The following is a 225,659-nucleotide window of genomic DNA, read 5'->3' as shown; positions in this document are numbered from 1 at the left end:
GCAGAACGAGAATCACCGTCATCGCGCCCTCCCCGGGCCTGCTCGCGGGGCAGACTACGCCACCGCCGCGCCCGGCGGCGGGCGGCTCAGCGGTTGAGGTAGGCCAGGACGGCGAGCACGCGGCGGTTGTCGTCGCCGGTCACGGGCAGGTCGAGCTTGGCGAAGATGTTCGCGGTGTGCTTGGTCACCGCGCGCTCGGTGACGACGAGCCGCTCCGCGATCGCCGCGTTGGAGCGTCCCTGCGCCATCAGCTCCAGGACCTCGGTCTCGCGCGGGGTGAGGCGGCCGAGCGGCGTGTCGCGGGTGCCCCGGGCCACGAGCCGGGAGATGACCTCGGGGTCCATCGCAGTGCCGCCCGCGGCGACCCGGCGGACCGCGTCCACGAACTGCGCCGCGTCGAACACCCGGTCCTTGAGCAGGTAGCCGATCGCGCCGGTGCCGTCGGCGAGCAGCTCGCGGGCGTAGAGCTGCTCGACGTACTGCGACAGCACGAGGACGGGCAGCCCCGGGATCCGCCGCCGCGCCTCCAGCGCCGCCTGGAGGCCCTCGTCGGTGAAGGACGGGGGCAGGCGCACGTCGACCACCGCCACGTCCGGGCGGTGGTCGAGCAGCGCCTTCAGCAGGGACGGGCCGTTGTCGACGGCCGCCGCGATCTCGAAGTCGTGCGACTCCAGGAGGCTGACGAGCCCCTCCCTCAGGAGGGCGAGATCTTCGGCGAGGACAACGCGCACGGCAGCTCCATGGTCACGATCGTCGGGCCGCCCGGGGGCGAGCTGAGGGCGAGGACGCCGTCGAATGTACCGATCCGCCGCTCGATCCCGCGCAGCCCCGAGCCGCCGTCCAGGGTCGCGCCGCCGCGCCCGTCGTCGGTGACGGTGATCCGCAGCATGCCGTTCTCGTGCCGCATGTCGATCCAGACGCGGGACGCGCCGGAGTGCTTGGCCGCGTTGGTGAGGATCTCCGACACCGCGAAGTAGGCGGCCGACTCGACCGGCGGCTCGGGCCGCGCCGGCAGGTCGGCGGACACCTCGACGTCCATCGGGTGGTCGAGCGCGAGGGCGCGGACCGCGTCCCCGACGCCGCGGTCGGCGAGCACCGGCGGGTGGATGCCGCGGACGAGGTCGCGCAGCTCGTGCAGCGCCTTCGCCGAGGACGCGCGGGTCTCGGCGAGCAGGATGCGGGCCTTCTCCGGGTCCCTGTCGAGCAGGTGCTCGATCGCGCCGAGGCTCATCCCCATCGCGACGAGCCGGGCCTGGGCGCCGTCGTGCAGGTCGCGCTCGATGCGGCGCAGCTCGGCGGCGGAGGCGTCCACGGCCTCCGACCGGGTCTCGGTGAGGTGCTGGACGCGCAGGGCCAGCTCCGACTTCCTCGTCGGGCCGAGGAGGGCGCGGCCCCAGTGCCCGTAGGCGGTCAGCATCTTCGGGCCGATGGCGTACCCGAGGGCGATGCACGCGGTGGCGACGACCACCGTGGAGAGGATTCGTCCGGTGTCGCGGCCGTACCCCGCGGTGACGTGGATGTAGGCGTACCAGTCGCTGCCGCCGTAGTGCCCGATCATGTCGCCGGCGAAGGCGGCGAGCACGTACCCCCACACCCCGTACAGGATCAGCATCGCGGGCAGCGCCGCGGTGAGCGCCGACACGACCGGGTCGGTGAGGACCCACAGGTAGTCCCGCCAGGTGGCGGGGTCGCTGATCAGTGCGACGAACCGCCTGACCATGCCCTGGAGCCCGGGCTCGCGCTCCGGTTCGGGCAGGTACGGCCGGGCGATCCGGACGTCGGTCCAGCGGTTGATGCGGACCCGGTACGCGTCGAGCCGCTCGCGCAGCAGCATCGCCGAGGACGGGAACAGCAGCACCCCGACGAAGCTCGTGATCATCGATACGACCGCGATGAACCACAGGCCGGCGAGTGTCGCGGGGATGCCGAGCAGCCAGAGGGCGAGGCCCCGCCAGGGCGCCCGCACATGCCGTTGCAGCCGTGTCTCTTCCACCACTCCACCGTTCACCGGATCCTCCGCGGGTCGCTTGCCGTCTGGAGTCCAGTCTTGTGGCGGCGCCCTCGCAGCACAGTGTGCCCGCAACCCGGGCCTGGGGTGTACCTGAGTACACCCCAGGCTCCGCCGAGGTCAGGGCGCCACGAGGGTCAGGGCGCCACGAAGGTCAGAGCGCCACGAAGGTCAGGCCGCGCTTCTTCATCTTCGGGATGACGGTGTCCAGGGCCTTGAGGGTCTGGGAGCGGTCGCCGCCCCCGTCGTGGCACAGCATGATATTGCCGGCCTTGCCCTTCATCAGCGTGCGGCGGATGTGGCCGACGCCGGGCCGGGCCCAGTCGCGCGGGTCGACGGCCCAGTCGATCGGCAGCATGTCGTGCTCGGCCACCGTCTCCAGGATCGTCTTCGTCCACGCGCCGCCAGGGGAGCGGAAGAACTGGGGCACGACGCCGGTCACGTCGGCGATCCGGTCGTGCGCCTCCACGATCTCCTTGCGGACCCGCTTCTTCGCCATGCTCGCGATGTAGATCGGGTGCGTCTCGGTGTGGTTGCAGATCTGGTGGCCGGCGTCGGCGATGCGGCGCGTGAGCTTGGAGAACTCCTTCACCTGCTCGCCGATGACGAAGAACGTCGCGTGGATCTGGTGCTCGGCCAGCAGGTCGAGGACCCGGGGCGTCCACAGGGGGCTCGGGCCGTCGTCGATGGTGAGGGCGATCGACTCGGCGGGCGGCGGGGGCGACAGCTGCGTCAGCTCGCGGACGGGGGTCTCCAGCGCGGTGAGCTTCGCCGGCGTCCACGGCGCGGGCCTGGGGGTCGGAGTCGGGGTGGGCGTCGGGGTCGGATGGATGACCGGCCTCGCGCGGGGGGACGGCACGGCCCATGCCGGTGCCCCCGACCCGTGCGGAGGGCGCGCGCCGTCCGCCCCGAGCGCGGCGAGACCGGCCGCCGCCCCCATCAGCCAGAGTGCTTTGCGGCGGGATGTCCAACCTGAGTCCTCAACCTCCACAAGTCCCACGCTATCGGGGTTTTGGGCGGGTAGGAGGCCGCTATGGGATCACAATCGGCTCACCTGAGTGGTCCGATTTCGGGCCTGGGCGCAGCGCCGCAGGTCGGGCCACTGCCGGCGTCGCGAACGGTCCTCGCCCCGCCCGCGGTGTTCACCGGCCCGTGAAGGCCCCCGCCGGCCCGCCCCACCGCAACCCGAGGGCGGCGGCCGGGGCGCTGATGGTCCCGCAGGTCCTCTCGGGCATCCAGCTTTACTTCACCGGCGCGGCGCGGCGCGAGGGTCAGGGGAGCAGGCCGGCGCGGCGGGCGGAGGTCACGGCCTCCAGCCGGGTGTGACTGTCGAGCTTGCGCATCGCCGACCGCAGGTAGCTCTTCACCGTCTCCGGCAGCAGGCCGAGGCGCTCGGCGGCCTCGGCGTTGGTGCAGCCGATCGCGACGTACGCCAGGACGTCCAGCTCGCGGGGCGACAGGACGGGGCGCGGCGACCCGGCCGGCTCGTCCAGCCCGGCCGCCGCGAGGCGCAGCGACGCCTCCCGCAGGCGGTCGCGGGTCGGCAGGTCGCGGACCTGCTCGGCCAGGGCGCGCAGCTCCGCGTGCACGGCCCGGACCTCCTCCCAGCGCGCCGCCGACATGGCGGGCGGCGTCCGCGCCAGCGCCTCGTCGGCGCGGTCCTGGACGGCGAGGTCCTGTTCGAGGTCGCGGGCCGCCTCCACGGCCGCGCCCACGACGCGGTCGGCGAGCGACAGCGGCTCCCTCAGCGCGCCGTAGAGGACGCCGCGGACGCGCCGCCGCACCACGATCGGGACCGCGACGATCGACAGCAGCCCCTCGCGCCCGACGGGCTTGTCGTAGTCGTGGCTGATCGACGCCGAGCACGGGTAGTTGCTGACCCACGCGGGCCGTCCCATGGCCATCGCCTTGCCGCCGAGCCCGTTGCCCTGGCGCACGACGAGGCCGTTCAGCGAGTCGGTCGTGTTGCCGACCAGCTCGGTGATCACCAGCCGGTCCTGGCCGCTGAGGGCGCCCCCGAACACCATGGGCAGGCCGGTCGTGCGCTGCAGCGTCAGCACCGCCGACCGGACGGCCCCCACGTCATCGCCCATGCTCCGAGGATGCCCTGCGCGACCCCCGCCTCGAAAGTGGCGGGACGGGCGAACCTGGTCATGCGGCGGCGCGGGCCTACGCGTGCCGCGAGGCGGGGTCCTCCAGGCCGAGGATGTCCACGGCCTCGGCGCGCATCTGCACCTTGCGGATCTTGCCGGTGACCGTCATCGGGAACTCCTCCACCACGTGCACGTAGCGGGGGATCTTGTAGTGGGCGAGCCTGCCCTCGCAGAACGCGCGCAGCTCCCCGGCGGTCAGGCCCGGCACGCCCTCGCGCAGCCGCACCCAGGCCATCAGCTCCTCGCCGTACTTCTCGTCCGGGACCCCGATGACCTGCGCGTCGACGATGTCCGGATGGGTGTAGAGGAACTCCTCGATCTCGCGCGGGTAGATGTTCTCCCCACCGCGGATCACCATGTCCTTGATGCGGCCGGTGATGTTGACGTAGCCCTCCTCGTCCATCACCGCGAGGTCGCCGGTGTGCATCCAGCGGGCCGTGTCGACGGCCTCGGCCGTCCTGTCCGGCTCGTTCCAGTAGCCGAGCATCACCGAGTAGCCGCGCGTGCAGAACTCGCCGGGGACGCCGCGCGGGACGGTCACGCCCGTCTCCGGATCGACCACCTTGACCTCCAGGTGCGGCAGGACGGTCCCGACCGTGGACACGCGCCGCTCCAGCGAGTCGCCCGCGCGGGTCTGCGTGGACACCGGCGACGTCTCGGTCATGCCGTAGCAGATCGCGACCTCGCTCATCCCGAGCCGCTCGATGACCTGCCTCATCACCTCGACCGGGCACGGCGACCCCGCCATGATCCCGGTGCGGAGGCAGGACAGGTCGAGCCCGGCGAGCGACGGCTCGTTCAGGACGGCGATGAACATCGTCGGCACCCCGTACAGCGAGGTGCAGCGCTCCGCCGCGACCGCCTCCAGCGTCGCCTTCGGGTCGAACGCCGGCGCGGGGATCACGACGCACGCGCCGTGGCTCGTCGCCGCCAGGTTGCCCATGACCATGCCGAAGCAGTGGTAGAAGGGCACCGGCACGCAGACGCGGTCCTCCTCGTCGTAGCCGCACAGCTCGCCGACGAAGTAGCCGTTGTTCAGGATGTTGTGGTGCGACAGCGTCGCGCCCTTGGGGAAGCCCGTCGTCCCGGACGTGTACTGGATGTTGATCGGGTCGTCGGCGGTGAGCATCCGCCCGATCTCGTCGAGGACGCCCGGTTCGCCGGTGCGGCCGGCCTCCATCAGCTCGTCCCACCCGGGCGTCCCGATCAGCACGACGTCGCGCAGGGCGGCGCACCGGGGCCTGACCTGCTCGATCATCGCCGCGTAGTCGGACGACCTGAACACCGGCGCCGCGATCAGCGTCCGGATCCCGGCCTGGTTGAGGACGAACTCCAGCTCGTGCACCCGGTAGGCGGGGTTGATGTTGACGAGGACCGCCCCGAGCTTGGCCGTCGCGTACTGGACGAGCATCCATTCGGCGCAGTTCGGCGCCCAGATGCCCACCCGGTCGCCCTTGACGACGCCGAGGTCGCGCAGGCCGAGCGCGACCGCCTCCACGTCGTCGGAGAACCGCTCGTAGGTCCAGCGGCGGCCGGACGCCCGCTCGACGAGCGCGTCGCGCTCCGCGTGCGCCGCGACCGTCCTGTCGAGGTTCGCGCCGATCGTGTCGCCGAGCAGCGGCGTGGCCGAGACGCCCGACGCGTAGGACAGGTTCATCGCAGGTCCTCTTCCCTGAACTCGCCCGCCGGCCGGTCGTCCTGCCCGGGATGCTTGTCGATCTCGCTGGCCCGCAGCTCGACCCGGCGGATCTTGCCGGAGATCGTCTTCGGCAGCTCGGCGAACTCCAGCAGCCGGACCCGCTTGTAGGGCGACAGCTGCTCCCGGCAGTGCGCGAAGATCGCCTTGGCGGTCTCGGCGTCCGGCGCCCAGCCGCTCGCCAGCGTGACGTAGGCCTTCGGGACGGCCAGCCGCACCGGGTCGGGCGACGGGACGACCGCGGCCTCCGCCACGGCCTCGTGCTCGATCAGCACGCTCTCCAGCTCGAACGGGGAGATCTTGTAGTCGGACGCCTTGAACACGTCGTCGGCGCGCCCGACGTAGGTGATGTACCCGTCCTCGTCGCGGGAGCCGATGTCACCGGTGTGGTAGTAGCCGCCGGCCATCGCCTCCTCGGTGCGCTCGTCGTCGCCGTGGTAGCCGGTCATCAGCCCGAGCGGGCGGTCCTCCAGGTCGAGGCAGATCTCGCCCTCCTCGCCCGGCTCCCCGGTCAGCGGGTCGATCAGCACCACCTTGTAGCCGGGCACGGGACGCCCCATCGAGCCGGGCCTGACCGGCTGGCCGGGCGTGTTGGCGATCTGGACGGTCGTCTCCGTCTGCCCGAAGCCGTCCCGGATCGTGCGGCCCCATGCCTGCTTCACCCGCTCGATCACCTCGGGGTTCAGCGGCTCCCCGGCCGCGACGACCTCGCGCGGCGGTCTGCCGAGCCGTCCGAGGTCGGACTGGATCAGCATCCGCCACACGGTCGGCGGGGCGCAGAAGCTCGTCACTCCGCAGCGTTCGAGGGTGTCGACGAGCCGGTCGGGGTCGAACCGGGTGTAGTTGAAGATGAACACGCACGCCTCGGCGTCCCACGGCGCGAAGATGTTGCTCCACGCGTGCTTCGCCCACCCGGGCGACGAGATGTTCAGGTGGACGTCGCCCGGCCGCAGCCCGATCCAGTACATCGTCGACAGGTGCCCGGCCGGGTAGGACGCGTGGGTGTGCTCGACCAGCTTCGGCTTGGCCGTCGTCCCGGACGTGAAGTAGAGCAGCAGCGTGTCCCGCGACATCGTCAGCCCGTAGGGGGTGAAGGACTCGCCCTCCTCGTAGGCGTCGGCGTACCGCAGCCAGCCCTCCACCGGCTCGCCCACGGCGATCCTCGTGAACTCGCCCTCGACGCCGTCGAACTTCCCGGCCTCGGACGAGGCGGTCACCACGTGCCGGGCCTTCCCGCGCGTCAGCCGGTCCTGGAGGTCGGCCGTGCCGAGCAGCGGCGTGCACGGGATCATGATCGCGCCGAGCTTCATCGCCGCGAGCACGGTCTCCCACAGCTCCACCTGGTTGCCGAGCATCAGGATGATCCGGTCGCCGCGCCGCACCCCCGCCCCGCGCAGCATGTTCGCGACCTGGTTCGACCGCCGCGCCATCTGCGAGAACGAGTACCTGGCCTCGGAGCCGTCCTCCTCGACGATCCACAGCGCGGGCGCGTCGTTCCCTTCGGCGATCTTGTCGAACCAGTCCAGCGCCCAGTTGAATCCGGTCAGCACCGGCCAGCGGAACTTCTCGTACGCCGTCGCGTAGTCGTCGCGATGCGCGAGCAGGAAGTCGCGCGCCGCGCGGAACTCGACTGCGGGCATGGTCTTCTCCCTCGTAGCAGCACGGACACCCCGGTCAGAAGGATGGTTTGCCATCCGGGTGACCCACGCCACCCCCGAACGGGGGTAGTGGGGTGGTCTTACCCGCCCGTTACGAAGGTTGAGCGCAGCAACAGCGCCATGTGGTCGCCGATTTGGCCGGGGCTCCAGCCGCGGTCGTCGAGCAGCGTCCCGCTCACCTCGTTGGCGATCAGCGCGAGGAGCATGTCGGTGGCGGTGTCGACCGTCCAGCCCGGGGCGAGCACGCCCTCCTCGTCCAGCCGCAGGATCAGCGCGTGGTTGGTCTCGTACCGCCGGCGCATGGCGGCCTCCCAGTGCCGCGCCGCGTCCGGGTCGCTGCCCGCCTCCCGCTCCACCGCCCGCGCGACCGCGAGGACGCGCGACATGAAGTCGGCGTGCCGGCGCGCGAACATCTCCAGCGCGGTCACCGCGTCGGGCGCCTCGCCGACGGCGGCGAACCGCCCCCGCAGGTCCTCGACCTCGTTGACGTGGTCGAACAGCTCGCTGATCAGGTCGGCCCGCGAAGCGAAGTGCAGGTAGACGGCCCGCCGCGACACCCCGGCGCGCTCGGCGACGGCCGCCATCGTCGTCGCCGCCATCCCGTGCTCCTCGACGAGCTCGCGCGCGGCCCGCAGCAGCGCCGTCCGGGAACGCCTGCTCCGCGCGTTCCGCGGCTCCTCGATCGCCCTCGCCATGCCCCCCATGTTCCCAGCCGCGCGCCCGCCGCCCGCCCGGACCGCCGAGGTGAGCGGAGTCACTCCCGGGAGGCTGTCACACCTCAGGGGACCGCCCCGTCTACCTGACGTAACCCTCCACACGGCAAGGAGACCGCCATGGACCCCCGTTTCAACTACTACGGCACCGCCTCCGGCGGGAAGTTCATGAAGCACCTGCTTTCGGCGGCCAAGGTCGTCTCGGGCTCGACGGTGCCCTCCACGACGCTGCACCTGGTGGAGCTGCGCGCCAGCCAGATCAACGGCTGCGGATTCTGCGTCGACATGCACAGCAAGGACCTCGCCCACGAGGGCGAGACGTCGGTGCGCCTCAACCTGGTCGCGGCCTGGCGTGAGGCCACCGTCTTCACCGACGCCGAGCGCGCCGCCCTGGAGCTGGCCGAGCAGGGCACCCGCCTCGCCGACGGCGCCGGCGTCTCCGACGAGGTCTGGGAGAACGCCGCCAAGCACTACGACGAGGAGGAGCTCGCGACCCTGGTGTCGCTCATCGCCCTCATCAACACCTGGAACCGGCTGAACGTCATCACCCGGCAGCCCGCCGGCTCCTACGTCCCCGGCCAGTTCGGCTGACCGCCCGGGACACGGACGTGCCGCCCCTCCCGTGAGGGAAGGGCGGCACGCTCGGCACCGCGGTCAGGCGGTGCTGTAGGTGGCGAGGCCCTCGCTCGTGCCGACAAGGCGGAGGCCCGCCTTCTCCAGGACGCGGACCGACGCCGGGTTGGACAGCTCCACGGTCGCGACGGCCTTGTCCACGCCGGGCGCGGTCAGGGCGAACGCCGCGATGGCGCGGGCGGCCTCGGTGGCGTACGCGCGGCCACGGCGGGACGGGACGACGCCGTAACCGAACTCCACGGCCCCGTCCGCGGGCGGCCAGAACAGGCCGACGGCGCCGACCACCAGGCCGGTGGAGCGTTCGATGATCAGGCGCTGGCCGTACTCGCCGAGCGCGGACGGGTTCTCGGCGATGAAGCCGGCGATGACCCGGTCGCCTTCGGCGGGGAAGTCGTCCGCCCAGTGGGCGAGCCTGTCACCGGACTGGACGGCGGCGATCTCGCCGGTCGTCCACGGCCGCAGGACGAGACGGTCGGTGGTGAGATCCGCGTCCGGCGCCTGCGCGTCGGGCAGGCCTGAAGTGGTCAGGTCGGAAGAAGGCAAGTGTGGCTCCTGGTCGTTCTGGACGACCGGGCCGCGCTCAGTCGCGGGCGGCCCGGACAAGGGCATGCTGATGAAGCGCCGCGCGGGCCATATTCATCAACCTCCCCTGTCGCAGGAACGCCGCAGAGCTTACTACGGGCGGCGGCGGTCAGGGGACCCGGAAGCCGCGGAAGGTCACGTGCCTCCAGACCTCGAAGCCGAGCCGTTCGTAGAGTGCGATCGCCGGGGTGTTCGCTGCGGCGACGTGCAGGAAGGGGCGTTCGTTCCGGGACGTGACGCGCGTCGCGAGCGCCCGTACCAGGCGGGCGGCGTGACCGCGCCCGAGCACCTCTCAGGCCGTGCGCGGGTATCGGCGCCCCGGATGCTAGTCGGCGGGGATGTAGGGCGGTGCGACGCCCCAGCCCCAGTGCGGCATGGGGGCCTGGAGGGGCGGCTTCGCGTCCGGCTGGGAGTTGGCGAGGGCGATGCGCGTGCCCCACTCGATGTAGGACGCGAACGCGGCGCGGAACTCCGGGTCGTCCGGGAGGCCGACCTCGTCCGCCGCGTCCATGAGGAGCGCGACCCAGCGGCGGCGCTGCGCCTCGGTGATGGACTTGCCGAGGTGGTGGCGCACCATGGCGGCGTAGCCGCCGCGCTCGCGGCTGTAGCGCTCGGGCCCGCGGAAGACCTCGCCGAGCCAGGCCGCGACCCACTTCGGGTGGTCCGGGGCCATGTGCTCGAAAAGCGGGCGCAGCAGCTCGTCCTTGAGGACGTTCGTGTAGAAGTGCTCGGTGAGCCGCTCCAGCGCCGCGCTCCCGCCCGTCCAGTCGTACATGGTCGGGACGGACGAGCCGGCGCCGCGCACCGCCGTCCGCTCGTAGTGGCGCATCTCCTCGATCCGCTGGACGTACGGCTTGATCTCGGCGAAGAACGCGGGGAAGTGCTCGCCGCCCCGGAAGCCCCGCATGTGGTCGTCGGCCGACGTCCAGCAGATGCGCAGGATGTAGGACGACGGCTCGTCGACGCACCTGGACAGCTCGTAGTCCACGCACTCGGGCGCGGCGGCGAGCGGGACGGAGGCGCGCGCGTAGGCGGCCTCGAAGTCCGCCGCGTCCTGCGGGTCGATGCGGTAGCGGATGTACTCGACGATCATGGGGCCCCCAGGCTGCTTCCGGTCGGATTATCACTGTAATCCTGTAATCATCCGACCGGAAGCGAAACGATCAATCCTGGCGGGGCGAGCGGCGGAACCAGGCGGCGGCGCCCGCCGCCGCCGCGAGGACCAGGGCGATCAGGCCGATCCAGAGCCAGCCCGACGAGCCTCCCCGGTCGTCGGTGTCGCCGGTGGCGACGATGGTCTTCCGGATCGGCGAGGGGGCGGGCTGGACGGCCCCGGACGAGCCCCGCACGGTGAACGTGTAGGTGCCCTCGACCGGATGGCCGTCCGAGGCGACGACGCGCCACCCCACGGTGTACTCCCCGTCGGGCAGCGTGCCGCCGACGGCCTGGGTGACCTTGTTGTCGACCGCCCGCGCCGGACCGGCCTGGTACTGCCTCCGCGACCGGTCGGTCACGACCACGCGCGGCAGCCGGACCGGGTCGCCGTACGTCAGGACGATCCGGGACGGGGCCGCGACCGTCGAGTCCTTCTCGGGGCTCGCCGACGTCAGCGCCGTGTGCGCCGACGCCGGGACCGCGGTCGCCGCCAGGACGGCCGCGAGCGCCGCGGCACCGGCGGTCCCGCGCAGCGCCGCGCGGGTCATGCCCGGCTCCGCGCCCGGGTCACGCCGTAGGCGCCGACCGCGATGCCGGCCGCGCCGACGGCGATGCCGATGCCGCCGAGCAGCCGGGCCGTCCCGTCACCGGACGACGCGGACGACGCCGCGGCGGGCTTCACCTGCGCGGTCAGTCCGGTCGTGGCCGCCGAGCCCTTGGGGAGCAGCTTCAGCACCGGCGAGGGGTGCTCCGGCTCGTTCGCCCCCTCGGCAGGGGGCTCCTCCCACTTGACGACCTCGCCGCCGGAGTAGGTCTGGTCGGCCTTGAACAGGAGCTGGTCGGTGTCGGTGGGCAGCGGTCCCATCGACACGTCGAACTCCTCGAACCGGCCCGGCTCGATCCTGCCGCCGCTCCAGGTGATCTTCGTGACGGCCTCGGTCAGCTCGCCGCCCTCGGTCTTCACCGGCTCCGGCAGCCTGGACCTGTCGACCTTCACCGTCCAGCCGGGCAGCGGCCGGACCGACACCGACGACAGCGGGTGGTCGGTCGGCAGGTTCACCACGAGCTTGGTGGTGGAGGCGTCGTCGCGCTCGTTCGGCACCCGGAACGAGACCTTGGCGTACGAGCCCTGCTCGGCGGTCCTGGGGTTCACGCTGACGTGCGCGGACGCCGCCGCGGCCAGGCCGATCACGGACAGGGCGGCGAGGGACGCGACGGCGCCGGCGCGCCGGGCATGCGGAATGAAGGGCATTGCGGAACTCCGTTCGAGACGCACGGGAAGGACCGGGCGCCGCGATGGGGCGTCCGGTGGCGTACGGCGCTCCGGCTCAGGAGTGAGCGAGCGCCCTCGAACGCGGCGGGGGGCCCCGCCGGACGACCTGGTGCCGCAGGACACGCCCGGTGGCCGTGGCGGCGGCCGCCTCGGGCGCCGCCCGGAGGGGACGGGCCGAGGGCTCGGCCGGCTCCACGGCGAGCAGGGCCGGCAGCAGGCGGATCGGACGGTCCGCGAGGGCGGCGACCCGCCGGGCGAGCGACCACGCGGCCCGCTCGCCGCGCCGCAGCCACCACGCGGCCACCAGCGCGGCCGTGCAGTGCGCGAGCGTCATCACCAGGCCGTTCCCGCCGTGGGCGGCGGCGACCGGGACGGGTTCCATGGCGCCCGTCATGGCGGCGTGCGCCTCGGGCGCGTGATGGGGCGCGGTGGCCGCCGTGAACAGCGTGTGGAGGGCGAACTGCCCGCCGAGAAGCCCGCCCAGGATCGTCGCCAGCGAGCGCTCGTGGCCCGCCAGCATCATCGTCACGCCGAGGACGGCGCCGAAGCCCGTGAGCGCCGCCCAGGCGGGCACCGCCGCGCCGCCCGCCAGGACGTGCCCGAGGGTCGCCAGCGTCGCGCACACGGTGGCGAACACCACCGCGCGTGCGGGCCGGAACAGCGGCTGCGGCGCAAGGGGGCTCATGACGGCGACCATCGTCCCATCCCCCGCGCGCGCTGCCCAGCCGCCCCCGAACATTCGCCGCCACGCCCAACATCTTGGGGTTGTGCGTTGATCGTCGACTAGATGTAGGGTTCAGTCCCGTGCTGGTCCGCCCCGTCGTTCGCGGCGGGGGCGGCGTGAGAGGGAACCCGGTGGGAATCCGGGACTGCCCCGCAGCGGTGAGCGGGAACGACCGCCGTCATCGAGCACTGGGCCCGGCGGCCCGGGAAGCGACGGCCAGTAGGACGCCTCGGCAGAGGCGGCGCCCGCGAGTCCGAAGACCTGCCCGCACGCGAGGCCGGGAGACCGGCCTCATCCGGGGGTCCGGGTCCGTCCCGGATCGACACGTCCAGGCCTCGCGGGTGGGCCGGGGGCGGAGCGCGGCCTGCCGCCGCGCGCCGTTCGCATGCCTCCGCGGGGCGGCATGCGAGGGGAAGATGCACGTGACACAGGTTCTGGCCGCGCCGCCGGCGGAGATCGTCGTCGAGGTCGAGGCGGCCTGCGAGGGGATACCGGACGCCGAGGCCGGACGGGTGCTGGCCGCGGTCCGGTCCGCGGACGGGCTGGACGCGGCGGCCCTGCGGGACCTCGCGATCGGGGAGGCCGCCGCGCTCATCCCCGCCGAGCCCGGGTACTCCAGGGTGGCCGCGCGGCTGCTCGGCGGCCGGATCCGGGAGGAGGCCGCGGCCGCCGGCGTCCGGACGTTCGCCGAGTCGGTCGCCGCCGCGCACCGTGAGGGCCTCCTCGCGGACGACCTGGCCGCCTTCGTCGCCGCCCGCGCCGCGGCGCTCGACGCGCTCGTCGACGAGGAGGCCGACGACCGGTTCGAGTACTTCGGGCTCCGGACGGTCTACGACCGGTACCTGCTCAGGCATCCGCGCTCGCGGCTCGTCCTGGAACGGCCTCAGCACTTCCTTCTGCGCGTGGCGTGCGGTCTCGCCGACACCGTGGAGGAGGCCGCCGAGCTGTACGCGCTGCTCAGCACCCTGTCGTACCTGCCCAGCTCGCCCACGCTGTTCAACTCCGGCGCCCGCCGCCCGCAGCTCTCGTCGTGCTTCCTGCTCGACTCGCCGCGCGACGAGCTGGAGTCGATCTACGAGCGGTACGGGCAGGTCGCGCGGCTCAGCAAGTACGCGGGCGGCATCGGCATCTCCTGGACGCGGGTGCGGTCGCGGGGCTCGCTGATCCGCGGCACCAACGGGCACTCCAACGGGGTCGTCCCCTGGCTGCGCACGCTCGACTCGTCCGTCGCCGCCGTCAACCAGGGCGGCCGCCGCAAGGGCGCGGCGTGCGTGTACCTGGAGCCGTGGCACGCCGACGTCGAGGAGTTCCTGGAGCTGCGCGGCAACACCGGCGAGGAGGCGCGCCGCACCCACAACCTCAATCTGGCCAACTGGATCCCGGACGAGTTCATGCGCCGCGTCGAGGCCGACGCGGCATGGTCGCTGTTCGACCCGAAGGAGGTCCCCGAGCTGGTCGACCTGTGGGGCGAGGAGTTCGACGAGGCCTACCGGGCGGCGGAGCGGGACGGGCGGTTCGTCCGGCGGATCCCGGCCCGCAAGCTGTACGGGCGCATGATGCGGACGCTCGCCGAGACCGGCAACGGCTGGATGACGTTCAAGGACGCCGCCAACCGCGCCTGCAACCAGACCGCCGAGCCCGGCAAGGTCGTCCACCTGTCGAACCTCTGCACGGAGATCCTGGAGGTGACGGGCGACAGTGAGGCCGCCGTCTGCAACCTCGGGTCGGTGAACCTGGCCGCGCACGCCGGGCCGTCCGGCGTCGACTGGGAGCGGCTCCGCTCGACGGTCCGCACCGCGGTCCGGTTCCTGGACCGCACCATCGACCGGGGCTTCTACCCCACCCCGGAGGCGGAGAAGGCCAACCGCAAGTGGCGGCCGGTCGGGCTGGGCGTGATGGGCCTCGCGGACGTGTTCTTCACGCTGCGCCTGCCGTTCGACTCGGCCGAGGCGCGCGAGCTGTCGACGCGCATCGCCGAGGAGATCGCCCTCGCCGCCTACCACGCGTCGGCCGACCTCGCCGCCGCCCACGGGCCGCTGCCCGCCTACGACGCGACCCGGACCGCGCGCGGCGAGCTCCACCTGGACCACTTCCCGGACGCGGCGCCCTCCCGTCCCGCCGACTGGGAGGCCCTGCGCGCCCGCGTCGCGGAGGTCGGCCTGCGCAACTCGCTGCTCGTCGCGATCGCGCCGACCGCGACGATCGCGTCCATCGCGGGCTGCTACGAGTGCATCGAGCCGCAGGTGTCCAACCTGTTCAAGCGCGAGACGCTGTCCGGCGAGTTCCTGCAGATCAACCGCTACCTGGTGGAGGACCTGAAGTCGCTCGGGCTGTGGACGCCGGCCGTCCGCGAGGCCGTCAAGAAGGCGAACGGGTCCGTCCAGGGGCTCGTCGACCTGCCGGAGGAGATGCTGTCGCTCTACCGGACGGCCTGGGAGCTGCCGCAGAAGGCGCTCATCGACCTCGCCGCCGCCCGCACCCCGTACATCGACCAGTCGCAGTCACTGAACCTGTTCATGGAGACGCCGACGATCGGCAAGCTCTCGTCGATGTACGCCTACGCGTGGCGGGCCGGGCTCAAGACGACGTACTACCTGCGGTCCCGTCCGGCGACGCGGATCGCGCAGACGACGGTCGCCGCGGCCGTCTGCTCCCTGGAGAACCCCGAGACCTGCGAGGCGTGCCAGTGAACGAGCGAGCGGAAGGGCGGGGCATGCTCCTCGACCCCGGCATGGACCTGACGCTGCGGCCCATGCGCTACCCGGACTTCTACGAGCGGTACCGGGCCGCGATCCGCAACACCTGGACGGTCGAGGAGGTCGACCTCGCCTCCGACCTGGCGGACCTCGCGCGGCTCACGCCCGCCGAGCTGCACCTCGTCAACCGGCTCGTCGCGTTCTTCGCCACCGGCGACTCGATCGTGGCGAACAACCTCGTGCTCAACCTCTACAAGCACGTGAACGCGCCGGAGGCCCGGCTCTACCTGTCGCGGCAGCTATATGAGGAGGCCGTCCACGTACAGTTTTATCTGACCCTCCTGGACACCTACCTGCCCGATCAGGACGAGCGCGTGAAGGCGTTCGCGGCGATCGAGCACATCCCGTCCATCCGGGCCAAGGCGGAGTTCTGCTTCCGCTGGATCGACTCGCTCGGCTCCCTGGACGAGCTCCGCACCGCCGCCGACCGCAGGACGTTCCTGCTGAACCTCATCTGCTTCGCGGCCTGCATCGAGGGGCTGTTCTTCTACGGCGCGTTCGCCTACGTGTACTGGCTCCGGTCGCGCGGCCTGCTGAACGGCCTCGCGTCCGGAACGAACTGGGTCTTCCGGGACGAGTCGATGCACATGGAGTTCGCGTTCTCGGTGGTCGACACCGTCCGGGCGGAGGAGCCCGCCCTGTTCGACGCGGAGCTGACGGCCCAGGTCACGGCCATGATGGAGGAGGCCGTCCAGGCGGAGCTGGCGTTCGCCCGCGACCTGTGCGGGGACGGCCTGCCCGGCATGAGCGCGGACGACATGCGCGCCTACCTCGAATACGTCGCGGACCAGCGGCTCGTCCGGCTCGGCCTGCCCGCCCGCTACGGCACCGCGAACCCGTTCGCCTTCATGGAGCTGCAGGACGTCCAGGAGCTGTCCAACTTCTTCGAGCGCCGCGTTTCGGCTTACCAGATCGGCGTCGAGGGGACGGTCGCGCTCGACGAGGCGTTCTGAACCTTTTAGAACGGGCAGTCGTTGAACCGTGAAGACAAGGCCGAGGAGGAAGAACATGCCTTCCGTCATCGACCGCATCAAGCGGTTCGCCCGGAGTCCGCAGGGCCGCAAGGCGCGTGCCCGCGCGGAACGACTCGCCCGGGACCCGCGCACCCAGGCGAAGGTCCGAGGACTGCTGTCGCGCGGGCGCGGCGGCGGACGCCGCCGCTACTGACCCGTCACCGATACCGGACCCGTCCCCGCCCCGGGGGCGGGTCCGTTTCCGTGTTGCGCATTGGACGTAACTGCAACTCGTTTGCAATAGTGGCCGTATGGCCGACTACACGCTTCCCGACCTGCCCTACGACTACGCCGCCCTGGAGCCGGCGATCACCGGAGAGATCCTGGAGCTGCACCACTCCAGGCACCACGCCGCCTACGTCAAGGGCGCCAACGACACCCTGGAGAAGCTCGCCGAGGCGCGCGAGAAGGAGCAGTACGGCGGGCTGGTCGGCCTGGAGAAGACGTTCGCGTTCAACCTCTCCGGTCACGTCCTGCACTCGATCTTCTGGGACAACCTGTCCCCGGACGGCGGCGACCGCCCGGACGGGGAGCTGGCCGCGGCGATCGACGAGCACTTCGGCGCGTTCGAGGCGTTCCAGAAGCAGCTCACGGCGGCGACCTCCACCGTGCAGGGCTCCGGCTGGGGCGTGCTCGCGTGGGAGCCCCTCGGCGGGCGCCTCGTCGTCGAGCAGGTCTACGACCACCACGGCAACGTCGGCATGAACACGACGCCGCTGCTGGTGTTCGACGCCTGGGAGCACGCCTACTACCTCCAGTACCGCAACGTCCGCCCGGACTACGTGGAGAAGCTCTGGTCGCTCGTGAACTGGACGGACGTGAAGGCCCGCTTCGACGCGGCCCGCACCCGGCCCGGGACCGGGGCCTCCTCCCGATAGACGGCGGCGTCCGCGCGGCGCCGCTGAGGGGGCGGCGTTCACCAGGCCGGGATCGTGCTCAGAACCTTTCCTCGCGGCCCGGTGAACGCCGCTTCCGCCTTCTCGCGACCGCCTTCGCGCACCACGCGCGCGGTTGGGCGGGCGCCCTCGCGCACCCGGACGGCATTTGGCACGGGCACCGTTGTGCCCGGGCGGTGCGGCGCCTCCGCGGCGCCGCCCCTAGTCTGCTCCTTATGACCGGCGAGTACCTGTACTGGGAGAACGTCCCGACGCGGTGGAAGGACAACGACGTCTATGGGCACGTCAACAACGTCGTCCACTACTCGCTGATGGACACCGTCATCAACGAGTGGATGATCCGGACCGCCGGCTTCGACCCCGCGGCCTCCGGCTCGATCGCGCTGTGCGTCGAGTCCCACTGCGAGTACAAGGCCGAGGCGGCGTTCCCCGACACGATCCGCGTCGGGCTCCGCGTCGGCAAGCTCGGCCGGTCCAGCGTCCGCTGGGAGATCGGCATGCTGCGCGGCTCGGACGGCGCGCTCGTCGCCGAGGGCCACTTCGTCCACGTGTTCGTCGACCGCGGCACCCGCCGCCCGGTCGAGATCACCGGGACGGTCCGCACCGAGATGCGGAAGCTGCTGGCCGCATGACCGCCACCCGCGCAGCCGTCCTCGTCGAGTCGGGGCGCCCCGCCCCGTACGCCGCGTCCCGTCCCCTGGAGATCGCCGAGCTCCGCCTCGACCCGCCCGGCCACGGCGAGCTCCTGGTCCGGATCGGCGCCGCCGGCCTCTGCCACTCCGACCTGTCCGTCATCAACGGGTCCCGCCCGCGCCCCCTCCCCATGGCGCTCGGGCACGAGGCCGCGGGCGAGGTCGTGGAGACCGGTCCGGGCACCGAGTTCGCGCCCGGCGACCACGTCGTGCTCGCGTTCGTCCCGGCGTGCGGGCACTGCGAGCGCTGCGTCGCCGGACGTCCCGCCCTCTGCGGGCCGGGCGCCGAGGCCAACGGCGCCGGGACCCTGCTCGGCGGCGGCCGGCGGTTCCGCGCCCCGGACGGGACGCGCCCGCACCACCATCTCGGCGTCTCGGCGTTCTCCGAGTACACCGTCGTCTCGTCCCGCTCCGCGGTGAAGATCGACCGCGACCTGCCCTTCGACGTCGCCGCGCTGTTCGGCTGCGCCGTCCTCACCGGTGCCGGGGCCGCCCTCTACAGCGCGGCCGTCGCGCCGGGCGACACCGTCGCCGTCTTCGGCCTCGGGGGCGTCGGCCTGTCCGCCGTCCTGGCCGCCAAGGCCGCCGGAGCCTCCACCGTCCTCGCCGTGGACGTCGTCGCCTCCAAGCGGGACCTCGCCGAGCGCCTCGGCGCCCGGCCCGTCGCGGGCGGACCGGACGCCGTCGAGGCGGTCCGCGACCTGACGGCCGGCGGCGCGGAGAAGGTGATCGACACGACGGGCGTCGTCGCCGTCCTCGAACAGGCCTACGCGGCCACCCGTCCCGGCGGCACGACCGTCACCGTCGGCCTCCCGGCCCCCGGCGCGCCCCTCACCCTGCCCGCCCTCAGCCTCGTCGCCGAGGAGCGGACCCTGCGCGGCAGCTACCTCGGCTCCTGCGTTCCCCGGCGGGACGTCCCCCGCTTCATCGCCCTCTACCGCGACGGCGCCCTCCCCGTGGACGCCCTCCTCAGCGGCCGTCTCCCCCTCGACGAGATCAACGCGGGCTTCGACCGCCTCCACACCGCCGAGGCCGTTCGCCAGCTCATAACCTTTCCTTGAATGAACGGAACTGCGTGCTAACGTCTTAATTCACCATTGTGAACGAGCGGCGCGGGCATGAAGAGAACTCTGCCGGACGGAAGCGGGCGGGCCGAGGGCGAGGACCAGCCCGAACCGCGGACGTCCTGGCGCCGGCAGCCCTCCACCTGGTTATTCGTGATCGTCATGGCGGTGACCGCCACCTATTTCCAGGACACGCTCCGAGCGGTGGGCGAGGGGTGGCTCACGCCCGGCGAGGTCGCCGACTCGGTGTCCGCGGGCGATGCGATCCGGGTCGTCGACGTCCACCATGACCTCGACTCCGGCAATCCCGTGCTCGTCCCCGCGCGGAAGGGCGGTGGCGCCGCGCTTCCCGCCGGCGAGTCGCCGCCCGACTCGCTGGGCGAGGAATGGCTGGCCGAGCGCGGCGCGGTCGACGTCGGCTCGTCCCGCTGGGAGATCACCATCGAGACCCGGCGGAACGAGGCCGTGGAGATCGTGGACGTCCGCCCGGTGATGGCCGGCGGACGGTGCGGCCCGGCCCCGACGGGCGCGTACATCGAGAACCAGGCCGCCGGGGGCGGCGACAAGATCCCGCTCTACCTCGTGATCGACGGCCCGCGCCCGCGCCCGGTCTTCCAGCGGAAAGAGGACGGGAGGCTCTCCCCCTTCTTCGTCGGGCCCAAGGCGCAGCGGCTGACCCTGGAGAAGGGCAAGAAGGAGACGCTCGCCATCGAGGCGACCATCGGGCACCCGGACAAGTTCTCGGGGTGGGAGGGGCCGTACTGCCGATGGAGCGTGCGGGTCGACTACATCGCGGGCGGCGGGCGCCACCAGATGTCGATCACGGCGCCGGGGAACCGGCCGTTCGCGCTCACCGGCAGGCTCCCCGACGTCGCGCGGTACCAGGTGGTGTTCATGGACGGCCTGAACTGCCAGAGGCAGCACTACACGAGGGTGTCGGCGCCCAAGTACGCGAAGCTCCTCAAGGCGTCGTCTCCGCCGGAGTGCCCGTAGGCGCGGCCGCCGCAGCGGGGGGCCGGCTCCTCCGGTAGGAGGACGCGACGGCCAGCCCGACGAGCCACCCCCAGACGACGCCGAACCGCATCGCGAAGGGCAGGATGGCCGTCACCTCCGTCCCGAAGCCGGAGCCGTCGTCTCCCATGCGGGACAGGGCGGCATGGACGAGCCCGGTCAGCAGGGCGGTGAGAACGACGACCGACCAGCCGAAGAGGAACGCGTCCAGGGTGCCCCGCCGCGATTCCGGTTCGAGCCCTGAAACGACCTTGCATAACAGCAGCCACAGCAGCGCGAGGAAGAAGAGCGCCACGGCGCTCGACACCGCCCAACTCTCCCTGAGGCCGGAATAGAACATCCACCTGTCGCCGTCCTTGGGGGCGAGCCAGTCGTCGACCGTGAGCGGCGGTGGCTTCGGCCGCAGTCTCGGATAGAGCGAGAGGTCCGCCAGCGCATCGGGCAGCGAGAGCCTGCGACCGGTGCCATAGGAGACGAATCTCGTGGCGCCGCCCAGGAACGCCAGGCAGACCGCCGGAACGATGCCGACGGTGGCGACGTGGCGCGCCCGTCCCGGCAGGTCGCCCACGGTTCTCGGGCGCGCCTCGGAGGTGTCACCGGGCCGTCTCGCCCGCCGTATGCGGTAGACCAGGTGGAGGCCCGCCAGCGGGAGTCCGATCCACAGCGACATGCCGGCACCGGCGAAGAGCGCGTCGGACGGCCAGAAATGGCCGTCACTCCGCGTGTGGATCATTATCGAGGGCGAAATGCCCTGTTCGGCGTCCATGTCGCCAAGGACCACGATCGTCAGCGCCACCACCTCGCCGGCCCCGAAGGCCAGCATCACGACGCTCATCCACCGGAGGAGGGCCCCGACGTGCCCCGTCCTCGCCGTGACGGAGCGCGCGGCGAGATAGACGAGCGCGGTGGTCAGCAGGTAGACGGCGAGTCGCAACGGCCAGATCCACTGCGCCAGATGAGGGCTGACGGCATCGTCGGGCGTCAGGGGCGCGAAGAAGGAGATGACCCTGAGGACGGGGTTGTCGCCGTAGCGGAAGGCGACCAGGCGCACCGGGATGTGGGCGGAGGTGTCCCACTGCGTGAACGATAAGCACCCTGCGGCGCAGATCGCCGCCCCGATGCTCCAGGAGCGTTTCATGCGGGCTCTCAGGCGAGGACGTGGGTGGTGAGGAGCTGCTCGAAGTCGGCCTCGAAGGCTTCGTAGCGGGCGCGCAGGTCCGGCCCCGGCCAGCCGGCGGGCAGCAGTGACGGGGGGAGGAGCGGGTCGTTGAGGAGGTGGCGCAGGACGGCCGCCGCGTAGGTGAAGCGCTCGGCGATCGCGGTCGCCCCGGCCAGGGCGGTGCGCAGGGCGTCGGCCTTGGCCGTCCAGGCGTCCAGGTCCCAGAGGGAGGCGGCCAGGGCGGCGGGGTCCTCCTCGGGGCGGCCCGTGAGGAAGGTGCACTGCCGGACGACGGGTTCGGGCCGCGGGCGGGTCAGGTTCGCCGGGCGCAGCCAGGTGCCCTCCCGCAGCTCCGCGAGCCGCAGGGTCGACATGGCCTGCCGCAGCGCGGCGCGGTCGGCGGCGGGACGGCGCTCGGCGGTGATGACGGCGATCTCCCAGGCCCCGTCCCACGGGCGGGTCGGGTGGAGGCGGGCCTCGTCCTGGCGCGCCTGGCGGGCGAGGAGGCGCTCGGTGAGGGCGTACGTCCCGCCGGACTGGACGAGGTCGCCGGCGGCGACCATCCGCGACAGGGCCACCCGGATCGTCCCCTCCGCGATGCCGAACAGGTCGCCGACGCGGACGAGGTAGCGGGCCGGGAGGCGGGGCGGGTGGACGCCCAGCAGCGTGCTCAGGACGACGGACCGAGCGGTGAGCGGGCGAATCTCCAGGCTGTCCATGGCTGTGGTGACCCTACCGGGGAGGGAGGGTGGCCCCGTCCTCAGATTACAGTCTTTCCGTCGCGTGAGCTACAAGTGTAATGTGCGGTGCATGGCGTCTTACCTCATCGAGTCGTTCGACCGGTTGCCGTTCGGGGGCGCGGAGAAGGCGCGCCGCTACGCCACCGAGCGCTACCGGGGCGCGGCCGGCCGCAACTGGTACGAGTGCGACCCCACGCTGCGGTTCCTCATGCGGCGGCACCTGGGAGAGGGCTTCGGCTGGGCCGAGCCCCGGCTCAGGGACATGGGCGCGCTGATGGGCGGGCCGATCGCCGAGCGGGCCGAGGAGACCGACCGCAACCCGCCCCGCCTGGAGAAGTACGACCGGTGGGGACGCGACATCAGCGAGGTCGTCATGCCGCCCTCGTTCGAGGCGGCGCGCCGGGACATTGTGGCGACGTCGTTCACCCGGCCCGACTTCGTCGCCGAGGCGAAGCGCGCCGGCGTCGACCCCGCGCCGATGGGCGTGGCGTGGAGCTACCTGCTCGACCAGGCCGACATCGGCATGGCGTGCGCGCTCGGCACCGGCGGCGACATGGTCGTGGGCCTGGCGGAGCTGTTCGCGCCGGACGACGTCAGGGCGCGGGTGCGGGAGCTGTTCGCGGCCGGGGAGATGTCCGGCGAGGCCGCGCAGATGCTCACCGAGCGGTCGGGCGGCTCGGACCTCGGCGCGCTGGAGTCGACCGCGTCGCGGGAGGGTGACGCCTGGCGCCTCAACGGCTTCAAGTGGTTCGCCTCCAACGCGGGCGGCTCGGCGTTCGTGGTGCTGGCCAAGCCGGAGGGCGCCGTGGACGGCGTCCGGGGCATCGCGCCGTTCCTCGTCCTGCGGGAGCGGCGGGACGGCTCGCGCAACGGGGTCCGGATCCGGCGGCTCAAGGACAAGCTCGGCACGCGGTCGGTGGCGTCGGCCGAGATCGAGTTCACCGACGCGGAGGCGTTCCTGCTGGCCCCGGCGTCGAGCGCGGGCGAGGGCGGGGACGGCAGGGGCCTCGCCCGCATGATGGAGCTGACCAACGGCGCCCGCCTCGGCATCTCCATGATGGGCCTCGGCTGCGCGCGGCGGGCCCTCGTCGAGTCGCTCTGCTACGCGCGGGCCCGCGAGGCGTTCGGCGCGTCGCTGGGCGCGCAGCCGCTCATGCGCCGCAAGCTCGCCGAGCTGATCGTGGAGACCGAGGCCGTGCAGGCGCTCGTCTTCGACGGCTACCTGGGGCGTCCCCGGCTGCGGCTGGGGGCGGCGCTCATCAAGCTGCGGGCCGCCCGGCTGGGTGTGACGGCCGCGAGCGACGCCATCGAGATCCACGGCGGGAACGGCTACATCGAGCAGTGGCCGGTCGCGCGGATCCTGCGGGACGCGCAGGTCAACCCCATCTGGGAGGGCGGCGACAACATCCTGTGCCTGGACGTCCGCCGCGCGGTCGAGCGGCAGGACGCGCACGAGCCGTTCCTCGAAAGGCTCGACCGGGCCGTCCGGGGGGCGCCCGGCGGCGACGACGAGACGGCCGCGCTGGTCGGGCAGAGCATCGGGCATCTCCGCGAGGCCATAGAGAAGTGGCGCGGACTCGACAGGAACGTGGCCGAAGCCCGCCTCTACCCGCTCGCCCAGTACATGGCCGACGTGTACGCGGCGGCGCTGCTGCTGGAGCAGGCCGGGTGGGAGCGCGCCGATTCCGGCGATGACCGCAAGGCGCTGGTCGCGCGCCTCTACGCTCGGAGCCACCTCGCCGACCCCGGCCCGCTGCGGGGGATCGACGACCCGGCCGACGAGCTCGAACGCTTCGACGACCTGGCGGACGGAGCGTTCACCGACGACTAGGAGGCCGCGCGTGGCGGTACGGATCGAGCGGGACGGCCCGGTGACCACGGTGGTGATGTCCCGCCCGGCGACGCGCAACGCCGTCGACGGGCCGACGGCGCGCGAGCTGGCCGCCGCGTTCCGCGAGTTCGACGCGGACGACGCCGCGAGCGTCGCCGTCCTGTGGGGCGAGGGCGGCACGTTCTGCTCCGGCGCCGACCTCGCCTCGGTCGGCACCGGGCGCGGCCCGCGCCTCGACCCGCCCCCGGCCGACGGGCCGCTCGGCTGCACGCGGATGCGGCTGTCGAAGCCGGTCATCGCGGCGGTCGCGGGCCATGCCGTCGCCGGGGGCCTGGAGCTGGCGCTGTGGTGCGATCTGCGTGTCGCGGAGGAGACGGCCACGTTCGGGGTCTACTGCCGGCGCTGGGGCGTCCCGCTCGTCGACGGCGGGACGGTCCGGCTCCCGCGGCTGATCGGCGCGAGCCGCGCCATGGACCTGATCCTCACCGGACGGCCCGTGGACGGGCGGGAGGCGTTCGAGATCGGCCTCGCCAACCGGCTCGTCCCGCCGGGGAGGGCGCGGGAGGCGGCCGAGGAGCTGGCGGCCGGGCTGGCGCGGTTCCCGCAGGCCTGCCTGCGGGGCGACCGGCTGTCGGCGCTGGAGGCGGAGGGCCTCCCCGAGGACGAGGCGATCGCCGCCGAGTACCGCCGCGGCCTCGGCTCCATGGAGGATGCCATCGAGGGCGCCGGACGGTTCGCGAGCGGCCGCGGCCGGCACGGCGACTTCACCGACATCTGAGCCCCGCGGCCGGGTCTCCGGCGCCCGGCCGCCGACGCCCGCCGGCATCGGCCGGAGGTCGTTGACCGAATGTCATTCGGGACCGTAGGTTCCTGAGGGGCGGCCGCCGTGACCGAGGAGAGCGAAGCGATGACGCTGACCGTGGAGGAGGCGGGCCTGGCGCTCGCCGACCCGAAGGCCTACGCCGACGACCGGCGGTTCCATGAGTCCCTCGCGCTGCTCCGCCGCGAGTCCCCCGTGCACCGGGTGGAGGCCCCCGGCTACACCCCCTTCTGGGGGATCACCAGGCACGAGGACGTCCTGGAGATCGAGCGCAACCACCGGATCTTCCTCAACGCGCCGCGCCCGGTGCTCGGCACCGCCGAGTTCGACGCGCTGAACCGGCAGCGCGCGGAGCAGGGCATCGCGCTGCGCACGCTCGTCCACATGGACGACCCCGACCACAGGGTCGTCCGGGCGATCGGCGCGGACTGGTTCCGGCCGCGCGCGATGCGGGCCCTGGAGCCGCGCGTCCGCGAGCTGGCGAGGCGGTACGTCGACCGGATGGTCGAGCTCGGCGGCGAGTGCGACTTCGCGCGGGAGGTCGCCGTCCACTTCCCGCTGTACGTGATCCTCTCGCTGCTCGGCCTGCCGGAGAGCGACTTCGACCGCATGCTGAAGCTCACGCAGGAGCTGTTCGGCGGCGACGACGCCGAGTTCCAGCGGGGCACGACGAACGAGGAGAAGCTCCAGGTCCTGCTGGACTTCTTCGCCTACTTCCAGGGCCTGACGGAGGAGCGCCGCAAGCACCCCACGGGCGACCTCGCCTCCGCCATCGCCAACGCGCGCGTCGACGGCGAGCCGCTCAACGACTTCGACACCGCGTCCTACTACGTGATCATCGCGACGGCCGGGCACGACACCACCAGCGCGACGATCGCCGGCGGCCTGCACGCGCTCATCGAGCACCCCGGCCAGATCGAGCGGCTCCGCGGGAAGCCGGAGCTGATGCCGCTCGCCGTGGACGAGATGATCCGCTGGGTCACGCCGGTCAAGGAGTTCATGCGCACCGCCGCCGAGGACTACGACCTGCGCGGCGTCACGATCCGCCAGGGGGAGGCGGTGCTGCTGTCCTACCCGTCCGCGAACCGGGACGAGGACGTCTTCGACGACCCGTTCCGCTTCGACGTCGGGCGCGACCCGAACAAGCACCTGGCGTTCGGCTTCGGCGTCCACTACTGCCTGGGCGCGGCGCTGGCCCGCATCGAGGTCCGCGCCTTCTTCGAGGAACTGCTTCCCCGCCTCGGCTCGATCGAGCTCGCCGGACCGCCGGAGGGCATCGCCACCACCTTCGTCGGCGGCCTCAAGCGCCTCCCCGTCCGCTACTCCCTCGCCTAAGGAACCCCGGTGCAGATCGAAGCCGCGGTGCTGCGCGCCGCAGACGCCCCCTACACGATCGAGTCGCTCGACCTCGCCGACCCCGGACCCGGCGAGATCCTCGTCAGGGTCGCGGGCGCGGGGATGTGCCACACCGACATGCTCGGACGCGTCCCCGGAGACCTCGTCGCGAAGCCGGTCGTCCTCGGGCACGAGGGCTCCGGCGTGGTCGAGGCGGTCGGGCCCGGCGTCACCGGCCCCACCGTCGGCGACCACGTGGTCATGTCGTTCGACTCGTGCGGGGAGTGCGCCAACTGCCGCGCCGCCAAGCCCGGTGCCTGCCCGCAGATGACCGCGCTCAACATGCTCGCGATGCCGCTGGACGGGACGCCCCGCGCCACCGGCCCCGGCGGCGAGCCCGTCCACACGCGCTGGTTCGGGCAGTCGTCGTTCGCGAGCCACGCCCTCGGAACCGCCCGCAACGTCGTCCCGGTCACCAAGGACGTCCCCCTCGACGTGCTCGGGCCGCTCGGCTGCGGCGTGCAGACCGGCGCCGCCTCCGTGCTGGTCTCGCTCGGCGTCCGCGCGGGCGACAGCATCGCGGTCTTCGGCGCGGGCGCGGTCGGGCTGGCCGCCGTGATGGCCGCCCGGATCGCGGGCGCCTCCACGATCGTCGCCGTCGACCTGCACGAGTCCCGGCTCGACCTGGCCCGCGAGCTCGGCGCCACCCACGTCATCAACGGCGCGGACGACGACATCGCCGGGCAGATCCGGGCGATCTCCGGCGGCGAGGGCGTGCAGTACTCGTTCGACTCCACGGCCGTCCCCGAGGTCGTCTCGACGGCGGTCGCCTCGCTGCGCACGACCGGCGTGTGCGGCCTGGTCGGCGTCGGCGCCGCCGAGTACCGGCTGGACGCGAACCTCCTGCTCATGGGGCGGACGGTCAAGGGCATCATCGAGGGCGACGCCGTCCCGCACACGTTCATCCCGCGGATGATCGAGATGTGGCGGCAGGGCCGCTTCCCGTTCGACCGGCTGGTCACCACCTACCCGCTCGCCCAGATCAACGAGGCGGAGGCCGACACGACGTCCGGCAAGGTCGTCAAGCCGGTCCTGATCCCGTGAGCCCCGGCCCGGGGCCCTCGAAGAAGGCGGCGCTCTCGGCGTCCGCCGGGTAGTACGACTCGACGGCGACCTCGTCCAGCGTGATGTCCTGGGGAGTGCCGAACGTGGTGATGGTGGAGAACAGCCGCAGCTCCCGCCCCCCGAAGCGGACGATCATCTGGATCATGACGTCGGCGTCCGGCGGCGCGTCCTCGGGGCCGGGTTCCAGCAGTTCCCCGTAGAGGGCGGCGAGCCCGGGGTCGGGCGCGGCGGCGAGCTGCCGCCTGACCCGGGACCGGAACACCGCGCGCACGTCGGCGAGGTTGACGACCAGGCGGGCGAGTCCGCGCGGGTCGAGGCCGAGCCGCAGCAGGTTGACCGGCGGCCGGAGCAGCTCGGGGTCGACCTCGGCGAGGAACGGCTCGACGGCGCGGTTGGTCATGACGATGTTCCAGCGGCGGTCGAACGCCAGCGCCGGATACGGCTCGTGCGCGCGCAGCACCCGTTCGACCGCGTTCCGCGCGGCGGTCAGCGCGTCGTCGCCGAGGGGCCGTTCGGCGTACCGGGGCGCGAAGCCGGCCGCGAGCAGCAGCCGGTTGCGGTCGCGCAGCGGCACGTCGAGCTGCTCCGCGAGCCGCAGGACCATGGCGGCGCTCGGGTTGGACCTGCCCGTCTCGACGAGGCTGACGTGCCGGGCCGAGACGTCGGCGGCGATCGCGAGGTCGAGCTGGCTGAGCCGCCGGTGATGCCGCCACCGCCGCAGGAGCTCCCCGATCGTGTCCACGGTCGTCGAGGTTACTCATCGTGCGGCGGAACGCCATGAAATGGGAGTTCATCGACAGGCGGCAGGGGCCGCCGGAACACTGCGGCCATGACCAACAAGGAAATCGTTCAGCGGGCCCTGGCGGAGCTGCTCACCACGGGCAGCACCGAGGGGCTCCGGCCGCTGCTCAGCGAGGACTTCGCGCACCACCGCCCGGACGCCTCCTCGACCAAGGACGAATGGCTCGCCGCCGTCGAGGCGGCGCTCACCCCGCTCGCCGGCATGCAGGTCGAGATCGTCCACCTGCTGGCCGACGGCGAGCACGTGGTGCTGCACACGCGCCGGCGGCTCCCGGACGGCCCGGAGATCGCGGTAGTGGACATCTGGCGCATAGCCGACGGCCTGCTCGCCGAAGCCTGGGAGATCATCGAACCGGTGGCCCAGGCGACCGCCAACCTCACCTGGTGGGCCCCCGCCGCAGTCTGACCCCGGTAGACCTCGCGGCCGAAGCCGTCCCCAGGGGTGGACCCGGGGGCGGCTTCAGGTGCGAGGTCTCCGATGTCGCTAACGGAAGAAGGCGTCTCAAGGAGTGAGATCTGCGGTGGCGGAGGGTCGATGCGCGCGTACGGTTTACCGCAGCTTCGCTTTCTAGTTGGGCGAAGCTAAGCGGTCCGTAGCTCTGCTAGCGGACCTACACAAAGGAGACACACAAGTGAAAGTCAATTCGCCGGGCACCAGGCCCGGTTCGAATAGCGAGTTCCCCTGGGACAACTTCGACCCGGAAACGTACCACGGGAACAACTACGGGAAGATGCTCCTCCCGGACCGCAAGATCCTCACGCGAGGAGCCAGCTGGTTCAACCGGGTCGCGCTGTGGCGCTACTCCGAGGGGATGGGACAGTTCGCCCACGGAGTCGACGTCGGCCCCGGGTCGAACCTCTACCCCACCCTCAGCATGCTCGCGTACTGCCGGAAGATCACGCTCATCGAGTACGGGGCGGCCAACGTCGAGTACCTGAGGAAGGAGATCCAGTACCTCAGCGACTCGTGGCGGCCGTTCTGGACCGTCATCTCGCGGTTCGTCGGCGGGCGCGACTTCGAGTGGGCGCGGCGCACGCTGCGTGAGCGCGTCACGGTCGTGCAGGGGGACATCTTCACCGATCTCCCCGTGGCGGAGTTCGACATCGGGACGATGCACTTCGTCGCCGAGTCGCTCACCGCAAAGCCGCAGGAGGTCCGGTACGGAGTCCGCAACTTCACGAGGTCCCTCAGGCGCCAGAGCCCCTTCGCCATGGCCAACATGGCGGGGTCCCACGGGTACTGGGTCGGGGACGTGTGGTTCCCCGCCGCGCCGGTGTACGCGACGGACGTGGAGTGGATGCTCGATCTGCTCGCCTTCAAGAAGTGGGTCGAGGAGATCGACAAGGGCGGTCCGTCCGTCCACCTCGACGCCGAAGGGAAGCCCATGGACGACTACTCGGGCTACCTGGTGTCGACGGGCCTGACCTTCTGAACCCAGCCTCGGCCGGTGAATGAGGCCGGCCGGGGCCCGAGCCGTGGGTCCGCACGTCGTGCGGGCCCACTTGGTCCTCGCCAGGCGCCGGACCGGAGCACGATGTCCGACCGCACGGCGGTCGAGGCCCTAGAACGCCTCCCGCTCGTGCCGGTCCCACGTTCAGACGACGCGATGGAGGAGGGCGTCGCCGCGTGCGAGGCGGCGGCAGTTCTCCGCGGCGACCGCGAAGTAGCGGTCCCACGTCTCGCGGGTCAGCCACGCCACATGCGGCATGACGACCACTGTGTCGAGCTCCAGCAGCGGGTTCGCCGCGTCCACGGGCTCCTTTTCGAAGACGTCCAGCCCGGCGCCGCCGAGACGTCCCGACGTGAGCGCCGCCGTCAGCGCCGCCTCATCGATCACTGCGCCGCGCGCCGTGTTCACCACGATCGCGCCCTCCGGCAGCAGCGCGAGCCTCTCGGCGTCGAGCAGGTGACGGGTCTCGTCCGTCAGCGGGACGTGCACCGACACGATGTCGGAGGCGCGCAGGAGACCGTCCAGCTCCCGCCAGGCCGGATCGCCGCGCCGGGGCCGCCGGGTCGTGTAGAGCACGGTGGCCCCGATCGCCTCCAGCATCCCGCGCAGCAGGGTCGCGATCTCGCCGCCGCCGAGGAGCCCGACCGTCCGTCCGGCCAGCTCGCCGCCCACCAGGGACCGGTCGGCGGGCCACCCCTCGCCGCGCCGCGTCCGCGCGTCGAACGGCACGACGCGCCGCAGCGCCGCCAGCATCAGCAGCAGCGACGTCTCCGCGACGGCCTGCGCGTTGCGGCCCGGCATGTTCGCGACCGCGATGCCGCGCTCGGCCGCGGCGTCCAGGTCGATGGTGTTCACGCCCGTGCCGAGCTTCTGGATCAGCCTCAGCTTCGGTGCCCGGTCCATGTCGGCGGCCGTCACCGGGCGCAGCACGTGCCACAGCACCTCGGTGTCCGGCAGCAGCCCGGAGAACCGCGCGTCGTCCTGCTCCGAGCAGCTCACGATGTCGAGACCGGGCTCCTCGTGGTCCATGTCGTAGTGCAGCAGCACCCGCACGCCGCCCCCTTCCCTCACCGCGACCCCGGCGTCACCACCCGGCTTCCCCCGCGATTATCGTGCGGATAACGACCAGGAGTGGGACCGAGGTGAGCGCCGTGCTGACGGAACTGCCGATCGTGCAGGCCCCGATGGCGGGCGGGCCGTCGACGCCGGAACTGGCCGCCGCCGTCTCGAACGCGGGCGGTCTCGGCTTCCTCGCCGCCGGCTACCGGACGACCGAGGCCATGCGCGCCGACATCGCCGCCACGCGCGAGCTGACGTCCCGGCCGTTCGGGATGAACGTCTTCATGCCGTCCCTGGACGCGATCGACCCGGCCGCGGTCGCCGCCTACCGCGACCTCCTCGCCCCCGAGGCCGCCCGCCTCGGCGTGGAGCCGGGCACCCCGGGCGCCCGCGACGACGCCTACGACGCGAAGATCGCCGACCTGGTGTCCGACCCGCCCGCCGTCGTCAGCTTCACGTTCGGCTGCCCGAGCCCGGACGTCATCCGCGCCCTCAAGGACAGGGGCGCGACCGTCGTCCTCACCGTGACGTCAGTGGACGAGGCCCGCCGGGCGTCCGGAGCCGACGCGCTCTGCCTCCAGGGCTTCGAGGCCGGAGGCCACCGGGGCTCGTTCACCAACACCCTCGACGACCCGCTGGCGCTGCGCGCGCTGCTCCCGGCCGTCCGCGAGATCACCCGGCAGCCCCTCATCGCCGCCGGGGGCCTGGCCACCGCCGCCGACGTCGCCGGGATCCTCTCCCTCGGCGCCGTCGCCGCCCAGCTCGGGACGGCGTTCCTGCGCTGCCCGGAGAGCGGCGCCAGCGACGTCCACAAGGCCGCCCTCACCGATCCGCGCTACACCTCTACCGCGATGACCAGGGCGTTCAGCGGACGTCCCGCGCGCGGCCTGGTCAACCGCTTCCTCGCCGAGCACTCGGGCGACGCCCCCGCCGCCTACCCGGACGTCCACTACGTGACGGCCCCGCTGCGCCGCGCGTCCGCCGCCCAAGGCGACCCGGACGGCGTGAACCTCTGGGCGGGCGAGTCGTTCCGCGAGACGACCGAAACCCCCGCCGCCGACTTGGTGACGGCCCTGGCCTCCGCCTGAGGCGGGCCCGATACGCGGTGGCTCGTCCGAAATACAGGTGCCGGACGTCGGGATCCGTGCCACGCTCAAGCGACTCCGCCGCCGAGCCTCCGCGACGGCTTCGACGAGATCGGCGTCGTCGGCCACGACGGCGGCGGAGGGTTCGTGGTCACCCGGCACGAGGAGCCCCTCGATGAAGGATCTTGAAGCGCGGATGCGCGCCCGCGAGTACTTCCACTCCCTGACCCTGCTCCCCGGCGCCTGGGCCGTCGTCCGCGTGGACGGCCGGTCCTTCTCCCGCTTCACCGAGGCGAACTTCGACAAGCCGTTCGACCAGCGCTTCTCCGACCTCATGGTCGATACCGCGACGACCCTGCTCACCGAGCTCGGCGGGCGGTACGCCTACACCCAGAGCGACGAGATCTCCGTCGTCCTCGACCCCGGCTTCGACCTGTTCGGCCGCGAGGTGGAGAAGCTCGTGTCGCTGTCGGCGGGCATCGCCACCGCCGCCTTCACCCACGCCGCCGGACAGCCCGCCGTCTTCGACGCCCGCGTCTGGATGGGCGCCTCCGTCGACGACGTGGACGGCTACATGACCTGGCGCCGGACCAACGCGGCGCACTGCGCGCTGAACACATTGTGCTACTGGACCCTGCGCGAAGAAGGGCTGTCCGCACGGCGGGCCAGCCGGGAGCTGGAGCGGACGTCCGCCGACGAAAGGGTGGAGCTGCTCTCCGCGCGCGGCATCGACTTCAACGACGTCCCCCACTGGCAGCGTCACGGCATCGCCCTCTGGTGGGAGACGTACGAGAAGACGGGCCACGATCCGATCCGCGACACTGACGTGACCGCCACCCGCCGCCGGATCCGCGTCGAACGCGACCAGTCCATGACGAGCACCTACCGCGAGCTTCTCGAAGTGCTCCTGCGGCCGACCGCCTGACTACACCTCGGCGCCCCAGTCCCACAGGGCCTGGAGAACCGGTCCCAGGCGGCGGCCCTGCGGGGTGAGCTTGTACAGCGTGCGCGGCGGCCAGCCCGCCCGCCTCTCCCGTTCGAGCACGCCCGCCTCGGCGAGATGCGCCAGCCGGTCGGCCAGCACCTTGTCGGACAGGGCCGGCAGTGCCAGCCGCAGCTCGCTGTACGAGCGGTCGCCCCGCAGGAGCTCGCGGACCACCAGCGTCGTCCAGCGCCCGCGCAGCGCGTGCAGGGTGATCTCCACCGGGCACGACGGCGTGGGCTCCGCCGCGTTCGCGCGCGGATCGTCGGGCAGCCCCGGATGGCTGAGCGTTTGGTGAGTCACGAGAGCGCCTCCTAGCGTTTCGCGTCCCAGACCTGTCTACCTGGAAGGACGACGATGCGCCCATTGGCCGAACGACCCGAGGACGTCGCGCCCGTCTTCGCCGACCGCTTCAACAGCGGCGACCCGGCCGCGGTCGCCGAACTGTACGAGGAGGGGGCGGTGTTCGTCCCCTCCCCGGGCACCCCGCTGACCGGCGCCGACGCCCACGCCGCGAACGCCCGCTTCATGGCCCTCGGCCTGCCGATCAAGGTCGCCCCCCGCCACGTCTACACCTCCGGCGACCTCGCCCTGCTGATCGTCGACTGGGTGATCGAAGGCGAGGCGGCCGAGGGCCCGGTCCGCGTCGAGGGCACCGCCACCGACGTCGCCCGCCGGGGGCCCGACGGCCGCTGGCGCTACGTCCTCGACAACCCCTCCGGCACGGCCGCCTCCGGCGCGTAGGGCGAGCACCTCTACCGCGAGCTCGGCTTCGTCGACCCTCCGGACCCGGCGCTGTACTGGCGCCCGTGAAACGGTCTTGCCCTAGTGAACGTCTGCGGCGAAATTTCCGGGAAGGAGTTCGAGGGGCGTGTTGATTCGGCCGTCCTCCGTTCGACCTAGGGATGAGAGGGGCCGCACAGGGCTCCGGACGAACAGGGAGACAGGGCAATGAAGTACATGCTGATCATGCGGGCGACGGACGAGGCCTACGCGGCGATGGCGGGCACGGACCACGCCGAGATGATCGAGACCGTGGGCCGGTTCAACCAGGAGCTGATCCAGGCCGGGGTGCTGCTCGCCGCGGAGGGCCTCGACGACCCGTCCGAGAGCGTGGTCGTCGACCACTCCTCCGAGCCGCCCGCCGTCACCGACGGCCCCTACGGCGAGACGAAGGAGCTGTTCGGCGGGTTCTACATCCTCGACGTGGCCTCGAAGGAGGAGGCCGTCGAGTGGGCCAGGCGGGCGCCGGCCGGTCCCGGCTTCAAGACCGAGATCCGCCGCGTCCCCACCATCGACGAGTTCCCGCAGGACAACGAGTGGATCCAGAAGGAGCGGGCCTGGCGCGAGGCCACCGGCCAGCTGTGATGGGCGACCCCACCGGCCGCGAGGCCGTCGCCGCCGTCTGGCGGATCGAGTCGGCGCGGATCGTCGGCGCCCTCGCCCGCTACACCGGCGACTTCGCGCTGGCCGAGGACCTCGCCCAGGAGGCCCTGGCCGAGGCGCTCGTGACGTGGCCCCGCGACGGCGTCCCCCGCCAGCCGTCGGGGTGGCTGCTCACCGTGGGGCGGCGGCGCGCGATCGACGCGTTCCGCCGCCGCTCCGCCCTCGACGAGCGGTACGCCGCCCTCGCCCACGACCTGGACGAGGGCGGCGCCGCCCAACGCCCGCCCGGCAAGGACGACGACGTGCTCTGGGACCCCGACCGGATCGACGACGACGTGCTCGCGCTCATGTTCGTCTCGTGCCACCCCGTCCTGTCGCGGGAGGCGAGGATCGCCCTGACCCTGCGGGTGGTCGGCGGCCTGACCAGCGACGAGATCGCGAGAGCGTTCCTGGTGCCGACCGCGACCGTCCAGGCCCGGATCACCCGCGCGAAGAAGACCCTCGGCGCGGCCCGGGTGCCGTTCGAGGTGCCGGCGGCGGGCGAACGGGCCGGGCGCCTCCCCTCCGTCCTCAACGTCGTCTACCTGATCTTCACCGAGGGCTCCACGGCCAGCTCGGGCGGCGAGCTGATCCGGTTCGACCTCGCGGGGGAGGCGCGGCGGCTGGCCCGCGTCCTGTCCCGGCTGATGCCGGACGAGCCGGAGGTGCACGGCCTGCTGGCGCTGCTGGAGCTGACCGCCGCGCGCTTCCCCGCCCGAACCGCCCCGGACGGCGGGCCCGTACTGCTGGAGCACCAGGACCGCACCCGCTGGGACGGCGCCGCGATCCACCGGGGACGCGCCGCCCTGTCCCGCGCCGGGAAGGCGGGCCGCGGCCTGGGCCCCTACGGCCTCCAGGCGGCGATCGCCGAATGCCACGCCCTCGCCCCCTCGGTCGCCGAAACCGACTGGGACCGCATCGTCGTCCTCTACGAAGCCCTGGGCCGCCTGGCGCCCTCGCCGGTCGTCGACCTCAACAGGGCCGTAGCGGTCTCCATGGCGAACGGCCCTGCCGCCGCGCTCGCGATCGTCGACGACCTCGCGGCCTCGGGCGCCCTGGCGAACTCCCACCTTCTCCCGAGCGTCCGAGGCGAACTCCTCAGCCGCCTGGGCCGCCCAGAAGAGGCGCGCACCGAACTGGAACGAGCCGTCAAACTGGCGGCCAACGACCGCGAACGCGCCCTCCTCCAACACAAACTGGCCGCTCTTCCCTAGAACTGCGGCCGGTCAGAAGAGGCCGGGCATGTAGGGGGCGCCGTTCTCGCGAATTCCGCGGGCCACGGCCGCCGCCCTCGCGGCACCGCGCGGATGCCCGGCCTGTCCGGCCCTGCGGAAGTACTCCTCGGCCCCCGCCATGTCGTTCTTGTGCTCGCAGCGGACACCGAGGTTGAACAGGGAGTCAGGGTCACCCGCAGTCGCGCCCTTCTCCCACCATTCGTCGGCCTCCTCGCGTCGGCCCTGTGAGTACAGGTGGTTGGCGAGGGAACTGAGCGCACGGCCATCACCCTTCTCAGCGGCGCGCCGCAGCCATTCCTCGGATTCGTCCGTCCGCCCCATCTCACCGAGCGCCAGACCGAGGTTGGTCATCGAATCGGTGCGCCCGGCCTCGGCCGCGATGCGGAACTGCTCGGAAGCTCCTTGCACGTCACGACGGCCGATGAGCAGCAGCCCGAGATTGTGCCGAGCGTCGACCTCGCCCGCCTCGGCGGCTTTGCGATACCAGCTCTCGGCCTCCTCGTCCCGTCCCTGGTCCGAGCAGAGGATGCCGAGGTTGAACTGCCCGACCCGATCGCCCGCGTCGGCCGCCGCACGCCACCACCGTTCGGCCTCGCCCTCGTCCCGCTCCACGACCAGGACGCCGAGCTTGAGCATGGCGCCGACATGCCCCGCCTCAGCAGCCACCCTGAACAGCCGCTCAGCCTCCGGCACTCGCCTCTCCTCCTGGAGCGACTTCGCCTCCTTGAACTCGGCCTCTCCACTACCTGTCTCCACACCGTCCCCTTCCGTGATCACCCCGTTCGGACCCTCCCAGCCCCAGAACGGTTCCCGCAGCCCGTTGGACGGGCGGGTTCGGCCGGGTCGGGGTGTGACGAGCGGTTCTGCGGAAGCCGGGGCCTGGCTGGAGAACCGCCCGACACCATGACGCCCTCGGCCAAGCCCGCATCACGCCCTGGTCGGGCGGATGCGGGATCTGGTTGACCAGGGCCGTCGGGGGACGTGAGCCGGGTTCGGCGCCGTGGCCGGTCGCGGTCTCGATCTACCGAGACGGGCGAAGGTGGCTCCGGCCGTCCACTATTCGCGCGAAGCGACCGCGCGGTAGCGGTCGCCCCTGACATCGCCGCAGGTCAGGGCTTGGCGCCTGGCGGGACCTGGTCGCTCCAGCGGGAGTCCAGGGCGGCGCGGTAGTCGAGCACGTCGCCGACGCTTCGGCCGCCGTCCCGGCGGCCGCAGCGGGCCGCGACCGTCTGGGTGCCCGGCGACCCTTGCCTGTCCGCAGCGTCACCCCTTGCCGACGTCCCAGCCTCGTCCCTCTGCGATCTGCTCGGCGAGGTCGGTCAGCGTCGAGGACGGCCCGCCTCGGCCCCGCCCCGCGCGCAGCACGGACCGGACCGCGGCGCGGAGCATCACCTCGGTCCGTGCGGAGACGACCTCTCGCGTGAAGTCGAACACCGTCGCCGTGATCGCCTCGGTCTCTCTCCACGCCTTGGCTATCGTCAGGGCGAGTTGGAGATGGACGAGATCGTTGTAGGCGGCCCGGCCCCACTCCTCGCCGCGCGCCATGACCGGCCCGGCCTGCAAGGTCGGCATGTACGGGTCGCGTTCAAGGCGGCCGTGGGCGGCTTCGTCGAGATAGGGCATGGCGGTTTCGATGTCGCCGAGTTCCATGTGCAGGATGCCGCGATGCCACGCCAGTTCGGAGGAGTCCAGCCACCACGTCCAGTGCGGATCCTTGGGGTGTAGCGACTCCTGTAGCGCGCCCGCGGCCTGGTCGAGGATCGCGACGGCGCGGCCCCGGTCGCCGCCCTGGGCGAGGGCGCGGGCGGCGCGGAGCTTGAACAGCGCTTCGACGCGTGGGGGGAGCGCGGGGCCGTCGATGGTGTGCTCGGCGATGCTCAGCGCCTCGCGACTGTGCCGCTGGTGCACGTCCAGTAGCGCGAGGTGGGATAACTCGAACAGTTCCATGGACCGGTCGCCGGCGAGGCGGGACAGCAGCATCGCCTCATGGATGGTGGCTCGCGACTCGCCCAGGCGGTCTGCGTCGTACAGGGTCCATGCTGCGATCTCTCCGGCTTCGCCGGCGGCGGCTTGCAGGTCCCGCTCGTCGGAGTTGTGACGACCGGTGGCCAACGCCGATCGGGCAGTGAGAAACGCGCGGACGGCCAGGTCGGCGATGGCGGTTCCGCCGAATCGGGAGTCAAGCATGATGAGGTGCTGGCTGGTGTCTCGCACTGTCGCGGCATAGTCGCCTGGTTCACCCCGGTTTGCGGCCGGGGTGGGACGAGGCGACGCGGTCGTGTCAGCGGCGAACAGTTCGTCCTGGGATCGCCGGACGGCTTGCGCCCACAGGAGCCGGTAGCGGGGCCCCGGGACGTGCTCCCCGGCTTCGTGGCCCCGGATTGTGCGCTCCAGATCCTTGAGCGCGGGGAGTTGGCGGCGAACGCGTATGGGGGCGAGGTCGCGCCATCGCTCGGCGACGTCGGCGACGGTCAGCCCCGCCGCCTTCCTTGCCGCGCGCAGGCGCGCACCGACGACTGCGTTCTCGGACGACATGTTGCGATGCACCTCGGCCGGGAGGGTCGCGGACACGGGCCGTGTCCGCGCGTATCCGTGATTATCAGGCTGACATGCGGCGCCCGCCACGGCTTCACTGAACGTGACCGAGTTGCTACTCATTCATCGCAGGCCAGGACGGTCCCGTGAACACGAAGCCGAACGCGAACGAGCAGGTCAAAGCCCGACTCCGGGACGAGTTTCCCGGCTGGTCGATCATTCACACGCGGGATACGGGGCGGTGGTGGGCGACGCGCGGGCCGCTTCCGCGTGGAGATGTCACCGGGGTCTCCGACGTCGACGCCGACACTGCCGGGGACCTCGCGGTCAAGCTTCGGGCGGTGCCCCGTGCGCGGTGAGCGGGTGCCCGACGACACAGCCGTGATCGATCCCGTCCCGATCCGCGTGCTGGAGGCCCGCCGCATCGAGGCCCGCTACGGCGCGACGGCGGTGTGGTTCGGCTACTTCACGCGGCACTGGTGGGCGCTGGTCGACCTCGCCTGGCTGGTCGAGGGCAAGACCCCCGACCGGCTCGGCGAGGCCATCGTCGCCGCCAGGAGACGCGACCTCCTGCGGGCCGCCGGGGGGACATGAGCCGGGGTTCGGCGCGGCCGGTCGAGCCGCCCCCCTCGTGCTCCCGGCCGCGCCGAACCCCCACCGAACGTCGTCCTCCCAGGTCTTTGGCGCGCACCTGGGAACGGCGGCTACCAATCCCTAAGAGCGCGCCGGAGGTGCACATGAGCATCACTGCTGAACAGGCGGTCACCGCCGCCGAAAATCCCCGCGAACTGCTGGACGGCCGCCTCTTCGACACGCTGTCCGCGTACGTCGCCCGTCGGCAGGAAGTGACGCTCGCCTACGCCGAGCGCATGGTCGAGCAGATGCTCGTATGGCTCAAGGCCGTGGCCGACAGCCCTCACGTGCGTCTGGCGATGGACGAGTCCGTCGACCCTGCGTGGCACGCCTTCATCCTGCACAGCCAGGACTACGCCGACTTCTGCGACCGGATGTACGGCCGGTACCTGCATCACGTTCCGCCGACGCTCGACGCGTCCATGAGCCGGGAGGAGGTCGAGCGGACCATGCCCGCACTGCACGCGACCGGCTACCCGGTGGACGCCGAGTTCTGGGTCGGCGCCAAGCCGTGCTGCCCGCCGAACCCTTGCGTCGTGTCGGTCCGTCCGGAGGCTTGATCGGCTGGCAGGCTCTTCCGCGGGGCGGTGGCCGCTCGGGGGAGCCTGCCGCCGAAAGGCGAAGACCATGACCACAGGGCACTCCATAGCACCGGACGCTTCCAAACGGGACGGCCCGCGGCCGACGCACTTCCACTGCTACCGGTGGTCTGCCGGAGGGCAGGAATGGGAGCGGCTCGGGAAGACCGACACGCTCGACGTGGCCAGCCCGGACCGGCCGCCGGTCCGGACGATCGACTGGTTGATCAAGTCGGCGCGGCTCATCGCCGCCGTCCACGCCGAGCCGAGGGACGCCCGTGACTGGCTGATCTCCGAGTGGGACCGGGCGCGCGACAAGGCCCTGAACCCCGTCCCGGAGTGGGCGGACAGCGAGGAGCGGGCGAAGCGTGCGTTGCGGGCGATCGAGACGGCGTGCTGGCCGACCTACAGCCAGTGGCTCACCGGCGGCGTCATCGTCCTCTGGTCCGTCGTCGGGACGGCCGATCACTGCCACTGACGCTGTCGGGGGAGGCGCAATGAGGCGCGGGTCGTCCGGCCGGGTGGCCGGGCGACCCGCGTGCTGTCGGCGGGAGGTCAGGGGCGTTGGCCGGGGTTGTCCACGACGCCTGCGGCCTGGCGGACGGAAAGGCTCTCGACGGCGCCCTTCAGGAAGCGGCCGCCGCCCGGCATGGTGTGGTCCTGGACGACGGTGGCGTAGTCGATCGGGGGCATTCCCCCGCCCGTGGCGGAGGTGACGAGCTTGCCCTGGTCGTACAGCGCCATGCGTTCGCCGTCCGCCCGCTTCGCTTACACCTGTGCGTCGCGGAGGCCCAGGATGTAGGTCGCCGTCAGTGCGACGGCGTGGTCTTCGTCCTGGGAGAGGTCTGCGAGGGCGCGGGACGCGGTGGGGCCCGGGATGCCTGCCAGCGCCTGTGTCAGCCGTCGGCGGGCCGACGGATCGGCGGTGCCGTGGGCGAGGCGGGCGACGAGCCCGGAGGCGATCTCGTCCGCCGGCGCGGGACGGCTCGCCAGGGCGCTCAGCGCGTCGGCGGCGTCGACGTCGTTCGCCTCCTCGACGATCATGTCGATCAGCGTCGGGACGGCGTCCTCCACTCCCCGTGTCCCGAGCGTCCGGGCCGCGTGCCGGCGGACCACGGTGTCAGGGCTCGTCAGGGCGTCCCTCAGCAGTGCGGTCGCCTCGTCGCCGGGGATCTCGGCGATCGCCAGGACGGCCCGTCTCCGCACCTCGGCGGCCGGTGAGCCGAGGCCCTCCGCCAGCGGCGCCAGCGCGCCGTCGCCCGCTCGCGCCAGAGCCCACCGGAGGGCTCCGGCGACGTTCGTGTCGGTCTCGCTCAGGGCCGCCTCGACCAGTGCCTCCACCGGAACCGGGCCCTCCCCGACCGAGGACAGGGCCGCGCGCTGGCGCTTCCCGGCGCTCTCCGACCCCAGCGCCTGGAGGAGCGCGACGATCTGGAGGACGTCCTCCCAGCCGGCGGGTTCCGCGGCGTCGATCCGGCGGAGCCGCGTGAGCAGCTCCGTCTCGCGGGCGATGCGCTCCCGCGTCCGGCGGACGAGGCCGTCGACGAGCTCCGCGGGCGCGAAGGCGGGGTCGTCGAGCGCGCGCCCGACCTCGCGCAGCGACAGCCCCAGCGACCGCAGGCTCTCGATGTGGAAGATGCGCCGGATGTCCGCGCCGGAGTACTCGCGATAGCCGGCGCTGGTGCGGCCCGTGGGCCGCACCAGGCCGAGCGACTCGTAATGCCTGAGCATGCGGGCGCTGACCCCGGACCGCCGTGCCACGTCCCCGATCAACACCGTGCGTCACTCCTCCTGTCCGGCCGCGCCGAGGGCCATGATGCGCTTCGCCTCTTCGATCGCGGGCTCGAACCCGGCGTCCGGATCGCGCAGGAGCCGTTCCGTGGCGATCGCGTGCGTGCGCACGCGCGGGTCGGGGCTCGTCTCAGCGGCGCGCAGGACCGGCAGGATCACCTCGCCGAGCGCGACCAGCGCCCGGCCGAGGCTCTGCCGCATCGGGCGCTCACCGCGTCCGAGCTGGGACGCCAGCACCGCCGCGAGCCCGGTCCGCTCGTCTTCGGGCACGAGCACGACCGCCGCTCGCCAGGCGCTCCGCGCGACCTCGTCGTCGGCGTCGGTCAGCAGCTCCCGTGTGATGGCCGGCCACGCCCGCGGGTCCCCGATCTTGGACAGCGTGTGCAGGGCCTGGCTGCGGGCCTGCGCGCGCTCCGAGCGGAGTGCGTCGACGAGCCTCGGAACCGTCATCGAGGACGGGTGGCGGGTCAGCGCCCACGTGAGCATGTCGCGCACGAGGAACTCCGGCTCGATGGCGCAACGCTCGATGAGCTTGTCGACGAACCTCGGGTCGGGTGCCGTGCCGACCGCCATCGCCGCCCGCAGCCGCACCGAGGCGTCGCCGTTCTCCAGCCCTCGGAAAGCTCGAACCGTGTCCGCGTCCTGTTGCATGGTCACCGGGACCACCTCCCTGGTCGCAGTGAAGAGCTTGTCACTGTGTCAAGGTCAAGCGCGTTCGCGCCGGGACGGGGTGCCCTACGTTCTTCTTCACACGGTCCCCCGGTTTGAGTCCGGGTGCGATGTGAAATAACAGCATTTGATTACTCTCGGGGGGAACTCGTGCGCACGCTGTTGAACGTCCTCTGGCTGGTCCTGGCGGGCTTCTGGATGGCGATGGGCTACGTGGTCGCCGGAGTGATCTGCTTCATCCTCATCATCACCATCCCGTTCGGCATCGCCTCGTTCCGCATCGCGGGCTTCGCCCTGTGGCCGTTCGGCCGGACGACCGTGCCCAGGCGGGACGCGGGCGCGGGCTCTTTCATCGGGAACATCATCTGGATCGTCCTCGCGGGGTGGTGGCTGGCCCTCGGGCATCTCGTCACCGGCGTCCTGCTCTGCATCACGATCATCGGGATCCCGTTCGGCATCGCCAGCTTCAAGCTGATCCCGATATCGCTCACCCCGCTGGGCCAGGAGATCGTCCCGTCGGACCGCACCGCGACGTTCTGACCGGCCGCCCTTCCGAGGGCTTCCCGGGATCGGGCGGGACGGTTACTCTCTAACTGGCGTCCACGCCGGTGGTATGTGCCTTGCTATGGGAGAGTCCCGTCCCGCGGGACTTGTTCGGCTCCTGCACCGGCTCCTCTGTGTCCCGCTCAGCTGAGGAGTCGACCCCCGTGAAGCTCAAGCACGCCCACTCCAGGCACAGACCCTCCAGACGCGCGGCCGGTGCCGCGCTGGCCTCCGCCGCCGCGGCGGCCGTCCTGTCGTTCGGAACGCTGGTCGCGGTCTCCGCGCCGTCGTCGGCCCAGCCCGCGGCCGGAATCGCCTGCACGTATCCGGCCTGGGCGGAGGGCACCTCCTACAAGGTCGGCGACAAGGTCGTCTACAGCGGCCGCGGCTACGAGGCGATCGTCGCCCACACCGCCTACCCGGGCGCGAACTGGAACCCCGCCTCCACCCCCACGCTGTGGCGGGAGCTGGGCACCTGCGACACGACCGAACCGCCGACGACGCCGCCGACCACCCCGCCCACGGACCCGCCGACCACCCCGCCGCCCGGCGGGGACGAGACCTGCGCGGTGAAGTCCAGGCCCGCCGGCAAGATCCTCCAGGGCTACTGGGAGAACTGGGACGGCGCGTCCAACGGCGTCCACCCGCCGTTCGGCTGGACGCCGATCGACAACCCGGTGATCAAGCAGCACGGCTACAACGTGATCAACGCGGCGTTCCCCGTCATCCGCTCGGACGGCACCGTCCTGTGGGAGGACGGCATGGACTCCACGGTCAAGGTCTCCACCCCCGCCCAGATGTGCGCGGCGAAGGCCGCGGGCGCGACGATCCTGATGTCGATCGGCGGCGCCGCCGCGGGCATCGACCTCAGCTCCAGCGCCGTCGCCGACCGGTTCGTCCAGACGGTCGTGCCGATCCTGAAGAAGTACAACTTCGACGGGATCGACATCGACATCGAGACGGGCCTGTCGGGCAGCGGGAACATCAACCAGCTGTCGGCGTCGCAGTCCAACCTGATCCGCGTCATCGACGGCGTGCTCGGCCAGATGCCGTCCAACTTCGGGCTCACGATGGCACCGGAGACCGCCTACGTGACCGGCGGAAGCGTCACCTACGGCTCGATCTGGGGCGCCTACCTGCCGATCGTCAAGAAGTACGCGGACAACGGCCGGCTGTGGTGGCTGAACATGCAGTACTACAACGGCAGCATGTACGGCTGCTCGGGCGACTCCTACTCCGCCGGGACGGTCGAGGGCTTCGTGAAGCAGACCGAGTGCCTGAACAACGGCCTCACAATCCAGGGCACCACGATCAAGGTTCCCTACGACAAGCAGGCCCCGGGCCTTCCCGCGCAGCCGGGCGCGGGCGGCGGCTACATGTCGCCGGGCCTCGTCGGCCAGGCGTGGAACCGCTTCAACGGCCAGCTGAAAGGCCTGATGACCTGGTCGATCAACTGGGACGGGTCGAAGAGCTGGACGTTCGGCGACAACGTCCGCGGCCTCCAGGGGCGCTGACGGCGTGACCCGGGGCGGGCCCGGCGGCGTCCGCCGGGCCCGCCCCGGTTCCACCCCGCCGCCTTGACATTGACGGCGGTGTCAAGGAGTAGCGTCGGCCGGGAAGGCGAGGAGGGCCGATGCGGATCGGGGAACTGGCCGCCCGCGCGGGCGTGAGCACGCGCATGCTGCGCTACTACGAGCAGCAGGGGCTGCTGCCGGCGCGGCGCGCGGCCAACGGGTACCGCGAGTACGAGGAGTCCGACCTGCGGATCGTCGCGCAGATCCGCGCGCTGCTGGAGACGGGCTTCACGCTGGACGACACGCGCCCGTTCGTCGACTGCCTGCGCGCGGGCCACGCCGACGGCGCCGCGTGCCCGGAGTCGGTCGCGGTCTACCGGCGCGGACTCGCCGAGATCGACGCGGAGATCCGCGCGCTCCTGCGGCGCCGCGCCGAGGTGGCGGGGCGGCTCGCCCGGTCCTGCCCCGGCTGCGCGCCCGGTCCCGCCGACGCGCGTCCGGCGCCCGGTCAGGAGGTCCAGGCGGTGCCGGTCAGGCGCTCGTAGACCTCGGCGTAGCGGGCGCGGGTGGCCTCCACGACCTCGTCGGGGATGGCGGGGCCGGGAGGGGTGCGGTCCCAGTCGAGCGTGCTGCTCCAGTCGCGCACGAACTGCTTGTCGAGGGAGTGCTGCGGGCGGCCGGGCACCCACTGGTCGGCGGGCCAGAAGCGGGACGAGTCGGGCGTGAGCACCTCGTCGCCGAGGACGAGGGTGCCGTCGGCGGCGCGGCCGAACTCCAGCTTGGTGTCGGCGATGATGATGCCGCGCTCGGCGGCGAGGGCCGCCCCGCGCCTGTAGATCTCCAGCGTGACGTCCTTGAGGCGGGCGGCGGTGTCGTCGCCGATCTCACGGACCACGTCGTCGTAGGTGATGAACTCGTCGTGGCCCTCGGTGGCCTTGGTGGTCGGCGTGAAGATCGGCTCCGGCAGCCGGTCCGCCTCGACCAGGCCGTCCGGCAGGGAGATGCCCGAGACCGTGCCCGACTTCTGGTACTCCTTCAGGCCGAGCCCGGCGAGGTGCCCGCGCGCGATCCACTCGACGGGGAGCATGCTGAGGCGGCGGCAGCGGATGGCGCGCCCGGCCCACTCCTCCAGGACGTCGGTGGCCGAGACGACGTGGTTCGGGATGATGTCGGCGAGCCGCTCGAACCACCACAGGGACAGCTGCGTGAGGATCTTCCCCTTGTCGGGGACCGGGGTCGGCAGGACGACGTCGTAGACGCTCACCCGGTCGGACGCGACGAGGATCAGCTCGTCGCCGTCCGCGTAGACGTCCCTGACCTTGCCCGAGTGGACCAACTCCATGACGCTCCCCATCTAGCCGCCGTGCCGGTAGGAGTCTTCCACAGCGCCGTCCCGCGGCCTGCGGCGGCTCCGGCCCGCCGGGCCGGTCCGCTCACTCCTCGATGAACACCCGGACGCTGCGGAGGGTGCTGTCGGCCGCGTCCGGCACGACCATCCCGGCGGCGACGCCGGAACGCAGGTAGTCCATCACCGGCGCGGTGATCCGCTCGCCCGGAAGGACGGCCGGGATGCCGGGCGGGTACGGGGTCAGCATCTCCGCGCTGACGCGGCCGACGGCGCCGGACGCGGGCACCTGCTCGGCCGGGCCGAAGAACGCGTCCCGGGGCAGCACGACGAGTTCGAGCCGCAGGTCCTCGGGCGACGGCACCTCCACCGCCGGCCCCCCGCGCAGGTCGTCGAGGTGGGCGTGCAGGTCGCGCAGGGCGCTGAGAACAGCCTCCGCCGTCTCCTTGTCGTCGGCGAAGGTGAACTGCGCGCTGATCCGCCGGTGGTCGGCCAGGTGCATGTTGACGCGGTGGTGCTCGCGCAGCCAGTCGGCGGCCCGGTAGCCGCTGACGCCGAGGCCGGCGAGGTCGATGACGACGGGCAGCGGGTCGAGGTCGTGGGCGAGTCCGGGGCCGGTGAACTCCTCCCGGCCCTGGACCTCGAAGCCGTCGATGGCCGCGATCTGCGAGCGCGCGTCGGACGCCAGGTCCAGCGCGTCCCGCAGCAGGGCGTGCCCGTGCTCGACCATCTGCCGCCGCCACGCGTCCAGGCCCGCGTAGATCAGGACGGACGGGCTGGTCGTCCCGAGCAGGTCCTCCCTGGCCCTGAGGACGGCCGGGTCGACCAGGTCGCCCTGCTGGTGGAAGACCGACCCCTGCTCCAGCCCGGCGCCCATCTTGTGGACGCTCGTCACGCACACGTCGGCGCCGGCGTCCATCGCCCAGCTGGGCAGGTCCTCGTGGAAGGGCAGGTGCGCGCCCCACGCCTCGTCCACGATGAGGGGCTTGCCGTGCTCGTGGCAGACGGCGGCGATCGCGGCCAGGTCGGCGCACGTCCCGTAGGGCGTCGGGCTGGTGACGAGGGCGCCGCGCGCGTCGGGGTGCTCCCGGAACCGCGCGGCGAACGCCGAGGGCGAGGGCGGGTGGGCCAGGTGCCGGGTCGCGTCCCACTGCGGCTCGACCCAGATCGGGCGGACGCCGGACAGGATGAGCCCCGAGACGACCGACTTGTGGGCGTCCCGCCCGACCAGGAGCTTCTCGCCCGGGCCGGCGACCGACAGCATGGCGCTCTTGACCGACAGGGAGCTGCCGCAGGTCGAGAAGAACGCCTGCTCGGCGTGGACGGCGTCGGCCATCAGCTCCTGGGCGCGTTCCAGCACCTTGTTGCCCGACTCCCGGTCGTCCAGGCCGGAGATGGCGAGGACGTCGGAGCCGAAGACCGCGTCGCCCAGCACCTCGCGGGCGCGCGGATCGGCGCCGCGGCCCTGCTTGTGGCCCGGCGGGGTGAAGGGCACCTGCTGTTCGCGGTGGTAGGCGGCAAGGGCGTCCAGGACGGGGGCTTCCGAGTGGTCCATGGGGGGCGTGTTCCCGTGCGCTTCCGGCTGTAACGCGGAGCGATCGGGCCTGCCGCGGGATTGTTCCGGCCGCAGTAATACAAGATGGGACGAATGGGGCAGCGGTCTCCGGGTACGGCGGGCGTGAACGCGTACAGGGAGTTTTGCTTATGAACAACCGCGTATCGCCCGAGGTGGAGCTGGCGTGGGAGGACTTCCACCGGCTCGTGAACATGACCTCCGACGAACTGCGCACCTGGTTGCTCACGGACGCGTCCGGCGAGGAGGCGTTCCCGGCCGACGGCCCCGGCCCCGGGGTGTCGGAGCTGGGCGCCCACGTCGTGGACGTGCTGCGCAAGCGGAAGGTCGACCTGACCGAAAGCGACGGGGAGGTGATGCAGGAGGTCGTCGACTACGTGGAGGACCGCCTGGAGAACCGACCGCCGAACGCGGAACGGGACGAGGAGTGGCGCCACGCGCTGATGAGCGTGGGGCACGACCCGCTGCGTCCCGAACCGTCCAGCGCTTAGGAGGCGAGAGCATGCCGAACCCGCAGCAGCCCGAGATCCGGCGGTCCGGGAAGACCGCGGTGACGGACGAGCCGGCGCCCGAGGCCACCGACCCGAAGTCGACGAGGGCCAAGGGGCACGAGCACGGCACCGACAAGGGGAACAGGGGCGGCGGCGAGGGCGGCGGAACGCCGCCGGACCAGAAGCCGCCGCACCCCGCCTAGCAGCAGGCCGGAGGCCGCCCCGGAGAGAGTCCGGGGCGGCCTCCCGTCTGCCGCCGTCCGGCCGTCGCACGCGCGGCCGGGGCGGTGCGACTGATTGACAACGGAAGAGGGAGGGGTGGTACGAGGGTGTTTGAATTGTCCCCCGGGCAGGGTTGGGTGGAGATCGGCGAGCTGCTGCTCGCCATGGTGCTGTCGGCCGCGATCGGTCTGGAACGGGGGCTGCGCAACAAGAGCGCGGGGCTGCGCACGCACACCCTCGTCGGCGTCGGTGCGGCCCTGTTCATGCTGGTCAGCAAGTACGGTTTCGAGAACGTCCCCGGGAACGTCTCGCTGGACCCCTCCCGGGTGGCGGCGCAGATCGTGTCCGGCATCGGCTTCATCGGCGGCGGGCTGATCTTCGTCCGCCGGGACGCGGTGCGCGGCCTCACGACCGCCGCCGTCGTGTGGGTGACGGCGGCCGTCGGCATGGCCGCCGGCGGCGGGCTGCCGGTCCTCGCGGTGGCGGTCACCGCGATCCACTTCCTCGTCGTCTACGGGCTGAGCGGGCTGACGAAGCGGCTGCCGCTGGAGCGGTACCGCCGGGCCGGGGTCACGCGGCTGCGGATCGTCTACCGGGACGGGCGGGGCGTGCTGCGGCAGGTCCTGATGGAGTCGACGCAGCGCGACTTCGTGATCCTGGAGGTCCACGTCGACCGCGACCACCTGCCGGACGACTCCGACCGCGGCCGCGACGAGCGCCGGGACCGGCGCGAACCCGACCGGCGGCGTCCCGGCAACGCCGTGGTGACGCTCACGCTGGAGGGAACGGGCTCGGTCCCGGAACTCGCCGCGGTCCTGAGCGAACTGGAGGACGTCGTCGGCGTCACGGTCGGGGCCGATCTGGACGACGACAGCGAGTGAGGGGCACGGCGCCCCGGGCGGATCAGGGGACCTCGGTCTGCGGGCTGTAGCCGTCGTCCTCGCCGCCCGGGGCGTCGGCCTCGGCGTTCGCCGGGTCGGTGGGGCTCGGCGTGTGCTCGCCGCCCACGTCGGCGTCGTCCTCCTGCGGCGCCCCGGCCTCGGCGCGCCGGTCGGCGAGCGGCTTGTCCTCGTCGTTCTTGCGGTCGGTCATCGCACCTCCTCCTTGCGGTCGGTCATCGCACCTCCTCAGGGGAGGGGCGGCCCGGCGGGGCCGCCCCCCGGGACGGTCAGCCGCGCGCCTTGCCGATGGCGTCGCGGACGCGGTCGGCGACGGCCGCCATCGGCCCGACCGCGAGGTTCTTGGTGGGCGACTCCGTCCCCTGGTGGGGATGGGTCGGGGCGATCGCCTCCGCCGCCTTGACGGCCTTGGCCATGCCGCGCATCTGCTCGGGCGTGGCCTCCCCGGCGATGCGCGGGAACTCCTCTTTCTCCTCGTGCGAGGCGTGCGCCTCCAGGTCCCGGTGGAACTTGGCGAACGTCTCCTCGAAGTCGGCGGACTCCGGGTCCATCTTCTCCAGGTCCGACAGGACCCCCTTGGCCTTGTTCTCCTCCTCCAGCCGCGCGTCCACCACGCGGGAGCCGTCGTCGGCGGCGCGCCGGGCGAACGGGTGGACGACCTCCTCCTCGGCGGTCTCGTGCACGGCGAGGAGCCTGCGCAGCCGGTCGAAGGCGTCCTTGCGCACCTTGCCGTGGTTCTTCTCCACGGTGGTGGCGAGGTGGCGGATCTCCTCGTGCTGCGCGAGCAGCAGATCGACGACGTTCTCCTTGGTGGCCTGGTCGGCCATGACGACCTCCTTTCGGTTCGACGCTGTGAGCGTCCGGCGTTGCGGGGGTTCGACTCGTGGCGATACCCGAGGTGAGGGCTTCAACCATCCGGGCGCCGCGGCGGGACCGATGGTGCGGCGGGCTGAGTAGGGTGAGCGCATGCTGTACGGGCGGGACGGGGAACTGGCCGCGATCGACGGGCTCCTCGACCGGGCCCGCGCCGGGCGCAGCGGGACCCTCGTGCTGCGCGGCGAGGCCGGCATCGGCAAGTCCGCCCTCCTCGACCACGCCGCCGGCGCCGCGGACGGCATGCGCGTCCTGCGCGGGACGGGCGTCGAGACCGAGAGCACCATGCCGTACGCGGGCCTGCACCTGCTGCTCGGCCGCCACCTCGACCGCATCGGCGGTCTCCCGGACGCTCAGGCCGAGGCCCTGCGCGCGGCCCTCAACATGGGCGGCCCGGAGGCCGAGAGCGACCGGTTCCTCGTGGGGCTCGCGGTGCTGACCCTCCTGGCGGACCTCGCGGAGGAGCGGCCGCTGCTCTGCCTGGTCGACGACGCGCACTGGCTGGACGGCTCGTCCGCCGAGGCGCTGCTGTTCGCCGCCCGCCGCCTCGACGCCGAGCCGATCGCGCTCCTCTTCGCGGCCCGCGACGCGGTCGCGCCGGAATGCGCCGCGCCGGAGTTCGCCGCGCACGGGCTCGCGGAGCTGCGCCTGCGCGGCCTCGACGGGGACGCCGCCGCCGGGCTGCTGGCCGAGCGCGCCCCCGGCCTGCCCGGCCACGTCCGGCGGGAGATCCTCGCCGGGGCGATGGGCAACCCGCTCGCGCTGCTCGAACTGCCGGGCCAGGGCGGTCACGGGTCGGCCTACGAGCGGATCCTGCGGTCGTTCGCCGACCGGATCGCCGCGCTGCCGGAGCCGGCGCGGCGGCTCGTCCTGCTGGTGGGGGTGGACGATCTCGGCGACGCCGGGGTGGTGGTGAAGGCGGCGGGCCGGCTCGGCGCGGCCGACGGCCACTCCACCGGTGCCTCCATCGGCGACCTGGAGCCCGCCGAGCGCGCGGGCCTGCTGCGCACCACGCCCGACGGGCGGGTGGAGGTGCGGCATCCGCTGATCCGCACCGCCGCCGTGCGCGAGGCGACGCTCGGACAGCGGCTGGCCGCCCACCGGGCGCTGGCGGAGGCCTACGTGGAGCGCGGCGACGTGTGCCATCACGCCTGGCATCTGGCCCGCTCGGTGACGGACCCGGACGAGCGCGTCGCGGCCGTCCTGGAGAGGACCGCCGAGACCGAGCGGAACGCGGGCGGCAACGCGGCCGTCGCCGCGATGTACGAGGCCGCCGCCGGTCTCACCCCGGACCCGGCCGAGCGCGGCCGGCGGCTGGCGGCGGCGGCGCGGGCGTCGGCCGACGCGGGGCTGCCCGAGCGCGCGGTCGCGCTGGCGGCGCGGGCGGAGGCCGACCTGCCGGACCCGCTGGCGCGGGCGGAGCTGACGCTGATCCGGGCGGCCCTCGCCGACGAGCAGGACCGGGCGGCGGACGCCCACCGCCTGTTCGCCGAGACGGCGGCGTCGGTCGCGCGGCTCGATCCCCGCACGTCCGGCTACCTGTATTTCCAGGCCGCGGCGGCCGCCGCCAACGCCGGGGAGTTCGCCGCGATGGACGCCATCGCCGCCGAGGGCGCGCGCCTCGGCGTCCCGAACGCGCCGCACCTGCGGGCGCTGAGCCGGGTGTTCGCCGGGCAGAACCCGCTCGCGGACGCGGGCCCGGCGGACGGCGTGGCGGCGCTGCGCGAACTGATGGACGCGATGAGCGCCTGCTACGCGCCGCGCGAGCGGATCCGCGCGGGCATGTGGCACCTCATGGTCGGCGACGTGCGGGGCGCGGCCGAGGTCGCGGCGGACCTGGAGCGGCGCTTCCGCGACCGGGGCGCGATCGGGCTGCTCGCGCCCGTGCTGATGCTCCGGTCCCGGACCGACCTGGTGCTCGGCAGGTACCGCGACGCGCTGACCGGCGCGACGGAGGGCGTGCGGATCGCCGCCGACACCGGCCAGCACCGCATCCGCGTCTACCTCGACACGAGCCTGGGGCAGCTCGCCGCGATCCAGGGAGACGAGGAACGCTGCCTGGAGCTGACGGAGGAGGCGCTCTCACGCGGCCTCCCGCCGAGCAACGTGCACGCCGCCGCCGCGCGCAGCCTGCTCGACCTCGGGCTCGGCCGGTACGACACGGCCCTGGAACGTCTTGCCGGCGTCGTCGCCGGACCCTCTCGGCAAGGTGCCATCGCCGCTCTGCCCGACCTTGTCGAAGCGGCCGTCAGGGCCGGTGTCCCGGAGCGCGCGCGGGACGCCGCCCAGTGGTACAGCGATTGGGCCGCGCAGACCCAGCAGCCCTGGGTGCAGGCCATCGCGGCACGCTGCGCTGCCCTTCTGACCCCGGACGACTCCGACCCGCTGTACTCCAAGGCCCTTGATCTTCACCGCGAGGGCGGGACGCCCTTCGAGCAGGCGCGCACCGAACTGCTGTACGGGGAATGGCTCCGCAGGTCACGCCGCAGGAACGACGCGCGGGCGCGGCTGCACGCGGCGCTGGAGGCGTTCGCCCGGCTCGGCGCGGCGCCCTGGGCTGACCGCGCCCGCGCCGAACTGCGCGCCGCCGGGGAGAGCCTCACCGGCGGCCGGGACGACCAGGCTCCCGTGGACGACCTCGCCGCAAGGCTCACCCCGCAGGAACTCCAGGTCGCCCGGCTGGCGGCGACCGGCCTCAGCAACCGGGAGATCGGCGCGCAGCTGTTCCTGAGCCCCAGGACGGTCGGCTACCACCTCTACAAGACCTACCCGAAACTAGGCGTAACGACGAGAGCGGCATTGGCCCGCCTAGACCTGGGCTAGAGCGTCGACTTGCGGCGTGTTGCCCCTATGCGAGCGCTGATAAGGGCAACACGCCGCAAGTCGACGCCGGTCCTAAGCTTTCGCTCGGATGATGTCGGTGAGTCTCGTCCTGTCTTTGTCCTCCAGGGCTATTCCGAAGTCCTCTTCCAGCGTTTTCGGGAGATCTTCGGGGGCCAGGGTCCTGGCCTCCGTTCGTCCGTCGGGGCGGGTGATCTTCAGCGTCTTCCCGTCCAGCACGCGGAGGGAGTCGGGCGCGAACCTCTGCACGAAGGGGCGGGTCGTGAACGGCGAACGCGCGCTGGTCGAGACGTAGTGGCTGCCCACCTCGAAGTCGATCCGGAACACCTCGTTCAGCACGGACGTGTGCCGCTGGACCCAGCCGTCGGGGCCGCGCTGGTGCAGCTCCCATTCCGACGTGTTCGGCGTCCAGGCGGTGACGGTGCGGCCCCGGCGGAGCCGGAAGCCCCAGCCGTCCTGGACGGCCTCCTCGCCGTCCACGAGCCGCAGCGGCTCCAGCGGACCGGCGCCGAACCCCACGTCGCACAGCCACGCGGGCTCGTCCCGCGACGCGTCCGGCGGGCGGACGTGCAGGAGCGCGTGCGTGGCGGGCAGGATCTTCGACGCCCCCATCGTCACCCGGCCCGCCACCGCCGTGACCTCGTACCCGAGCCTCTCCAGCACCGCCGCGAAGAGCCGGTTGTGCTCGAAGCAGTAGCCGCCGCGCGGGCGCTCGACCAGCTTCGCCTGGACGGCGTCCAGCGACAGGTCGACCGGCCGCCCGAGGATGATCTCCAGGTTCTCGAACGGGATGGACGTGACGTGCGTGCGGTGCAGGGCCCGCAGCGTCGCGGCGGTCGGGGCCGTGCCGCCGACGTGGCCGATCCGCTTCAGGTAGGCGGGCAGGTCGAGCAGCTCGCCCTGCCATCCGTAGCCGAGATCCTCGCTCATGTCTCCCTTTCCCCCGGCGGTGATGGTTCTCCGGTGATGGCGACAACGTCCAGGGCGTCCCGGATCCTCCCGGCGATCCGGTCGACGTCGCGCCGCTCGGCGGGCGGCAGCGCGGCCCCGGCCGCCGCGCGGAGCCCGTCCGCCTCGGCGAGCAGCCCGGCCGCGGCCGCGTGCTCGCCCGCCAGGGACCGCGCCCCGGCCAGCCCCTCCAGCGCGAGCGCGATCGCGCGCGGGTCGCCGACGGCGCGGGCGGCGGCGAGCCCCTCGGTGTGCAGGGCCAGCGCCCGGTCCGCGTCGCCGCGCTCCTCGGCGACGAAGCCGAGCTGGGCGTGCACGAAGGCCAGGCCCGCCGTCCCGCCGATGCCGCGCAGCCAGTCGAGCCGGGCGCGCAGGTGCCTCTCGGCGGCGTCGAGGTCGCCGCGGGCCCGGGCGACGAGCCCGAGCCCGACCACGGCGAACTCCTCGGCCGACCGCGCCATGTGCCGCCGCGCCAGGTCCAGGGCCCGCTCGTGCAGGTCGCGGGCCTCGCCGAGGGCGCCGGTGAGGAGCGCGACGCGGCCGAGGCCGGACAGCCGGAACGAGGTCTCCGGCCACATCCGCGACTCCTCGGCCAGCCGGAGCCCCTCGCGGAGCAGCCGCGCGGCCTCGGCGTAGTCCCCGGTGATCTCGGCGTGCCGGACGAGGGCGTCGGACGCCTCCAGCCGCCCCCACGGGTCGCCGAGCTCGGTGAACAGCGCGACGCTCTCGACCGCGTCCCGCTCCAGCGCGACCAGATCGCCGTGCCCGAGGGCGAGGTTGGCCCGGGTCGCGAGCGCGGCGGCCGTGAACCAGCGGTCCTCCCGCTTCCGGAACACCGTCAGGGCGCGGTCGACGCGTCGCCTGTTCACGGCCAGATCCCCGTACGCCCAGTGCACGTGGCTCAGCAGCCACTCGGCCTTGGCCCTGGCGAACGGATCGTCATGCCCGGCCAAGGCGGTCTGCCGAAGCTCCTCCGAATCGACGCCCTCGCCGGCCAGCATGGTGAAGGCGGTCAGCCACGTCGCCGCCTCGGTTCTGGCCGGTGACGCCTGCGGGTGGGCGGCCAGGGCGTCGGCGAACGCGCGACGGGCCTCCGCGAAGCGCCCCCGCAGGTACCAGTACCAGGCGAGCGCGTTCACCGACCCGATTCCGGCGCCGTTGCCCAGCGCCGCGCGCAGGTTCGCGGCCTCCTGGTCGAGCCGCTTCAGCCAGTGGCCCTGCTCCGGCCCGCGCAGCCGTTCCGCGGCCTGTTCGGCGAGGCCGGTGTAGTGCAGGACGTGGCGGCGGCGGAACTCCTCTTCCTCGCCCGCCTCACGCAGGCGTTCCAGGGCGTAGGCGGCGACCGTCTCCAGCAGCCGGTAGCGGCCCTCCTCCGTCCGGACGACGAGGGAGCGGTCGACCAGCCGGGCGAGCACGTCGGCGTCCGTGTCGCAGACCGCCTCCGCCGCGTCCAGCGTGCAGCCGCCCGCGTGGACGGCGAGGCGCCGCAGCGCCACCCGCTCGGGTCCGGTGAGCAGCTCCCAGCTCCAGTCGATCACCGCGCGGAGCGTCCGCTGCCGGGCCGGGCCGCCGCGCCGCCCGTCCGCCAGCACCCGGAACCGGTCGTCCAGCCGCGCCGCCAGCTCCCGCACCCCGAGCGCGCGGACGCGGGTCGCCGCCAGTTCCAGCGCGAGCGGCACCCCGTCCAGGCGCCGGCAGATCGCCGCGACCCACGGCGCCGTGCCGGCGTCCAGCGCGAAACCGGGGGACGCCGCCGCGGCCCGCGCGACGAAAAGCCGGACCGCGCTCGACTCCCGCAGCCCGTCCGGCGCGGTCTCGGGACCGGGCGGATCGAGCGGCGGGACGAGCTGCAGCCGCTCCCCGGCGATCCCCAGCGGTTCCCGCGACGTCGCGAGGACGCGCAGCCCGGGCGCGTCGGCGAGCAGCCGCCCGGCGAGCTCTGCGGCGGGTTCGAGCACGTGCTCGCAGTTGTCGAGGACGAGCAGGGCCCGCCGCCCCCGCAGCGCGTCCGCGAGAGGGGTCCCGCCGGGCTCCTCGCGGAGCCCCAGCACGGAGGCGACCTGCTCGGCCACGTCGTCGGGCGCGGTCAGCTCGACCATCCACACCCCGTCGGGGTGGTCGGCGAGCGACCGGGAGGCGATCTCCACGGCCAGCCGGGTCTTGCCGACGCCTCCCGGACCTGTGAGCGTCACCAGCCGGTGCCCGGCCAGCAGGGCCCGGCCTTGCTGGACCGCGTCCTCGCGGCCGATCAGCTCGTCGAGCGCGGCGGGCAGCCGGGGAGCCGGCCGCGGCGGGGCGGGGCCCTCCGCGAGCATCGCCCGGTGGAGCTCCGCGAGCTCGGGGCCCGGGTCGGCGCCCAGCTCCTCGGCGAGCCGCTCGCGCAGCGCGTGGTAGCCCGCGGACGCCTCGCCCTGCCGCCCGGACAGGTGGAGGGCGCGCAGGTGGAGGGCATGCAGCGGCTCGCGCAGCGGGTGGCGGGCCGCCGGCGCGGCCAGTTCGGCCGCCACCGCCGCGTGCTCGCCGAGGTCGAGCCGGGCCCGCGCGTGCCGCTCCAGCGCGACGAGCCGCCCCTCCTCCAACTCGATGATCGCGGTGCGGGCGAACTCGGCGTCGGCGAAGTCGGCGAAGGCGGGGCCGCGCCACAGCGCGAGCGCGTCGCCGAGCATCCGCTTGCGGGCGAGGGGATCGGCGGCCTCGCGGCCGAGCGCCGCCGCGAACCGCGCGGCGTCGACCGCGTCCGGACCGGCGTCGAGCGCGTACCCGGGCGGGCGGGCGGCGACGAGGCCCCGGCCGCCCGGCTCGCCCTCCTCCAGCGCCCTGCGGAGCTGCGAGACGCGGGCCTGGAGCGTTCCGATCGGGTTGCGGGGCGGCCGGTCGCCCCACAACGCGTCGATCAGCCGGTCGACGGACACGGGCTCTCCGGGCCGGGTGAGCAGGACGGCGAGCAGCGTGCGGACCTTCACCTCCGGCACGCGCACGGGCGCCCCGGCGTCCGTCCACACCGCGAGCGGCCCCAGCACCCCGAAACGCACGGCCTCCAGCGTAGCCACCGCTACGGACGGACCCGCAGCACATCCGTAGCGGTCGGGACGAGTGTGGAGGAAACACACATCCCAGGAGGACATATGAAGACCCCGGTGATCGTCATCGGACTCGGGCCCATGGGCGCGGCGATGGCCAGGACGTTCCTGGAGAACGGCCATCCGACCACCGTCTGGAACCGGACGCCGTCCAAGGCCGCCCCCCTGGTGAAGGACGGCGCGACCCTCGCCCCCACCGCCGCCGAGGCCCTCGCGGCCTCCGAGCTGGTCGTCGTGAGCCAGACCGACTACAAGGCGATGTACGACTCGCTCGACGGCGCGGACCTGAAGGGGCGCGTCATCGTCAACCTCAGCTCAGGCAGCCCTGGTGAGCTGCGCCGGGCGGGCGAATGGGTGTCCGAGCGGGGCGGCGCCCTGCTCACCGGGGGCGTCATGGTGCCTCCGCCGGGCATCGGCCAGCCGGGCGCGTACGTCTTCTACAGCGGCCCAGAGGGGGCATTGGAACCCCACCGCGAGGCCTTGGGCGAACTGGGAGACGTCACGTTCGTCGGCGAGGACCCGGGTCTGTCGATGCTCTACTACCAGTCCCAGATCTACGTCTTCTGGTCGACCCTTACCGCCTACATGCACGCCGTGGCCTTGCTGGGCACCGCGGGCGTGTCCGCCCAGGAATTCCGTCCGTTCGCCGCGTCCCTGCTGACCGAGCTGGCCGGCGATGGGCCGATGGGCTTCCTGAATCAGCTCACGGAAGAGATGGAGGCCGGCGTCTACCCGGGCGCGGACAACACCCTGCGGATGCAGGCCGTCGGCGCCGACCACGTCGTGGAGGCCGCCCGCGAAGCGGGGATCGACGCCGCGGGCCCGACCGCCCTGCGGGAGCTGTTCTGGCGCGCCGTGGACGCCGGTCACGGCACGGACGGGCTGTCGGCCGTCATCGAGGCGGTCCGTCGCCCGTGATCAGCGGGAGCCGGAGGACGAACCGGGCGCCCGCGGGGGAGTCGGCGATGCGCAGGGAGCCGCCGTAGATCTCGGCGATCTCGCGGGCGATGGGCAGCCCGAGCCCGGTCCCCTGGGGGTCCCGGGCGCGCGACTCGCTCAGGCGGGCGAAGCGCTCGAAGACGCGTTCGCGGGCCTCCTCGGGGACGCCGGAGCCGTCGTCGAGGACCTCCAGGACCGCGTCGCCGCCGTCGCGCGCCACGGTCACCTCGATCCGCGACTCGGCGTGCCGTTCGGCGTTGCCCAGCAGGTTGCCGAGCACCCGGCTCAGCCGCACCGGGTTCGCGCGCACGACCACACCGGGCTCCAGCCGCGTCGTGATCGGCGCGTCGCCGGCCCGCAGGCCGACCTCCCGGCGGACCAGGGCGGCGAGGTCGACCGGTTCCACGGGCTTCGGGGTCCGGGCGTCGAGCCGGGACAGCTCCAGGAGGTCGGCGACGATGTCGTTCAGGCGCCGCGTGTCGCGGAGCGCGCCGCGGACCATCGGCTTCCAGTCGGCGTCGTCCGGCTCCCCGAGGGCGACCTCCAGGCGCGTCTGGAGGCCCGTGATCGGGTTGCGCAGGTCGTGGGAGGCGTCGGAGACGAAGCGGCGCTCCCGGGTCACCGCCTCCTCCAGGCGGTCCAGGGTGGCGTTGACCCTCTCGGCGAGGCTCTGGATCCCCCCGCCGGCCTGCGGGACGGGGACCCGGTGGTCCAGGCCCCGCGCGTCCAGGTCGGCCATCTCGGAGCGGATGATGTCGACCGGGACGAACGCCTGCCCGATCGTGTGCCACGTCCACCACGCGATCAGGCTGAGCAGCGCGACCAGCAGGCCGAAGAGGGCGAGGGGCAGCAGCCACACGTTGAGCAGCCCGGGCAGCGGGTCGGCGGCGATGACCATCACGTCGGGGCCCCACGGGGACGTGCGGATGCGGAGGCCGAACGCCCACACGCACCCCTTCGGGAAACGGGGGCAGACCCGCTGGTCGATCAGCAGTTCGCCCCTCGCCAGGTCGGCGGTCGCGAGCGCGGGACGTCCGCGGACGGCGTCGCTGGCGGCCACGACCTTTCCCTGCGGGGTGACCACCTGCACCATCTGCGCCTCGTCCGGGCGGACGTCGATGATGCCGGGGTTCCGTCCCCGGGAGAGGTCGAACGCGATCCGTTCGGCGGTCCGCTCCGTCAGGCGCCCGACCCTGTTCTCCGCCCAGTCCCGCGCCAGGAGCAGCATCAGGACGAGCGCCAGCGCCAGGATCAGCGCGGACACCGCGACGGTGATGAGCGTCGCGCGCCCCCGCACCGAGAAGAGCAGGCGCCTCCCCCACCGGCGGGCGGGAACCCGCCTACCCGTCGTCACAGTGGATCCCCGGAACCGTCCACACCGTCACTCTAAGTGACCTGGTGTGAGATGCTCGCACCGCGTGCGGCGCGGAACAGGCGCCGTGAACAGGACAAGGGCCGCGATCCGTACTTCGAGGGTGACGGGCCGCCTTCCGGACGGAGGGACGGCCGGGACGGGGAGGCGGTGCTGTGGTCGGGACGCGGGACCGCGTGGTGATCGGCGAGATCACGCTTCCGGGCGTGCGGCGGTCGGTCGGGGGTGCGCGCGGCTTCGTCCGGAGCGTGGCGGCCGGCCATCCCGCCCTGGACGACATGGTGCTGGTGGTGAGCGAGACGGTCGCGAACGCGATCGCTCACACGGCGTCCGGCCGGGAAGGCGGGCAGGTGAGGGTCGCCGTCCTGGCCGGGGACGGGGGGTACCGGCTTGAGGTCGCCGACGAGGGCGCGGCGGGCGGGCGTCCCCACGTGAAAGGCGGGCAGGGCGACGACGAGGACGCGGGGGACGGTGCGGAGTCGGGACGCGGGATGCGGATCGTGGAGGCGCTCGCGTCGCGGTGGGGCTTCCACGCCGACGGCGCCCGCACAGTGGTGTGGGCGGACTTCCCGGCCCCGGCCGCCGCGGTGGAGCGGGGCCGGGGCCGGGGGACGCCGGTCAGCGGCCCCGGTTGAGCTGCCGGGTCGGCATCTGCCGGGCGTTGCGGCGGTTGTTCGCGAAATTCGCCGACCTGAAGTCGGAGTTCTTCCGCTTGCCCTTCTTCCGGGATCTGGCGAAGGGGTCGCTGTTCATTTCCTGGTTCATGGCACGCATGAAGGAATCACCTCCGGGCACGTCTGAATTCGGCCGTGAAAGGCCGCGAAAAAGGTGTGGAAGGGCGCGCCGCATCGCCGCAGGACACACGTGTGCCCATGCGGAGGAGGAGCGCCATGGAGAGATGGGAGCGGGCCCGCGGCAATGCCGGGGCGGCTCAACCGGAGAAGTATCAAAGCTTCATAAGGAGTAAACAACCATACTCGCGGCGGCGTGTCAACCATTAATTCCGCCGGGCGTGAACTCGAAGGCGGGGAAGCGGCGATACATGCCGGGAGGCTTCATGAAGCTGCTTGCTTGGGTCGCCGTCGCGGCGGCCGCGGTGATGGTGACGGGCGGCCTGTCCGCGTACGGGTACTACTGGCGGCTGCAGAACGCCGTCCAGCACGAGGACGCCGACCGGTTGATCGGCGGAGACCGGCCGAGGAGGCTCAACGGCGCGACCAACATCTTCGTGCTCGGGTCGGACACGCGCGAGGGCGCCAACGCCAGGTACGGGCGGGGCCTGCGGGGCAAGCCGCCCGCGTCCGACACGATGGTGCTGCTGCACCTGTCGCCGGGCGGCGGCCAGGCGATCGCCGTCAGCTTCCCCCGCGACCTGATGGTGCCCATCCCGCCGTGCACCCGCCGGGACGGCACGAAGGCGCCCGGCAGCGCGAACGCCATGCTGAACGAGGCGATCGGCCGCGCGGGCCCCACCTGCACCGTCCATACCGTCGAGCGGCTCACGAAGATCCGCATCGACCACTTCGTGCAGGTGGACTTCACGGGCTTCAAGCGGATCGCGACGGCCGTCGGCGGCGTGCCGGTGTGCGTGACGGCCGACGTCCACGACAAGGACTCCGGGCTGAACCTCACCAAGGGCCGCCACCGGCTGAAAGGCGAGGACGCCCTGGCCTACGTCCGCAGCCGCAAGGGCTTCGGGAACGGCAGCGACACCGAGCGCATCCGGCGGCAGCAGCACTTCTTCGGCGCGCTCGCCAAGGAGGCGATGAGCGCGGGCGTCCTCACCGATCCGGGGCGCCTGAACGCGCTGCTCAGGGCGACGGCCGAGTCGCTGACGACCGACAGGGGGCTGTCCGTCGCGGAGATGCTGAAGATCGCCCAGGGCATGCGCGGCCTGGACGCGGGGAAGCTGCGCTTCGTCACCGTGCCGTCCGGGCCGTACCCGCTGAACCGCGACCGCGTGGCGCTGACCCGGCCCGCCGCGGACGAGTTCTTCGACGCCCTCCGCAGGGACGTGGTGGCGCCGGCTCCGGCGAAGTCCCCGGGCGCGCGGCCCGGGAGGGTGCGGGTGTTCAACGCGTCCGGGGTCGAGGGCCGCGCCGCCCAGGTGGCGGCGCAGCTCGAAGACGCCGGCTGGCGGGTCACCGGCGTCGGCAACCTCGGCACCCGCCCCCAGGCCGCCGTCGTCCACTACGGGGCGGGCGCGGAACCGCAGGCGAGGGCGCTCGCGGCCCTCCTGCCGGGCGCCCGGGTCGCGCCGCGAGCCAGGACGGCCCCCGGCGGCGTCGACCTCGTCGTCGGGACGGGTTTCACGCGCGTCCGGACGTCCGGGGGCGTCCCGGTCCAGCGCGGCGAGAGCCGGGCGAGCGACAGGGTGTGCGAGCGGGTGGCGTGAGGCGCGCCGCCGCTCGCCGGGGCCCGGGGCCTGGAGGACGGCGCGTCGCGGGTGATCCGATCGGAACGAACATTCGGTCATACCGGTGATGATCTTCGCTTATCGGCATAATCACCCGAATGGCGATGTCGCTTCCGGTGCGGTTCCGCAGCGATGGCGTGCGGGTGGCGGTCGAGACCGACCCCCTGCACGCCCCGCTGCGCGACTTTCTCATCAACGACCTGGGGGAGGACGTCTCCGCGATAGCGCGCGCCCAGGGGCGGCTGAGCGACGGCGCGGCCCGCCCCTGGCAGGAGCAGTACCGCTACCACCGCCTCGACTTCGACGGCACGACCGTGCAGGTGCGCGACGTCGCCGGATGGGCGTCCTGCGACCTCGAACCGGCCGTCCTGCGGCGGTGCCTGGACGAGTACCTCCACCAGGTCGGCGCCCTCAAGAGCCGCCGCAGCCTTGAACGCGAGTTCGGCGGCCGGGGCAACGGCGAGCCCATGGCGGCGTCCCTCGCCCTCGCTTCGGTCTCCGGGCGGACGCAGGGCTGGGGTCTCGTCCAGACACCGCGCGCCGTGCTGGAGGACCTGGCCGGGCTGACCCCGCACCCCGACGCCTGCCTTCCGCACGGCGTCATGGAGACCGGCTCGGGCGCCTGCTGGGCCGACCTCGCCGTCCTGGACGAAGCGGGCAAGCGCCTACGCGGCGGCACGAAGACCTTCATGCCGAAGGGCCTCGACCCGGAACGCATCATGGGTGAACTGGGGAACGCCCTGACAAAGGCCCGCTTCCTCAACGGGATTCCCGGGGCGTGGGCGGGTGCGGTCGCCGGGGTGCCGGTGCACGGCTACGTCGACCCGGAGGCCGTCCTGCGGCTGCCCTGCCGGCCCATCGAGATCGGCGGCGTCGTCAGGCGCGTCAAGGTGTTCTTCCCCGAACTCGCCGATTCGGGCGTCGACCTGGCGACCGCCGCGGCCGGCGCGAGCGCGTTCACGCCTTCGGTGATCGGGCCACGGCACGTCCTCACGGCGTTCCTGCTCCACGACGTGCAGAGCCACCGCCACCATCTGGAGGTCGTCCGCGCCGCCCGTCCCGGCTGGGAGCACACAGGCAACGCCTGCCACATCCGCATGGACGTCCAGACCGTCCGCCTGGAGCACCTCTGGTTGCCGGGACACGCCTGCGAGTTGCCGACCGGCGAGTTCGCCAGCGTCCTCTACGAATACGAACGCCTGACGGCACCTTGACCCGGCTGAAGGGCAGAACGCCGCGGACCTCGGCGGGGACGACCACCTCGCCGGGGACGAAGTGGACGTCGACCGACACCGCCTAGGAGAGCGCGGCGACAACCGTGTCGGTGAGGGCCGCGCCGGCCATGCCGTCCGGGTCGCGTTCGGGGTCGTAGATGGCCACGTGCAGGCCGACCGCCCGCGGGCTCGCCGCCAGCGTCCGCAGCACGGACGTGAGCTCCTCGAACGACAGGCCGTCCGGGTTGGGGGAGTCGACGGCCGGCATCAGGCTCTTGTCGAGGATGTCGGCGTCCAGATGGATCCAGTAGCCCTCGATCGGCGCGGCCTCCAGATGCGCCCGCGCCCCCTCGGCGGCCGAGTCCGCACCGTGCTCGCGGATGTACTCGATCGGGAAGCGCCGCACGCGCGACGCCTCGAACGCGTCCATGTCGAACAGCTCGAAGTCCTCGGGCTCCCGCTGGACGCCGATGTGCGCGACGTGCTCCTCCTCCACGTAGGGGCGAAGCCCCCCGACGTCGGTGAGGGCGGCCGGGCCGTGCCCGGTGGCCAGGCCGAGCGCCATCCCGCCCGCGGTCAGCCCCTTCGGCGGGGCCGACGGGTCGCGCCGCGGCGAGTAGTCGTCGTGCCCGTCCAGGTGCGCCAGCCCGTACACGCCGCGGCGGCGCAGCGCGAGCATCGGGCCGAGCAGGATGCCGCAGTCGCCGCCGAGCACGACCGGGAACTCGCCGCGGTCCAGCACCTCCCCGACGCAGGCCGCGAGCCGCTCGGTGTAGTCGGCGAGGCCGGGGCCGTTCAGGTAGCCGGTCTCCTGGTCCGTGCCGAACACGTAGGGCGGCGGGTCCACCCGGCCCGCGTCCTCGGCGCGCAGGCGGCCGACGATGCCGTGGCCGCGCAGGGCGTGGGCCAGCCGGCGCACTCCGGGCTCGTGGCCCTCGCGCGGCGGACGGAGCCCCAGGTTGGACGGTGCGTCGAGCACTGCGATCATTGGTGCAATCTAGAACATCGGGGACCCGCCCGGCACATCGCCCGACCGCCGGGACCTCGGGAAATGCCGGAACAACGGGAAAGGCGTCCGATGACCGTCTCGGGACTACTCGTCGACCGCCTTCTCGGCCTCCCGGAGTCGCCGTCCCCCGACGTCCGGTCGGCGCGGGACCTTCGGGTGCCCATGCCGGACGGCGTCGTGCTCGTCGCCGACCTGTACCGGCCGCGCGGCGCGGGACCGCTGCCCGTCGTGCTGATGCGCACCCCGTACGGCAAGCGGCAGGCCGTGGTCCGGCTGTTCACCGGCGTCCTGGTTCGGCGCGGGTTCCAGGTCGTCGTGCAGGACGTGCGCGGCGTCTTCGGCTCAGGCGGCGAGTTCCATGCCTTCCACGACGAGAAGGACGACGGCCTGGCCACGCTCAAGTGGCTCCGCGCGCAGCCCTGGTGCGACGGCAGGGTGGCGATGGTCGGCGCAAGCTACCTCGGGTTCACCGAGTGGGCTGTCGCACCCTACGCAGACCCGCCGCTGGCCGCGATGGGACTGGGCATCACCGCGTCCGAGTTCGCCAGTTCGTTCTACCCCGGTGGTGCGCTCGCCCTGCACAACACGCTCGTCTGGTCGTCCCTGCTGGGGACGCAAGAGGAGCGGAGGCGGCCGTTCCACGACAGGCGTGTGAGGCGTGCGATGCGGCACCTGCCGGTAGGCGAGGCCGACCTCGCCGCCATCGGACGTCCCGAACCGTTCCTGCGCGAGGTCGCTGCCCATGCCGAGCCGGGTGACGACTTCTGGAAGGCCACCGACCACAGCGCCGCCGTCCCGGCGACCACCACGCCCACCACGATGGTCACGGGCTGGTGGGACCTCTTCCTGCGCGGCCAACTCAGGGACTTCGCCGCCCTGCACGCGGAGGGGCGCCAGGTCCGCATCACCATCGGCCCCTGGGGACACGACGCCAAAGCCCTCCGCGCGACGCTCCACGACCAGGTTTCCTGGCTGAACGCCCACCTGAACGGCGACAAGGCCCAACTCCGCAGGGCGCCGGTAAGGCTGCACCTGCAGCAGGCCAACACCTGGCTGGACTTCGACCAGTGGCCCCCGCCCGAGACCAGGCCAACGCCGCTCTACCTGGCCCACGGCCTCGTATGGGACGAGCCTGACGCGGACCCCGCCACGTTCACCTACGACCCCCTCGACCCGACCCCGAACGTCGGCGGCCCGCTCCTGTCACCCGGCAAGGGGAAACAGCGCGACAACGCCCCCCTCGAACGCCGCGACGACGTGGTCGTCCTCACCGGCGCGCCGCTGCCCGAGGACCTGGACGTGATCGGACCCGTCTCGGCGACGATCCACGTGCGCACCAGCACCGGACGAGGCGACCTGTTCGTCCGCCTCTGCGACGTCGACCGGAGCGGCGTCTCCCGCAACGTCACCGACGGCATCCTGCGCATCACGTCCACGGGGACCGTGCGCGCCGAGATCGAAATGCATCCGACCGCGTACCGCTTCCGGCGCGGCCACCGGCTGCGCGTCATGCTCGCGGGCGGCGCGTTCCCCCGCTTCGCCCGCAACCACGGCACCCCGGAGCCCGCGGGGCGGGCCATCGCGTCCCGCCGCACCGACTTCGAGATCCTCCGGGACGCCGCCCACCCCTCCGCCGTCCACCTTCCCATCTGGAGACCCTGACCTGGACGAGCGGGAAAGGCCACATGGCCGCCGCCCCGGCGCGCCGAACGGACGGCGTGTTCCGCTCATCACACACGGTGTCCCGCTCGTCGACAAGGCCGGGCAAAGGCGCGATCCGCCGACGGCCCCCTCGCTACGTTCTTCACATCCGCCCAACGGCCGGCGTGAGCCGCTTCGGGGGGAGCGGCCGGTTCTGCGTCCGCGCCGGGACCGCCACGGCGGAACGGGGGGAGAGGGGTCACTCGGGGGGAGTGGCCCCTCCGTCCGTTCCCGGTCCCTACGGGCGGATTGCCGCCCGGCGGGCGGCCGAGCGGCGGCGCGCCCGGCGTGTCGCGCGAGGCGCGGGCCCCGGCGACACGGGGCGGACGCTGCCGCACAAATGGGGATCTCCCCTGGCGGGCCTCCCGGCGCGCTGCCTCCGATTCCGGTAAAGAAATCCCCGCGCGGCCGTTCCAGTATTCCGCGCACCGCGTCAAGAAGACGTCGATCTTAATTCTCGGCGGACGTTTCCGATCTGCCGGAAAAATGTGGCTCTGTGGGCCGGGATGGAAAAATTGACTCCGGGGGGTTCGACTTCGGGGCACGGCTGCGGAATGGTCTCCCGCATGGATCCACGAATTCGAGCCGCCGGCGGGGCGTCGGGCCCCGTCACGTGGCTGCTGGCCTTTCTCGGCGCCCGCGAGAAGGCGCTGCGCACGCACTCCGGGCTCGCCTCCGGCCCGGCCGAGTGGCTGATGGTCTTCCTGGAGGTCGAGCGCGCGGGGCTGTCGGCCCGGCGGCGCCCGGCCGCCCTGCCGTCCCGGCGCGGCAGGACCGAGGAGCCACCGTTCGGCCGGCTGTCCGCCCGCAGCGCGTAAAGGAAAGATCATGACCATCGAGATGCTCCTCGCCGCCCTGATCGGCGGCGCGATCGGCTTCGCCGAGCTCGTCGCGCGCTACCGCGACCGGCCCGCCGCGGCCCTGCTCTCCCCGGGCGGGCTGCTGTTCGTCTTCGTCAACGCCAGCGCGTCGACCGTCGCGCTGATCGCGGTGACCGCCTCCGGGTGGACGTTCGGTCTGCCTGGCACCACACCCCCGGCGAGCATCGTGGTCGTCCGGGTCATCGCCGCGGGGCTCGGCTCCGCGGCGGTGCTGCGCATGTCGTTCGCCCCCGCGCAGGGACACGGCACCGGCACCGGCCCCGTCGCCCTCCTCAACGGCATCCTGCGGATCGCCGACGCCGAACTGGAACGCAAACGCGCGCTCAGCAGGCTGTCGCACGACGACCTGGCGGGGCTGTCGTTCGAACGCGACCACGCGGCCCTCGCGGAGCTGTGCTGCCACCTCATGCGGGAGTTCGACCTGGCCGAGGCGCAGCGGCTCGGCGGCCTGGCGGCCGAGCTGAGCGGCCGCGACGACCTCACCGACGCCGACAAGCTGGACTGCTGGGGGCTGGAGCTGACGCGGCTCGTCGGCGAGCGCGCCCTCCGGCAGGCTGCCCGGCGGCTGCGGGACCGGCCCCGCGACGACGCCCGCCCGGCGGCCGAACCCGACCAGCGTCCGGCCGCCCCGGCGCCCGACCACGACTACCTGGTCGAGACCGCGCCGGCGCGCCCCTCGGTCGCCAAGACCTCCCGCCTCGCGCCGAGCGCGAACGGCAGGCCGGAACGCAAATCGTTCAGCGACGCCTGACGACCCGTGAGACACCGGTGCGCCCCCGGCGGGGCGCACCGGTGTTTTCGCTGGAACACCCGCTATCTCGACCGGGTGGAAAGGGCCGCCTCGGAATCGTCCCGCGCCTCCAGGGCCGCCGCGATGCGGTGCAGCGCCTCCGCCAGCGAGACGAGCGCCTGCACCTGCGCGGCGGCCATGAGATTCCCCGGCGAGGGATCGGCGGCCTGGGCCTCCGCGGCCGCCTCGCAGGCCTGCTGGTTCCACCAATGCACGCGCCGATCCTATTCGGTGCCACGAATGCGGCCCATTGCGCCGCGCCGCCCCGCCGCCGGCACGGAAAAGGCTTTGCCGGCACCGGAATTGAAAGGACCCCGCCGTGAGCACCGAACCCCGCGCGGCACCGCCCGCCCCGCCCGCCCCGCCCGCCGGCCCTCCGCGCTGGACCGGGAAGCCGGTGCGGCGGCTGACCACCGCGGAACTCGCCGAGGCCCTCGAATACCTGGAAAGGCACCGCCCGGACGACGACGTCCTCGGCCGCGCCCTCGCAGGCGAGTTCGCCCGCCGGACGGCCGCCGCCGAGTTCGCCCGCCGCGCCGCCGCCGCCCGCCGCTGACGCCGCCGGGACGTCCGCGACCCCGCGGTCGGCGGCGAAGCCCCGGGGAGGGCCGTGCACGCGCACAGGGTCGTGTGGTCGCGCGTCTATTCCGTGACCCCGGGTATAGACGCGCCATGGAGGTACGGCTGCGCAGGGTGTACGAACCGCCGTCGGCCGAGGACGGGGCGCGGGTCCTGGTCGACAGGGTGTGGCCACGGGGCCTGTCGAAGGACAAGGCCCGCCTGGACGAGTGGGAGAAGGACGTCGCCCCCTCCACCGAGCTCCGGAAGTGGTACGGCCACGACGCCGCCAGGTTCGAGGAGTTCACCCGCCGCTACGACGCCGAACTGGCCGAGCCCGAGCGCGCCGCGGCCCTCGACCACCTGCGGGAACTCGCCCGCGAGGGCACCGTCACCCTGCTCACGGCGACCAAGGACATCGACCGCAGCCAGGCGGCCGTCCTCGCGGACCGCCTCCGCGACTCCTCCTGACGCGCTCCTCGCCCGCCCTTGATCGCATCCCGCTTCTGGCGGCTCCTGGACGTTCCTTTGAGGACTGGCGGAACCCGCGGAGGTCTGGTCGGCTCGCGGGCTGCTGGTCGGCGTCCCGCGGGTTCACCCCAGCCCTGGAGCCCTGCAACGAGCCCTACCGGAGGACTCGGTAGCGGAGGTGGGTCTCGCTCGCGTACGCGGAGGTCTCGAGGCGTTCGAGCTCGACGCGCTGCCCCAGGCCCGCGAACAGCGAGATGCCGCCGCCGAGCAGCACCGGTGCGACGTCAAGGTGAAGCTCATCGACGAGCCCGAGCCGCAGGCACTGTCGCGAGATGCTTCCGCCGAGCAGGCTGACCCACCCGTCACCGGCAGATTCCGCGGCCAGCGCGACCGCTTCAGAGATGTCGTCGACGACGAAGGTGTAGGTGGTGCCGTCGCGCTCGATCGGCTCATGGGCCCTGTGGGTCATGAGGTAGACCGGCACCTTCAGCATGCCGCCGTAGGGGAGCTCACCGTCCTCGATGGTCTGAGACCGGTTCGCACCCCCGACGACTGCTCCGATCCGGCCCATGACCCGTTCCACGACGGAGTCGTCCTCGGGAGCGGAAGGCCTGCCGAACATCCAGTCGACCGCGCCGTCCGGGTCTGCCAGGAATCCGTCGAGGGTGATGGTCGCGTGGACGATCACTGTGGCCATGGGGGCGCTCCTTGCGACTAGAGGTGAGTCGATGGACTCACTGTTATCACCGTAGATGCACAGGTAGAGGTGAGTCAATTCACTCACCTCTATGGGATACTGGCGAGATGCCACGCGGACGCTCCTCCTACCATCGTGAGATGGCCGCGACGAAACGTGAGTCGATGCTCGTCGCGGCCACCCAGCTGTTCCTGGAGAACGGCTACGACCGCACGTCGCTGGCGCGCATCGCCCAGCAGGCGGGCGTATCCAGGGCAACGCTCTTCAAGCAGTTCCCGACCAAGGCGGCGCTGTTCGAAGCGACAGTGCTCGCGGCTGGCAGGTCACCTGCTCCGGAGCCCGTCGACGTCCCGTTGGAGGACTTCCATGCCGGTCTTGTGACGCTCGGACGGGCCTACGCTGAGCTGCTGACCCGGCCTGAGGTGGCAGCGCTGATGCGGACTGTGATCGCCGAGTCCCCCCGGTTCCCCGAGCTACGGGAGCGCACCTTCGACTTCGGTACGCTGCCTGTGCTCACAGCGCTGGGGCGCTACCTCCGCGATGCCCACGCAGCAGGGGCCGCCGAGATCGACGACCCGGAGATGGCGTCCGCGCAGTTCCTCGGGATGATCGCGTCGTCGGTCTTCTGGCCCCGCCTCATACACGGCACCTGGTCGATTACCGACGACGAGCGAGAACTGGTCATCGAGGGCGCGGCTCGGACCATCACCGCCCGCTACGCCACTCCCTGACGCGATCCTTCGCGTGACAGCTGCAGCGCGGGTACGCCGCGACCATGTGACTGATTACTCGTTGACCGCGAAGACCGGCTACATGGCCTTCGACTCCGCCGTCGCGCCGGGCCGCGTCTCCTGCCAGGGCGGACGCGGTCCGGCCGCCGTTCAGGAGGGGTGCTGCGGCGGGGCGTTCCGGTTGAGCCCGAAACGGGTTCTACAGTTGAGGGGTCTCAAGGAAGGATCCTCACCATGCCCCTCGCCTCACGCCTGCCGGCCCCGCCCGAGACCATGGCGGTCCTGGAGGAGACCTACGAGGGGGTGCTGCGCCGCGATCCGGGCGAGGCCGAGTTCCACCAGGCCGTGCACGAGGTGCTGGAGTCCCTCGGCCCGGTCCTGGCCGCGCGGCCGGGCCTCGCCACCGCCAAGCTGGTCGAGCGGGTGATCGAGCCGGAGCGCCAGATCATGTTCCGCGTGCCGTGGCAGGACGACAACGGGGAGATCCACGTCAACCGCGGCTTCCGCGTGGAGTACAACGGCGCGCTCGGGCCCTACAAGGGCGGCCTGCGCTTCCACCCCACGGTGAACCTCGGCATCGTCAAGTTCCTCGGCTTCGAGCAGATCTTCAAGAACGCGCTCACCGGCCTCGGCATCGGCGGCGGCAAGGGCGGCAGCGACTTCGACCCGCACGGCCGCTCCGACGCGGAGGTCATGCGCTTCTGCCAGTCGTTCATGACCGAGCTGCACCGCCACGTCGGCGAGCACACCGACGTCCCGGCCGGCGACATCGGCGTCGGCGCCCGCGAGATCGGCTACCTGTTCGGCCAGTACCGCCGCGTCACGAACCGGTGGGAGGCCGGGATGCTGACCGGCAAGGGCATGCTGTGGGGCGGTTCCGCGGTCCGGACCGAGGCGACCGGCTACGGCAACGTGATGTTCACGGCCGAGATGCTGCGCCGCCGCGGCGAGGACCTGGACGGCCAGCAGATCGTCGTCTCCGGCTCCGGCAACGTCGCGATCTACACCATCGAGAAGGCGCAGCAGCTCGGCGCCAACGTCATCACCGTCTCCGACTCCGGCGGCTACGTCGTCGACGAGAAGGGCATCGACCTCGACCTGCTCAAGCAGGTGAAGGAGGTCGACCGGGGGCGCGTCTCCGACTACGCCGACCTGCGCGGCGCCTCCGCCCGGTACATCCCGGGCGGGCGGGTATGGGACGTCCCGGCCGACATCGCGCTGCCGTCGGCGACGCAGAACGAACTCGACGCCGACGCTGCCGCGATCCTCGTCCGCAACGGCGTGAAGGCCGTGTCGGAGGGCGCCAACATGCCGACCACCCCCGAGGCCGTGCACGTCCTCCAGGACGCGGGTGTCGCGTTCGGCCCGGGCAAGGCCGCCAACGCGGGCGGCGTCGCGGTCAGCGCGCTGGAGATGCGGCAGAACGCGAGCCGCTCCTCCTGGCGCTTCTCCCAGGTGGAGGAGGAGCTGCTGGCCATCATGACGAGCATCCACGACACCTGCTACGAGACCGCCGACCGCTACGGCGCCCCCGGCGACTACGTGGTCGGCGCCAACATCGCCGGCTTCGAACGCGTGGCCGACGCCATGCTCGCCCAGGGCCTCATCTGACGAAGCGCGTCACCTCCGCCCCAGGACCGCCCCGTTCCGAGCCGCCGGATGGCTCAGAACGGCCGGTCCTGGGCATGGACGGAGAGTGAACGCGCAACCGCGAAGAGCCCGCACCCGGCCCTTGGTCAGGGCGGCCCTGCGCACGACGCTGACCACGGTGGCTCTGGTCGCCGTGTACTTCACGGCCCCGTTGAACAGGTCGTTCACGCCGGTGACCGGCGTTGCGCTGACCGTCTCGCTGTTCGCCCTGGGGGCGCTCGTCACCTGGCAGGCGAGGTCGATCGCGCGCTCGCACTCCCCGAGGTTCCGCACCATCGAGGCTCTGGGGACGACCGTCGCGCTCTTCCTGCTGGTGTTCGCCTCCAGCTACCGCCTGATGAGCCACGACACCCCGCCCGGTTTCTCCGAGCCGCTGACGCACATCGACGCCCTGTTCTTCACCATCACGATCTTCACGTCGGTCGGTTTCGCCGACGTCGTCCCGATCTCCCAGACGGCCCGCGCCCTGACGGCCGTCCAGATGCTCGGCGACCTGGTCTTCCTGGGCGTCGTTGCCAAGATCTTCCTTGAGGCGATGCGCCGGGGCGTCGAACGCGAGGCCAACGAACCCCCCGACGCCGCCGGAGACCCCTGGCCGTAGCGCTCCTGGCGGCCCGCGGGCCGGAGGTCGCGGACCCCTTTTCAGTCACCGTTCGCGCCGTCCCCGGCTCGCCGACCGCATCCCCGCGCCTCACCAGGTGGAGGGGAACATGCGGTGCTTGAGAAGCGCGTCTACCTGGGCGGCGGCGTGTTCGGTGTCGCCGCAGGGGGAGAGGTACTGAACCAGCAGCAACTCGCCGACCTGGTCAATGTGACGCGCAGTTACATCACGCAGGTCGAGTCCGGGCGGACGCGTTGCCGTCGCGACTTCGCCCTGCGGCTCGACCGGGCACTCAAGTCGGGCGCGACTCTCGTCGACGCGTGGGACGAGCTACTAGAATCCGTCAAGTCCGACAAGTACCCCGAGTTCTTTGCCAACTTCCCGAAGGCCGAACAGTCCGCGAGCCTGCTCCGCGCCTTCGAGGAGCGAATAGTTTACGGGCTGTTTCAAAAAGAGGCATATGCTCGCGCGCTTTTGGATGACGAGGATGCCCTCAAGAACAGAATAAGGCGCCAGGAGATTCTGTATCAGAAGCCTGGACCTGCCGTCTCGGTCGTAATGGTGTAGAAGTCGCCTCCGTCTCCGACATTGTCGCCGTGCGTGACAGCAAGGCCCCTGACGAGCCCAAGATCATAATGAGCCGCGACGACTTCCGCCGCTTTGCGGCAGTGCTCAAGAGCCTCTGAGAAACTCTCACGCGACTCACGGGAACCTGTGTCCTCCGACCCGGAGGGCGGACTCAGGGAAGTCCCTGGTCTGTCCCTGAGATACGGGTCGCGCCCTGTCGTTGTTATGGCCGTGACACCAGCATTGGTGCTTCATCTTCAGATTTCTACTGCTGATGGGGAGCCGCATGAACACACGGCCATCTGCCCCGACGCGCCGGTCGGTTCTGGCCGCTGCCGGAACGGCGGGGCTCTCGATCGCCATCGCGGGCCCGGCCGGGGCGGACCGCCGTCCCGCCGGTGCCGAACGGACGACCGCCGGACACCATGAAGGGCGTGTACGGCTGACACTGCCGAAGCCGACCGGCCCGCATCGGATAGGCACGACATCGCTCCATCTGATCGACCGCTCGCGGCGGGACCCGTGGAGTCCATCGTCCGCTCCGCGCGAACTGATGGTCAGCCTCTGGTATCCGACCCGGAACACCGGCGGCCGCAGGCGCGCTCGCTGGCTCCAGCCGAGTGCGGCTAGCTTGTACAAGCAGCAGATCAGCCGCGGCCTTCATGTCTCACTGGACGACGTCGACTTCCCCCTCACGCACGCCTTCCAGAACACCCCCGTCACAAGAGATCGTGGCGGCGGCCATCCGGTCGTGCTCTTCTCCCCGGGCTACGGCTCGATGCGCGAACTCGGCACCGCACTGGTCGAGGATCTGGCCAGCCGCGGCTACGTGGTCGTCACCATGGACCACACCCACGAAGCCCAGATCGTGGAGTTTCCCAGCGGCCGCCTCGTCCTTCAGCGCACCCCGGCCGAACCCAACGACGCCGCCATCGCCAGGGCTTCGCGAGTACGCCGGGACGACACCCGTTTCGTGTTGGACGAACTCGCCGCCTTGAACGCCGGGAAGAATCCCGATGCCGAGCACTGCCGTCTGCCGCACGGCCTGCCGGGTTCCCTCGACCTGTCCAGGACCGGCATGTTCGGGCATTCGCTGGGCGGCAGTACCGCGGCGGAGACGATGGCCCGTGACCGCCGAATCCTCGCGGGCGCCGATCTGGACGGGAGCGTCGGCCGGGTCGTCGCCGCCACCGGCCTCGACCGCCCCTTCCTGCTGATGGCCAATGCCGACCACGGGCGCGACAACGACCCGTCCTGGGCGAAGTTCTGGTCCCATCTGCGTGGTCGGCGCTACCAACTCCGGCTGCTCGGCTCAGGCCACCACACCTTCACCGACCTGGCCCCGCTGGCGCAGCAGCTGATCAGGGCGCTCCCGGTCCCGCCCAAGGTGGTCGCCGAACTGACGGACCGCGTCGGCACCATCGGCGCGGATCGGGCCATCGCCGTCCAACGGGCCTACCTGGGCGCCTTCTTCGACCTTCATCTGCGTCACCGTGACGGCCGCCTGCTGTCCAGGCCGTCCCCGCGATACCCCGAAATCGAATTCGTCCCGTGAGCCACCTCCTCTCATCGAGGTCAGGTCCGCGGGCGGCGCGACGCCGAACTCTCCTCCACCGCCGACGCACCGAATGAGAGGACGTCTCACCCGGTCCGGCTGAGGGTGGTGGGTGGGGCGACTGTTCGTGTGTCGGACGATGTGGCCGGTAGGGGCGCAGGGTTAACCGGGTGGTGCGGGCCATGCGGCGAGGGCCAGTTCGGCGATTCCGGTCAGCTCTGCTGCGGAGGCTCCATCGCAGGCGCGCTGCGACATCCCCTGGATGATGGCGGCGAAGTACGAGGCCATGGCGCGGGGGTCCGCCGCGGCGGGCAGTTCGCCGGCCTGCCGGGCCGCCTGAAGGCGGGCCTCGAAGACGTCCAGGTTCTTGTTCCGCAGGTCGCGCAGGAAGGCCGCCACCTCGGCGTCCTGCGGGGTGACGTTGGTGGCCGCGCTGATCGTCAGGCACCCGGCCGGGTGGGACGGGTCGGCGTAGTTGGCGGCCGCCTCGCGCAGGATCCGGGCGAAGGCGCCGCGGGCGGTGGTCTCCTCGTCGAGGGCGACGCTCATGAAGGCGCCCACGGGGGAGCGCCCGTAGCTGTGCACCACCTCCTTGAACAGTGACTTCTTGTCCCCGAAGGCCGCGTAGAGGCTGCCGGGCCTGATGCCCATCGCCTCGGTCAGCTCGCCGACGGAGGTGGCCTCGTAACCGCGCTCCCAGAACAGCCGGGTGGCCGCGGTCAGCGCCGCGTCGCGGTCGAACCCCCGCGGCCGCCCTCGCCTGGCCCGTGTGTCGCTCATCCCCACATTCTAGAGCGAACGCTCAAAAAGCTGTGCTACGGTCTTTTTTGAGTCATCGTTCAAGAATGGAAGAAGGGGTCGCCGCCATGGACGCACGCGCTCTCGAAGGCAAGGTCGCACTGGTCACCGGTGGGAGCCGTGGAATCGGACGGGCCATCGCGCACCGCCTCGGCCGGGACGGAGCCACCGTCGCCGTCGCCTACGCCCGCGACGAGACGGCCGCGAAGGAGGTCGTCGAACGCATCCGCGAGGACGACGGCCGGGCCTTCGCCCTGCGGGAGGAACTGGGGCGCCACGGTGACGCGGCCCGCCTATGGGCCGCCTTCGACGCCCATGCGGAGGAGTACGCGCCGGGCGGGGGCGTCGACATCATCGTCAACAACGCGGGCATCGGCCGCAGCTCCGACCTGGCCTCGCTGACCGAGAGCGAGTTCGACGAGGTCTTCGCCGTGAACGTCCGCGCACCGTTCTTCATCGTGCAGCAGGGGCTGCCGCGGCTGCGCGACGGGGGCCGGATCATCAACATCTCCAGCGGCGTGTCCCGCATCGCGATGCCGGAGATCATGGCCTACGGCGCCACCAAGGGCGCGCTCGACAACTTCACCCTCAATCTCGCCAAGGAACTGGGGCCCCGGGGCATCACGGCCAACTCGGTCGCGCCCGGCATCATCGACACCGACGTCAACGCGGGCTGGCTGCGCGCCGACCCGCGGGCGGCGGCCCAGGCGGCGTCCCTGGCCGCGCTGGGCCGGGTCGGGCAGCCGGAGGACGTGGCCGGCATCGTGGCCTTCCTCGCCTCCGACGACGCGCGCTGGGTGACCGGACGGGTGATCGACGCGACGGGTGGATCCGGGCTGTGAGCCTTCCGCCGGAGACGCGGCTCGACACCGCCCGGATCCGCGCGGCCCGCCAAGTGATCGCCCCGGTCTTCCTCGGCAGCCCGCAGTACCGCTGCGAGGCGCTGGAGGCCGCCCTCGGGTGCGCGGTGAGCATCAAGCTGGAGACGGCGAACCCGGTCCGCAGCTTCAAGGGCCGCCGTTCTGGTCGCGCTCGGCGGCGGGGCACTGGCCACCGGGGTCTGCCATGTGCTCAGGACCCTCGCGCCCGAGGTCGAGGTGATCTGCGTCCAGCCGTCGGGCTCGCCGGCGATGACGCGCTCCTGGCACCGGCGGCGCGCCGTCACGACCGAGTCGACCGACACCATCGCCGACGGCGTCGCCGGACGACGTCCCATCCCGGACGTCCTGGACGACCTCCTCCTGGTCGCCGACGACGCCGTCCTGGTCGAGGAGGAGTCGGTCGTCACCGGCATGCGGTTGCTCCTCGACCGCGCCGGTCTCGTGGTCGAACCGTCGGCCGCGCTCGGCGTCGCGGCGGTGCTCGAAGACCGAGACCGCTTCGCCGACCGGCACGTCGTCACCATCTGTGCGGCGGCAACGTCGACCCGGACGCCTCCCGTCGCTGGGTCCGCATGCCCTGAGACCCTTCGCCGAACGTGGCCGGCGTACCCCGGCCAGGACGGAACGCAAGAGGGCCCGGCGGTGACGCCGGACCCTCCCAGTAGGACGATCACCGATCGCCGCCGCCGATGGCGCCGGCGATCGGTCGCGGCCGTTCCCGGGGAGGCTTACCGCTTCCCGGGGACCTTGACGCCGATCTCGACGGGCCCGTTGACGACGGCCCCGTCGTATGTGTAGTGGACCTGGGCGCTGCCACGGCTCCCGGCGATGACGGTGAGGGTGCCTGTGACTTCGTTGGCGTAGAACCGACCGTCGCCGCACAAGGTGACGTGGAGGTCGCCCGAGACGACGTTGACGTGGACGGTGCCGGAACCGCCGACCTTGAACCTGCCGATGGCGGTCTCGGCGTGGACGGTGCCCCTTCCGGCGACGTCGAAAGCGCCGGTGGCGCTTTCGACCTTGAGGGTTCCCTCGCCGGTTACCTCGGTCACCTTGGCTTCGACCTTCGCGTGGAACGCACCGTCGCCGTCGACTCCCACCTGGCCGGTGGGAACCACGACGCCGATGACGGTCCCGGCGTTCACCGTGCCGGAGCCGCCGACGAGAAGCGAGCCTGTGATCTTCTTGGCGTGGAGAACGCCGTGACCGCCGACGCTGATGTCGTGGTCCCCGCACGGCCCGACCTGCTTCCGGGCGTTTCCGTCCGGAAGAGGGCTGCCGTCCTCAGGGGCGCCCGCGCCGGTGATGGTCTCGGCGCGGAGCGTGCCGTCGCTGTCGACCGTGACCTTGCCGGTGACGTCCTTGAAGCGGCGCGTTTCGTCGCCGCCGACGAACAACGAGCCGGTGAAGGACTCGAAGTTCGCCGTGCTGTCGTTCGCAGGCGGCGTGTATCGACGAAGTCGCATGTTGACTCCCGGGTGAGGTGTTCTGGGTTGAGTCGCGCGGACGTTGAAGCGTCAGCGCTAGAGAACACCGTCCCCGTACGGAATCCGCACGCAACAAGTGGGAGTCAGCGGCGGGCGAGGCGGCGTCACCGGCACGGCGCCGCCGCCGGACGCGACGACCAGCCAGGCGTCGTCGCCATCGGGAAACCATGACACGGGCGTCTCGCGGGGCTGCCCGCTCCGGCGGCGCACCGTGTTCAGAACCAGGACGTCCATGCCCATGAACTTCGCGCGGCCGCGCCGGATCTTGCGCGTGATGCGGGCGTTCATCGTCCGCTGCAGCCACCGCGACACGGACCCGGGCTTGCCGCTCTTGCGGGCTTTCACCTGCTGATTCTGTGCCATCGCCCGCCTCCCGGTCGGCGGTACTGGTATCGGTTGACTTCACGTTAGGCGCGGCCTGGTCAAGGGCGCTTCTCGATTCCTGACCGCTTGCCGCGGGACGGTTGGCGTGGGTGTTTCCTGGGGCATGCCATGGGCAGGGGGATGTCCGTCGTTATGACGTGTCCTTCGACTACCGGGGGGTTTTCGGAGATGACCGCGGGATGGTACGGACCGGGGGGATCGGACCCGTTCGAGGAGATGCTCGCCCGCTTCTTCGGGTCGCGGGCGCAGCGGCGGCCGATGGAGCGGATCAGCATCGCCCGGCTGATGAGCGAGCCCGCGCGGGAGCTGGTGCGGGACGCCGCCGCGCAGGCGGCGCAGTGGGGCAGCGACGATCTGGACACCGACCACCTGCTGTGGGCGGCGACGCGCCAGCAGGGGACGCGGCACTGGATGGTGCGGGCCGGCGCCGACCCGGACAAGATCAGGGACGAGATCGAGGACCACGCGCGGCGCGGTGAGCCCCGGGACGTCCCGCCCGAGCTGACCCCTTCGGCCAAGCGGGCGCTGCTCGACTCGCACCAGGTGTCGCGGGCGCTCGGATCGTCCTACATCGGGCCCGAGCACCTGCTGTTCGCGCTGGCGCTGGACGGCGGGTCGAGCGCGGGGCGGATCCTCGACCACGAGCACGTGACGCCCGACTCGCTCCAGCAGGCGGCGACCGGCGGAGGGGCCGGGCAGCCGCCGGCCGGCGGCGGGCAGCCGAGCGGGACGCCGACGCTGGACGAGTTCGGCCGCGACCTCACCGCCCTCGCCCGCGAGGGGCGCATCGACCCGGTGATCGGGCGCGAGGACCAGATCGAGGAGACGGTCGAGGTCCTCTCGCGGCGCACCAAGAACAACCCGGTGCTGATCGGCGACCCGGGGGTCGGCAAGACCGCGATCGCGGAGGGGCTGGCTCAGCGGATCGTGGACGACGAGGTCCCCGAGACGCTGCGCGGCAAGCGCATCGTGCAGATCGACCTCGGCGGCGTCGTCGCGGGCACCCGCTACCGGGGCGACTTCGAGGAGCGGCTGAAGAAGCTCGTGGACGAGATCCGCGAGCACGCCGAGGGCCTGGTCGTGTTCATCGACGAGATCCACACGATCGTGGGCGCGGGCAGCGCGGAGGGCGCGATGTCGGCGGGGAACATGCTGAAGCCGCCGCTCGCCCGCGGCGAGCTGCACGTGGTCGGCGCGACAACGATCGACGAGTACCGCCGCAACATCGAGAAGGACGCGGCGCTGGAGCGGCGCTTCCAGCCGATCCTCGTGCCGGAGCCGAGCGCGGACGACAGCGTCGAGATCCTGCGCGGCCTCCGCGACCGGTACGAGGCGCACCACCAGGTGCGCTTCACCGACGAGGCGCTCGTCGCGGCCGTCGACCTGTCCAGCCGCTACCTGACCGACCGGTTCCTTCCGGACAAGGCGATCGACCTCATCGACCAGGCGGGCGCCCGGGTCCGGCTGCGCAGCACGCGCAACGGCGGGCGCCGCGAGCTGGAGCAGCGCCTCGACCAGCGGCGCCGCGAGAAGGACCAGGCCGTCGCCGACGAGGACTACGAGCGGGCCTGCGAGCTGCGCGACGAGGTCTCCCGGCTGGAGAAGGACCTCACCGAGACGCGCGGGAACGGCGCTCCGGCCGCGGTCCCGGAGGTGACCACGGAGGACATCGCCGAGGTCGTCTCCCGGATCTCCGGCGTCCCCGTCACCCAGCTCACCCAGGCCGAGCGCGAGCGCCTGACGGACCTGGAGGGGCACCTGCACGAGCGCGTGATCGGGCAGGAGGACGCGGTCGCGGCGGTGGCGCGGGCCGTCCGGCGGTCCCGCGCCGGGATGGGCGATCCGGACCGGCCGATCGGCGGGTTCCTGTTCCTCGGCCCGACCGGCGTCGGCAAGACCGAACTGGCGAAGGCGCTGGCGGAGGCCCTGTTCGGCAGCCAGGACCGGATGATCCGGTTCGACATGAGCGAGTTCCAGGAGCGGCACACCGTCAGCCGCCTGATGGGCGCGCCGCCCGGGTACGTCGGCTACGAGGAGGCGGGTCAGCTCACCGACGCGGTCCGCCGCCGGCCGTACTCGGTGATCCTGCTGGACGAGATCGAGAAGGCGCACCAGGACGTGTTCAACGTCCTGCTCCAGCTCCTCGACGACGGCCGGCTCACCGACGCGCAGGGCCGCACCGTCGACTTCCGCAACACCGTCGTGATCATGACGAGCAACCTCGGCTCGGAACTGATCACCGGCACGACGGAGATCGGCTTCGGCGCGTCCGGCGACGGCGGCGGCGCGCTGCGCGACCGGATCATGCGGCGGCTGCGCGAGTCGTTCCGGCCCGAGTTCCTCAACCGGATCGACGAGATCATCGTCTTCCGGCGGCTGGAGGAGGGGCAGCTCCGCCAGATCACCGACCTGCTGCTGGACGAGACGCGCCGCCGCCTGCGCGCCCAGGACGTCTCGGTCGCCTTCAGCGCCGAGGCCGTGGACTGGCTCGCCGAGCGCGGCTACCAGCCCGAGTTCGGCGCCCGCCCGCTGCGCCGCACGATCCAGCGGGAGGTGGACGACCAGCTCTCCGACCTGCTCCTGGCCGGCGACCTGAGGTCCGGCGGGCACGTCGAGGTGTCCGCGGTGGACGGCGGCCTCCAGTTCGACGTCGCCACGAAGTAAGAGCTACAGTCCTCCTGTAACCCTTACAGAAGTGCCGGGTGGAGGAGGACGCGTGCTCATTCCGATGGGCGACTACGCGGCGGGCGTCGAGGTCGCGAACGACCTGGTCGCCACGTCGCCGGACGTGCGGGGGGCCGAGGCCCTCTCCGGGCCGGGCGACCTGGTCGCCGTGCTCTCCGGGTACGACTTCGCCGCCTACGACGTCGCCCCCTATGGGTCCACCGCCGGCGGAGGCGCGGCGCCGAGCGCGGAGGACGTCGAGAAGGTCCGCTTCCTGCGCGGCGAGGTGCGCGCCGTCATGGAGTCCGGGACGGAGGACGAGGCGGTGGAGCGCGCGGCGATGCTGGCCGGGCACGTCGGGCTCGCGCCGGTGCTGCGCCGCGACCCGTCCGGCCGGTGGCAGTGGTACGTCCCGACCGCCCGGGACGCGTCCCTCGTCGCCGAGCTGGCCGCCGTCGTCGGCGTCTCGCTGCTCGGCCTCGTCCGGGCGCTCGGCCACGGCCGTTTCCGCGCGTGCGCCGCCCCCGGCTGCGGCGGCGTGTTCGCCGACGCCAGCCGCGCCGGGCGCCGCCGCTACTGCGTGCCCGCGCTGTGCGGGAACAGGACCAACGTCGCCAACCACCGCGCGCGCCGCCGGGAGGTGGCCCGATGACGCTCACCGGCGCGATCCGGCTCCCGGACGGAACCCCGATCCGGGGACGCGGCCTGCGGAACCCGCCCCCGGACGGCCCGGCCCCCGACTTCGGGCTCTACCTGGGGTCCGGTCGCCTCCGCCGCAGGCACGAGCCGGAGCTGAGCTGGCCGTCCGCGTGGATCGACTGGCCGGACTTCCTGCTGCCCCGTGACCGGGACGAGGCCGTCCGGCAGATCCGCGCCCTGCACGAGCGGGCCCGCTCCGGCGCCGCCGTCGAGGTCGCCTGCGGAGGCGGCGTCGGCCGCACCGGAACGGTCATCGCCTGCCTGGCCGTCCTGTCCGGCGTCGCCCCGGACGAGGCCGTCGCCTGGACGCGCGAGCACCACCATCCCCGCGCCGTCGAAACCCCCTGGCAGCGCCGCTGGGTGACCCGCTTCCCGCCCTGACCCCCGGAACACAGGGCGGGAGCGCCTCCGGCCCGCCGGGGCTCAGCCCGCGTCGAGGATCAGCTTCGCGGCGTGTTCGCCGATCATCATGCTGGGGGCGTTGGTGTTGCCGCCGATGATGGTCGGCATGATCGAGGCGTCCGCGACGCGGAGCCCCTCGACGCCCCGCACGCGCAGCCCGGGGTCGACGACGGCCCGCTCGTCGGCGCCCATCCGGCACGACCCCACCGGGTGGTAGACGGTCGTGGCGCGGTTCGGCAGCTCCTCGGCCAGGGCCTTCCGGTCGGGGTACCGCGGCCCCGGGGACAGCTCCTCCTTGACGTCCCCGGCGATGACCTGGCTCGCCATGACCTCGCGGACGAGCTCGATGCCGTCCAGCAGCAGCCGGGCGTCGTCGGGCTCGGTGAGGTAGCCGGGGTCGATGACCGGCGCCGCGGACGGGTCCGCCGACGCGAGCCGGATCGTGCCGCGGCTCTTCGGGTAGATCAGCGTCGGCATGATCGTGAGCGCGGAGCGCTTGTCGACGGCGTGCCGCACTGGCGCGTCCTGGTTCGGGAACGGGTACGACCACGGCAGCGCGTGCAACTGGATGTCGGGGATCTCGCCCGCCTGCCTGCTGCGCACGAAGCCGACCGCCTCGAACACGCTGCGGGCCACCCACGTCCCGCCGCGCGTCCACTCCTTGGCGACGCCCCTGGCGAAGTAGGGCGCGGTGCCCTTGTGGCGGGCCGTGTCCATGACGAAGGTCATCGGCACGAACATGTGGTCGTGCAGGTTGTCGCCGACGGGGAGGTCGGCGCGCACCTCGATGCCGTGGTCCTTCAGGTGGCCGGCCGGCCCCACGCCGGACAGCATCAGCAGGTGCGGGGAGCCGAACGCCCCCGCCGACAGGACGACCTCCCGGGACGCCCGGATCGTCGCCTTCCCCTTCTTCCCCGCGACCTCGACGCCCGTGGCCCGGCCCTTCTCGATCACGACCCGCCGCACGGCCACGTTCGTGAGGACCTTCAGGTTCGGCAGGCCGTGGTCGTCCAGGTAGCCGACGGACGAGCTGTACCGCAGGCCGTCCGCGACGCTCTGCTGGAAGACCCCCACGCCCTCCTGCTCGGCGCCGTTGTAGTCGTCGTTGCGCTTGACGCCCGCCGTCTGGACGACCGCCTCGATGAACGCCTCGGAGGCGGACGTGAGGTCCCGCTGCCGGGTCACCTGGATCGGACCGCCCGCGCCGCGCAGGTCGGAGGAGCCGTCCTCCCAGTTCTCCATCCGCCGGTAGCTGTCGAGGACGTCGTCGAAGCCCCACCCGGTGCAGCCCTCGGCGGCCCAGTCGTCGTAGTTCCTGCGGTGACCGCGCACGAACAGCATGCCGTTGATCGACCCGGAACCCCCGAGAACGCGGCCCCTGACCTGCGGGATCTTCCGGTCGAGCGCGTTCTTCTGCGGGGCGCTGTAAAAGCCCCAGTCCAGCCGCTTCTTCAGCTGCGGGACGTTGTGGAAGACGGCGATCAGCCCCGGCTTGCGGACCAGCGGCGTCCGGTCCGGACCGCCCGCCTCCACCAGGACGACGCTCGCCCCGGACTCGGCCAGCCGCCTGGCCAGCACGCAGCCGGCGCTGCCGGCCCCCACCACGACGTAATCAGCGCTCCGGTCCATGTGTTCCTCTCAGCGGACGCCGTGCAGCGAGGCGACCGCTAACGAGGGCCCGCGCCCGGCCCTTGTCGGCGCCGCCGTCCCGGCCGGACGAGGGAGGCCCCGCCGGTCGGGCGACAGAAATGGGTGGCCCGATCGTAGAAGGGCGGGGACGGGCCTCCAAGGGGTGTCCCGGTGACCGGAACCTCGCCCTCGCCGCCCTCCTTCCTGGGCGTTCGGCGGCCCGTTGGCAGATATCGCCGACCGTTGACGCTGGAATGGTGGAAATGGTGCCGAATATTTCGACCGGAACCGGCTGGTTCGCTTTCCTGCCTGCACTGGTCCGGACGCGCCGCCGCGGCGCCGTTTCGGCGGTTCGCTCCGGAGTCTTGCCCGCGATCGGACGCGGGGTTACCGTTCCCTCAATCCGATAGGAAAGTTTCCTATCCGATGGAGTGTTCATGCCCCGCCCCCGCGCCCCGCCACAGCGTTCGTCGACAGCTCCCCCGGCGGCAGGCCCTGCCGCGACGACGTCCCATGACCACCCCCATCACGCGAGGACCCCCGCATGGAAACCACCCCCCGCACCAAGAAGACCCCCCGCACCAAGCGCTCCCGCAGGATCGCCGCCATCACGGCGGGCGTCGGGATCGCCCCGCTCGTCGCCGTGGTGATCCCGGCGACCTCGGCCTGGGCCCACGGATACGTCTCGGCGCCGATGAGCCGGCAGGCCCAGTGCGCGCAGCGCATCGTCCAGTGCGGCTCCATCCAGTGGGAGCCGCAGAGCGTCGAGGGCCCGAAGGGCCTGCGCAGCTGCAGCGGCGGAAACGCGCAGTTCGCCGAGCTCGACAACGACAGCAAGGGCTGGCGGGTCACCACCGTCGGCCAGACGGTGACCTTCACCTGGACGTTCACCGCCCGGCACCGCACCTCGAACTACGAGTACTACGTCGGCGGCCGGCGCGTCGCCCTGGTCGACGGCATGAACCAGCAGCCCCCGTCCACCGTCTCGCACTCGGTCAACCTCGGCGGCGTCACCGGCCGGCAGAAGGTGCTGGCGATCTGGAACATCGCCGACACGGCCAACGCCTTCTACGCCTGCGTCGACGTGAACGTCCAGTGACGCGGGACCGCGAGGCGCGGCGCGTCCCCCTGCGGCTCGGGGCCCGGCTGACCGGTGCCCTCCTGCTCGCGGCGGGGACGCTCCCGGCCGTCCTGCCGATGGCGTCCGCCTCCGCCGCGGACTGCGCGGCGGCCTGGAGCTCCTCCGCCGTCTACACCGGCGGCGCCGCGGTGTCCTACAACGGGCGCAACTGGACGGCGAAGTGGTGGACGCAGAACGAGACCCCGGGCCGCGCCGACGTGTGGGCCGACAAGGGGACCTGCGGCGGCTCGTCCGACCCCGGCGACCCGCCCGGCCAGGGCGGATCCGTGGTGAGCGAGTCGCAGTTCGACCAGATGTTCCCGAGCCGCAACTCGTTCTACAGCTACAGCGGGCTGACCGCGGCCATGGCGGCCTTCCCCGCGTTCGCCAACACCGGAAGCGACACGGTGAAGAAGCAGGAGGCGGCCGCCTTCCTGGCCAACGTCGACCACGAGACCGGCGGGCTGGTCTACATCGTCGAGCAGAACACCGGGAACTACCCGCACTACTGCGACGCGAGTCAGCCCTACGGGTGCCCGGCGGGGCAGGCGGCCTACTACGGCCGCGGTCCCATCCAGCTGAGCTGGAACTTCAACTACAAGGCGGCGGGTGACGCCCTCGGCATCGACCTGCTGAACAACCCGTGGCTCGTGGAGCGCGACGCGTCGGTCTCGTGGCGGACCGGGCTCTGGTACTGGATGACCCAGAACGGCCCGGGGACCATGACCGGCCACAGCGCCATGGTCAACGGCCGCGGGTTCGGCGAGACGATCCGCAGCATCAACGGCGCCCTGGAATGCGACGGCCGGAACCCGGCCCAGGTGCAGAGCCGGGTGAACGCCTACCAGCGCTTCACCCAGATCCTCGGCGTCCCGCCGGGAAACAACCTCACCTGCTGACGAGTCGGCGGCAGGCGGTCCGCCCAGTTCAGAGCGGCGACGGCCCGCACCCGGTGATCCCGGGTGCGGGCCGTCCGCCGTTCCCGGGTCCGGGAAGGCGCGTGAGCCGTGCGGGCCCGGTCACTCGTAGGGGTTGCCGGGCCTGCCGACCCGCTGGAGCGACCGCCCGCGCAGCGTCTGGACGACCGTCGCCCGCCGGCCGGTCGCGGGCGGCTCCCACGCCCCGTCGACCCGCACCCACGTGTCGGCGGGCGGCCGCGGCAGGCCGCGCACGATCACGGGGAACGGGACGGCGTCCCCCGCGCAGCACGCGACCTTGAGGCGGGTGAGACGCCAGCCGCGCTCGCCCTTCTCCGGCGGGGTCACGAAGCCCGTCAGCCGCACCGGGACCCCCTCGAACGAGGCGGGGTCGCCCATCTGCGCCTCATAGGCGCGTCCGATGAACTCGCCCATGCTCATCGGGGCGGGCGGCCCCGTCCTCGGCAGCGGAGCGAAGCCCTCGGCGGGGGACGGCGGGGGCGGCGCGGCGCGACCGGCGCCGCGCGCCGCGGTGAACGAGCCGAGCGCGGGCGGCGCGATCACGAAGATCGCCAACACGGGCACGCAGAGCAGCCACGCCACCCCGGGGCCGTGCGCGTGACCGCCGTGCTCGCCGCCGTGGTCGTCGTGACCGGTGTCCCGCCATTCCCGGCGGAGGCCGGCGGCGCCCAGCGCGACCAGCGCGATCGCCGCGGCCACCAGCGGGTAGCGGAACCCGGGCCGGACGTAGTTGACGTACTCGCCGCTGCCGAGCGTGATCCACAGCATCGCGCCGCCGAGCAGGACCAGCAGCATGTTCTGCGCGGACCTGCTCACGACAGCAGCCCTCCCACCAGCGCGCTGACGCCCACCGCCAGGCAGAACGTCAGCGGGACGAACCGGACCGCGAAGCTCCGGCCGAAGAACCCCGCCTGGAGGGCGATCAGCTTCAGGTCCACCATCGGGCCGACCACCAGGAAAGTCAGCCGCGCGGTGGTGGAGAACTGCGACAGGCTCGCCGCCACGAACGCGTCGGCCTCCGAGCAGATGGACATCAGCACGGCCAGCACCGCCAGAAGCAGCACCGACACCACGGCGTTGCCCGCCGCCGACGAGACCCACTGGGAGGGCACCGCAGCGTTGATGGTCGCGGCCGCCGCGGCGCCCACGACCAGGAACCCTCCGGCGTGCATGATGTCGTGCCGCATGGCCTGCCGGAACGCGTCCAGGCGTCCGGCCGCCCCGTGCGCGTGCGGACGGGACGGCACCCTGAGCCATTCGCGCCTGCCGAGCAGCAGCCACGTCCAGCCGGCCAGCACCGCGACCAGCAGCGACGCGGCGAACCGTCCCGCCACCATCTCCGGCCGCCCCGGGAAGGCGACCGCGGTGGCGACCAGCACGATCGGGTTGATCGCCGGGGCGGCGAGCAGGAACGTGAGCGCCGCGGCGGGCGCCACCCCGCGCGCCATCAGCCCGCCCGCGACCGGCACCGAGGCGCACTCGCACCCCGGCAGGACCGCCCCCATCGCGCCCGCGACCGGAACCGCCGCGCCCGGCCGGCGCGGCAGCACCCGCCGCCACACCGACGCCGGGACGAACGCGGTGATCGCGGCCGACAGCGCGACGCCGAAGACCAGGAACGGCAGCGCCTGGACGCAGACCGCCACGAAGATCGTCGCCCAGGCGTCCAGGGCCCGCGCGTCGATCCGCGGCGCCGCCCAGGACCGGCCGAGCACGAGCGCCGCCGCCAGCGCGCCGAACGCCAACGCCGCCCGTGTTCCGGACGCGGCGCCCCGCCCGCGTCCCCACTCCGCCGGAGGTAGCAGCTCCTCCTCGGCCACCCGCAGGCCGGTGCGTCCGGTCATGCGGACCATGGTCCCAGAGCCCGCCCCCGCGAGGCTCACGACCCGGGTTCCGCCCGGCCCGCGACCTCGGCCCACGGCCGCCGGTCACCGGGCTCGCTGCCCCCGGGACCCCGCGGCGGCCGGGGTCTTCGACCGCCGGGGTCCGCGGGTGCGGTGTGCTAGCGCATCGCGTGGGACGCGCGGCCGCCGACTCTCTCGTCCATCTCGCCCCGCTGCGTCGGGATCTCCTTGCCCTCCTCGCGCATCTCCTCCAAGCGCATGGCGACGCCGATGGCGAAGAAGGTCGGGGCCCATTCGCCGACGAAGATGCCCCACCGGTCGGCGCGGTCCATGCCCCTTTCCTCCAGCTGGTTGGACAGCGCCCACGACGCGAACGCCAGGCCGATCGACGTGAGTCCGGCCGTGTACATGTGGTGCGACTTCAGGCCCCGCTTGTGCAGTGTCTTGATCATTTTCCCCCCTTGGTCGGTCGGGCCGTACCCGGGCGTTCACCTGAACAAGCGCGCATTGACCGGTCTTTGCCCACTCCGAACACGCGGGTTTCCGGCCGCCGCGGAACGGGTGGCCGAACGGGAGGCGGGGCGGGGAGTACCCGTCCGCCCGCGGGGTACCGCGAGGTGCGTCGACCGACGAGTCGCCATCACCTGACGAGGAAGGGCCGCCCCCGGCGCCCGGAAGGATCCACATGGAGAAGACGGCCGGACCATTTCTGGCGATCTACCTGAACGACCACCTCGCGGGCGCGGCGGCCGGTGTGGGCCGCTCTCGCGCGCTCGCCCAGGCGCACCAGGGCAGGCCGGAGGAGGAGCGGTTGCGGCGGCTGGCCGACGAGATCGCGGCCGACCGGGGAGCGCTGCTGTCCATCATGGCGTCGCTCGGCGTTCCCGTCCGCCACTACAAGAGCATCGCGCTGTCCGTGGCCGAGAGGGCGGGGCGGCTCAAGTTCAACGGCCGCCTGAAAGAGCGCTCCCCGCTGAGCGACCTGGTGGAGTACGAGTTCCTGCGCCTGGCCGTCGAGGGCAAGGCCGCCGGATGGCGCACGCTGCGCATCCTCGCCGACCGGACGCCGGAGCTGGACGCGGCGGAGTTGGAGAAGCTGCACGACCGCGCCCAGGCGCAGATAGATCTCCTCGAAGACCTCCGCAAGAGCGCCGTCGCGGGCGTCTTCACCGCCGGCTGACCTGCCCGGTCGCCTGCGCGTCGCGAAGGTGCGGGACCGGCCGGGGGTGAGCCGCCCGTCCGCGACTGGACGAGGCGTGGCTCGCCACACCGGGATGGGCGCGCACGGTCAGCCGGCACGTCGCCCGCCTCCTGCGTCCCCTCAGCGCCCGCACCAGGTTCCAGGCCGGCGTCCACGCCGCCCGCCGCGGCCTGGTCTGACGCCCCGCGACCGCGGGGGCTCCTTCACACGGCCGGACGGGGGCGCGCGCGCCGGGTGTCGACGTTGGCGGTCAGGGTGGCGAGGACGCCGGGCAGGTCCGCCACGGTCTGCTCGGGCAGTCCGGCGACGGTCTCCTCCGCCAGGGCGCACCACAGCTCCTTGACCCGTTCGGCCAGCGCCGCCCCCGAGTCGGTGAGCTCCACGACGCTGGCGCGCCTGTCGGAGGGCGCGGGGCTGCGCCGGACGTGCCCGGACGCCTCCAGCTTGCGGGTCATGAGCGTGACGCTGGGCGGCTCGCAGCCGAGCGCCTCGCTGAGCTGGGCCTGGATCCTCGGGCCGGTCCGGGCGAGTTCGAGCAGCAGCGCCTCCTGGCCGGGATGCAGGCCGAGCGGCGCCAGCAGCGCCGCGGCCCGGGCCCGGTGGCGCAGGCTCAGCAGGCGGATGGCCTGGTTGATCGCGTCGGCTCGGTCGAAGTCCACGGCTCCTCCTTGACGGAATGGTTATGCGCATAACATTATGCGCATAACTAATTCTAGCGCGAGGCGAGGAGCCGACATGTCCGTGAAGGTCGCCGTCATCTACTACAGCTCGACGGGCGCCGTGCACGCGCTCGCCGAGGCCGTCGCCGAGGGCGCCGCCGGCGCCGGCGCCGAGGTGAGGCTGCGGCGGGTCGCCGAGCTGGCGGCCGACGGAGCGATCGACGAGAACCCGCGGTGGCGGCAGCACGCGGACGCCACGGCCTCGATCCCGGAGGCCGCCGTCGAGGACCTGGCGTGGGCCGACGCGTACGCGTTCGGCACGCCGACCCGCTTCGGCGCGCCCGCCGCGCAGCTCAAGCAGTTCATCGACCAGAGCGCCGGACTGTGGCGGGAGGGCGCGCTGGCCGACAAGCCGGTGACGGCGTTCACCTCGGCCTTCAACCGCCACGGCGGCGGCGAGGCCACGATCATCTCGCTGGCCAACGTCTTCTACCACTGGGGCGCGCTGATCGTCCCGCCCGGCTACACCGACCCGGCCGTCTATGCCGCTGGAGGCAACCCCTACGGCACCTCCGCGGTGACCGGCCCGTCCGGCGACGGGCCCGGCACCGCCACCCTCGACGCGGCCCGCTACCAGGGCCGCCGCCTCACCAGGACCGCGATCCGCCTGCTGGCGGGCGCCCCCACCGCCGAAGAGGACGCCGGCGCCCTGACGTGAACGGCCGCCGAGCCGTGTCAGAGGCGATCTCACCCCGGCACCGCCGGGACGGTGCGGGCATCGGGCGGCTTCGCCCACCGGGCCCCGCCGAATTCCACTCGATCGAGGAGGCGCTTGTGTCGTCCGAGTTGTCGGCGAAGGTTTCGTCCCGCGGGTCCGCCAGGGCGGGGAGCGGGCCCGGCCGGGTGGTGCTGGCGCTGGTGTGCGCGTGCCAGTTCATGGTGATCCTGGACGCGTCCATCGTCAATGTCGCCCTGCCCTCGCTCGACCGGGACCTCGGCTTCACCGCCGCGGGACTGGCCTGGGTGGTGAACGGCTACCTGCTCACCTTCGCCGGGCTCATGCTGCTGGGCGGACGCGCCGCCGACCTGTTCGGGCACCGCCGGACGCTGGCCGCCGGACTGCTCCTGTTCTCCGCCGCCAGCCTGGTCGGCGGCCTCGCGACCGCCCCGCAGGTTCTGGTGGCGGCGCGCGCCGTCCAGGGCGTGGGGGCCGCCGTGCTGGCCCCGGCGACGCTGGCCGTGATCAACACCGGCTTCACCGGGGACCGCGAGCGGGCGAGGGCGTTCGGCGCGTGGTCCGCCGCGGGCGGCGTGGGCGGGATGGCGGGGGCGGTCGCGGGCGGAGCCCTCACGACCGGCCTGTCCTGGCGGTGGGTCTTCCTGGTCAACGTGCCGATCGGCGCGGTGCTGATCGTGGTGGCCCTGGCGTCGCTGCCCGGCGCGCGGACCGTCCGGCGGGAGCCGCTCGACCTGCCCGGCGCCGTCACCGGGACGGCGGGGCTGGCCGCGCTGATCTACGGGGTGATGCAGAGCACCGGCCACGGCTGGACGTCCGCCCGGGTCGCCGTCCCGGTCGCCGCGGGCCTGCTCCTGCTCGCCGTCTTCCTCGTGGTGGAGGGACGCTTCGCCGCCCGGCCGCTGATGCCGCTGCGGCTGTTCGGAATCCCGGGGGCGGCCGTGGGTAGCGGCATGCTGCTGCTCTTCGGAGGGATCGCCGTCGCGATGTGGTACTTCACGTCGCTGTTCCTACAGAACGTCCTGGGCTACGGCGCGCTCCGGGCCGGGCTCGGGCAGACGCCCGCGGCCGTGGTGTTCATGGTGGTCGCGCGCTTCGCCGCCGGGCTTCTGCCGCGGGCGGGCGCGCGCCTCCTGGTGCCGGCGGGCTGCTGCTTCTTCCTCGCCGGGTTCGGCTGGCTCTCGCAAGCCGGCGCCGGCAGCGGTTACGTCACCGGGGTGCTCGGGCCCACGCTGCTCGTGGCGGTCGGGATCGGCCTGACGTTCCCCACCCTCATGGCCGCGACGACCGCGGGCGTCCCGGCGGGCGACGCGGGGGTCATCGGCGGACTGGCCAACACCGCCGTGCAGGCGGGCGGGGCTGTGGGGCTGGCGGTGCTCGCGACGGCCGCCGCCGCGCGGACGCGGGCGGCGTCCGGCTCGCCGACGACGGCCGCCGCCCTCGCCGCCGGTTACGACCGGGTCTTCCTCATGGCGGCCGGGCTGGGCGTGGTCATCGCCGCGACGGCTCTGCTGCTGCCCCGCCGACGGACCGCGTCCAGATGATCGATGCATCCGCCGGGCCGCCCCGGTACGAAGTGATCGTGTGGGCTTTGTGCGCAGAACGCGGCCCGGCTGGGACACGCCGGCGTCGCGACCCCTCGGACTGCTCGGCGCCGGGCTGCTGGCCGCGATGGTCGCCGCCCAGGTGGCGTCCGGGCTGAGACCCGAGCCGATCCGGCTGACCAGCGTGGTCGTGGTCCTGCTGGCGGCGAGCGCCGTGGCGTTCCTCGCCGACCGGCGGGGCCCCGGCCGCGCGGCGGGAGCCTTCGCCGCGACGGTGGCCATCGGATACGCGGCCGAATGGGCCGGCATCCGCACGGGCCTGCCGTTCGGGGAGTACGCCTACACCTCGGTGCTGCGGCCGCAGGCAGGCGGCGTGCCGGTCATCGTGGCGGCGGCGTGGGGCGGCATGGGGCTGGCCGCGCACGCCGTCGCGACCGCGATCGCGCCGCAGAACCGGGTCGCGCGGTGGGCGGCGGGGGCCGCGGCGCTGACGGCGTGGGACCTGTTCCTGGACCCGCAGATGCTGCGGCTCGGCCTGTGGACGTGGGCGGACGACGGCCCCTACCGGGGGGTTCCGCTCAGCAACTTCGCCGGATGGCTGGTGGTCTCCTTCGTGGTCATGCTGGCCGTCGACCTGATCGTGGGGCGGGAGGACACCGCCGTTCCGTCGCGCGGCCCCGGCCCGGCCTGGAAGCGCGGTCCGGCCTGGAGTCGCGGCCCGGCGTCAAGGCCCGGCCCGTCCCGGGGGCTCGTCACGCTCTACTCGGTGATGGCGGGCATGGAGACGCTGGCGTTCGCGGCGGTGTTCGAGCCGCGGGACCCGCTGGTCGCGGCGGCGGGCGGGGTGGCGATGGGGGCGTTCGCCGTCCCGGCATGGAGGCGCGCATGGCGGAAGTGATCGTGGTCGGCGGCGGGGTCGGCGGGATGACCGCCGCGCTGCGGCTGGCGCGCGGCGGCCACGAGGTCCGGCTGTACGAGCGGCTGGACCGGCTCGGCGGGAAGCTGGCGGAGTACGAGCGGGACGGGTTCGCCTTCTCGCTCGGGCCGTCGCTGCTGACCATGCCGCGCCTGTTCCGGGAACTCGGAGTGGACGTCCCGCTGGTGGAGCTGGACGAACTGTGCCGCTACCACTTCGCCGACGGGTCGCGGCTCCGCGCGTTCCGCGCCCCCGACCGGATGGAGCGGGAGGTCGACCGCCTGAGCCCCGGGCAGGGCGCGGCCTGGCGGTCCTTCTACGGCTGGGCGGAGGAGTGCTACGCGGCCTCGGAGCGGAACTTCTTCGCCGGGCCGCTGGGCCGCCCTCCCGAGAGGCCCCGGATCGGCGACCTGTTCTCGGTCGCGCCGGGCCGGACGCTGGACGGCCTGGCGCGGCGCTTCTTCGACGACCCGCGGATGCGCCAGTACGTCGGCCGGTACGCGACGTACGCGGGGTCGAGCCCGTACCAGGCGCCGGCGGCCCTCGGCTGCGTCCCGGCCATCGAGCACGGGGACGGCGGCTGGTACGTCGCGGGCGGCCTGCCCCGGATCGCCGACGCCCTCGCCCGGCTGCTGACCGGCGCGGGCGTCGAGGTCCACACGGGCACCGAGGTGGCGGAGGTGACCACCGGCCGTTCGGCGGTCTCGGGCGTGGTGCTGACGTCGGGGGAGCGGGTGGGCGCCGACGTCGTGATCGTCAACGCCGACGCCGCCGCGCTGTACGGCTGGCTGCTGCCCGACCGGCGACGGCTGCGCAGGCTCGCCGGGCTCGGCCTGTCGTCGTCGGCGTTCCTGCTGCTCGCGGGCGTGGACGGCCGCACAGAGGACATGCCGCACCATTCCGTCGTCTTCTCGGCGGACTACCGGAAGGAGTTCGACGACATCTTCCGCCGGAACGTGCCGCCGGACGACCCGACCGTCTACATCGGCTGCTCGGTGGTGGACGACCCGACGCAGGCCCCGTACGGGGCGGAGAACTGGGTGATGCTGGTGAACGTCCCGGCGCGCGACCCCGGCCGGTGGCCGATGTCCCGCGAGTCCTACCGGGACCTGGTGCTGGAGCGGCTGGCGAAACGCGGGCACGACCTCTCGGGGCGGCTCCGCTTCGTGGACATGTTCACGCCCGCCGACCTGCGCGACCGGTACGGCGCCTGGGGCGGTGCCATCTACGGCACCGCCTACCAGGGACGTTTCGCGCCGTTCCGCAGGCCGGGCAACCGCGGGCCGCGCCGCGGCCTCTACCTGGTGGGCGGGTCGGCGCATCCGGGCGGCGGCCTCCCGCTCGTCGCGATGGGCGGGCGGATCGTCGCCTCCCTGGTGAACCAGGACTTCGGCGGCGCCCGCGCCACCGCGCCCCGCGAAAGGCCGGAAACACGATGAGGCCGCTGACCGTCCTCCAGGCGGCCGCCGCCGCGGTCGTCGCGGCGCGGCTCGCCCGGGGACGCCGCCGCCGCGCGCCGCTGACGCCGGGTGAGGCCGGACCGCCGCCGGAGCGGGTGTCGGTGGTGATCCCGGCCCGCGACGAGGAGCCCCGCCTCGAAGGATGCGTGGCGCCGCTGCTCGCCGACCCGGCCGTGGACGAGGTCATCGTCGTGGACGACGAGTCCCGCGACGGCACCGCGCGGCTGGCCAAGAGGCTCGGCGCCACCGTCGTCCCCGGCGCGCCGCTGCCGGACGGGTGGGTCGGCAAGCAGTGGGCCCTGCACCAGGGCGTCCAGGCCGCGACGGGGTCGATCGTGGTCCTGCTGGACGCCGACATGCGTCCGAAGGCCGGCCTCTGCGCGGCACTGGCGGCGCTCCTGGACGCCCACGACCTGGTGAGCGCGGGCCCCCGCTTCATCTGCGACAACGCGGTGGAGCAGGCACTGCACGCCTCGCTGCTGGCCACGCTCGTCTACCGTTTCGGCCCCATCGGGTCGACGGGGCGGGGGGCGTCCGTGGAGCGGCTGCTCGTCACCGGCCAGTGCATGGCGTTCCGCAGGGCGCGGATGCGGGAGGCCGACGGGTTCGCGCGGGTCAGGCGCCATCTCACCGACGACGTGGCGCTCGGGCGGCTGCTCGCCCGCGACGGCTGGCGGGTCGCTTTCGTGGACGCGGGCCCCCTTCTGGAGGTGGACATGCACACCTCCGCCGCCGACGTGTGGCACGCGTGGGGACGGTCCATCGCGATGCGGGACGTCACCCCCGCGGCCCCCATGGCGGGCGACCTGGCCGTGGTCTGGCTGACCGCCGCGCTCCCCGTCCTGCGGCTCGCCGCGGGCAGGCCGACGCCGCTCGACCTCGCTCTGCTGGCGCAGCGGCTCCTGCTCGTGACGGCGCTGCGCGGCAGTTACGCGCGTGCGAGCCCCGGTCTCGCGGCCTCCCCGTTCCTCGACGTGGCGACGGCCGTCCGGCTCACCTGGTCGGCGCTGCTGCCGACGCGCACCTGGCGCGGCCGGGACTACGGCGGGGCGGCGGTCAGGCCCGCCGCCCCGCCAGCGCGGCCTGCCCGAACCGCAGCCCGATGAGGCACATCAGCGCGCCGGTACCGGCGACCTGCCCGACCGGCGCGAAGAACAGTTGCAGCACCGGCAGCGAGAACACCGCGATGCGGGTGCCCCACGCGAACGAGAAGGCGGCGGTCCCCGCGAAGAGCAGGACGAGGCCGAGCGCGAACGCCGCCGGGCAGATCACCGCGAACCCGCCCGCGAAGGTGAGGATCGAGCGCCCGCCCCGGCGTCCGGCGAACACCGGCCACGCGTGGCCGGCCATGGCCGCGCCGACCGCCGCGTACACCGGCAGGACGCTCGCCCCGGCCACCGAGCCGAAGCGGCCCGTCCCGGCCCCGCTCACCAGCAGGCCCACCAGCCCGGCCGCCGTCCCCTTGAGCATGTCGCCGGCGAAGACGGGCACGGCGGCCTTCCGGCCGAGCTGCTCCATGACGTTCCAGAAGCCGGGGTTGCGGTCGCCGGCCTCGCGCGGGTCGAGGCCGTGGGCGCGCCCGACGAGCACCGCGACCGGCACCGAGCCGAGCAGGTAGCCGCCGACGACCGACACGACCACGGGAATCACCGCTGTGAACACCGGGACCACTTCATGAACACGGGAACCACCCCATGAGCAGGGAGATCATCGCCTCGTTCCACCTCGTCAGGTACGCGGGAATGGACGCCATGCGGCACATGGCGTTCGACCGCCCGGTGCTGCGCGGCACCGGGGGGCTGCGGTTCTGGCGGCTGCTCGGGACGGGGAAGGGCCCGGCCATGAGCCTCGGCGCCGACCTGCGCCGCTGGGCGCTGTTCGCGGTGTGGGACGGCGAGCCGGCGCTGGAGCGCTTCCTCGCGGGCTCGCCGATCGCGGCGCGGTGGCGGGACGAGGCCGAGGAGTCGTGGCATGTGCGGCTCGCGCCGCTGGCGTCCCGGGGCCGGTGGGGAGGGGCCGACCCGCTCGCCGGAGCGGCGGTCCATCCCGGGCCGCACGGGCCGGTGGCCGTGCTGACCAGGGCTTCCATCCGTCCGCGGCGGCTCGTGGCGTTCTACCGTTCCGTCCCGGACGTGGACCGGCTGCTGCGCGGCCAGGACGGCTGCCTCGCCTCGGTGGGGATCGGGGAGTGGCCGCTCGCCCGGCAGGCCACGTTCTCGCTGTGGCGGGACGAGGCGGCCGTCCACCGCTACGCCTACCAAGGGAGCGCCCACCGCGCCGTCATCGGGCGGGTCCGCCGCGAAGGCTGGTACAGCGAGGACCTGTTCGCCCGCTTCGTCCCCTACGGCGGCGAGGGCACCTGGGACGGCCGCGACCCGCTCCGCCCCGCCGACCGGGACGAAGCCGACCGGGACGAGGCCGGCCCGGTGGCTCACTGACCCTCCGCGGCCAGGTCGCGGGCCACCACGCAGGCCCGGGTGACGGCCGCCGCGCCCGACGAGCCGTGCGCGACGACGACCGTCCCGGTCAGGCCCAGGAGGGCGGCGCCTCCGTGGGTGTCGGCCGCGTACAGCCGCGCGACCGCCTCCAGCGGCCCGGCGCCGACGGTTCCGGCGCGGGCGACGAGGCCCAGCGTCGTACGGACGCAGCCCTCGATGTTCTTCAGGACGACGTTCCCGGTGAAACCGTCGGTCACGACCACGTCGACGGTTCCGGCCAGCACGTCGTGACCCTCGACGTTGCCGTGGAAGCGCACCGGCATCTCCGGCAGCAGCAGCGCAGCGTCCCGGACGAGGCGGTTGCCCTTGCCCGGCTCCGCCCCGATGGACAGCAGCCCCACCGACGGATCGGCCACGCCCAGGACGCTCCTCGCGTACTCGGCGCCGAGCATCGCGAACTGCGCCACCATCTCCGCCGACGGGTCGGCGGTGCCGCCCGCGTCGACCAGGACGGTGAAGCCCGACATCGCGGGCAGCGCCACGGCCAGCGCCGGGCGCAGCACGCCCTCGCGCCGGCCGAAGGCGCGGACCGCGCAGGTCACCACCGCGCCGGTGGACCCGGCCGACACGAACGCCGCCCCCTCGCGCCGCGCCAGCTCGCAGCCCACCATCAGGCTGGACTTCGACTGGAACGCGGCGTTCGAGCCCCGCTCGGCCATGGGGATCACGTCGTCGGCGTGCTGCACCTCCAGCTCGCCGACGCCGCCGTGCCGCCGCAGCTCCTCGTCGATCTCGTCGGCCCGTCCCACCAGCAGGACGGGGACCGCGTGCTCGCGACGCGCCGCCAGCGCGCCCGGCACCGTCGCGGCGGGCCCGCGGTCGCCGCCCATCGCGTCCAGCACGACGCGCGCCGCGCCGCCCGCCCCCGCCGCGCCGCCCCGCTCCATGTCAGACCGTCCCGGCGGGGACGCGCCGCTCGGCCCGGCCCGCGGCCGACGCCGCCAGCAGGTGCCGCGTGTAGATCACGGCGCGGCGGCGGCGGGGCACCCGGGCCCGTCTGGCCAGGACGTCGTGGCCGCACGCGGCGATCTCGTCCAGGATCCCGCCGTACAGCTCGTGCGCCGCGCGGATGCAGGGGCGCGAGGACGGCACCAGCAGCTTCACCCCCTCCAGGGCGCGGCCGTAGTGCTCCCGCGCGCGGTCCGCCTCGAAGGCCACCAGCTCGCGGATGCCGGGGGTGCACTTCCCGGAGGCGAGGTCCTCCTCGGTGACGCCGAACCTCTTCAGGTCGTTCGTCGGGAGGTACACGCGGCCGCGGTCCAGGTCCTCGGCCACGTCGCGCAGGAAGTTGGTCAGCTGGAACGCCCGGCCGAGCTCCCGGGCGGGCTCGCGCGCGGTCCGCGCGGCGCCGGGCAGGGTCTCCAGGACGGGCAGCATCATCAGGCCGATGGCCGCGGCCGACCCCTCCATGTAGGCCAGCAGGTCGTCGTAGGTGGCGTACCGGGTGACGGTCAGGTCGGCGCGCATCGACTCCAGGAACGCGTCGATGTCCTCGCGCTCGACGCCGAACGACCGCACGGTGTGCACGAACGCGGGCAGCACCGGGTCGCGGACGTGCTCGCCGACCAGCGCCGCGTCGAGCCGCCCCTTCACCTGGTCCAGCGCCGCGGCCCGCCCCTCCGCGCCGGTGGCCCTGTACTCGTCGACGATGTCGTCCACGTGGCGGGCGAACCCGTACAGGGCGTGCACGTGACGGCGTTTCCACGCGGGGAGCAGCAGCGTCGCGAGGTAGAAGGAGCGCCCGTGCCGGGCGTTCAGGCGGCGGCAGTGCTCGTAGCTCACGGTCAGCGTCATCGGGCGCCCTCCAGGATCCGGGCGGCGGCCAGCCGCCCGGAGATCAGCGCGGGCGGGACCCCCACGCCCGGCGCGGTGTACATCCCGGCGAAGTGCAGCCCCGGGACGCGGCGGCTCCGGCCCGACGGGCGGAACCACGCCGTCTGCCGGAAGCGGTGGTCGAGGGCGAAGGGCGTGCCCGCCGTGTGGCCGAGGCGCTCCCACGCCGGTGGGTCGAACGTCTCCCTGGGCGCCGCCGACAGGTCGCCGTACCCGAGGCCGGCGAGGCGGCCCAGCAGACGGTCCTCCAGGTAGGGGGTGAGGCGGTCCCAGTCGGCGCCGCCCGCCAGGTTGGGCGCGGGTTCCAGGACGCTCAGCGTGGAGTGCCCGGCGGGCGCGGCGGTGCCGTCCGATTCGGGATACGTCACGAGAAGGCTCGGGTCGGGCTGGGGACGTCCGGCCGCCAGGGCGGAGAAGACGGTGCCCCATTCGCGGCCGAAGTGCAGGGTGTGGTGGGACTGCTCGGGGAGCCGCCGGTCCAGCCCGAAGTGCATGACCAGGCAGGACGGCGAGTACCGCGGCCTGCGCAGCCGCCAGTCGCCGGCCCCCTCCGGGAGCAGCCCGGCGTGCGCCCGCGGCAGGTCGCAGGCGACGACGACGCCGCTCGCGGGAAGCCGCTCACCGGTGTCCAGCCGGACCGCCGCCACCCCGTCCGTCCCGGTCTCGACGCGTTCGGCGCGCACGCCGTACCTGATCGAGGCGCCGGCCTTCTCCGCGACGGCCGCCAGCGCCCGCGGCACGGCGTGCATGCCGCCCCGGGCCGGGAAGTAGACGCCGCCGACGGTGTCCATGTGCGCGACGACCGCGTAGATCGCCAGCGCCTTGTGCGGGGGCAGCCCCACGTACAGCGCCTGGAAGGTGTGGGCCCGGACGAGCCGCTCGTCCGTGAGGTGAGCGGCCACGAAACGGTCCAGGCGCCGGAACCCGCCCGCCGCCGCCAGCCTCATCAGCGCGTAGGGGCGCGCCATGCCGCGCAGCCGGGTCATGTCCGCGTCGATGAACGACGACCACTCCGCCTCGAACATCTCGCCGAGCCGCCGCCGGAACCGCAGGTACCGCGCCGCCTCGGCCGGGCCGCACAGCGCCCGGACGCCCGCGGCCATCCGCTCGGCGCCGCCCACCACGTCCAGCCGGGACCCGTCGTGGAACGCCAGCCGGTAGAAGGGGTCGAGGCGCCGCAGCGGCAGCACGTCCTCCAGGTCCGCGCCCGCCGCGCCGAAGGTCTCGGCGAGCACGTCCGGCATGGTCAGCACCGAAGGGCCGGTGTCGAACCGGTACTCGCCGGACGGCCCGGCGTCCGCGGTTCCGCAGCAGCCGCCCGGCACGCCGCGGGCCTCGACCAGCACGACCTCGCGGCCCCGCGCCGCCAGGTGGATCGCGGCGGACAGGCCGCCGAGGCCCGCGCCGATCACGACGACGGGGCCCCGCCCTCCCATCAGCCCGCCCTGTGACGGCCGCCGCGCGGGCGCGCCGCACGATGTCGGGTTCGCACTTTCGTCTCCATCGTCGTCCTAGATGACTGCTTCTTCAGGTCTGCACAGTTCTTCGTGACGCGAGGACCGGTCGGTTGCATCACCCGGCGGGCGGCCCGGCTCTCTCCGCGCCAGTGGGCCCGGCCTCAGTGGGCCCGTACGGCCGCGCGCGGCCTCGGCGCCTCGCCCTGCTCGGCGGCGCGGACGATGCCCGAGCACATGCCCCCGAAGATCCGGTCGTGGAACGGGCGGAACGCCCACCAGTACGCGTGCCCGGCGAGGCCCCGGGGATGGAACAGGGCCCGCTGCGTGAGGGACGTCCGCGAGCCCTCGCGGCGCACGACGAACTCCAGCCAGGCCAGCCCCGGCAGGCGCATCTCGGCCCGCAGCCGCAGCAGCCGCCCCGGCTCGATCTCCTCCACGCGCCAGAAGTCCACCGCCTCCCCGATCCGCAGCCGGCGCGGGTCGCGGCGGCCGCGCCGCAGCCCGACCCCGCCGACCAGCCGGTCGAGGACGCCCCGGGCCTGCCAGGCGACGGGGAAGGAGTACCAGCCGCGCTCCCCGCCGATCCCCTCGACCACCTCCCACAGCCGCTCGGGCGGCGCGTCCGTCCGGCGGACCTGCTCGTCGGTGTAAAGGCTGCCGCCCGCCCAGTCCGGGTCGGTCGGCAGCGGGTCGCTGGGCGCGCCGGGCGTGCTCGCCGACGACCAGCGGGTGGCGACGTCCGCCTCCCGGACGCGGCGCAGCGCCAGCTCCACCGAGCGCTCGAACCCCACCGGCCCGCCGGGCGGCGGCGGCACGTACTCGGCGAGGTCGTTCTCCCCGACCACCACCTCGTTGCGCAGCGACTCCACCAGCGGCCGCGCCAGCGCGCCGGGAACGGGCGTGATGCCGCCCACCCACAGGCTCGACAGCCGCGGGCTCAGCACCGGGACCGGCAGGATGATCCGCTGCTTGAGCCCCGCCGCGCGCGCGTAACCGCGGATCATCTCGACGTAGGTGAGCACGTCCGGCCCGCCGATGTCGAACCCCCGGTTCGCGTCCGCGGGCAGGTCCGCGGCCGCCACCAGGTAGTACAGGACGTCCCGGATCGCGATCGGCTGGATGCGGGTGCGCACCCAGCGCGGCGTGACCATCACCGGCAGCCGCTCGGTCAGGTAGCGCAGCATCTCGAACGACGCCGAGCCCGAACCGATGATCACCGCGGCGCGCAGCCACGCGGTCGGCACCCCGCTGTCCAGCAGGATCCGGCCGACCTCGGCGCGGGACCGCAGGTGCGCCGACAGCTCCCCCTCCGGCTCCATCCCGCCGAGGTAGACCAGCCGCCCCACCCCCGCCTCCCGCGCCGCGCCGGAGAACGTGCGCGCCGCCCGGCGGTCGGTCTCGGCGAAGCCGCCGCTGGCGCCGATCGCGTGGATCAGGTAGTAGGCGACGTCCACGCCCTCCAGGGCCCGGCGGGACGACTCGGGATCGGTCGCGTCGGCCTCCACGATCTCCACCCGGCCGGCCCACGGGTGGTCGCGCAGCCGCCGGGCCGAGCGCGCCATGCACCGCACCCGGTAGCCGGCGTCCAGGAGTTCCGGCACGAGGCGGCCTCCGATGTAGCCGCTGGCCCCCGTGACGAGGCAGGTGCGCCCATCGCCGGCATTCATGTGGTCCTCCACGGTCGGTCTTCTCGCTGGTCGGCCATGTCCCCCGCCACCTCGCGCAGCGCCCGTCGGGCTCCCTACCGGTCGTCGGGGTCGATGATCGGCGGCGGATAGTCGAGCGACCGCCTGCGCTCCTCGTCCAGCGTCCAGGGCCGGTGGACGCGCGAACCCTCGACGCCGGCCAGTTCGGGAACGTACCTGCGGACGTAGTCGCCGCGCGGGTCGAAGCGCGACGCCTGCCGGAGCGGGTTCATCACCTGGTCGGGCCGGGTGCTGTTCCCCGTCCCGGCGACCCACTGCCAGTTCCCCGCGTTGTCGGCGACGTCGCCGTCGACGAGCCACTCGTTGAAGTGGCCGAGGCCCCTGCGCCAGTCGACGCCGAGGTCGCGGGTCAGGAACGAGGCGGTGATGAGCCGGGCGCGGTTGTGCATGAACCCTTCGCGGTGGAGCTGGCGCATCCCCGCGTCCACGATCGGGACGCCGGTCGTGCCGTCGCACCAGGCGGTGAAGGCGTCCTCGTCGTCCTTCCACCGCCGGTCGCGCGAACGGTAGTCGCGCCGCGGGAGGTCGGGGAAGGCGGCGGCGACCTGGTGGTGGAAGTCCCGCCACGCCAGCTGGCGCCGGTAGGGGTCCGGCGCCGCCTCCGCCAGTTCCCGGGGCGAGACGCAGCCGAACTTCACGTAGGGGCTGAGCCGGGACGTGCGGTCGGCGGCGAGGTCGTCGCGGACGTCGTCGTAGGCGGCGGCGTCGTCGCGCAGCCACGCCCTCATGCGTTCGCGTCCCGCGCTCTCCCCGCCGGGCGCGAGATCGGGGGACGGGGAGCCGGAGGTCAGGTCGGTGAGCCGCGGCAGCGTGCCCGGCTCCACACCGGACGGCAGCCGGACCTCCGCGGGCGCGTCCGCGGCCGGACGCCACCGGGCCGCCTCCCAGGCCCGCCAGTACGGGGTGAAGACCTTGTAGTGGTCGCCGCTGCCCGGGGTGAGGTCGCCGGGGGTGACCACCGTGATGCCGGGGTGGGCCGATATGTCCAGGTCGAGGCCGTCCGCGCGCACGGCTTCGCGGAGGCGGTCGAGGCGCCGGGCCGCGTACGCCGTCCGCTCGTCGGCGAGCATCAGCGAGCGGGCGCCGGTCTCCCGCGCCAGCCGGACGGCCTCCCCGGCCGGGTCACCGCGCCGCACCACCAGGTCGCCGCCGCGCTCGCTGAGCGACTCGCGCAGGTCGGCAAGGCTGTCGAGGAGGAACCGGACACGGTTGGGCGCGGCGAACGGACCGTCCAGGATCGCGTCGTCGAAGACGAAGAGCGGGACGACCCGTCCGGCTTCGCAGGCCGCGGCCAGCGCGGGGTTGTCGCGCACCCGGAGGTCGCGGGTGAACAGGATCAGCGAGGTGTCCATCACCTCAGTCTTCGGAGCCGCGGGCGCGAACGGTTGCGGTAGGCGATGTCGCCGTTCAGCGCGGTGGCGAACGCGCACCACGCCGCGTAGGGGAGCAGCGCGGCGGCCGCGGCGCGGTCGGCGCGGGCCGTGCGGCGGATCAGTTCGGCGTTGCTGACGTCCAGGAGCAGCGTGCCCGCCACCCCCGCGCCCGGGCTGCGGCGGCCGAAGAACAGGTGGTTCCAGCCGGCGTTCAGCGCCAGGTTGACGCCGAGGCTCGCGGCCAGGGCGCGGCGCCGGCGGCCCCGGGACCTCAGCAGCGCGCGCCCGCCCGCCCAGGCGACGGTCGCGTACAGCGGCGTCCACACGACGCCGAAGGCCCAGGAAGGCGGCTGCCACGGCGGTTTATCCAATGCTCGGTACCAGCGGCTGTCCGGGTCGACCGCCTTGGCCCCGGCCGCGGCGGCCGCCGTCACCGCCGCCGCGGTGGCCCCGTAGACGGCCCACCGGCCGCTCGTCCGGACGCGGTGCTGCTCGCTCGTCGCACTCATGGCCGTGACCCTTCCCGCTCCGGCGGCATCCGCACGTCCGCGTCAGCGCGGGCCCTCGCGGGGCCCTCGCGGGGCCCTCGCGGGGCCCTCGCGGGGCCTTCGCGGGGGTCTCCGCGGAGGTCAGCGCCCCGTGCGATGCAACCGGAGGAACCGGCTCCGGCGAAGACCTGTCAGACCGCGAGACCGGCGGCACCGGCGGATCGGCGACGTCGTACGCTGTGCCGTCGGAGCAGCACAGGAGACCGAACGCATGCGTGGGGAGACCGACCGGGAACCGGGACTGGGCGTGGGCGCGGTGGCGCGGCGCCTGGGCCTCGCGGCCGCCACCCTGCGCACCTGGGACCGCAGGTACGGCATCGGCCCGAGCGGGCGCAGCCCCGGCGGCCACCGCCGCTACACGCCCGCGGACGTGGCGCGGCTCGAATCGATGCAGCGGCTGATCCTCGCGGGCGCCCCGCCGGGCGAGGCCGCGCTCGCCGCCCTGCGCGAGCCGCCCGGCGCGCCGCGCCCGCCGCGCGGGCACGGCGCCGGCGGCAACCGCGTGCCCGTCGGGGAGGCTCCCGCCGGAGCCGACACCGCCGAGGTGCGCGGCCTGGCCCGCGCGGCGATGTCGCTGGACGTCCCCGCCATGAACGACGCCGTCCGGACGGCGATCACGCGGGACGGCGTCGTGCGGGCCTGGGACGGCCTGCTGGTCCCGGTCATGGTCGGCATCGGCCGCAAGCACGCGGCGGGCGGCGACTGCGTCGAGGTGGAGCACCTGCTGTCCACGGTGGTGCTCGGCCGCCTGGCGGAGGTGCCGGCGCCCGCGCGGCCGGTGAACGTCCGGCCCGTCCTGCTCGCCTGCGCCCCGGAGGAGCAGCACAGCCTGCCGCTGTACGCGCTGGCCGCCGCGCTGGCGGAGGGCGGCGTCGCGGCGAGCCTGCTGGGGGCGCGGGTACCCGCGAGCGCCCTCGCCGCCGCGATCCGGCGTACGGGGCCGGGCGCCGTCTTCGTCTGGTCGCAGATCGCCGAGACCGGCGACCCCGGCTGGCTGGCCGATCTCCCGGGCACCCGTCCCGCGGTGCGCCTCATGGCCGGCGGCCCGGGCTGGAGGCGGGACCGGCTGCCGGACGCCGTGCGCCTCGTGACAAGCCTTTCCCAAGCCGTCACCGAGATTTTGGACGGCCCCGCGGCGCCCTGACACGCCGCGAAAGCCGCACCTCCGCGTCACCCGTCGCCGTGTCGGGCTCGACGCCGCCCCCGGAATCGACTATGAACAAGTTTTGAAACGATTCCCTGGGGAAAGGCCCAGCTCATGAACCTGGGAGAGCGGCTCGCACGCGGGGACGAGACCGCGCTGGCCGAGTGCTACACCTCGCTCGGCCCGCTCGTCCGCCGCCACGTCGTCCGGCTCGTGCCCCGGCACGCCGTGGACGACGTCGTCCAGCTGGTCTTTCTGGAGGTGTGGCGGTCGCACCGCCGCTTCGACCCGGCGCGCGCGCTGGAGCCCTGGGTCCTCGCCATCGCCCGCAGGCGCGCCATCGACCAGCTCCGCGCCGAGGCCCGCCACTACCGCCGGACGCTTCCCCTGGAGGACCACGCGGAGCTGCCGGCCGCGCGGACGCCCGACGCGTCCCCGTCCGTGGAGACCGCCTGCGACGTCCGGGACGCCCTCGCGGTCCTGCCGATGCCGCAGCGGCAGGCGATCGTGATGGCCCACTTCGGGCAGCTGACGCAGACGGAGATCGCCGACCGGCTGTCCGTCCCGCTGGGCACCGTCAAGGCGCGCACGGCCCGCGGCCTGCGCCGGATGAGAGAGATCCTGTGACCGCCGCCGGTGCGTACCCGCGCCCCCGCCTGGCGGTGTCGAGCTGCCTGCTGGGCGCCCCGGTCCGCTACAACGGCGGCCACAGCCGCGACCGGTTCCTCACCGACGTCCTGGACCCCCACGTCGAGTGGGTCCCGGTCTGCCCGGAGATGGAGATCGGCCTCGGCGCGCCGCGTCCCACGCTGCGGCTGCTGACCGACGGGCACCTCGTCACCAAGGACGGCTCCGCCGACCACACCGCCGCGATGACCGCGCTCGCCGAGACCCGCGTCCCCCAGCTGGAGGTCCTGGACGGCTACGTGCTCAAGTCGCGCTCGCCCTCCTGCGGGCTGTTCCGCCTGCCGCGCCACGCCTCGGGCCGGCCCGGTGAGCGCACCGACGACCAGCCCGTCGACCGCCAGGGCCGCGGAGTGTTCGCCGACCTCGTCCGCGAGGCGCTCCCGGACCTGCCCGCCGAGGAGGACGGCCGCCTGCGCGACCCCGTCCTGCGCGAGCACTTCATCGAGCGCATCTTCGCGCACGCCCGGCTCCGCGAGCTCTTCGGCGCCGACTGGCGGCCCCGCGACCTCGTCGCCTTCCACAGCCGCCACAAGCTGCAGATCCTCGCCCACGACCCGGCCGCCTACCAGGCGCTCGGACGGATCGTCGCCCAGGCGGGAACCCGTCCGCGGGACGAGCTGGAGGCCGACTACCGGCACGCGTTCAGCGCGGCGTTCGCCGTCCGTCCCAAGCGCGGCCGCCACATGAACGCGCTCCAGCACGTCTTCGGGATGCTCAGCGACCACCTCGACGACACCCGCCGCCACGACCTCCTGGCCGCCATCGAGTCCTACCGCCGGGGACAGGCGCCCCTCAGCGTCCCCATCGCCCTCCTCCGCCACCACGCCATGGGCGAAGACCTCGACTACCTGACCCAGCAGACCTACCTGGACCCCTACCCCGCCGACCTGGTGCTGCGCCACTACCTGTGAACCGCCCTACGCCGAACGGGCCGAGGTGAGAGCAAGGCTCACTCGGCCCGTTCGGCAGGCGCTGCCCGTTCAGAAGGCGGCGGGCTCCAGGACGCGCTCAGGGGCCTCCGGCGCCCCGGACTCGTCGGCGGCCTTCACGCGCCTGGGCAACAGGAACGCGACCGCCACCATCGCCAGGGACAGCGCGGCGCTGACGACGAACGCCAGCCGCATCCCGTCGAGCTGGGCGAGCGCGGCGGCGGCCCCGTCGGCCATCCGGCTCTCGGCGCGCCCGGCCATCACGGTCACCACCAGTGCCGTGCCGAGGGCCGCGGACACCTGCTGGAGGGTGCCCAGCATCGAGCTGCCGTGCGAGTAGAGCGGGGCCGGGAGCGCCCCGAGGCCGAGGGTGAACGCCGGGGTGAACGCCGCCGCCAGCGACACCATGAGCAGCGAGTGCAGGCCGAGCACCTGCCAGTACGGCATCGTCGCCGAGATCTGGGTGAACCCGGCGAGGGCGAGCACGATCCCCACCGCCCCGGGGATGATCAGCATCCGCCCGCCGAAGCGGTCGAAGAGCCGTCCCACCGCCGGGCCGAGCAGCCCCATCGCCAGCCCACCGGGCATCATCAGCAGGCCCGTCTCCAGCGGCGTGAGCCCGCGCAGGTTCTGCAGGTAGATCGGCAGCAGGATCATCGACCCCATCATCGCCATGAACCCGAGGGCCGTCAGCAGCAGGGAGAGGGTGTAGGCGGGGTGCCGCAGGACGCGCAGGTCCAGCAGGGGGACGTCCCGGCGCTGCAACCGGAGCTGCCGGACGGCGAACACCGCGATCGTGACCGCCCCGGCCGCGACGATCGACGCGGGGACCACCGCGCCGCCCTGCCCGAACCTGCTCAGCCCGTACACCAGGGACCCGAACCCGAGGGCGGCGGCCGCGACGCTGAACCAGTCGATGGTGCCGGCCTGCGGCTCCCCGACGTTCTCCAGCCGTGCGAGGCCGCGCCAGGTGATCAGCGCCGCGACCGGCAGCACCGCCGCGAACAGCAGCCGCCACGAGCCGAGCTGCAGGATCAGGCCCGAGACCGCCGGGCCCATCGCCGGCGCGACCGAGATCGCCATGGTCACGTTGCCCATCACGCGGCCGCGGTCCTCCTCGGGCACCACGGTCATCAGCGTCGTCATCAGCAGCGGCATCATCACCGCCGTGCCGGTCGCCTGGACGATCCGCGCGAGCAGCAGCACCTCGAACACCGGCGCGACCGAGGCCAGCGCCGTCCCGGCGAGGAAGACGCCCATCGCGGTGGCGTAGGCGCGGCGGGTGGTGACGCGCTGCAGGAACCACCCCGTCACCGGGATCACCGCGGCCATGGTCAGCATGAACGCGGTCGAGAGCCACTGCGCCGCCTGCTCGGTGACGTCCATGTCCGCCATCAGCCGCGGAATCGCGTTGATCATGACCGTCTCGTTGAGGATCACCACGAAGGTGGCCAGCACCAGCAGCCGGACCACGGCGGGCGTCTCCGAACGGCCGGCCCCGGCTCCCCGGGCCCTGCTCTCCGGCACCCCGCCGGCCGCGTGCTCTCGCGTCGTCGTCATGCCCGGTTAGACCGGCGCCGTCCGAAGAACTCATCGCCCGATTCGAAATCTCTTTCGACCGAGCGGCGGGCGCCCGCCGCGACCGGCGGGAACGTCCGCGACGGCACGGAACCGGATGATCGCGGACGGCGTCCTGCCGGTACGCGGGAACGCTCGGTCATCCTGAAAGGCCACGCCCTCGCGGTCCAGGCCACCTGACGCCCGCTACCGGTCTCTCGTCCCCGCGTCCCGGTGGTCGGAGGCGGGGTCAGCCGGTCGTGCCGGTCCAGGTGGCCGGGACGTGGGCCAGGCGGACGCGCTGCGGGTGGTCGCCGACCGGCACGGAGGTGATCTTCTGGCCGGTGCCGAAGTCGATGGCGGTGACCTGGTCGGCGCCGCTCTCGGAGATGACGCAGGCGCGGCCGTCGCCGCTGACCGTGGCCCAGTAGGGCTTGGACGCGGTGACCAGGGGGCCTTCCTGGAGGGTGGAGCGGTTGACGACGGTGGCGTAGTCGTCCATGGTCCCGGCGACGCAGAGCCTGCTTCCGTCGGGGCTCATCGACAGGCCGTGGTGGCGGGAGTCGTTGACGAACGTGGTGCGGTCGTCGCTGGTGGCCGGGTTCTTGGGCAGGGTCCTCACCCGGGTGATCTTGTCGGTGGCCATGTCGTACTCCACGAGGCCGTTGAAGAACGAGACCTGGAAGTACAGCTTCGACTCGTCCGGGGACAGCACCGCGGGCCGGATCGCGTTCGAGAGGTCCTTGCGGCCGAAGGCGTCCAGGCGCGAGCGCATGTCGATGGTCTTGACGACCTTGTAGGTGGAGGCGTCGGCGACGGTGATGTGCCGGTCGCCCTTGGTCCAGTCCTGGGACGGGTCGTCGAAGTCGGTCTCGACGTTCCCGATGGACATGTTGAGGATGTACCTGCCGTCCCGGGTGAAGATGTTCTCGTGGGGCTTGTCGCCGGTGGCGAACGAGCCGAGCTGCTTGCCGGTGGTGATGTCCAGGACGTGGACGACCTTGCCGAGCGAGGCCGACACCGCGACCTTGGTGCCGTCGGGGGAGAGCGACATGTGGTCGGCGCGGTAGCCCGAGACGGCGAAGCGCCACCTGACCTTCCCGGTGGCCAGGTCGATGGAGACGACGTCGCCGAAGCTGGGCCGCGAGGCGACCAGGGCGGAGCCGTCGGGGGTGGAGTACAGGTCGTCGACGAGCTGGTCGTGGCCCTCGCCGGCGGTGGCCCGGATGCCCAGGAAGACCGCCAGGTTGATCGGGTTGAGGTAGATCGCGGTGAGGCGCTGGCTCTTGTCGGGGACGACGTTGATCCGGCCGATCCCGCCGAAGTCGCCGCTGGACTTGATGACGTCGGCGGTGCCCTCCCAGTTGTTGCCGACGAACATCACCTCGCGCAGGGGGGCGGCGTGCGCGGTGGACGCGGTGACGGCGGGGGCGATGGCGCCGGCGGCCAGGACGGCCGCGGCGGCGATGCTCCGCAGGCGGCGGCGCGGTCTGGGGCGGGCAGGGGTGGTCGCAGCGTGCATGCTTGCTTCTCCCAGAGGGTGGGGGTCGCCCAGAGGGGGCGGGGACGCGGAGCCTTTCCGCGTCCATGCCGGCGCGCACGGCGGCAGGCGGGGGACCCTTCCGCCCGGCAGCGGCGCCGTCTGCGCGGTGATGTGCGGTCGCGGGCATGGCCGGCCCTGGATTCCGCGTGCCTTGTGAGCCGCGAATGAATCCGCCCAAATCCGAACATCGCCGTATTCAGACTTTGGTTACTGGATAGTAAGCAGGGGTGCGGTGCGCCGCAAGACCCGATGAGAAGGGATTTCCCGTCACCTGGTGCAGGTGCGCGCTACGCGGGGACGATCAGCCCGTAGTGCCCGTCGTAGCGGTGGTAGAGGACGTTGCCCCGGCCGGTCTCGGCATCGCGGAAGAACAGCCAGCGCCGGCCGGTCGCCTCCAGATGCTCGATCGCCTCCCCGGTGGTCAGCTCGGGCGCGGGCCGCGGGCTGACCGTCAGCGGGATGGCGCGGGGCGAGCCCGTCCGCTCGCGCGGCGTCGCCTGCGCCAGCCGGTAGCCGTGGTCGGCGGGGTAGATGACGCTGTCCTCACCGCTCTCGATGTCGGTGAACAGCAGGAACCCGTAGTCGAGCACCTCCATGTCGAAGGCCGCCTCGTCGGGCGTCTCGGCGGTCAGCGTGAACGACTTGTGCCGGATCAGCTCCCGCTCCTCCGGGGGGCGGGGGTAGTAGTCCGGGCGGTGCGTCGGCTCGGCGCCGTGCCGCCACTCGTGCGGGCCCGTCGCGGGGCGCGTGGGGTAGGCGCCGCGGCGGGCCTCCCAGTGCCGGGAGATCCGGTCGAGCCGGTTCAGCAGCCGGTCGTGGAGCCGGTCGACGGCCTCGGTCATGGTCGGCGCCGCCACCTGCGCCCGGACGAAGCGGCCGTTGACGTCCAGGTTGACCTGGGCCGTCGCCGGACGCGGCACCGCCGGATCCGGCGACATGACAAGCTTCACGCGCGCGAACAGCACCGGCTCCGGCGCGTGCCGGAACACCGTGCTCACCTTGGAGCGCGCGTAGTCGGCGGCGTCCTCCGGCACCTTCCCCCGGCGCTCCACGGTCACCTCGGGAGCGGTCGTCGCCCCGTCCATGGCGTCCCCCCGTTGTTCTAGTGCCTCGCCCACTCGGCCGGCTGGTGCTCGATGGTGGAGTCCGAGGACGGGAAGAACGTGCTCTCGTGGCCGTCGTCCCACCGCACGAGGTAGGGCGGCGCTCCGTCCCGGCCGTGCACTTCGAGGATCTCTGCCCTGCGGGCCGCCTCGCCCACGTGGTGCCCATGGACGATCAGCCGGTCGCCTTCGCTTGCTCGCATCGTGTCCCCCTCACGTCGCGTCGGTTCCATCGTGCGCGCGGGCGGCGGGACGCCACCAGGGCCAAAGGTCCATATCCGGGCAGGTCGGCCGGTATGTGGTGAGTCCGGCTATGTCGAGCGGCCGGCGACGGGAGGGCGAGTCCGAGGGGGATGTCCGACAGGAGCATGACGCCGGCCCGGATCGGGGCGGGGACGGCCCATCCGGGGCTCGCCGCCACCGGGGCGGCCGCGCCGGGCGTCCGGCCGGCGCCCTGGAGGCCATGAGCCCGGTTCCGCTCACGCGGCGCCGTAGCCGCCGCCGCCGGGCGTCTCGATGACGAAGACGTCCCCGGCGCCGACGGGCAGCGAGTCGCGCCCCCGCATCGGCGCCACGGAGCCGTCGGCGCGCTGGACCCACTGCCGGCCCAGCGCACCGGGCTCGCCGCCCGCCATCCCGTAGGGCGGGACGCGCCGGTGGCTGCACAGCGCGGTCACCGTCATCGGTTCGAGGAAGCGGATGCGCCGCCGCCCGCCGTCGCCGCCGTGCCACCGTCCCGCGCCACCGCTCCCGCGCCGGATCTCGAAGCCCTCCAGCAGGACGGGGTACCGCCACTCCAGCACCTCGGGGTCGGTGAGCCGGGAGTTGGTCATGTGGGTCTGGACGACGTCGGCGCCGTCGAAGCCGTCGCCGGCGCCGGATCCGCTGGCCACCGTCTCGTAGTACTGGTGGCGCTCGTTGCCGAAGGTGACGTTGTTCATCGTGCCGGAGCCCTCGGCCATCACCCCCAGCGCGGCGTACAGGGCGCCGGTCACGGCCTGGGAGGTCTCGACGTTGCCCGCCGCCACGGCCGCCGGGTACTCCGGCGCGAGCATCGAGCCGGGCGGGATCGTGACGTGCAGCGGCGTGAGGCACCCCGCGTTCAGGGGGATCTCCTCGGCCACCAGTGTGCGGAACACGTACAGCACCGCGGCCATCGCCACCGACGACGGCGCGTTGGCGTTGCCCGCCGACTGGGGCGAGGTGCCGGTGAAGTCGATCTCCGCCGTCCGGGCGTCGCGGTCGACCCGGACCGCGACCTCGATCACGGCGCCGTCGTCCAGCTCGTAGCGGCACGAGCCGTCCCGCAGCGCCGTGATCACCTGCCGGACCGCCTCCTCCGCGTTGTCCTGGACGTGGCGCATGTAGGCGTGCACGACGTCCAGGCCGAAGTGGCGGACCATGTCGCGCAGCTCGCGGGCGCCCCTCTCGTTGGCGGCGATCTGGGCGCGCAGGTCGGCGACGTTGCCGAGCGGGTCGCGGGACGGGTGGGGCGCCGAGGTCAGCAGCCCGACCGTCTCGTCCTCCCGCAGCCTGCCGCCCTCGACCAGCAGCCAGTTGTCGATCAGGACGCCCTCCTCCTCCACCCGCGAGCTGAAGGCCGGCATCGATCCCGGCGTGATGCCGCCGATCTCGGCGTGGTGGCCCCGGGACGCGACGAAGAAGGAGATCTCGGCGGCCTCGTCCCCGGCCGCCCCGGGCTCGACGTCGCCGAGGAAGACGGGAGTGACGACGGTGACGTCCGGCAGGTGCGTGCCGCCGTGGTAGGGGTCGTTGAGCGCGTAGACCTCGCCCGGGCGCATGCCGCCGGCGGCGCGGCGGCGCTCGATGAGCTCCCGGATGGACGCCCCCATCGAGCCGAGGTGGACGGGGATGTGCGGCGCGTTGGCGATGAGCCCGCCGCCCGCGTCGAAGATCGCGCAGGAGAAGTCCAGCCGCTCCTTGATGTTGACCGAGTGCGCGGTGGCCCGCAGCCGGACGCCCATCTGCTCCGCGATCGACATGAACAGGTTGTTGAAGATCTCCAGCATGACGGGATCGGCCCCGGTGCCGACGGCGCGCCCGCCGGGCCGGGCCGCCACCCGGTCCAGGAGCAGGTCCCCGAGGTCGTTCACCGCCGCCCGCCAGCCCGGGTCGACGACGGTCGTGGCGTTGGCCTCCACGATGATCGCCGGGCCGGGGACCGCGTCGCCGGGCCGCAGCCGCTCCCGCCGGTACAGGTCGACGTCGCGCCATTCGCCGTCGACGTGCATCGGGACGCGCGCCGCCTCGGCCGGGCCTTCGCCGACCCCGGCGACCGGCGTCTCGGCCGCCCGGTCGCCGCCGCTCACCGCCTCGACCGACACGGCCTCCACGACGATCCGCTTGTCGCGCATGAGGAAGGAGAAGCGGCGCCGGTAGACCTCCTCGAACTCGGCGACCATCGCCTCCACGGCCCCGGCCCGCACCAGCAGGGCGGTGTCGGTGCCCGCGTAGCGCAGGTGGGCGCGGCGCACGACGTGCCCGGCGCCCGTCCCCTCGTCCCGCAGCTCGTCGCGCGCGTCGCGTTCCAGGCTCCCCAGGACCGCGTCCAGCTCGGGCAGCAGGTCCTCGCTCAGCGGCGCCTCCACCGCGCGCTCCCGCATGGCCGTGACGTCTGCCAGGCCCATCCCGTACGCCGACAGCACCCCCGCCAGCGGGTGGACGAGCACCTGCCGCATGCCGAGGGCGTCGGCGACGGCGCAGGCGTGCTGGCCGCCCGCCCCGCCGAAGGTGGCGAGGACGTACCCGGTGACGTCGTAGCCGCGCTGGACGGAGATCTTCTTGATCGCGTTGGCCATGTTCGCGACCGCGATGCGCAGGAACCCGGCGGCGACGTCCTCGGGCGGGCGGCCGTCGCCGATCCCGCCGGCCAGGGCGGCGAAGCGGTCCCGCACGACCGCGGCGTCGAGGGCCTGGTCGCCGTCCGGGCCGAAGACGTGCGGGAAGTGCTCGGGCCGGATCCGTCCCAGCATGACGTTGGCGTCGGTGACGGTGAGCGGGCCGCCGCGCCGGTAGCAGGCGGGCCCGGGGTCGGCGCCGGCGGAGTCGGGGCCCACCCGGTACCGGCCGCCGTCGAAGCGCAGCACCGAGCCGCCGCCGGCCGCGACCGTGTGGATGCTCAGCATCGGCGCCCGCATCCGCACCCCCGCCACCTGCGTCTCGTACTGGCGCTCGAACTCGCCCGCGTAGTGCGAGACGTCGGTGGACGTGCCGCCCATGTCGAAGCCGATGACCCGGTGGAAGCCCGCCGCGGCCGCCGTGCGCGCCATGCCGACGATGCCGCCCGCCGGGCCGGACAGGATCGAGTCCTTCCCGCGGAACCCGTGCGCCTCGGTGAGCCCCCCGCTGGACCGCATGAACATGATCGGCGCACCGTCCAGCTCCGCGGACACCTGGTCGACGTACCGGCGCAGGATGGGCGAGAGGTAGGCGTCGACGACGGTGGTGTCGCCGCGCGAGACCAGCTTCATCAGCGGGCTCGTCGCGTGCGACTCCGAGACCTGGGGGAAGCCGATCCGGCGCGCGATCAGCCCGATGGCGATCTCGTGGACGGGCTGCCGGTAGGCGTGCATCGACACGACCGCCACCGAGCGGAACCCGTCGTCGTAGGCGGCGCGCAGCTCGCGTTCGACCGCGTCCTCGTCCAGCGGGACCAGGATCCGCCCGTGCGCGTCGATCCGCTCCCTCGCCTCGACCACCCGCGTGTGGAGCGGCCCGGGCGGCGTGATCTCCCGGGAGAAGATGTGCGGCCGGTTCTGGTAGGCGATCCGCGGCGCGTCGCGGAAGCCCTCGGTGATGACGAGGACGGTCGGCTCGCCCGTCCGTTCGAGCAGGGCGTTCGTCGCCACCGTCGTGCCGAGCCGCACGCCCGCGATCAGCTCCGCCGGGACGCGGGCGCCGGGCGCGACGCCGAGGAGGTGCCTGATCCCGGCGACGGCGGCGTCCTGGTGGCGGTTCCGGTCCTCGGAGAGGAGCTTGTGGGTGACGAGGGCGCCGTCCGGCCGCCGGCCGACCACGTCGGTGAACGTGCCGCCGCGATCGATCCAGAACTCCCAGCGCGCCGCCATGGCGACCTCCGAAACCGCTTCTACCTGGGCCGTTTCCGTTCGGTGAGGATGGAAACACCCTCGCGGTAGAGGAGGGAGGCGGCCGATGGAGGATCACGAGAGGATGCGCTCCGTCCTGATCGCCTACGACGGGTCGCCCGCCGCCGGCCGCTGCCCGGTGGCGGTGGTGCCCGCGCCCCGACCCGGGAGGTGACGATGCTGGACTTCGAGGACCGCGCCGACGCCGGACGGCGCCTGGGCGAGCGCCTGGGCGAGCTGCCGGGCGGACCGCGCGGCCGCGGCACCGTCGTGCTCGGGCTGCCGCGCGGCGGGGTGCCCGTCGCCTTCGAGGTCGCCCGGGAGCTGCGCGCGCCCCTGGACGTGATCGTGGTCCGCAAGCTCGGCGTGCCGTTCCAGCCCGAGCTGGCCATGGGCGCCATCGGCGAGGGCGGCGTGCTGATCGTCAATGACGAGATCGTCCGGCTCACGGGCCTCGGCGAGGCCGACGTGACCGACGCGCGACGGCGCGAGCAGGCCGAACTGGACGTCCGCGTCGAACGCTTCCGCCGCGGCCGGCCCCGTGCCGAGCTGAGCGGCCGCACGGCCGTCGTCGTCGACGACGGCGTCGCCACCGGCGCCACCGCGCGCGCCGCCTGCCAGGTCGCCCGCGCGCTGGGCGCCCGCCGCGTCGTCCTGGCGGTCCCCGTCGGCTCACCCGACACCCTCGCCGAGCTGCGCCGGGTCGCCGACGACGTGGTGTGCCTGCTGGAACCGGAGCTCTTCCACGCCGTCGGCCAGTGGTACCGCGAGTTCGGCCAGACGTCCGACGGCGAGGTGGTCGAACTCCTGGAGCGCGCCGCGGCACCGCCGCCCAGCGCCCGGCACGACTCCGACCCCGCCGGAACCCCCGAACCTCCCGAAGCCGCGAACCCGGCCGGCGCCGCCCACCCCGGCGGAGCCACCAACCCCGGGGAACCGGCCGGCCCCGGAGGCTCCGCGGATCCCGGCGGCGCCGCCCACCCGGGTGGAGCCACCAACCCGGGCGGAGCCGTCGCCCCCGGCCGGCCTCGCCCGGACGGGGAGACCGCCCCCGGCGGGCCCTCCGACCTTGGTTGGGTCAGCCCGTATGGAGCCACCAACGCTGGCGGAGCCGTCGACCCCGGGGGAGGCACCAACCGCTCTCCTGAGAAGGCGGACGATCCGCCGGTGGTCGACGAGGATGTGTGGATCGACGGCGGGTTCGTGGAGCTCACCGGGCATCTCACCGTCCCCGCGCGGGCGGGCGGGATCGTGGCGTTCGCGCACGGCAGCGGGAGCAGCAGGCACAGCCCGCGGAACAGGCTGGTCGCCTCCGGGCTCAACCGGGCCGGCCTCGGCACGCTGCTGTTCGACCTGCTGACCACCGGGGAGGAGCTCGACCGCGGCAACGTCTTCGACATCGGCATGCTGGCCGACCGGCTCGTCGCCGCCACCGGCTGGCTCCGCGACCGGCCGGAGACCGCCGGCGCCCGCGTCGGCTACTTCGGTGCGAGCACCGGCGCGGCGGCGGCGTTGTGGGCCGCAGCCGCGCCCGGCGCCGACATCGCCGCCGTCGTCTCCCGAGGCGGGCGACCGGACCTGGCCGGACGCCGCCTCGGCGACGTCCGCGCCCCCACGCTGCTGATCGTGGGCGGGGAGGACCGGCAGGTCCTCGCCCTCAACCAGCGGGCGCAGCAGCGCATGCGCTGCCAGAACCAGCTGACGATCGTGCCGGGCGCCACCCACCTGTTCGAGGAGCCGGGCGCCCTGCGGGCCGTGGCCGAGCACGCCACGGACTGGTTCCTCGCCCACATGGGCTGACCGGCCTCACATGACGGCCCGGTGCGCCGAGGGACGGGTCCCGGCGTGGGCCGCGGCGCGCTCCTCCGGCTCGCCGCCCGGCTGGAACAGCTTGCGCAGTTCCTCGGGCAGCTTCCACAGCGCCTGCTCCACGCCCCCCGGAGCCATCTTGGACGACACGACCTCGGTGACGATCGCCGCCGTCTTGGGCACGTCGTCGCGTCCGATGCGCGCCTGCTCGGCGTAGTGGACGGTGACCTCGTGCAGGTCGTACTTGCGGGGCACGTGACCTGGGCTCCACCCGTCGTAGTACACCCCGCGCAGCAGTTCGGGCAGTTGGGCGGCCAGGCGCGCGGCCGACTCGACCGTCAGCCGGTCGCGCAGCGTGTGCATCCAGGCCCGGAGCGCCCGGTAGGCGAACCGGCGGTCCTCGGTCCCGAACGCTTCGGCGACATCGGCGATCCACCGGTTGGTGGTGTCGATGCTCCGATCCAGTCCCTGTATCCCTGTGAACGTCATCGCAACGGCTCCAGAGCGGTCTCGGCGAACACGGACCATTCCAGCGTGCCGCCGCCCGAGCACGCGGCGGCAGGGACGAAGGTCCCCAGGTAGGAGGCCGCCCCCACCTCGTCGTTGACGCGCATGGCACCCGTCCCCTCACGTTTCCGCCCGGCCGGCGAGGCCTCAGAGCCCCGGCGCCTCAGGCATAGCGGCACAGGGCTCCGATGCCCTGCGCGGGAAGGTCCGGCGTCCCGGGGTCCAGGACGCGCACCTCGGCCCCGGTGAGCACCGCGGCGCGGACGGCGACGTCCACGAGGCGCCCGTGCCGCACCGGGTCCGCGCCCGACTCGTCGAGGGACCCCCGCCGGTCGGAGACCTGCGCCGGCGAGGGGCCGAACCAGGCCGTCCGCCGGTCGGCGGGGTCGTCGGCCACCAGCAGCGTGCCGACCCGGCCGCGGGCCAGCGCCCGGAGGGTGGCGGCCGCGCCCTCCACCGCGAGTCCGGACGGGCCGCGCCCCTCGTCCAGCCGCTTGAGCAGCCCGCGGGTCTCCTCGCCGGCCCACCGGCTCACCTGCTCCCTGACCTGCGTCTGGCGGCGCCGCCGCGCGCCGTCCCGGTTCCGCCCTCCGGAGACGTGGCCGACGGTCACCTCATGGCGGACGCCCTCGGGGAGGTGCTTGGTGAGGTACTGCATGGCGCGCACGTCGCCGCCGAGCAGCAGCATGTGGGCCCCGGTCGCGGCGAGGTCGTCGGCGAGGGCGTGCGCCACCCTGGTCGCGTTGTGCTCCCAGGAGTCCTCGGCGCGGTGCTGGTGGCGCGACTGGGACCAGCCGCCCGGCGCGTTGCGCACGATCTCGTCGTCGGGGCCGTCGATCGTCCTCGTGTTCGCGGTCCTCGTCCCGCCCCGGCACGTCTCGATGTCGGCGCCCTTGCGGTCGACGAGGGTGAGCACGTACGGCGGACGCTCCTGGAGCCACGCCAGCAGCGGCAGGAGGCGCGGCACGGCACCGCGCACGGCGAGATCGGGCTGCCGCGCGTCCGGCATCTCGACCGCCGCGGGCTCCGGGTCGCCGTCGAGCGCGAACGCGGCGAGCGTTCCGGACCCCGGCTCCGCCCTGGCGACCAGCCGGTCCAGCGCTTCCACGACGGCGTCGCCGGCTCCCTGCGCGCGGAGCCGCCTGGCCATGCGGTCCCAGCGCAGGGCGGCGTCCTCCTCCCCGGGAGGCGCGGTCAGGTTGAAGTAGACCGATGTCACCGGCCCTCCGGAGCAGAGCCGGCGCAGGGTCTCGGTAGCGAGAATCTCGTCCGGTTTCATGCAAACAGCCTGTACAGCGGGCATGCGTCCGATTAGGGGCGAAGGTCCGCAGGTGGCCGGACCTTCGTGAGTCCGCCCCCGGCGGGCATGCACTGGGCTGATGTCCCGGCCGCCCGGCTGGCGAAAGGCAGCCCGCGGTCAATCGTTGATCGAGTCGCGGCGCGCGAGGGCGGCGGCCGGGCCGGGGGTCAGGTCCCCGTGTCGGGTGCGCAGGGCGCCGGAGGGGCATCGGGGAGCCGGGCGCGGAGCCCGCGGGTGCGCAGCGCGGCCTCGATGGCGAACCGGGTGCCGGGGTCGGCGAGCTCGTCGCCGAGGAGGTGTTCGAGGACGCGCACCCGGTACCGGACGGTCTGCACGTGGACGCCGAGCTCCTCGCTGATCCGCGTGGCGGGCGCGCGGGTGCGCAGCCAGACGGCGAGCGTGTCGACCAGCGGCAGCCTGCGCCGCTCGCTGAGCGGGGCGAGGGGCGCCAGGCCGCGGCGCGCGATCTGGTCCATCAGCGCGCCGTCGGCCAGCAGCCACAGGCTCATCAGATGGTCCTCGCACAGGGTGAGCGTGCCGTCGTGCAGGACGTCCCTCAGGTCGAGCAGGCGCCTGGCCCAGCGGAGCGAGTCGGCGGCGCGGGCGAGCGGGACGGTGAGGCCCACGGCGGCGCGCTCCCCGGCCAGGGCCGCTTCGAGCATCGCCCGCCGGTCGCCGGTGAGCGGCCCGGGGACGAGGAGGTAGGGCGCCGGGTCCTCCGGGTCGAGCAGGACGTCGGCGTCCAGTAAGGGGCAGACGGGCAGCGTCCCCGAGGGCAGGGCGACGAGCGTGACCTCGTCCGGGAGCGGCCAGTCGGCTGCAGGGTCCGGCTCGACCGGCGCCGCGGAGCCGGCGAGCGCGCGCAGAAGGGCCAGCCGGGCGGCGGCGCGCCCCTCGCACGCTTCCGCCTTGGCCCTCTCGTAGCCCTCCCTGGACAGGGCCGCCGCGTCGTCCATGTAGGCGATCACGGCCTCGGCCAGGGCGGAGACCGCCAGGACGGACGCGACCCGGTCGTCCAGCATCGCCCGGATCCGGGACCACGCGACCTGCGTCGCGGCCCGGTAGGCCGACTGGAGCACCGTGAGCGGGCGCCCCTCCATCGCCTCGAACGCGCCCATCTTGCGGCACAGCTCGTCGCGGCGGTCGAGCGGCTGCGCGGGGTCGGCCAGCCAGTCCAGGAAGCCGAGCACGTTGCGTTCGACGGCCATGCGGATGACGCGGTTGTAAGCGCTTCCGGGAGGCCGTGCGTAGGCGGGGATCGCGGCGCGGATCCTCTCCGCGATCTCGTCGACCAGGCCCGGCACGACGGCCGTCCGGACGTCCGGCGACAGCGCCTCGACGAGCTCGCGCAGCTCGGCGGACTCCGGCGGCGTCATGCCGCCCGGGGAGAACGGCCTCGGCATCGCACACGCTCCGTGGGGTGGGTGACGGGGTGTCAGGAGGCGGGCCGTCCCGGCGGCGTCCGCCTGCGGGCCTTCAGGACCGCCTCCAGGACGAAGCGGGTCTCGGGGTCGTCCAGCCGGCCGCCGACCTCCTTCCTGATCTGCCGGAGCCGGTACCGGACGGTCTGGGGGTGCAGGTGCAGCCGGCGCCCGACGTCCGCCGCCGTGCTCCACTGCTCCAGCCACACCAGCAGCGTCTCGGTGAGCGCGCGCCGCTTGCCGTCGGGGAGGCCGGCCAGGCCGCCGAGGCGGCGCCGCGCGATCTCCTCCACCAGGGGCGGGTCGCAGGTCAGCCACAGGTCCAGCAGGTGGTCCTCGGCGCGGATCAGCGGCGCGGGGACGATCACGCCGTCCTCGGCGAGGGCGAGCACGCCGCGCGCCCAGCGCAGCGCGTCGGGGATCTCGCCGAGCGGCACGGTCAGGCCGACCACGACGGGCCCGCGGTCGAGCGCCGCGCCGAGCAGCGCGCGGCGGGCCTCGTCCACCCCGCCGGGCACCAGCAGCCAGGGCGCGGTCCCGCCGAGGGCCGCCAGGACGTCGCTGCGCGCGGCGGCGGGCCGCCACCGCGTGCCGCGGCGGACCGCGACCGGCGTCGCGGTCTCCGGCACGTTCCAGCCGAGTCTCCCGGCGAGGTGGTCGACCGTCTCGCGAGAGGCGACCGGACGCGTGGAAAGGCTTCGCATCAGCAGCCTGCGCGAATGGACGAGGTCGACCGGCGCATTCCGCCCCTGGTCCAGATATGCCTCCACTATCGGGTCGATTATCTGGTCCATGAAGGCCATTTGGAATTCCGCGACGCGGGCCAGGTCGGCGCCCGAGACCTTGTTGCGGACGCACACCTCGGTGATGCGGTGCCAGGAGGTGTCGAAGGCGATGTGGATCGCGGCGTGCAGGGACTCCAGGCTCCGGTTGCCGGTGACCTCCTTGCGGCCGAAGGAGTGCAGCAGTTCCAGGAGCCCGTCCAGCGGCTCGGCGGGGTCGGCGAAGCGCGCCACGTAGCTGCGCATGGCCTCCCGCACGACCCGTTCCGGGCTGGGCGGGCCGCCGTCGGCGACCGCGAAGTCGGGGACGGTGGCGCGGACGGCCGTGTAGATCTCCTCGGCCAGTCCGGGGAGCCCCGACCGCAGGACCTCCACGAGTTCGGGCGGCGCCGGCTCGGGTCGGGCGATCGCGCCGTCCCCTCCGCGCGCCGGAACGGACTGCCCCACCGGAAGCGACATGCCGTTCAAAATACCCATGGGATTCCTGGTCGGAAAGGTCCCGGAACGGCGGCGTGGAAAAGCAATAGGGTCGCAGGAAGGCTCTCGCTGCGGTGAGCCGACGGCGCCGCCGGTATCGGCGATCCTCAATGGCGCATTCCGGTCTGACCGCTTCAACGCCCCCGGCGTCTCCTCATCGGCGCACAAACTCGGCGAAGCGATTTACTCATCCGTTGACAGACCTTGCCGGAATCGGCGTCGGCTCCGCGTCCGAACCTTGTCCGCCGTGAAAATCTCCGCTTACCGTACCGGCTAGTAGGTGAATGGTGAGCTCACACCCACCCACGCAGGAAGGCCCGTGCCCGTCCCCAGGCACCCGGTCCACCCCCAGGAAAGGTCATTCCCGTGCGCAAGATCACCTCTGCGGCCCTCGCCGCCACGAGCGCCTCCGCGCTCGCCCTGTTCCTCGCCGCCCCGGCCCACGCGGCCAACCTCACCGCGACCGTGACGAACGGCGGCTCGGTGACCGCCACGAACTCCGGCAACCTCGTCATCACCGACACCAGCACCGGCATCTCGGTGACCTGCACCGCGTCCACCGGCTCCGGCAGCATCCCGAACGGGACCAAGAGCGGCGCCTCGCCGCTCCAGGTCGGAACGATCAGCGCGATCTCGTTCACCAACTGCAACGGCGGCGGGTTCTCGTTCACGGTGACGCCGAAGGCCCTTCCCTGGAAGGTGAACGTCACGGGGGCCACCTCGACGGGGGGCGTCACCCCGGGCAGCCTGAGCGGCATCTCCGCGCACGCCTCGGCGGCCGGAGGCCTCTGCCAGCTGGACATCGCCGGCACGGCGGCCGGCACCTACACCAACGGCACCGGCAAGCTGACGGCCACCGGCAGCGGGCTCACGGTCAGCAACGTCACCGCGGGCTGCCTCGGCATCGCGCACAACGGGGACTCCGCCTCGCTGAACGGCGCCTACATCGTCAAGAACAGCAGCCTGACCTTCCCGCAGATCAACGTCACCTCGCCGTGACCCCCTGATATCCGCGCACACGACCGCGGAGGCCGCCCACCCCCGGCCCTCCGCACCGCCTAGGCGAGCCGGAAACGCCGACGCGTTTCCGGCTCGCCGCCTGTCCGGGGGACGTCTCCGGGCGCGGACGTGGTCCGCGCCCGGAGATGCGTCCCGGAACGTTCCCGTGTACCGGTTGGCCGGTAGCGGCCCGTTCTGACGATCTTGCTTGACTCTGGACACTCCAGCGTTTCTATTGGCCCCCGTGGTCCTTCACGATCATCGTGGTCCCGCGCGGCCACCGTGGTCCCTCGCGACCACCGCTACTCCTGTCGGCTTTCGGGGATGAGGAACCATAGGAGGCGATGGCATGCGCCATCGACGTACACGGGTGGGATCACTCGCCCTCGCCGCGGTGCTGGGTCTCAGCCCGCTCGCGGCGGTGCCGCCGGCGTCGGCCGACGGCCAGGTGACCGAGGTGGCGCTGCCGGTGCCCGACGTCGCGCCGGTCGGGCTCGCCGCCGGGCCGTCCGGCACCCTCTGGTACGCCGCGAACGCCGGTGGGATCGGCCGCGTCGGCGCCGACGGCAAGGTCACCGAGTTCAAGATCGGTGAGAACTCGCAGGGCCAGGTCGGCGTCCCGGACGCGATGACGGCCGCGAGCGACGGCGCGCTCTGGTTCACCGACATGTCCTACAGCGTCCCGCGAGTGGGCCGGGTGAACCCGGCCAACGGCGCCGCGACGCTGTTCGAGCTGCCGGTGACGGGTGCGGTGAACTTCGCCAACGCCCAGGTCAACGGCATCGCACCGGGGCCGGACGGATCGGTGTGGATCACCGGCGGGTACGCCGGCACGATCGGCCGGGTCGACCCGGCCGGGAACGTCACGGCGTACGCGACGGGCCTGTCCCCGTACGCGGTCACCGTGGGCCCGGACCAGGCGGTGTGGTTCACCGACACCAGCGGACGGATCGGCCGACTCGACCCCGCCACCGGCCAGGTCACCTCCTACGACACGCCGTTCACCTTCCAGGGCTACCCGGGCATGGGCGACATCACGTCAGGCCCGGACGGCAAGGTCTGGTTCACCCAGCCCGGCGTCAGCCGGATCGGCAGCATCGACCCGGCCACCGGCGAGGTCGCCGAGTACGCCACGCCGCGCCCCGACTCCGACCCGACCGGCATCGTCGCGCGGGACGGCAGGCTGTGGTTCACCGAGGCCGCCGCCAGCAACATCGGCAGCCTCGACCCCTCCACCGGCGAGATCGCCGAGTACCCGCTGCCGGCGACCCTCTCGGCGCCGACCCGCATCGTCAACGGCCCCGGCGGGCACCTGTGGTTCACCGAGCCGGGCCGCGGCCTGATCGGGCACTTCGACCCGGCCTCCCCGCCGTCCGGCACGTCCCACCCGGCGGTGCCGGCCGGGGCCCCGGGCAGCAGCCCGACGCCCGCCGCGCGCTTCCAGAACCAGTGCGCGGTGGAGTCCCTCTGCCAGTCGCAGGTCACCACCGGCGGCGACGTCAAGATCGGCACCTTCCGGCAGAGCCTGCCGAGCGGTGCCATCCGCATCACCGGCTCCCTGGGGGCGCCCGACGAGACCGGCGACTTCGTCCTCGACCCGCCCGTGGTCGGCCAGCAGCTCATCTCCAAGCAGGTGGAGGTGCCCGGCGGCCTCATCGGGCAGTTCCCGCTGATCGGCCCGATCCTCGGCAAGTCGCCCGCCGCGATGTGGGACGTCAACCGCCTCACGATCAGCCAGACGCTGGCCGGCAAGGTGCACGCCTACCTCACCGACACCGGGCTCGGCGTGCGGGTGCCGCTCAACGTGCACCTCAACAACCAGCTGCTCGGCACGACCTGCGTCATCGGCCCGATCAACGCGAGCCTGCCGACCGACTTCCTGGCCGGCTCCCCGAACGGCGACCCCCACCTCGGCTTCGTCCCGGCGGCGGTCTCCCTGGAGGCGCCGATCGAGGTCCCCGCCGCCAGGGGCTGCGGCCCGTTCGGCATGCTCGACGGCGTCATCAACCAGCTCATGGGCCTGCCGTCGCCCGCCTCGCAGAACTCGATGAAGCTGACCGGCGTCCTCAACCTGGGCAACGGGATCAACGCGGGCAACACCCCGCAGAGCCTCGCGTCCGGCCCGGTCGCCGCCAAGCTCAGGCAGATCATCAAGTCCGGCAAGACCCCGCGCAAGACGGCCAAGGCCCCCACCCCGGCCCCGAAGAAGGCCACCTACAAGGTCAAGGCCCGCCGCTAGAACCGGAGCACCGGCCAGAGGCGCCCCCGAAGGCCGCCCTTCGGGGGCGCCTCCGCCCGTCCACACCCTGTGGACGGCGAAAGTCGGCAACGCCGGCGACTCCAATGCCGATCAACCGCCATTCCACTCGGGTCCTCTAGTAGTCGATCAGCATGAATGTCATGCTTTGAATGACGAGCGGGGAGGGCGGCAATGCACGACGATCATTATCGTCATCAGCAGCGAACGAACGACTACTACAGATCCCAGCGGGAACGGTCTTCCCGCTGGGATTCCGAGGACCGGCGCCGACGGAACAGCGATGACCTGCACCGCCACTGGGAGGAGCACGGCTATCCCGGTTTCTGGGAGATCGTCGGCGGGCTGATCCTCTTCTTCGGCCTCATCGCGATCATGGCGGGACGCTGATCTCTTCGGAAAAGGGCCGCCGCGCACACCGGTGGAGCGGCATTCTCTCCAAGGCGGCCCTTCTTCGTCATGCCTAGGCACTCCCTCGCGCCGCGCCCCGCCTGACGCGAGCGTCCCGCGGGCCCGGTCGCGGCCGCGTGCCTCAGGGCGCGACGGCGAGCTCCTTGGGGTTGGGGCGGAACGGATGGCCGTGCCCGAGCGGCCCGGCGGCCATCGCCCGGACGAGCGTGTCGGTCACCCGCGTGACGAACGCGGAGCCCGCCTCGTTGACGCCGTGGCCGCAGGCGCGTCCCCGCATCACGCACACCCAGCGCATGGTGCCAGTGGCGAAGACCCAGGCGCCGCTGCGGGTGGTGTAGTAGGACGCGTGCGGGACGGCGCTGCCGGTCCCGCAGCTGATCGGTGAGCGTCCGACGATCTCCAGTGTCGGCGGCGTGGGGCCGCCGCGGGCGATCACGTCCGCCTCGGGGCCGAGGCCCAGCGTGAGCAGGCCGCGCGCCTTGCCGAGCAGGGCGGGATCGCTGTGCAGGTCGTTGTCGGTGGCGTACGCCAGCGACAACGACCTGCCTTCTCGGCCAGAGCGATCGCGGGCTGCTCGTAGGTCAGGAACTTGCCCGCGCCGGTCCTGTCGTAGGGACGGTCGAAGCTGACCGCGTAGGACCGGGTGTCGTACCCGGACGACCCCTCGTACAGGTCGTGGCCGCCCCACATGTTGGACGCCTGCCAGGTGGTGGTCGCGTTCAGCACCACGACCCGCCCGGCGGTGTCCGGCGAGCGGACCGTCACCGGCACGTACCGCTGCGCCCGACACGGCAGTCAGCCTGATCAGGTAGCTGCCCGCGGGCCGACCGGACGTGGCGACCGTCATCGACGGTCGCCACGGCGCCGACACGGGTGCGCGTCTTGGGGTCGATCCGGGCCGCCGCCTGCCGCACGCCGGCGACCTGCCCGGACCGCCACACCGGCTGTTCGTCTCGACCACGACGTCCGGGTACAGCGCCGAGGCGTTCCGGATGGGCTGTTACCTCCCCCTGAACTCCCTGTGGGCAACCCGTCCACCGCCACGTACCAGAGATCGTCTTCCCAGCCCGCGCCCGCATAACCGCCGGTCCCGAACGAGCCCGGCGGGCGCACCTGGTTCGTGGCAGTTCGCGCCATTATGGCGCCGAGTCGAGGACGTCCGCACAGGCGAGCGTGGGTCGGGCGTCTTGCTCGCTCAGGCGGCTTTGCCTCGGACGATGTAGAGGTTCATGCCGGTGAAATCGAGGGTGACGTTGTAGGGCTTGAAGAAGGGATGGAAGAAGGCGCCCAGCGAGTCGAACCCGGAGCGAGGAGGCCTACTGGTCGGGTTCGCCACGCAGTAGACCTCCCTGGCGACGGCGTCGCCGAGGCGGATCTCCTTCGGATAGCAGGGGTAGGCGACGGCCGGGTGGCTGTGCGCGAACGTCTCCAACGGGCGGTCGTAGTCGGTGCGGACCCGCAGCCGCCGGGCCGTTTCCTCGGGCATGACCACGGCGCTCTCACTGGTTCCCCCGATGGACAGGCCCATCACTCGCGAGCCGGAACCATCGATGCTGCCCCTGCTGTACAGCTCGTGCTCATGGCCCAGCCACAGCGGAAGGGGCCTGGTGCCCGCCCGAGCGGCGCCGCGCCGTGCCTTGCCGCTCGCTTCAGGGGTCGGACGGCGCAGGATCAGCGACCGGCCCGCGTAGTCGAAGGTGGTCAGCAAGTGGTAGAAGACCCACGTCCCGATGAGGCCGTCGCTGGGGCCTCCGGGCGATGCCTGGTCCGTCTCCGACCATTCCACGGGGATGTTGCGCAGCTCGATATCGCCCAGCTTGAAGGATTCCAGGACCCCGAAGTACTGCCATGCGGTGCCGTCCAGGTAATCGATCTGCTGCTCGGCCACGGCGGTCAGCCCGGCTTCCCTGGCCACGTCCGCGGACATGCCCAGCCACGGGGCGCCGGTGTAGAACATGAAGCGCTTCGGCGGTCCGCCGTTGACCGATGCCTCGACCTGGGGTGATGGGTCCATCTGCTGCCAGGGCAGCCGCGCGATGTCGCCGTGGACCTGGTACGGCTCGCCGCGAACCGCCCCGAACCATTTGGCGTAGACGTCCTTGCCGACCGCCTGCCAGCGAGGGACGGAGAGGGAGAATTTGTCTTGCCGGATATAGCAGTCGCCCAGGAGTTGATTGGTGTCCTTATCGGTGGGCGCCAATTTCAGAGCCATTTGGAGGTATTTCTCGGCGACCGGGAACTGGTTGACCAGTAGAGTCACATGGCCGCGCTGGCGGGCCGCGTGCACGTTCGTGGGGTCCGTTTCGAGGATCTCCTCGTAGGCACGGCCTGCCTGCTCGAACTTCCCGGCCTTGAACAGCGCGTCCGCGTCACCATCGTCGGCGTGCGCCGCGACCGCCCCGCTCAGCAGGGGCGCGGTCGCGGCGGCTCCGGCTACCACAGCGGCGCCCCGGAGCAGCGAACGCCGATCCCATTCCTCATCTTCAGCCACGGGCTCCTCCTTTCGTGGGTGCCTCGAACGCTACGACTCGGCACTTATCGTCGACGTATCGAAAACACCCCGGGGCGCGCCAATGGCCTCCGGCCCGCTACCCCATCGGCCCGTTCACCCGCCCGCCTCCGTTCCGAGGGCCGCCTTCACCAGGACGACGGCGTTGACAGGGCTGTCGGCCTCGCACATCCAGACACCGCCCTGGACGAACCACCAGCGATCGCCGTCGCTCGCACGGCGCCGGCATTCGACCTCCACGCCGGGCGCCTCCGGCTCCTTCGCCACACGCACGCGCAGAGCGCCGACGTTCTCGACCGCGAGCTTCTGACCTCGCAGCAGATTCCCCAGCGTGGTCGTGAACGCCGCACCTTTCGAGCCGTCCTCGCCGGGGCCACCCGGAATCGACGGATTCATGCCGCGGCCGCCACTTCCATCTGGTTCCTGATCTGGCGTGCCGCTCCGGCCAGGTCGTTCGCCGGTCCGATGAGCTCACCGCTGTGGACGTAGTAGAGCCACCAGGCCCCGTGCCCGCTGTAGCGGCACCCGACCGTCACGGCGCGCCGCGCCGGCTCCATGGAGATCACGTTGAGTACGGCGAAGCCCTCGATGACGGCGAACGCGGTCACCACACCGGCGCAGGGAGCCAGGACGTCCGCGAGAAGGACGAGAAAGGTGATCCGCTCGCGTTGCGGGATCACCATGGCGGGTCCGCGCGTTCGGCTTAACTCGGGGAGAGGCGGCGGGAAACGGTGCCCTCGGGATGTCCGTTCGTGCGCTCCCACGGGGTCACGCTCCGGGCGCCCGGCGGGAGCCGCCCGGGGAACGTCGGTCGCATTTCATGATCGGCCTCTTTTTGGTGCGGGGGACTGTTGATCCATTTCATGTGGCGATGCGCGGAACGGGCGCCCTGTCCGGCTCGCCGTGATCGCGGATTCTCGCGATTCACTCCCGTGCTGACTCCGAGTAGAGCACTATGAAAGCGTGGTCCGCAAGCAGTCGGATCGATTGACGCGCGAGAATTTTCGCAGGTCAGAGACCCGTTGCGGACCGAGCGAGGGGATGCTTTCATTCCGGGTGAAAGGCCGCCCCGAGATGCGAGATGGAGGTGATGTGAGTGTCGGAAGCAACCACGGGTTCGACCGTCCCCCGGCGGCAACTCGGCCGGTATCTCCGAGAACTTCGGACTAATGCGCGTTTGACCGTACAAGTCGCGGCGAAAGCGCTCGAATGGTCCGAAGCAAAGATGTGGAGGATCGAGACCGGCCAAACGTCCCTGCGTTCTCACGACGTGGAGACCATGTGCCGCGTGTACGGTGCGTCCGAGGAACTGAAGATCGCCCTGATGGGCCTCGCCAAGGAGACCAAGGGAAAGGGCTGGTGGCACGCCTACGGCGACGTGATCCCGGACGGGTTCGATCTGTTCATCGGCCTGGAAGAGGCGGCGATCAGTCGAGAGGAGTACTCGCCGGAGCTGGTCCCCGGGCTGCTTCAGACCCCTGACTACGCCCGCGCGATCATGAGGAACAACGGGCACCTGCATGACGAGGAGATCGAGCGGCTGGTGCAGTTGCGGATGCGGCGGCAGACACTGGTGAACCGCCTCACAGCGCCCCCGGCCCTCCAGGTGGTCCTGAACGAGGCCGTCGTTCGCCGGGCCGTGGGCGGACCGGCGATCATGGCGGCTCAGCTCCACCGGCTCGCCGAAGCGAACGAGCGACCCGACATCTCCGTCCGCGTTGTGCCGTTCTCGGCGGGAGCGCATCGAGGGCTCGAAACCGGACCGTTCATCCTCATGCGGTTTCCGACCACCGGTGATGGACGCAATCACGAACCCCCGACGGTCTATGTGCAGGGCTTCACGGGAGCCTTGTACCTGGACAAGCCGCACGAGATCGACTGCTACACCGAGGCTTTCGCGGTCATCTCGGACGTCGCCCTGTCGCAGGAGGACAGCACGGCATTGTTCCGACAGAGGGCAGGGGAGATGATCGGGCCATGAGTGCTGACTTCGCAGGGCCCAGGTGGCGCAAGAGCAGTCGCAGCAATTCTCAACAAGAGTGCGTGGAGGTCGCGAAGCTGCCGACCACGATCGGTGTCCGGGACAGCAAGAACCCCGAAAGCGGTCACATTCCCCTCGACCGCACGGCGTTCACCGGGCTCCTCGCCCGCGTGAAGGCCGGGGACCTCGACCTCTGACCAGACTCCCCGAAAGGTCCCGGCGGAGGCGCCCCGCTGGGACCTTCCGGCGGTCGGCGGCGGGAAGTGGAAACGACGGAAGCCACCTGGCACTGGCGGGCGGCCCAGAACAGGCGACGAGTTCGTCAAGACGAGTCGCCATAGCGCGCGGCGATGGCGGCTGCCCGGTCGCGTAGCGAGGTGCGCAGCCACTGCGGGGCGAGAACCTCCGCGTCGTCGGCGAGCTGCCACAGCGCCCACACGGCGTGCCTCGAATCCTGGAAGGTCACCTCCAGCCGCGGCCAGCCGTCCGTGTCGTCCTCCTCGGAGAGGACGGCCAACGCCGTGCCCACCAGCTGTCCTCGCCGTACCGGATTCACCCGTGCGAGTACGGCGACCTGGTCGCCGCCCGTCCGGAACCGCGTGCTGCGCTCCTGCCACGCCCGATCCAGATCGACCCGCTCTTTCCGCTGCGCGGGTTCGTCCAGTTCCTCGGCGGCCGAGATCCGCGACAGCCGGTACGTGCGATCCGCACCGGACCTCGTGGCCAGCAGATAGCCCAGGCCGCGGGCGGTGACGAGCCCGATCGGGTCCACCGTGCGCCACTTCGCGGCCTGGTCCACAGCCGCGTAGCGGATGCGCAGCTTGTGCCCGGCGAACACCGCGCGCCTGACCTCGGCCACCACCGCCTCAGGCACCTCCTCGGCGACCAGCCGGCGCGCGAGAAGATCGGCGTCCGGTTCGATGAGCAGCCGCTGGGCCGCGTCGGCAGCGGTGTCCCGATAGCTCTCCGGCAGCGCGTCCACCACCTTCAGCATGGCCGAAGCGAGCGCCGAGCCGAGCCCGAACGCCTGCGCCCCGCGCCGCGAACCGGCGACCAGCAGGGCGAGCGCCTCCTCGTGGTTCAGCCCGGTGAGCTCGGTCCGGAAACCGGGCAGCAACGCGAACCCGCCGTGCCGACCCCGTTCGGCGTAGACCGGAACCCCCGCCGCGGACAACGCCTCGATGTCGCGCAGCACGGTGCGGGTCGAAACCTCCAGCTCCCGGGCCAGGGCCGTGGCAGACAACCGACCATGCCGGCGCAGCAACAGCACCAGCGAAACCAACCGGTCAGCACGCACGCCAAGAACCTACCGAAATACATGACACAGGATGTCGTGATTCGTTGGGAGGCTCATTTCACGACGTCAGAGGGCGGCTATGGAGCGGCCCGACGACGCACTGTCAACGAATCGAATGGAGCTGTCCGCCAATGGAGCGAACGACGGTCAACCCGTGGACCTGGTCGGTGGACCTGGGCTACAACCAGGGCGAGGTCGTCTCCGGACACAACCGAACCCTGTACTGCTCAGGCCAGACCGCGATGAGCGGAGACGGCAAGCCCCAGCACGCCGGCGACATGGCGGCGCAGCTCGCACTGAGCATCGACAACCTGGAGGCCGTGCTCGGCGAGGCCGGCATGTCCCTGGCGGATCTCGTCCGCCTCAACGTCTACACCACCGACGTCGACCTGCTCTTCCAGCACTACGGCGTCCTGGCGTCCCGCTTGGCCGCCGCCAAAGTTGCCACGAGCACCACGATGCTGGGCGTCACCCGCCTAGCAATCCCCACCCTGATGGTCGAACTAGAAGCAACCGCCGTCGCCTAACCCCCACCGCCCCGCTGCTCGTGCCCACCAGCACGAGCAGCACGACGCGGCCATTGCGCGGTGTCCCCTGACATGGACGGACAATTCCCGGACGCAGCGTCCGTCCCGACCGGCTTTCATGCGCCCGGACGCACGCGGTCGGCCTTTCGTCGGCGCTCCTGGGTGATCCACCGCTTGCCTTCGGCGGCGACGCCCTCCAAGACATGAAGGGTGTGACCGAGACCCGCGGAGTCAAAGGTCACCTCCGAGACCTCTCCCAAACTCTCGTCCACCAGCAGCTCTTCCGTTCCGGAGGCCAACACGTCGACCCGGATCCGCTCTCCGTTGACGAGCGCGAGCTCGAACTTGCGTTCATCGCGCTCTGCTTGGCGCACCAGCACCGCTGCGACCGACTCGTAGCGGTAGTTGGTGCGTTCATGGCCGCGGAAAGCGCCCTGCTCGAAGTCGAGGTCGGCCCTGAACTGGCGTATCCCGTCAGCTGTGAGGAGGAAGAGCGTCAGGCGATAGCGCGTGTAGCGCCACGGACCATGCTTCAGTCTCGCGCGGCGGGTCGGGGTGCCGGGCGCTTCGATGAAGGCATGGGCGATCAGGTCGCTCATGGAGAGTTTGTAGTGGCGTAGCGCCTCATCCAGCAGTACTTTTCGGTCGCAGTCCAACCACGCCGCCATCTCCCGATCCGAGGGCTTGTCGGCCAGCTTCTCCTTCCAGCGCAGGAAGGCCTCATCGCATGCGGCGCGCACCTGCGCGACCTCCGCCTTGTCGGCGGCGTGCCGTCTGCGTTCGAGGACGATGCGCAGCCAGGCGCGGACGGCCACGAATCCTGCCGCGAGCGCGATAGCCGTAGAACGCGTCGCCCCGAGGGGAGCGATCTGTGTCGCCGTCACCATCGCCTGGCAGGCTCCGATCACGCACGTGGCACTTCCGAGAAGTGTCACGGCCTTCGTGGGCAGGGGGACCGCGAGTTCCCGGCGGTAGTCCCACAGCGTGTCGTTCTCCCACCGCTTCCTGACCTCGCTCACCCGGTGCCGGACAAGCCAGGCGATGCGTTCGGCCCCTGCCCGCTGCTCCCTGTAGACGCCGACCATCTCGTCCCGAATGCTCCGGCGAATGCCAGCCGTACCGTCCAGCCAGGCTGAGCGGCTCGTGTCGCGCGGAACGTACCTGGCGAAGTAGTGGTCGAAATGCTGGTCGACCCTGCTGGCGAAGCCGCCAGAAGGTGGACTGGCCGTGCGAGCGCGAGGCGGCGCGAACTCGGCGTCCTTCGCTCGGAGCCGCTCGACGCGGAAGCGCCACTCCAGGCCACCGCGCGCGGCGAAGTAGCCGCCTCCGATGCTCAGCAGACACACGAGCATCGCGACTACCTGGAGGTCCCGGGCCAAGAGGTAGCCGATGTGAAACGCCGCCGCGGCCAGGACCGCCGTTGCGGCCACCGCCTGCACCCGGAGGCTTCGGGGAGTGTTGGGAGGCCGTGGATCAGGCACCCGTGGACCGAGGGGGTCCGGCTGAAAGAATTTCCAGACACGGTCGGTCCGGTCCTTCGCCTTCTGGTTCTGTTCGGCGCTTTCCAGCGAACGTTTCCACATCTCGTCCTGGAGTGGCCCTTCCAGGAACAGCTCCATGTGTCGCAGGATCATCGGGCGCTGAGGCTCGGCAAGCCCGTCGAGATCCTTGAGGAGGAGACGCATGTCCGCGTCCGGGAGCCGTGCGGCCTCCAGCAGGCGGCCGATGGTTTTCACCCCGTCGGCCCATGCGTCTCCACCGGAGACGTGGCACAGACGCGGAGCATTCCACAAGATCTCGGCGTCCTCGGGAGGCATCTCGTGCCGGGTCCGGCCGCTGACCAAGGCAAGCCGTAGGTAGAAGCAGGCTTCGCTACCTCTGTGGCCGTCCACGACGGCTTCGCGTATGAGCTGCCGCGCCCTGTCTGACATGCCGCCGTCGAGCAGGCGGACACCGATCTCGAACCGCTCCGCGGGCGAGGCGTTCGCAGAGAGCGCGTAGTGGTGGACGTCGCCGTGCACGATCGCAGCCTGGACGCCGATCTGGGCGTTGTCCGCCGCGTAGTTCGTCGCGGTGGCGTGCGTTTCGGTCATGACAGACCCTGGACCAGGGCGATGATCGTCCCGACCTCGGCGGCCAGGATCGCGACGTCCGCGACGAGTCCGCGCACCTTCTTCAGCGCCAGCGTCACGGCGCCCATGTCCTGCGGCGCGGTCGTCAGCAAGGTCTCGCCGGCGGCGGCGAGCTCCGCTTGGGCCGCCTGGTAGGTGTCCTCGTCCAGCTGGCCGGACGTCCGGGCCTGCTGGAGCCGGGCGGCCAGGCCGGCGATCGCTTCGGCCGGGTCGGCCGGTGCGGTTCGCTCGCTGGAAACGTGGATACCGCCGTACACCTGACCTGCCTGCACGCCCACCCGTGCGTTGTCCTTGGCCACGTTGCGGGTCGTTCCGGGCATGTCGCTGCTCCCCTTCGGGTCGTTCGCCTCGGACCGAGCGCGGTCCCGTTCCTCGCCGGCCAGGTTCTCGGCCAGGGCCACGGTGTACGCCGCCGCGTTGGCCACCGCCCGGGCCTGCCACTGTTCGCGGTCGGTGGTCTCCTTGGTGCCGTCGGCGCGATCGCTGATTCCCCGAACCACGACCACCGGCAGCGATCTGTTCAGGTGCGCGGCCTGAGCGACGCCGGCCCCTTCCATCTCGATCGCGAGCGCGTCGTTGAAGTGCTGCCTGATCCAGCGGGCGTACGCCGAGACCTTGGAGTCGAGGACGACCTCGCCTGCCGCGATCGGCCCGAAGTGCACCTTGCCGGTGCGGCCATCGTCCGCCCATGCACGGTCGCGCGCGACATGCCGTGCGAGCTGGTCGGCGCCGTGCGACGCCTCCCACACGCGTGGCCGGCTCTTGAAGCCGTCGTCCTCGCTCGTCCCACCGTGGAACGCGTACACGTGGGTGGCGACCACCAGATCCCCCAGGGGGATATGGGTGTGCAGGGCACCCGCCACGCCGACGAAGAGCAGCGCGACGGGGGAGAACTCGGTGATGGCGCGTTCGGTCAGCACCGCCGCGGACTGGTTGCCCTTGCCGACGAGCCCTAACGCGATCCGGCATTTGCCGCCTGCCAGCCGCCCCACCTCGAACCGAGTGCCCTGCGGATGGCGGTGGACTCGTGGAGCGTCCAGCTTCTCGCGGACGGCCTCGTACTCGACGTCGAGCGCGGTAAGGACGACGATCGGGCTGTCGTTCATTCCTCCGGTCCTTTCGTGTTCGATGGTTCGCTGGGCCGGACCATCGGCGGGTACAGGAATGTGCGCGGACCCGCCTTGAACAGCCGGGCCGGTCTCCCGGACGTCACCTTCCGCTCCGGCCCTGCCGCGACGATGAACCCGCTGGTCTTCTGAACCTTCCGGTAGAAATTTCGGGGATCGAGGGGGATCCCCCACACCGCCTCATAGACCCGCTGGAGATCGGTGATGGTGAAGACCGGAGCGCAGAACGCCGTCGCGAGGGCGGAGTGCTCGAGCTTGGCGCGGGCGTTCTCGACACCGTCCTCGACGATCCGCCGGTGGTCGAAGGCGAGCTCCAGTTCCCCGGAGAGGACCTGATCGGCCGGCTGCCACCGGGCGCCGGCGGCGTCCGTGCCCGCGGTCGGTTCCGGGAGCCCCGGCGCGATCGCCAGATAGGCGACGGACACCACGCGGCCGCGCGGGTCGCGCCCCGGAGCGCCGTAGACCCCCAGGTGCTCAAGATGCAGCGTCGCGGCGTCCATCGCCGCTTCCTCCTCCAGCTCGCGGTGGGCCGCCGCGGTGAGGTCCTCCGCGGCGTCCCGCAGGAACCCGCCAGGAAGCGCCCACGCACCCTCGTAAGGCTCGACACCGCGCTCGATGAGCAGCACCTTCAGGCTCGACTCGCGCAACGTCAAGATCACTAGGTCGACGGCGAGCATGACGGCGGGCGGGGTCCATCGGTCCTCGGTCACGCAGCGAGGATCGCTTTTTGTCTGCCTGACAAAAAGAGCGGAGACGTTGGCGTTCTGGTCACGTCCGCGTTACTGGCCGGATAGTTCTGGCCCCGCCAGACGGGGATCGATGCCCGCGTAATCAGGCTTCCGTGTGCGGGACGAGGGGACGGGCGGCGGGCGTAGCCGGGCGAGGACTCGGCGCCTGTAGGTGGAGCAGTGGAATGCGCGGGCTGATGGGCGCAGTGGGCCCGTTGGCGGCTGTGGGGGTCGGTGGCCATTTGAGGTCAGGGGTGGAAACTCTGATCTTGCCAGCAGATACTGGCATTGAGTGGTCGTCGTCCTTGGAGGTCCTGTGGATCGAAGCTCGCTGAATCCTCTGCTGTCGCGTCGCGCCTTTGGGCTGGGGGGTGCTGCGCTGGTCGGGGCCGCCGTTGCCGGGCCGCTGGGTGGGGTTGCGCGTGCCGACGCACCGTCGGCGGGGGAATGGGTCGATGTGCCGGTGCCGCCGTTGGCGGGGCGGAGCCATCTGCTCGGTATCGCCGCGCCGGACCCGTGGCACGTCTTCGCCGGGGGCACGGAGAACGCGTATCAGCCGGACTCGCGTGCCGTCATGCTGCAGCGGAACCCGCGTGGCTGGACGCGCGTCGCGATGCCCGAGGGATTGGCCGTCGTCAACGATGTCCGTGCGCACCACGCCGCGAACGTGTGGGCCCTGGCCGCAGGTCCGAACGCCCAGGAGCGCACCGACCTGCTGCACTGGAACGGGCACCGCTGGACGACGGTGGCGGGTCCCGCCGGCGAGCAACTTCAGGCCATCGACGTCGACCGGGCCGGCGGACTGTGGGCGACCGGGATCCATGGGGACGCCACGACGGTGTCGGTGCGGCGGCACGGCCAGTGGACGAACGCGCTCACCCTTCCGCAACCCTCCGGGCTCAACGCCATCGCCGCCGGAAGCGCTTCGGACGTCTGGGCCGGGGGATTCGGCGAGTCGCAGATCGGCCCGACCCCGCTGTGGCACTTCGACGGCACGGACTGGACGCGCACGCCGTGGGGCTCCGAATGGGCCCACTGGATCCTGCAGATCGAGTACGTCGCCCCAGACGACGTCTGGTTCTACGCCCTCGAACAGCACCCGTTGTTCCCGCCGCCGACGCTGCACCACTGGGACGGCTCCGCGTTCACCGTGCATCGTCTTCCGAGCCCGTCCGACCCGGTCGGGGAGGTGCGGACGAAGTCCGTGATGGGGTTCCTCGGCTCGATCGCAGCCGATGGACGGGGCGGTGTCTGGGTGTCCAGTCCGTACGATCCCGCACACCTGCTGCACTTCGACGGCACGTCCTGGATACAGGCGACGCCGCCTCTCGGGGTGACCGCGTACTCGATGACCCGTGTTCCGCACACCGGCATCATCTGGGCGGGTACTCAGGTGGGCACCGTCTGGCGCACGTCCTGACGCCTGGTCGTTCGCGCTCGCCCGGGAGGGCCGGCCCCCGCTCCCGGGCCCGTTGAATTGCGGCGTGTTGCCCTTTTGGGAGCGGCGGTGTCAAGCGGTTGTTGCAACGAGGTATTCGTTGAGTGCTTGGGCTGGGGTTTTCCAGTTCAGGGTTTGGCGGGGTCGTCCGTTGAGCTGGCGGGCGACTTCGTCGAGGTCGTGCTGGGTGTAGTTGCGGAAGTCGGTGGAGGAGCGGGGGAAGTACTGGCGCAGCAGCCCGTTGGTGTTCTCGTTGGAGCCGCGCTGCCAGGGCGCGTGCGGGTCGCAGAAGTAGACCCGGCACCCGGTGGCCAGGGTGAAGTCGGCGTGCTGGGCCATCTCCGATCCCTGGTCCCAGGTCAAGGTCGCGGCCAGCTCGGCCGGCAACCGCCGCATCAAAGTGGTCAGCACGCCGGTGACCTGCTCGGACACGCGTGAGTGCGGCAACGCGCCGAGCATCACGAACCGGGTGGTGCGCTCGACCAGGGTGATGATGGCGCTGGATCCGCGGGCCCCGATCACCAGGTCGCCCTCCCAGTGCCCCGGCACCGCCCGGTCGGCCGCCTGGGCGGGCCGGGCCGAGATGTGCAGGCCCTGGATCCAGGGCCGGCGGCTGCGCGCCGCGCTCTCGGCGCGGGCCAGACGCGAGGGCGGACGGCGGGCGGCGCGGCCGCTGCGCAGCACCGACCCCTCCCCCGGCCGCAACTGCAGCTGCCGGGCCAGCTCGGCCCGCATCCGGCCCCGGGCCTGGTAGTAGATCGCCTGATAAATCGTCTCGTGCGACACTCGCATCTCCGGCTGGTCAGGATAGGCGGCGCGCAGGTGCGCCGCGATCTGCTGCGGCGACCACCGCCGCACCAGCAGATCACGCACCACCGGCCACAACCGGCCCTGGCACCAGGCCCGGCCCTTGTTCCCGCTGTTGCCGATCAACTTGCCCGGCCGGTGCCGACGCGCCCGCTCATCGGCCTTGCGCTGCGCGGCCACATGCGAGTACGTCCACCGGTACAGCCCGCCCAGCCCGCCCGGACACGCGGTGGTCGCCCGGCCCGGATACCGCGCCCCGCCCCCACCGGCGTCCGACCGCCGATAGGAGTGGTTACGGCGCACCTCCCGCCACACAGTTGACCGGTCCCGGCCGATCGCCTCCGCGATCTGCGGAAACGACCGGCCCGCACCGAACAACACCTCGATCTGCGCGCGCTCAGCAGCTGTCAGACGTCTTCCCGGCACAACAAGATCCTTCCAGGGATCTCGTTGCAACAGACACTAGAGACCGCCAGCGCTGATAAGGGCAACACGCCGCAACTCAACGTGGGGCTCGGTCAGCTGTTGAGGGAGGACGCTCGTCGTCTTGGCCTGCGCGCGGGGGCGGCGTGGGAGTTCCCGCGCTGGGAGGCGGCGGGACGCGGCTTGCGGGGCGGGGCGGTGTTCGGCGCGGCGGCCGCGTGGGCCGGCGGGCGGGCGCCGGTGATGCGGGCGAGGTCCGCGTCGCCGGGGCGGACGCGGGTGGTACGGGGACTGATGCCCGCCTTGGCCATCATGGCGTCCATCTCGCGGCGCTGCTCGGGCAGGACGAGCGTGACGACGGTTCCGGCGGCTCCTGCGCGGGCGGTGCGGCCGCCGCGGTGGAGGTAGTCCTTGTGGTCGGCGGGCGGGTCGACGTTGACGACGAGGTCGAGCTCGTCGATGTGGATGCCGCGGGCGGCGACGTTGGTGGCGACCAGCACGGTGATGTCCTTGCTGTGGAAGCCGTTCAGCGCGCGGTTGCGCTGCGACTGCGTCTTGCCGCCGTGCATCGCCGCGGCGCTGATCCCGCGGGCGGTCAGCTTGCGGACGAGGCGGTCCGCCTGGTGCTTCTTGGCGACGAACATGATGACGCGGCTCTCGCGGGCCGCGATGTGCACGGTCGTCTCGTGCTTGTCCTCGTCGGTGACGTGCAGCAGGTGGTGCTCCATCGCGGTGACCGCCCCGGCCGGGGGGTCGACCGAGTGGGTGACCGGGTCGCTGAGGAACCGGCGGACGAGCCGGTCGACGCCGCCGTCGAGCGTGGCGGAGAACAGCATCCGCTGCCCGTCCTGCGGGGTCTGCTCCATGAGCCGGGTGACCTGTGGCAGGAAGCCGAGGTCGGTCATCTGGTCGGCCTCGTCCAGCACGGTGATCCGCACGCCGTCGAGCCGGCAGTCGCCGCGCTCGATCAGGTCGGCGAGCCGCCCGGGCGTGGCGATCAGGACGTCGGCGCCCCGGGCGAGCGCGTTCGCCTGCCGCGCGATCGGCAGGCCGCCGACCACGGTGGTCATCCGCAGGTCGACGGAGTCCGCGTACGGTTCGAGCGCGCCGGTGACCTGCTGGGCGAGTTCCCGGGTGGGGACCAGGACCAGGGCGAGGGGACGGCGGGGCTGGGCGCGGCGGCCGGCGGTGCGGGCGAGCAGCGCCAGGCCGAACGTCAGCGTCTTGCCCGACCCGGTGCGTCCCCGGCCGAGGACGTCCCGTCCCGCGAGGGCGTTCGGGAGGGCCGCGGCCTGGATGGGGAACGGGGCGGTCACGCCCTGGCGGACCAGCGTCTCCTGGAGCGGAGCCGGCAGCGGCAGTTCGGCGAACGACGCCACGGCGGGGGCCGGGGGCGTGGTCTTGGCGGCGGCCGGAGCCGCGGCCGCGGCCTCGGCGGCGGGCCTGCGCCCGTCCGCCGGACGGCGGGCGGGACGAGGCCGGGAGCCTCGGGCGCTCGATCGGGGGGCACGGGGCATGCGAAGCCTTCCTTGGGAGCGGTGCGTGTCAGGGAAGTGCTCCGTCATGCAAGACCCCGGACTCGACGCGAGCCCGGGGGGAGGATTCTCAAGAACGAACCGGGAGCGGCCCGGCGGAGGGTTCCGCCGCGGGCCGGTGGAGATGGGGGGCGCGGATCAGGCGCCCGTAAACGCAGCGCGGTGCGCGGCCCTCGGGACCGCGCACCGCAGAATGCCGCGATCAGGCGGGAACGATGTTCTCCGCCTGCAGGCCCTTCTGGCCCTGCGTGATGTCGAAGGACACCTTCTGGCCCTCCTGGAGCTCACGGAAGCCCTGGGCCGCGATGTTGGAGTAGTGGGCGAAGACGTCGGCGCCGCCGCCGTCCTGCTCGATGAAGCCGAAGCCCTTTTCCGCGTTGAACCACTTGACGGTACCGGTGGCCATGATCGTCTCCTTCAGGGTGTGCCCCGTCCGCACACCGTGTGCGGACGAAGACGCCGCGATGGCCCATCCGGAAGACTCCAGAAAAAACAAAAGTGCGCCTGAGGTCACTTCCAACAGGCGCACGCACATGTCTATGGGAACCGCAACTGCCCACTACTCTAGCACAGGATTCGGCGGACCGATGAGGGGGGCCGTCCGGCGCGATAATTTACCAGCCGGTCCGCGAGAAGCCTTCAGGGAACCGCCCGGTACGCGCATAATGAGGTAATGAAACCCACCGGCCCCGCCCGACGGCGACACCTGCCCACCAGCCCCTTCAAACCCCCGCCCGCCGCTCCGCCGGCCAAGGAGTTCACGCTCGACGACCAGGTCACGCACGACAAGTACGGGCTCGGGCGCGTCCTGGAGGTCGAGCCGGGCAACGCCGTCCTGGTCGACTTCGGGACACGGAAAGTAAAGATCCTCTCACCGTTCACGAAGCTGTTCAGGCTCTAGGAAACCCGCCGGGGCCCCGGCGCGGCACAGCCCGGATCCACGGGGCGGGCGCCGTCGGCCGGGCCCGGACAGGCCCGCGGAGGCCGACCCCTCAGGCGGCGAAGGCGCCGCCCCGGTTCGGCCGGACTCAGCCGAACCCGGCGGGACTCAGCCCGCCGACCGCTCGCCGACTCCCGGCGGGGCGCCCGGGAGGCGCGCCCCGGCCACGTCGATCAGCCGGGCGGCCATGTCGGAGAACAGGAGCATCTGGCGCGCGGTCGCCGGGCCGAAGGGCTCCGCTCCGACCCGTCCGAGGACCGCGAGCACTCCCCGGGTGGCCTCGCCCGTCTCCAGCGGCAGGATCAGGATGGGACCGGCCGGAAGGCCGGTGAGCGTCTGATCGGCGGCGATCCGCGCCGACACCGCCCGGCGGGACGTGAACGCACGGCCGAGCATCGACCGGCCCCGCCGCACCGTCAACCCGCGTATGCGTTCGCCGCCGGGGCCGTCCGCGACCTCGACGCGCAGCGTGTTGCCGTCCTCGCCCGGAAGGGCGACGAACGCCAGCGGGACGCGCGCCAGTTCCCGGGCGTGCGCCGCCACGAGGGCCAGCATGCCCGGCACGCCGGTTCCCTCCAGGACCACCGCGCTCATCAGCTCGAACGTGGCCGCGAGGCGCCGGCGGTCGGTCTCGCTCGGCGCCGCGCCGGCGGCGCCCCACCCGATCGATCCCGGGTCGCTCGTCATGTCGTCATCCCGTCTCCCCGTCGCGCCCGGGGCGGGCCGCGCGTTCAGGCCGCGGCCGATCGAAGGCGCGCGGCGTCGACGGTGGGGCGGACGGCGAAGACCCGCGACAGGCCGCTGACCCGCAGGAGCCTGACCATGTGCGGGCGGGGAGCGGCGAGGACGAGCGTGACGCCCTCCGGCTCGGTGAGGCGGCGGGCGCCGGTGAGCAGGGTCAGCCCGGCCGCGTCGCAGAACGTCACCCCGGACAGGTCGATGACCACGAGGGGACCCGCGTCCCGCAGCGCGGTCTCCAGAGGCTCGCGCAGGGCCGGCGCGGAGGAGATGTCGAGATCGCCGGAGATGGTGATGACGGTGTGGTCCGCGAGCGTCTCGCGGCGCAGCACGGCCTCGGGGAAGGCGCTGCCTGCGGTGTGCATCTGGGGCTCCGATCAGGAGTGTGCGTGTGGCCGGGGACCGCTCAAGGACCCGCGGTCGCCGCGCCGCGGCCCGGTCGAGCGGCGGATCCGGCGCCGAGAAGGGGCGTCCGTGCTCGAGAGGGACGGTGGAGCGGCGTCATGCGCGCCGGCCTGTCTGGCCTCGGGGAGACCGATCATCGGAACCAGGGGGACGCCGGCTTGGCCGCCCGCATCGAGAACCCCTAGCTCACCGAGAGTCTACGCCCTCCCGCCCCGGGCACGCGGGACTCCGCGGCCCCGTCCCCCCGGCGGAGCGCCGCCGGGGCGGCGCGGGGAGACGGCGTCGCGCTGACCGGCATCGACGCCGGCAGGACGCGCTCCGCGCCCGGAGTGCGCGGAAGGTGCGCGCGGAGCGTACGGAGCCCCCGAACCGGGCAGGGGACGCACATGAGCGATGTGTGGATCTCCGCCGCCGACGGTGACGACCTGATCCGTGCCGACGCCATCGTGATCCTCCGCATGGACCGGACCGGCCGGTTGACCGTCCAGCTCCGCGACGAGGCGAAGGTCAGCGTGACGCTCCTGGAGGGCTCGCCCGGCGGCACCCGCCCGCCCGCGGACTTCCACCGCCAGCTGATCCGGCTGATCGCCGAGCTCGCGGACTCCAGCGAGCCGCGGCTCGTCCGCGCCCGGCACGAGAACGGCGCGTGGCGCTGGACGAGCGAGAGCCTGTAGGCCCGCCTGCGCGCCCGGCCGCGGGGGGACCTGGCGGCTGGAGAGAACCACGAGATGTGATCTACGAAACTCTGTAGTGGCCGGAGTAGATTTTCGCGCCGAGGCGGGGTAGTGTTCCTTCCATCGAAGAGAGACGGATCCATGTGAAGCGGCAGAGGACGAACTGCCGGAAGGTATGGATGACACCGGCCGGGCGTGCCGGGGCCAGCGCAGTGGAAGGGGCCTCGGCAGCCGGTCGGCCCGGTGGCGGACGAGCCGCCGGTGGCTGTGGAACGAAGTGCAGTACCAGAACGAAGTGCAGTACCAGAACGAAGTGCAGTACCAGAACGAAGTGCAGTACCAGAACGAAGTGCAGTACCAGAACACGCAGTACAGGTAGTGATGTCGAGGAAAGGAGGGATCGGCGCCATCGGGATCGCCCGCAGCAGGCTCCAGTCACGCCGCGCGGGTACCGCAGTTCCCCGGATTGGACGGTGGTCTACGGTCACGCATACGCGATCCCCGCGACCCCGCCCCCACTTGGGCGGGCTACGCGGAAGACCGGCTCTTCAGAACCGGTAGATGGTGTTGTACCTCTGGGCCCCGGCGCCGCAGTCTGGCGTCGGGGCCCCTTGCCGTCGCCGCCTTCCGAATCCTCAGCAGTACGGAAGGTTTTGTGAAAGCACCCCATATGGCCGAGACCGGCGACCACCCCGTCCAGCAGGACGACCCCGCTGCGCTCGAAGACAAGTTCGACGACGAGGACTACCCCGCCTACAGCATGGGCCGCGCCGCCGAGATGCTGGGCGTGACCCCGGCGTTCCTCCGCAGCCTGGACACCGCCCGGCTGATCGTCCCGCAGCGCTCGTCCGGCGGGCACCGCCGCTACTCCCGCTACCAGCTCCGCCTGGCGCAGCGCGCCCGCGACCTGATCGACCAGGGCACCCCGCTGGAGGCGGCCTGCCGCATCATCATCCTGGAAGACCAGCTCGCCGAGGCCCAGCGCATCAACGCCCGACTGAGGCAGGACCGCCTGGAGGGCGAGGCCTCCCGCCCGCGGGACTAGGGCGAAACACCCGTCCCAGGGGCATCGGGCTCCGGCCGGACGCGGCTGCGGTGCGGCGTCTCAGGGGAGGCGGGTGAAGCGGCGGGCGGCGTGGAGGAGAGCCGCGGTCGTCAGGGCGGCCATCACGGCGCATTCGAGGAGGAGCGGCGGGCGCCAGGAGCCCAGGGCCAGCGGTTGGAACAGGTGGTGCGGGGCGTCCGGCAGGTAGGCGGTGATGGTGCGGCGCATCACGTCGACGGCGTAGGTGAGCGGGTTCGCCAGCGCCACGGCCTTCATCCAGACGGGCATCGCGCTCAGCGGGAAGAACGCGCCGGACAGGAACACCATCGGGGCCATGATCACGGTCAGCACGGTGCCGAAGGTCTGCGGTCGGCGGAGGATGGTGGACAGCAGGACGCTCAGGACGGTCATGGCCAGCGAGACCAGGACCAGTTCGCCCAGCAGGAGGGCGATCAGGACGCCGTCGAGCGGGACGCCGACCGGGCCGGCCGCGGCCAGGAGGATCGCGGCCTGGCAGGTGGCGACCGTGGTCCCGCCCAGGCATTTGCCGATCAGGAGGGACGCGCGGCTGACCGGGCCCGCGAGCATCTCGCGCAGGAAGCCGCCCTGCCGGTCCCACATGATCGAGGTGCCGGTGGCGAGCGCGGGTCCCTGCGCGGCGGTCACGAGCGCGCCCGAGAAGAGGAACAGCTGGTAGGCGTCGCCGCTCGGGCCGGGCATCAGGTTCGACAGGCCGATGCCGAGGACGAACAGGAAGATCAGCGGCTGGACCAGGGAGAGGGCGGCTCCGACGCGGTCGCGCCGGAAGTGCAGCATCTCCCGCCGCCACACCATCCCCATGGCGCGTAGCTCGGCCCGGAACCCGCCCCTGCCCGGCTCGGCCGCCGACCGGACCCGCACCGGGCGGACGGACGGTTCCGGCGGGGCGTCCTCGCGGATCCGGTGCCCGGTGTGGTGCAGAAAGACGTCGTCCAGGCTGGGCGGGGTGACCCTTGCCTCGTACACGGGGACGTCGAGCTCGGTGAGCAGCCGCGGCAGCACCCGGGCGCCGTCGGGGACCTGGAGCCGCAGCCCGTGGCGGTCGCGGGTCACGTCCAGGCCGAGGCGCTCGGCGATCAGCGCCGCCGCGGCGGCGTCGTCACCGGTGCGCAGCTGCACCCGGTCGGCGCCGAGCACCGATTTCAGCTCGGCGGGGCTGCCCTGCGCGACGATCCGGCCCGCGTCGATGATCGCGATACGGTCGCACTGCTCGGCCTCTTCGAGGTGGTGGGTGGTGAGGAAGAGGGTGACCGACTCGGTCTCGCACACGTGTTTCAGGTGGCGCCAGACCTGGGCGCGGGCGTTCGGGTCCAGGCCGATCGTCGGCTCGTCCAGGAAGAGGATCTGCGGGCGGTGCAGCAGCGCGCGGGCGATCTCCAGGCGGCGGCGCATGCCGCCGGAGAAGGTGTGCACGGCGCGGTCGCGGCAGTCGGTGAGCCCGACCAGGGCGAGCGTCTCCTCGATGCGCGCCGCCACCTGGCCGGACGGGACGTTGTACAGGTCGGCGTGGAACCGCAGGTTCTCGGCGGCGGTCAGCTGGACGTCCAGGGTCGACTCCTGGAAGATCAGCCCGATCCGGCGGCGCGCCGCGGCGGCGTCGGTCCGCGTGTCGTGGCCGGCGATCTCGATCCGGCCGGACGTGGGCACCGCCAGCGTGCACAGCATCGCGATCGTGGTGGTCTTGCCGGCCCCGTTGGGGCCGAGGAATCCGAAGCTCTCGCCCGCGGGGATCGTCAGGTCGAGCCCGGCCACCGCCTCGACGCCGGGGAACCGCTTGCGCAGCCCGACCGCTCTGATCGCGGGCGGCGCCGCGGCGGGTGCGGCCGCGCCGGCCGCGCCGGGCGCGGCGGTGGCGGGACGCGCCGTCACGACCGGCCCGCGATGGCGTCGAGCCAGGTGTCGGGGACGTGGCAGCCGAAGCTCCACCGGTGCCGGGGCGTCGGGTTGACGATGCAGTGCCAGAAAAGCCGCTCGGGGTCCTGCTCGACCCTGAAGAACCGTGCCAGCCGGGGGCGTTCCCGCAGGGTGACCAGCTCGCCGGTCTCCGGGTGCTGGTAGCGGAAGAACGAGGTGTGCTCGGCGTCGGGGAAGCCCTCGTCGAAGTCGATCAGGTACATGCGCCAGCCCGGCTGGTCCTCGTTGGTGTGCCACAGCCGGTAGCTGGACGGCGGATACCACAGGTTGCCGGACAGCCGGACCTCGCCGCCGAAGACCTTCTCCAGCGCGTCCACCAGCCGGATCTTGGCCGCGTAGTAGGCCTCGTAGTCCGCGTGGTCGGTGTGGGAGTCCAGGTTGACGAGGTGGAAGTCGCGCCGCCGCCCGGTGTCCAGCTCCGCGCGCCACCGCCGGTACTCCGGGCTGCCGGGGGCCAGGGACGTCGAGCGCAGGTCGTCCGCGCTGAACTCGGTGTCGAACGCCGCCAGGTCGACCGTGGACGGCTTGATCTTCAGCGCCGGCAGCACGTCGAGGACGGCGTCGAACCCGGGAAGGTCGGCCATGTCGTACTCGTAGTGGTAGAACGCGGTCGCTTCGGCCGCGGTGGGCGCCGCCGCGGCGGGCTCCGGGCCGGGCGTCCCCTCGGCGGCCGCCTCGGGCGCGGCCTCGGAGAAGTCCGGCGAGGACGACGCCGCCGCGAGGTCCCCGGCGTCGAACAGGTAGCCGTGCGACCGGCCGAGGCGGACCATCTCCGCGACCGCGGTCATGGCCTTCATCTGCTGCCTGATCCCGGTGTCGCGGACGGCGAACCGCAGGAACTCCGCACAGGATTCGACGGACATGGGTCAGATCACTCCTCAGATCGACGCGGGCGGGGGGTCCAGCAGGAGCGCCGAGGGGACCCGCTCCGGATGGGCCAGCCGCAGGAAGTGCATGCCGAAGCCGGACATGCCGAGCATCAGCCCGGGGAAGAACCCGGTGGCGGACGCGGGCGGGGCGTCCTCCAGGTTGCGCCACTGCGCCTGCACCTGGACGTTCGCCTCCAGGCGGAACGCGGGCTCGTCCGCCAGCAGCGCGAACCGCAGGAACAGTTCGGCGTTGCCGGACCGGCCGTGGCACAGCGAGTCGTTCATCAGGCGCGGGAAGTTGCGCATCGTCGCCGTCAGGGCGCTTCTCGCCTCGGTGAGCACGGCGTCGTCGTCCTTGCCGAGCGCCGCCCAGCTCTGGACGCGGCTCAGCCCGATGCCCGCCGCGCCGTTGCACCAGGCGTTGGCGTAGTGGCGTCCCTCCCAGAGCATTCCGCCGGGGAACTCGCGCAGGTCGTACCAGTCCTGCGCGCTCTGGTCGAAGTGGAGGGCCTCGTAGGCGAAGGCCCGCCGCCCCGCCGAGACGTACTCGGCCCGGTCGGTGAGCCGGCCCAGCGTGATCAGCGCCCAGCCGACGCCGCCGGCGCCGTGGGACAGGCCGGTCAGGTTGGCCCCGGCGGCGCCGAGGTCGGAGCCGGGCCAGGACAGGGTGTCGCCCTGGGCCTCCGCGCGGCACAGCAGATGCGCGGCGCAGTGGTGCGCCTGCTCCAGGCCCCGCCCGTCCGCCGCGCCGGCGAGGCCGATCAGCACCGGGATGAGTCCGGCCGCGCCGTGGAAGACGTCCAGGTGGTGGTCCCCGTCGATGCGCCCGGCCAGCTCGTCGCTCAGTTCGAGGGCGTGGTCGAGCAGGGGGCGCTCGCCCCACAGGCGGTACAGGTGCGTGAGGACGTAGATCATGCCGCCGAGCCCGGTGAAGGCCCCGATGCGCCGCCGCTCCCAGGTGGCGACGGCGTGGTCCAGTGCCCGCCGCGCCGCCGCGCGGAACTCCGGACGCGGGTCGAGGGCGTCGAGGTAGGCGAGGAACAGGGCGATGCCGCCCGAGCCGTTGTAGAGGTCGCCCTCGATGTCGACCTCGTCCCGCCCGTCCGGGGTGATCACGAAGGACGTCCAGGGGGCGGGCGCGTCCGGCTCGCGGAGCATCGCGCAGAGCTGCTCCCCGAGCGCGGCCGCGCGCTCGACGCACGTCTCGGCGAAGTCGGCGCTCGTGACGTCGCCGCCGGACAGCCCGGCGGCGATGTACTGGCGCTGCTGGGCGCGATTCCGCGCGGACAGGCCCCTGATCCGCGACGCGGCGTGGTCGAGCGGGCTCGTCTCCAGGTCGGCGCCGACCGCGGACACGTGGTCGTGGACGAGCCCGGTACTCCCCGCCTCGACGCTGAACAGCGGGACGTCGCGGCGCCACATCGACGCGACCTCCCAGTCGGGGAGGGCCGCGTCCTGGTCCCACTTGCGCGGGAAGGTGCGCACGGTCTCGATCAGCAGGTCGGCTTCCAGCGGCTCCAGCAGGCAGCGGGGGTGCAGGGCGGCCGCGAGCAGTTGCGAGTAGACCTGCGTGCTCCAGTTGACGAAGCGGACGCCGGAGCCGGTGAACAGCTCGCGGACGCAGGCGATCGCCTCGTCGGGCCGCCGCCGGAACCACTCGTAGACGCGGTCGAAACCGGACCCGATGGCGTCGACGAACTCCTCGGCGTGCGTCAGTTCCCCGCCGACGAAGATCCGGTTCGCGGCCCCCGGGTCGACGCGCACCCCCTCGCGGTAGCTGACCGACGACGCGAAGGACTGCAGGCGGTCGACCTGCGGCACCGGCATCGGCATCTCGTATCCGCCGCCGCCGGTGTACCCGCTGATCCGCATCTCGCCCTCGGGCGCCGCGCCGCTCCGCGGCCACTCGATCAGACCGGTCCTGAAGACCGAGTCCATCAGCGTGCCCGACGGGCGGGGCCACCCCTTGGGCAGCGCCCCGAGCACCGTCTCGCAGTCGCAGATGAAGGCGTGGCCGTCGGCGATGAGGACGTTCTCGAAGTGCAGGTCGCCGCCGCCCAGCACATAGAAGATCGCCAGGTAGCCGCCGAGTTCGGCGTAGACGCGCTCGGCCTCCTCGCGGGTGGCGACCCGGTTGCGCCCCGGCGGGATCAGCGCCTCGAAGCCGTAGCCGTCCTTCGGGAGCACGGCCCGTCCGGCGTAGTCGAGGACGCCGTCGTCGCGCAGCCGCGCCAGCAGCCCCTGGAACCCGGCCTCGCCCTCGAGACCGCGGGGCTTGTAGACCACGGACTCGCGCGCGCCGTCGGCGAGCTCGACCTCGACGATCGCGACGCTGCGGCCCCCGGCGTGGTGGTCGGATCGGCCGAGCCGGGCGGTGCGCACGGCCGCGACGGGCCGCCCGAAGAACGCCTCGGACAGCTCGGCGGCGCCGTCGCGGAGCCTGCCGACCAGCTGGGCGCCGTGCTCGGCGAGCTGCGCGGTCGTCTGGGCGAGCCAGCGGCCCAGCAGGGGGAACTCCAGGTAGAAGCGGTGGTAGGCGGCGGCGTCGACGAACGTCTTGTCGAGGTAGGCGAGGTAGTCGTCGCGGGTCGCGCTCGCCGGGTCGATCCCGTGCAGCCGGCAGTGCACCTTCGCGTCGGTCTCCACCGCCCAGGCCAGCGCCAGCTCGAACCGGTCGAGCAGGTAGTCCTGGAAGTCGGCCACCAGCCGGGAGTCGACACGGACCCCGGACGCGCCGCCGTCGATCTCCCCGACCAGCCGGCGGCCGAGCTCCACCAGGAAGGGCTCGCAGGCGGTGGCGAGCCGGCCGTGGTAGACGTCGTCCGCGCGCCACTCCGCCGCCGCGAACGCCTCGTCTCCCGGGTCGAACCTCTCCAGCGTCTCGCGGTAGACCGGCAGCCAGCCGCGGTGGAGGTCGGTCAGCAGCCGGCCCAGAGGGCCTTCGGGGTCGGTGAGGCCGAGCTCGTGCGCGCGATAGGCCCGCAGGGCCTCGCGCAGCGACTCCTCCGTGTGCCGCTCCGGCCGCGGGCTGGTCTCCGCGCCGAACTTGGCGGCCAGCTTGGCGGCGAGCCGGTCGATCCTCCAGGCGTCGAAGGCCTCCAGCGGCTCCGCACCGGACGGCGGGCCGAGGGCGGACACGATCTGGATCCGCTCGGACAGGTTCGCGGCCCGGGCCGCGAGGTCCACGGGGAAGGTCGGCTTCACGCGGGCGGGCTCCTCGCCTGGGAAAAGTTGGGGGTGATGGGCCGATGGCTTCGGCCCATCGGGGTTTCCGCGCGCCCGGCGCCAGGGCCGGGCGCTAACGCGGAGGCGTTACTTGGTGCTTCCGTCGCACGCGAAGGTGAACGGCCCCGAGCTGCACGTGGACGCGCAGGCGTAGGCGTCGACGGCGGCGACGCCCTCGGTCCAGTAGCCCAGCGAGGCGGTGTCCGGCTGCGCGACGGCGGCGGGGACGGCGGCGGCGGGCACCCCGAACCGGCCGGCCCCGGCGAGCAGTTCCGTGCGGATGTCGGCGTCGGCGGCGGCGTGCCGCAGAATCGTGCTGGGTGACATTTCTTCCTCCTGGTTCGTTGCTGTTCACTCGACCGTTCGAGGCGCCAGTCTGATGCCGAGACGGCGCTCGGCCTCCTGGAGCTCTTCGACGGCGATGTCCATGCTCGGTTTGTCGTTCTGCCAGTCGATCAACTCCCTTTCCTCAGGGGAAATGCCGACCCGAGTCCAGAAGAACTCGAGCCAGGTCTTGGTGGCCTGCGGATGGAGGTCGCGGATCGGCTCGACACCGTCCGGGAACTCCTCGTTGCGGACGTCGAGCGCGAGCCTGAGCATCTCGCGCGCCTTCCCGTCCGGGGGCAGCACCGAGCACAGGACCATCAGGAACTGGATCTGGCGGACGGTCTCGATGCCCTTGTGCTTCGTCAGGTCGCTGGGCGGCTTCGGGCCAGACCTCACGGCTCACCCTCCTTGCGTTCTCGGCCGCCGGACGCGCAATTCCTCGGCGCTATTCGGCGGCCCGCGGGACGGACACCAGGAAACTCTGCGTACGCAGTCCTTTACGCAGAGTGAACATAACAAGGCGGTGCCGGAGAGGTCAATGGCGAGAAAGCCGACCACGCTGATCCGTCGATTTCGGAAGAACGAAGCAATTCGACGGCCGATTGAGGGCTTCTCGCCCGCTATGTGAGGGCTCCACCTGACCGCCGCGGTCAGATTTCAGTTCCCCTCGGAGACCCTTCCGCATCCCGGCCCTCCTCCCGCCGGAGAGGTCTCTCGGGTGCGCCGCGTCGGATCGGACGGCGGATGGCGCGCGCCAGAGCGGCCCCGGACCGGCGCCTTTCCGCCGGAATGGCGGCAACCGATCGCTCGCGGCCCCGGAGTTGCGGGCGGCGCACCAGGCGGGTCGGGCGTGCCGAAGTTGCTCGGGATCCGGCGCCTGTCCTCGGTTTCGAGGAAGAAAGCCCAGTTCGTCCCGGCCGTTATCCCGAGCTTCCGGAAAGGGTGGGAACGGTCCCTATGAAAACCCTCTGAAAGGCCCGGGGAGGGTAGGGGCGTGCCCGCCCCTCGGATACGGTCATCCGATCAACAGTCTCCCGAAAGGCCGACCATGCCGGACACCGCCTGGGGCCTGCCCGTCCACCCGCTGATCGTCCATCTTGTGGTCTTTCTGGTCCCGCTGACCGTGTTGGCCGCCCTGCTGGTGGCGCTTTGGTCCAAAGCACGGCGAGCGTTCGCCCCCTGGGTTCTCGGCTTGGCCACCATCGCCTTGATATCGATCCCTGTGGCCACCCAAAGCGGCGAACATCTGGAGGAGCAAGTTCCTCGCTCTTCCCTGGTGGAAGAACACGCGGAACTGGGAGACACCCTGCTTCCCCTGGTGGCCGCGCTCTGGGTGGCGCTCGCCGTCATCGTCGCCGTCGGTCTCTACCTCCGGCGGAAAACGGATCGGCCGCCGAACTGGACGAAAGCGGTGACGCTGGTGGCCGTGGTCGTCGCGATCGGCGCGGCGGTCGTCTCAGGCGTCCAGGTGGTCCGGATCGGGCACAGCGGCGCCAAAGCGGTCTGGAGCGATGTGGGCAAGGGTCAGCGCGGCTGATACGCCTTGGGCAGCCGCATGCCGCGCTCGGACATGATCTGGCGGACGCGGTCGGGGTAGTCGGTGATGACGCCGTCGACGCCCATGTCCATGAGGGCTTCGACGGTGGCGGGGTCGTCGCAGGTCCACGGGATGACCTTCAGGCCCCGGGCGTGTGCTCGCGCCACCATCGCGCGGTCGGGGTAGAAGCGGAAGCCGGGGTCGCCCACCTTGCCGTTCTGCGGGAACCCGTAGTTGGGCGACAGGGCGGCGACCCCCTGGACGGCGGCGGCGGCCCTCACGAAGTCGCCTCCGTAGTCGTCGACGTCGAGGCCGCCCAGCCAGGGGGAGGCGCCGGGACGGCCGACCTGGAGGAAGTCGTAGTTCGTCAGCGCCACCAGCGGCCATCCCGGCGCGAGCCGGTGCATCCGCTCCAGCGCGCCCCAGTCGAAGGACTGGATGGTGACCTGCCGTTCGATCCCCGACGCGCGGATCTCCTCGAAGACCCGCCGCACGAACAGCTCGCGCGGCGCGGTCTGCTCGGGCGCCCCCGCCTCGACCTTCGTCTCGATGTTGAGCTTGACCTGCTTGGCGCGGTAGCGCTTGACCAGGCCGAGCACGTCCTTGAGCTCGACCATCCGGAAACCGCGCACGACCTCCTGCTCGGGGAACCCGGGCAGTTGCCGGTACCCGCAGTCCATGGTCTTGATCTGGGCCAGGGTCAGGTCCTTGATGTACTTGCCGACGTAGGGGTACATGGGGTCGCCGGGCGTCACCGGGGCGGTGTCGCGGCACTTCTGGGCGCTGACCTGCCGGTCGTGGGTGACGACGACCTTCTCGTCCTTGGTGACGTGGGTGTCCAGCTCCAGGGTGCTGACTCCCAGGCGCATCGCCTTGCCGAAACCTTCCAGCGACTCCTCGGTCGTCATGCCGATGCCGCCGCGGTGGGCTTGGAGGTCGAAATGGGTCTTCTGGGGCAGTACCCCGGGGCCTCCGGCGGTCGCCGCGTGGGCGGACGCCGGCGCGGCGACCGTGGACGCAAGGGCCAGGCCCGCGAGGGCAAGGCGTACGGACATCGAGACCTCCGTCGTGCTCTGATCAACCCTCGCGACGCTAGACCGGGGCCCGGCCCCCGTGGTTGACGTGGCGTGATGGCGTCATGAACACGTGAAGGACACGAGCCGGAGGCCGGGCCCGGCCGCTGTCACAGGCGGTGGATCAGCAGCGAGAGCAGGCAGCTGGTGGCGCCGGCCGCGGCGCCGCTGATGACGGCGTCGAGGACGACCGCCCGCGCACGGCGGATCGAGGCGGCGAGGTGGCGCCGCACATGGTGACGCATGGTTCGCTCCCTTGGACGGAGGGGGAGCGGGCGGCCGGCCGGGCCCGCGATCTGTGGACGTCGATCACTCAACCCGTGATCGGCCTGTCCAGGCCGCGGGCGGGACAAAGTCGGACAAGCGCATACCTCCGGCAGGCGGGGGCGGGCATGCTGGGCGCAGGTCGACGGCCGCCGCGGGCGACGGGACCGAGCCGGGCGCCGCGGCCGGGCCGCCGTGGTTCTGGACGGTCCTGGACGCGGCCTGTCTGCGGGGAGGCGAGGGTTGGAGGAGGGGCTGCCGAGTGCGGTCGACCCCGCCGGCGTGCACACCCCGGCGGAGCTGGCCGAGGCGTTGAAGGCTCTGGCGCGCGGGAGAACCGTCCGCGCCATCGAGGCCGCCAGCGGGCTCCCCGGCGGAAGGCCGAGGCTGTCCAAGAGCACGGTGCACGCGCTGTTCGACCCGGCCACCCTGTGCCACCAGGCGACGCTGGAGATCTACCTGGAAGCGGTCGGCGTCCCCGGCGGCGAACGGGACCGGTGGCTCGACGCGTGGGAACGCGCCCGCGCGACCTCCGGGGCGCATGGCGCCGTCCGGGTGCGGGAGGCGCCCTGGAAGATCCTCGGCGTGCACGAGCCGATCGAGGTGCCGGGCGCCGATCCCGGCGTCCTGCCGGTCTACGTGCCCCGCGACATCGACGACGAGCCCGGGACCGGCGTGCGGGCGCGCCTGGCCGCGGCCGCCGTCTCGGGCGGTTTCGTCGTGCTGGTCGGGGGTTCTTCGTCGGGGAAGACGCGATGCCTGTGGGAGGCCGTCCGCGCGCAGCTGGGTCAGTGGTGGCTGCGGCGGCCCGCCGGGGCGAAGGAACTGGCCGGCTGGGCCGCCGACCCGCCCCCGCGGCTGGTGCTCTGGCTGGACGAACTGCAGAACCACCTGGGCGGCGGCGGACTGACCGCGGCCGTCGCCGAGCGCCTTGTCGGCGGCGGCTGCGTGCTGGTCGGCACTCTCTGGCCGTCGTACTACAAGCGGTACAGCGCTGTCCCGGACGCGGCCTTCGGCGCCCCGGGCGCCGACCCGTACGAGGACGAACGCCGGACTCTCGCACTGGCGCGGATCGTCCGGCTGCCTGACAGGCCCACCTCCGGCGAGCTCCGCAGAGCCCGCGCTCTGGCCGGCGGCGATGACGGAAGCGGCGGTGACGGAAGCGGCGGAGACGGGCATGCCGTCTACTCGCTGGCCGGCTGGCTGGCCGAGAACGGCGAGGTCGAACAGGCCATCGGCATGCTGCGCGACCGCGCCGGCACCGACGACGGCGCCGTCGAGCGGTTGGCCGATCTGCTGGTGCGGCGCGGCGAGGCGGAACAGGCCATCGGCCTTCTCCGCGACCGGGCCGACGCCATCGCGCCCGCCATGTCCTCGCTGACCTCCCACTTCCTCGACCTCTTGGCCGAGCAGGGGAAACAAGAGGAGCTGCGGGACCGGGCCGACGCCGGCGACGTGTCCGCCGCCAGGCGCTTGGCCGACCTGCTCGCCGCGAAGGGAGACACGCAGGGGTTGCGGGATCGGGCCGCCTCCGGCGACCGATACGCGCCCGGTCGGCTGGGCGACCTGCTCGTCGAGCGCGGGGAGGAGGGGGAACTGCGGGACCGCGCCGACGCCGGGGACGTCCATGCCGCCGACAGGCTGGCCAGGTGGCTGGCCGCGCGCGGCGAGGTGCGGACGTTGAGGGACCGTGCCGACGCGGGGGACGCGCGCGCCGCCAAGTGGCTCGCCGACCTGCTCGTCGAGCACGGCGACGTGGAGCAGGCCCTCACCGTCCTACGCCCCCTGGTCGACGCCGCCGACGAGGACGCGGCGACCAGAATGGTCTCGGCGCTGCACCGGAGCGGCCGGCATCGCGAAGCCGAACGGCTGTGGCGGCTGGGGCTGACCGCCGAGGGCGACATCGAACACGAGTCCGCCCCGAACCTGCTCCTCCGCCCCGGCTCCTGACGGGACGGCGGCCGCGAGGGCGCCGGAGAGCGCGGTCGACGGAAGGACCTGTCGATGGCGGGCCGAGGCGGGCCGATCTGCCGGTCGCGGAATCGGCCGCTATTTCGGCTTTCGGTTCTGCTGGCCGTGGAAACAGCGCTTTGACCGCCATTGTCGTCATCTCCGCCTCCACGAGTTGGATAGGTTTGCTTCGCCCGAGACCTGATTGCCCGTACAAGAAAGGTTCGCCCTTTGCAGGAGCAGCCAAGGCGGACGCGACTGCCCAGCGGAAGCGAGCCGCTCCGGCCCGGCGACCCGCCCGCCATCGGGGAGTACGAGGTGGTCGGCCGGCTGGGCGAGGGCGGCATGGGCGCCGTCTACCTGGCCCGGGACGGCGGCGGCCGGCATGTCGCGATCAAGGTGATCCGCGGGGAGCTGGCGGCCGACGAGGGATTCCGGGCCCGGTTCCGCGACGAGGTGCGCAACGCCCGCCGGGTGGCCTCGTTCTGCACGGCGAAGGTGCTGGACCACGGTGAGGAGGCCGGGCGGCCCTACCTGGTCACCGAGTACGTGGACGGCACCCCGCTGGACGCCTACATCGAGACCGGAGGGGCGCTGCCGGACGGCACCCTGAACGGCGTCGCCGTGGGAGTGGCCGCGGCGCTGACCGCGATCCACGCCGCCGGGCTGATCCACCGCGACCTCAAGCCGCCCAACGTGATCCTGTCGGTGTCGGGTCCACGGGTGATCGACTTCGGTATCGCACGGGCGGCCGACGCGCCGTCCGGGCACACGCTGGCGGGGTTCGTCGTCGGCACGCCGGGGTGGATGGCGCCCGAGCAGGTGCTGCTCGGCGAGGTGTCCACGGCGGCCGACGTCTTCGCGTGGGGCTGCCTGGTGGCCATGGCCGGGACGGGACGCCACCCGCACGGCACGGGCACGGTCATGACGATGGCGGCGCGCGCCGAGAACGGCGAGCACGACCTGACGGGCCTGGCCGAGCCGCTGCGGACCCTCGTCGAGCGGGCCCTGAACCCCGACCCGGCGCGACGTCCGGAGGCGCAGGAGCTGCTGCTGCAACTGGTCTCCGGCGCGGCGCCCGCGGCGGCCTCGCCCAGCGCGGCACAGGCCGCCGTCGACGCCGAGCTGACCCGCAACTGGCAGGCCGACGCGCTGCCCCCGCCCTGGATCCCGCCGTCCCCGCCGCAGGGCGTGCGGCCTCGGACCCGGGTGTACGAGCCCACCCCGGCACCGCCGGCCCCGGCGCCGCCCGCCCCGATGCAGCCCGCCCCGATGCAGCCGGGGCCGATGCAGCCTCCCCCCGCGGCGCCGTGGACGCAGCCTCCGGCGGCGGCCCCGGCGCCCCCGAGGCGGCGGCGCGGCCGGGGCTGCACCGGCTGCCTGACCGCCGCCGTCGTGGTCGTCGCCTTGATCGCCGTCGTGGGAGTCGTGGGATACCGCTACTTCACGCCCGTGGACGGACGGCAGAACACGCCGGCCCGGGACGGCCAGTTCACCTTCGTGGCGTCGCCCACGTCCTGCGGCGTCACCGTGCGGGGCCTCAGGCCCTACACCGGCGACAAGCTGTGCCGCGTCAAGATCACTGTGACCAACAGCGGGACCAGGACCCGCACGCTCTCCGGAGACCGGCAGAAGCTGATCGACGACGGCGGGACGTCACACGAGGCGCGGGCGATGCTGCAGGGCGGCTCCGCGGACGCGCGCAACGCCTCGCCCGCCAAGGTGCTGCCCCCCGGCGCGAAGTTCACCGGCATGCTGGTCTTCGAGATCGCCGCCACGGCGCACCCGGTCTCCGTGGTCCTCCACGACGCCGCCCTGAGCAAGGGCGTCCGCGTGCCCGCCAGGGCCGGCTGAGCGTCCGCGGCGAACGCCCCGTCCGCCGCGCGTCACCGGGCCGGCCGAGGTGCGGCCCGACGGGTCAGCAGCGGCCGAGGAAGGCGGGCCGCAGCGAGCTGACCTTGTAGCCGAACCGGCCCGTGTTGCCCTTGGCGCCCACGAGCGGCTCGCGGGGGTACTTGCGGCTGTCGCCCTTGAAGCGGGCCTCGGTGTACATGCACCAGGTCTTGCCGGTGCGGTTCCAGAAGGACATGGCGTGGTCGTTGAGACCGCCGCCGAGTTCGCTGAGGTCGCGCGCGACCTTCGCGTAGGAGCCTCGCGATCCGCGGGCGTTGGGGAGGCGCCAGATGCACATCCGGCCCTGCGGGCAGTCGGTCCAGGAGCGGAGGACGACCGGCGCGGCCGACGAGGCGCCGGAGGCCGAGGCGGCGGAGGTGGAGACGGGCGAGGCGCTCGGCGTGCTCGCCGAGGCGATGGACGGGGCCTGGACGAGCGCGGTCCCGGCGGCCAGGACCAGGACGGCCGGGGTCATGCGAATCGGCGGCATCGGCGATCTGCCTCTCGTGTTCTCTTTGTATCCATTTAACTACTCTCTGTAGTCGATTTGAAGTGTAGCCCGGTCCGCGCGCCGCCCTCCAGCCCCCGAACCGGTGCGGCGATTCCAGCGGTTTTCGCGGTTGCAAGATCGACCGGGCTCCGGACGGTGTTCTGTAAGCGGTGTCGGTGCTGCGGTGGCGGTTCCACGGCCTCACCGGCGCCCGCGAGGCCCGGCCGTCCGCCGACCGGGCCGGAGAACATCTCTGACCTGTGGAGAAGACCTGTCGCCCGGCTCGGCCAGGTTCGAGGGCCAGTACCCGCATGACATGAGAGGGCCGAGCCCGCGCAGCGAGGCCCACGGGACGAAGGAGTGGCCGTGAAGCCGCAGAACAAGGGCGCCGAGATGGCACGCTCGCGGGTCGGCTGGTGGACCGCGGCCGCCCTGGTCACCGTCCTGCTGCTGGCCACGCTGCTGGGCGGGGGACGGGTCGGCCTCGCCGTCGCGGCCACCGACGGCAGCGCCTGGCTGTGGAGCCGGACGGCGGGCGAGGTCGACCGGGTCAACCCCGACAGCGGCCGGGTGGAGCAGCGCCGCCAGGTGACCGACTCCCGCGGCCACCGGGTGCAGGTGACCCAGAACGACAGGTTCCTGCTCATCCACGACCTGGACACCGGCCGCGTGTCGTCGCTCGACCTCAACGGCCTGGGCTTCTCGGGACGGCTGGACCTCGGCACCCGCGGCGATCCGCACCTGGCGATGGGCGCAGACGGGGCCGCGCTGGTCGAGCGCACGTCCGGCGCGGTGCGCGCGCTGGACCCGGCCACGCTGCGTCCCGTCGGCCCGGTCCTGCAACTGCCCGGCCCGCTGGTCGGCGGCGAGTTCGACGACGCCGGCCTGCTGTGGGTGGCCGCGCCCCGGCAGGGCACCGTCCTCGCCGTGAAGGTCACCGCCCAGGGCCCCGGCGTCGTCCGTACGGCCGAGGCCGCCCCGCCCGACCACGACCTGGCGATGACCGTGCTGGACGAGGGCGCCCTCGTGGTCGACCGAGGCGGGCGCGGACTGGTGGTCGCGACGAGCGGCGGCACCCGCCGGGTCACGACGCCGGTGTCGCTCGTCGGCGCCATGGTCCCGGCGCGCACCCATGGCGCGCTCGCCGCGGTCACCGTGCCCGCGGCCGGCGCGGTGGTCACGCTGGGCGACGTGCGCAAGGGCGGTCCGATCCGGTCGTTCCCCCTGACCGATCCCGTCCAGGAGCCCGCCGTGCCGTTCGCCGGCAAGGTGTACCTGCCCGTGCGGGAGACCGGTCAGGTGCGGGTCTTCGAGCCGGCGGGCCGCCAGACCGGCATGCTGTCGATGCCGGCCGGGCGCGGCGACATGGAGCTGCAGGTCCGCGAGGGCAACCTGTTCGTCAACGCGCCGGGCAGCACGGACGCCCTGGTCGTCGGCGGGGACGGTGTGGCGCGCAAGGTCGGCAAGTTCCCGGGCGGGCCGGGACGGGGCGGAGGGCGCCCGAACAAGCCGGACGGCGGGGCGAGCAGCCCGCCCCCGGTGCCGGCGCCGCCCGCCGATCCGGTCTTCCCGGACCCGTTCGACCCGATGCCTCCTCCCGAGGAGCCCGAGACGCCGCCGTCCACCCCTGGAACGCCCCCCGCGGACCCCCGCACGCAAGCGCCTCGGCCTCCGGTGACGTCCGACCCGCGTACTGCGTCGCCCCGGCAGCCCTCGCGGACGCCCACGACGACGCCCACGACGAAGTCGCCCGCTCCCACGACGCCCACGAGCAGGCCGACCACGAGCAGGCCGACGACGATTCCGACGACGCCCAGGCCGACCACGCCCAGGCCGACGACGCCCAGGCCGACGACGCCCAGGCCGACCCCGACCGCGCCCAAGCCGACGCCGACCAAGCCCAAGCCGACGCCGACCAAGCCGAAGCCGACGCCCACCCAGACCCGCAATCCGTACACGCCGGCCCAGGTGTGCAACGCGACCGCGGGCGGCAACTACCAGGTCCAGCGGTCGGCGTCTTTCGCGGGCGGACGGATCTACCAGCTCTACAGCGCCAGCACCAAGAAGAACTGCGCGGTCACGATGAAGACCCGGGACATCGGCAAGGCGACCAACGTCTGGGTCCGCCTCCAGAGCCAGAAGGGCGCCAAGGTCGCCTCCGACAGCGGCTCGTTCAAGTACTACGCCGGACCGGTGTTCGTGCTGGCGCCGGGCGACTGCGTCCGGTACTCGGGCGGCGCCTCCGGCGCCAGCGCCTCGGCCGGCTGGGGCAACTGCGGCTAATGAAGGGCAATGAGTGAGCACCACGACCGCGACGCCGGCGCTGCCCGACGAGGAGGCGCTGCTGGCCGCAGCCGCCTTCGAGCGGATGGCCTCCGGCATCCAGTCGGCGGCACGCTGCGATCCCGCCACGGTGCGGCTGATCCTCACCGCGTTCGCCGCGGGCGGGCACGTCCTGCTGGAGGACCTGCCCGGCATGGGCAAGACGACCCTGGCGCGCGCGCTGGCGGCGGTGACCGGCGGGAAGATCGGACGGGTGCAGTGCACCCCCGACCTGCTGCCGTCCGACGTCACCGGCGTGACGATCTTCAATGAGGGCAACCGCGAGTTCGAGTTCCATCCGGGCCCGGTGTTCGCCAACGTCGTCATCGTCGACGAGATCAACCGGACCTCCCCGAAGACGCAGTCGGCGCTGCTGGAAGTGATGCAGGAAGGGCAGATCACCGTGGACGGGAGGGCGCATCCGGTGCCGCGGCCGTTCCTGGTGGTGGCCACGCAGAACCCCGTCGACCTGGAGGGGACGTTCCCGCTCCCCGAGGCGCAGCTCGACCGCTTCCTGATGCGGCTGTCGCTCGGCTACCCGGGCGAGGAGGCGGAGCTGTCGCTGCTGCGCGGGTCGTCCCTGACCGAGCCCGAGGACCTCGCGCCGGTGCTGATCGGCGAGGAGATGGCGCGGCTCGGCGCGGCCGCCGACCGCGTCGCGGTCGCCGAATCCGTCAACCGGTACGTCCTGCAACTGGCCCAGCGCACCCGGCGGCATCCGCAGCTGCGGGCCGGCGTCTCCCTCAGGGGCTCCATCGCGCTGTGCCGGACGGCGCGGATCTACGCGCTGGCCGACGGCCGCGGCTATGTCACCCCGGACGACGTCAAGGCCCTGGCGCGGCCCGTCTGGGCGCACCGGCTGGTGCCGCTCTCGGGTGCGGCGGGCGCGGCCGAGACCGCGGAGCTGCTCGACGGCGTCCTCGCCGAAGTCCCCGTCCCGGCGGCGCAGGGGATCGGCTAGGCCGTGGCCGGCGGCACCCCCCGCCCCACCGCCCGCGGCTGGGCGCTGCTCGTGGCCGGAGCCGTCCTGAGCGGCTGCGGCCTCGGCCTCGGCTACCTGGCGCCGGGCGCGCTGGGGGCGCTCGCCTTCCCGGCCGTCGCGCTGGCCATGGTGCTCGCCGGCCGGCTCCCGTCCGTCCGGGTCGCCCGCCGGATGACGGCGTCGCGGGTCCGCGCCGGAGAGTCCGTGACCGTCGTCCTCGACGTCACGGCCGGAAAGGGCGCCGGGAGCGCCACCGTCGCCGAGCGCGTCACCGGGATCGGAGAGCCCGTCGTCCTGCCCCTGGGCCTCGCCCGCCCGAGGATCCGGTACGAGTTGACCCCGCAGCGGCGCGGAGTGGTGGAGGCCGGGCCGCTCAGCCTCGTCCGCACCGACCCGCTGGGGCTCGCCCGCGCGTTCCGGGCGGCCGACGACGTGCCGGTGCGGCTGCTGGTGCATCCGCGCCACCACCACCTCGCCCCCGTGCCCGCCGCCGGCGGCGGGGGCCGGGACACCTCGTCGGCGTCGGTCCGGGCCTCCGAGGGGGCCTTCGCGGGCCTGCGCGAGCACGCGCCCGGCGACGACGTCCGGCAGATCCACTGGCGGACGTCGGCGCGCCGCGGGCGCCTGATGGTCCGCGAGCACGCGGACTCCGCCGGCACGGGCATGACCGTGCTGGTCGACGACCGGTACGGGCCGGACGAACTGGACGCCCTCGTGGAGGCCGCGGCGTCGATCGTGCGGTCCGCCCCCGACGTCCCGGTGGAGCTGCGGCTCGCCGGCGGCGCGCGTTCCGCCGCGGCCGCGGGCGTCACCGCGCACCTGGACGTGCTCGCCGAGGCCGTGGCCCGGCCCGGCGCGGACTTCCCGGGCGCCTGCGCGGGGCTGCGCTCGGCCCCGGCGGGACGCGCGATCGTGCTGCTGTCCACGACGGCGGCGGACGAGGACGCCGCCGCGGCCATGCGGCCGCTCGCGGCGCGGCACACCGTCTCCCTGGTCGGCCTGATCGGCCCCGGCGACGACGGCGGGGGCCTCGCTCCGCCCGCCGGGGTGCGGCTCCTGCGCGCGGCCGACCCGGCCGGCTTCGCCCAGCGGTGGAACGACACCCGGTGGTGGACGCGGTGACCCGGATCCGGACCGCGCTGTCGTCGGCCGCCGTCGCGCTGGCCTCCGCCGCGTCGGCGCCGCTGCTGGCGGCCGGGTACGACCGGCCCCTTCCCGTGTTCACCGTGCTGGCGGTCACCGCCGTGCTCGCCGTCGCGGTGACGTCGGCGGCGTACCGGTTGCTGCGCGGGCTCGGACCCGCGGCGATCCTGGCGGGCCTGCCCGCGACCGCGGTCTGGCTGGTCGCCCTGGCCTCCTGGGCGCCCGGACCGGTCAAGGGCCCGGTGCCGGCCGTCGTGGACGCCGTGCTGCACTCCGGCGCCCGCATCCTGACGACCTCGCCGCGGGCTCCGGTGACCGTGGACCTGCTGGCGTTCCCGGTGGTGGCGGTCTGGCTGGCAGCGGCCGTCGCGACGGTGCTGCGCCGCGACGGCCGCGTCCTGCCCGCGCTGCTGCCCGGTGCGCTGCTCCTGTGCGGGGCCACGGCGCTCAACCCGCAGGCGGCCGGGCCCGGCTACTGGTCGGCCGCCCTGGTCGCCGGCGGCGCCGCCGTGCTGCTCGCCGCCGCGCCGCGGGCCCGTCCGGACACCGCGAGCGCCGGGTTCACCGTGCGCGTTCCGGACCTGGCGGACGCGGGGCCCGCGCCCGCCCGCCGCCCTCGCCCGCGCGTCGGCGCGGTGGTCGCGGCGGTGGTCTGCGCGGTGGCCCTGCCCGGCGCGGTCGCCGTGGTCGGCGGGTCCGGCGTGCTGGACGACTGGCCGGTCAAGGCGGCCGATCCCCGAAGGGCCGCCGGGCCCCCCGCGGCGCCGTCCGAGCAGCGCAACCCCCTGTCCTACCTGTCGGCATGGTCGGCCGATCCCGACGTGCCGCTGATGAACGTGTCCGGGCCGAAGACGGAACTGCGGTGGGCCGTGCTCTCCGAGTTCACCGGGCCGACCTGGCTGCCCGACAGCACCTACCTCCCCAGCGGGGCGAGCCTGCTGCCTCCCGCCGACGTGCCCCCGAAGACGGTGCGGACCAGGGTTCGCGTCTCGGTCGGCAGGCTGCCCGGCGGCTGGGTGCCGGTCCCCGGCATCCCGGCCCGGGTGGACGGCCTCGCGGTCGAGCAGGACCAGGAATCCGGCACGCTCCTGTCCTCGGCCGGCCCGGTGGCGGGCCGGAGGTACTCCGCGACGGGCGACGTCCCGGAGTGGAGCGGCGCGCAGACGGCCGGAGCCGCGATCGACTCCGGCGAGCAGTACCAGCGGTACCTGCGGCTGCCGCCCGGGGCGCCGCCGAAGCTGGAGGAGATCGCCCTCAGCGCCGCCGGGGACGGCACCGCGCACCAGCGCGCCTCCCGCATCGCCGCGTACCTGCGCGGCTCCTACACCTTCAAGGCGGGCGCCCCGGGCGGACACGGCTACGCCGAACTCGCGAAGCTGCTGGTCGCCCCGGGCCGCAGGGGCGGAGGCGCGACGTCGGAGCAGTTCGCCAGCGCGTTCGCGGTGCTGGCGAGGGCCGCCGGCCTGCCGAGCCGGGTGGCGGTCGGGTTCGGGCCGGGAACCGGCGACCGCGAACGCGTGGTCCGCACCGGCGACGCGGTGGCCTGGGGCGAGATCTACTTCCAGGGCCTGGGCTGGGTGCCCTACGACCCGAACCCGCGCGAGCGTACGCCGGCGTCCTCCCAAGCCGGCTCCGGGAAGCGGATCGAAGAGGACGGTCCGCAGTCCGACGGCCCCGACGCCCAGGAACTCGGCGACCGGGGCGGTGCGGGCGGCGCCGGGCGTTCGGGTTCGGACTCGGGGCCGCGCAGCCTGCTCGTCCTCCCGGCGCTGGTCCTGCCGGTCTTCCTGCTCGGTGTCCCGCTGCTGGGCGCGCTCCGGTTCCGCCGGCTGCGCCGGGGCCCCGCGCCCGACCGGATCAGGGCGGCCTGGACGGAGCTGCTGGTGGCGACGCGCGTCGCGGGCCTGCCCGTTCCCGCGTCCGCGACCCCCGTCGAGATGGCGGAGCGGATCGCGCGGGAGCTGCCGCGCATCGATCCCGCGCGGCTGCGCCGGGTGGGCGGGCTGATGAACGCCGTCCGCTACGGCGGCTCGGTCACCCCGGAGGACGCCGCGTTCGCGGTCGCGGAGGTCCGGTCCGTGACCGCCGCGCTGCGCCGCTCACGGCCGCTTCCGCGCCGCCTGACCTGGTGGTGGGACCCGCGCGCGCCGCTGTGGGCCGCTCAGCCCTCCCGCTTGCCGCGGTGAGTGCAGACGGGCTTGGCGTAGGCGACCCTGTCGACGTCCAGCACGGCGACGACCGTCAGGCAGTACTCCACGCTCGGGTTCAGGGCCAGGATCTGGGCCTTCGCCGTCCCCGCCGGGACGTTGGCCATGGTGGACGGCGTGCGGCCCGCCGGGCCGCCGACCACGTAGTACGCGGCCTTGCCGCCGGTGGCGTCCTTCCAGCTGATCTCGATCGAGACCCGGCTGTCGACGATCCGCACCTGGCTCGGGCTGAACTTGCTCTCCGGCCGCACCGTCGTCGGTGTGGACGTGGGCGAGCCCGAGCCCGAGCCGGGCGCCGGGGAGGCGGGAGCCTGCGGCGCGGGATCCCGCGAAGCGGGCGGCGACGCCGGAGGCGGGTCCGCGCTGCGCCGGTCGGCCGAGCCTGAGCCCGTCAGGAGGGCGATCGCGCTGAACACGACCGCTGCGAGGACGAGCCCCACCAGTGCCAGCAGCACGATCCTGGGGCGCCGCGACGTCGGGGGCGCCGCGTACTGCGTGAACGGCCCCTGCGGCTCGGCGAAGTGCAGGGGCTGGTCCGCGAACTCCGTGAGCGGTGCCTGCGGTTCCTCGAAGGGCACGTGCCGGTACGAGGGCTGCGCGTACTGGTGCGCGGGAGGCGCCTGGGGCTCCCCGAACGGCGCCGGGGGCTCCCCGAACTGCACCTGCTGGTTCAGGTCGGGTGCCGGCTGTGTCGCGAAGGCCGCCTGCCACTCCGAGAGAGGCGCCTGCCCGTTCGCCGGAGACTCCTGCGGTTCCGGCGACGGCGCCTGCGGCTCCGCGAAGTGCACCGGCTGGTCCGCGAGGGTCGCCTGCGGCTCCGCGAAATGCACCGGCTGGTCCGCGACGGTCGCCTGCGATCCCGCGAAATGCACCGGCTGGTCCGCGAAGTGCACCGGCTGGTCCGCGATGGGCACCTGCTCGTCCGCGAAGGGCGCCTGCGGTTCCGGGACGGCGGCCGGGGATGGATCGGGTGCCGGCGCCTTGTCCCACGGCGACCACTGCGCGTTCTCCGAGGGAACGTCTTGCTGGGGAACGGCGCGGAGCCCTTCCTCCAGCGCCTCGGCGAACGCCCGCGCCGTCGGGTACCGGTCGGCGGGTTCGCTCGCCAGCGCCCTTTCGAGGGCGTTCCCGAGCCACTCCGGGACGTCGTCGCGCTGCACCCGGGGAGCCGCTTCCCCCGGGGCGCGTTCCCTGCCGGTGAAGGGCGCGTGCCCGGCCAGCAGGCTCCACAGGGTGGCGCCGAGCCCGTACACGTCGGCCTGCACGGTCTGCGGCCGCCCCAGCAGCGCCTCCGGAGCGGCGAAACCCGGGTCGACGCGTTCCCGGGCGACCGGCTCCAGGACACCCGGCGCGGCGTGCGCCGCTAGTCCGCGCGCGGTCGCCGGACCGGTGAGCAGCGGTCCCGCCTCGCCGCGCATGATCCGGCCCGGACGGACGTCGCCGTGGACCAGTCCCTCGTCGTGCAGCGCCTGAAGGGCCCAGGCCGTCGAGACGGCGGTGCCGACCGCGTCCGCGACCGGCAGGGGCTCCGGCGTGACAGCGCCGCCGGGGCAGAACACCGACGCCGTGTACCTCTGCCCGCTGGTGGCGCGGCCGCTCTCCAGCATGCTCACCAGGTGCTCGCCGCGGGAGGCGCGTTCGAGGGCGGCCAGTTCCTCCGCCGGGGTCTCCGAACCGTCGAGCCGCACCCTGACGGCGACGGCGGTGCCGGACTCCTCGTGCACGGCGCGGTAGGTCACCGAGCCGGCGCCGCGATGGACGATCGACAGCCCGCCGTACCCGGGGAGCAGGCTCGACGAGTCGGCGGAGCGGGGAGCGGCGGTGACCCTCAGCTCGGGCGGCGGATCTTCCGACGGCCAGGTGAACGTCCCGCCCGCGTGGCCCGGTGCCGGTTCGGACCGGGGGGCGCCGAGCAGCTCCAGCAGCTCCGCCAGGGTCAGCGGCCTGGCCGTCGCGATCACTTCCGGGGCGAAGACGTCGCCGCGTTCGGTGTAGAAGCCGTGGACGATCACGGTGTGGCCGCTCGCCGCCAGCCCGTCGGCCAGGAAGGGGACTCCGGCTCCGGGGAGGTCCTCCTCGAAGTCCGGCGCGAACAGGAACGCCGCCGGGGCACGGACCCTGCCGCTCTTGGACAGGTCGCGGAGCCCGCTGGCGGAGGCGGCGTCGAACACGGTCGGGAAGCGCCCCGTGCCGCGCAGCCTCCGGGCGAGGTCCGGATTCCCTGCCACGATGAGGTTCGGTGCGGTGACCATTACCTCAGGCCCCGGTCGAGAAGGTCGGACGTCGGCACAGAGACCCTCCTCGCTGACCTGTCGGATGTATTGCCCATCCCTTCTAGACGTCCGTGCGCGCCGTCATTGCGCAACCCCGTCGGGCATCCGATCCGCCACCCGGTCTCACCAGACGACGACCGATCCGTCCCCTCCCTCGTCGCCCGGCGCGGCCGCCTCGTGGGCCGTGGCGGTCACGGTCGGCTGACCGGCGTGCATTTTCTGGATCATCGCCTCGGCCGCCGCCTTGCCCCTGGCGATGGCGTCCCGGTCGCCGCGCTTCCACCAGGGAGTGAGCCACATCTCGACGGGACGGGCGGTGCCGGCGACGACGGCGGCGCGGCCGAAGGGCATGGTCCGCAGCTCCTCGGGGCTGAGGATGTGCTTCCCCTCGTGCTTGCCCACGAGGTCGGCGAGGTCGGAGAGGTCCTTGACCGTGCCGGAGCCGCCCGAAATGATCTTGACTGTGGCGTTGTCCCACAGGGACGCGGCACCGTCCGTGCCCCACACCTTGCGGGCCTCCGCCAGCGACGTCAGGTAGACGTGCACGCTGATCGAGTAGCCGCCGGACTCGCCCATGTAGGTGGCCAGGCCGCCGAGGGGGCAGATGTCGGCCACCTGGTTCAGTTCGAACGTCAGCGGCGGGTCGAGGCGTCCGCTCGGATTCTTCATCGCCGTGCCCCGCGCGCTGCGGAAGTACTGCTCGATGATGGTCGTGACGATGGGGGCGATGCCTCCCCAGTCGCTCTGCTTCTTGGCGACGAAGTACAGGGTGTTCCGGCCCTGGAGGAACTTCCTGAAGTCGAACTCCTCCCCGGGGTCCGGCGTGCAGTCCTCCAGCACCTCGGGCTGCGAGAAGCACGACATGACCTGGATCACTCCGGCCCACAGGTCCTGGTTCCGCATGTTGAACTCGAGCTGCCCCGGGTAGCCGGGGGCGACCCGCCCCTCGCGCTCGCCCTGGCGCAGGATCTCCAGCGCCTCCTCCCCGTTGGCCTCGTAGACCCAGCGCATCACCTCGCGGAAGTTGAGCCTGCCGATCGCACCGGCGTGCAGCAGGCAGCGGATGATGGTGACAATGCCGCTGAGCAGCTTGCCGCCTTCATGCCCGAGGTCGAAACCGCTCGACTGGACGAGCGTCCCCGACCGGACCGCGCACACGTTCGGGTCCTCGCAGCCCTGCAGCGGCGACCAGCGCATCCGGTTCGGCCAGCCGGTCCAGTTGTACGGGTCGAAGACGTACACCTCGCCGAACTGCGACCGCACCATGGCCGTGTTGATGAACGTCTCCCGGCGGCTGGACGTGACGATGCAGGGGCCGGGCGCGTCGATGGTGAACGGCGTGACGAAGTGCACGTCCTTCCCCTGCCGCGGCGCCGCGAGGATGATCGCGGTGTCCTCCAGGGACGCGTACAGCTTCCGGCGGGACCTGATGTCCCTCCCGATGTAGAACCCGACATCCTCGGGCTTCACCGAGCGCGCGGGAACGTTCTGCGTGGACGGCCGGACCTGGGCGGCCTTGCTCTGGACGGTCCGGGCGCTCAGCAGCTTGCGGACCTCCCAGCCGGAGGCGAACCCCAGCCGCAGCCGGCGCCACGTCCGGTGGCGCCGCCAGTTCAGCAGGAGTCGGATCAGGATGTAGGCGCCCAGGGCCATCGCCAGGAGCAGCACGGCGAGCAGGCCGAAGAAGACGGGGGCCGACCCCAGGGCGGCCGCGGCCGCGGGCGGCCACGCACCGCGCGGATCGTTCGGATGGCGCAGGAGGTTATAGGTGATGCGCAAGCAGTCCGACGGGCTGGAATCCGGCCATCCACCGCCCGAGAGGACCCCGGACAACTGGCCCGCCAGCCACGTCAGGAAACTGCTGGCCCCGCCCAGCAGCGCACTCACAAAGCCAATACCGATGAAGACCACGTAAACGTCGTCATCGCTGTTACCGGCCATAGAGCCTCCTCAATCGTGATGTCCCGATGTGCGGTTCAAGCGGTTCCGACCGCCGAGACGCGCCACGGGGCGCTCGGATCCTTGCGCCGGAGAGTGACGAACGCGTTGACGTGGACGGGGGCGCCCTTCCACCCGTCCCGGCCGGTGGGCGTGACGGTGATCTCCCATCCCCGGTGAGCCAGTGTGGGCGTGTCGGCGGGGACGTCGCCTTCGGGGGTTCGCCGGGTGAGGCGAACTCTGGCGTAGGCGTGGTGCTCGATCCACTGCCCGGGGACAACGCCGCCGGGCTGGTCGGCGACGGACACCTTGTAGAACTCGTCCAGAAGGGGGATCGCCCGCTGGTAGGCGTCGCGCTGGCTGCGATCGGTGGTGGAGTCGACGATCCACATCAAGGTGAGCGCGGCCCTGGACACCGCCGTGGCGTCGTCCTGGTCGAGCCGCGTGAGGTCGGGCAGGCCGCCGGGCACTTTCGGGGACGCGGTCGCAGGTGCCGGAGAGGAGATCGCAGGGGCGGGCGTGGGGGTGGTGCTGGCGGCCGGCGTGGCCCGGGGCATCCCGCAGGAGGCGATGGCGCAGGTGAGCGCCGCGAGGAACACGACGCGCGGCGGGCGTCCGGGGGCGGCCATGGGCTCCTTCTGAAGGGTGGCGGGCGAGTCCGTGCCGCGGCGTGGCCGGGCGGCCCGGTGGTCAGGCGGCACGTGTGTCGCCCAGCACGGAGATGTGGACGTGGTCGTAGTGGTTCGCCGTCAGGCTGCCGCGGTCCCCCATCTGCCGCCAGCCCTCGCCGGCCCTGGCGGGGCTCCAGATGTGCTGGCGGTAGATGATGTACTGGATGCCGAGGCGCCCGGCGTTGGCCTTGCTCCAGTTGGCGATGTCGTAGCCGAGCTGGACTTCGCGGGCGTTCGGCGCGCCTGAGCTGATCATGAAGTCGCAGGCGCGGCCGAGAGGGTGTTCGCCGCCGCCGGGGATCCCGCCGTTGGCGCGGTAGCAGCCGATCCCGCGGGGGACGCCGAACAGGGTCTTGATCTGGTCGCGGACGCAGGCCGTCCGCCTCGTGATGTGGCCTTCGACGAAGCCCGTGCCGGCGGGGCAGGTCGATCCCGGCTTCCAGTTGCCGCCGTTGCCGAACGAGGTGCATGACGCTCCGGCATTGTTCTGGCCGCCGAGGGAGAACTTGCCGCCCGCGTAGCGCTGGGCCCAGGACAGCACCAGGTTCACATAGTCCGTGGAATGGTTGTAGGCGAAGATCGCCTTTCTGGTGTCGCCGGGCGCGCCGCTTGCGTGCAGGTAGTTCGCGGCGCTGAAAATCGCATCCGCCGGGTCGTAGCGGCTCTTTCGCCCGTCGTTGTTGCCGTCGACCGCATAAGCGTTGAAGGTGCTTTGCAGGAACTGCATGGGGCCGCCCGCACCGGCGAAGTTCTCCCCTGAGGAAACGCCCGGAAGTCTGGACCGTCCATGGTCGGTCTCCACCTTTCCGATCCCGGCGAGCACGTACCACGGAATGCCGTACTTCGGTCCCGCGGCCTTGTACAGCTGGACGTAGTTGGCGGGAATGCTGTCCGTGGGGGCCTTGGCCGCCGCGGCGACGTTCCGCACGTTCTGCACGTTCTGCACGTTCTGCACGTTCTGCACGGCTCCGGAGTCGGGGGATCCTCCGGCCTGAGCACGGCGGTAGACCACCGGCGCCACGGTCGGGCCGCCGGTCCGGCTCGGCTTCGGCGCCGGGCTCAGCAGTTCGGGACCGTTCGGATTCGCCGGCCCGCACGCGAAGGTGACGCCGGGCGCGAGGACGTTCTGGACGGCCACGAACATCGCCGCGACCAGGAGCGCTGAGATCGCGAGCGACCCGAGGCAGCCCGTCCTGAAGATCAACTTGCCCAGGCTGAAGGTCACCATCGGGGATCGTTCCCGGAACGGTTGATGATGTGGCCCTCCCAGATCGGCGGTGGCGTCGCCGCTCCTTCCGCCTTGGCCGGAAGGCCGGGCCGCCACCGTCGGCGTCCTCTTCGGGCGTGCCCCGCCTGCAAGGACCCGCCGACCAAGACAGTGCGGTCAACGCGCGGTGATGCAAGGTGCGTCCCGCGGTCATCGCGCGGAGCGGGTGTCAGGAGACCTCGGGGCCGACGGGTTGACGGGAGCGGCGGCTCGCGGACGGTCGGTCCCAGTAGGTTGATCTCCGTCGGTGCGGAGCCAGCAGGCCAGAGCAGAGCCGCTCGTGACTTTCCCGGAGGTGGGCACCCGTGGTGCGGGCGACAGAGAGCCATGCCCCGCAGCGCGGGGGGACCGGCCCCGTGGCTCTGCCGAGCACGCCGGGCGCGTCGGCGTATCAAGTTCAGCAGAGCCGACCTCAGCATGAGGGGTATGCTGCGCAGGCGGTCATACCAGCAGAACAAGGACCGGTGCCGAGGAGTGCGCTCGGACTGGTCAGCTACAACGGACGAGCTCCAGGGATCTGGCTCTCCTCCTGTCACGGGGGAGCCGGCTCCTCCACACTCGCCGCGCTCATCCCCAACAGTGTGAGCGCGGGACGCTACTGGCCGACGCCTGCACCCCCTGGGCAGTCCCAGGTGCTCCTGGTCGCCAGGAGCCACGCCGCGGGGCTGTGCGCCGCCCAGGCGGCCGTGGCGCAGTGGGCCGCGGGAGTCCTCCCGGGCGTCCAACTGATCGGTCTGGCCGTGGTGGCCGACGCTCCCGGAAAGCGTCCGAAACCGCTGGCGGACCTCATGCGTTTGATCGCCGGCGGCGTTCCGCGACTCTGGGACCTGCCGTGGGTCGAGGCCTTCCGTCTCGGCGACCCTCCGGACAAGGTGAGGCTTCCCCCCGCCTACGCGCGTCTGGTCCGCGATGTGGGCGGTCCGGCCCCCGCCTGATCGCAACACAGTCGCCGCCCGGCGGCGCTTGACGATCAGTGCGGCGCCCGGACCGTCCAGTACAAGTAACAGAACCGTGCTCGGAAGGAGCCCCGCCGGTCCAGCGCTGACAGGCGGCGACCCCTTCCGGGAAGAGGCCTATCGATCGCGCGGACGGCGGGTGCGCCGCGACGTGCGCCGGTGAGCCTGGCCAAGTCGCCGTCCGCCGACTTCGGCCGGACACAACCCCATCGCATCATCTCGGAGGACGCGCATGCTCGACGCGACGATCACGTGGACGGCCCACCTGCTCGACCATGCGGCAGCTCTCGCCAGGGACATCCCGAACCCCGGGCAGGGTGAGGCGCCGCCATTCGCGAAGAAGATCGAGAAGCTGCTGGGCTGGGCGGCGTGGGGCGGCCTGCTCGCCTGCGTGGCGGGTTTCGTCATCATCGGCGCCCGGATGGGGATCCAGCACAAGAAGGGTGAGGGGGGCAGTCACCTCGGAAGCATGTTCATCGTGGGCTTCGGCTGCCTGCTCATCGTGAGCGCGGGACTGATCGTCAGAAACCTCGCGGCTTGATGCCGGTTCCCCGGCGGCTGCGCGCGCGCGGTGGGGGTCGCACGAGCCGGGCGCCCGCGCACCGGCGCGTGTCGGTCCTGGCCGCCGCGCTCCTCGCGCTGGGCGCCGCCCTGCTCACGATCAGCCTTCTCCCCGCACCCGCACCCGAGGTCGTCCTGAACGGGCAGCGCGGGGAGGCCTCCTTGGAACGCTCTCAACCGGCCGATCCGCTCGCCGCGGGCCCGGCGCGACTCGCGGTCGAGGCCTTCCCGGCCGTCCAGGGACCGGTCCGGGTGCGGACCGCCGGCTTCGCGGCGCTGAGGGCGGAGATCGACTGGGACAAGACGGAGGACATCGAGTCGATCGACACCGATCCCGGCGGCAAGCTCCAGTTCGACCCCGAGTCGGGCCGGATCAGGATCTGCGACGCCAACTCCGACGACCACGTCGCGCGCGGCTACGCCATCCTCGACGGGAAAGAGGTGGCCTTCGCGCACATCGGTTCCAAGGGCCACTGCAAAGAGGCCGAGATTCCCGACTACAAGCGCACTACGAATTACCAGTTCAAGGTCTGCATCGCCAGAAGCAATTCGGACCCGGACGGGTACTGCAACACCAGCAACACCACCCAGTGGCCGAAGGAAGACAAGAAGAACGACTCCTGCTGGGATCTGAAGACCGATCAGGAGAAGATCGACTGCGTGGGGGGAGTGAAGGAGTTCTGCAATCAGTGGCAGCACACCAGCGGAATGTTCCCCAAGCAGTGCGAGAAAGACCATGCTGACAAGAAGTCGTCCGTACTCAGGCCCCCCACCAACAGGAAGCCGGACGTCAACGCCAGGCCCGACGCGTCGCTGCCGCGCGGCCACGCCAAGGGCGTCGGAGCGGTCACCGAGCCGATACAACCCCTCCTCCAATGGATGGTATGGACCGCCCTGACGGCGTGCGTCCTGGGCTTCATCCTGGTAGGGGGCAATATGGGGCTCAAACACAAGAGGGGGGAGTTCGGAGCGCATGCCACCGACCTGAAGTGGGTGCTGCTCGCGTGCGTGATGGCGGGCTCAGGGCTCGCCCTCGCGTTCGTCACCCTTCTCATCGATAACTTCTGAGAAAAGGCCCGTCGTGTTCAGGTCGAGCGATTTCGCAACCTCCCCTCCACGCCGTTCAGGTGGTTCCTGATGGATGATCTCCTCAATCAGGCGTGGGCGTGGCTCGTCGAAAGACTGCTGGATTGGGCGCTGTCGAGTTTTCAGACGTTCCTCACCTGGTGGATGAGCGACGCCTACAGCCTGCAGATCACCGGAGAAAAGGGCGGAGTCCTCTACGGGGTCCGCGAGTACAGCAACTGGATGACGGCCGGGGGAGCGTTCGTCGGTTTCCTCGTCGCGGCCGTCCGTCTCGCGGTCAGACGCAAGGGCGAGCCGTTCAGGCAGGCGATGTCCCACTTCTTCGAACTGGCCGTCATCGTCCTGACGCTGGCCACGCTGGTCAACCTGCTGAACATCGCCGGGCAGAGGTACTCGCACTGGATCGTCGAGGGCATGGGCCCGAAGGGCGATGCCTGGATCGACAACTGGAAGAGCGGGATCGACCTCCTCGGCGGGCACCAGGACGACACGTCGTTCATTCTGGCCTTCTTCGCCCTCGCCGCGGCGCTCTCGTCGGCGATCCAGTTCGTTCTGATGCTTTTCCGCAACGGCGCCCTCATCGTCCTGGTGGCCATTCTCCCGACAGTCGCCTCGGCCAGGTTCACCGCGTATGGAGATGCCGCCTACAAGCGATGTGTCGCCCTGCTGGTCGCCTTCGTCGTGGTCCAGCCGGTCATCGCGACGATCGACGCGAGTGCCCTGGCCCTGATGGCGTCCAAGTACGAGGCCGACCGCCTCGCCGGCCTGGCCCTCGTCGGCGGGTCGGTGTTCGCGATGCCGGCGACCATCCGCGCCGTGATGCCCGTGGCCACGGAGGGCATGGGCTTCTTCGGCCTCCGCCAGGTCGGCCACTTCACCTACGGCGGTACCGCGGTCACCATGCGCAAGTCGGCGACGGGTCTCTTCACAGGCCTGCTGGCGAGCGGCGGCGGCGGTAATGGCGGGGCGGCCCCCGCGCCGCGCAACCGCTCCGGCGGCGGCTGGAGTTGGGGTTGGGGTAACAGAGGCGGCGGTTCGGGCGGTGGATCGGGCGGCGGTGGAGCGACCCCCAGGCCGCCCAACGGACCGGGTGGCGGACCGGGTGGCGGCCCAGGCGGTGGACCGACTGGCGGACCGACCGGTGGACCGACCGGCGGACCGAACGGCGGACCGAACGGCGGACCGAACGGTGGGCCGGGCGGCGGTTCCGGCGGCGGCTCGGGGAGCGGCTCGGGCAACGGAGGACCGCAGGGTCCCTCGGGGGCCGACCCCTCTTCCGGTTCCAGCGTTCCCCCGTACACGCCTCCCCCTCCCGACTTCTCCTCCATCGGAGGCAACGGCAGCCAGATGCCGAGTTACCAGCCCCCGCCTCCCGGTTCCTCAAGCGGAGGCAGCGGGCCCCCCGGAGGCGGTGGCCCGACCGGCAGCAGCGGGAGTTCAGGCGGTCCAAGTGGCAGTTCGTAGCCGAAGGAACGAGGTGGAGGCGGCGTGACGTCCGACTATCGCGAACCCACGTACGGGAACTGGCGGAAGCCGGTGTCCCCCGGCCTCGGGCGGCTGGGACTGGCGGGCACGCTGATCCTCATGGTCGGGCTGATCGTCATCACCCTGATCGCGACACTGTCGCTGATGCTGGCCCTGTTCGGCGCCGTCGTGCTGGGGGTGGTCATGCTGCCGCTCGTCATCCAGGACGCGCACGGGCGGACCGCCCTCCAGTCGATCACGGCCCGGCTGACCTGGTGGTCGGGCCGCTCCCAGGGCTGGCACCTCTACCGTTCGGGCCCGCTGAGCGTGGTCCCGCACGGCTCGTGCCGGCTTCCGGGGCTGCTCGCCCAGTCCCGTCTGGTGGAGGGCCGCGACTCCTACGGGCGCCCGTTCGCCCTGGTCGTGATCCCGTCCACGAAGCACTACACCGTGGTGTTCGAGTGCAACGCCGAGGGTGCGGCGCTGGTCGACCAGAGCCAGGTCGACACGTGGGTCTCCCACTGGGGGCAGTGGCTGGCCTCGCTGAGCTACGAGCCGGGGCTGGCCTCCGCGAGCGTGACCATCGAGACGGCCCCCGACACCGGGACCCGCCTCCGGGAGGAGATCTACGCCAACACCGACCCGAACGCGCCCGAACTGGCCCGGCAGGCGCTGGACGAGATCGTCTGGAACTACCCGGTGGGCAGCGCCCGGGTCTCCACCCGCATCGCGGTCACCTACGCGGCCCTGCCGCAGCTCGGGGGCAAGCGCCGTGACCAGGACGCGATGGTGCGGGAGATCGGGATGCGCATCCCCGGACTGGTCTCCGGCCTGGCGATGACCGGCGCCGGATCCGCCCGTGCGCTGACCGCGAAGGAACTCGCCCGCGCCGTCCGGATCGCCTACGACCCGGACGCGCAGACGACCCTGGAGGCGGCCGAGGACCAGGAGATCAGCTGGGAGGACGCCGGGCCGGTCGCGGCGCAGGAGTCGTGGGACCACTACGTCCACGACAGCGGCTGCTCCATCACCTGGGGCATGTCGGAGGCGCCGCGGGGCGAGGTGCTGTCGAACGTGATGACGGGGCTGGTGGCCCCGCACCACGACATCGCCCGCAAGCGCGTCACCTTCCTCTACCGGCCGCACGATCCCGCCTCCGCGGCCCGGATCGTGGAACGGGACCGCCGGGACTCGCGGTTCCGCCTCGACGGCGCCTCCAGCGCCGCCCGGAACGAGATCGACGTCATCAAGAGCGACCAGTCGGCCCTGGAGGAGGCCCGGGGAGCGGGCGTCATCCGGTTCACCGTCCTCGTCACGGCCACCGTCCGCTCGGCCGAGGAGCTTCCGGTCGCGGCGGCCGCCGTCGACACGCTCACGGGCCCCGCGCGGCTGCGGCTGCGGCAGATGTACGGGTCGCAGGCGTCGGCGTTCGCGGCCGCCCTCCCGCTGGGCATCGTCATCCCCGACCACCTCCAGGTGCCGGCGCTGGTGAGGGAGGCCCTGTGAAGCGCTCCGCGGCACCGGTCCCCGCCGACGCGGCCGGAGAGCTGCCCGCCGAACAGGACGGCAGAAAAGGCAAGAAGCAGAAGGACAAGAAGCCCAAGCCCGAGCTCAAGCCCGGTTTCAGGGGGTTCAGCCGCCGTGGCGGGGGTCGCGCCTCCTACGTGGAGATGCCGTCGGAATGGCGCGGCACCACGGTCCAGGTGTGCGGGCTGTGGCCGTTCGGGGCCGGGTCGGGGACGCCGATGGTGGGGGTGCCGCTCGGCCGGGAGCTGACCACCGGCGCCGCGCTGTGCTGCGATCCGATCTCGTGGTTCCAGCGGGCGAACCTGATCCACAACCCGTCGGCCCTGGTGCTGGGCAAGCCGGGGCTGGGCAAGTCGACGCTGATCCGCAGGATGGTGGTGGGGCTGGTCGGGCAGGGGGTGTTCCCCATGGTGCTCGGCGACCTGAAGCCCGACTACGTCGACCTGGTCCGGGCGATGGGCGGGCAGATCATCAAGCTCGGCCGCGGGCTCGGCTCGCTGAACGTGCTCGACCCCGGGGCGACGGCGGACGCGGCGGCCAGGCTCCCCGAGCCGGCGCGGTCCAAGTTGATCGCCGACGCGCACGGCCGCCGGCTGAACATGGTCAGCGCGCTCGTCACGCTGCTGCGCGGGGGGCCGATCGCCGACACCGAGCGCACCGTCCTGAACGCCGCCCTGCGGGTGCTGGACGAGCGCCACCGCGGCGTGCCCGTCCTGCCCGACCTCATCAAGGTGATCGACGAAGGGCCGGAACGGCTGCGCGCGGTGACCCTCGCGCGCGGGGACGAGGCGCGGTACCGCGCGGCCGTCGACCCGCTGCACGCCTCGCTTCTCGGGATCCTGGACGGTCCGATGGGCGAGACGTTCGCGCACCAGACCACCACCGCGATCGAGTTGGACAACCCGGGCGGCGTCTGCATCGACATCAGCGGGATCGACGACTCCGACGCCGAGCTCCAGGCCGCCGTCCTGCTGGCGTGCTGGTCGGACGGGTTCGGCTCGATCGAGGTCGCGCACGCGCTGGCCGACGAGGGGCTCGAACCGCAGCGGCACTTCTTCGTCGTCCTCGACGAGCTGTGGCGGGTGCTGCGGTCCGGGCGCGGCCTGGTGGACCGGGTCGACGCCCTCACCCGCCTCAACCGGCAGCGCGGCACCGGGCAGGTGATGATCACGCACACCATGGCCGACCTGCTGTCGCTGAGCGACCGGGCCGACCGGCTCAAGGCCAAGGGCTTCGCCGAGCGCGCGGGCATGGTGATCTGCGGCGGGCTGCCGCAGGCGGAGATGGCGATGGTGAACGAGGTCGTGCGGATGTCCTCCATCGAGGAGCGCATGATCGTCGACTGGTCGACGCCGCCGTCCTGGAACCCCGAGCTCAAGCGGGACAGCGAGCCCCCGGGGCGCGGCAGGTTCCTGGTCAAGGTCGGCGGCCGCCCGGGCATCCCGTTCAAGGTGGAGCTCACCTCGGTCGAACGAGAGGTCAACGACACCAACAAGCGCTGGACCAACTCGACGACGAGGCCCCCCGCCCACACCCTCTGACCGGCACGGACACCAGGGCGCCCGTCCCGCGGCATCGAGCCGCGGGGCGGGCGCCGCTGTTTTCACGCCCCGCCTCACCTGATCTGAAACAGATCGTATGGACCTATTGAATATATCCATTAGGTGTTTTAGGTTGATGCGTCACGGAGACGCGTCGACTCCGCAGGTCACCCCACCTGCGGGGGCCGGGACCGGCTGAGCCGTCCGCCCGGTGGCGCCCGCCCTGCTCTGCACGAGAGAAGGACCACGCCATGCCCGAGTGGACGATCGACACCACCGCCGGCGAGCTGCTGCGCCGCGAGCACGGCCGCGAGGACGGCGCCAGGATCACCGAGGGGTGGCCGGATCTCGACCTCGGCACCGCCTACCGGATCCAGGACGCCCTGCTCGACCGCAAGACGGGCGCCGGGCAGACCGTCGTCGGGGTGAAGCTCGGCCTGACCTCGCGTGCGAAGCAGCGGCGGATGGGCGTCGACGTCCCGCTGACCGGCTGGCTCACCGACGCGATGACCCTGGCGCCCGGCGAGCCGGTCGCCGTGGGGCAGTTCATCCACCCGCGCGTCGAACCCGAGATCGCCTTCGTCATGGGCGCGCGGCTGAGCGGCCCCGGCGTGACGGCGGAGCGGGCGATGAGCGCGGTCCGGAGCGTGCACGCCGGGTTCGAGGTCATCGACAGCCGCTACCGCGACTTCGACTTCGCCCTGCCGGACGTGGTCGCCGACAACGCCTCCGCCTGCCGGTTCGCCGTCTCCGGCAGCGCCGTCCCGCCCGACGGCCTGGACCTGGCGGAGGAGTCCTGCCGGCTGAGCGTCGACGGCGAGACCGTCGACACCGCGACCGGTGCCGCCGTCCTGGGCCACCCGGCCAACGCCCTCGCGCTCGCCGCCAACGGGCTGGCCGAGCGGGGCCTGGCCATCGAACCCGGCTGGATCATCCTCACCGGCGGACTCACCGACGCCGTCCCCCTGCACCCCGGCAGCACCGTCTCCGTGGCGTTCGACTCACTCGGAGCCCTGTCACTCACCGGAACCCGCTAACGCCCCTCCGCGCCCAGCGCGCCTTCGCCCAGGAGTACCGACATGTCCTTCTTCCAACGCGGCATCCCACGCGGCCGCCGCAGGCGCCTCACACCGCTCGTCGCGGGCGCGGCCACCGCCGTGCTGGGGCTGACGGCCCTCACCGGCTGCGGCTCCGACTCCGGCGGGGAGGCCTCCGCCTCCGGCACGGCGGAGGTGAAGCTCGGGGTCATCCCCATCATCGACATCGCCCCGGTGAAGCTCGGGATCAGCAAGGGCGTCTTCGCCCGGCACAGGCTGAACGTCACCACGCAGGACGCCCAGGGCGGCGCCGCCATCGTCCCCGCCGTGGTCAGCGGCGACTTCCAGTTCGGGTACTCCAACCTCGTCAGCCTGCTCGTCGCCCGCGAGAAGGGCGTCCCGGTGACGATGGTCTCCGTCGGCGCCCGCGCCTCCGCGGACCCGGTGAAGGACGGATCCGGGCAGCTGATGACCGCGAACTCCGGGATCGCCGAGGTGGGCGACCTGAAGGGCAAGAAGATCGCGATCAACACCCTGAAGGGCATCAACGAGGTCGCCGTCGCGTCGGTCCTCAAGAAGAACGGGCTGGCGGCCGGCGACGTCACGCTGGTGGAGGTGCCCATCCCCAACATGCCGGCCGCCCTGAAGGCCGGCCAGGTGGACGCCGCGATGCTCAGCGAGCCGTTCATCACGGTCGCCCAGCGGCAGGGCGCGAAGCCGCTGCCGGTCAGCTACGCCGCGATGGGCGCGAACCTGCCGTTCGCCGGCTGGTTCACCTCCAAGCAGTACGCGGCCAAGAACCCCGACGTCGTGAAGCGGTTCTCCGCCGCGCTGAAGGAGTCCCTCCAGTACGCCGAGCAGCACCCGGACGAGGCGCGGGCCGCGCTGAACGGCTACCTGAAGCTTGACCCGGGGCTCAGCGACAAGGTCACCCTGCCCGGCTGGAACCCGGAGGCGGGGCAGGCCGAGATCGCGCCGCTCGCCCAGCTCACCGTCGACACCGGCCTGATCGGCAGCACCCGTCCGCTGGACGAGCTGTTCGCCCGGTGACGGGGCGAGTGACATGACGAGGACATCATGCTGACCAGGAGCCGGCGGTGGGCGGGAGCCGTGCCCGACCCGCTCCTCGGCCTGCTCGGAGCCGCCGCCTTCGCCGCCCTCCTCGAGGTGCTGCCGAGGACGGGCGCGGTCTCGCCGGACGAGCTGCCCCCGTTCAGCGCCATCGTCCGGGCGCTGGCCGCCGAGGCCGGCAGCTCCGGGTTCTGGGGCGCGCTGCTCGACACGCTCAGGGGCTGGGGATACGGGCTCGCCATCGCGGTCGCGGCCGGCCTGAGCCTGGGTCTGCTGATCGGCAGCGTCCCGGTCCTGCGGGAGGCGACCGCCTCGACGATCGAGTTCCTGCGCCCGATCCCCTCGGTCGCCCTCGTCCCGCTGGCCGTGCTGCTCTACGGCACGCGGCTCGGCTCCACGCTCCTGCTGGTGGTGTACGCCGCGAGCTGGCCCGTCCTGGTGCAGGCGATCCACGGGGTGCAGGACGTCGACCCCGTCGCCCGGGAGACCGCGGCCGCCTACCGGTTCACCCGGTGGGGCCGGCTGCGGTACCTGGTCTGGCCGACCGCCCTGCCGTACCTGCTGACAGGTGTGCGGCTCGCCGCCTCGGTGGCCCTGGTCCTGGCCGTCGCGGGCGAGCTGATCATCGGGTCCCCGGGGCTCGGCAGCGCGATCGGGCTGGCCCAGGCGAGCAACGCCGTCGCCGAGATGTACGCGCTGATCTTCGTCACCGGCGCGCTCGGAGTCTGCGTGAACCTGCTGACCCGGGCGCTGGAGCGGCGCGTGCTGGCCTGGCACGCGTCGATGCGGACGGAGGTGCCGGCATGAGGACCGTGCTCCGCGGCGCCGGACGGCTCGGCTACCTGCTGGGCCTGCCCGCCGTGCTGCTGACCCTCTGGTGGGTGTCGACCGCTTCGAGCACCGACTTCTACTTCCCGCCGCTGCGCACGATCCTGAGCGCGTTCGGCGAGACGTGGTTCTCCGCTCGCATCGTGGACGACGTGCTCCCCAGCGTCGCCCGCCTGGCGGCCGGGTACCTCGGCGCGGTGGCGCTGGGCGTGACGATCGGCGTCCTGCTGGGATCCAGCCGCCGGGTGAGGCTGCTGGCCGAGCCGGTGCTGGAGTTCTTCCGCGCCGTCCCGCCGCCCGTCCTGATCCCGGTGCTGATGCTGTTCGTCGGCATCGGCGACACCATGAAGATCACCGTCATCGTCATCGGGTCGATGTGGCCGGTGCTGCTCAACACCGCCGAGGGCGTGCGCGCGATCGACGAGGTGCTGGCCGACACGGCCCGCTCCTACGGCCTGACCGGAGCCGCCCGGCTGCGCCGCCTGGTGCTGCCGGCCGCCTCCCCGCAGATCGTCACCGGCATGCGGCAGGCGCTGTCGATCTCGATCATCCTCATGGTGATCAGCGAGATGTTCGCCAGTTCCAGCGGCCTCGGCTACACGATCGTGCAGTTCCAGCGCGGGTTCGAGATCCCCGAGATGTGGAGCGGGATCCTGCTGCTCGGCCTCCTGGGGTTCCTGCTGTCGCTGCTGTTCGGGCGCTTCGAGGCCCGGGCGCTGCGCTGGTACCGGGGGTGGCGCCAAGCCCAGAAGGGAAAGTCATGACCGGCACGGATATCGCGTCCCCCACCGCGGTGGGCACAGGAAGCGGCTCGGCTCTGCTCGACGTGCGGGGGCTGAGGAAGACCTACCAGACGTCCGGCCGCACCGTGGAGGCGGTGCGCGACCTCACGTTCGGGATCGCCGCGGGCGAACTGGCCTGCATCGTGGGGCCGTCGGGGGCCGGCAAGACGACCCTGCTGAAGTGCGTCGCCGGCCTCCTGACCCCGAGCGGCGGAGAGGTGGTGCTGGAGGGCCGTCCGGTGCTGCGGCCGCCGGAGAACATGGCGGTGGTCTTCCAGGAGTACGGGCGGAGCCTGTTCCCCTGGCTGTCCGTCGCGCAGAACATCGAGCTGCCGCTGAAGCAGAAGAAGGTGCCCAAGCGGCGGCGCGGCGAGCTGGTGGCCGAGGCGCTGGAATCGGTCGGCCTGGCGGACGCGGCGGGCGCCTACCCCTGGCAGCTCTCCGGCGGGATGCAGCAGCGGGTGGCGATCGCCCGCGCCATCGCCTACGAGCCGGCCGTGTTGATCATGGACGAGCCGTTCGCCGCCGTGGACGCCCAGACCCGCGCGGAGCTGGAGGACCTCACCCGCGAGCTGTGGCGGCGACTCCGCATGACGGTGCTGTTCGTCACCCATGACATCGAGGAGGCGGTCTACCTGGGCCAGCGGGTGCTGGTGCTCTCCGCGGCCCCCACGGTGGTCATGGACGACACCGTGATCGACCTGCCCGCGGAGCGCGAGCAGCTCGCGACGCGCTCCGATCCGCGCTTCGCGGAGCTCCGCGCGCACGTCTACTCGCAGGTGCAGCGGGCCAAGACCTACCACCGCGCCGACCGCGCCCGCCCCGCCGCCGGACCGGGGGAGGGCGGCGATGGATGACGCCGACCGCGACGTCCTCGCCGGAACGCTGGCGGAGCTGACCTGGCACGAGGTCGAGACGGCCGCCCGGTCGGGCGCCGTGCTGCTCTGGGCGTTCGGCGTGATCGAGCAGCACGGCCCGCACCTGCCGACGGGGACGGACGTCTACCTGCCCATGGCCCGGCTGCACGCCGTCCGGGCGCTGCTGGCCGAGCGCGGCGTCCAGGCGCTGATCGTGCCGCCCTACTACTGGGGCGTCAACGTGGTGTCGGGGGCGTTCCCCGCGTCCTACGGCGTGCGGCCCGAGCTGATGCGGGAGGTCATGGTCGACCTGCTCGCCGGGATGGCCCGCGACGGCTTCGGGCACGTGTTCTGCTTCTCCGGGCACGGCGACGCGCTGCACAACCGCACCGTCCACGACGGTGTCAAGGCCGCCTGCGAACGCACGGCGGCGGACGCGAGTTTCGTGACCGAGCCGGCGCTGGCCCGGCGCATCGGCCTCGACCCGGACGATCCGTACCTGACCCTCTACGGCCCGGACGAGGGCCCGCCCGAGGGACCGGTCGACGTCCACGCGGGGCGCTGGGAGACGTCCCTGATGATGCACACCCACCCGCGGCTGGTGCGCGAGGAGGTCCGCGCGCTGCTGGAGCCCAGCGGCCTCGGCCCCGACGAACTGGCCGTCTGGCGCCGGGGCCACGAGCACGCGCGCCGCGTCACCCCGGACGGCTACCTCGGCGACCCGGCCGCGGCCAGCGCCGGCGAAGGACACCGCACCCAGACCGCCGCCGCCGAGCAGGCCGCCGACGCGATCGCGCGGCGCGTCCGGCGGAGCGCCCAGGCCCACCCCCAGACAGGACGGAGGAACCATGGCTGAGATCAGCGTCGCCATGGCCGCGAGCCACGCTCCCGGCCTCACCGGCTGGTTCGACAAGGCCCCCGAGGCCGACCGCAGGACCGTGCTCGCGGCCTACGCCGAGATCCACGCCGCCATCGTGGAGTCCCGCACCGACGTGCTCCTCGTCATCGCGAACGATCACATCGCGAACGGGCTGGTCAGCGACTACGCGAACTTCACCTTCGGCCTGGCCGACCGGCACACCGGTCCCGACGAGTGGTTCAAGCCCTGGCTGCGCGTCGCGGACTACGACCTGCCCGGGCGCCCGGACGTCGCCGAGGCCCTGTACGAGAGCGTCAAGGACAGCGCTCCGCGCGTGCGCGCGGTCCGCGAGAACCTCCGCTACGACGACAACCTCTCCGTCCCGGTGACCATGGCGGATCTCGTCTCGACGGGCGTGGCGGTCGTCCCCGTGCTCCAGAACTGCACGGTGCCCCCCGTCCCGGACGAGCGCGTCTGCTACGCGCTCGGCGAGACGCTCGGCGAGGCCATCCGCACCCGGCTGCCCGCGGGGCTGCGGGTCGGGCTGCTCGGCTCGGGCGGCCTCTCCCACGAGCCGGGCGGGCCCCGCTACATGGAGATCGACGAGAAGTTCGACCGCTGGTGGATGGACCTGCTGGTCGAGGGCGACCACGAGAAGGTCCTCACCGACGCGACGTTCGAGCGGATGGAGGAGGCGGGCTCCGGCGGCACCGCGGAACTGCTGTCCTGGATGGTCGTCATGGGCGCCGTCGGCCCGCGCCCGTGCAAGGCGCTGGGCTACGCGGCCGTCGAGCAGTGGCGCTGCGGATTCGGAGCGGTCCGCTGGGACCTTTCATGACCTCGCCGCCTACACGAATGGACGACCCGGAAATGGCACTCGAATACTTCGACCCGCTGCTGCGGACCAACGACCTGGTGCAGGAACTGAAATGGGACCGCGAGCTGCGGGCCCGGTTCGAGTCGTCCGAGAAGGAGGTGCTGGACGCCTATCCGCTCACCGCCGAGGAACGCACGGCGATCCTGGACCGGGACTTCCGGAAGCTGTTCGAACTCGGCCTGCACCCCTACCTGCTCTCCCAGCTCGCACGGCTGATCTACGGGACGGGCGAGACGGCGGGCACCTCCGGCGCCGCGACCGCGCTGCTCAGGTCCCTGCTGGGAGACCGGTACGACTCCTACATGGCCGAGCGTGGTGAGTAAGGCCGTGCCCCTCGGAGACGTGACCGGGCGCGGGCCCGGCCCGCGGACGCCGGTCATCGACGTTCACACGCACGCGATGCCGATGCCGCTGCTGCGGCACCTGGAGCGCCGGGGGCTGGCCGACCTGTCCCGCGCCGCGGAGCGCGTGCTGAACCTCGACCCGGCGATCTGCGGGCTCGCGCCGGGATCACCCATTCCGCTCGCTCCCGAACAGCACGACATGGAGCGCCGCCTGGCCTCCCTCACCACGATGGGGGTGGACCACCAGGTCGTCGCCGCGCCCCCGTTCCTGTTCGCCTCCGAGTCCGACGACGACCGGCTCACGCTGGAGGTCACCCGCCTGGCCAACGACGCGCTCGCCGAGTTCGTCGCCGGTTCCGGGGGCCGGCTGTCCGGCCTGGCGACCGTCCCGGTCGGGCACCCGGGCGCGGCGGACGAGCTGGCCCGCTGCCTGGACGAGCTCGGCATGGCGGGTGCCACCATGGGCACCTTCGGCGGCGGGCGGGAACTCGACGACCCGGTCAACGAGGAACTGTGGCGGGCCCTCGCCGCACGGCGCTGCTTCACGCTGCTGCACCCGAGCCGCGTCTCCTCCCGCGACCGGCTGGCCGACTACCACCTGGTCCAGCTGCTCGGCTATCCCATGGAGACCGCGCTGGCGACGTCCAGGCTCGTCTTCGGCGGTGTGCTGGACCGGCACGACCTGGTCCTCTGCCTCGCGCACGGCGGCGGGTGCGTCCCCGCCGTCAGCGGACGCCTCGACCTGGGCTGGCGGCGCAAGCCGGTCGCGCGGGTGACGAGCCGCACGCCGAGCGACTACCTGCGCCGGCTCCTGTACGACACGGCGGTCTTCGACACCGGGGCGCTCGGCCGGCTGGTCAAGGACATGACGGCCGGCCACGTGCTCCTGGGCACCGACACCCCGTTCGACCTCGTCGACCACGACCCCTTGCGGACCGTGCGCGCGTTGGGAGTGGACGCCGGGCAGGAGACCGCCATCCTGGGAGGCAACGCCGCGCGTCTGCTCGGACTGCGCGTCGCCCGGCCGGACCCGGACGGCCGGGGCGAAGGACCCTCCGCTCCCCCCATCCCACTTGAAGGACACCCCACATGAGCACCGACAAGGCCGCGACCGAGCTGCCCCGGCTCTCCCTCGCCGAGACCGTCGCCAGGCGGATCGAGGCGCGGATCGCCGAGGACGCCCTCGCCCTCGGCCACCGCCTCGGCACCCGGGACAGCCTGCGCCGCGAGTTCGACGTGGCCGCCGGGACGCTCAACGAGGCGGTCCGGCTGCTGACGGCGCGCGGCACGATCTCCGTCCGCCCCGGCCCCAAGGGCGGGATCTTCGTCGCGTCCCCGCCGCCGCTGGTGCGCCTGGGCCGCAAGATGCTCGAACTCAGCGGGGACTCGGTCTCGGTCTCCGACTGCCTCGTCATGCGCGAGGCGCTGGAACCGCTGCTCGCGCGGGAGGCCATGCGGCACCGCACCGAAGGCGACGTCGCGGACCTGCGCCGGCTGGCCGAGGCGATGGCCGCGGCCGTGGAGAGCGACTCCGAGGACGGTGTCGGGTATCTCGCCGCCAACTGGGCCCTGCACCGCCGGATCGCCGAGATAACGCCGAACAAGGTCCTTCAGCACACCTACATCTCGCTGCTGGAGTTCGTGGAGAACAGGTTGCGCGGGGTCACCTCCAACGAGCCGTCCACGAAGTACGTGGACGGACCGGCCGTCCACAAGGAGCTGGTGGAGGCCATCGCGGCCGACGACCCCGACCGCCTGGACGCCGCCGTCGCGGCGCACGCCGCGCTCACCGCCACCCGCCGAGGCGTCACATGAGCGCCCCGCAGACGGCCCTGCTCGTCATCGACATGCAGAACGACTACTGCCATCCCGACGGCGTGTTCGCCCAGGCCGGGCTTCGCGTCACCGGACTGGACGGTCTCGTCGGGCACGTCAACACCCTCGCCGCCGCCGCCCGCTCCGCGGGCCGTCCCGTCATCTGGGTGCGGATGGAGTGGGCGGAGGACGCCGACGTGGGGTTGCTGGCCGAGCGGAGCCCGTTCCTGCGCGCGAGCGGGCTGAGGCGTGGAACGTGGGGCGGCGAACTGGTCGCCGGACTCGACCGGGCGCCGGGCGACCACGAGATCACCAAGCCGCGCTTCGACGCCTTCCACCGCACCGGGCTGGACGGGCTGCTGCAGGATCTCGGCGTCGGCACGATCGTGGTGGCCGGTGTGCGCACCGACTTCTGCGTCGAGTCCACCGTCCGCGCCGCCTTCTTCCGCGACCTGCGCGCGGTCGTGGCGAGGGAGGCGGTCGCCGGGTACTTCGAGGACCTGCACCTCGGCAGCCTCCGGCTGATGGGCACCGTCTTCGCCGAGGTCGTCTCCGTGGACGAGGCGGCCGGCGCGCTGGCCGGGGCCGCCCGGACGCCGGGAGGCCCCCGGTGCCCCTGATCGAGGTGACCCTGGTCGCCGGACGGCCGCCGGAGCAGCTGCGCGAACTCATCACCCGCCTGACGGCGGCCGCCGAGGCGGCCACCGGGGCACCCCGAGCCAACATCCGCGTCATCCTCCGCGAGGTGCCCGCCGCTCACTGGGCCGCCGGAGACGTGACCATCGAGGAACGCAACGAGGAACAGCCATGAAACTGATCCCCCACGTCATCGACGGCCGGGAGACCGCGTCCCCCCGGGACGACCGCTTCGCCACCGTCGACCCCTACACCCGGAAGCCCTGGGCGGAGGTGGCGCTCGGCGGCATGGAGGAGGCCGGGCTCGCCGTCACGGCCGCGCGCCGCGCCTTCGACGAGGGGCCCTGGCCGCGCATGGGGTACGCCGAACGGGGCGCGATCCTGCACAGGCTGGCCGACCTGGTCGAGGCCAACCTCGACGAACTGGCCCTGGCCGACACCACCGACATGGGCAAGCCCATCTCCGACACCCGCGGCAAGGACGTGCCCCGGTCGGCCTACAACTTCCGGTTCTTCGCCGACCACGCGCGCCTGTCGGCCGCCGAGGCCCTGCCCATGGACAGCGGCCACCACGCCTACACCCGCTTCGAACCGGCCGGTGTCGTCGCCGCCATCGCGCCGTGGAACTTCCCCCTCATGCTGGAGACCTGGAAGATCGCCCCGGCGCTGGCGTGGGGCAACACGGTGGTGCTGAAGCCGGCCGAGCAGACCCCCGCCTCCGCGGCCCTGCTGGCGAGGCTGGCGCTGGAGGCCGGGATGCCGCCCGGCGTGCTGAACGTCGTCCACGGCTACGGGCCCGGCTCCGTCGGCGAGGCGCTGACCAGGGACCCGCGCGTCGACCGCATCACCTTCACCGGGGAGTCCGCCACCGGCCGCGCCATCGCCTCCGCCGCGGCGGCGAACCTCACCCCGGTCAGCTTCGAGCTCGGGGGCAAGGGCGCCAACCTCGTGTTCGCCGACGCCGACCTCGACCTCGCCGTCTCCTGGTCCATCAAGGCGATCTTCAGCAACGCCGGGCAGGTCTGCCTGGCCGGCAGCCGCCTGTTCGTCCAGCGCGAGGTGTACCAGGAGTTCCTGGACCGCTTCGTCGCCGCGGCCGAGGCCCTCGTGCCCGGGGACCCCAGGGACCCCGCGACGCAGCTCGGCCCCCTCGCCTCCGAGGAGCACTACGCGAAGGTGATGGCCTACCTCGACGGCGTGCCCGGCGAGGGCGGCAAGATCGCCACCGGTGGCGCGGGCGCCGAGGGGCTGTTCGTCCGGCCGACCGTGGTCGTCGACGCCCCCGCGACCGCGCGCGTGCGCCGGGAGGAGATCTTCGGTCCGGTCGCCGTGGTCACGCCCTTCGACACCGAGAACGAGGCCGTGGCCGCCGCCAACGACACGCCGTACGGCCTGAACGCGATGGTGTTCACGGAGAACCTCTCCCGGGCCCACCGCGTGTCGGCGGCCCTGAAGGCCGGCACGGTGTGGACGAACTGCTTCTTCGTCCGCGACCTGCGCGCGCCGTTCGGAGGGGTCGGCGACTCCGGCCTCGGCCGCGAAGGCGGCACCTACAGCCGCGAGTTCTTCACCGAGCCCAAGGCCGTGGTCATGGCGATCGATCCGAACGGCTGAGGGGCGGAGCCGGGCGCGACCGCCGGAGCAGGGCCGGCACGGTGACCGCGGACCGCCGGGCCGCCGTCAGAGGTTCACGCGGTAGACGGTCGGGGGGCGGCCCGCATCCGGAACCGGAATCCGCCCGAAGGCCCGGTCGGTTTCCGCTGGACGCCGAAATGCCGACAGACCCGGCCGTTTCCTCTATTGGCATTCCTAGGGCCGGGTCACCCAGCGGAAAGCGGTGGTCCAACGGCCTGGACCGGCTCGCGATTCTGATCAGGATCCGGTCTGCGGAGCGTCAGAGTCTTGTCGGTTTTATGGCGTTTTTGTATGTTCACTGAAACCGGGGGAAGTTCGTTGTCCCGCCGTCCGCCGCCGACTCGGGTCCCGGGCCCGCGGCGCCGGCCGCCGATCTTCCGAGGAGACGCCATGTCCGACGTCAAACGCCGCGATCTGCTCGCCGGTGTCGCGGCCCTCACCGGGTTCGCGACCGTCGGCCTGCTTCCGGGGACCGCCTCCGCCGCGACCCGGCGGCGCCCCGGCGCCCTCCTGCCGCCGTCCCTCACCCCCGGCGACAGGGCGGTGGTCGCCCGCGTCGACGCCCGGCGGGCGATGCGGCACCTCAGAGTGCTCAGCGACGAGATCGGCTGGCGCATCGCCGGCACGCCGTCGGAGCACCGGGCCGCCCGCTACGTCGCCGGCAGCCTGCGCGATCTCGGCTACACGGTCGAACTCCAGCCCTTCCCGGTCGCCGACAAGTATCTGGCGGAGATCCGGTCCCGGGGCGAGCGGGCCTGGCAGTGCAGCGCCTCCCCGCAAGGGGCCGTCGCCTCGGTGGACGGCACGGTGGTGGACGCCGGCCGGGTCACCGAGGTCACCGGTGACGCGCGCGGCCGGCTGGTCCTGTTCGACCGGATACCCGGCATGGAGACCGAGCAGGCCAAGGCCGCCGCGGGCGCGGGTGCCGCGGCGGCGCTCATCGTCAACGCGCGGTCGGTCACCTACCCCGAGCGCAAGGCCGGCTGCTTCGTCCCGGTGCTGAAGGAGACGGTCGCGATCCCGGTGCTGGGCCTGGCCGAGTACCACGGCGAGCGGGTCCGCGCCGGTGCCCGCCGCCTGTCCTTCGAGGTCACCCACCACTCGGGCCTGACCTCGTACAACGTCCTGGCCGAGCGGAAGGCGTCGTTCCCCAACCCCGCGGGCAAGGCCGTCATCGTCAGCGCCCACTACGACAGCGTCCCCGGGTCCCCCGGCGCCAACGACGACGGCAGTGGAACCGTGCTGTGCCTGGAACTGGCGCGCGCGCTGAAGCGGCTGCCGACCCAGCAGGCGATCCGCGTCTGCCTGTGGGGTTCGGAGGAGAACGGCCTGGTCGGTGCCCGGCACTACGTCAAGCAACTCGACGAGGAGGGCGTCGCGCGGATCACCGGCTGCTTCCAGAACGACATGGTCGCCACCAGCCATCCGCCCGCGGGAACGTACTGGCTGCTGTCCGTGGACGGCGCGGACAACACCACCACGGCCGCGGTGAACGCCGCCGCGAAGCGGCTCGGCTACTCCGACCAGGCCAAGGGCCCCACCGCCCGGGGCTCCAGCGACCACGAGGCCTTCTACGAGCGCGGCATCCCGGCGGGCAACTTCAGCTGGCGCGGCGGTGAGGCGCCCAGCCAGCTGGAGCCCCTCTACCACACCCCCGAGGACACGATCTCCCAGAACGTCAGCCTGGAGCGGTTGCAGGTGTCCCTCGAACTGATCGGCTGCGCCCTCTACGACGTGGCACGCCGCAAGTAGCGGCAACGGCGTCAGCCGAGCGGGTCGCTCCACCAGGCGGCCGTGTCGGGCGGGAGGACCGCTTCCCCGCCTTCCGTACGGATCGGCTCGCTGCTCAGCAGGAGCGAGCGGCGGGCCGGGATCTGGACGCTCCGGTCTCCGGTGTTCACCGCGCACAGCATCCGAGGGCCGCCGGACGGGCCGCCGCGCTCGAACGCCAGGCAGCCCGGCGGCGCGTCCAGCCAGCGCAGCTCCCCGTCGCCCAGCGCCGGATGGCCGCGCCGGATCCGGAGGGCCCGGCGGTAGAGGCTCAGCATGGACAGGTCGTCGTCCCGCTGCGCCTCCACGGTGATCGACTTCCATTCGGGCGGGGACGGCAGCCAGCCGCCGCCCGGCCCGAACCCGAACGGGGGCTCGGTGCCCGACCAGGGCATCGGCACGCGGCAGCCGTCCCGGCCTCCCTTGAGGCTTTCCAGCTGCGGGTCGGTCAGCAGCTCGGCCGGGATGTCGAGCACCTCGGGCAGACCGAGCTCCTCTCCCTGGTACACGTACGCCGAGCCGGGCAGCGCCAGGGTGAGCAGCGCCGCCGCCCGGGCCCGCCGCCTGCCGGGTTCGCCGTCGCCGTAGCGGGTGACGTGCCGCTGGACGTCGTGGTTGGACAGCACCCAGGTGGTGGGCGCGCCGACCGAGCCCGTCGAGGCCAGGGAGTTCTCGATCACCGAGCGCAGCGCGCCGGCGTCCCAGCCGGTCCTCATGTAGTCGAAGTTGAACACCTGGTGGAGCTCGTCCGGCCGCACGTAGTTGGCCAGACGGTCGAGCGAGGGCGCCCACGCCTCCGCGACCCCGATCCGCTCTCCGGGGTAGGAGTCGAGCAGCCGCCGCCAGCCCCGATGGATGTCGTGCACCCCGTCCTGGTCGAAGTACGGCACCTTGCCGCGTCCCAGCAGCCGCGACTGGGGCGCGTCGCCGACGTCGGGCAGGCCCGCCGCCTTGACCATGCCGTGTGCCACATCGACGCGGAATCCGTCGGCCCCCATGTCCAGCCAGAACCGCAGGACGTCCTCGAACTCGGCGCGCACCTCCGGGTGCTCCCAGTTCAGGTCGGGCTGCTGCGGAGCGAACAGGTGCAGGTACCACTGCCCGTCGGGCAGCCGGGTCCAGGCGGGGCCTCCGAAGACCGACTCCCAGTCGTTGGGCGGCAGCTCACCGGCGGCTCCTCGCCCCGGCCGGAAGACGTAGCGCTCCCGCGCCGGACCGCGGATCCCGGCGGCCAGCGCCTCTTGAAACCAGACATGCTGGTCGGAGGTGTGGTTGGGCACGATGTCGACGATGACGCGCAGCCCCAGTCCGTGCGCGTCCTCGATCAGGCCGGCGGCGTCGGCGAGCGTGCCGAACGTCGGATCCACCGAGCGGTAGTCCGCGACGTCGTAGCCGCCGTCGACCATCGGCGAGGCGTAGAACGGCGTGATCCACAACGCGTCCACGCCGAGCGCGGCCAGATAGGGGAGCCGGCTGCGGATTCCGTTCAGGTCGCCGACGCCGTCCCCGTCGGCATCGGCGAAGCTGCGGACATAGATCTGGTAGATGACCGCGTCACGCCACCAGCGCGTATCGCCCGCCGGAAGGCCTGATGACTCCGCAGGGCTCCCCACTCCGCGCGTCGGTGAAGGAGGCCTCGATGACAGATGCATAAGAGGGACTGTCTGGAGAGCCGTCCGATGCGCAGAAACGATGCCCGCCACACCAGCAGCGCGGCGATGGTTCGAGGGCGGCTACGTCACCGGCGCCTACCACGTCCGCGACCCCGAGAAGCTGTCCCGTGTGGAACAGGAGACCACCCTGAGCCGCTGAGGCCGGAACCCCGCGACGCTCACCGCGGAGTGGGCCTAGCACTACCCCCATTGACGTCCTGCCCCTACGGCCCGGCGGGTCCCCCGGGCCGAGCATGGGTGTCATCGGCCCCCGGGAAGCGCCCGGTTCCGGCCGCACGAAGGGGTGATGGACACATGAGCGGGTCCAGGACTCGAACCACGGCACTGGGCGCCGCGCTCGCCCTCGCCGGTACGTGGGCCCCGGCGATGCCGGCCCACGCTTTCGCCGGGCACCGGCCCGCCGTGCAGAGGATCCGGTCTTCCGGCACCACGGAACTGACCTCCGGCTGGGCGATCCGGTCGTCCGCCGACACGAGCGACACCGGTGCCGAGATCTCCAAGCCGGACTACTCGACGAAGGGCTGGCTGCCGCTGTCCCGGCCCCAGACGCTGATGGCGGGCCTGCTGGAGAACGGCCGGTACCCGAACATCTTCCACAACGACAACATGGCGAAGGTCCCGGCCGGCCAGTTCGACGTGAACTGGTGGTACCGCGAGCAACTCACCGTCCACCCCCGGAAGGGCGGCCGCACGTCCCTCGTGATGAACGGCGTCTCCGGGAAGGCCGACCTCTGGATCAACGGGAAGAAGATCGCCGGAGGCGTGCAGCTCCAGGGCTCGTACGCCCGGCTGGAATACGACATCACGCCCTACGTCCGGGACGGGGCGAACGCCATCGCGCTCGACGTCTCCCGCAACGACGCCGACATCACCAAGTTCGACACGCCCATGCGGTACCTGACCCAGAACCAGGTCGACTGGAACCCCATGGCGCCCGACCAGAACACGGGCCTCCAGTACGCGCCGCAGATCGTCCAGGAGGGCCCGGTCTCGGTCCGCGACACCCACGTCCTCCAGGACGACGCCCGTGACCTCTCCACCGCCGACCTGACCGTCAAGGCCGACGTGCGCAACAACACCGCCTCGGCGCAGCGGGTCCTCGTGTCCGGCACGGTCACGCACGGCTCCACCCGCGTCGCCTGCAAGGTCACGGTCACGGTCCCCGCGCACGCGACCCGCACGGTCGCGCTCACCAAGGCGGACTGCCCCGGCCTGCACCTGGACCATCCGGCCGTGTGGTGGCCCTACCAGATGGGCGATCAGCCGATGTACCACCTCGCGCTGGACGCGTCCGTGGGCGGGGCGGTGTCCAGCGCCGCCGCCGAGGACTTCGGCATCCGGACGGTGACGTCGCGGCTCACCAGGCCCGTCCCCGGCAAGACCCACGGCAAGGACGGCTACCGGCAGTTCGCCATCAACGGCAAGCCGCTGGTCGTCCGCGGCGCCGGATGGTCACCGGACCTCTTCCTGCGCTACTCCCCGTCCAACGTCTCCGACCAGATCTCCTACATCCGGAACATGGGCCTCAACGCCGTCCGGTTCGAGGGCAACTTCCCACCCGACGACATGTTCGCCCAGCTGGACCGGGCGGGCGTCCTCGCCATGCCGGGCTGGCAGTGCTGCGCCCTCTGGGAGGGCAAGTCGTCGACCTGGCCGGACGCCGTCAAGGCCAACGCGTCCAACCAGGCGGGCACGATGGCGGAGCGGCTCCGCGACCACCCGAGCGTCTTCACCTTCTTCCAGGGCAGCGACGACGCGCCCGACCCGGAGAAGGAGGCCCTCTACCTGAAGGCGTTCGAGCAGGCCGACTTCCGGCTCCCGCAGGTCGCCGCGGCGGAGTACAAGTCGTCGCCCAAGCTCGGACCGGCCGGCACCAAGGAGGGCGGCTACAACTACTTCCCGCCCAACGCCCTGTGGAACAACAGGCGGGAGACCGTCAACACCGACGACCCGACGCTCAGCATGACCGGCAGCGCCTGGGGATTCGACACCGAGGTCAGCACCGGCAACACCATCCCGACGCAGGACTCCCTGAACCGCTTCCTCCCCCCGGGCGAGCAGAAGAAGATCTGGGACCCGGCGACCGCGAAGGGCCAGACCGCCGGCCAGGACATGTACCACACGTTCTTCTACGCCGACTACACGCGCCTGTCACGGATGGGCGTCTACAACACCCCGCTCTGGCACCGGTACGGCCCCTGGAAGGACGCCTCTTCGTACCAGAAGACCGTCCAGCTCGGTCAGTACGAGGTCACCCGCGCGCAGTTCGAGTCGTACATCGGCAACTCCACCGACAAGGCGAACCCGAGCACCGGAATCATCTACTGGATGCTGAACAAGGCGTGGCCGTCGCTCCAGTGGAGCATGTACGGCTCCGACTTCGACCAGCCGGGCGTCTACTTCGGCGCGAAGAAGGCCAACGAGCCGGTGCACGTCATGTACTCCTACGACGACGGCTCCATCAAGGTCGCCAACCTGACCGGCGCCCGCCAGGACGGCCTGCGCGCCACCGCGCAGATCATCGACCTGGACGGCAGGGTCCGCGCCACCGCCACCGCGCCCGTCGGGTCGCTGGGCAGCCAGGACGTACGGACCGTCCTGCGCCCGAAGGTCCCGGCCGGCATCTCCGGAACCTACTTCGAGAAGCTCACCCTCACCCGCGGCTCCGAGGTCGTCAGCCGCAACGTGTACTGGCTCTCGACGAAGGCCGACAAGGTCGACTGGCCGAAGACGCACGCGCCCGGCCAGTACACCCCGTCCAACGGGTTCGCGGTCTTCCAGAAGGACGGCTACGCCGACCTGACCGGCCTGCGCGCCCTCAAGCCCGCCGACATCGAGGTCCAGGCCGCCACCCACCGCGAGGGCCGCGAGATGGTGACGAGCGTGACCGTCCGCAACGTCGGGCACGGCGGCGCTCCGGCCCTGTTCACCCGGGCCGACCTGTTCGCCGGCGGCAGGCAGGTGCTGCCGATCCGCTGGAGCGACAACGACGTGACGCTCTGGCCCGGCGAGCAGCAGACCATCACCGCCCGTTACTCCGCCACGTTCGCCAAGCCCGACGTTCGCGTCAACGGCTTCAACGTCCCGACTCGAACCCACCACGCCGCCTGACCGGCACGAACGGCCGGATGGGGACCAACCCCCATCCGGCCGTTGCGCCGTGCGCTACCTGGGTCGGGCTAGGCCGTCGCGGGAGCCTCGGCCCTGCGGTGCGCGGGGGCGGGCCGGCTCTGCTCGCGGGTGTGCGGGAAGAGGGCGAGCCAGATCAGCGCCGCACCCGCCGGCAGGAGGTCCAGGTCGGCCGCGATGCCCACGAAGGCCAGGACGAGCAGGACGGGACTGGCGGCGACCGCCCAGCGCCGGGGGCCGACGACCGCGTGCTGGACGAGCAGCGCGGTCAGGCCCAGCATGAACAGCACCGGCCCGATCTCGTAGAGCGCCTGGGGGAGGACGGCCGGGACGTCCGCGTACCGGTCGGAGAGCGCGCTCTTCTCGGCGGCGTCCGCCGCCCGCAGGCCGACGACGATGTCGATGATCGCGACACGGACGAAGGTGACGAGCCCGACGGCGGCCACCGCGGTGAGGGCGCCGGCGGTGATCCGGCGTGCCCTGCCGCGCTCCGCGGCCGGCATGCGCCCCCACAGGCCCGCGATCACCGATCCGTACAGCAGCAGCGACCCCAGGAAGAGCAGGTGGCCCACCGTCCAGGCGGGTCCGGGCCCGTGCTGCCCGTCGCGGCCGTCGATCAGCCGGACGACGCCGTAGGCGAGCATGAGGGCGGGGGCGAGATGGAAGGCGATCCTGGTCATGAGCGGTTCTCCCGGAGGTCGAGGCTTGCGTCCCTGCCTTATCGATCTTCAGGGAGAGCGGTGGTCCGGGGGATCGCCGCCGCGGGGGGTCTTCGGGCATCGGTGGCGCGGGGGAGAACCGGGGCGCGGCTCCCTCGTGCGAGGGAGCCGCCCCTCAGGAGGGCTCGATCAGCCGGGTCTCGTACGCGGCGATCACCGCCTGGGTGCGGTCGCGGATGCCGAGCTTGGCCAGGACGTTGCTCACGTGGGTCTTCACGGTGTGCTCGCTGACGACCATGGCCGCGGCGATCTCCGCGTTCGACAGGCCCCGGCCCAGCAGGCGCAGGGTCTCGCGCTCCCGTTCGGTCAGGACCGACAGGCGGTCGGAGACCGCCGCCCCGGCGCGCGGGCGGTTGCGCGTGATGTCGGCGATCAGGCGGCGGGTGACGGTGGGCGCGAGCAGCGACTCCCCCATCGCCACCACCCGGACCGCGTGCACGAGGTCGTCGCGGCGCACGTCCTTGAGCAGGAACCCGCTCGCCCCGGCGTAGAGCGCGTCGTACACGTAGTCGTCCTGGTCGAACGTGGTGAGCATGACCACGCGGGTCCGGGTCTCGGCGCACACGACCTTCGCGGCCTCGATGCCGTCCATGCCCGGCATGCGGATGTCGAGCAGCGCGACGTCGGGGTCGTGCTCGCCCACGGCGGCGATCGCGGCGGCGCCGTGGTCCGCCTCGCCCACCACCTCGATGTCGGGCTGCGCGTCCAGGATCATCGCGAAGCCGGTGCGGACGAGCTCCTGGTCGTCGGCCAGCACCACCCGGATCACGCGGCCACCGTCGCGGCGCAGGGCAGGGTCGCCGAGACCCGGAACCCGCCGCCCGGCAGGGGACCGGCCTCGGCCGCGCCGCCGCAGGCGGCGGCGCGTTCACCGATGCCGATGAGGCCGTCGCCGCCCCGCCGCCAGCCGTCGGCTCCGTCCCGGCCCCGCCCGTCGTCGGTCACCGTGATCTCCAGTTCGTGGTCGGTCCAGCGGAGCAGGACCTCGGCCGCCCGCGCGCCGGCGTGCTTCACCGTGTTGGTGAGCGCCTCCTGCACGATGCGGTACGCCGCCAGGTCGGCGTCGGCGGCCAGCTCGCGGCGCACGCCCTCGACCGTGAGCCGCACGTTCACCTGGGTGCGGTTGACGTGCTCGACCAGGCCGGGCAACGCGCCGATGGTCGGCTGAGGCGCGCGTACGCCGTGGTCCTGCTCCTTCTTCAGCACGCCCAGCGTGCGGCGCAGCTGGGCCATCGCGTCCCGGCCGGCGTCGGCGATCGCGTCGAAGACCCGTTCGGCCTGGGCGGGATCGGTGTGGACGACCACCGGACCCGCCTCCGCCTGGACGACCATGAGGCTGACGGCGTGCGCGAGCACGTCGTGCATGTCGCGGGCGATGCGGGCCCGTTCCTCCGCCGCCGCGCGCGCCGCCTCGGCCTGGCGTTCGCGTTCGAGCGCCTCGCGTTCGCGTTCGAGCTGCGAGGAACGCTCGACCAGCGCGTTCGACCGCTCCCGCGCGGTCCGCGCCAACGTGCCGAGCAGGAACGCCGTCATGGGCAGCAGCAGCGTGAACATGAACTCGCCCGCGTCGTTGTTCTTGACGAGCAGCGCGCCGGGCGGGATCGACGCCACGATCACGCCGATGAAACCCCACCGCTGCCAGCGGTGCCGCCCCAGGTCGGCGAGGGTGTAGATGGCCACCAGCGCGCCGTACTGCAGCATCTGGCCCGGCCGGTGGTGCAGCGACACCCCCATGGCGAAGCACGCGACCACCAGCGCGACCGCGAACGGCGCCCGGCGCCGCCACACGAGCGGGACGACCGTGCCGAGGTTGAACACCACGCCGAGCGGCGTCACCTCGGGCGCCGTGGCGAACGGCACGAACACCGGGACGGCGACCGCCGCGGCGACCAGCACGTCCCCGGGGCGGACGCCACCCCCGCGCCGCCGCAGCCACCCGGGGGGACCGAGACCGCACAACCGATCTGACATCCCCCCAGTATCGGCTGGTGCGCGGCATGCCCACCTCGCTCGCGCGAGGGATCTTCACGGGCTCTACTCGTGGGTGCCGACCACCGCGTCGCCGGGTCGGTGGCGCAGCAGGGCCAAGGTGGGCAGGAGCGTGGCGGCCAGGACGAGCGCGAGGGCGCCCCCGACGACCGCCGCGGCGCTCCACCAGGGTCCCGCCGGGGTCACCGATCCCAGCACGCTCAGGCTGAGCGGCATCAGCGTCGTCGCCGCGATCAGCGCGCCGAGGAGGACGCCCGCGGCGGAGACCAGGACGGCCTCGATCGCCATCATCTGCATGACCTGCCGGCGGGTGGCGCCGACGAGCCGGAGCAGCGAGAAGTCGCGCCGTCTCTCGACGGCGGCGAGGACCTGGGAGTTGACGAGGGCGATGGCCGCGTAGCCGACGACGACGGCGAGCACCAGATACGCCATCCACGCCTGGGTGTCGTCCTGGTCCTGCCGGGCGAGGGAGAGCGTCTCGCGGTCCGCGACGTGGAGTCCGGGGTGCTGTCCGGCCAGCGCGGACAGCGTCGCCGCCAGTTCGGCCCGGTCCGTTCCGAGCCGGGCGCTCACCATGATCTGCGGGACGGGGCCGGAGTCGGTGTGCCCGATGAGGACCGACGCGGGCAGCAACGCGGTCTCGTAGCCCCGCCTGCCGTTCACGGTGGCGACCAGTTTCAGCTTGACCCGCGTGCCGTCGCCGAGCCGCATCGGGACGAGGTCGCCGAGCTCGCGGCCGCTGGCGTACCGGGTCGGCAGGGCGACGGTGTCGCCGTGCAGCGCGTCCAGGGCGCCGCTGGCCGCGCGGTACGCGGTCGTCTGGGTGATCCCTTCGGGGGTGATTCCCAGCAGCGACATGGCGGGGACGTCTGGCGCCCCCTCGCCCCCATCCCCCTCGGCCACGACGGGATCTGCCAGTTCTTCGGGCTCGATGAAGCCGAGGCTGGTGATCTGGGCGGTGGCGGCCGCGACTCCCGGCTGCGCCCTGACCGTGTCGACCAGGTCCAGCGGCAGGCCGGGCTCTGAGGTGACCGCGAGGTCGGCCCGTAGGTTCTCCTCGAACGCCTTGTCCGATCCGCTGGACTGAGTGGTCTGCATGTAGGTGAGGGCAAGCGCCAACCCGGTGGCGAGCATGACCGGCAGCACCGCACCGGTGAGCCGGGTGATGCGCGCCCTGGCGTTGGCGGTGGCGAGACGGCCGGCGTTCCCGGACACGGCGCGCACCGGCCGGTGCATCATCGCTGTGACGGCCCTGGCGAGAACGGGGCCGAGCAGCCCGAACCCGGCCGTCCACACCATCGCCGCCGGGGTCGCGACCCCCGCCGCATCCGGTCCGTCCGCGCCCGCGGTGCCCACCGCGAGTGCGGCGCCGCCGCCGAGGAAGAGGACGGCGAGCACGAGGCGGACACGGCTGAACCGGCGCCGCCCCAGGGAGGCCTCGGCCAGCGCCTCGGTCGGCCGGGTGCGCGCCGCGCCGTGGGCCGCGATGAACGCGGCACCGAGCGCGACGAGCAGCGCGGACGCCACCCCGACGATCAGCGGGCCGCTGCCGGCGCGGTACACGATCGTGTCCGGCACCACGCCGGCGCCGGCGAAGGCACCGAGCAGCCACCTGCCCGCGTACGGGCCGGCCGGCCAGGCCAGCGCGGTGGCGGCCACGGCCAGGAGCATCGTTTCGCCGACGACCAGCCGGCGCAGCTGCCCCGGGGTGGTGCCGATCGCGCGGAGCAGGGCCATCTCCCGCTGCCGCTGCTGGATCGACAGGCCCAGGGTGGCGGCGATGACGAACACGGTGACCATGGCCGACAGGCCGCCGAACGCGGCCGCGAGCGCCACCAGGTCGTCACCGTCGGAGACGACATCCGGGTCCTCGGCCCGGCCGCGCTCGTCACCGGTCAGCACCGAGATCTGCCGGCCCGCGACGGACTTCTCCACGGCTTTCCGGACGTGCCCGACGTCGGCTCCCGCGGCGACGAACACCCCGATGGCGCCGACCATGCCCGGACGGCCCGCCGCCGCGGCGGCCTCGGCATCGGAGACGAACACGCTCCCGTCGCCGGTGACCAGCCCCGAGATCTCGTACCGCTGGGCGGCCCCGCGCACGACCAGTTCGACCTGCCCGCCGGGCCGCAGCCCGGCCCGTTCGGCCAGGCGTGCGTCCACCACGACCTGGCCGGGTCCGGAGGGCGGCGCCCCCGTCTCGATCTTGTACTGCGCGAGCCGGGCCGACGACCAGCCGTGGCCGGTCACCGGCACACCGGCCCGGGGCCCCCGCGCCAACGAGCTCTGGAACGACACGTCCGGCGCGACGGCGGCGACGCCCGGGACCGCCGCGAGCTCCCCGGCCAGCCGCGCGTCCAGGGGGACCCGCTCGGGGAAGACCTCGTCGGACGCCGTGCCGTGGTACCGCTGATCGCCGGTGACCACGATCGGCGCGGCGGTCAGCCGCTGAGGCGGCGCCGCGCTGTGCACGCCGGTCTCCAGCAACCCGCCGCAGCCCATCACGATCGCCGCGCCCAGGAACATCGCGACGAACGACGCGAGGAGACCGGCCTTGTGGAAGCGCAGGGTGCGCAGCGCGATCCGGATCACCGGGCACCGCCCTGCGCGACCAGCTCGCCGGCCCGCGCGCCGAGGCGGGTCATGCGCGCGGCGACCTCCTCGACCGTGGGCCGGTCCAGCGAGCCCGCGATCCGGCCGTCGGACAGGAACAGCACACGGTCGGCGTGCGCGGCGGCCACCGGGTCGTGGGTGACCATCACCACCGTCTGTTCCGCCTTTTGGACGGCCTCCCGCAGCAGCGACAGCACCTCACGCGCCGTACGGGTGTCCAACGCGCCGGTCGGCTCGTCACCGAAGACCACGGCCGGCCGGGTGATCAGGGCCCGCGCGATGGCGACGCGCTGCTGCTGCCCGCCCGACAGCTCCCCGGGTCTGCTCCCGCGGCGAGCGGCCAGGCCGACCCGCTCGATCACGTCGTCCACCTCGGCTTTCTCGGGTCTGCGCCCTGCCAGCCGGAGCGGCAGCGTGACGTTGTCCACCACGCTCAACGCGGGCAGCAGGTTGAACGACTGGAAGACGAAGCCGACCCGCCGGCGGTGGAGCCGGGTCAACGCCCGCTCTCCGAGCGTCGACAGATCCACACCGTCCAGCCGGACGGTCCCCGAGGTCGGCCTGTCGAGCCCGGCCGCGCACTGCAGGAAGGTGCTCTTCCCCGAGCCGGAAGGGCCCATCACCGCTGTGAAGGTGGCCCGCCGCAAGCCGATGCTCACCTCGTCGAGAGCGGTCACGGTGGTCGTCGATCGGCCGTAGACCTTGCGCACGGCATCGAACCGCACGACGTCCTGGGATGGGGGAGTCGAGTTTCCGTTCATGGTGTGTCCCTAGGGGGAGTCGGCCCACGAGGTGGACCAGAGGCGAACGAATCGGCATGTCGGGGGCTTCGGCGGACGCCGGGCACGGGTCGTCACCGCCTTCCTCCCGGATCGACCGGGCGGCGAAATGAACTGTACAGATCAGTTCACATGAACTCAACTGTTCAGTTCAGGTAGGATGTCCGCCGTGAGCACAGAACGCAGACCACCCAGCGGCGAGCGGGCAGAACGCAAACGGGCCGCGATCGTGCAGACGGCCCGCCGTGTCTTCCTGCGCGAGGGCTTCGGCGTGGGCATGGAGCAGATCGCGGCCGAGGCCGGCGTCTCCAAGGTCACCGTCTACAACCACTACGGCCGCAAGGAGGACCTGTTCACCGCGGTGATCGGCGACGCGCTGGAGGACGCGCTCGCCGACGCGCAGTCCCGCACCGAGGAATGTCTGCGCAGCGGCGACGACCTGGAAGAGGTCCTGGTCGAGACGGCCCGGGCGTGGATCCGCGGCATGGCCACGCCCGAATTCCTGGCGCTCCGCACCCTGGTCGGCGCCGAGCTCCGCCGCTTCCCCGAACTGGGCCGGGCATGGAAGGTCAACGGCCCGGGACGCTTCCGCTCGATCATGGCGGTGGTCCTGCAACGCGAGGTCGACCGCGGCGTCCTGGCCATCGCGAACATCGAACTGGCGATCACTCAGCTGTATTCACTGGTGCTGTATCCGCACTTCGCGCACAGCACCTACGGCGACACCATCGACCAGGCCACCACGGACCAGCTCATCACCGACGGCGTGGCGATGTTCCTCCACTTCTATCGGGCGGGCAGCCCCACCCCGTCCGCGTGAGCCGGTCGCAGGCGGACGAAGCCCCCGGAAGGGACACGAGTCCGCCCGCTGCCGCAGCGGGAAACCCGGCGCCGGTGGCGCCGACGCCGGCCTCCCGCATTGCGGATGCGCACTCCTGTCCGTGGTGCTCTCCGTGGTGGGCACGGAGGCGGGCCGCACTCCTGATGCGAGAGGTTGTGACCACAGCGATCAGCCCGGCAGGACCCAGCGGGCCGATCGTCGTCCACGACCAGAGGGGATGCGGCGATGGCAGGCAGCAGCACGTACGAGGGCTTCTCGGCCGAGGAGCGGTCCGCGATGAAGGAGCACGCCCAGGCGCGGAAGAAGGCGGCGCGCCTCGGCTCACGTGCGGACAAGGCGGCGGAGGCGCGGCGGGACGTGCTCGCGAAGATCGCGGAGATGGGGGACTCGGACCGGGTCATGGCCGAGCGCGTCCATGCCGTCATCACGGCCGGGGTCCCGGAACTGGCGCCGAAGCTCTGGTACGGGATGCCCGCCTACGCGCTGGACGGGAAGATCATCTGCTTCTTCCAGAGCGCGGCGAAGTTCAAGGCGCGCTACGCGACGCTCGGGTTCAGCGACCAGGCGAAGCTGGACGAGGGCGCGATGTGGGCGGCCGCGTTCGCCCTGACCGAAGTGACGGCCGAGGTCGAAGCGCGGATCGCCGCGCTGGTGAAGCAGGCGGTGGCCTGAGGTATCGCTGGACGCAGGGGCCGCCGGGGACGCGAGGCCGTGGCCGGAAACCCCGCGGAAGCCGGGACGGCCCCGGCTTCCACATGCCGATGATCTGTGTCCGAGGGGCGACCACAACCATTTGCACATGCCCACCGCCACCCCCATCGGCGACCGCAGGCCCTCAACCCAGTTCGCCGTCTTTCAACTTCACCGCCGCTTTTTCCAAAGCCGACGAGTGACCCGACCTCAGGCGGGCCCCGCACACCACCACCTCTCCACACTCCAGGCTCTGATGGGCGAGACTGTGCCGAGAAAACGCATGCGAGTGTTACGGTCTCGGCACCGTGAAAGCCGCCCGCAGAGGCAGTCGAGAAGGTCCCGGATAAGTGGGGGGACGGCAGTCCGAACAAGAAGGGTGTCGGCCGCCGCTGGACCGACCCGGAGAACCGCGGGAACGGAATCAGGATAGACGAGGGCGACCCGAACAACCCCCAGCCTGCTCAACAGGTCGATCATGTCGTTGTTCGCGCCAACGGAAAGGTAATCGGCCGAAATGGGCAGCCATTGGAAGGGTCCATCAAGGAGAACTGGGATCAAGCCCATGTTCCCTTGTCTGAGTGGCTGAAATGGGATAGTTGGAAATCTCCGTGATGGCTGCTAGGGTCAATCTCGTGGTCGTACAGTTCCCTGACATGCGTCGTTCCGTCATCGAAGCTCTACAGGCGCTTTCGGATCCGGAGTATCAGCGTCGCGTCTGGGTGGAGCGCACCTACCCCCGGCCAGGCTTTTATGATGACCTGACCCACAATGTCAACGTCCTCTACGACGACACCTCGGTCGCGGAGGACCCGCGAGCTCAGATCGGTGTGACGCTTGAGAGTGAGGCAGAGGCTGCGGCGATCGAACGTCTGACCGCTGTCCTAGATCCTCTCTTGGACTCCTTGCCCACCAAACTCGAAGACGCTCAAGTGATCTCCCGACCCGAATGGAGTGCCGTTGTGAGCGCGGCACAGGCGGCTGTCGGCATCATTCGCTGAGTACCGTGGCGCCTGATCGTCGAACCGCACGGGGCCGCCCCCGCCACCGCACGCACAGGGTCCAGGTGGCGTTCCGCCTACCCGGACCCCTCACGCATGGCGCGGTGTGCTCGTGATCGCGGTCGACGCGGATGAGTGCACGCCTGCCCGGACGACAGGCCGACCTGTACGCGAAGCTGGTGCTGAAGATCCCACCGGCTGTGTATTCGCACAACTCCCCCGAAGATGCAGTACAGCCTGAGTGGCGAATTTCCGCAGCTAGCTAGGCATATTGCTTTGGCGCAGGAGTCTGGCATACCGGGAGTGCCTGAAACGGGGCGATTCCTGCACCGGATGGCAAGCAAGCCGACACTCAAGCGAAAGAACCGCCAGCGGGCGTGCGATAGCGGCTTCAACAGGCCCGACGGCAATACTTGCGACAATACCCAAGGGGATCGATGGCTGGCAGAACAGCACAGGCGGAAGCCGCCTCAACGCCTTCTGCGCACAGCAGCGTCTCATCGACAAGGACCCATTCTATGTAGAGATAGTTTCCTAGAAGAGCTGGTACCTTGACGGGCATGCCTGAATACCCGGTGACGGCACACTTCAACATGCCGGTCGACCACCACGTCTTCTCCCTCACCGAGGACGGAGAGCGTCCGCAGATACCTGAGTACGCCAACGCGATACTCGCGTTGGCCCCAGGATTCGCAGCCGTCAACACAGGTATCGCCATGGGCGACGTACGTTTGACCGTCGAGGTGCATCAGCAGCCACCAACCCTGGACATCGACGAATGGGAGGAGGCGGTGGAAGTGACGCTGGAGGCCACCGCAGGCCGGATAAAAGTTGCGGCTGTGGACGATAGCGATCCGACGCCTCCTTTCCCGGTTCTCACCCCCAATGGCCCCGGGTATTACAGAGTCCGCGTTCACGCACGTGGCAGGGACACCGCAATCGATCTAGCGGTTGACGAGCCGGTGGAGGACTACCTGATACAAACCTGGCCGGCGCCACCGAGGCCGCAGAAGATCTACAAGCAGACCGACAGGTACGGCAGCCGCTGGGTTCTGAGCGCCGGCAAGGGGACAAACGACCACTACAGAGATTGAAAGCTCACAGTTTCGGCACCGGTGATGATCTGTTTGACCTTGCGGCGGTCGATGCCGTACTTCTCGGCCAGATACCGGTGGGAAACCGGCCGTCCTGGCCCCGTGCAGGCTCCTCGGCCGGTCCGCGCCGAGGCAGGGGTGCGTCACGTCCGTGCCGTGCGGCGGAACCGTCCGGGTGGGACGCCGTACTGCCGCTTGAACGCGTTGGCGAGAGCGAACTGCGACGAATACCCCACCTGGGCGGCGATCTGCTCCAGCGGGACGTCGGTCTCGCGGAGGATGCCGGCCGCGGCGGTCAGCCGCCACCAGGTCAGGTAGGCCAGCGGCGGCTGGCGGGTCGCGGCGGTGAACCGGCGGCCGAACGCCGCCCGCGACAGCCCCGCCTGATCCGCGAGCGACTGGACGGTCCAGGCGTGCGCGGGATCCTGATGGATGGCGTGCAGCGCCGAGCTGATCGGCGGGTCGGCCAGTGCCGCGGCCCAGCCCCCGCCACCGGGATCGCGCGGCCGGTCCTCGAACCAGGCGCGCAGCACGTGCAGCAGCAGCATGTCGAGCAGGAGCGGGACGAGTGCCGCGCCGCCGGGACGAGACGTCCCGAGCTCCCGGCCGAGACCGTCGAGTGTCGTGCGCAGGTCGTCGTGCCGTCCGACCTGCGCGGGCAGGTGCAGCACCGCGGGAACGTCGCGCAGCAGCGGGTGGGTGCGGTCCGGGTCGAGCCGGTAGCCGCCGCACAGCGTCACCACATCGCCGTCTGCCCGAAGCGGACGCCCGGCGCACTCACCAGATCCGGCGGCGCGCCGCCTGCCCGGGAGGCGGCCGTGGTGGCAGTCGTTCGCGATGTCGCCGGCGAGTTGGGAGTCAGTCCCGCGCAGGTGGCGCTGGCCTGGACCAGAGTGCGCTCTGGCGCCGTCCACCCCCTCACCGGGCCGCGCACCGCCCCGCGGTCACCGGCAGGCCGACACGCCCGGACAGCGCATGGCCCGCCGGACTCCCGCTCGGCGCGCCCTTCTGTTAGAGGAAGAGGATGACGTTGAGGGTGGGGACGTGGATGAGGAGGAAGGCGTTCTTCGCCTTCGCCGTCGCCTCCGGCTGGCGTGGGGAGACGGCGGTCGTGACGACCACGTAGCGGTCCTGGGTTCCGACATCGCCGATGCGGGCGCCTCCCGGCGGGTCGACGTCGCCGTCCGGAACGAAGCGCAGGTCGGTATGCCGCAGACGAGGCCGGGCGCCGGCAGCGGAGGCCCGGTCGGGGAACTTGAGAACGTGGCTGCTGACCAGCACGCCGTCCGTGGTTCTGAACGCGATCTCGATCCGTCCCTCGCACCCGGTCCGGCGCAGGACGGCGCGGGCTTGCCCGCTGGTCGCTCCCGACAGACAGCCCTTCTCATCGTCCAGGACCTTGGCGGCCGTGCGCTCGTAGGTCTCGGACCGCCCCTCGAAGCGGTTCTCGAACCGGGTGGCGTCGTCGTAGAAGGTGTCGACCTCGAACGCCGGGCCGCCGATGGCGGATGGCCCGGCGGTCACGAGCACGACGGCGAACGGTGCGGACAGAACGGTCGCCCCCAGAACACCTAAAGTGGAGCCGAGCGCGATGCGCTGCTTGCGTTCGCGCGCCTCCCAGCGGCGCACACGGTCGGGAAGCCCGGTTGGGCTTGGAGACCCGAGCGCCGCCGGCCCGCCGGTCTCCGCGGGCGCCGGGGGAGCCTGGGCCCGGACGACCACCGTCCCGGCGCGCCGGTCGTGCAGGCACTGTCTCAGCCGCTCGTCTTTCCTGCACACCCAGGGGTCGCTGATCAGCGGTAGGGACGCGGAGTTCCTCGGGAGGGCATACCGGCGGAAGGACCGCCGCCAGTTCGGGGGCCGTGTTCCGTCCTCCTCGCACACCACCCGGATCCCGGCGACTCGTTGGCCCAGGGTGCAGCCCCACCGCACGATCCCCCCGACGCGCAGCAGCAGCGGGCCGGCCATGCCGAGGACCACAAGTGGAGCGGTCGCCCAGAGGAACGCGGTGGAGGAGCCATCGGACAGCAAGGCGACCGCGTAGACCGGCGACACAGCCGCCAAGACCATGAGGAAGGCAGCCAGCAGGTCGAGCACGCGGGCCGCGACCCGCTGCCGTGTGCTCGCCAACACCCGCACGACACGGCCGTCATCGCCCGGTACCCGCTCTGGGGGCGTCCCTGCCGGGACATACAGGGGGGCCGTCACGGGCGTACATGCAAGCACACCCCAACTCCACCCGCGCGTGCACGTCGCGGTCAACTGGGTGGCGCCCGGCGAGAAGGTCGCCTTCGCCGAGGGCGAGCGGGTCCATCCGGCGCCGCCTTGACCGAACGGCGACTCGTCGGTTCCCGGAAGGCTAGCAAACATGAGGAAATCTCATGTATTTTGGCGCTCCCCGGCGCCTGGAGGCCACATTGGGTTCGCGACGTCTCGTGTCAACGGCCGTGGGTGCCGTTCTGGTACTGGTCGCGGCGGGGGCTCTGATCGATCCGGTCGGGTACTTCGCGTTGCTGGGAATGCCCGGACGGGTGGTACCGGCGGCGCGCTGGCAGATCGTCCCCCTGGTGGTCTACGTTCCGTTGCTGCTGACGGGCACGGCGTGGGTCGTGGCCGCCTTCGGGCATCTGGGACGGCGGGCGCGCTTCGCGACGGTCTGGGCGGGGTTCGTGCTGACCGCCGTGGTCGCGAAGGCCGCCATGTCGGTCGCGGCGACGGCACCTGAGCTGGACGTCGCCGACCTGCTGTGGTCGACGAGTTTCACCGTGCCGAAAGCGGCCCTGTACGCACTGGTCCCGGCGGCGGTCACCCTCCTTGCGCGTACGGGAGAGCGTGAGGACGTCGAGCCCGCCCGCCGGGCGCACTGGCCGGTCGCGGCCATCAGCGTCTCGGCGGTGGCGGTGACCGGGATGTGGGTGGCGTCGCACTGGTCGCGGGACCTGCCGGACGGACTGCCGTCGGCGTCCCCGCAGGGTGGGGCGGCCGGGCTCCTCGCCGGGCTGGTGACGCTCTTCCTAGCGCTCGTCCGCACCCAGCGAACCTTCGCACGGCGATCCCGCACGCCCTCGGGGGCCTTCCTCGGCGGATGGCTGGCCGCGCTCTGGGCGGGCATCGTCCTCGGCGCCGTCCAAACCGCCGGTCTCCTGATCCTGGACGGGCCGGGCGCTCCCCTGCAGACGCCCGCGGCCCTGTGGATCAGGCTCGGCGAGGGCGCGTCCCTCGGCGTCGCCTTCGGCTGGCTGCCCGCACTGCTGGCCTTGCCCGCCACCGGCCGCGCGTTCAGGCGGGCGGCCGGTGGCGCCTCCGCCGCGACGGCCCTGACCCTCGCGGTCGCGGTGGCGGCGATGGCCGGAGCCGTGGCCCTCGCCGGACCGGAGCCCGCGCCCGTCGCCCGCAGACCCGCAGCCGTGCAGGAGACGGAGCTGTCACCGTTGCGGGCCGTCCGGGGGAAGCGGCCTCGCATCGTCGACAGTGAAGGCCGGCAGGTCCTCCTGCGCGGAGTGAACGTCAACCAGTTGGTGGACTTCTATGCGCCGCGCCCGGGAGTGCCGGCGACACTGCCGCTCGGCGAGGACGATTTCGCGCAGATGGCGGCGCTCGGCCTGGACGTGGTGCGGCTGGGGGTGTCGTGGTCACGGGTCGAACCGGGCCCCGGCCGGTACGACGAGGGCTACCTGCGGCAGATCGACCGGGCCGTGGCCTGGGCGAAGCGGCACGGGCTGTACACGGTGATCGACATGCATCAGGACGGCTGGAGTGACCTGCCCACCCCGGCCGGAACCTCGTGCCCCTTCGGCACGTCCCCGATGGACGGCTACGACGGCGCACCCGCGTGGGCGACCAAGGCCGACGGCGCGCCGCGCTGCCAGTTCACCGGACGCGACATCTCACCCGCGGGGAACCGCGCGTTCACGAACTTCTACTATGACCGCGACGGTGTCCAGGGCCGCCTGGTGAAGGCGTGGGGCATGCTCGCCGCCCGCTTCGGCGACGACCCCGCGGTGGCCGGGTTCGACCCGCTCAACGAACCGGGCTTCGGTGAGCAGGCGCCGCTGACGTCGACGCTGCTGCTCGGCCGTTTCTACGACCGTGTCCTGCGGGCGATCCGCTCCGCCGAGTCCCGTCCCCATCTGCTGTTCGCCGAGCCGAGCATCTTCTGGTCCGGCACCGGGTTCGACGCGATCCCGCGCGGCTCCTTCCGGTCCGATCCCGACGTCGTCTTCGCGCCCCATCTGTACGCCGAGTCGATCACCATGGACGCCTCGCTCGGGCTGCCCGTCATGACCTCCGTTGAGCACGGCTTCGCCCTCGCGCGGCGGGCCGCCGGCGACATGCCGGTCTGGAGCGGCGAGTGGGGGTTCTGGGGCGATGCCGGCTCGGTGGCCGGCAGGCTGCGCCGCTACGCCCGCCAAGAGGACGACAGCAGGATCGGCGGAGCATTCTGGGTGTGGAAACAGGCGTGCGGCGATCCGCAGAACGGCGTCGAGCCGACCGGGAACGGGCTCAACAACCTCGACTGCGCGACGGGACGCTTCCTGCGCCGCGACGCGGTGGCCGAACAGGAGATCTCGCGCGCCTACCCGCGCGCGGCCCCGGGCGTCCTCACCTCGCTGCGGTCCCTTCCCGGCGGGCGGCCGGGCGGAAAGGCCGCCGGGCCGCAGGAACTCGCGCTCACCGGAAAGACAACGGGTGGCGGCTGTGAACTGGACATCTGGGTGCCGGGAGAAGACCGTCCCGCTCCCGCGGTCACCGGCATCGAGAGGATCGAAGCGAGAAAGACCGAGGGCGGGTGGCGGGTCACCGGCTGCGCCCGCGGCTCGTACCGGCTGACGATCAGTTGACCGGCGGCCCGTCCACTCCTTGGCGTATGAGCCGCGGGCCACGGCCTCCCCCTCCCGACCCGAGCGGGCGCCACCTGCTGCCCGGCACCGCGATGGACGCCGACGTCGCTCGCCGGAAGAACCCCGGAAGCGCAAAGTGGGACAGATGAGCATCTGTCCCACTTTGTCGTGAAGTGTCCGAGGGGGGACTTGAACCCCCATGCCCCGTAAAGGGCACTAGCACCTCAAGCTAGCGCGTCTGCCTATTCCGCCACCCGGACCGGTCGCAGGCCGCAGCGCGGCTGCGGCGGCGGAGTTCACCATACCAAAGGTGGCGAGTCGCGGCGAAGTCGATCGGCGGGGCACCATGGGACGGTACTCGAGGACACGAGGTGATCAATGTGGTTCGGCAGCCGACCGCCGAGGACGAGGTCGTCCGGCTCTGCCAGGAGCTGATCCGGATCGACACCAGCAACCCGGGCGATCATTCGGGGCCGGGGGAGCGGGTGGCGGCGGAGTACGTCGCGGAGAAGCTCGAGGAGGTCGGGCTGGAGACCCGGATCTTCGAGTCGCACCCGGGGCGGGCCAGCCTGGTCGCGCGGATCGAGGGGGAGGATCCGGGGCGGGACGCCCTGCTCCTGCACGGGCATCTCGACGTGGTGCCGGCGCGCAAGGAGGACTGGACGCGCGACCCGTTCGGCGGGGAGATCGCCGACGGGTGCGTCTGGGGGCGCGGGGCCGTGGACATGAAGGACATGGACGCGATGATGCTCGCGGTGGTGCGGCAGCGCCTGCGGGAGGGGCGCAGGCCGCCGCGGGACGTGGTGCTCGCCTTCCTGGCCGATGAGGAGGCCGGGGGGAAGTGGGGCGCGCACTGGCTGGTGCGCGAGCATCCCGAGCTGTTCGAGGGGTGCACCGAGGCCGTGGGGGAGGTCGGCGGGTTCAGCCTGACGGTGCCCGGGGACCGGCGGATGTACCTCATCGAGACGGCGGAGAAGGGCATCGCGTGGATGAACCTGACCGCCACGGGGACGGCCGGGCACGGGTCGATGGTGCATCCGGACAACGCGGTCACGGCGGTGGCGGCGGCGGTCGCGCGGCTGGGGGCGCACGAGTTCCCGGTGCGGCTGACGAAGTCGGTGCGGGCGTTCCTGGAGCGGGCCTGCATGGCGTACGGCGTCGAGTTCGATCCGGAACATCCCGAGAAGTGCCTTGAGGAGATCGGGCCGCTCGCGCGAATGATCGGCGCGACGCTGCGGAACACGCTCAATCCGACGCGGCTGGACGCCGGTTACAAGGCGAATGTGATTCCGCAGACCGCCACGGCCCAGGTGGACGGACGCTTCCTTCCCGGGCATGAAACGGAATTCTTCGCCGTAGTGGACGAACTTCTCGGTCCGGACGTCCAGCGGGATTTCGTGCACCATGACCACGCGGTCGAGACGGACTACGAGGGTGCGCTCGTCGCGGCGATGGAGGCGGCTCTGACCTCGGAGGACGGGGGCGCGCTGCCGGTTCCGTACTGCCTGAGCGGTGGGACGGACGCCAAGGCGTTCTCCACGCTGGGCATGCGCTGTTTCGGTTTCGCGCCGCTGAGATTGCCTCCAGAGTTGGACTTTTCCGGAATGTTCCATGGGGTGGACGAGCGCGTTCCCGTGGAGGGTCTGCGCTTCGGCGTCAGGGTTCTCGACAAATTCCTTGATCGCTCTTGAATTTGCCATCACCAGAGCTTTCCGTGGTGCTATCGTCACTATCCGTTGAGGACGGATCGGTTGTGGCGGAGGGTGTCCGGTGGCAGGTGGCGCGGTGCGAGTCGGGGCGGTATCCGTCCTGCTGCGCCGCGCCGCCTTCGGACGTTCCCTGCGGCGCCTGCTGGTCCTCGGCGGGCTGCTGATCGCCGGCTGGTTCCTCGGGTGCGCGGCGCAGTCCGCGCACGCCGACGAGCCGCCGCCCGCCCCCGTGACGGGGGTCGTCGAGAAGACGCCCCTGCTGGGGGACGCGGTCCAGACCGTCCGCGAGCACCGGCCGGTGCCGGGGGCGCCCGGCGTCGCCGACCCGGTCGAGGTCGTGGACGTCGTGGCGCCGAAACCGCGTGAAGAGAAGGTCGCGCGCGACGTGCCGCCGCCTCCGCCTGAAGTCCGGGTCGAGCCGTCGGCCAAGCGGAAGCCCAGGCCGGCCGTGACCGAGGTCGCCGCCGCTCCTGAGACGCATCGTCGGGCGTCCGCGCCCGCTGTCTCCAGCATTTCCCGGACGCGGCCCGGCATCGGCCACGGGGCACGCCATGTCGTGGTCCGGCACCATCCGGCGCCGAGCCCGGTGCCCGAGAAGCCGGGCACGCATTCGGCGACCGGCGGGCTCATCGCCTCCGGCGTCGCCGCCGGGATCCCGGCGGCCGGGACGTTCGTCCCCGCACCTCATCGGGCATCGCCGCGCCCTGTCTTCGGCGCGGTGCCTCCGGCCGTCCGCACCGCCGCGGACGAGCCCTCCTTCGCGCCCGACTAGTTCCTGACCACAGTCTCCGGACGCGTGCCCGTGCGGCTCGGGCGCGCCATCCGGTCTCCTGCCGTGCCCTCATGCGCGGCCTTCCCCCGAGACACACCTGTCTCTTCTCCACCAACTCTCCCCAAGGAGCATCATGCGAACGTGGGCAAAGGGCACCTCCCGTGCCATGCTGACCGCCGGATTCGTCGCCCTCGGCGTCAGCGCCATCCCCGTGAACGCCTTCGCCGACGTCACCGCCGGCAACGGCGGCGTCCTCAGCGGCAACCAGGTGAACGCGCCGATCTCCGCGCCCGTCGACGTCAGCGGCAACGCCGCCTCGCTGGTGGGCGGCAGCCAGGCGACGTCCCGCGGCGGCGCCAAGGTCGAGCAGGGCGGCAGCGGCGGCGGCCAGCGGACGTCCGGCAAGCGCGGCGTCGCGTCCGGCAACCAGGTCAACGCACCGATCTCCCTGCCGGTGAACGCCTGCGGCAACGCCGTCGCCGTCGTCGGCGGATCGCAGGCGGGCTGCGAGGGCGGCGCCAAGGTCAAGGGCAGCGGCAAGGGCGGCCAGACCACCGACGGGACGGACGGCGTCCTCGCGGGCAACCAGGTCAAGGCCCCGATCTCCGCGCCCGTCAACGCGTGCGGCAACGGCGTCGCCGTCGTCGGCGGGGCGCTCGCGGGCTGCGAGGGCGGCTCGAAGGTCAAGAGCGGCGGGAACACCGGGGCGAAGCAGCAGACGTCCGGCGTCCGCGGCGTCGGCAGCGGCAACCAGGCCGACGTTCCGATCAGCGTGCCCGTGGACGCCTGCGGCAACGCGGTCGGCAACGCGGTGGCGGCGTGCGACGGCGGCGCCTCCGTCCGCAACGGCGGCCACCGGACGGGCGGGCAGACCACCACCGGGGCGCGCGGGATCCTCTCCGGAAACCAGGGCAACGCCCCGATCAGCATCCCGGTGACGGCCTGCGGCAACGCCGCGGCGCTCGTCGGGGAGGCCGGCGCGCTCTGCGAGGGCGGCGCGCACGTGCGCAGCGGCTCCGGAGGCGACCAGAAGACCTCCGGGGCGCGCGGGATCCTGTCCGGAAACCAGGGCAACGCCCCGGTCTCCGTTCCCGCCGAGGTCTGCGGCAACGCGGCGGCCGTCGTCGGCCGTGCGGCGGCGAAGTGCGACGGCCAGACCCTCGTCAAGGGCTCGCACGGCTCCGGCGGGAAGACGTCCGGCGAGCAGGGCACCGGCTCGGGGAACCAGGCGAACGCGCCGGTCCAGGCCCCCGCGGAGGTGTGCGGCAACGCCGCCGCCGCGGTCGGGCCGGCCTCCGCGGCGTGCGACGAGCCCGGCAACGGCGGGTACGAGCCCTACTCCCGGACGACCGGCACCGCGCCCCGTCCCGGCTCGAAGATCGACCCGCCCGCGGTCGGCGGCCTCGACGGCGCTCCCGTCCTGAAGAGCGGGGCCGGCCTGGTCGACGGCCTGCCGGCGCAGGGCGTGCCCGCGGGGCGCAACCAGCGCACCGCGCTCGGCGGTGACGGCGCTCCGGCGGCCGTCTCGCTGCTGGACGCCCCGGCCCTGCCGGGCGGCGTCGACCTTCCGAAGGCGGACGGCCGCGGCGCGGCGGGCGGTGCGCCGGTCGCGAACGCTCTTCCCGAGCCGGGGAGCCCGCAGGGGCTCGGCACCGCCGCCTCGAACCTCGGCGCGGGCCTGCCCAAGGTGGGCGTCCTTCCGAACGTGACCGGTGTGTCGCGGGTGCTTCCCGCGGCGAAGGTGCTCCCCCAGGCCCCGGGCCTGGCCGGGAAGAGCGCGCCGGTGCGCGTCGGCGCCGAGCGCGTCCGGCCGGCCGAGGGGGCGCCGGGCGCGGTCTCGCTGCCCGCGAAGCCGGTCCTCCCGGTCGGCGTGCACGGCGTGGCGACCGCCCAGATCGCGGACGCGCCGGGCGGGATCGGCCGGATCAGCCCGGTCGCGTCCACGCAGACGATCACGCCGGGTACCGGGACGGGCGCGACGCTGCTGGCGGCGGTCGCGGGGGTGCTGGCCGCCGCGGCCGGGGCCCTGGTGCTGGGCCGGCGGATCCGGGTGGGCCGCCGCTAGATCCACCAGACCGCGGGTGAGCCGGCCTCGGGCCGGCATGCGGAGGACCTTCGCCCGTCCCGGAGGCGCGGACCGGGGCGGGCGAAGCCGTGCTCACGAACGGGTGAGTCCCCGGCCGCAGGCGGGCCGGCGCGGTCTCCCCGGGCGGGCGGGCCGTGGCCGCCGCGGACACGGTAACGTCACGTCAAGGAATCCGTACGCAGTGCTACGCTCCGGACAGGCCGCTGCGAACGGTCAGAAAGTACGGACGGCGCGGATGACCTTGCGGCGCAGTTGAATACGACGGCGGCCGTCCGGGTAGAGGCGCAAGCGATCGAGTTCCCAGCCGCCGTGCTCCGCGTGCTCGGTCATGATCCGCCGGGCGGTGTCACGGGTGGTGCCGCGCGGCAGTGACAGGACGAGGTAGGTGTACTCCGCCATCGCGACCATTATTACTTGGTCTACCGGCCGTGCGGCACCGTACCGTGGCCTCCCGGTCCGCGCGGTGCGCGGCGGCGTGTCATCCTGTCGGGGGCGTGCGGCGGTGAGAATCCCGCCCCCCGGCGGGGGCGGCACGATGATCGCGGGGCGGTGGCGGGAAGGCGCGGGCACAAACACGCCGCCGTGCGACGTTGTACGAAGCCGGTAGGAAGAGCCTGATTCAGAGAACCCGAGACAGCGAGGTTGGAGCGACTGTGCCAGCCAAGAACGGCACCGCGAGCAGTGGCCGGGGCAACGGGGCGGGAACGCGCCTGGTGATCGTCGAGTCGCCCGCGAAGGCGAAGACGATCGCCGGTTACCTGGGCCGCGGATACATCGTGGAGTCCAGTATCGGCCATATCCGGGACCTGCCCGGAAGCGCCTCGGAGGTGCCGGCCAAGTACAAGGGCGAGCCGTGGGCGAAGCTCGGCGTGAACGTCGAGCACGAGTTCGAGCCGCTGTACGTGGTCAACTCCGACAAGCGCCAGCAGGTGCAGAAGCTCAAGAAGCTGCTGGCCGAGGCCGACGAGCTCTTCCTCGCGACGGACGAGGACCGGGAGGGCGAGGCGATCGCCTGGCACCTCCAGGACGTCCTCAAGCCGAAGGTCCCCGTGCACCGGATGGTCTTCAACGAGATCACCAAGGACGCGATCCAGCGCGCCGCCGCGAACCCGCGCCAGCTGAACATGCGCCTGGTGGACGCGCAGGAGACGCGCCGCATCCTGGACCGCCTCTACGGGTACGAGGTCAGCCCCGTCCTGTGGAAGAAGGTCATGCCGAAGCTGTCGGCGGGCCGCGTGCAGTCGGTGGCGACGCGGCTGGTCGTCGAGCGGGAGCGGGAGCGGATCGCCTTCGTCCCCGCCCACTACTGGGACATCGCGGCCCAGCTCGACACCGGCGGCGACGAGGAGCCGACGGCGTTCAAGGCCGGGCTCGTCTCGGTCGACGGCAGGCGCGTCGCGCAGGGCCGCGACTTCGGCTCCGACGGCGCCCTGAAGACGCGGGACGCCCTGCACCTGGACGAGGCCGCGGCGACGGCCCTGGCCGAGCGCCTCCGCGGCCGCCCGTACGAGGTGAAGTCGGTCGAGCGCAAGCCGTACACGCGCCGCCCGTACCCCCCGTTCCGGACGACGACCCTCCAGCAGGAGGCCAGCCGCAAGCTGAGCTACTCGGCGAAGTACACGATGTCGGTCGCGCAGAAGCTGTACGAGAACGGCTTCATCACCTACATGCGAACCGACTCGATCACCCTGTCGGAGACGGCGATCACGGCGGCGCGACGGCAGGCGGCGTCGCTGTTCGGCGCCGAGTACGTGCCGGACAAGCCGCGCGTCTACACGTCCAAGGTGAAGAACGCGCAGGAGGCGCACGAGGCGATCCGCCCGGCGGGCGAGACGTTCCGCACGCCCGCGGAGACGGGCCTGTCCGGCGACCAGTTCCGCCTGTACGAGCTGATCTGGAAGCGGACGATCGCGTCGCAGATGAAGGACGCCGTCGGCCAGTCGGTGTCGATCCGGGTCACCGGGACGTCGACGCGGAACGAGCGCGCGGAGTTCGGCGCGACCGGCAAGACGATCACGTTCCACGGGTTCCTCAAGGCCTACGTGGAGAGCGCCGACGACCCGTCCACGGACCGGGACGACCAGGAGCGGCGGCTGCCGAACCTGGCCGAGGGCGACCCGCTGACCGCGACCGCGGTCGACGCGGAGGGCCACTCGACCCGCCCGCCGGCCCGCTACACCGAGGCCAGCCTGGTCAAGGAGCTGGAGGAGCGGGAGATCGGGCGGCCGTCGACCTACGCCTCGATCATCGGAACGATCCTGGCGCGCGAGTACGTGTTCAAGAAGGGCACGGCGCTCGTCCCGTCGTTCCTGGCGTTCGCCGTGGTGAACCTGCTGGAGCAGCACTTCGGCAACCTGGTCGACTACGACTTCACCGCCCACATGGAGGACGGTCTCGACGAGATCGCACGCGGCGAGGCCGAGCGGGTCCGCTGGCTGACCCGGTTCTACTTCGGCGACTCCGGTGAGGAGGGCCTGAAGGAGCTGGTCGGCGACATCGGCGACATCGACGCCAAGGGGATCAGCTCGTTCCCGATCAAGGGCACCGACATCATGGTGCGGGTCGGCCGGTACGGGCCGTACCTCGACCGGGACGGCGAGCGCGTCAACATCCCCGAGGACATCGCGCCGGACGAGCTGACCGCCGAGAAGGCCGAGGAGCTGTTCGCGCAGCCGTCGGGCGACCGGGAGCTCGGCGCCGATCCCGAGACCGGCCACACGATCGTCGCCAAGTCGGGGCGGTTCGGTCCCTACGTCACCGAGATCCTGCCCGAGCCGGCGCCGCCGGCCGACGGCAAGAAGCGGACGAAGAAGGCCGACACCCCCAAGCCGCGCACGTCGTCGCTGTTCAAGTCGATGTCGCTCGACACGATCACGCTCGACGACGCGCTGAAGCTGCTGTCGCTGCCGCGCACGCTGGGCGAGCTGGACGGCGAGCCGGTGACCGCGCAGAACGGCCGGTTCGGCCCGTACATCAAGAGGGGCTCCGACAGCCGGTCGCTCGGCTCGGAGGACGAGCTGTTCACGGTCACGCTGGAGCGGGCGAAGGAGCTGCTGGCGCAGCCCAAGCAGCGCGGGCGCCGCGCCGCGGCCGCGGCGCCGCTCCGCGAGCTGGGCAAGGACCCGGCGAGCGGGGAGCCGGTCGTGGTGAAGGAGGGCCGGTTCGGCCCGTACGTCACCGACGGCGAGACGAACGCCAGCCTGCGCAAGGGCGACGAGGTCGAGTCGATCACGATCCAGCGCGCCGCGGAGCTGCTCGCGGAGCGCCGGGAGAAGGTCGCCGCGGGCGGCGGGAAGAAGAAGGCGGCGCCGCGCCGTCGAACCTCCGCAAAGTCCGGTTCATAGGGACATCTACGCCGATACCCTGACCGACATGACCAGAACGGGCGCACCCCGGCCGCACCCCGCAGCGTCACCGCCGTCGGGCGTTTCGTCGCTTTCGTCGATCGGGCCGTTCCGGCGGCTCCGGATCGCGCTGGCGCTGTCCAGCGCCGCCCAGTGGATCGGCGTGCCCGCGCTGACCGCCATGGCGGCGATGCTGACGCGCGGCGACGGCGCCGCCGCGCAGGCGCAGGCGATCGGCGGCACGCTGGCGCTGATGCTGCTGCCCGCGGTGGTGCTCCCGCCGGTCGCCGGGCTGCTCGCGGCCCGCGTCGACCGCCGGCTGATGCTGATCATCGCGGACGTGCTGCGGCTGGCGGTGGTCGTGACGGTCCCGCTCGTGCACGCGCTGCCGTGGACGCTCGCCGCCGCGTTCCTCGTCTCGTGCCTGAGCCTGCTGTGGGTTCCGGCGGCGCGCGCGTCCCTGCCGGCCCTCGTCCCGGCCGAGGAGTCGCGGCCCGCCGCGCGCCGCGCCGCGACCCGCGTGCTCTACGGCCCGGCGCCCGCCGCCGCGCTGCTGTTCGCCGTCCTGGCGCTGGTCGCGAACGGGACGCTCGGCGCCGGTTCCCGCGCCGATCTCGCGGTGTACGTGACGGCGGGCCTGTTCCTCGTGTCGGCCGCCGTCGTGGCGATGGCCGGCGAGATTCCGGCGATCGAGCCGGTCGCGGCGGAGTCGCCGCTGAAACTGATCTTCCAGGGCCCGGGGTCGGCCGCCGCGCGCGGCGTCGGCCTGGCGATCGCGGCGGCGTCGGTCACGGCGGGCGCGGTCGTGGCGGTGGCCCGCGTCCACGCGGGCGAGCTCGGCGGCGGGGACGCCGGGTACGGCTCCGTCCTGACCGCGCTCACGGTGGGGCTCGGTTTCGGGCTGTTCCTCGGACCGCGCGTGCTCGTCCCGTTCAGCCGCCGCCGGCTCCTCGGCCTCGCGGTGGTCGCCGCCGCGCTGGCGCTGGTCGTGCTCGCCCTCGTCCAGAACCTCGTCGTCGTGGTGTTCGCGACGGCGTTCCTCGGCGTCTTCGCCGGGGCCGCGTGGTCGACCGCGAAGGCGGCGGCGCACGACCCCGAGGCGCCGGAGGACGCGCGCCCGGCGGCGTACCTGCGGTCGGTCGCGCTCGTCACCGCGCTGCTCTCGTTCGCCGTCGTCCCGCTGATCGCGGCGGCGGCCGGGTCGCACCGCCTCGACCTCGGCGGCGGCGTCTACGACGCCTACGGAACGGGCGTCGCCCTGCTGGTCGCGGCCTTCCTCGCCCTGGCGGCGGGGCTGCTGGCGTACCGGCGGCTGGACGACCGGCGCGGCGTCCCGCTCGTCCCCGACCTGCGCGCCGCCCTGCACGGTGAGATCTACACGCCGCCGGAGGAGGCCGCCGCCGCCCCGCAGCCCGTCCACCGCAACCGCGGCGTGTTCATCGCCTTCGAGGGCGGCGAGGGCGCGGGCAAGACGACGCAGGCGCGGCTCGCCGCGATCTGGCTCCGCGACCACGGCTACGACGTGGTGACCACGCACGAGCCGGGCGCCACCAAGATCGGGATGCGGCTGCGTGCGATGCTGCTGGACCGCGACACCACCGGCCTGTCCGACCGTGCCGAGACCCTGCTGTACGCCGCCGACCGCGCCGACCACGTCGCCAACGTGATCAAGCCGGCGGTGGACCGCGGCGTGATCGTGGTGAGCGACCGCTACGTCGACTCGTCCCTGGCCTACCAGGGCTTCGGGCGGGGCCTCCCGGTGGAGGACATCGCCCGCGTGAACGCCTGGGCGACCGGTGGCCTCGCCCCCGACCTGACCGTCCTGCTGGAGATTCCGCCGGAGGCGGGCCTCGGGCGGCTGCCGGCGCCCGCCGACCGCATCGAGTCGGAGTCGCGGGAGTTCCACGAGCGGGTCCGCGAGGGCTTCCGCGCCCTCGCCGAGGCCGACCCGGACCGCTACCTGGTCCTGGACGCGAGCCGGCCGCAGGGCGAGCTGAGCCGGGAGATCCAGTACCGCATCCGGGAGATCCTGCCCGACCCCGTCCCGCTCGGCACCGAGGACGCCACGAGCACGTTCCCGGTCATCACCGACTTCTGAGCCCGCTAGCCTCTGTTCCATGAGCGTGTGGGACGACCTGGTGGGGCAGGAGCCCGTCATCGCGCAGCTGTCCTCGGCGGCCGGGGGGGCGGGCGGGCTCGCGCACGCGTGGCTGTTCACCGGGCCGCCCGGGTCCGGGCGCGTGACGGCCGCGCGGGCGTTCGCCGCCGCGCTGCAGTGCACGGAGACGCCGCGCGGGTGCGGGCACTGCGCGTCCTGCCACCAGGTGCTCCAGGGGACGCACGCGGACGTCGAGGTCGTCCGGCCGCAGGGGCTGTCGTTCGGCATCAGGGACGCCCGCGCGCTGGTGCTGCGGGCCTCGTCCTCGCCGAGCGGGAGCGGTCGCCAGATCGTGCTGTTCGAGGACGCCGACCGGGCCACCGAGGGCGCCGCGAACGCGCTGCTGAAGGCGATCGAGGAGCCGCCGCCGCGGACGGTGTGGCTGCTGTGCACGCCGTCGCCGGAGGACCTGCTCGTCACGATCAGGTCGCGCTGCCGGCTGGTGACCCTGCAGACGCCCCCGATCCCGGCGATCGCCGACTTCCTCGTCCAGCGCGACGGCGTCGAGCGCGAGACCGCCGAGGTGGTGGCGCGGGCGGCGCAGGGGCACATCAGCCGGGCGCGCCGGCTCGCCTCGGATCCGCGGATGCGGCGGGTGCGCGAGCAGGTGGTGGCGGTGCCGCGCCGGCTGACCGGGGTGAGCGCGGCGGTCGCGGCGGCGGAGACGCTGGTCGGCGCGGCGAAGGCGGAGCGGGACGCGCAGACGGCCGAGCTGAACGACGCGGAGACCTCCGCCCTGCGCAAGGCGCTCGGCGAGAGCGAGAAGGGGCGGATGCCGCGCGGGACGGCCGGCGCCCTCAAGGAGCTGGAGGACCGGCAGAAGTCGCGGGCGACGCGGATCCTGCGCGACGCCCTGGACCGTACGCTGCTCGACCTCGCGTCCTACTACCGCGACGTGCTGACGCTCCAGCTGGGGGCGGGGAGCGAACTGGTCAACATCGAGCTCGGCCCCGAGCTCCGGTCCGCCGCGGCGGACGGACGCCCGGAGGACACCCTCCGGCGCCTCGATGCGATCATGGACTGCAGGGAGCGGTTGGCGGCCAACGTCAATCCGCAGCTGGCGTTCGAGGCGCTGACCTTGGCGTTGCGTCAAGGGTGATACGGGCGGGGCTTACACAACTTGTCCCCATTCGTTACATTTCCGTACGCGACTCTCAATGAGCGCCCCCGTAACGTTCGCTGGCTGATCGACCGAAATCCGGTTGGTTACCCCCCACAGCCAGGAGGTCTGCCTTGCGGCGAGCCTTGATTTCCGCCGCGTGCGCCGTCACCACCGTGACGGCCCTCGCGTTCCCAGCATCCGCAGCTCCGGGCCAACCACAGGCGAAGGGCGAGGTCTCGGAGTACGTCGTCCTCTACAAGGAGGGTGCGTCCCTCGGGCAGGCCCACCGGGCCGTCTCGGCCGCCGGCGGCAAGGTCGTGCACGAGAACCGCGACGTGGGCGTCGCGACCGTCACGTCCCAGAACCCCGAGTTCATCCACGCCGTGATGAACCAGCGGGCGCTGGACGGCGTCGCGCACAACCGGGTCATCGGTGAGGCGCCCAAGACCGCGAAGAAGGCCCCGAAGGTCGAGAAGCTGACCGGGGCCCTCCACGGCGCCAAGACGCAGGCCGCCCCCGCGGGCAAGCCGTCCAAGGACACCGAGCCCATGGCGGACCTGCAGTGGGACATGAAGCAGATGCACGCCACCGCGGACGGCTCCTACAAGAAGGAGCCGGGTGACCGGCGCGTGCTGGTCGGCGTCCTCGACACCGGCGTGGACGGCGACCACCCGGACATCGCGCCGAACTTCAACCGCAAGCTCAGCCGCAACTTCACCCGCGACATCCCGGAGGACGCCAACGGCGACGAGGTCGACGGGCCCTGCGAGTTCACGTCGTGCGTCGACCCCAACGACTGGGACGACAACGACCACGGCACGCACGTCGCGTCCACGATCGCCTCGCCCCGCAACGGCCTCGGCATGGCCGGCGTCGCGCCGAACGTGTCGATCGTGAACCTGCGCGTCGGCCAGGACTCCGGCTACTTCTTCCTCCAGCCGACCGTCGACGGCCTCACCTACGCGGCCAAGCACGGCATCGACGTCGTCAACATGTCGTACTACATCGACCCGTGGCTGTGGAACTGCGGCAACAACCCCGCCGACAGCCCCGAGGACCAGTTGGAGCAGCGGACCATCATCAAGGCGGCCCAGCGCGCCCTCGACTTCGCGCACGACCGCGGCGTCACGCTGATCTCCGCGGCCGGCAACGACCTCGTCGACTACACCAAGACGAACACCGACGACAGCAGCCCCGACTTCCCGTCCACGCCGGGCGAGGAGCCGCACGACCGCACCGTCCCGGCGAGCTGCGTGTCGATGCCGTCCGAGGGCGAGAACGTCATCCCCGTCTCGGCGACCGGCCCGAGCGGCCGCAAGTCGTACTACAGCAGCTTCGGCAACGGCTACGTCGCGGTGGCGGCGCCCGGCGGCGACAAGGTCGACAACGCCGCCCAGCGTCCGGACGACAAGGGCGGCATCTGGGCCGCCTACCCCGAGCGGCTCGCGAAGGAGCGCGGCGAGCTGAACGCCGACGGCACGCCGAAGGTGGGGTACCTCATCCGCAGCTGCAAGGGTGACAAGTGCGCCTACTACCAGTCGATCCAGGGCACCTCGATGGCGTCCCCGCACGCGGTCGGCGTCGCGGCGCTCATCGTCAGCAAGTACGGGCACAAGGACCGCAGCGGCGGCCTGACCATGGACCCGGGTCTCGTCGAGCGGGTGCTGCGCGGCACCGCGACCCCCAAGGAATGCCCGAGCCCGGCGACGGTCGAGTACGTCTGGTACACCCAGTCGAACGGCCAGTGGGTGAAGCACACCTCCACCCAGACCTGTGAAGGCTCGAAGGGCCAGAACGGGTTCTTCGGCAGCGGCATCGTGGACGCGCTGAACGCCGTCTCGCGCTGACCCTCTGGAACCACCCCAGGACGCGACCCCCGGCTCCGGCCGGGGGTCGCGTTCTTTCCCGCGTCGTGCGGTCCCGGACTCCTCGTGCATGATGGGGGGATGCCGTACCGAGTCACCTTCGTCTGCACGGGCAACATCTGCCGCTCCCCGATGGCCGAGTGGGTGCTGCGCCACCACGTCGAGGAGGAGGGCCTGGACGTCGAGGTGGACAGTTCGGGCACGGGCGGCTGGCACGTCGGCGACGGGGCCGACCAGCGGACGGTCGCGGCGCTGGAGCGCGCCGGCTACCGGTCGGCGCACATCGCGCGGCAGTTCGACGCCGCCTGGTTCGACGGCTACGACATGATCATCGCGATGGACGCGAGCCACGAGAAGGCCCTGCGCTCGATGGCGCCGAACTGGCAGGCGCGCGGAAGCATCCGGCTGCTGCGGCAGTTCGACCCGGGCGCGGGCGACGACCTCGACGTCCCCGACCCCTACTACGGGGGGCGCGACGACTTCGACCTCGTCCTGGAGCAGGTGGAGGCGGCGATGCCGGGCCTGCTCAAGGAGATCCGCTCGGCGCTCGAAGACCGCTGAGCGCGTGCGGCTGGAGAGGCTGCTCGGAACCGGGGTCGAGGACGTCCACGACCTCGGCTCCAGCCATTCCTGGACGTTGCGCAGGGCCTCCCTGGCCGACGGCCGCGAGGTCTTCGTGAAGGCGGCGCGGGACCAGGCGGGCGTGTTCGCCGCGGAGGCGGCCGGGCTGCGCTGGCTGGGGGAGGCCGGCCCCGGGACCCCCGTCCCCGACGTCGTGGCGGCGGACGAGCACATGCTCGTCCTGCCGTGGCTGCACTCGGCTCCACCGTCCCGCGAAGCGGCCGAACGCCTCGGACGGGAACTGGCGGCCCTGCACATCGGGAACCGTCCTGACGTCTACGGCGCGCCCTGGGACGGCTTCATCGCCGACCTCCCCCTGGACAACACGCCGGACGGCCGTCCCTGGCCCGCCTGGTACGCCGAACGCCGCCTGGAACCGTTCCTGCGTCTCGGGGCCAGGCACCTCTCGACCGGCGACGTCCGCCTTGTGGAGCGCGTCATGGCGGACATCGAGACGCTCGCGGGACAGCCGGAGCCGCCGTCCCGCATCCACGGCGACCTGTGGTCGGGAAACGTCCTGTGGACGGGCGACCGGGCGCTGCTCATCGACCCCGCCGCGCACGGCGGGCACCGCGAGACCGACCTCGCCATGATGGCGCTGTTCGGTACGCCGCACCTCGACACCGTGCTCGGCGCCTACGATGAGGCCGCGCCCCTTGCGGACGGATGGCGTTCCCGCGTCCCGCTGCACCAGTTGCACCCGCTGCTGGTCCATGTGGCGCTGTTCGGGGGGTCGTACCGGGCGTCCCTGGTCGAGGCGGCCCGCGCGTCCCTCGGCTGAGGCGGCTCACGACTTGGTAACTCCGCGTTCATGGGTTTTTGTCGCGATCCATATGCGGTAGAAACGACGGGCGATCCGGCAGGAAGGGTAGGTAGGCAACCCCATGGACGACGGCAGGCGCGAGGACCCGGGTAACCGTCTCGGCTCGTGGAAGGGTCTCGTCCCCCTCGGCGTGGCCGCCACCGTCGCGCTGCTCATCGGAGGGGGTGTGGACATGGTGCACCGCCACCAGCGCGCCGCCGACAAGGAGCACGAGGCCAAGCCCGCCGCCAAGGCCGAGAAGACCGAACCGTCGTTCGTCGTCGGAGTCACCCAGAAGGGCGCCTCCCTCCTCGTCCGCAACGTGCGGACCGGCACGAACGTGGGGCTGCCTGTCGCCGCCCCGCAGGACCGCCGCTTCCACCGCGTCGCCGCACTCAAGGACGGTTCCTACATCGTCGCCACCCCCGGCGCCCGCGACGTCACCTTCCAGCGCCTGCGCCTGGACGACGGACGTCCCAAGGACCTCAAGCCCATCCCGAAGGCCATCGTCCCCGGCGTCTCCACCGTATGGTCGGATCTCGCCGTGACCCCGGACGGCGCCCAACTCGCCTACGTCACCTACAAGGGCGCGAGCGCCCGTGTGGACGTGGTAACGCCGGAGACCGGCGTCCACAAGGTGTGGACGACCAGGCTGCGCGCACGCGTCGGAAGCCTTTCCTGGTCCGGGACCACGCTGTCCTTCGTCTGGAGCCCGGTCGGCATGGCGAAGCACCAGGTCCGCACGATCGACACCAACGGCCCCGCCGGCGACCTCAAGTCCAGCAAGGCCGTCATGCCCCTGCCCAAGGGCAGCTCCAACGCCATCATGAGCCGGGACGGCACTTCCCTTATCGCGGCCATAGCGAAGAACTCCGAACTGACCCTCCAGACCTTCACGCTCCAGGGAAGTCCCACCAAGACCCTGTGGACCCAGAAGGTCAAGGGCGTCCCCACCGGCCTCGACATAGCCCACACCGGCCACGGCGTCATCGCGACCGCGGGCGACCTGTACGCGGAGGGCGTCCCGGCCGTTCCGGCAGGGGATCTCGCCGACGCCGCCTGGTGAGACCTAGAGTGGTCGCATAACCGGGCGAACGGAGCGAAACGTGGGCATGATGATGGCCGTCAGCTTCACTCGTTACGGCCGCCTGTTCTACCTCGATCCGGGGCCCCACAGCCCCAAGGTCGGCGACAAGGTCCTCGTGCCCACCGACTCCGGTCCCGAGGTCGCCGAGTGCGTGTGGGCCCCGCAGTGGGTCTCCGAGGACGTCGACGGCCTCCCCGAGTGCGCCGGCCCCGCCACCGACGAGCACCTCGCCCGCGACGAGGCCAACCGCCGCCGCCGCGCCGAGGGCCGCCTCACCGCCAAGCGCCTCATCCGCAGGCACGACCTCCCGATGAAGGTCATCGGCGTCGACTACCTCGACGCCGACAACATCTTCAAGATCTACTTCACCGCCCCGCACCGCGTCGACTTCCGCGCCCTCGTCCGCGACCTGGCCCGCGGCATCAGGGCCCGCGTCGAGCTCCGCCAGGTCGGCCCCCGCGACGAGGCCCGCCTCCAGGGCGGCATCGGCCCCTGCGGCCGCGACCTGTGCTGCGCCACCTTCCTCAAGGACTTCGAACCCGTCTCCGTGCGCATGGCGAAGGAGCAGGACCTCCCGGTCAACCCCCTGCGCATCGCCGGCGCCTGCGGCCGCCTGATGTGCTGCCTCAAGTACGAGCACCCGTTGTACGTCAAGGCGCACGACAGCATGCCGGCCCTGGGATCGCGCGTGGACACCCCGAACGGCCCGGGCCAGGTCGTGGGCCGCAACGTCCCCTCCGACAAGGTCACAGTCCGCCTGAACAGCGGGGGCCGCTGCTCCTGCCCGTCAGCCTCCGTCTGCTCCCCCCGCAAGCAGCACGACGCCCGCTACGCCCCCTCAGACAACGGCGAGCCCGGCTAAGAACCGCACGGCCGTACCCGGGCCGGGCGAGAGCTGCCCGCTCGGCCACGGTATTGACAAGGCTCGTGGTCTCCGCGGTACCAGCGCGCGTGTTTCGGTGCGCCCTACGGGATGGAGAGAAGCGCGCCCTTTTCGTCGTTCATGCCTGCGGCGAGAAATCGAGTGGTGCCCGGTATGCGGGTGATGGCGCGAACCTCGAAGGGGCTGAAGCCGGAAGCCCCGATCCTGGTGCTCGTCCAAGTGCCCGTAGCGGTTCGGTGGGCGAGGGCCGACTCGGTGGCGTTGGCGTCGGTGGAGCCGATGAGCCAGACGCCGCCGTCCGCGTCGGTGATCGGGGCGCCGAACGGGCTGAGCCGTCCTGTCTTCTCCGTGGTGCTTTCGGCCGTCCAGCGGCGTCCGTCGGCGTCGCCGTGCAGGAGAAGGGACGACAGGTGGAGGTCGCCCGGGCCCAGCGGCTCGGTGCGGGTGCCGTCCATCTCGCTGGACGGGATGCCCCCGGCGCCCTCGGCGGTGATCCAGATGCCGGCGTCCGTGGCGGTGATCGTGTCGAGCTTGTACGTCGTCTTCTCGAAGCCGTTCCTCTTCCCGGCCGGCAGGACGCCGTCCAGCGGGACGGGCCTCCAGCCGGAGCCGTCCTGGTGGTACAGCTTGTTCTCGAAGGTCAGCGCCCAGATGTCCCGTGCGGAGCGGGCGCTCGTGCGGGCGATCCGGAACGGTGGCCTCGTCTCCGACCATCCGTCCGCCGAACGGGTCCAGGCCGCCGCGGCGGCGCGCGAGCCCGTGCCGTAGACCCGCACGTCCCGCGGGGAGAACACCTCCAGCGCCGTCACGGTGAATCCGGGGAGGCGGCGGTCGATCTTCCAGCGTTCGCCGTTCCAGTGGAGGACGGTCGAGCCCGACCCGCCGAGGGTGACCGCCCAGACATCGGACGCCGCGGACGCCCCCGCCGCCTTGACCGCGCCGATCCGTCCGCCCGGGAGGTCGACCTTGCTCCAGTCGCGGCCGTTCCAGTGCCGGGCCGTCGGCCGCCACACCGTGTCCTCGGAGCCGCGCCCGCCGAACGCCCACACGTCCTTCGGCCCCGTCGCGACGATCTGGGGATCGACTCGCAGCGACGCGTCCTCGACCTCCACCCGCCACGGGGCGCCCCCGGCTTCCGCCCCCAACGGCGTCGACTCGACGGCCGGGGCTCCGCACCCCCCGAGGGCGAGCAGGGCCACAACGCCGGTTTTCGGCAAACGAAATCTCATACGCTCTCCATCCCGAAACGGTCGCCTCATCCTCCGCCCGTGGAGAGCCCGGCGAATGAGCACCCGTACCTAGAACGCGCGGCCTCCCGTACTCACCGTTGACCAGGGCATTCGCGGGGGCTCGTTGTGATGTTGCTATACGGCCGCGGGCAACCTTGGCACCTTCCTCCCCTTGCCGGGGCCCCCGGGTTTTCGCACCATTCCGGCAAGCCGCCATTTCCCGCAGGAGGTACTCCGTGAGACTGCGCGTCGCGACCTTGCTCGCGGGCATCGTCGCCGTCCTGGCCACCGCCGCCCCCGGCGCGTCCGCTTCGCCGGCGGGCGCGCGTCCCGCCGCGGCGCCGGGCGCGGAAGGGGGACGGGCGATCTACGGGGCCGGGGGCGTGCGCTGCACCCTCGGGTTCAACGTGCGGCAGAACGGCACCTACTACTTCCTCACCGCGGGCGGCTGCGCCCAGGTGGGCATGGCGATCTACGCCGATCCGGGGATGACCGTCCAGCTCGGGACGGTCGTCTCGGTGACGAACGCCGCCGTCGCGCTCGTCCGGTACGTGGAGCCTTCCGTGGAGCGGCCCGGCAGCGTCCACCTCTACCCCGGCTCCCAGGACATCACGACGGCGGGCCGGCCGGTCGTCGGTCAGCGCGTCTGCCGCAGCGGGCCCGTCACGGGCCTGCGCTGCGGCAGCGTCACGGCCGTCAACGTGACCGTGAACTTCCCTGACGGGACGATCACCGGGCTCGCGAGGACGACCATATGCACGGAGCCCGGGGACAGTCCCGGGGCTCCGTATTTCTCTGGCAGTACCGCGGTGGGGCTGGGGATCGGCGGGGTCGGGGACTGCGCCAGTGGCGGGTCCTCCTTCTTCCAGCCGATCTCTCCGGTGCTCAGCGCCTTCGGCGTCAGCGTGTACTAGCGCCTGGGGAGGAGCTGGGCGAGGGCCGCGGTGACGCCGCAGAAGGCCATGACCGGGAAGAGCGACGCCCGGAAGGCGTCGGCGACCTCGCCCAGCGCGCCGTAGAAGACGATCCCGACGAGCGCCACGCCGAGGGCGTTGCCGACCTGCTGCGCGGTGGACAGGACGCCGGCGGCTGAGGCGGCGTGCCGATCGGTGACACCGGCCAGGACCAGTGCCGACAGGGGCGCCAGGACGAATCCCATGCCCGCCCCCACGAGGGCCAGGCCCGGGATGAGCCAGCCGATGGCGTGCCCGGTCGCGGCGAGCAGGAGGAGGCAGCCGGCCGCCTGCACCGCGGCGCCCAGCGCGAGGACCTGCCGTCCCAGGCGGGCGGCGATGGCCGTGGCGCGGGTGGACGCGGCGAAGTAGCCCGCGCCCAGGGCGACGAAGAGCAGGCCGGACTCCAGGGCGCTGAGACCGCGTCCCTGCTGGAGGTACAGGGCGAGGTACAGGAAGAAGGACGCCATCGCCAGGGTGTAGACGAGCGCCAGGCCGCTGCCGGCGCGGAAAGCGGGCTCACGGAAGAGGGTGGGCGAGACCAGCGGGGCGCTGCTGCGGCGCTGGGAGACGACGAAGGCGGCCAGCAGGACGGCCGACGCGGCGAGCGACGCCCACGTCCAGGCGGGCCAGCCCAGGCGGCGACCCTCGATCAGGGGCAGGACGAGCGCGACGAGGCCGAGGGTGACGAGGACGGTTCCCGTGACGTCGAGCCGGGTTCCCGTGGTGCGCGGCTGGGGCGGGACGGTCCGGCGGACCAGCGCCAGCGTGA

214 protein-coding genes, 1 tRNA gene and 1 riboswitch (2 of these 216 running past the window's edge) are annotated in these 225,659 nt (G+C 72.6%); of the genes, 117 read left to right on the top strand and 98 right to left on the bottom strand.

The features are described from left to right. The 8 genes from BKA00_RS26320 to BKA00_RS26285 all read right to left on the bottom strand — a co-directional run. Positions 1-22 carry the 5' end (the start) of a hypothetical protein gene (locus BKA00_RS26320; RefSeq protein WP_185029205.1) on the bottom strand. Its footprint begins 761 nt before the window's first position, so only the first 22 of its 783 coding nucleotides appear in the window; it begins with the start codon at positions 20-22; the stop codon falls past the left edge of the window. 64 nt (positions 23-86) lie between these two features. After that, positions 87-731 (bottom strand): response regulator, encoded by a 645-nt coding sequence (locus BKA00_RS26315; RefSeq protein ID WP_185029203.1) that lies wholly within the window; start codon positions 729-731, stop codon positions 87-89. Beyond that, positions 695-1,993: a histidine kinase gene (locus BKA00_RS26310; RefSeq protein WP_230298774.1), complete on the bottom strand. Its 1,299-nt coding sequence runs from the start codon at positions 1,991-1,993 to the stop codon at positions 695-697. The genes BKA00_RS26315 and BKA00_RS26310 overlap by 37 nt, the downstream gene beginning before the upstream one ends. A 169-nt stretch (positions 1,994-2,162) precedes the next feature. Further along, positions 2,163-2,999: a polysaccharide deacetylase family protein gene (locus BKA00_RS26305; protein WP_338072163.1), complete on the bottom strand. Its 837-nt coding sequence runs from the start codon at positions 2,997-2,999 to the stop codon at positions 2,163-2,165. Between the two features lie 280 nt (positions 3,000-3,279). Beyond that, the gene (locus tag BKA00_RS26300; protein ID WP_185029201.1) at positions 3,280-4,101 is read right to left on the bottom strand and encodes a helix-turn-helix transcriptional regulator; all 822 of its coding nucleotides are present in this window, start codon (positions 4,099-4,101) and stop codon (positions 3,280-3,282) included. 76 nt (positions 4,102-4,177) lie between these two features. Further along, positions 4,178-5,818: an AMP-binding protein gene (locus BKA00_RS26295; protein ID WP_185029199.1), complete on the bottom strand. Its 1,641-nt coding sequence runs from the start codon at positions 5,816-5,818 to the stop codon at positions 4,178-4,180. Then, positions 5,815-7,497 carry an AMP-binding protein gene (locus tag BKA00_RS26290; RefSeq protein WP_185029197.1) on the bottom strand — a complete coding sequence of 561 codons (1,683 nt, stop codon included), beginning with the start codon at positions 7,495-7,497 and terminating at the stop codon, positions 5,815-5,817. The genes BKA00_RS26295 and BKA00_RS26290 overlap by 4 nt, the downstream gene beginning before the upstream one ends. Before the next feature lie 98 nt (positions 7,498-7,595). Further along, entirely contained in the window at positions 7,596-8,210 is a 615-nt protein-coding gene (locus tag BKA00_RS26285; protein WP_185029196.1) for a TetR/AcrR family transcriptional regulator, read from the bottom strand. A gap of 138 nt (positions 8,211-8,348) precedes the next feature. On the opposite strand from BKA00_RS26285, the gene BKA00_RS26280 reads away from it, so the two are divergent. After that, positions 8,349-8,819: a carboxymuconolactone decarboxylase family protein gene (locus tag BKA00_RS26280; protein ID WP_185029194.1), complete on the top strand. Its 471-nt coding sequence runs from the start codon at positions 8,349-8,351 to the stop codon at positions 8,817-8,819. A gap of 63 nt (positions 8,820-8,882) precedes the next feature. Here the strand turns inward: BKA00_RS26280 and BKA00_RS26275 are convergent, their stop codons facing one another. The 6 genes from BKA00_RS26275 to BKA00_RS26250 form a co-directional block, all read right to left on the bottom strand. Beyond that, positions 8,883-9,404, bottom strand: a complete 522-nt coding sequence (locus BKA00_RS26275; RefSeq protein WP_230298775.1) for a GNAT family N-acetyltransferase — start codon at positions 9,402-9,404, stop codon at positions 8,883-8,885. Positions 9,405-9,552: 148 nt separating this feature from the next. Beyond that, positions 9,553-9,732, bottom strand: a complete 180-nt coding sequence (locus BKA00_RS26270) for a GNAT family N-acetyltransferase (protein WP_185029190.1) — start codon at positions 9,730-9,732, stop codon at positions 9,553-9,555. Between the two features lie 36 nt (positions 9,733-9,768). Next, positions 9,769-10,536 carry a group II truncated hemoglobin gene (locus tag BKA00_RS26265; RefSeq protein WP_185029188.1) on the bottom strand — a complete coding sequence of 256 codons (768 nt, stop codon included), beginning with the start codon at positions 10,534-10,536 and terminating at the stop codon, positions 9,769-9,771. Positions 10,537-10,606: 70 nt separating this feature from the next. Continuing rightward, positions 10,607-11,146: a copper resistance CopC family protein gene (locus BKA00_RS26260; RefSeq protein WP_185029186.1), complete on the bottom strand. Its 540-nt coding sequence runs from the start codon at positions 11,144-11,146 to the stop codon at positions 10,607-10,609. After that, positions 11,143-11,850, bottom strand: a complete 708-nt coding sequence (locus BKA00_RS26255) for a YcnI family copper-binding membrane protein (protein ID WP_185029184.1) — start codon at positions 11,848-11,850, stop codon at positions 11,143-11,145. Before BKA00_RS26255 ends, BKA00_RS26260 begins: the two co-directional genes overlap by 4 nt. Before the next feature lie 76 nt (positions 11,851-11,926). Beyond that, the gene (locus BKA00_RS26250; RefSeq protein WP_221493296.1) at positions 11,927-12,556 is read right to left on the bottom strand and encodes an MFS transporter; all 630 of its coding nucleotides are present in this window, start codon (positions 12,554-12,556) and stop codon (positions 11,927-11,929) included. A gap of 106 nt (positions 12,557-12,662) precedes the next feature. After that, a riboswitch (cobalamin riboswitch) is annotated at positions 12,663-12,878 on the top strand. 139 nt (positions 12,879-13,017) lie between these two features. Here BKA00_RS26250 and BKA00_RS26245 point away from each other — a divergent pair. The 7 genes from BKA00_RS26245 (at position 13,018) to BKA00_RS26215 (ending at position 20,009) form a co-directional block, all read left to right on the top strand. Further along, positions 13,018-15,285: a ribonucleoside-diphosphate reductase subunit alpha gene (locus tag BKA00_RS26245; RefSeq protein ID WP_230298776.1), complete on the top strand. Its 2,268-nt coding sequence runs from the start codon at positions 13,018-13,020 to the stop codon at positions 15,283-15,285. Next, positions 15,282-16,304 carry a ribonucleotide-diphosphate reductase subunit beta gene (locus BKA00_RS26240; RefSeq protein WP_230298777.1) on the top strand — a complete coding sequence of 341 codons (1,023 nt, stop codon included), beginning with the start codon at positions 15,282-15,284 and terminating at the stop codon, positions 16,302-16,304. Before BKA00_RS26245 ends, BKA00_RS26240 begins: the two co-directional genes overlap by 4 nt. 55 nt (positions 16,305-16,359) lie before the next feature. Continuing rightward, a complete protein-coding gene (locus BKA00_RS26235; protein ID WP_185029180.1) occupies positions 16,360-16,518 on the top strand; it encodes a hypothetical protein in 159 nt (52 codons plus the stop codon). A gap of 97 nt (positions 16,519-16,615) precedes the next feature. Beyond that, the gene (locus tag BKA00_RS26230; protein ID WP_185029178.1) at positions 16,616-17,242 is read left to right on the top strand and encodes a superoxide dismutase; all 627 of its coding nucleotides are present in this window, start codon (positions 16,616-16,618) and stop codon (positions 17,240-17,242) included. A gap of 233 nt (positions 17,243-17,475) precedes the next feature. Continuing rightward, on the top strand, positions 17,476-17,892 hold the full coding sequence (locus BKA00_RS26225; RefSeq protein WP_185029176.1) for an acyl-CoA thioesterase: 417 nt from the start codon (positions 17,476-17,478) through the stop codon (positions 17,890-17,892). After that, positions 17,889-19,013, top strand: a complete 1,125-nt coding sequence (locus BKA00_RS26220) for a zinc-dependent alcohol dehydrogenase family protein (protein ID WP_185029174.1) — start codon at positions 17,889-17,891, stop codon at positions 19,011-19,013. The genes BKA00_RS26225 and BKA00_RS26220 overlap by 4 nt, the downstream gene beginning before the upstream one ends. Before the next feature lie 57 nt (positions 19,014-19,070). Continuing rightward, the gene (locus BKA00_RS26215; RefSeq protein ID WP_185029172.1) at positions 19,071-20,009 is read left to right on the top strand and encodes a hypothetical protein; all 939 of its coding nucleotides are present in this window, start codon (positions 19,071-19,073) and stop codon (positions 20,007-20,009) included. Here the strand turns inward: BKA00_RS26215 and BKA00_RS26210 are convergent. After that, positions 19,978-21,165 (bottom strand): hypothetical protein, encoded by a 1,188-nt coding sequence (locus BKA00_RS26210; RefSeq protein WP_185029170.1) that lies wholly within the window; start codon positions 21,163-21,165, stop codon positions 19,978-19,980. The genes BKA00_RS26215 and BKA00_RS26210 overlap by 32 nt on opposite strands. Before the next feature lie 8 nt (positions 21,166-21,173). Continuing rightward, entirely contained in the window at positions 21,174-21,905 is a 732-nt protein-coding gene (locus tag BKA00_RS26205; RefSeq protein ID WP_185029168.1) for a PaaX family transcriptional regulator C-terminal domain-containing protein, read from the bottom strand. Between the two features lie 91 nt (positions 21,906-21,996). Here BKA00_RS26205 and BKA00_RS26200 point away from each other — a divergent pair, with 91 nt between their 5' ends. The 4 genes from BKA00_RS26200 to BKA00_RS26185 all read left to right on the top strand — a co-directional run bounded on the left by BKA00_RS26200 (position 21,997) and on the right by BKA00_RS26185 (position 27,016). Beyond that, entirely contained in the window at positions 21,997-23,757 is a 1,761-nt protein-coding gene (locus tag BKA00_RS26200; protein ID WP_185029166.1) for an acyl-CoA dehydrogenase family protein, read from the top strand. Positions 23,758-23,767: 10 nt separating this feature from the next. Beyond that, positions 23,768-24,535, top strand: a complete 768-nt coding sequence (locus BKA00_RS26195) for a crotonase/enoyl-CoA hydratase family protein (protein ID WP_185029165.1) — start codon at positions 23,768-23,770, stop codon at positions 24,533-24,535. 108 nt (positions 24,536-24,643) lie between these two features. Next, positions 24,644-25,912 (top strand): cytochrome P450, encoded by a 1,269-nt coding sequence (locus tag BKA00_RS26190; RefSeq protein WP_230298778.1) that lies wholly within the window; start codon positions 24,644-24,646, stop codon positions 25,910-25,912. Positions 25,913-25,921: 9 nt separating this feature from the next. Then, positions 25,922-27,016: an NAD(P)-dependent alcohol dehydrogenase gene (locus tag BKA00_RS26185; protein WP_185029163.1), complete on the top strand. Its 1,095-nt coding sequence runs from the start codon at positions 25,922-25,924 to the stop codon at positions 27,014-27,016. Here the strand turns inward: BKA00_RS26185 and BKA00_RS26180 are convergent. Continuing rightward, on the bottom strand, positions 26,994-27,779 hold the full coding sequence (locus tag BKA00_RS26180; RefSeq protein WP_185029162.1) for a helix-turn-helix domain-containing protein: 786 nt from the start codon (positions 27,777-27,779) through the stop codon (positions 26,994-26,996). The genes BKA00_RS26185 and BKA00_RS26180 overlap by 23 nt on opposite strands. Before the next feature lie 87 nt (positions 27,780-27,866). Between BKA00_RS26180 and BKA00_RS26175 the strand changes: the two genes are divergently transcribed. Both BKA00_RS26175 and BKA00_RS26170 read left to right on the top strand, forming a co-directional pair. Further along, positions 27,867-28,244: a nuclear transport factor 2 family protein gene (locus BKA00_RS26175; protein ID WP_185029160.1), complete on the top strand. Its 378-nt coding sequence runs from the start codon at positions 27,867-27,869 to the stop codon at positions 28,242-28,244. Positions 28,245-28,470: 226 nt separating this feature from the next. Then, entirely contained in the window at positions 28,471-29,271 is an 801-nt protein-coding gene (locus BKA00_RS26170; RefSeq protein WP_185029158.1) for a methyltransferase, read from the top strand. A gap of 162 nt (positions 29,272-29,433) precedes the next feature. Here the strand turns inward: BKA00_RS26170 and BKA00_RS26165 are convergent, their stop codons facing one another. Continuing rightward, positions 29,434-30,342, bottom strand: coding sequence for an NAD(P)-dependent oxidoreductase (locus BKA00_RS26165; protein WP_221493295.1), 909 nt, complete (start codon positions 30,340-30,342; stop codon positions 29,434-29,436). A gap of 89 nt (positions 30,343-30,431) precedes the next feature. On the opposite strand from BKA00_RS26165, the gene BKA00_RS26160 reads away from it, so the two are divergent. Together BKA00_RS26160 and BKA00_RS26155 are read left to right on the top strand one after the other, a co-directional pair. Then, positions 30,432-31,436, top strand: a complete 1,005-nt coding sequence (locus BKA00_RS26160; protein ID WP_185029156.1) for an NAD(P)H-dependent flavin oxidoreductase — start codon at positions 30,432-30,434, stop codon at positions 31,434-31,436. Positions 31,437-31,608: 172 nt separating this feature from the next. Continuing rightward, complete coding sequence (locus BKA00_RS26155) at positions 31,609-32,358, top strand: tRNA(His) guanylyltransferase Thg1 family protein (RefSeq protein WP_185029147.1); 750 nt, start codon at positions 31,609-31,611, stop codon at positions 32,356-32,358. Here the strand turns inward: BKA00_RS26155 and BKA00_RS26150 are convergent, their stop codons facing one another. Further along, entirely contained in the window at positions 32,359-32,718 is a 360-nt protein-coding gene (locus tag BKA00_RS26150; protein WP_185029145.1) for a winged helix-turn-helix transcriptional regulator, read from the bottom strand. It lies immediately after the preceding gene. A 54-nt stretch (positions 32,719-32,772) separates the two neighbouring features. Between BKA00_RS26150 and BKA00_RS26145 the strand changes: the two genes are divergently transcribed. From BKA00_RS26145 to BKA00_RS26135, 3 genes are all read left to right on the top strand, one after another. Beyond that, the gene (locus tag BKA00_RS26145; RefSeq protein ID WP_185029143.1) at positions 32,773-33,159 is read left to right on the top strand and encodes a YybH family protein; all 387 of its coding nucleotides are present in this window, start codon (positions 32,773-32,775) and stop codon (positions 33,157-33,159) included. Between the two features lie 207 nt (positions 33,160-33,366). Next, positions 33,367-33,783, top strand: coding sequence for a YciI family protein (locus BKA00_RS26140; protein WP_185029141.1), 417 nt, complete (start codon positions 33,367-33,369; stop codon positions 33,781-33,783). After that, complete coding sequence (locus tag BKA00_RS26135; RefSeq protein ID WP_185029139.1) at positions 33,783-35,054, top strand: RNA polymerase sigma factor; 1,272 nt, start codon at positions 33,783-33,785, stop codon at positions 35,052-35,054. Before BKA00_RS26140 ends, BKA00_RS26135 begins: the two co-directional genes overlap by 1 nt. Before the next feature lie 12 nt (positions 35,055-35,066). Here BKA00_RS26135 and BKA00_RS26130 read toward each other — a convergent pair whose 3' ends face one another. Beyond that, complete coding sequence (locus tag BKA00_RS26130) at positions 35,067-35,831, bottom strand: tetratricopeptide repeat protein (protein ID WP_185029137.1); 765 nt, start codon at positions 35,829-35,831, stop codon at positions 35,067-35,069. Positions 35,832-36,338: 507 nt separating this feature from the next. After that, positions 36,339-37,646 (bottom strand): NsdA family TPR-like regulatory protein, encoded by a 1,308-nt coding sequence (locus BKA00_RS26125; protein ID WP_185029135.1) that lies wholly within the window; start codon positions 37,644-37,646, stop codon positions 36,339-36,341. Positions 37,647-37,973: 327 nt separating this feature from the next. Between BKA00_RS26125 and BKA00_RS26120 the strand changes: the two genes are divergently transcribed. The 3 genes from BKA00_RS26120 (at position 37,974) to BKA00_RS26110 (ending at position 39,299) form a co-directional block, all read left to right on the top strand. Continuing rightward, complete coding sequence (locus BKA00_RS26120) at positions 37,974-38,204, top strand: hypothetical protein (protein ID WP_185029133.1); 231 nt, start codon at positions 37,974-37,976, stop codon at positions 38,202-38,204. 143 nt (positions 38,205-38,347) lie between these two features. After that, on the top strand, positions 38,348-38,803 hold the full coding sequence (locus BKA00_RS26115) for a glycine-rich domain-containing protein (protein ID WP_185029131.1): 456 nt from the start codon (positions 38,348-38,350) through the stop codon (positions 38,801-38,803). A gap of 67 nt (positions 38,804-38,870) precedes the next feature. Further along, a complete protein-coding gene (locus tag BKA00_RS26110; RefSeq protein WP_185029129.1) occupies positions 38,871-39,299 on the top strand; it encodes a hypothetical protein in 429 nt (142 codons plus the stop codon). 77 nt (positions 39,300-39,376) lie between these two features. Here BKA00_RS26110 and BKA00_RS26105 read toward each other — a convergent pair whose 3' ends face one another. From BKA00_RS26105 to BKA00_RS26095, 3 genes are read right to left on the bottom strand one after another with little or no spacing between them, the layout of a single operon-like run. Next, on the bottom strand, positions 39,377-39,565 hold the full coding sequence (locus tag BKA00_RS26105) for a hypothetical protein (RefSeq protein ID WP_185029127.1): 189 nt from the start codon (positions 39,563-39,565) through the stop codon (positions 39,377-39,379). A 24-nt stretch (positions 39,566-39,589) separates the two neighbouring features. Further along, positions 39,590-40,597 carry a HEAT repeat domain-containing protein gene (locus BKA00_RS26100; RefSeq protein WP_185029125.1) on the bottom strand — a complete coding sequence of 336 codons (1,008 nt, stop codon included), beginning with the start codon at positions 40,595-40,597 and terminating at the stop codon, positions 39,590-39,592. Positions 40,598-40,603: 6 nt separating this feature from the next. Then, entirely contained in the window at positions 40,604-41,263 is a 660-nt protein-coding gene (locus BKA00_RS26095; protein ID WP_185034814.1) for a HEAT repeat domain-containing protein, read from the bottom strand. Between the two features lie 168 nt (positions 41,264-41,431). Between BKA00_RS26095 and BKA00_RS26090 the strand changes: the two genes are divergently transcribed. From BKA00_RS26090 to BKA00_RS26080, 3 genes are all read left to right on the top strand, one after another. Beyond that, positions 41,432-41,821, top strand: coding sequence for a YccF domain-containing protein (locus tag BKA00_RS26090; RefSeq protein ID WP_185029123.1), 390 nt, complete (start codon positions 41,432-41,434; stop codon positions 41,819-41,821). A 167-nt stretch (positions 41,822-41,988) separates the two neighbouring features. After that, a complete protein-coding gene (locus BKA00_RS26085) occupies positions 41,989-43,338 on the top strand; it encodes a carbohydrate-binding protein (protein ID WP_230298779.1) in 1,350 nt (449 codons plus the stop codon). Between the two features lie 119 nt (positions 43,339-43,457). Next, on the top strand, positions 43,458-43,883 hold the full coding sequence (locus tag BKA00_RS26080; RefSeq protein ID WP_185029121.1) for a MerR family transcriptional regulator: 426 nt from the start codon (positions 43,458-43,460) through the stop codon (positions 43,881-43,883). On the opposite strand, the gene BKA00_RS26075 is transcribed toward BKA00_RS26080, so the two are convergent. After that, positions 43,847-44,680 carry a phosphoribosylaminoimidazolesuccinocarboxamide synthase gene (locus BKA00_RS26075; protein ID WP_185029119.1) on the bottom strand — a complete coding sequence of 278 codons (834 nt, stop codon included), beginning with the start codon at positions 44,678-44,680 and terminating at the stop codon, positions 43,847-43,849. The genes BKA00_RS26080 and BKA00_RS26075 overlap by 37 nt on opposite strands. A 91-nt stretch (positions 44,681-44,771) precedes the next feature. After that, on the bottom strand, positions 44,772-46,238 hold the full coding sequence (locus BKA00_RS40045) for an aminotransferase class I/II-fold pyridoxal phosphate-dependent enzyme (RefSeq protein ID WP_185029116.1): 1,467 nt from the start codon (positions 46,236-46,238) through the stop codon (positions 44,772-44,774). A 149-nt stretch (positions 46,239-46,387) separates the two neighbouring features. On the opposite strand from BKA00_RS40045, the gene BKA00_RS26065 reads away from it, so the two are divergent. The 3 genes from BKA00_RS26065 to BKA00_RS26055 all read left to right on the top strand — a co-directional run bounded on the left by BKA00_RS26065 (position 46,388) and on the right by BKA00_RS26055 (position 47,850). Further along, positions 46,388-46,747, top strand: a complete 360-nt coding sequence (locus BKA00_RS26065) for a DUF3140 domain-containing protein (protein ID WP_221493294.1) — start codon at positions 46,388-46,390, stop codon at positions 46,745-46,747. 11 nt (positions 46,748-46,758) lie between these two features. Continuing rightward, on the top strand, positions 46,759-46,950 hold the full coding sequence (locus BKA00_RS26060) for a hypothetical protein (RefSeq protein ID WP_185029112.1): 192 nt from the start codon (positions 46,759-46,761) through the stop codon (positions 46,948-46,950). 183 nt (positions 46,951-47,133) lie between these two features. Continuing rightward, positions 47,134-47,850: an MgtC/SapB family protein gene (locus BKA00_RS26055; protein WP_185034810.1), complete on the top strand. Its 717-nt coding sequence runs from the start codon at positions 47,134-47,136 to the stop codon at positions 47,848-47,850. 22 nt (positions 47,851-47,872) lie between these two features. On the opposite strand, the gene BKA00_RS26050 is transcribed toward BKA00_RS26055, so the two are convergent. Continuing rightward, positions 47,873-48,061 (bottom strand): hypothetical protein, encoded by a 189-nt coding sequence (locus tag BKA00_RS26050; protein ID WP_185029109.1) that lies wholly within the window; start codon positions 48,059-48,061, stop codon positions 47,873-47,875. A gap of 76 nt (positions 48,062-48,137) precedes the next feature. Continuing rightward, positions 48,138-48,695, bottom strand: coding sequence for a hemerythrin domain-containing protein (locus BKA00_RS26045; RefSeq protein WP_185029107.1), 558 nt, complete (start codon positions 48,693-48,695; stop codon positions 48,138-48,140). Between the two features lie 139 nt (positions 48,696-48,834). Between BKA00_RS26045 and BKA00_RS26040 the strand changes: the two genes are divergently transcribed. Beyond that, the gene (locus BKA00_RS26040) at positions 48,835-51,564 is read left to right on the top strand and encodes a helix-turn-helix transcriptional regulator (protein WP_185029105.1); all 2,730 of its coding nucleotides are present in this window, start codon (positions 48,835-48,837) and stop codon (positions 51,562-51,564) included. Between the two features lie 72 nt (positions 51,565-51,636). Here the strand turns inward: BKA00_RS26040 and BKA00_RS26035 are convergent, their stop codons facing one another. Then, the gene (locus tag BKA00_RS26035) at positions 51,637-52,512 is read right to left on the bottom strand and encodes an arylamine N-acetyltransferase family protein (protein ID WP_185029103.1); all 876 of its coding nucleotides are present in this window, start codon (positions 52,510-52,512) and stop codon (positions 51,637-51,639) included. Continuing rightward, a complete protein-coding gene (locus BKA00_RS26030) occupies positions 52,509-55,562 on the bottom strand; it encodes an AfsR/SARP family transcriptional regulator (RefSeq protein WP_185029085.1) in 3,054 nt (1,017 codons plus the stop codon). Before BKA00_RS26030 ends, BKA00_RS26035 begins: the two co-directional genes overlap by 4 nt. A 93-nt stretch (positions 55,563-55,655) precedes the next feature. Between BKA00_RS26030 and BKA00_RS26025 the strand changes: the two genes are divergently transcribed. Further along, on the top strand, positions 55,656-56,528 hold the full coding sequence (locus tag BKA00_RS26025; RefSeq protein ID WP_185029084.1) for an NAD(P)-dependent oxidoreductase: 873 nt from the start codon (positions 55,656-55,658) through the stop codon (positions 56,526-56,528). Here the strand turns inward: BKA00_RS26025 and BKA00_RS26020 are convergent. After that, positions 56,503-57,903, bottom strand: a complete 1,401-nt coding sequence (locus BKA00_RS26020) for an ATP-binding protein (RefSeq protein ID WP_230298780.1) — start codon at positions 57,901-57,903, stop codon at positions 56,503-56,505. The two genes, BKA00_RS26025 and BKA00_RS26020, sit on opposite strands and share 26 nt — an antisense overlap. A 173-nt stretch (positions 57,904-58,076) precedes the next feature. Here BKA00_RS26020 and BKA00_RS26015 point away from each other — a divergent pair, with 173 nt between their 5' ends. Next, positions 58,077-58,556 carry an ATP-binding protein gene (locus BKA00_RS26015; RefSeq protein ID WP_230298781.1) on the top strand — a complete coding sequence of 160 codons (480 nt, stop codon included), beginning with the start codon at positions 58,077-58,079 and terminating at the stop codon, positions 58,554-58,556. Here BKA00_RS26015 and BKA00_RS26010 read toward each other — a convergent pair. Beyond that, positions 58,540-58,686 (bottom strand): hypothetical protein, encoded by a 147-nt coding sequence (locus BKA00_RS26010; RefSeq protein WP_185029083.1) that lies wholly within the window; start codon positions 58,684-58,686, stop codon positions 58,540-58,542. The two genes, BKA00_RS26015 and BKA00_RS26010, sit on opposite strands and share 17 nt — an antisense overlap. Before the next feature lie 292 nt (positions 58,687-58,978). On the opposite strand from BKA00_RS26010, the gene BKA00_RS26005 reads away from it, so the two are divergent. Next, entirely contained in the window at positions 58,979-60,316 is a 1,338-nt protein-coding gene (locus BKA00_RS26005; protein WP_230298782.1) for an LCP family protein, read from the top strand. A gap of 119 nt (positions 60,317-60,435) precedes the next feature. Further along, a complete protein-coding gene (locus BKA00_RS26000; protein WP_185029081.1) occupies positions 60,436-61,551 on the top strand; it encodes a hypothetical protein in 1,116 nt (371 codons plus the stop codon). Between the two features lie 82 nt (positions 61,552-61,633). Here the strand turns inward: BKA00_RS26000 and BKA00_RS25995 are convergent, their stop codons facing one another. Beyond that, entirely contained in the window at positions 61,634-62,539 is a 906-nt protein-coding gene (locus BKA00_RS25995; RefSeq protein WP_185029080.1) for an arginase family protein, read from the bottom strand. Between the two features lie 90 nt (positions 62,540-62,629). Between BKA00_RS25995 and BKA00_RS25990 the strand changes: the two genes are divergently transcribed. The 3 genes from BKA00_RS25990 (at position 62,630) to BKA00_RS25980 (ending at position 65,893) form a co-directional block, all read left to right on the top strand. Continuing rightward, on the top strand, positions 62,630-64,222 hold the full coding sequence (locus tag BKA00_RS25990) for a CocE/NonD family hydrolase (RefSeq protein ID WP_185029079.1): 1,593 nt from the start codon (positions 62,630-62,632) through the stop codon (positions 64,220-64,222). Between the two features lie 605 nt (positions 64,223-64,827). Beyond that, the gene (locus BKA00_RS25985; RefSeq protein WP_185029078.1) at positions 64,828-65,079 is read left to right on the top strand and encodes a hypothetical protein; all 252 of its coding nucleotides are present in this window, start codon (positions 64,828-64,830) and stop codon (positions 65,077-65,079) included. A 10-nt stretch (positions 65,080-65,089) separates the two neighbouring features. Continuing rightward, positions 65,090-65,893: a hypothetical protein gene (locus BKA00_RS25980; protein ID WP_185029077.1), complete on the top strand. Its 804-nt coding sequence runs from the start codon at positions 65,090-65,092 to the stop codon at positions 65,891-65,893. Between the two features lie 62 nt (positions 65,894-65,955). Here the strand turns inward: BKA00_RS25980 and BKA00_RS25975 are convergent, their stop codons facing one another. Then, positions 65,956-66,147 carry a hypothetical protein gene (locus tag BKA00_RS25975; RefSeq protein WP_185029076.1) on the bottom strand — a complete coding sequence of 64 codons (192 nt, stop codon included), beginning with the start codon at positions 66,145-66,147 and terminating at the stop codon, positions 65,956-65,958. 104 nt (positions 66,148-66,251) lie between these two features. Between BKA00_RS25975 and BKA00_RS25970 the strand changes: the two genes are divergently transcribed. Then, entirely contained in the window at positions 66,252-66,488 is a 237-nt protein-coding gene (locus BKA00_RS25970; protein ID WP_185029075.1) for a hypothetical protein, read from the top strand. Between the two features lie 116 nt (positions 66,489-66,604). Further along, entirely contained in the window at positions 66,605-66,961 is a 357-nt protein-coding gene (locus tag BKA00_RS25965) for a DUF488 domain-containing protein (protein WP_185029074.1), read from the top strand. 154 nt (positions 66,962-67,115) lie between these two features. Here the strand turns inward: BKA00_RS25965 and BKA00_RS25960 are convergent, their stop codons facing one another. Further along, on the bottom strand, positions 67,116-67,658 hold the full coding sequence (locus BKA00_RS25960) for a dihydrofolate reductase family protein (RefSeq protein WP_185029073.1): 543 nt from the start codon (positions 67,656-67,658) through the stop codon (positions 67,116-67,118). 140 nt (positions 67,659-67,798) lie between these two features. Here BKA00_RS25960 and BKA00_RS25955 point away from each other — a divergent pair, with 140 nt between their 5' ends. The 6 genes from BKA00_RS25955 to BKA00_RS25930 all read left to right on the top strand — a co-directional run bounded on the left by BKA00_RS25955 (position 67,799) and on the right by BKA00_RS25930 (position 72,762). Then, positions 67,799-68,389: a TetR/AcrR family transcriptional regulator gene (locus tag BKA00_RS25955; RefSeq protein WP_230298783.1), complete on the top strand. Its 591-nt coding sequence runs from the start codon at positions 67,799-67,801 to the stop codon at positions 68,387-68,389. A gap of 273 nt (positions 68,390-68,662) precedes the next feature. Then, positions 68,663-70,000 (top strand): NADP-specific glutamate dehydrogenase, encoded by a 1,338-nt coding sequence (gene gdhA / locus BKA00_RS25950; protein ID WP_185034805.1) that lies wholly within the window; start codon positions 68,663-68,665, stop codon positions 69,998-70,000. A gap of 85 nt (positions 70,001-70,085) precedes the next feature. Next, on the top strand, positions 70,086-70,640 hold the full coding sequence (locus tag BKA00_RS40040; RefSeq protein WP_185029071.1) for an ion channel: 555 nt from the start codon (positions 70,086-70,088) through the stop codon (positions 70,638-70,640). Positions 70,641-70,754: 114 nt separating this feature from the next. Beyond that, on the top strand, positions 70,755-71,207 hold the full coding sequence (locus BKA00_RS25940) for a Scr1 family TA system antitoxin-like transcriptional regulator (RefSeq protein ID WP_185029070.1): 453 nt from the start codon (positions 70,755-70,757) through the stop codon (positions 71,205-71,207). Between the two features lie 29 nt (positions 71,208-71,236). Continuing rightward, positions 71,237-71,326 (top strand): DUF397 domain-containing protein, encoded by a 90-nt coding sequence (locus BKA00_RS40895; protein WP_230298785.1) that lies wholly within the window; start codon positions 71,237-71,239, stop codon positions 71,324-71,326. 155 nt (positions 71,327-71,481) lie between these two features. After that, the gene (locus tag BKA00_RS25930) at positions 71,482-72,762 is read left to right on the top strand and encodes an alpha/beta hydrolase (protein WP_338072161.1); all 1,281 of its coding nucleotides are present in this window, start codon (positions 71,482-71,484) and stop codon (positions 72,760-72,762) included. Positions 72,763-72,924: 162 nt separating this feature from the next. Here the strand turns inward: BKA00_RS25930 and BKA00_RS25925 are convergent, their stop codons facing one another. Next, positions 72,925-73,542 carry a TetR/AcrR family transcriptional regulator gene (locus BKA00_RS25925; protein WP_185029067.1) on the bottom strand — a complete coding sequence of 206 codons (618 nt, stop codon included), beginning with the start codon at positions 73,540-73,542 and terminating at the stop codon, positions 72,925-72,927. A gap of 86 nt (positions 73,543-73,628) precedes the next feature. Here BKA00_RS25925 and BKA00_RS25920 point away from each other — a divergent pair, with 86 nt between their 5' ends. Together BKA00_RS25920 and BKA00_RS40890 are read left to right on the top strand one after the other, a co-directional pair. Then, the gene (locus BKA00_RS25920) at positions 73,629-74,402 is read left to right on the top strand and encodes an SDR family oxidoreductase (protein ID WP_185029065.1); all 774 of its coding nucleotides are present in this window, start codon (positions 73,629-73,631) and stop codon (positions 74,400-74,402) included. A 225-nt stretch (positions 74,403-74,627) separates the two neighbouring features. After that, positions 74,628-75,239: a pyridoxal-phosphate dependent enzyme gene (locus tag BKA00_RS40890; protein WP_420829695.1), complete on the top strand. Its 612-nt coding sequence runs from the start codon at positions 74,628-74,630 to the stop codon at positions 75,237-75,239. Here the strand turns inward: BKA00_RS40890 and BKA00_RS25910 are convergent. Continuing rightward, positions 75,170-75,907: a hypothetical protein gene (locus tag BKA00_RS25910; RefSeq protein ID WP_185029063.1), complete on the bottom strand. Its 738-nt coding sequence runs from the start codon at positions 75,905-75,907 to the stop codon at positions 75,170-75,172. The genes BKA00_RS40890 and BKA00_RS25910 overlap by 70 nt on opposite strands. 57 nt (positions 75,908-75,964) lie before the next feature. Beyond that, positions 75,965-76,291, bottom strand: a complete 327-nt coding sequence (locus tag BKA00_RS25905) for a nitroreductase/quinone reductase family protein (RefSeq protein ID WP_185029061.1) — start codon at positions 76,289-76,291, stop codon at positions 75,965-75,967. A gap of 189 nt (positions 76,292-76,480) precedes the next feature. Here BKA00_RS25905 and BKA00_RS25900 point away from each other — a divergent pair, with 189 nt between their 5' ends. The 3 genes from BKA00_RS25900 to BKA00_RS25890 are packed head-to-tail and all read left to right on the top strand — an operon-like array spanning position 76,481 to position 80,056. Continuing rightward, positions 76,481-78,976, top strand: a complete 2,496-nt coding sequence (locus BKA00_RS25900) for an ATP-dependent Clp protease ATP-binding subunit (protein ID WP_185029059.1) — start codon at positions 76,481-76,483, stop codon at positions 78,974-78,976. A 52-nt stretch (positions 78,977-79,028) separates the two neighbouring features. Further along, a complete protein-coding gene (locus BKA00_RS25895; protein WP_185029057.1) occupies positions 79,029-79,628 on the top strand; it encodes a CGNR zinc finger domain-containing protein in 600 nt (199 codons plus the stop codon). Then, entirely contained in the window at positions 79,625-80,056 is a 432-nt protein-coding gene (locus tag BKA00_RS25890) for a protein-tyrosine phosphatase family protein (protein WP_185029055.1), read from the top strand. Before BKA00_RS25895 ends, BKA00_RS25890 begins: the two co-directional genes overlap by 4 nt. Positions 80,057-80,098: 42 nt before the next feature. Here the strand turns inward: BKA00_RS25890 and BKA00_RS25885 are convergent, their stop codons facing one another. Further along, complete coding sequence (locus BKA00_RS25885) at positions 80,099-81,706, bottom strand: GMC family oxidoreductase (protein WP_185029053.1); 1,608 nt, start codon at positions 81,704-81,706, stop codon at positions 80,099-80,101. Positions 81,707-82,250: 544 nt separating this feature from the next. Between BKA00_RS25885 and BKA00_RS25880 the strand changes: the two genes are divergently transcribed. Both BKA00_RS25880 and BKA00_RS25875 read left to right on the top strand, forming a co-directional pair. After that, positions 82,251-82,805 (top strand): lytic polysaccharide monooxygenase auxiliary activity family 9 protein, encoded by a 555-nt coding sequence (locus tag BKA00_RS25880; protein WP_185029051.1) that lies wholly within the window; start codon positions 82,251-82,253, stop codon positions 82,803-82,805. Then, positions 82,802-83,725, top strand: a complete 924-nt coding sequence (locus BKA00_RS25875; RefSeq protein WP_230298787.1) for a glycoside hydrolase family 19 protein — start codon at positions 82,802-82,804, stop codon at positions 83,723-83,725. The genes BKA00_RS25880 and BKA00_RS25875 overlap by 4 nt, the downstream gene beginning before the upstream one ends. 120 nt (positions 83,726-83,845) lie before the next feature. On the opposite strand, the gene BKA00_RS25870 is transcribed toward BKA00_RS25875, so the two are convergent. The 3 genes from BKA00_RS25870 to BKA00_RS25860 form a co-directional block, all read right to left on the bottom strand. Continuing rightward, a complete protein-coding gene (locus tag BKA00_RS25870) occupies positions 83,846-84,580 on the bottom strand; it encodes a TIGR03943 family putative permease subunit (RefSeq protein WP_185029049.1) in 735 nt (244 codons plus the stop codon). Next, positions 84,577-85,617, bottom strand: coding sequence for a permease (locus tag BKA00_RS25865; RefSeq protein WP_185034798.1), 1,041 nt, complete (start codon positions 85,615-85,617; stop codon positions 84,577-84,579). The genes BKA00_RS25870 and BKA00_RS25865 overlap by 4 nt, the downstream gene beginning before the upstream one ends. Positions 85,618-85,766: 149 nt before the next feature. Next, a complete protein-coding gene (locus BKA00_RS25860; protein ID WP_185029047.1) occupies positions 85,767-86,060 on the bottom strand; it encodes a hypothetical protein in 294 nt (97 codons plus the stop codon). Between the two features lie 233 nt (positions 86,061-86,293). On the opposite strand from BKA00_RS25860, the gene BKA00_RS25855 reads away from it, so the two are divergent. Beyond that, positions 86,294-86,788, top strand: coding sequence for a Rossmann-fold NAD(P)-binding domain-containing protein (locus BKA00_RS25855; RefSeq protein WP_185029045.1), 495 nt, complete (start codon positions 86,294-86,296; stop codon positions 86,786-86,788). A gap of 224 nt (positions 86,789-87,012) precedes the next feature. Here BKA00_RS25855 and BKA00_RS25850 read toward each other — a convergent pair whose 3' ends face one another. Further along, the gene (locus BKA00_RS25850; protein ID WP_185029043.1) at positions 87,013-87,468 is read right to left on the bottom strand and encodes a MarR family winged helix-turn-helix transcriptional regulator; all 456 of its coding nucleotides are present in this window, start codon (positions 87,466-87,468) and stop codon (positions 87,013-87,015) included. Positions 87,469-87,544: 76 nt separating this feature from the next. Here BKA00_RS25850 and wrbA point away from each other — a divergent pair, with 76 nt between their 5' ends. From wrbA to BKA00_RS25825, 5 genes are all read left to right on the top strand, one after another. Further along, positions 87,545-88,186 carry an NAD(P)H:quinone oxidoreductase gene (wrbA, locus tag BKA00_RS25845; protein WP_185029041.1) on the top strand — a complete coding sequence of 214 codons (642 nt, stop codon included), beginning with the start codon at positions 87,545-87,547 and terminating at the stop codon, positions 88,184-88,186. A 116-nt stretch (positions 88,187-88,302) separates the two neighbouring features. Further along, positions 88,303-89,748, top strand: coding sequence for an MFS transporter (locus BKA00_RS25840; protein WP_230298788.1), 1,446 nt, complete (start codon positions 88,303-88,305; stop codon positions 89,746-89,748). A gap of 49 nt (positions 89,749-89,797) precedes the next feature. Then, entirely contained in the window at positions 89,798-90,646 is an 849-nt protein-coding gene (locus BKA00_RS25835; protein WP_230298789.1) for a carotenoid biosynthesis protein, read from the top strand. After that, on the top strand, positions 90,634-92,103 hold the full coding sequence (locus tag BKA00_RS25830) for a phytoene desaturase family protein (protein ID WP_221493292.1): 1,470 nt from the start codon (positions 90,634-90,636) through the stop codon (positions 92,101-92,103). Before BKA00_RS25835 ends, BKA00_RS25830 begins: the two co-directional genes overlap by 13 nt. Further along, positions 92,100-93,230: a glycosyltransferase family 2 protein gene (locus BKA00_RS25825; protein ID WP_185029039.1), complete on the top strand. Its 1,131-nt coding sequence runs from the start codon at positions 92,100-92,102 to the stop codon at positions 93,228-93,230. The genes BKA00_RS25830 and BKA00_RS25825 overlap by 4 nt, the downstream gene beginning before the upstream one ends. Here the strand turns inward: BKA00_RS25825 and BKA00_RS25820 are convergent. Continuing rightward, complete coding sequence (locus tag BKA00_RS25820; protein WP_230298790.1) at positions 93,181-93,786, bottom strand: glycerol-3-phosphate acyltransferase; 606 nt, start codon at positions 93,784-93,786, stop codon at positions 93,181-93,183. The genes BKA00_RS25825 and BKA00_RS25820 overlap by 50 nt on opposite strands. A 32-nt stretch (positions 93,787-93,818) precedes the next feature. Between BKA00_RS25820 and BKA00_RS25815 the strand changes: the two genes are divergently transcribed. Continuing rightward, positions 93,819-94,562, top strand: a complete 744-nt coding sequence (locus tag BKA00_RS25815; RefSeq protein ID WP_221493291.1) for a spheroidene monooxygenase — start codon at positions 93,819-93,821, stop codon at positions 94,560-94,562. On the opposite strand, the gene BKA00_RS25810 is transcribed toward BKA00_RS25815, so the two are convergent. The 6 genes from BKA00_RS25810 to BKA00_RS25785 all read right to left on the bottom strand — a co-directional run bounded on the left by BKA00_RS25810 (position 94,556) and on the right by BKA00_RS25785 (position 101,500). Beyond that, on the bottom strand, positions 94,556-95,509 hold the full coding sequence (locus BKA00_RS25810) for a phosphate acyltransferase (RefSeq protein WP_185029037.1): 954 nt from the start codon (positions 95,507-95,509) through the stop codon (positions 94,556-94,558). The genes BKA00_RS25815 and BKA00_RS25810 overlap by 7 nt on opposite strands. 1 nt (position 95,510) lies before the next feature. Next, complete coding sequence (locus BKA00_RS25805; RefSeq protein ID WP_185029035.1) at positions 95,511-96,416, bottom strand: phytoene/squalene synthase family protein; 906 nt, start codon at positions 96,414-96,416, stop codon at positions 95,511-95,513. Then, positions 96,413-97,891 (bottom strand): phytoene desaturase family protein, encoded by a 1,479-nt coding sequence (locus tag BKA00_RS25800; protein WP_185029033.1) that lies wholly within the window; start codon positions 97,889-97,891, stop codon positions 96,413-96,415. Before BKA00_RS25800 ends, BKA00_RS25805 begins: the two co-directional genes overlap by 4 nt. Before the next feature lie 182 nt (positions 97,892-98,073). Then, positions 98,074-99,579, bottom strand: a complete 1,506-nt coding sequence (locus BKA00_RS25795) for an SDR family oxidoreductase (protein WP_185029031.1) — start codon at positions 99,577-99,579, stop codon at positions 98,074-98,076. A 74-nt stretch (positions 99,580-99,653) separates the two neighbouring features. Beyond that, positions 99,654-100,970 carry a cryptochrome/photolyase family protein gene (locus BKA00_RS25790; RefSeq protein ID WP_185029029.1) on the bottom strand — a complete coding sequence of 439 codons (1,317 nt, stop codon included), beginning with the start codon at positions 100,968-100,970 and terminating at the stop codon, positions 99,654-99,656. Then, positions 100,970-101,500, bottom strand: coding sequence for a TspO/MBR family protein (locus BKA00_RS25785; RefSeq protein WP_185029027.1), 531 nt, complete (start codon positions 101,498-101,500; stop codon positions 100,970-100,972). Before BKA00_RS25785 ends, BKA00_RS25790 begins: the two co-directional genes overlap by 1 nt. Before the next feature lie 250 nt (positions 101,501-101,750). On the opposite strand from BKA00_RS25785, the gene BKA00_RS25780 reads away from it, so the two are divergent. The 3 genes from BKA00_RS25780 to BKA00_RS25770 all read left to right on the top strand — a co-directional run bounded on the left by BKA00_RS25780 (position 101,751) and on the right by BKA00_RS25770 (position 104,281). Next, a complete protein-coding gene (locus tag BKA00_RS25780; protein WP_185029026.1) occupies positions 101,751-102,683 on the top strand; it encodes a MerR family transcriptional regulator in 933 nt (310 codons plus the stop codon). A 114-nt stretch (positions 102,684-102,797) separates the two neighbouring features. Next, positions 102,798-103,310, top strand: coding sequence for an RNA polymerase sigma factor (locus BKA00_RS25775; protein ID WP_185029024.1), 513 nt, complete (start codon positions 102,798-102,800; stop codon positions 103,308-103,310). Next, complete coding sequence (locus BKA00_RS25770; RefSeq protein WP_230298791.1) at positions 103,307-104,281, top strand: YbgA family protein; 975 nt, start codon at positions 103,307-103,309, stop codon at positions 104,279-104,281. The genes BKA00_RS25775 and BKA00_RS25770 overlap by 4 nt, the downstream gene beginning before the upstream one ends. A 69-nt stretch (positions 104,282-104,350) precedes the next feature. Here BKA00_RS25770 and BKA00_RS25765 read toward each other — a convergent pair whose 3' ends face one another. From BKA00_RS25765 to BKA00_RS25745, 5 genes are all read right to left on the bottom strand, one after another. Continuing rightward, positions 104,351-105,859 (bottom strand): MDR family MFS transporter, encoded by a 1,509-nt coding sequence (locus tag BKA00_RS25765; protein ID WP_185029022.1) that lies wholly within the window; start codon positions 105,857-105,859, stop codon positions 104,351-104,353. Between the two features lie 247 nt (positions 105,860-106,106). Next, complete coding sequence (locus BKA00_RS25760; RefSeq protein WP_185029020.1) at positions 106,107-107,378, bottom strand: YncE family protein; 1,272 nt, start codon at positions 107,376-107,378, stop codon at positions 106,107-106,109. 308 nt (positions 107,379-107,686) lie between these two features. Further along, positions 107,687-108,484, bottom strand: a complete 798-nt coding sequence (locus BKA00_RS25755; protein ID WP_185029018.1) for a ribosome hibernation promotion factor — start codon at positions 108,482-108,484, stop codon at positions 107,687-107,689. Between the two features lie 17 nt (positions 108,485-108,501). Continuing rightward, positions 108,502-108,705, bottom strand: coding sequence for a DUF1918 domain-containing protein (locus BKA00_RS25750; protein ID WP_185029016.1), 204 nt, complete (start codon positions 108,703-108,705; stop codon positions 108,502-108,504). Between the two features lie 276 nt (positions 108,706-108,981). After that, on the bottom strand, positions 108,982-112,590 hold the full coding sequence (locus BKA00_RS25745) for a hydantoinase B/oxoprolinase family protein (RefSeq protein ID WP_185029014.1): 3,609 nt from the start codon (positions 112,588-112,590) through the stop codon (positions 108,982-108,984). A 195-nt stretch (positions 112,591-112,785) separates the two neighbouring features. Here BKA00_RS25745 and BKA00_RS25740 point away from each other — a divergent pair, with 195 nt between their 5' ends. Beyond that, entirely contained in the window at positions 112,786-114,408 is a 1,623-nt protein-coding gene (locus BKA00_RS25740) for a phosphoribosyltransferase family protein (protein ID WP_185029012.1), read from the top strand. A 6-nt stretch (positions 114,409-114,414) separates the two neighbouring features. On the opposite strand, the gene BKA00_RS25735 is transcribed toward BKA00_RS25740, so the two are convergent. The 5 genes from BKA00_RS25735 to BKA00_RS25720 all read right to left on the bottom strand — a co-directional run bounded on the left by BKA00_RS25735 (position 114,415) and on the right by BKA00_RS25720 (position 118,886). Then, a complete protein-coding gene (locus BKA00_RS25735) occupies positions 114,415-114,906 on the bottom strand; it encodes a DUF2267 domain-containing protein (RefSeq protein WP_185029010.1) in 492 nt (163 codons plus the stop codon). After that, a complete protein-coding gene (locus BKA00_RS40035) occupies positions 114,903-115,031 on the bottom strand; it encodes a hypothetical protein (RefSeq protein WP_268248215.1) in 129 nt (42 codons plus the stop codon). Before BKA00_RS40035 ends, BKA00_RS25735 begins: the two co-directional genes overlap by 4 nt. Before the next feature lie 56 nt (positions 115,032-115,087). Beyond that, positions 115,088-116,143 carry a baeRF2 domain-containing protein gene (locus tag BKA00_RS25730; protein ID WP_185029008.1) on the bottom strand — a complete coding sequence of 352 codons (1,056 nt, stop codon included), beginning with the start codon at positions 116,141-116,143 and terminating at the stop codon, positions 115,088-115,090. Positions 116,144-116,391: 248 nt separating this feature from the next. Beyond that, complete coding sequence (locus tag BKA00_RS25725) at positions 116,392-117,627, bottom strand: PucR-like N-terminal domain-containing protein (protein ID WP_185029006.1); 1,236 nt, start codon at positions 117,625-117,627, stop codon at positions 116,392-116,394. 32 nt (positions 117,628-117,659) lie between these two features. Beyond that, entirely contained in the window at positions 117,660-118,886 is a 1,227-nt protein-coding gene (locus BKA00_RS25720) for a PucR family transcriptional regulator (RefSeq protein WP_185029003.1), read from the bottom strand. 384 nt (positions 118,887-119,270) lie between these two features. Here BKA00_RS25720 and BKA00_RS25715 point away from each other — a divergent pair, with 384 nt between their 5' ends. The 3 genes from BKA00_RS25715 (at position 119,271) to BKA00_RS25705 (ending at position 122,550) form a co-directional block, all read left to right on the top strand. Further along, the gene (locus BKA00_RS25715; RefSeq protein WP_185029001.1) at positions 119,271-119,903 is read left to right on the top strand and encodes a hypothetical protein; all 633 of its coding nucleotides are present in this window, start codon (positions 119,271-119,273) and stop codon (positions 119,901-119,903) included. 349 nt (positions 119,904-120,252) lie between these two features. After that, on the top strand, positions 120,253-122,142 hold the full coding sequence (locus BKA00_RS25710; protein WP_185028999.1) for a Vgb family protein: 1,890 nt from the start codon (positions 120,253-120,255) through the stop codon (positions 122,140-122,142). Between the two features lie 192 nt (positions 122,143-122,334). Further along, positions 122,335-122,550: a hypothetical protein gene (locus BKA00_RS25705; RefSeq protein ID WP_185028997.1), complete on the top strand. Its 216-nt coding sequence runs from the start codon at positions 122,335-122,337 to the stop codon at positions 122,548-122,550. A gap of 142 nt (positions 122,551-122,692) precedes the next feature. Here the strand turns inward: BKA00_RS25705 and BKA00_RS25700 are convergent, their stop codons facing one another. The 5 genes from BKA00_RS25700 to BKA00_RS25685 all read right to left on the bottom strand — a co-directional run bounded on the left by BKA00_RS25700 (position 122,693) and on the right by BKA00_RS25685 (position 125,763). Next, the gene (locus BKA00_RS25700) at positions 122,693-123,109 is read right to left on the bottom strand and encodes a N,N-dimethylformamidase beta subunit family domain-containing protein (RefSeq protein ID WP_185028995.1); all 417 of its coding nucleotides are present in this window, start codon (positions 123,107-123,109) and stop codon (positions 122,693-122,695) included. Beyond that, entirely contained in the window at positions 123,004-123,342 is a 339-nt protein-coding gene (locus tag BKA00_RS40885) for a N,N-dimethylformamidase beta subunit family domain-containing protein (RefSeq protein WP_420829694.1), read from the bottom strand. Before BKA00_RS40885 ends, BKA00_RS25700 begins: the two co-directional genes overlap by 106 nt. A 424-nt stretch (positions 123,343-123,766) precedes the next feature. Further along, on the bottom strand, positions 123,767-125,062 hold the full coding sequence (locus tag BKA00_RS40610) for an aspartyl protease family protein (RefSeq protein ID WP_185028993.1): 1,296 nt from the start codon (positions 125,060-125,062) through the stop codon (positions 123,767-123,769). 114 nt (positions 125,063-125,176) lie between these two features. Beyond that, positions 125,177-125,476, bottom strand: coding sequence for a hypothetical protein (locus BKA00_RS25690; RefSeq protein ID WP_185028991.1), 300 nt, complete (start codon positions 125,474-125,476; stop codon positions 125,177-125,179). Continuing rightward, positions 125,473-125,763, bottom strand: a complete 291-nt coding sequence (locus BKA00_RS25685; RefSeq protein ID WP_185028989.1) for a hypothetical protein — start codon at positions 125,761-125,763, stop codon at positions 125,473-125,475. The genes BKA00_RS25690 and BKA00_RS25685 overlap by 4 nt, the downstream gene beginning before the upstream one ends. 413 nt (positions 125,764-126,176) lie before the next feature. On the opposite strand from BKA00_RS25685, the gene BKA00_RS25680 reads away from it, so the two are divergent. Further along, positions 126,177-127,061 (top strand): helix-turn-helix domain-containing protein, encoded by an 885-nt coding sequence (locus BKA00_RS25680; RefSeq protein WP_185028987.1) that lies wholly within the window; start codon positions 126,177-126,179, stop codon positions 127,059-127,061. Continuing rightward, on the top strand, positions 127,058-127,258 hold the full coding sequence (locus BKA00_RS25675; RefSeq protein WP_185028985.1) for a DUF397 domain-containing protein: 201 nt from the start codon (positions 127,058-127,060) through the stop codon (positions 127,256-127,258). The genes BKA00_RS25680 and BKA00_RS25675 overlap by 4 nt, the downstream gene beginning before the upstream one ends. 125 nt (positions 127,259-127,383) lie before the next feature. Here the strand turns inward: BKA00_RS25675 and BKA00_RS25670 are convergent, their stop codons facing one another. Continuing rightward, positions 127,384-128,358, bottom strand: a complete 975-nt coding sequence (locus BKA00_RS25670; protein ID WP_185028983.1) for a helix-turn-helix transcriptional regulator — start codon at positions 128,356-128,358, stop codon at positions 127,384-127,386. A gap of 131 nt (positions 128,359-128,489) precedes the next feature. Between BKA00_RS25670 and BKA00_RS25665 the strand changes: the two genes are divergently transcribed. Then, the gene (locus BKA00_RS25665) at positions 128,490-128,885 is read left to right on the top strand and encodes a RidA family protein (protein WP_185028981.1); all 396 of its coding nucleotides are present in this window, start codon (positions 128,490-128,492) and stop codon (positions 128,883-128,885) included. Between the two features lie 116 nt (positions 128,886-129,001). Here BKA00_RS25665 and BKA00_RS25660 read toward each other — a convergent pair whose 3' ends face one another. Genes BKA00_RS25660 through BKA00_RS25650 form a run of 3 tightly spaced genes read right to left on the bottom strand, consistent with a single transcriptional unit; the run spans position 129,002 to position 132,854 of the window. After that, positions 129,002-130,978, bottom strand: coding sequence for a hypothetical protein (locus BKA00_RS25660; protein ID WP_185028979.1), 1,977 nt, complete (start codon positions 130,976-130,978; stop codon positions 129,002-129,004). Beyond that, a complete protein-coding gene (locus BKA00_RS25655; RefSeq protein WP_185028978.1) occupies positions 130,975-132,123 on the bottom strand; it encodes a 5'-methylthioadenosine/S-adenosylhomocysteine nucleosidase in 1,149 nt (382 codons plus the stop codon). The genes BKA00_RS25660 and BKA00_RS25655 overlap by 4 nt, the downstream gene beginning before the upstream one ends. After that, the gene (locus tag BKA00_RS25650) at positions 132,120-132,854 is read right to left on the bottom strand and encodes an NUDIX domain-containing protein (protein WP_185028976.1); all 735 of its coding nucleotides are present in this window, start codon (positions 132,852-132,854) and stop codon (positions 132,120-132,122) included. The genes BKA00_RS25655 and BKA00_RS25650 overlap by 4 nt, the downstream gene beginning before the upstream one ends. Before the next feature lie 592 nt (positions 132,855-133,446). On the opposite strand from BKA00_RS25650, the gene BKA00_RS25645 reads away from it, so the two are divergent. Next, a complete protein-coding gene (locus BKA00_RS25645) occupies positions 133,447-134,292 on the top strand; it encodes a hypothetical protein (protein ID WP_185028974.1) in 846 nt (281 codons plus the stop codon). 90 nt (positions 134,293-134,382) lie between these two features. Here BKA00_RS25645 and BKA00_RS25640 read toward each other — a convergent pair whose 3' ends face one another. The 3 genes from BKA00_RS25640 to BKA00_RS25630 form a co-directional block, all read right to left on the bottom strand. Further along, the gene (locus BKA00_RS25640; protein ID WP_221493078.1) at positions 134,383-135,543 is read right to left on the bottom strand and encodes an IS30 family transposase; all 1,161 of its coding nucleotides are present in this window, start codon (positions 135,541-135,543) and stop codon (positions 134,383-134,385) included. A gap of 92 nt (positions 135,544-135,635) precedes the next feature. Beyond that, complete coding sequence (locus BKA00_RS25635; protein WP_221493290.1) at positions 135,636-137,057, bottom strand: DEAD/DEAH box helicase; 1,422 nt, start codon at positions 137,055-137,057, stop codon at positions 135,636-135,638. A gap of 220 nt (positions 137,058-137,277) precedes the next feature. Further along, positions 137,278-137,481, bottom strand: coding sequence for a cold-shock protein (locus BKA00_RS25630; RefSeq protein ID WP_024936225.1), 204 nt, complete (start codon positions 137,479-137,481; stop codon positions 137,278-137,280). A gap of 267 nt (positions 137,482-137,748) precedes the next feature. Here BKA00_RS25630 and BKA00_RS25625 point away from each other — a divergent pair, with 267 nt between their 5' ends. Continuing rightward, the gene (locus tag BKA00_RS25625) at positions 137,749-137,976 is read left to right on the top strand and encodes a hypothetical protein (protein ID WP_179837973.1); all 228 of its coding nucleotides are present in this window, start codon (positions 137,749-137,751) and stop codon (positions 137,974-137,976) included. Positions 137,977-138,123: 147 nt separating this feature from the next. Here the strand turns inward: BKA00_RS25625 and BKA00_RS25620 are convergent, their stop codons facing one another. Next, positions 138,124-138,702, bottom strand: a complete 579-nt coding sequence (locus BKA00_RS25620; RefSeq protein ID WP_185028970.1) for a GAF domain-containing protein — start codon at positions 138,700-138,702, stop codon at positions 138,124-138,126. A gap of 44 nt (positions 138,703-138,746) precedes the next feature. Beyond that, entirely contained in the window at positions 138,747-139,118 is a 372-nt protein-coding gene (locus tag BKA00_RS25615; protein ID WP_185028968.1) for an STAS domain-containing protein, read from the bottom strand. Positions 139,119-139,544: 426 nt separating this feature from the next. Here BKA00_RS25615 and BKA00_RS25610 point away from each other — a divergent pair, with 426 nt between their 5' ends. Together BKA00_RS25610 and BKA00_RS25605 are read left to right on the top strand one after the other, a co-directional pair. Continuing rightward, positions 139,545-139,832, top strand: coding sequence for a hypothetical protein (locus BKA00_RS25610; protein WP_185028966.1), 288 nt, complete (start codon positions 139,545-139,547; stop codon positions 139,830-139,832). Between the two features lie 670 nt (positions 139,833-140,502). After that, positions 140,503-140,877 carry a MerR family transcriptional regulator gene (locus BKA00_RS25605; RefSeq protein ID WP_185034783.1) on the top strand — a complete coding sequence of 125 codons (375 nt, stop codon included), beginning with the start codon at positions 140,503-140,505 and terminating at the stop codon, positions 140,875-140,877. Between the two features lie 60 nt (positions 140,878-140,937). Here BKA00_RS25605 and BKA00_RS40605 read toward each other — a convergent pair whose 3' ends face one another. The 5 genes from BKA00_RS40605 to BKA00_RS25575 form a co-directional block, all read right to left on the bottom strand. Continuing rightward, positions 140,938-142,785 carry an ATP-binding cassette domain-containing protein gene (locus BKA00_RS40605; RefSeq protein ID WP_338072160.1) on the bottom strand — a complete coding sequence of 616 codons (1,848 nt, stop codon included), beginning with the start codon at positions 142,783-142,785 and terminating at the stop codon, positions 140,938-140,940. Further along, complete coding sequence (locus tag BKA00_RS25590; RefSeq protein WP_185028964.1) at positions 142,782-143,693, bottom strand: Nif11-like leader peptide family natural product precursor; 912 nt, start codon at positions 143,691-143,693, stop codon at positions 142,782-142,784. The genes BKA00_RS40605 and BKA00_RS25590 overlap by 4 nt, the downstream gene beginning before the upstream one ends. 15 nt (positions 143,694-143,708) lie before the next feature. Then, positions 143,709-146,903: a type 2 lanthipeptide synthetase LanM family protein gene (locus BKA00_RS25585; RefSeq protein ID WP_185028962.1), complete on the bottom strand. Its 3,195-nt coding sequence runs from the start codon at positions 146,901-146,903 to the stop codon at positions 143,709-143,711. Positions 146,904-147,011: 108 nt separating this feature from the next. Next, positions 147,012-147,251, bottom strand: coding sequence for a cinnamycin family lantibiotic (locus tag BKA00_RS25580; protein ID WP_185028960.1), 240 nt, complete (start codon positions 147,249-147,251; stop codon positions 147,012-147,014). 24 nt (positions 147,252-147,275) lie between these two features. Continuing rightward, complete coding sequence (locus BKA00_RS25575) at positions 147,276-147,647, bottom strand: DurN family substrate-assisted peptide maturase (protein WP_089310449.1); 372 nt, start codon at positions 147,645-147,647, stop codon at positions 147,276-147,278. A gap of 652 nt (positions 147,648-148,299) precedes the next feature. Here BKA00_RS25575 and BKA00_RS25570 point away from each other — a divergent pair. Beyond that, a complete protein-coding gene (locus BKA00_RS25570) occupies positions 148,300-148,788 on the top strand; it encodes a DUF2231 domain-containing protein (RefSeq protein ID WP_185028958.1) in 489 nt (162 codons plus the stop codon). Here the strand turns inward: BKA00_RS25570 and BKA00_RS25565 are convergent. Together BKA00_RS25565 and BKA00_RS40025 are read right to left on the bottom strand one after the other, a co-directional pair. Beyond that, positions 148,776-149,843, bottom strand: a complete 1,068-nt coding sequence (locus BKA00_RS25565) for a glycerophosphodiester phosphodiesterase family protein (protein WP_185028956.1) — start codon at positions 149,841-149,843, stop codon at positions 148,776-148,778. The genes BKA00_RS25570 and BKA00_RS25565 overlap by 13 nt on opposite strands. Positions 149,844-149,971: 128 nt before the next feature. Beyond that, complete coding sequence (locus BKA00_RS40025) at positions 149,972-150,106, bottom strand: hypothetical protein (RefSeq protein ID WP_268248244.1); 135 nt, start codon at positions 150,104-150,106, stop codon at positions 149,972-149,974. 262 nt (positions 150,107-150,368) lie between these two features. On the opposite strand from BKA00_RS40025, the gene BKA00_RS25560 reads away from it, so the two are divergent. Both BKA00_RS25560 and BKA00_RS25555 read left to right on the top strand, forming a co-directional pair. Further along, complete coding sequence (locus BKA00_RS25560) at positions 150,369-152,075, top strand: tetratricopeptide repeat protein (RefSeq protein ID WP_185028953.1); 1,707 nt, start codon at positions 150,369-150,371, stop codon at positions 152,073-152,075. Between the two features lie 231 nt (positions 152,076-152,306). Further along, positions 152,307-153,929, top strand: coding sequence for a serine/threonine-protein kinase (locus BKA00_RS25555; RefSeq protein ID WP_185028951.1), 1,623 nt, complete (start codon positions 152,307-152,309; stop codon positions 153,927-153,929). A 64-nt stretch (positions 153,930-153,993) separates the two neighbouring features. Here the strand turns inward: BKA00_RS25555 and BKA00_RS25550 are convergent, their stop codons facing one another. Further along, the gene (locus BKA00_RS25550) at positions 153,994-154,458 is read right to left on the bottom strand and encodes a peptidase inhibitor family I36 protein (protein ID WP_185028950.1); all 465 of its coding nucleotides are present in this window, start codon (positions 154,456-154,458) and stop codon (positions 153,994-153,996) included. Positions 154,459-154,824: 366 nt separating this feature from the next. Here BKA00_RS25550 and BKA00_RS25545 point away from each other — a divergent pair, with 366 nt between their 5' ends. From BKA00_RS25545 to BKA00_RS25530, 4 genes are read left to right on the top strand one after another with little or no spacing between them, the layout of a single operon-like run. Beyond that, positions 154,825-156,741: an NHL repeat-containing protein gene (locus BKA00_RS25545; protein WP_185028948.1), complete on the top strand. Its 1,917-nt coding sequence runs from the start codon at positions 154,825-154,827 to the stop codon at positions 156,739-156,741. 13 nt (positions 156,742-156,754) lie between these two features. Continuing rightward, positions 156,755-157,741: an AAA family ATPase gene (locus BKA00_RS25540; RefSeq protein ID WP_230299157.1), complete on the top strand. Its 987-nt coding sequence runs from the start codon at positions 156,755-156,757 to the stop codon at positions 157,739-157,741. 3 nt (positions 157,742-157,744) lie between these two features. Beyond that, complete coding sequence (locus BKA00_RS25535; RefSeq protein WP_185028946.1) at positions 157,745-158,884, top strand: DUF58 domain-containing protein; 1,140 nt, start codon at positions 157,745-157,747, stop codon at positions 158,882-158,884. Then, positions 158,881-161,091, top strand: a complete 2,211-nt coding sequence (locus BKA00_RS25530) for a transglutaminaseTgpA domain-containing protein (protein WP_185028944.1) — start codon at positions 158,881-158,883, stop codon at positions 161,089-161,091. The genes BKA00_RS25535 and BKA00_RS25530 overlap by 4 nt, the downstream gene beginning before the upstream one ends. Here the strand turns inward: BKA00_RS25530 and BKA00_RS25525 are convergent. From BKA00_RS25525 to BKA00_RS39240, 4 genes are all read right to left on the bottom strand, one after another. Beyond that, on the bottom strand, positions 161,067-163,340 hold the full coding sequence (locus BKA00_RS25525; protein ID WP_185028942.1) for a protein kinase domain-containing protein: 2,274 nt from the start codon (positions 163,338-163,340) through the stop codon (positions 161,067-161,069). The two genes, BKA00_RS25530 and BKA00_RS25525, sit on opposite strands and share 25 nt — an antisense overlap. 168 nt (positions 163,341-163,508) lie before the next feature. Further along, entirely contained in the window at positions 163,509-165,164 is a 1,656-nt protein-coding gene (locus tag BKA00_RS25520; protein WP_185028940.1) for a type IV secretory system conjugative DNA transfer family protein, read from the bottom strand. A 197-nt stretch (positions 165,165-165,361) separates the two neighbouring features. Then, entirely contained in the window at positions 165,362-165,952 is a 591-nt protein-coding gene (locus BKA00_RS25515; protein WP_185028938.1) for a hypothetical protein, read from the bottom strand. Between the two features lie 61 nt (positions 165,953-166,013). Beyond that, the gene (locus BKA00_RS39240; RefSeq protein ID WP_338072159.1) at positions 166,014-167,318 is read right to left on the bottom strand and encodes a lytic transglycosylase domain-containing protein; all 1,305 of its coding nucleotides are present in this window, start codon (positions 167,316-167,318) and stop codon (positions 166,014-166,016) included. Between the two features lie 248 nt (positions 167,319-167,566). On the opposite strand from BKA00_RS39240, the gene BKA00_RS40600 reads away from it, so the two are divergent. From BKA00_RS40600 to BKA00_RS25410, 20 genes are all read left to right on the top strand, one after another. Further along, complete coding sequence (locus BKA00_RS40600) at positions 167,567-168,196, top strand: DUF6668 family protein (RefSeq protein ID WP_338072158.1); 630 nt, start codon at positions 167,567-167,569, stop codon at positions 168,194-168,196. A 253-nt stretch (positions 168,197-168,449) separates the two neighbouring features. Further along, positions 168,450-168,758 carry a hypothetical protein gene (locus BKA00_RS25500; RefSeq protein WP_185028934.1) on the top strand — a complete coding sequence of 103 codons (309 nt, stop codon included), beginning with the start codon at positions 168,450-168,452 and terminating at the stop codon, positions 168,756-168,758. Then, the gene (locus BKA00_RS25495) at positions 168,755-169,846 is read left to right on the top strand and encodes a hypothetical protein (protein ID WP_185028932.1); all 1,092 of its coding nucleotides are present in this window, start codon (positions 168,755-168,757) and stop codon (positions 169,844-169,846) included. Before BKA00_RS25500 ends, BKA00_RS25495 begins: the two co-directional genes overlap by 4 nt. Positions 169,847-169,915: 69 nt before the next feature. Next, entirely contained in the window at positions 169,916-171,328 is a 1,413-nt protein-coding gene (locus BKA00_RS25490; protein WP_185028930.1) for a hypothetical protein, read from the top strand. Between the two features lie 24 nt (positions 171,329-171,352). Further along, entirely contained in the window at positions 171,353-172,834 is a 1,482-nt protein-coding gene (locus BKA00_RS25485; protein WP_185028928.1) for an SCO6880 family protein, read from the top strand. Further along, positions 172,831-174,396: a P-loop NTPase family protein gene (locus tag BKA00_RS25480; RefSeq protein WP_185028926.1), complete on the top strand. Its 1,566-nt coding sequence runs from the start codon at positions 172,831-172,833 to the stop codon at positions 174,394-174,396. The genes BKA00_RS25485 and BKA00_RS25480 overlap by 4 nt, the downstream gene beginning before the upstream one ends. Positions 174,397-174,647: 251 nt before the next feature. Further along, entirely contained in the window at positions 174,648-175,433 is a 786-nt protein-coding gene (locus tag BKA00_RS25475; RefSeq protein WP_185028924.1) for a 2-keto-4-pentenoate hydratase, read from the top strand. Positions 175,434-175,475: 42 nt separating this feature from the next. After that, complete coding sequence (locus BKA00_RS25470) at positions 175,476-176,483, top strand: ABC transporter substrate-binding protein (RefSeq protein ID WP_221493289.1); 1,008 nt, start codon at positions 175,476-175,478, stop codon at positions 176,481-176,483. Between the two features lie 27 nt (positions 176,484-176,510). Next, complete coding sequence (locus tag BKA00_RS25465) at positions 176,511-177,311, top strand: ABC transporter permease (RefSeq protein ID WP_185028922.1); 801 nt, start codon at positions 176,511-176,513, stop codon at positions 177,309-177,311. Further along, positions 177,308-178,096, top strand: a complete 789-nt coding sequence (locus BKA00_RS25460) for an ABC transporter permease (RefSeq protein WP_185028920.1) — start codon at positions 177,308-177,310, stop codon at positions 178,094-178,096. The genes BKA00_RS25465 and BKA00_RS25460 overlap by 4 nt, the downstream gene beginning before the upstream one ends. Continuing rightward, complete coding sequence (locus BKA00_RS25455; RefSeq protein ID WP_185028918.1) at positions 178,093-178,971, top strand: ABC transporter ATP-binding protein; 879 nt, start codon at positions 178,093-178,095, stop codon at positions 178,969-178,971. The genes BKA00_RS25460 and BKA00_RS25455 overlap by 4 nt, the downstream gene beginning before the upstream one ends. After that, the gene (locus BKA00_RS25450) at positions 178,964-179,827 is read left to right on the top strand and encodes a creatininase family protein (RefSeq protein WP_185028916.1); all 864 of its coding nucleotides are present in this window, start codon (positions 178,964-178,966) and stop codon (positions 179,825-179,827) included. The genes BKA00_RS25455 and BKA00_RS25450 overlap by 8 nt, the downstream gene beginning before the upstream one ends. Further along, on the top strand, positions 179,820-180,668 hold the full coding sequence (locus BKA00_RS25445) for a DODA-type extradiol aromatic ring-opening family dioxygenase (protein WP_185028915.1): 849 nt from the start codon (positions 179,820-179,822) through the stop codon (positions 180,666-180,668). Before BKA00_RS25450 ends, BKA00_RS25445 begins: the two co-directional genes overlap by 8 nt. Positions 180,669-180,700: 32 nt before the next feature. Next, a complete protein-coding gene (locus BKA00_RS25440; protein WP_185028913.1) occupies positions 180,701-181,030 on the top strand; it encodes an extradiol ring-cleavage dioxygenase in 330 nt (109 codons plus the stop codon). Positions 181,031-181,034: 4 nt separating this feature from the next. After that, positions 181,035-182,144, top strand: coding sequence for an amidohydrolase family protein (locus BKA00_RS25435; protein WP_230299160.1), 1,110 nt, complete (start codon positions 181,035-181,037; stop codon positions 182,142-182,144). Beyond that, a complete protein-coding gene (locus tag BKA00_RS25430) occupies positions 182,141-182,866 on the top strand; it encodes a FadR/GntR family transcriptional regulator (RefSeq protein ID WP_185028911.1) in 726 nt (241 codons plus the stop codon). Before BKA00_RS25435 ends, BKA00_RS25430 begins: the two co-directional genes overlap by 4 nt. After that, positions 182,863-183,486: a cysteine hydrolase family protein gene (locus BKA00_RS25425; RefSeq protein WP_185028909.1), complete on the top strand. Its 624-nt coding sequence runs from the start codon at positions 182,863-182,865 to the stop codon at positions 183,484-183,486. The genes BKA00_RS25430 and BKA00_RS25425 overlap by 4 nt, the downstream gene beginning before the upstream one ends. Beyond that, positions 183,477-183,677 (top strand): 2-hydroxymuconate tautomerase, encoded by a 201-nt coding sequence (locus BKA00_RS25420; protein ID WP_185028907.1) that lies wholly within the window; start codon positions 183,477-183,479, stop codon positions 183,675-183,677. Before BKA00_RS25425 ends, BKA00_RS25420 begins: the two co-directional genes overlap by 10 nt. After that, a complete protein-coding gene (locus tag BKA00_RS25415; protein WP_185028905.1) occupies positions 183,674-185,116 on the top strand; it encodes an aldehyde dehydrogenase in 1,443 nt (480 codons plus the stop codon). Before BKA00_RS25420 ends, BKA00_RS25415 begins: the two co-directional genes overlap by 4 nt. Positions 185,117-185,527: 411 nt before the next feature. After that, positions 185,528-186,889, top strand: coding sequence for a M20/M25/M40 family metallo-hydrolase (locus BKA00_RS25410; RefSeq protein WP_185028903.1), 1,362 nt, complete (start codon positions 185,528-185,530; stop codon positions 186,887-186,889). An 11-nt stretch (positions 186,890-186,900) separates the two neighbouring features. Here BKA00_RS25410 and BKA00_RS25405 read toward each other — a convergent pair whose 3' ends face one another. Next, a complete protein-coding gene (locus tag BKA00_RS25405) occupies positions 186,901-188,559 on the bottom strand; it encodes a glycoside hydrolase family 13 protein (RefSeq protein ID WP_185028901.1) in 1,659 nt (552 codons plus the stop codon). 315 nt (positions 188,560-188,874) lie between these two features. On the opposite strand from BKA00_RS25405, the gene BKA00_RS25400 reads away from it, so the two are divergent. After that, on the top strand, positions 188,875-191,691 hold the full coding sequence (locus tag BKA00_RS25400) for a glycoside hydrolase family 2 protein (RefSeq protein WP_185028899.1): 2,817 nt from the start codon (positions 188,875-188,877) through the stop codon (positions 191,689-191,691). 68 nt (positions 191,692-191,759) lie between these two features. On the opposite strand, the gene BKA00_RS25395 is transcribed toward BKA00_RS25400, so the two are convergent. From BKA00_RS25395 to BKA00_RS25375, 5 genes are all read right to left on the bottom strand, one after another. Next, a complete protein-coding gene (locus BKA00_RS25395; RefSeq protein WP_185028897.1) occupies positions 191,760-192,389 on the bottom strand; it encodes a hypothetical protein in 630 nt (209 codons plus the stop codon). Positions 192,390-192,543: 154 nt separating this feature from the next. Beyond that, positions 192,544-193,197 carry a response regulator gene (locus tag BKA00_RS25390; RefSeq protein WP_185028895.1) on the bottom strand — a complete coding sequence of 218 codons (654 nt, stop codon included), beginning with the start codon at positions 193,195-193,197 and terminating at the stop codon, positions 192,544-192,546. Continuing rightward, positions 193,194-194,399: a sensor histidine kinase gene (locus tag BKA00_RS25385; RefSeq protein ID WP_185028893.1), complete on the bottom strand. Its 1,206-nt coding sequence runs from the start codon at positions 194,397-194,399 to the stop codon at positions 193,194-193,196. Before BKA00_RS25385 ends, BKA00_RS25390 begins: the two co-directional genes overlap by 4 nt. A gap of 63 nt (positions 194,400-194,462) precedes the next feature. After that, positions 194,463-197,009, bottom strand: coding sequence for an FtsX-like permease family protein (locus tag BKA00_RS40595; protein WP_185028891.1), 2,547 nt, complete (start codon positions 197,007-197,009; stop codon positions 194,463-194,465). Continuing rightward, entirely contained in the window at positions 197,006-197,791 is a 786-nt protein-coding gene (locus BKA00_RS25375) for an ABC transporter ATP-binding protein (protein WP_185028889.1), read from the bottom strand. The genes BKA00_RS40595 and BKA00_RS25375 overlap by 4 nt, the downstream gene beginning before the upstream one ends. A 187-nt stretch (positions 197,792-197,978) precedes the next feature. On the opposite strand from BKA00_RS25375, the gene BKA00_RS25370 reads away from it, so the two are divergent. The 4 genes from BKA00_RS25370 (at position 197,979) to BKA00_RS25355 (ending at position 201,435) form a co-directional block, all read left to right on the top strand. Then, entirely contained in the window at positions 197,979-198,629 is a 651-nt protein-coding gene (locus BKA00_RS25370) for a TetR/AcrR family transcriptional regulator (protein ID WP_221493288.1), read from the top strand. Positions 198,630-198,875: 246 nt separating this feature from the next. Then, positions 198,876-199,322 carry an iron chaperone gene (locus BKA00_RS25365; protein WP_185028885.1) on the top strand — a complete coding sequence of 149 codons (447 nt, stop codon included), beginning with the start codon at positions 198,876-198,878 and terminating at the stop codon, positions 199,320-199,322. Between the two features lie 617 nt (positions 199,323-199,939). After that, positions 199,940-200,341 carry an SCO4402 family protein gene (locus BKA00_RS25360; RefSeq protein ID WP_185028883.1) on the top strand — a complete coding sequence of 134 codons (402 nt, stop codon included), beginning with the start codon at positions 199,940-199,942 and terminating at the stop codon, positions 200,339-200,341. A 560-nt stretch (positions 200,342-200,901) separates the two neighbouring features. Then, positions 200,902-201,435: a hypothetical protein gene (locus BKA00_RS25355; RefSeq protein ID WP_185028881.1), complete on the top strand. Its 534-nt coding sequence runs from the start codon at positions 200,902-200,904 to the stop codon at positions 201,433-201,435. Between the two features lie 143 nt (positions 201,436-201,578). Here the strand turns inward: BKA00_RS25355 and BKA00_RS25350 are convergent, their stop codons facing one another. Then, the gene (locus tag BKA00_RS25350) at positions 201,579-202,349 is read right to left on the bottom strand and encodes a helix-turn-helix transcriptional regulator (protein WP_185028878.1); all 771 of its coding nucleotides are present in this window, start codon (positions 202,347-202,349) and stop codon (positions 201,579-201,581) included. Positions 202,350-202,446: 97 nt separating this feature from the next. Beyond that, positions 202,447-203,565 carry an RDD family protein gene (locus BKA00_RS25345; RefSeq protein ID WP_185028876.1) on the bottom strand — a complete coding sequence of 373 codons (1,119 nt, stop codon included), beginning with the start codon at positions 203,563-203,565 and terminating at the stop codon, positions 202,447-202,449. A gap of 317 nt (positions 203,566-203,882) precedes the next feature. Between BKA00_RS25345 and BKA00_RS40590 the strand changes: the two genes are divergently transcribed. Continuing rightward, positions 203,883-206,276, top strand: a complete 2,394-nt coding sequence (locus BKA00_RS40590) for a cellulase family glycosylhydrolase (protein WP_185028874.1) — start codon at positions 203,883-203,885, stop codon at positions 206,274-206,276. Between the two features lie 174 nt (positions 206,277-206,450). On the opposite strand, the gene BKA00_RS25335 is transcribed toward BKA00_RS40590, so the two are convergent. After that, positions 206,451-206,536: transfer RNA gene (locus tag BKA00_RS25335), tRNA-Leu, on the bottom strand. 111 nt (positions 206,537-206,647) lie between these two features. Here BKA00_RS25335 and BKA00_RS25330 point away from each other — a divergent pair. The 3 genes from BKA00_RS25330 (at position 206,648) to BKA00_RS25320 (ending at position 210,822) form a co-directional block, all read left to right on the top strand. Beyond that, positions 206,648-207,967, top strand: coding sequence for a M20/M25/M40 family metallo-hydrolase (locus BKA00_RS25330; protein WP_185028872.1), 1,320 nt, complete (start codon positions 206,648-206,650; stop codon positions 207,965-207,967). A gap of 94 nt (positions 207,968-208,061) precedes the next feature. Next, positions 208,062-208,757 carry a hypothetical protein gene (locus BKA00_RS25325; protein ID WP_185028870.1) on the top strand — a complete coding sequence of 232 codons (696 nt, stop codon included), beginning with the start codon at positions 208,062-208,064 and terminating at the stop codon, positions 208,755-208,757. A gap of 133 nt (positions 208,758-208,890) precedes the next feature. Beyond that, on the top strand, positions 208,891-210,822 hold the full coding sequence (locus BKA00_RS25320) for a chaplin (protein WP_185028868.1): 1,932 nt from the start codon (positions 208,891-208,893) through the stop codon (positions 210,820-210,822). A 234-nt stretch (positions 210,823-211,056) separates the two neighbouring features. Here the strand turns inward: BKA00_RS25320 and BKA00_RS25315 are convergent, their stop codons facing one another. After that, on the bottom strand, positions 211,057-211,242 hold the full coding sequence (locus tag BKA00_RS25315) for a DUF5703 family protein (protein WP_185028866.1): 186 nt from the start codon (positions 211,240-211,242) through the stop codon (positions 211,057-211,059). 254 nt (positions 211,243-211,496) lie between these two features. On the opposite strand from BKA00_RS25315, the gene topA reads away from it, so the two are divergent. The 8 genes from topA (at position 211,497) to BKA00_RS25275 (ending at position 222,684) form a co-directional block, all read left to right on the top strand. Beyond that, positions 211,497-214,187: a type I DNA topoisomerase gene (gene topA / locus BKA00_RS25310; protein ID WP_185028864.1), complete on the top strand. Its 2,691-nt coding sequence runs from the start codon at positions 211,497-211,499 to the stop codon at positions 214,185-214,187. Positions 214,188-214,215: 28 nt separating this feature from the next. After that, positions 214,216-216,285, top strand: a complete 2,070-nt coding sequence (gene tmk, locus BKA00_RS25305) for a dTMP kinase (RefSeq protein WP_185028862.1) — start codon at positions 214,216-214,218, stop codon at positions 216,283-216,285. Between the two features lie 19 nt (positions 216,286-216,304). Beyond that, a complete protein-coding gene (locus BKA00_RS25300; protein ID WP_185028860.1) occupies positions 216,305-217,444 on the top strand; it encodes a DNA polymerase III subunit delta' in 1,140 nt (379 codons plus the stop codon). Between the two features lie 134 nt (positions 217,445-217,578). Next, a complete protein-coding gene (locus BKA00_RS25295) occupies positions 217,579-219,294 on the top strand; it encodes a S8 family peptidase (protein WP_185028859.1) in 1,716 nt (571 codons plus the stop codon). A 99-nt stretch (positions 219,295-219,393) separates the two neighbouring features. Beyond that, positions 219,394-219,873, top strand: a complete 480-nt coding sequence (locus BKA00_RS25290; protein ID WP_185028857.1) for a low molecular weight protein-tyrosine-phosphatase — start codon at positions 219,394-219,396, stop codon at positions 219,871-219,873. Positions 219,874-219,877: 4 nt separating this feature from the next. Next, the gene (locus BKA00_RS25285; protein WP_185028855.1) at positions 219,878-220,714 is read left to right on the top strand and encodes a fructosamine kinase family protein; all 837 of its coding nucleotides are present in this window, start codon (positions 219,878-219,880) and stop codon (positions 220,712-220,714) included. A gap of 103 nt (positions 220,715-220,817) precedes the next feature. After that, on the top strand, positions 220,818-221,801 hold the full coding sequence (locus tag BKA00_RS25280; protein ID WP_185028853.1) for a TolB-like translocation protein: 984 nt from the start codon (positions 220,818-220,820) through the stop codon (positions 221,799-221,801). A gap of 46 nt (positions 221,802-221,847) precedes the next feature. After that, on the top strand, positions 221,848-222,684 hold the full coding sequence (locus BKA00_RS25275; RefSeq protein WP_185034773.1) for a PSP1 domain-containing protein: 837 nt from the start codon (positions 221,848-221,850) through the stop codon (positions 222,682-222,684). A gap of 104 nt (positions 222,685-222,788) precedes the next feature. On the opposite strand, the gene BKA00_RS25270 is transcribed toward BKA00_RS25275, so the two are convergent. After that, a complete protein-coding gene (locus BKA00_RS25270; RefSeq protein ID WP_185028851.1) occupies positions 222,789-223,934 on the bottom strand; it encodes a hypothetical protein in 1,146 nt (381 codons plus the stop codon). A 236-nt stretch (positions 223,935-224,170) separates the two neighbouring features. On the opposite strand from BKA00_RS25270, the gene BKA00_RS25265 reads away from it, so the two are divergent. After that, on the top strand, positions 224,171-224,848 hold the full coding sequence (locus BKA00_RS25265) for a S1 family peptidase (RefSeq protein WP_221493287.1): 678 nt from the start codon (positions 224,171-224,173) through the stop codon (positions 224,846-224,848). On the opposite strand, the gene BKA00_RS25260 is transcribed toward BKA00_RS25265, so the two are convergent. Beyond that, a protein-coding gene (locus tag BKA00_RS25260; protein WP_221493286.1) for an MFS transporter crosses the window boundary here: on the bottom strand, positions 224,845-225,659 show its 3' portion. 583 nt of this gene lie beyond the right edge of the window; 815 of the gene's 1,398 nt are visible here — the last part of the coding sequence; its start codon lies beyond the right edge, outside the window; its stop codon occupies positions 224,845-224,847. The genes BKA00_RS25265 and BKA00_RS25260 overlap by 4 nt on opposite strands.

Source organism: Actinomadura coerulea, from assembly GCF_014208105.1.
Lineage (GTDB): Bacteria > Actinomycetota > Actinomycetes > Streptosporangiales > Streptosporangiaceae > Spirillospora > Spirillospora coerulea.
This window is presented reverse-complemented; position numbering and strand designations above follow the sequence as displayed.

Excerpts from the sequence above, each read along its gene's own strand:
- gdhA (WP_185034805.1), top strand. The coding sequence starts at position 68,663 with ATGGCGGTCCTGGAGGAGACCTACGAGGGGGTGCTGCGCCGCGATCCG.
- BKA00_RS26145 (WP_185029143.1), top strand. The coding sequence starts at position 32,773 with ATGCGCCCATTGGCCGAACGACCCGAGGACGTCGCGCCCGTCTTCGCC.
- BKA00_RS25745 (WP_185029014.1), bottom strand. The coding sequence starts at position 112,590 with ATGGCGGCGCGCTGGGAGTTCTGGATCGATCGCGGCGGCACGTTCACC.
- BKA00_RS25460 (WP_185028920.1), top strand. The coding sequence starts at position 177,308 with ATGAGGACCGTGCTCCGCGGCGCCGGACGGCTCGGCTACCTGCTGGGC.
- BKA00_RS25865 (WP_185034798.1), bottom strand. The coding sequence starts at position 85,617 with ATGGTCCGCATGACCGGACGCACCGGCCTGCGGGTGGCCGAGGAGGAG.
- wrbA (WP_185029041.1), top strand. The coding sequence starts at position 87,545 with ATGTCCGTGAAGGTCGCCGTCATCTACTACAGCTCGACGGGCGCCGTG.
- BKA00_RS26055 (WP_185034810.1), top strand. The coding sequence starts at position 47,134 with ATGGTGCTGTCGGCCGCGATCGGTCTGGAACGGGGGCTGCGCAACAAG.
- BKA00_RS26040 (WP_185029105.1), top strand. The coding sequence starts at position 48,835 with ATGCTGTACGGGCGGGACGGGGAACTGGCCGCGATCGACGGGCTCCTC.
- BKA00_RS26260 (WP_185029186.1), bottom strand. The coding sequence starts at position 11,146 with ATGACCCGCGCGGCGCTGCGCGGGACCGCCGGTGCCGCGGCGCTCGCG.
- BKA00_RS25430 (WP_185028911.1), top strand. The coding sequence starts at position 182,141 with ATGAGCACCGACAAGGCCGCGACCGAGCTGCCCCGGCTCTCCCTCGCC.
- BKA00_RS25610 (WP_185028966.1), top strand. The coding sequence starts at position 139,545 with ATGAGCGATGTGTGGATCTCCGCCGCCGACGGTGACGACCTGATCCGT.
- BKA00_RS25405 (WP_185028901.1), bottom strand. The coding sequence starts at position 188,559 with ATGCATCTGTCATCGAGGCCTCCTTCACCGACGCGCGGAGTGGGGAGC.
- BKA00_RS25665 (WP_185028981.1), top strand. The coding sequence starts at position 128,490 with ATGGAGCGAACGACGGTCAACCCGTGGACCTGGTCGGTGGACCTGGGC.
- BKA00_RS25605 (WP_185034783.1), top strand. The coding sequence starts at position 140,503 with ATGGCCGAGACCGGCGACCACCCCGTCCAGCAGGACGACCCCGCTGCG.
- BKA00_RS25490 (WP_185028930.1), top strand. The coding sequence starts at position 169,916 with ATGGATGATCTCCTCAATCAGGCGTGGGCGTGGCTCGTCGAAAGACTG.
- BKA00_RS25795 (WP_185029031.1), bottom strand. The coding sequence starts at position 99,579 with ATGAATGCCGGCGATGGGCGCACCTGCCTCGTCACGGGGGCCAGCGGC.
- BKA00_RS25410 (WP_185028903.1), top strand. The coding sequence starts at position 185,528 with ATGTCCGACGTCAAACGCCGCGATCTGCTCGCCGGTGTCGCGGCCCTC.
- BKA00_RS26005 (WP_230298782.1), top strand. The coding sequence starts at position 58,979 with ATGAAGCTGCTTGCTTGGGTCGCCGTCGCGGCGGCCGCGGTGATGGTG.
- BKA00_RS25810 (WP_185029037.1), bottom strand. The coding sequence starts at position 95,509 with ATGGAGCGGGGCGGCGCGGCGGGGGCGGGCGGCGCGGCGCGCGTCGTG.
- BKA00_RS25760 (WP_185029020.1), bottom strand. The coding sequence starts at position 107,378 with ATGCACGCTGCGACCACCCCTGCCCGCCCCAGACCGCGCCGCCGCCTG.
- BKA00_RS25320 (WP_185028868.1), top strand. The coding sequence starts at position 208,891 with ATGCGAACGTGGGCAAAGGGCACCTCCCGTGCCATGCTGACCGCCGGA.
- BKA00_RS25375 (WP_185028889.1), bottom strand. The coding sequence starts at position 197,791 with ATGAACGGAAACTCGACTCCCCCATCCCAGGACGTCGTGCGGTTCGAT.
- BKA00_RS25620 (WP_185028970.1), bottom strand. The coding sequence starts at position 138,702 with ATGACGAGCGACCCGGGATCGATCGGGTGGGGCGCCGCCGGCGCGGCG.
- BKA00_RS25980 (WP_185029077.1), top strand. The coding sequence starts at position 65,090 with ATGACCATCGAGATGCTCCTCGCCGCCCTGATCGGCGGCGCGATCGGC.
- BKA00_RS25735 (WP_185029010.1), bottom strand. The coding sequence starts at position 114,906 with ATGACGTTCACAGGGATACAGGGACTGGATCGGAGCATCGACACCACC.
- BKA00_RS25550 (WP_185028950.1), bottom strand. The coding sequence starts at position 154,458 with ATGCCGCCGATTCGCATGACCCCGGCCGTCCTGGTCCTGGCCGCCGGG.
- BKA00_RS25355 (WP_185028881.1), top strand. The coding sequence starts at position 200,902 with ATGCCTGAATACCCGGTGACGGCACACTTCAACATGCCGGTCGACCAC.
- BKA00_RS26175 (WP_185029160.1), top strand. The coding sequence starts at position 27,867 with ATGACCAACAAGGAAATCGTTCAGCGGGCCCTGGCGGAGCTGCTCACC.
- BKA00_RS25765 (WP_185029022.1), bottom strand. The coding sequence starts at position 105,859 with ATGACGACGACGCGAGAGCACGCGGCCGGCGGGGTGCCGGAGAGCAGG.
- BKA00_RS25645 (WP_185028974.1), top strand. The coding sequence starts at position 133,447 with ATGCTGCAGCGGAACCCGCGTGGCTGGACGCGCGTCGCGATGCCCGAG.
- BKA00_RS26225 (WP_185029176.1), top strand. The coding sequence starts at position 17,476 with ATGACCGGCGAGTACCTGTACTGGGAGAACGTCCCGACGCGGTGGAAG.
- BKA00_RS25565 (WP_185028956.1), bottom strand. The coding sequence starts at position 149,843 with ATGTCCGTACGCCTTGCCCTCGCGGGCCTGGCCCTTGCGTCCACGGTC.
- BKA00_RS25720 (WP_185029003.1), bottom strand. The coding sequence starts at position 118,886 with ATGTCGCTTCCGGTGGGGCAGTCCGTTCCGGCGCGCGGAGGGGACGGC.
- BKA00_RS25590 (WP_185028964.1), bottom strand. The coding sequence starts at position 143,693 with ATGTCCGTCGAATCCTGTGCGGAGTTCCTGCGGTTCGCCGTCCGCGAC.
- BKA00_RS25785 (WP_185029027.1), bottom strand. The coding sequence starts at position 101,500 with ATGAGTGCGACGAGCGAGCAGCACCGCGTCCGGACGAGCGGCCGGTGG.
- BKA00_RS26300 (WP_185029201.1), bottom strand. The coding sequence starts at position 4,101 with ATGGGCGATGACGTGGGGGCCGTCCGGTCGGCGGTGCTGACGCTGCAG.
- BKA00_RS26025 (WP_185029084.1), top strand. The coding sequence starts at position 55,656 with ATGAAGACCCCGGTGATCGTCATCGGACTCGGGCCCATGGGCGCGGCG.
- BKA00_RS25415 (WP_185028905.1), top strand. The coding sequence starts at position 183,674 with ATGAAACTGATCCCCCACGTCATCGACGGCCGGGAGACCGCGTCCCCC.
- BKA00_RS25660 (WP_185028979.1), bottom strand. The coding sequence starts at position 130,978 with ATGACCGAAACGCACGCCACCGCGACGAACTACGCGGCGGACAACGCC.
- BKA00_RS26265 (WP_185029188.1), bottom strand. The coding sequence starts at position 10,536 with ATGATCGTCGAGTACATCCGCTACCGCATCGACCCGCAGGACGCGGCG.
- BKA00_RS26295 (WP_185029199.1), bottom strand. The coding sequence starts at position 5,818 with ATGAACCTGTCCTACGCGTCGGGCGTCTCGGCCACGCCGCTGCTCGGC.
- BKA00_RS26105 (WP_185029127.1), bottom strand. The coding sequence starts at position 39,565 with ATGGCGCTGTACGACCAGGGCAAGCTCGTCACCTCCGCCACGGGCGGG.
- BKA00_RS26075 (WP_185029119.1), bottom strand. The coding sequence starts at position 44,680 with ATGGAGTTGGTCCACTCGGGCAAGGTCAGGGACGTCTACGCGGACGGC.
- BKA00_RS25925 (WP_185029067.1), bottom strand. The coding sequence starts at position 73,542 with ATGAGCGACACACGGGCCAGGCGAGGGCGGCCGCGGGGGTTCGACCGC.
- BKA00_RS25400 (WP_185028899.1), top strand. The coding sequence starts at position 188,875 with ATGAGCGGGTCCAGGACTCGAACCACGGCACTGGGCGCCGCGCTCGCC.
- BKA00_RS25965 (WP_185029074.1), top strand. The coding sequence starts at position 66,605 with ATGGAGGTACGGCTGCGCAGGGTGTACGAACCGCCGTCGGCCGAGGAC.
- BKA00_RS25315 (WP_185028866.1), bottom strand. The coding sequence starts at position 211,242 with ATGGCGGAGTACACCTACCTCGTCCTGTCACTGCCGCGCGGCACCACC.
- BKA00_RS26060 (WP_185029112.1), top strand. The coding sequence starts at position 46,759 with ATGCCGAACCCGCAGCAGCCCGAGATCCGGCGGTCCGGGAAGACCGCG.
- BKA00_RS25440 (WP_185028913.1), top strand. The coding sequence starts at position 180,701 with ATGGCACTCGAATACTTCGACCCGCTGCTGCGGACCAACGACCTGGTG.
- BKA00_RS25625 (WP_179837973.1), top strand. The coding sequence starts at position 137,749 with ATGAAACCCACCGGCCCCGCCCGACGGCGACACCTGCCCACCAGCCCC.
- BKA00_RS25425 (WP_185028909.1), top strand. The coding sequence starts at position 182,863 with ATGAGCGCCCCGCAGACGGCCCTGCTCGTCATCGACATGCAGAACGAC.
- BKA00_RS25750 (WP_185029016.1), bottom strand. The coding sequence starts at position 108,705 with ATGCGAGCAAGCGAAGGCGACCGGCTGATCGTCCATGGGCACCACGTG.
- BKA00_RS25830 (WP_221493292.1), top strand. The coding sequence starts at position 90,634 with ATGGCGGAAGTGATCGTGGTCGGCGGCGGGGTCGGCGGGATGACCGCC.
- BKA00_RS25805 (WP_185029035.1), bottom strand. The coding sequence starts at position 96,416 with ATGACGCTGACCGTGAGCTACGAGCACTGCCGCCGCCTGAACGCCCGG.
- BKA00_RS26095 (WP_185034814.1), bottom strand. The coding sequence starts at position 41,263 with ATGCAACAGGACGCGGACACGGTTCGAGCTTTCCGAGGGCTGGAGAAC.
- BKA00_RS26290 (WP_185029197.1), bottom strand. The coding sequence starts at position 7,497 with ATGCCCGCAGTCGAGTTCCGCGCGGCGCGCGACTTCCTGCTCGCGCAT.
- BKA00_RS25690 (WP_185028991.1), bottom strand. The coding sequence starts at position 125,476 with ATGAATCCGTCGATTCCGGGTGGCCCCGGCGAGGACGGCTCGAAAGGT.
- BKA00_RS26215 (WP_185029172.1), top strand. The coding sequence starts at position 19,071 with ATGAAGAGAACTCTGCCGGACGGAAGCGGGCGGGCCGAGGGCGAGGAC.
- BKA00_RS25515 (WP_185028938.1), bottom strand. The coding sequence starts at position 165,952 with ATGGCCGCCCCCGGACGCCCGCCGCGCGTCGTGTTCCTCGCGGCGCTC.
- BKA00_RS26230 (WP_185029178.1), top strand. The coding sequence starts at position 16,616 with ATGGCCGACTACACGCTTCCCGACCTGCCCTACGACTACGCCGCCCTG.
- BKA00_RS25985 (WP_185029078.1), top strand. The coding sequence starts at position 64,828 with ATGGATCCACGAATTCGAGCCGCCGGCGGGGCGTCGGGCCCCGTCACG.
- BKA00_RS26155 (WP_185029147.1), top strand. The coding sequence starts at position 31,609 with ATGAAGGATCTTGAAGCGCGGATGCGCGCCCGCGAGTACTTCCACTCC.
- BKA00_RS25815 (WP_221493291.1), top strand. The coding sequence starts at position 93,819 with ATGAGCAGGGAGATCATCGCCTCGTTCCACCTCGTCAGGTACGCGGGA.
- BKA00_RS25705 (WP_185028997.1), top strand. The coding sequence starts at position 122,335 with ATGCACGACGATCATTATCGTCATCAGCAGCGAACGAACGACTACTAC.
- tmk (WP_185028862.1), top strand. The coding sequence starts at position 214,216 with ATGACCAGAACGGGCGCACCCCGGCCGCACCCCGCAGCGTCACCGCCG.
- BKA00_RS25465 (WP_185028922.1), top strand. The coding sequence starts at position 176,511 with ATGCTGACCAGGAGCCGGCGGTGGGCGGGAGCCGTGCCCGACCCGCTC.
- BKA00_RS26250 (WP_221493296.1), bottom strand. The coding sequence starts at position 12,556 with ATGAGCCCCCTTGCGCCGCAGCCGCTGTTCCGGCCCGCACGCGCGGTG.
- BKA00_RS25995 (WP_185029080.1), bottom strand. The coding sequence starts at position 62,539 with ATGATCGCAGTGCTCGACGCACCGTCCAACCTGGGGCTCCGTCCGCCG.
- BKA00_RS26205 (WP_185029168.1), bottom strand. The coding sequence starts at position 21,905 with ATGGACAGCCTGGAGATTCGCCCGCTCACCGCTCGGTCCGTCGTCCTG.
- BKA00_RS25470 (WP_221493289.1), top strand. The coding sequence starts at position 175,476 with ATGTCCTTCTTCCAACGCGGCATCCCACGCGGCCGCCGCAGGCGCCTC.
- BKA00_RS25920 (WP_185029065.1), top strand. The coding sequence starts at position 73,629 with ATGGACGCACGCGCTCTCGAAGGCAAGGTCGCACTGGTCACCGGTGGG.
- BKA00_RS25800 (WP_185029033.1), bottom strand. The coding sequence starts at position 97,891 with ATGGGAGGGCGGGGCCCCGTCGTCGTGATCGGCGCGGGCCTCGGCGGC.
- BKA00_RS25280 (WP_185028853.1), top strand. The coding sequence starts at position 220,818 with ATGGACGACGGCAGGCGCGAGGACCCGGGTAACCGTCTCGGCTCGTGG.
- BKA00_RS40025 (WP_268248244.1), bottom strand. The coding sequence starts at position 150,106 with ATGCGTCACCATGTGCGGCGCCACCTCGCCGCCTCGATCCGCCGTGCG.
- BKA00_RS25385 (WP_185028893.1), bottom strand. The coding sequence starts at position 194,399 with ATGTCAGATCGGTTGTGCGGTCTCGGTCCCCCCGGGTGGCTGCGGCGG.
- BKA00_RS25655 (WP_185028978.1), bottom strand. The coding sequence starts at position 132,123 with ATGAACGACAGCCCGATCGTCGTCCTTACCGCGCTCGACGTCGAGTAC.
- BKA00_RS25725 (WP_185029006.1), bottom strand. The coding sequence starts at position 117,627 with ATGCCGAGGCCGTTCTCCCCGGGCGGCATGACGCCGCCGGAGTCCGCC.
- BKA00_RS26110 (WP_185029129.1), top strand. The coding sequence starts at position 38,871 with ATGACCACAGGGCACTCCATAGCACCGGACGCTTCCAAACGGGACGGC.
- BKA00_RS25790 (WP_185029029.1), bottom strand. The coding sequence starts at position 100,970 with ATGGACACCTCGCTGATCCTGTTCACCCGCGACCTCCGGGTGCGCGAC.
- BKA00_RS26280 (WP_185029194.1), top strand. The coding sequence starts at position 8,349 with ATGGACCCCCGTTTCAACTACTACGGCACCGCCTCCGGCGGGAAGTTC.
- BKA00_RS25905 (WP_185029061.1), bottom strand. The coding sequence starts at position 76,291 with ATGGCACAGAATCAGCAGGTGAAAGCCCGCAAGAGCGGCAAGCCCGGG.
- BKA00_RS25570 (WP_185028958.1), top strand. The coding sequence starts at position 148,300 with ATGCCGGACACCGCCTGGGGCCTGCCCGTCCACCCGCTGATCGTCCAT.
- BKA00_RS26010 (WP_185029083.1), bottom strand. The coding sequence starts at position 58,686 with ATGAACCAGGAAATGAACAGCGACCCCTTCGCCAGATCCCGGAAGAAG.
- BKA00_RS25500 (WP_185028934.1), top strand. The coding sequence starts at position 168,450 with ATGCTCGACGCGACGATCACGTGGACGGCCCACCTGCTCGACCATGCG.
- BKA00_RS25855 (WP_185029045.1), top strand. The coding sequence starts at position 86,294 with ATGGAGAAGACGGCCGGACCATTTCTGGCGATCTACCTGAACGACCAC.
- BKA00_RS25455 (WP_185028918.1), top strand. The coding sequence starts at position 178,093 with ATGACCGGCACGGATATCGCGTCCCCCACCGCGGTGGGCACAGGAAGC.
- BKA00_RS25880 (WP_185029051.1), top strand. The coding sequence starts at position 82,251 with ATGGAAACCACCCCCCGCACCAAGAAGACCCCCCGCACCAAGCGCTCC.
- BKA00_RS25860 (WP_185029047.1), bottom strand. The coding sequence starts at position 86,060 with ATGATCAAGACACTGCACAAGCGGGGCCTGAAGTCGCACCACATGTAC.
- BKA00_RS25755 (WP_185029018.1), bottom strand. The coding sequence starts at position 108,484 with ATGGACGGGGCGACGACCGCTCCCGAGGTGACCGTGGAGCGCCGGGGG.
- BKA00_RS26050 (WP_185029109.1), bottom strand. The coding sequence starts at position 48,061 with ATGACCGACCGCAAGAACGACGAGGACAAGCCGCTCGCCGACCGGCGC.
- BKA00_RS25710 (WP_185028999.1), top strand. The coding sequence starts at position 120,253 with ATGCGCCATCGACGTACACGGGTGGGATCACTCGCCCTCGCCGCGGTG.
- BKA00_RS40045 (WP_185029116.1), bottom strand. The coding sequence starts at position 46,238 with ATGGACCACTCGGAAGCCCCCGTCCTGGACGCCCTTGCCGCCTACCAC.
- BKA00_RS26115 (WP_185029131.1), top strand. The coding sequence starts at position 38,348 with ATGAGCATCACTGCTGAACAGGCGGTCACCGCCGCCGAAAATCCCCGC.
- BKA00_RS25445 (WP_185028915.1), top strand. The coding sequence starts at position 179,820 with ATGGCTGAGATCAGCGTCGCCATGGCCGCGAGCCACGCTCCCGGCCTC.
- BKA00_RS25890 (WP_185029055.1), top strand. The coding sequence starts at position 79,625 with ATGACGCTCACCGGCGCGATCCGGCTCCCGGACGGAACCCCGATCCGG.
- BKA00_RS26220 (WP_185029174.1), top strand. The coding sequence starts at position 17,889 with ATGACCGCCACCCGCGCAGCCGTCCTCGTCGAGTCGGGGCGCCCCGCC.
- BKA00_RS26255 (WP_185029184.1), bottom strand. The coding sequence starts at position 11,850 with ATGCCCTTCATTCCGCATGCCCGGCGCGCCGGCGCCGTCGCGTCCCTC.
- BKA00_RS25990 (WP_185029079.1), top strand. The coding sequence starts at position 62,630 with ATGACCGTCTCGGGACTACTCGTCGACCGCCTTCTCGGCCTCCCGGAG.
- BKA00_RS26065 (WP_221493294.1), top strand. The coding sequence starts at position 46,388 with ATGAACAACCGCGTATCGCCCGAGGTGGAGCTGGCGTGGGAGGACTTC.
- BKA00_RS25450 (WP_185028916.1), top strand. The coding sequence starts at position 178,964 with ATGGATGACGCCGACCGCGACGTCCTCGCCGGAACGCTGGCGGAGCTG.
- BKA00_RS25930 (WP_338072161.1), top strand. The coding sequence starts at position 71,482 with ATGGGGAGCCGCATGAACACACGGCCATCTGCCCCGACGCGCCGGTCG.
- BKA00_RS25775 (WP_185029024.1), top strand. The coding sequence starts at position 102,798 with ATGAACCTGGGAGAGCGGCTCGCACGCGGGGACGAGACCGCGCTGGCC.
- BKA00_RS26285 (WP_185029196.1), bottom strand. The coding sequence starts at position 8,210 with ATGGCGAGGGCGATCGAGGAGCCGCGGAACGCGCGGAGCAGGCGTTCC.
- BKA00_RS25275 (WP_185034773.1), top strand. The coding sequence starts at position 221,848 with ATGATGATGGCCGTCAGCTTCACTCGTTACGGCCGCCTGTTCTACCTC.
- BKA00_RS25740 (WP_185029012.1), top strand. The coding sequence starts at position 112,786 with ATGCTGGACTTCGAGGACCGCGCCGACGCCGGACGGCGCCTGGGCGAG.
- BKA00_RS26210 (WP_185029170.1), bottom strand. The coding sequence starts at position 21,165 with ATGAAACGCTCCTGGAGCATCGGGGCGGCGATCTGCGCCGCAGGGTGC.
- BKA00_RS25290 (WP_185028857.1), top strand. The coding sequence starts at position 219,394 with ATGCCGTACCGAGTCACCTTCGTCTGCACGGGCAACATCTGCCGCTCC.
- BKA00_RS26140 (WP_185029141.1), top strand. The coding sequence starts at position 33,367 with ATGAAGTACATGCTGATCATGCGGGCGACGGACGAGGCCTACGCGGCG.
- BKA00_RS25685 (WP_185028989.1), bottom strand. The coding sequence starts at position 125,763 with ATGGTGATCCCGCAACGCGAGCGGATCACCTTTCTCGTCCTTCTCGCG.
- BKA00_RS25960 (WP_185029073.1), bottom strand. The coding sequence starts at position 67,658 with ATGGCCACAGTGATCGTCCACGCGACCATCACCCTCGACGGATTCCTG.
- BKA00_RS25365 (WP_185028885.1), top strand. The coding sequence starts at position 198,876 with ATGGCAGGCAGCAGCACGTACGAGGGCTTCTCGGCCGAGGAGCGGTCC.
- BKA00_RS25300 (WP_185028860.1), top strand. The coding sequence starts at position 216,305 with ATGAGCGTGTGGGACGACCTGGTGGGGCAGGAGCCCGTCATCGCGCAG.
- BKA00_RS26235 (WP_185029180.1), top strand. The coding sequence starts at position 16,360 with ATGCCTTCCGTCATCGACCGCATCAAGCGGTTCGCCCGGAGTCCGCAG.
- BKA00_RS25395 (WP_185028897.1), bottom strand. The coding sequence starts at position 192,389 with ATGACCAGGATCGCCTTCCATCTCGCCCCCGCCCTCATGCTCGCCTAC.
- BKA00_RS26035 (WP_185029103.1), bottom strand. The coding sequence starts at position 52,512 with ATGAGCGAGGATCTCGGCTACGGATGGCAGGGCGAGCTGCTCGACCTG.
- BKA00_RS26080 (WP_185029121.1), top strand. The coding sequence starts at position 43,458 with ATGCGGATCGGGGAACTGGCCGCCCGCGCGGGCGTGAGCACGCGCATG.
- BKA00_RS25885 (WP_185029053.1), bottom strand. The coding sequence starts at position 81,706 with ATGGACCGGAGCGCTGATTACGTCGTGGTGGGGGCCGGCAGCGCCGGC.
- BKA00_RS25270 (WP_185028851.1), bottom strand. The coding sequence starts at position 223,934 with ATGAGATTTCGTTTGCCGAAAACCGGCGTTGTGGCCCTGCTCGCCCTC.
- BKA00_RS25630 (WP_024936225.1), bottom strand. The coding sequence starts at position 137,481 with ATGGCCACCGGTACCGTCAAGTGGTTCAACGCGGAAAAGGGCTTCGGC.
- BKA00_RS25910 (WP_185029063.1), bottom strand. The coding sequence starts at position 75,907 with ATGCGACTTCGTCGATACACGCCGCCTGCGAACGACAGCACGGCGAAC.
- BKA00_RS25580 (WP_185028960.1), bottom strand. The coding sequence starts at position 147,251 with ATGTCACCCAGCACGATTCTGCGGCACGCCGCCGCCGACGCCGACATC.
- BKA00_RS25675 (WP_185028985.1), top strand. The coding sequence starts at position 127,058 with ATGAGTGCTGACTTCGCAGGGCCCAGGTGGCGCAAGAGCAGTCGCAGC.
- BKA00_RS25615 (WP_185028968.1), bottom strand. The coding sequence starts at position 139,118 with ATGCACACCGCAGGCAGCGCCTTCCCCGAGGCCGTGCTGCGCCGCGAG.
- BKA00_RS26200 (WP_185029166.1), top strand. The coding sequence starts at position 21,997 with ATGGCGTCTTACCTCATCGAGTCGTTCGACCGGTTGCCGTTCGGGGGC.
- BKA00_RS26000 (WP_185029081.1), top strand. The coding sequence starts at position 60,436 with ATGGCGATGTCGCTTCCGGTGCGGTTCCGCAGCGATGGCGTGCGGGTG.
- BKA00_RS25780 (WP_185029026.1), top strand. The coding sequence starts at position 101,751 with ATGCGTGGGGAGACCGACCGGGAACCGGGACTGGGCGTGGGCGCGGTG.
- BKA00_RS25825 (WP_185029039.1), top strand. The coding sequence starts at position 92,100 with ATGAGGCCGCTGACCGTCCTCCAGGCGGCCGCCGCCGCGGTCGTCGCG.
- BKA00_RS40035 (WP_268248215.1), bottom strand. The coding sequence starts at position 115,031 with ATGCGCGTCAACGACGAGGTGGGGGCGGCCTCCTACCTGGGGACCTTC.
- BKA00_RS26045 (WP_185029107.1), bottom strand. The coding sequence starts at position 48,695 with ATGGCCGACCAGGCCACCAAGGAGAACGTCGTCGATCTGCTGCTCGCG.
- BKA00_RS25955 (WP_230298783.1), top strand. The coding sequence starts at position 67,799 with ATGGCCGCGACGAAACGTGAGTCGATGCTCGTCGCGGCCACCCAGCTG.
- BKA00_RS25635 (WP_221493290.1), bottom strand. The coding sequence starts at position 137,057 with ATGCCCCGTGCCCCCCGATCGAGCGCCCGAGGCTCCCGGCCTCGTCCC.
- BKA00_RS26135 (WP_185029139.1), top strand. The coding sequence starts at position 33,783 with ATGGGCGACCCCACCGGCCGCGAGGCCGTCGCCGCCGTCTGGCGGATC.
- BKA00_RS25475 (WP_185028924.1), top strand. The coding sequence starts at position 174,648 with ATGCCCGAGTGGACGATCGACACCACCGCCGGCGAGCTGCTGCGCCGC.
- BKA00_RS25900 (WP_185029059.1), top strand. The coding sequence starts at position 76,481 with ATGACCGCGGGATGGTACGGACCGGGGGGATCGGACCCGTTCGAGGAG.